At 62.6% G+C, this 168157-nt stretch carries 164 protein-coding genes and 2 tRNA genes; 86 read left to right on the top strand and 80 right to left on the bottom strand.

Features of this window, described 5'->3' with window-relative positions; all coding sequences use genetic code 11:
* The first annotated feature begins 217 nt into the window (after nt 1-217).
* Nucleotides 218-1135 (top strand): IS110 family transposase, encoded by a 918-nt coding sequence (locus tag AD664_RS15180; protein WP_053143539.1) that lies wholly within the window; start codon nt 218-220, stop codon nt 1133-1135.
* 162 nt (nt 1136-1297) lie between these two features.
* Here the strand turns inward: AD664_RS15180 and metR are convergent, their stop codons facing one another.
* Complete coding sequence (gene metR, locus AD664_RS15175) at nt 1298-2215, bottom strand: transcriptional regulator MetR (protein WP_042731628.1); 918 nt, start codon at nt 2213-2215, stop codon at nt 1298-1300.
* 107 nt (nt 2216-2322) lie between these two features.
* Here metR and metE point away from each other — a divergent pair, with 107 nt between their 5' ends.
* Both metE and AD664_RS15165 read left to right on the top strand, forming a co-directional pair.
* On the top strand, nt 2323-4632 hold the full coding sequence (gene metE, locus AD664_RS15170; RefSeq protein WP_053147620.1) for a 5-methyltetrahydropteroyltriglutamate--homocysteine S-methyltransferase: 2310 nt from the start codon (nt 2323-2325) through the stop codon (nt 4630-4632).
* Between the two features lie 275 nt (nt 4633-4907).
* A complete protein-coding gene (locus AD664_RS15165) occupies nt 4908-5927 on the top strand; it encodes an alpha/beta fold hydrolase (RefSeq protein WP_053147619.1) in 1020 nt (339 codons plus the stop codon).
* A 138-nt stretch (nt 5928-6065) separates the two neighbouring features.
* On the opposite strand, the gene AD664_RS15160 is transcribed toward AD664_RS15165, so the two are convergent.
* Entirely contained in the window at nt 6066-6947 is an 882-nt protein-coding gene (locus AD664_RS15160) for a LysR substrate-binding domain-containing protein (RefSeq protein ID WP_053147618.1), read from the bottom strand.
* A 109-nt stretch (nt 6948-7056) separates the two neighbouring features.
* Here AD664_RS15160 and AD664_RS15155 point away from each other — a divergent pair, with 109 nt between their 5' ends.
* The gene (locus AD664_RS15155) at nt 7057-8688 is read left to right on the top strand and encodes a 5-guanidino-2-oxopentanoate decarboxylase (RefSeq protein WP_053147617.1); all 1632 of its coding nucleotides are present in this window, start codon (nt 7057-7059) and stop codon (nt 8686-8688) included.
* 140 nt (nt 8689-8828) lie between these two features.
* Here the strand turns inward: AD664_RS15155 and AD664_RS15150 are convergent, their stop codons facing one another.
* The gene (locus tag AD664_RS15150; RefSeq protein WP_042732268.1) at nt 8829-9758 is read right to left on the bottom strand and encodes an AraC family transcriptional regulator; all 930 of its coding nucleotides are present in this window, start codon (nt 9756-9758) and stop codon (nt 8829-8831) included.
* 328 nt (nt 9759-10086) lie between these two features.
* On the opposite strand from AD664_RS15150, the gene AD664_RS15145 reads away from it, so the two are divergent.
* Together AD664_RS15145 and AD664_RS15140 are read left to right on the top strand one after the other, a co-directional pair.
* Nucleotides 10087-10440: a putative quinol monooxygenase gene (locus AD664_RS15145; protein ID WP_053147627.1), complete on the top strand. Its 354-nt coding sequence runs from the start codon at nt 10087-10089 to the stop codon at nt 10438-10440.
* Between the two features lie 42 nt (nt 10441-10482).
* The gene (locus AD664_RS15140; RefSeq protein WP_042732269.1) at nt 10483-10725 is read left to right on the top strand and encodes a hypothetical protein; all 243 of its coding nucleotides are present in this window, start codon (nt 10483-10485) and stop codon (nt 10723-10725) included.
* 45 nt (nt 10726-10770) lie between these two features.
* On the opposite strand, the gene AD664_RS15135 is transcribed toward AD664_RS15140, so the two are convergent.
* Both AD664_RS15135 and AD664_RS15130 read right to left on the bottom strand, forming a co-directional pair.
* Nucleotides 10771-11391, bottom strand: a complete 621-nt coding sequence (locus AD664_RS15135) for a flavin reductase family protein (RefSeq protein WP_053147616.1) — start codon at nt 11389-11391, stop codon at nt 10771-10773.
* A 132-nt stretch (nt 11392-11523) separates the two neighbouring features.
* Entirely contained in the window at nt 11524-11799 is a 276-nt protein-coding gene (locus AD664_RS15130) for a hypothetical protein (RefSeq protein ID WP_053147614.1), read from the bottom strand.
* Between the two features lie 341 nt (nt 11800-12140).
* On the opposite strand from AD664_RS15130, the gene AD664_RS15125 reads away from it, so the two are divergent.
* Nucleotides 12141-12899 carry a hypothetical protein gene (locus AD664_RS15125; protein WP_053147612.1) on the top strand — a complete coding sequence of 253 codons (759 nt, stop codon included), beginning with the start codon at nt 12141-12143 and terminating at the stop codon, nt 12897-12899.
* A gap of 122 nt (nt 12900-13021) precedes the next feature.
* Here the strand turns inward: AD664_RS15125 and AD664_RS15120 are convergent, their stop codons facing one another.
* Both AD664_RS15120 and AD664_RS15115 read right to left on the bottom strand, forming a co-directional pair.
* A complete protein-coding gene (locus AD664_RS15120; RefSeq protein WP_053147610.1) occupies nt 13022-14341 on the bottom strand; it encodes an MFS transporter in 1320 nt (439 codons plus the stop codon).
* A 290-nt stretch (nt 14342-14631) separates the two neighbouring features.
* Nucleotides 14632-15528, bottom strand: a complete 897-nt coding sequence (locus AD664_RS15115; protein ID WP_042729832.1) for a LysR substrate-binding domain-containing protein — start codon at nt 15526-15528, stop codon at nt 14632-14634.
* 107 nt (nt 15529-15635) lie between these two features.
* On the opposite strand from AD664_RS15115, the gene AD664_RS15110 reads away from it, so the two are divergent.
* The 8 genes from AD664_RS15110 (at nt 15636) to rpoS (ending at nt 22841) form a co-directional block, all read left to right on the top strand.
* Nucleotides 15636-16748 (top strand): S-(hydroxymethyl)glutathione dehydrogenase/class III alcohol dehydrogenase, encoded by a 1113-nt coding sequence (locus AD664_RS15110; RefSeq protein ID WP_042729833.1) that lies wholly within the window; start codon nt 15636-15638, stop codon nt 16746-16748.
* Between the two features lie 93 nt (nt 16749-16841).
* Entirely contained in the window at nt 16842-17687 is an 846-nt protein-coding gene (fghA, locus tag AD664_RS15105; protein WP_053147609.1) for an S-formylglutathione hydrolase, read from the top strand.
* Nucleotides 17688-17730: 43 nt separating this feature from the next.
* Nucleotides 17731-18204, top strand: a complete 474-nt coding sequence (gene ispF, locus AD664_RS15100; protein WP_053147607.1) for a 2-C-methyl-D-erythritol 2,4-cyclodiphosphate synthase — start codon at nt 17731-17733, stop codon at nt 18202-18204.
* Nucleotides 18201-19259: a tRNA pseudouridine(13) synthase TruD gene (gene truD, locus AD664_RS15095; RefSeq protein WP_053147605.1), complete on the top strand. Its 1059-nt coding sequence runs from the start codon at nt 18201-18203 to the stop codon at nt 19257-19259. Before ispF ends, truD begins: the two co-directional genes overlap by 4 nt.
* Nucleotides 19247-19996 (top strand): 5'/3'-nucleotidase SurE, encoded by a 750-nt coding sequence (gene surE / locus AD664_RS15090; protein ID WP_042729837.1) that lies wholly within the window; start codon nt 19247-19249, stop codon nt 19994-19996. Before truD ends, surE begins: the two co-directional genes overlap by 13 nt.
* 38 nt (nt 19997-20034) lie before the next feature.
* Nucleotides 20035-20670 (top strand): protein-L-isoaspartate(D-aspartate) O-methyltransferase, encoded by a 636-nt coding sequence (locus AD664_RS15085; protein WP_161796107.1) that lies wholly within the window; start codon nt 20035-20037, stop codon nt 20668-20670.
* Between the two features lie 211 nt (nt 20671-20881).
* Entirely contained in the window at nt 20882-21727 is an 846-nt protein-coding gene (locus tag AD664_RS15080) for a peptidoglycan DD-metalloendopeptidase family protein (RefSeq protein WP_053147604.1), read from the top strand.
* A gap of 106 nt (nt 21728-21833) precedes the next feature.
* Nucleotides 21834-22841, top strand: coding sequence for an RNA polymerase sigma factor RpoS (rpoS, locus tag AD664_RS15075; RefSeq protein ID WP_003198289.1), 1008 nt, complete (start codon nt 21834-21836; stop codon nt 22839-22841).
* Nucleotides 22842-23387: 546 nt separating this feature from the next.
* Here the strand turns inward: rpoS and fdxA are convergent.
* Both fdxA and mutS read right to left on the bottom strand, forming a co-directional pair.
* A complete protein-coding gene (fdxA, locus tag AD664_RS15070; RefSeq protein WP_042729839.1) occupies nt 23388-23711 on the bottom strand; it encodes a ferredoxin FdxA in 324 nt (107 codons plus the stop codon).
* 143 nt (nt 23712-23854) lie between these two features.
* Nucleotides 23855-26422 carry a DNA mismatch repair protein MutS gene (gene mutS / locus AD664_RS15065; RefSeq protein WP_172679728.1) on the bottom strand — a complete coding sequence of 856 codons (2568 nt, stop codon included), beginning with the start codon at nt 26420-26422 and terminating at the stop codon, nt 23855-23857.
* A 410-nt stretch (nt 26423-26832) separates the two neighbouring features.
* Here mutS and AD664_RS15060 point away from each other — a divergent pair, with 410 nt between their 5' ends.
* The 23 genes from AD664_RS15060 (at nt 26833) to recX (ending at nt 44463) form a co-directional block, all read left to right on the top strand.
* A complete protein-coding gene (locus AD664_RS15060; RefSeq protein ID WP_053147625.1) occupies nt 26833-27567 on the top strand; it encodes an XRE family transcriptional regulator in 735 nt (244 codons plus the stop codon).
* A 515-nt stretch (nt 27568-28082) separates the two neighbouring features.
* The gene (locus AD664_RS15055; protein WP_053147600.1) at nt 28083-28505 is read left to right on the top strand and encodes a tail fiber assembly protein; all 423 of its coding nucleotides are present in this window, start codon (nt 28083-28085) and stop codon (nt 28503-28505) included.
* A gap of 88 nt (nt 28506-28593) precedes the next feature.
* The gene (locus AD664_RS15050) at nt 28594-28944 is read left to right on the top strand and encodes a phage holin family protein (RefSeq protein WP_053147598.1); all 351 of its coding nucleotides are present in this window, start codon (nt 28594-28596) and stop codon (nt 28942-28944) included.
* A gap of 68 nt (nt 28945-29012) precedes the next feature.
* Nucleotides 29013-29531: a hypothetical protein gene (locus AD664_RS15045; RefSeq protein ID WP_053147596.1), complete on the top strand. Its 519-nt coding sequence runs from the start codon at nt 29013-29015 to the stop codon at nt 29529-29531.
* Nucleotides 29532-29534: 3 nt separating this feature from the next.
* On the top strand, nt 29535-30146 hold the full coding sequence (locus AD664_RS15040) for a phage baseplate assembly protein V (protein ID WP_053147593.1): 612 nt from the start codon (nt 29535-29537) through the stop codon (nt 30144-30146).
* Between the two features lie 10 nt (nt 30147-30156).
* Complete coding sequence (locus AD664_RS15035) at nt 30157-30489, top strand: phage baseplate protein (RefSeq protein WP_053147591.1); 333 nt, start codon at nt 30157-30159, stop codon at nt 30487-30489.
* The gene (locus AD664_RS15030; protein WP_053147589.1) at nt 30486-31481 is read left to right on the top strand and encodes a baseplate J/gp47 family protein; all 996 of its coding nucleotides are present in this window, start codon (nt 30486-30488) and stop codon (nt 31479-31481) included. Before AD664_RS15035 ends, AD664_RS15030 begins: the two co-directional genes overlap by 4 nt.
* Nucleotides 31478-32113, top strand: a complete 636-nt coding sequence (locus AD664_RS15025) for a phage tail protein I (protein WP_053147587.1) — start codon at nt 31478-31480, stop codon at nt 32111-32113. Before AD664_RS15030 ends, AD664_RS15025 begins: the two co-directional genes overlap by 4 nt.
* The gene (locus tag AD664_RS15020; RefSeq protein ID WP_053147585.1) at nt 32113-34056 is read left to right on the top strand and encodes a phage tail protein; all 1944 of its coding nucleotides are present in this window, start codon (nt 32113-32115) and stop codon (nt 34054-34056) included. Before AD664_RS15025 ends, AD664_RS15020 begins: the two co-directional genes overlap by 1 nt.
* A 12-nt stretch (nt 34057-34068) precedes the next feature.
* Entirely contained in the window at nt 34069-34488 is a 420-nt protein-coding gene (locus tag AD664_RS15015; RefSeq protein WP_053147583.1) for a hypothetical protein, read from the top strand.
* An 88-nt stretch (nt 34489-34576) separates the two neighbouring features.
* Nucleotides 34577-34786, top strand: coding sequence for a hypothetical protein (locus tag AD664_RS15010; protein WP_053147580.1), 210 nt, complete (start codon nt 34577-34579; stop codon nt 34784-34786).
* Nucleotides 34787-34788: 2 nt separating this feature from the next.
* A complete protein-coding gene (locus tag AD664_RS15005; RefSeq protein WP_053147578.1) occupies nt 34789-35955 on the top strand; it encodes a phage tail protein in 1167 nt (388 codons plus the stop codon).
* Nucleotides 35955-36461 carry a phage major tail tube protein gene (locus AD664_RS15000; RefSeq protein ID WP_053147576.1) on the top strand — a complete coding sequence of 169 codons (507 nt, stop codon included), beginning with the start codon at nt 35955-35957 and terminating at the stop codon, nt 36459-36461. The genes AD664_RS15005 and AD664_RS15000 overlap by 1 nt, the downstream gene beginning before the upstream one ends.
* 210 nt (nt 36462-36671) lie before the next feature.
* Nucleotides 36672-37250 (top strand): phage tail assembly protein, encoded by a 579-nt coding sequence (locus AD664_RS14995; protein ID WP_053147574.1) that lies wholly within the window; start codon nt 36672-36674, stop codon nt 37248-37250.
* 128 nt (nt 37251-37378) lie between these two features.
* Nucleotides 37379-39559 (top strand): phage tail tape measure protein, encoded by a 2181-nt coding sequence (locus AD664_RS14990; protein ID WP_053147572.1) that lies wholly within the window; start codon nt 37379-37381, stop codon nt 39557-39559.
* Nucleotides 39559-39942 (top strand): phage tail protein, encoded by a 384-nt coding sequence (locus AD664_RS14985; RefSeq protein WP_053147570.1) that lies wholly within the window; start codon nt 39559-39561, stop codon nt 39940-39942. Before AD664_RS14990 ends, AD664_RS14985 begins: the two co-directional genes overlap by 1 nt.
* Entirely contained in the window at nt 39935-40147 is a 213-nt protein-coding gene (locus AD664_RS14980; protein ID WP_053147568.1) for a tail protein X, read from the top strand. Before AD664_RS14985 ends, AD664_RS14980 begins: the two co-directional genes overlap by 8 nt.
* 9 nt (nt 40148-40156) lie before the next feature.
* Nucleotides 40157-41173: a contractile injection system protein, VgrG/Pvc8 family gene (locus tag AD664_RS14975; RefSeq protein ID WP_053147566.1), complete on the top strand. Its 1017-nt coding sequence runs from the start codon at nt 40157-40159 to the stop codon at nt 41171-41173.
* A gap of 48 nt (nt 41174-41221) precedes the next feature.
* The gene (locus AD664_RS14970) at nt 41222-41767 is read left to right on the top strand and encodes a glycoside hydrolase family 19 protein (protein ID WP_053147624.1); all 546 of its coding nucleotides are present in this window, start codon (nt 41222-41224) and stop codon (nt 41765-41767) included.
* Nucleotides 41768-41799: 32 nt separating this feature from the next.
* Nucleotides 41800-42279 (top strand): lysis system i-spanin subunit Rz, encoded by a 480-nt coding sequence (locus AD664_RS14965; protein ID WP_256207104.1) that lies wholly within the window; start codon nt 41800-41802, stop codon nt 42277-42279.
* Nucleotides 42280-42350: 71 nt separating this feature from the next.
* Nucleotides 42351-42851: a CinA family protein gene (locus AD664_RS14960; protein ID WP_053147563.1), complete on the top strand. Its 501-nt coding sequence runs from the start codon at nt 42351-42353 to the stop codon at nt 42849-42851.
* 83 nt (nt 42852-42934) lie between these two features.
* Nucleotides 42935-43987 carry a recombinase RecA gene (gene recA / locus AD664_RS14955; RefSeq protein WP_053147562.1) on the top strand — a complete coding sequence of 351 codons (1053 nt, stop codon included), beginning with the start codon at nt 42935-42937 and terminating at the stop codon, nt 43985-43987.
* A gap of 8 nt (nt 43988-43995) precedes the next feature.
* Complete coding sequence (gene recX / locus AD664_RS14950; protein WP_053147560.1) at nt 43996-44463, top strand: recombination regulator RecX; 468 nt, start codon at nt 43996-43998, stop codon at nt 44461-44463.
* 44 nt (nt 44464-44507) lie between these two features.
* Here the strand turns inward: recX and AD664_RS14945 are convergent, their stop codons facing one another.
* Nucleotides 44508-45626: a TIGR00730 family Rossman fold protein gene (locus tag AD664_RS14945; protein ID WP_053147558.1), complete on the bottom strand. Its 1119-nt coding sequence runs from the start codon at nt 45624-45626 to the stop codon at nt 44508-44510.
* A gap of 251 nt (nt 45627-45877) precedes the next feature.
* Between AD664_RS14945 and AD664_RS14940 the strand changes: the two genes are divergently transcribed.
* Complete coding sequence (locus AD664_RS14940; protein WP_042730776.1) at nt 45878-46075, top strand: hypothetical protein; 198 nt, start codon at nt 45878-45880, stop codon at nt 46073-46075.
* Nucleotides 46076-46102: 27 nt separating this feature from the next.
* Here the strand turns inward: AD664_RS14940 and AD664_RS14935 are convergent, their stop codons facing one another.
* Nucleotides 46103-46525: a quorum-sensing-regulated virulence factor family protein gene (locus tag AD664_RS14935; RefSeq protein ID WP_042730777.1), complete on the bottom strand. Its 423-nt coding sequence runs from the start codon at nt 46523-46525 to the stop codon at nt 46103-46105.
* Between the two features lie 184 nt (nt 46526-46709).
* Between AD664_RS14935 and AD664_RS14930 the strand changes: the two genes are divergently transcribed.
* The 3 genes from AD664_RS14930 to AD664_RS14920 all read left to right on the top strand — a co-directional run bounded on the left by AD664_RS14930 (nt 46710) and on the right by AD664_RS14920 (nt 48737).
* Nucleotides 46710-47456, top strand: coding sequence for a tRNA-uridine aminocarboxypropyltransferase (locus AD664_RS14930; protein WP_053147556.1), 747 nt, complete (start codon nt 46710-46712; stop codon nt 47454-47456).
* Nucleotides 47457-47649: 193 nt separating this feature from the next.
* Nucleotides 47650-48303 (top strand): response regulator transcription factor ErdR, encoded by a 654-nt coding sequence (erdR, locus tag AD664_RS14925; protein WP_053147554.1) that lies wholly within the window; start codon nt 47650-47652, stop codon nt 48301-48303.
* 71 nt (nt 48304-48374) lie between these two features.
* Nucleotides 48375-48737, top strand: coding sequence for a diacylglycerol kinase (locus AD664_RS14920; protein ID WP_042730780.1), 363 nt, complete (start codon nt 48375-48377; stop codon nt 48735-48737).
* 4 nt (nt 48738-48741) lie between these two features.
* Here AD664_RS14920 and AD664_RS14915 read toward each other — a convergent pair whose 3' ends face one another.
* Nucleotides 48742-49668, bottom strand: coding sequence for a LysR family transcriptional regulator (locus AD664_RS14915; protein WP_042730781.1), 927 nt, complete (start codon nt 49666-49668; stop codon nt 48742-48744).
* Between the two features lie 121 nt (nt 49669-49789).
* On the opposite strand from AD664_RS14915, the gene fpr reads away from it, so the two are divergent.
* Nucleotides 49790-50569 (top strand): ferredoxin-NADP reductase, encoded by a 780-nt coding sequence (gene fpr / locus AD664_RS14910; protein WP_003198368.1) that lies wholly within the window; start codon nt 49790-49792, stop codon nt 50567-50569.
* A gap of 238 nt (nt 50570-50807) precedes the next feature.
* Here fpr and tsaA read toward each other — a convergent pair whose 3' ends face one another.
* The 5 genes from tsaA to rimO form a co-directional block, all read right to left on the bottom strand.
* The gene (gene tsaA, locus AD664_RS14905) at nt 50808-51506 is read right to left on the bottom strand and encodes a tRNA (N6-threonylcarbamoyladenosine(37)-N6)-methyltransferase TrmO (RefSeq protein ID WP_053147553.1); all 699 of its coding nucleotides are present in this window, start codon (nt 51504-51506) and stop codon (nt 50808-50810) included.
* A 68-nt stretch (nt 51507-51574) separates the two neighbouring features.
* Nucleotides 51575-52036, bottom strand: coding sequence for a DUF1456 family protein (locus AD664_RS14900; RefSeq protein WP_053147552.1), 462 nt, complete (start codon nt 52034-52036; stop codon nt 51575-51577).
* Between the two features lie 56 nt (nt 52037-52092).
* Nucleotides 52093-52803 carry an rRNA pseudouridine synthase gene (locus AD664_RS14895; RefSeq protein ID WP_053147551.1) on the bottom strand — a complete coding sequence of 237 codons (711 nt, stop codon included), beginning with the start codon at nt 52801-52803 and terminating at the stop codon, nt 52093-52095.
* Nucleotides 52804-52885: 82 nt separating this feature from the next.
* Complete coding sequence (locus tag AD664_RS14890) at nt 52886-53359, bottom strand: GNAT family N-acetyltransferase (protein WP_047736990.1); 474 nt, start codon at nt 53357-53359, stop codon at nt 52886-52888.
* Between the two features lie 224 nt (nt 53360-53583).
* The gene (rimO, locus tag AD664_RS14885; protein ID WP_053147549.1) at nt 53584-54924 is read right to left on the bottom strand and encodes a 30S ribosomal protein S12 methylthiotransferase RimO; all 1341 of its coding nucleotides are present in this window, start codon (nt 54922-54924) and stop codon (nt 53584-53586) included.
* A gap of 334 nt (nt 54925-55258) precedes the next feature.
* On the opposite strand from rimO, the gene AD664_RS14880 reads away from it, so the two are divergent.
* A complete protein-coding gene (locus tag AD664_RS14880) occupies nt 55259-57100 on the top strand; it encodes a potassium transporter Kup (RefSeq protein ID WP_371260961.1) in 1842 nt (613 codons plus the stop codon).
* Nucleotides 57101-57339: 239 nt separating this feature from the next.
* On the opposite strand, the gene AD664_RS14875 is transcribed toward AD664_RS14880, so the two are convergent.
* The 4 genes from AD664_RS14875 to AD664_RS14860 form a co-directional block, all read right to left on the bottom strand.
* A complete protein-coding gene (locus AD664_RS14875) occupies nt 57340-58632 on the bottom strand; it encodes a virulence factor family protein (RefSeq protein ID WP_053147547.1) in 1293 nt (430 codons plus the stop codon).
* Complete coding sequence (gene mprF, locus AD664_RS14870) at nt 58632-61274, bottom strand: bifunctional lysylphosphatidylglycerol flippase/synthetase MprF (RefSeq protein ID WP_042731516.1); 2643 nt, start codon at nt 61272-61274, stop codon at nt 58632-58634. The genes AD664_RS14875 and mprF overlap by 1 nt, the downstream gene beginning before the upstream one ends.
* 151 nt (nt 61275-61425) lie before the next feature.
* Nucleotides 61426-61502 (bottom strand) — tRNA-Met (locus AD664_RS14865).
* A 321-nt stretch (nt 61503-61823) separates the two neighbouring features.
* A tRNA-Met gene (locus AD664_RS14860) sits at nt 61824-61900 on the bottom strand.
* Nucleotides 61901-62182: 282 nt separating this feature from the next.
* On the opposite strand from AD664_RS14860, the gene dinB reads away from it, so the two are divergent.
* Nucleotides 62183-63244, top strand: a complete 1062-nt coding sequence (gene dinB / locus AD664_RS14855) for a DNA polymerase IV (protein WP_053147545.1) — start codon at nt 62183-62185, stop codon at nt 63242-63244.
* Between the two features lie 69 nt (nt 63245-63313).
* On the opposite strand, the gene AD664_RS14850 is transcribed toward dinB, so the two are convergent.
* The 4 genes from AD664_RS14850 to AD664_RS14835 all read right to left on the bottom strand — a co-directional run bounded on the left by AD664_RS14850 (nt 63314) and on the right by AD664_RS14835 (nt 68095).
* A complete protein-coding gene (locus AD664_RS14850) occupies nt 63314-64267 on the bottom strand; it encodes a hypothetical protein (protein ID WP_053147543.1) in 954 nt (317 codons plus the stop codon).
* Nucleotides 64268-64284: 17 nt separating this feature from the next.
* The gene (locus tag AD664_RS14845) at nt 64285-66000 is read right to left on the bottom strand and encodes a proline--tRNA ligase (protein ID WP_053147541.1); all 1716 of its coding nucleotides are present in this window, start codon (nt 65998-66000) and stop codon (nt 64285-64287) included.
* A gap of 128 nt (nt 66001-66128) precedes the next feature.
* Nucleotides 66129-67688 carry an AmpG family muropeptide MFS transporter gene (locus AD664_RS14840; protein ID WP_053147539.1) on the bottom strand — a complete coding sequence of 520 codons (1560 nt, stop codon included), beginning with the start codon at nt 67686-67688 and terminating at the stop codon, nt 66129-66131.
* A gap of 44 nt (nt 67689-67732) precedes the next feature.
* A complete protein-coding gene (locus AD664_RS14835; RefSeq protein WP_371260960.1) occupies nt 67733-68095 on the bottom strand; it encodes an MGMT family protein in 363 nt (120 codons plus the stop codon).
* 152 nt (nt 68096-68247) lie between these two features.
* On the opposite strand from AD664_RS14835, the gene AD664_RS14830 reads away from it, so the two are divergent.
* On the top strand, nt 68248-69255 hold the full coding sequence (locus tag AD664_RS14830) for a DUF481 domain-containing protein (RefSeq protein ID WP_042732366.1): 1008 nt from the start codon (nt 68248-68250) through the stop codon (nt 69253-69255).
* Nucleotides 69256-69453: 198 nt separating this feature from the next.
* Here the strand turns inward: AD664_RS14830 and AD664_RS14825 are convergent, their stop codons facing one another.
* Nucleotides 69454-69663 (bottom strand): cold-shock protein, encoded by a 210-nt coding sequence (locus AD664_RS14825; RefSeq protein WP_002554837.1) that lies wholly within the window; start codon nt 69661-69663, stop codon nt 69454-69456.
* Nucleotides 69664-70016: 353 nt separating this feature from the next.
* Here AD664_RS14825 and dcd point away from each other — a divergent pair, with 353 nt between their 5' ends.
* Nucleotides 70017-70583 carry a dCTP deaminase gene (gene dcd, locus AD664_RS14820; protein WP_016965530.1) on the top strand — a complete coding sequence of 189 codons (567 nt, stop codon included), beginning with the start codon at nt 70017-70019 and terminating at the stop codon, nt 70581-70583.
* A gap of 100 nt (nt 70584-70683) precedes the next feature.
* Nucleotides 70684-70890, top strand: coding sequence for a hypothetical protein (locus tag AD664_RS14815; RefSeq protein ID WP_003184748.1), 207 nt, complete (start codon nt 70684-70686; stop codon nt 70888-70890).
* Nucleotides 70891-70903: 13 nt separating this feature from the next.
* On the opposite strand, the gene pdeM is transcribed toward AD664_RS14815, so the two are convergent.
* The 10 genes from pdeM to AD664_RS14765 all read right to left on the bottom strand — a co-directional run bounded on the left by pdeM (nt 70904) and on the right by AD664_RS14765 (nt 84187).
* Nucleotides 70904-71560 carry a ligase-associated DNA damage response endonuclease PdeM gene (pdeM, locus tag AD664_RS14810; RefSeq protein WP_042731526.1) on the bottom strand — a complete coding sequence of 219 codons (657 nt, stop codon included), beginning with the start codon at nt 71558-71560 and terminating at the stop codon, nt 70904-70906.
* On the bottom strand, nt 71560-74046 hold the full coding sequence (locus tag AD664_RS14805; protein WP_053147536.1) for a ligase-associated DNA damage response DEXH box helicase: 2487 nt from the start codon (nt 74044-74046) through the stop codon (nt 71560-71562). The genes pdeM and AD664_RS14805 overlap by 1 nt, the downstream gene beginning before the upstream one ends.
* Before the next feature lie 200 nt (nt 74047-74246).
* Nucleotides 74247-75011, bottom strand: a complete 765-nt coding sequence (locus AD664_RS14800; RefSeq protein WP_042731524.1) for an ABC transporter ATP-binding protein — start codon at nt 75009-75011, stop codon at nt 74247-74249.
* A 13-nt stretch (nt 75012-75024) separates the two neighbouring features.
* On the bottom strand, nt 75025-76143 hold the full coding sequence (locus AD664_RS14795) for a succinylglutamate desuccinylase/aspartoacylase family protein (protein WP_053147535.1): 1119 nt from the start codon (nt 76141-76143) through the stop codon (nt 75025-75027).
* A gap of 26 nt (nt 76144-76169) precedes the next feature.
* A complete protein-coding gene (locus AD664_RS14790; protein WP_042731522.1) occupies nt 76170-76880 on the bottom strand; it encodes an ABC transporter permease in 711 nt (236 codons plus the stop codon).
* A complete protein-coding gene (locus tag AD664_RS14785; protein ID WP_042731521.1) occupies nt 76877-77605 on the bottom strand; it encodes an ABC transporter permease in 729 nt (242 codons plus the stop codon). Before AD664_RS14785 ends, AD664_RS14790 begins: the two co-directional genes overlap by 4 nt.
* Nucleotides 77606-77663: 58 nt before the next feature.
* Complete coding sequence (locus AD664_RS14780) at nt 77664-78446, bottom strand: transporter substrate-binding domain-containing protein (protein ID WP_042731520.1); 783 nt, start codon at nt 78444-78446, stop codon at nt 77664-77666.
* A gap of 370 nt (nt 78447-78816) precedes the next feature.
* Nucleotides 78817-80505 carry an ATP-dependent DNA ligase gene (locus AD664_RS14775; RefSeq protein WP_053147534.1) on the bottom strand — a complete coding sequence of 563 codons (1689 nt, stop codon included), beginning with the start codon at nt 80503-80505 and terminating at the stop codon, nt 78817-78819.
* Nucleotides 80502-81533: a ligase-associated DNA damage response exonuclease gene (locus AD664_RS14770; RefSeq protein WP_053147532.1), complete on the bottom strand. Its 1032-nt coding sequence runs from the start codon at nt 81531-81533 to the stop codon at nt 80502-80504. The genes AD664_RS14775 and AD664_RS14770 overlap by 4 nt, the downstream gene beginning before the upstream one ends.
* 203 nt (nt 81534-81736) lie before the next feature.
* A complete protein-coding gene (locus tag AD664_RS14765; RefSeq protein WP_053147531.1) occupies nt 81737-84187 on the bottom strand; it encodes a penicillin acylase family protein in 2451 nt (816 codons plus the stop codon).
* Between the two features lie 234 nt (nt 84188-84421).
* On the opposite strand from AD664_RS14765, the gene AD664_RS14760 reads away from it, so the two are divergent.
* Entirely contained in the window at nt 84422-84979 is a 558-nt protein-coding gene (locus AD664_RS14760; protein ID WP_053147528.1) for a cysteine hydrolase family protein, read from the top strand.
* A 216-nt stretch (nt 84980-85195) separates the two neighbouring features.
* Here the strand turns inward: AD664_RS14760 and AD664_RS14755 are convergent, their stop codons facing one another.
* The 4 genes from AD664_RS14755 to AD664_RS14740 form a co-directional block, all read right to left on the bottom strand.
* Nucleotides 85196-85399 carry an SEC-C metal-binding domain-containing protein gene (locus AD664_RS14755; protein WP_003198420.1) on the bottom strand — a complete coding sequence of 68 codons (204 nt, stop codon included), beginning with the start codon at nt 85397-85399 and terminating at the stop codon, nt 85196-85198.
* Nucleotides 85400-85404: 5 nt separating this feature from the next.
* Nucleotides 85405-85890 carry an LEA type 2 family protein gene (locus AD664_RS14750; RefSeq protein WP_042732785.1) on the bottom strand — a complete coding sequence of 162 codons (486 nt, stop codon included), beginning with the start codon at nt 85888-85890 and terminating at the stop codon, nt 85405-85407.
* A 67-nt stretch (nt 85891-85957) separates the two neighbouring features.
* Nucleotides 85958-86440, bottom strand: coding sequence for a YchJ family protein (locus tag AD664_RS14745; protein ID WP_042732787.1), 483 nt, complete (start codon nt 86438-86440; stop codon nt 85958-85960).
* Nucleotides 86441-86448: 8 nt separating this feature from the next.
* Complete coding sequence (locus AD664_RS14740) at nt 86449-86946, bottom strand: DUF6231 family protein (RefSeq protein WP_042732784.1); 498 nt, start codon at nt 86944-86946, stop codon at nt 86449-86451.
* A gap of 192 nt (nt 86947-87138) precedes the next feature.
* On the opposite strand from AD664_RS14740, the gene AD664_RS14735 reads away from it, so the two are divergent.
* The 4 genes from AD664_RS14735 (at nt 87139) to AD664_RS14720 (ending at nt 89832) form a co-directional block, all read left to right on the top strand.
* Nucleotides 87139-87834 carry an OmpA family protein gene (locus tag AD664_RS14735; protein WP_053147526.1) on the top strand — a complete coding sequence of 232 codons (696 nt, stop codon included), beginning with the start codon at nt 87139-87141 and terminating at the stop codon, nt 87832-87834.
* Nucleotides 87835-87924: 90 nt separating this feature from the next.
* Entirely contained in the window at nt 87925-88650 is a 726-nt protein-coding gene (locus AD664_RS14730; RefSeq protein ID WP_053147524.1) for an OmpA family protein, read from the top strand.
* Between the two features lie 158 nt (nt 88651-88808).
* Nucleotides 88809-89081, top strand: coding sequence for a DUF1145 domain-containing protein (locus tag AD664_RS14725; protein WP_053147522.1), 273 nt, complete (start codon nt 88809-88811; stop codon nt 89079-89081).
* Complete coding sequence (locus AD664_RS14720) at nt 89074-89832, top strand: hypothetical protein (protein WP_053147519.1); 759 nt, start codon at nt 89074-89076, stop codon at nt 89830-89832. Before AD664_RS14725 ends, AD664_RS14720 begins: the two co-directional genes overlap by 8 nt.
* 68 nt (nt 89833-89900) lie before the next feature.
* Here the strand turns inward: AD664_RS14720 and AD664_RS14715 are convergent, their stop codons facing one another.
* Entirely contained in the window at nt 89901-90365 is a 465-nt protein-coding gene (locus AD664_RS14715; RefSeq protein ID WP_053147517.1) for a CopD family protein, read from the bottom strand.
* A 99-nt stretch (nt 90366-90464) separates the two neighbouring features.
* On the opposite strand from AD664_RS14715, the gene dinG reads away from it, so the two are divergent.
* From dinG to pdxH, 4 genes are all read left to right on the top strand, one after another.
* The gene (gene dinG, locus AD664_RS14710; RefSeq protein ID WP_053147515.1) at nt 90465-92609 is read left to right on the top strand and encodes an ATP-dependent DNA helicase DinG; all 2145 of its coding nucleotides are present in this window, start codon (nt 90465-90467) and stop codon (nt 92607-92609) included.
* A 264-nt stretch (nt 92610-92873) separates the two neighbouring features.
* On the top strand, nt 92874-94019 hold the full coding sequence (locus AD664_RS14705) for a serine hydrolase domain-containing protein (RefSeq protein WP_053147513.1): 1146 nt from the start codon (nt 92874-92876) through the stop codon (nt 94017-94019).
* A 118-nt stretch (nt 94020-94137) separates the two neighbouring features.
* Complete coding sequence (locus AD664_RS14700) at nt 94138-95250, top strand: OmpA family protein (protein WP_042731888.1); 1113 nt, start codon at nt 94138-94140, stop codon at nt 95248-95250.
* A 24-nt stretch (nt 95251-95274) separates the two neighbouring features.
* Nucleotides 95275-95922 carry a pyridoxamine 5'-phosphate oxidase gene (pdxH, locus tag AD664_RS14695; RefSeq protein ID WP_053147511.1) on the top strand — a complete coding sequence of 216 codons (648 nt, stop codon included), beginning with the start codon at nt 95275-95277 and terminating at the stop codon, nt 95920-95922.
* Here pdxH and AD664_RS14690 read toward each other — a convergent pair.
* On the bottom strand, nt 95870-96154 hold the full coding sequence (locus tag AD664_RS14690; protein WP_053147510.1) for a hypothetical protein: 285 nt from the start codon (nt 96152-96154) through the stop codon (nt 95870-95872). The two genes, pdxH and AD664_RS14690, sit on opposite strands and share 53 nt — an antisense overlap.
* 169 nt (nt 96155-96323) lie before the next feature.
* On the opposite strand from AD664_RS14690, the gene AD664_RS14685 reads away from it, so the two are divergent.
* Nucleotides 96324-96788 carry a glycine zipper 2TM domain-containing protein gene (locus tag AD664_RS14685; protein ID WP_003184697.1) on the top strand — a complete coding sequence of 155 codons (465 nt, stop codon included), beginning with the start codon at nt 96324-96326 and terminating at the stop codon, nt 96786-96788.
* A 111-nt stretch (nt 96789-96899) separates the two neighbouring features.
* On the opposite strand, the gene nhaA is transcribed toward AD664_RS14685, so the two are convergent.
* Nucleotides 96900-98093: a Na+/H+ antiporter NhaA gene (gene nhaA, locus AD664_RS14680; RefSeq protein ID WP_053147508.1), complete on the bottom strand. Its 1194-nt coding sequence runs from the start codon at nt 98091-98093 to the stop codon at nt 96900-96902.
* 268 nt (nt 98094-98361) lie between these two features.
* Between nhaA and AD664_RS14675 the strand changes: the two genes are divergently transcribed.
* Complete coding sequence (locus AD664_RS14675; RefSeq protein ID WP_053147506.1) at nt 98362-99456, top strand: PLP-dependent cysteine synthase family protein; 1095 nt, start codon at nt 98362-98364, stop codon at nt 99454-99456.
* Nucleotides 99457-99513: 57 nt separating this feature from the next.
* Here AD664_RS14675 and AD664_RS14670 read toward each other — a convergent pair whose 3' ends face one another.
* The 3 genes from AD664_RS14670 to AD664_RS14660 form a co-directional block, all read right to left on the bottom strand.
* Entirely contained in the window at nt 99514-101127 is a 1614-nt protein-coding gene (locus tag AD664_RS14670) for an NAD(P)/FAD-dependent oxidoreductase (protein WP_047736955.1), read from the bottom strand.
* Nucleotides 101128-101214: 87 nt separating this feature from the next.
* Complete coding sequence (locus AD664_RS14665; protein ID WP_053147622.1) at nt 101215-101889, bottom strand: COG3650 family protein; 675 nt, start codon at nt 101887-101889, stop codon at nt 101215-101217.
* Between the two features lie 79 nt (nt 101890-101968).
* Nucleotides 101969-102568, bottom strand: a complete 600-nt coding sequence (locus AD664_RS14660) for a short chain dehydrogenase (RefSeq protein WP_053147504.1) — start codon at nt 102566-102568, stop codon at nt 101969-101971.
* 104 nt (nt 102569-102672) lie between these two features.
* On the opposite strand from AD664_RS14660, the gene AD664_RS14655 reads away from it, so the two are divergent.
* A complete protein-coding gene (locus tag AD664_RS14655) occupies nt 102673-103587 on the top strand; it encodes a LysR family transcriptional regulator (RefSeq protein ID WP_042730100.1) in 915 nt (304 codons plus the stop codon).
* A gap of 48 nt (nt 103588-103635) precedes the next feature.
* Here the strand turns inward: AD664_RS14655 and AD664_RS14650 are convergent, their stop codons facing one another.
* The 9 genes from AD664_RS14650 to AD664_RS14610 form a co-directional block, all read right to left on the bottom strand.
* Nucleotides 103636-104151 carry a DoxX family protein gene (locus AD664_RS14650; RefSeq protein ID WP_053147502.1) on the bottom strand — a complete coding sequence of 172 codons (516 nt, stop codon included), beginning with the start codon at nt 104149-104151 and terminating at the stop codon, nt 103636-103638.
* Nucleotides 104148-104909: a DNA-binding domain-containing protein gene (locus AD664_RS14645; RefSeq protein WP_053147500.1), complete on the bottom strand. Its 762-nt coding sequence runs from the start codon at nt 104907-104909 to the stop codon at nt 104148-104150. The genes AD664_RS14650 and AD664_RS14645 overlap by 4 nt, the downstream gene beginning before the upstream one ends.
* Nucleotides 104906-105793, bottom strand: a complete 888-nt coding sequence (locus AD664_RS14640) for a DUF692 domain-containing protein (RefSeq protein ID WP_053147498.1) — start codon at nt 105791-105793, stop codon at nt 104906-104908. Before AD664_RS14640 ends, AD664_RS14645 begins: the two co-directional genes overlap by 4 nt.
* Before the next feature lie 25 nt (nt 105794-105818).
* The gene (locus AD664_RS14635) at nt 105819-106124 is read right to left on the bottom strand and encodes a DUF2282 domain-containing protein (protein ID WP_042730096.1); all 306 of its coding nucleotides are present in this window, start codon (nt 106122-106124) and stop codon (nt 105819-105821) included.
* A gap of 193 nt (nt 106125-106317) precedes the next feature.
* The gene (locus tag AD664_RS14630; RefSeq protein ID WP_042730095.1) at nt 106318-107019 is read right to left on the bottom strand and encodes an ABC transporter ATP-binding protein; all 702 of its coding nucleotides are present in this window, start codon (nt 107017-107019) and stop codon (nt 106318-106320) included.
* The gene (gene livG / locus AD664_RS14625) at nt 107020-107787 is read right to left on the bottom strand and encodes a high-affinity branched-chain amino acid ABC transporter ATP-binding protein LivG (RefSeq protein WP_042730094.1); all 768 of its coding nucleotides are present in this window, start codon (nt 107785-107787) and stop codon (nt 107020-107022) included.
* Nucleotides 107784-109040 (bottom strand): high-affinity branched-chain amino acid ABC transporter permease LivM, encoded by a 1257-nt coding sequence (locus tag AD664_RS14620; protein WP_053147495.1) that lies wholly within the window; start codon nt 109038-109040, stop codon nt 107784-107786. Before AD664_RS14620 ends, livG begins: the two co-directional genes overlap by 4 nt.
* Entirely contained in the window at nt 109037-109960 is a 924-nt protein-coding gene (gene livH / locus AD664_RS14615; RefSeq protein WP_042730092.1) for a high-affinity branched-chain amino acid ABC transporter permease LivH, read from the bottom strand. The genes AD664_RS14620 and livH overlap by 4 nt, the downstream gene beginning before the upstream one ends.
* A gap of 229 nt (nt 109961-110189) precedes the next feature.
* Entirely contained in the window at nt 110190-111317 is a 1128-nt protein-coding gene (locus tag AD664_RS14610; RefSeq protein ID WP_053147493.1) for a branched-chain amino acid ABC transporter substrate-binding protein, read from the bottom strand.
* 339 nt (nt 111318-111656) lie between these two features.
* On the opposite strand from AD664_RS14610, the gene AD664_RS14605 reads away from it, so the two are divergent.
* Nucleotides 111657-111962 carry a DUF2288 domain-containing protein gene (locus tag AD664_RS14605; RefSeq protein ID WP_053147491.1) on the top strand — a complete coding sequence of 102 codons (306 nt, stop codon included), beginning with the start codon at nt 111657-111659 and terminating at the stop codon, nt 111960-111962.
* Between the two features lie 286 nt (nt 111963-112248).
* Here the strand turns inward: AD664_RS14605 and AD664_RS14600 are convergent, their stop codons facing one another.
* Complete coding sequence (locus AD664_RS14600) at nt 112249-114426, bottom strand: hypothetical protein (protein ID WP_053147489.1); 2178 nt, start codon at nt 114424-114426, stop codon at nt 112249-112251.
* Between the two features lie 288 nt (nt 114427-114714).
* On the opposite strand from AD664_RS14600, the gene AD664_RS14595 reads away from it, so the two are divergent.
* Nucleotides 114715-116064 (top strand): MFS transporter, encoded by a 1350-nt coding sequence (locus AD664_RS14595; RefSeq protein ID WP_047736940.1) that lies wholly within the window; start codon nt 114715-114717, stop codon nt 116062-116064.
* Nucleotides 116065-116254: 190 nt separating this feature from the next.
* Here the strand turns inward: AD664_RS14595 and AD664_RS14590 are convergent, their stop codons facing one another.
* On the bottom strand, nt 116255-117772 hold the full coding sequence (locus AD664_RS14590; RefSeq protein ID WP_053147487.1) for an MDR family MFS transporter: 1518 nt from the start codon (nt 117770-117772) through the stop codon (nt 116255-116257).
* A gap of 69 nt (nt 117773-117841) precedes the next feature.
* Nucleotides 117842-119032 carry a 4-hydroxybenzoate 3-monooxygenase gene (pobA, locus tag AD664_RS14585; protein ID WP_053147485.1) on the bottom strand — a complete coding sequence of 397 codons (1191 nt, stop codon included), beginning with the start codon at nt 119030-119032 and terminating at the stop codon, nt 117842-117844.
* 176 nt (nt 119033-119208) lie between these two features.
* On the opposite strand from pobA, the gene AD664_RS14580 reads away from it, so the two are divergent.
* The gene (locus AD664_RS14580) at nt 119209-120102 is read left to right on the top strand and encodes a helix-turn-helix domain-containing protein (protein WP_053147483.1); all 894 of its coding nucleotides are present in this window, start codon (nt 119209-119211) and stop codon (nt 120100-120102) included.
* A gap of 6 nt (nt 120103-120108) precedes the next feature.
* Here the strand turns inward: AD664_RS14580 and AD664_RS27670 are convergent, their stop codons facing one another.
* The 13 genes from AD664_RS27670 to gap form a co-directional block, all read right to left on the bottom strand.
* On the bottom strand, nt 120109-120285 hold the full coding sequence (locus tag AD664_RS27670) for a hypothetical protein (protein ID WP_172679727.1): 177 nt from the start codon (nt 120283-120285) through the stop codon (nt 120109-120111).
* 234 nt (nt 120286-120519) lie between these two features.
* A complete protein-coding gene (locus AD664_RS14575) occupies nt 120520-120879 on the bottom strand; it encodes a DUF5064 family protein (RefSeq protein WP_053147481.1) in 360 nt (119 codons plus the stop codon).
* 65 nt (nt 120880-120944) lie between these two features.
* On the bottom strand, nt 120945-121874 hold the full coding sequence (arcC, locus tag AD664_RS14570) for a carbamate kinase (RefSeq protein ID WP_053147479.1): 930 nt from the start codon (nt 121872-121874) through the stop codon (nt 120945-120947).
* A 90-nt stretch (nt 121875-121964) separates the two neighbouring features.
* Nucleotides 121965-122975 (bottom strand): ornithine carbamoyltransferase, encoded by a 1011-nt coding sequence (locus AD664_RS14565; protein ID WP_042731070.1) that lies wholly within the window; start codon nt 122973-122975, stop codon nt 121965-121967.
* Between the two features lie 67 nt (nt 122976-123042).
* Nucleotides 123043-124299 (bottom strand): arginine deiminase, encoded by a 1257-nt coding sequence (gene arcA, locus AD664_RS14560; protein WP_053147478.1) that lies wholly within the window; start codon nt 124297-124299, stop codon nt 123043-123045.
* 32 nt (nt 124300-124331) lie between these two features.
* A complete protein-coding gene (gene arcD, locus AD664_RS14555) occupies nt 124332-125759 on the bottom strand; it encodes an arginine-ornithine antiporter (RefSeq protein WP_053147476.1) in 1428 nt (475 codons plus the stop codon).
* Between the two features lie 87 nt (nt 125760-125846).
* Nucleotides 125847-127193, bottom strand: a complete 1347-nt coding sequence (locus tag AD664_RS14550) for a CoA transferase (RefSeq protein WP_053147475.1) — start codon at nt 127191-127193, stop codon at nt 125847-125849.
* A 44-nt stretch (nt 127194-127237) separates the two neighbouring features.
* Nucleotides 127238-127651 carry a YbaN family protein gene (locus AD664_RS14545; protein WP_053147473.1) on the bottom strand — a complete coding sequence of 138 codons (414 nt, stop codon included), beginning with the start codon at nt 127649-127651 and terminating at the stop codon, nt 127238-127240.
* Nucleotides 127652-127716: 65 nt separating this feature from the next.
* On the bottom strand, nt 127717-128307 hold the full coding sequence (locus AD664_RS14540; protein WP_053147471.1) for a biliverdin-producing heme oxygenase: 591 nt from the start codon (nt 128305-128307) through the stop codon (nt 127717-127719).
* Between the two features lie 153 nt (nt 128308-128460).
* Nucleotides 128461-131055, bottom strand: a complete 2595-nt coding sequence (locus AD664_RS14535; protein WP_053147469.1) for a TonB-dependent receptor — start codon at nt 131053-131055, stop codon at nt 128461-128463.
* A gap of 119 nt (nt 131056-131174) precedes the next feature.
* Nucleotides 131175-132098, bottom strand: coding sequence for a FecR domain-containing protein (locus tag AD664_RS14530; RefSeq protein WP_144419491.1), 924 nt, complete (start codon nt 132096-132098; stop codon nt 131175-131177).
* Between the two features lie 111 nt (nt 132099-132209).
* Nucleotides 132210-132716, bottom strand: coding sequence for an RNA polymerase sigma factor (locus AD664_RS14525; protein ID WP_053147467.1), 507 nt, complete (start codon nt 132714-132716; stop codon nt 132210-132212).
* Between the two features lie 200 nt (nt 132717-132916).
* On the bottom strand, nt 132917-133918 hold the full coding sequence (gene gap / locus AD664_RS14520) for a type I glyceraldehyde-3-phosphate dehydrogenase (protein WP_053147465.1): 1002 nt from the start codon (nt 133916-133918) through the stop codon (nt 132917-132919).
* Nucleotides 133919-134137: 219 nt separating this feature from the next.
* On the opposite strand from gap, the gene edd reads away from it, so the two are divergent.
* From edd to AD664_RS14465, 11 genes are all read left to right on the top strand, one after another.
* Nucleotides 134138-135964, top strand: coding sequence for a phosphogluconate dehydratase (gene edd / locus AD664_RS14515; protein ID WP_047736917.1), 1827 nt, complete (start codon nt 134138-134140; stop codon nt 135962-135964).
* Nucleotides 135961-136920, top strand: coding sequence for a glucokinase (locus tag AD664_RS14510; protein WP_053147463.1), 960 nt, complete (start codon nt 135961-135963; stop codon nt 136918-136920). The genes edd and AD664_RS14510 overlap by 4 nt, the downstream gene beginning before the upstream one ends.
* Before the next feature lie 179 nt (nt 136921-137099).
* A complete protein-coding gene (locus tag AD664_RS14505; protein WP_042730801.1) occupies nt 137100-137831 on the top strand; it encodes a response regulator in 732 nt (243 codons plus the stop codon).
* Nucleotides 137821-139290 carry an ATP-binding protein gene (locus tag AD664_RS14500; protein WP_042730802.1) on the top strand — a complete coding sequence of 490 codons (1470 nt, stop codon included), beginning with the start codon at nt 137821-137823 and terminating at the stop codon, nt 139288-139290. The genes AD664_RS14505 and AD664_RS14500 overlap by 11 nt, the downstream gene beginning before the upstream one ends.
* 227 nt (nt 139291-139517) lie before the next feature.
* Nucleotides 139518-140777, top strand: coding sequence for an AGE family epimerase/isomerase (locus AD664_RS14495; RefSeq protein ID WP_053147461.1), 1260 nt, complete (start codon nt 139518-139520; stop codon nt 140775-140777).
* A gap of 115 nt (nt 140778-140892) precedes the next feature.
* Complete coding sequence (locus tag AD664_RS14490; protein WP_053147459.1) at nt 140893-142194, top strand: ABC transporter substrate-binding protein; 1302 nt, start codon at nt 140893-140895, stop codon at nt 142192-142194.
* A gap of 94 nt (nt 142195-142288) precedes the next feature.
* Nucleotides 142289-143197, top strand: a complete 909-nt coding sequence (locus AD664_RS14485) for a carbohydrate ABC transporter permease (protein WP_042732853.1) — start codon at nt 142289-142291, stop codon at nt 143195-143197.
* Complete coding sequence (locus tag AD664_RS14480) at nt 143190-144035, top strand: carbohydrate ABC transporter permease (RefSeq protein ID WP_042732854.1); 846 nt, start codon at nt 143190-143192, stop codon at nt 144033-144035. Before AD664_RS14485 ends, AD664_RS14480 begins: the two co-directional genes overlap by 8 nt.
* 2 nt (nt 144036-144037) lie before the next feature.
* On the top strand, nt 144038-145198 hold the full coding sequence (locus AD664_RS14475) for an ABC transporter ATP-binding protein (protein ID WP_053147456.1): 1161 nt from the start codon (nt 144038-144040) through the stop codon (nt 145196-145198).
* Between the two features lie 193 nt (nt 145199-145391).
* On the top strand, nt 145392-146738 hold the full coding sequence (locus AD664_RS14470; protein ID WP_053147454.1) for a carbohydrate porin: 1347 nt from the start codon (nt 145392-145394) through the stop codon (nt 146736-146738).
* Nucleotides 146739-147029: 291 nt separating this feature from the next.
* A complete protein-coding gene (locus AD664_RS14465; protein ID WP_053147452.1) occupies nt 147030-147884 on the top strand; it encodes a D-hexose-6-phosphate mutarotase in 855 nt (284 codons plus the stop codon).
* 139 nt (nt 147885-148023) lie between these two features.
* Here AD664_RS14465 and AD664_RS14460 read toward each other — a convergent pair whose 3' ends face one another.
* Nucleotides 148024-148884 carry a MurR/RpiR family transcriptional regulator gene (locus tag AD664_RS14460; RefSeq protein ID WP_172679730.1) on the bottom strand — a complete coding sequence of 287 codons (861 nt, stop codon included), beginning with the start codon at nt 148882-148884 and terminating at the stop codon, nt 148024-148026.
* A gap of 196 nt (nt 148885-149080) precedes the next feature.
* On the opposite strand from AD664_RS14460, the gene zwf reads away from it, so the two are divergent.
* The 3 genes from zwf to AD664_RS14445 are packed head-to-tail and all read left to right on the top strand — an operon-like array spanning nt 149081 to nt 151933.
* Nucleotides 149081-150550 carry a glucose-6-phosphate dehydrogenase gene (gene zwf, locus AD664_RS14455; protein WP_053147451.1) on the top strand — a complete coding sequence of 490 codons (1470 nt, stop codon included), beginning with the start codon at nt 149081-149083 and terminating at the stop codon, nt 150548-150550.
* The gene (pgl, locus tag AD664_RS14450) at nt 150537-151250 is read left to right on the top strand and encodes a 6-phosphogluconolactonase (RefSeq protein ID WP_053147449.1); all 714 of its coding nucleotides are present in this window, start codon (nt 150537-150539) and stop codon (nt 151248-151250) included. Before zwf ends, pgl begins: the two co-directional genes overlap by 14 nt.
* Nucleotides 151251-151267: 17 nt before the next feature.
* The gene (locus tag AD664_RS14445) at nt 151268-151933 is read left to right on the top strand and encodes a bifunctional 4-hydroxy-2-oxoglutarate aldolase/2-dehydro-3-deoxy-phosphogluconate aldolase (RefSeq protein ID WP_042731278.1); all 666 of its coding nucleotides are present in this window, start codon (nt 151268-151270) and stop codon (nt 151931-151933) included.
* 227 nt (nt 151934-152160) lie between these two features.
* On the opposite strand, the gene AD664_RS14440 is transcribed toward AD664_RS14445, so the two are convergent.
* A complete protein-coding gene (locus tag AD664_RS14440) occupies nt 152161-153348 on the bottom strand; it encodes an aminotransferase class V-fold PLP-dependent enzyme (RefSeq protein ID WP_053147447.1) in 1188 nt (395 codons plus the stop codon).
* 11 nt (nt 153349-153359) lie between these two features.
* Nucleotides 153360-153596: a DUF3820 family protein gene (locus AD664_RS14435; RefSeq protein ID WP_053147445.1), complete on the bottom strand. Its 237-nt coding sequence runs from the start codon at nt 153594-153596 to the stop codon at nt 153360-153362.
* 203 nt (nt 153597-153799) lie between these two features.
* On the opposite strand from AD664_RS14435, the gene AD664_RS14430 reads away from it, so the two are divergent.
* The 4 genes from AD664_RS14430 to AD664_RS14415 all read left to right on the top strand — a co-directional run bounded on the left by AD664_RS14430 (nt 153800) and on the right by AD664_RS14415 (nt 157559).
* Nucleotides 153800-154267: a PA2169 family four-helix-bundle protein gene (locus tag AD664_RS14430; protein ID WP_053147442.1), complete on the top strand. Its 468-nt coding sequence runs from the start codon at nt 153800-153802 to the stop codon at nt 154265-154267.
* A 225-nt stretch (nt 154268-154492) separates the two neighbouring features.
* On the top strand, nt 154493-156493 hold the full coding sequence (locus AD664_RS14425) for an FUSC family protein (protein WP_053147440.1): 2001 nt from the start codon (nt 154493-154495) through the stop codon (nt 156491-156493).
* A complete protein-coding gene (locus tag AD664_RS14420; protein ID WP_053147438.1) occupies nt 156480-156686 on the top strand; it encodes a DUF1656 domain-containing protein in 207 nt (68 codons plus the stop codon). The genes AD664_RS14425 and AD664_RS14420 overlap by 14 nt, the downstream gene beginning before the upstream one ends.
* Before the next feature lie 9 nt (nt 156687-156695).
* A complete protein-coding gene (locus AD664_RS14415; protein ID WP_053147436.1) occupies nt 156696-157559 on the top strand; it encodes an HlyD family secretion protein in 864 nt (287 codons plus the stop codon).
* Between the two features lie 98 nt (nt 157560-157657).
* On the opposite strand, the gene AD664_RS14410 is transcribed toward AD664_RS14415, so the two are convergent.
* A complete protein-coding gene (locus tag AD664_RS14410; protein WP_003184579.1) occupies nt 157658-158128 on the bottom strand; it encodes a MaoC family dehydratase in 471 nt (156 codons plus the stop codon).
* 42 nt (nt 158129-158170) lie between these two features.
* Nucleotides 158171-159115, bottom strand: a complete 945-nt coding sequence (locus AD664_RS14405) for an alpha/beta hydrolase (protein ID WP_042732213.1) — start codon at nt 159113-159115, stop codon at nt 158171-158173.
* 282 nt (nt 159116-159397) lie between these two features.
* On the opposite strand from AD664_RS14405, the gene fadD2 reads away from it, so the two are divergent.
* Together fadD2 and fadD1 are read left to right on the top strand one after the other, a co-directional pair.
* The gene (fadD2, locus tag AD664_RS14400; RefSeq protein WP_047736901.1) at nt 159398-161086 is read left to right on the top strand and encodes a long-chain-fatty-acid--CoA ligase FadD2; all 1689 of its coding nucleotides are present in this window, start codon (nt 159398-159400) and stop codon (nt 161084-161086) included.
* A gap of 365 nt (nt 161087-161451) precedes the next feature.
* Nucleotides 161452-163143 (top strand): long-chain-fatty-acid--CoA ligase FadD1, encoded by a 1692-nt coding sequence (gene fadD1 / locus AD664_RS14395; RefSeq protein ID WP_047736900.1) that lies wholly within the window; start codon nt 161452-161454, stop codon nt 163141-163143.
* A 176-nt stretch (nt 163144-163319) separates the two neighbouring features.
* Here the strand turns inward: fadD1 and AD664_RS14390 are convergent, their stop codons facing one another.
* Complete coding sequence (locus AD664_RS14390; protein WP_047736898.1) at nt 163320-163697, bottom strand: hypothetical protein; 378 nt, start codon at nt 163695-163697, stop codon at nt 163320-163322.
* Between the two features lie 195 nt (nt 163698-163892).
* Here AD664_RS14390 and AD664_RS14385 point away from each other — a divergent pair, with 195 nt between their 5' ends.
* The 3 genes from AD664_RS14385 (at nt 163893) to def (ending at nt 165745) form a co-directional block, all read left to right on the top strand.
* Nucleotides 163893-164084 (top strand): CsbD family protein, encoded by a 192-nt coding sequence (locus AD664_RS14385; protein ID WP_053147434.1) that lies wholly within the window; start codon nt 163893-163895, stop codon nt 164082-164084.
* A 174-nt stretch (nt 164085-164258) separates the two neighbouring features.
* A complete protein-coding gene (locus AD664_RS14380; RefSeq protein ID WP_042729867.1) occupies nt 164259-165209 on the top strand; it encodes a YihY/virulence factor BrkB family protein in 951 nt (316 codons plus the stop codon).
* Nucleotides 165206-165745 carry a peptide deformylase gene (gene def / locus AD664_RS14375; RefSeq protein ID WP_053147432.1) on the top strand — a complete coding sequence of 180 codons (540 nt, stop codon included), beginning with the start codon at nt 165206-165208 and terminating at the stop codon, nt 165743-165745. The genes AD664_RS14380 and def overlap by 4 nt, the downstream gene beginning before the upstream one ends.
* A 128-nt stretch (nt 165746-165873) precedes the next feature.
* Here def and AD664_RS14370 read toward each other — a convergent pair whose 3' ends face one another.
* The 3 genes from AD664_RS14370 to AD664_RS14360 form a co-directional block, all read right to left on the bottom strand.
* Nucleotides 165874-166296 carry a GNAT family N-acetyltransferase gene (locus AD664_RS14370; RefSeq protein WP_053147430.1) on the bottom strand — a complete coding sequence of 141 codons (423 nt, stop codon included), beginning with the start codon at nt 166294-166296 and terminating at the stop codon, nt 165874-165876.
* Between the two features lie 64 nt (nt 166297-166360).
* Complete coding sequence (locus tag AD664_RS27665; protein ID WP_053147428.1) at nt 166361-166915, bottom strand: hypothetical protein; 555 nt, start codon at nt 166913-166915, stop codon at nt 166361-166363.
* A gap of 154 nt (nt 166916-167069) precedes the next feature.
* A complete protein-coding gene (locus AD664_RS14360; RefSeq protein WP_042729863.1) occupies nt 167070-168101 on the bottom strand; it encodes a LacI family DNA-binding transcriptional regulator in 1032 nt (343 codons plus the stop codon).
* Between the last annotated feature and the right edge of the window lie 56 nt (nt 168102-168157).

Genomic DNA, 168157 nt, shown 5'->3' with positions numbered 1-168157 from the left:
AAGCCCGCTTGTGTCTGAGTAAGGGAATAAACTCTGGGGTGAGAGGGGTAGATGGCAAGCTGTGAGTCCGCGGTGCTTGAAGCACGAGTGGGAGCAAAGCTGCCATCTACCTTTCTACTCTGGCCCATAAGCCCGAACAGTTGTACGAGCGGCACTCGAATCACAAGCGTGGGCAAAGCCAGAGCACTCTCATTTCTGAGTGTAAGAGGGTTTTGCCATGATTTCCTGGGTCGGTATCGATATATCCAAATCAAATCTCGTCGTTTGGGTTCGACCACAGAACCAAGGCTATGAGGTCCCCAATACGTCTGAGGGTTTTGCACAGCTGGTCGAACAGCTAAGCCAATACACGATTGGCCGGGTGTTACTGGAAGCCACGGGCGGCTATGAACGAAAGGTTATGGCAGCACTGCAGGAGGCAGGTTTCAATGTGCTCAGGATCAACCCTCGCCGGGCTAGAGCCTTCGCCGTAGCAATGGGCAAGAATGCCAAGACCGACCCCATCGATGCGGCTGTTCTTGCCGATTTTGCCGAAGCTCTGCATGCGTCTCACGAAAAGCCCATTTCACCTGAGCGTGAAGCACTGCGGGAGCTGATTCAGCTGCGCGAACACTTCGTCCAGCAACGAGATGACAACAAGCGCCGACTACAGCAGGCTCAGCTTCCGGCGGTTATCGAGGTGATCAAAGATCATATTCGCTACCTGCAAATCCAAATCAAGCAGTTTGGCAAAGCCATTAATCAAAGCATGCGTAAGCTGGATGCGGAGAAAGCCGACCGACTCACATCAGTTAAAGGGATCGGCACTGTGGCGACTGCTAGTTTGTTGGTTTACCTGCCTGAGCTCGGTGAGCTTGATCGCAGAGAGATCGCGGCCCTGGCGGGAATCGCCCCCTACAACGACGACAGTGGCAATCACAGCGGCAAACGTCAGATTTACGGAGGAAGAGCGCGGGTCAGACGTGCGCTTTATATGTCGTGCTGGGTTGTCATCCGCTATCACGCCGACTTCAAGGCCCGGTACGAAGCACTTCGAGGGCGAGGCAAGAGCGCGAAAGTCGCGCTCATCGCCTGCATGCGAATATTGCTAATCAGACTGAATGCCATGCTTCGAGACGGCACTGAATGGCGGTGACGGGTGGCAGAGGTAAGACAGTTGCTCCCACAGGGATTGGTGGTGCTCACAGAGTTGGGTTTTGCAGCAGGTCCTCCCACAGGGGGTGGTGGTGTCCACAGAATTGGGCTTTGCTGCGGATCCTCTGTGGGAGCGGGCTTGCTCGCGAAGGGCTCGCCGCCATCAGCGCACTGCACTGACTCCATCGAGGGTGGAAAACGACGTGTCCTTCGCCGTCAGCAGGAAGTCGCGCATGTACGGTGCGTCGAGCATGTCGGTGCGGACCGCTGCGTACAGGGTGGCGAACAGGCCTTTTTCGCCCAGGCGCTTGGCCTTCACGTAGCCCCGTGAGCTGTATTCATGCAGCGCCCAGTGGGGCATGCCGCAGACGCCGCGGCCGCTGGCCACCAGTTGCATCATCATCACCGTCAGTTCGGATGTGCGCACCTGGGCCGGTTCGATGTCGGCCGGCTCCAGGAAGCGGGTGAAGATGTCCAGCCGATCCCGTTCCACGGGGTAGGTGATCAGGGTCTCGCTGACCAGGTCCTCCGGCACGATGAACGGTTTGCCCGCCAGGCGGTGCTGGTTGGCCACGGCGAGCATCGCTTCATAGGTGAACAGCGGCACGTAGGTGATGCCGGCCAGTTCCAGCGGGTCGGATGTGACCACCAGGTCCAGGTCGCCCCGGGCCAGGGCCGGCAACGGGGCGAAGGCGAAGCCCGAGGCCAGGTCCAGTTCGACTTCGGGCCAGGCGTCGCGGAACTGGTCGATGGTGGGCATCAGCCATTGGAAGCAACTGTGGCACTCGATCGCCATGTGCAGGCGCCCGGCGGTGCCGCCCGCAAGGCGCGCGATGTCCCGTTCGGCGCCGCGCAGCAGGGGCAGGGTGGCATCGGCCAGTTGCAGCAGGCGCAGGCCGGCGCTGGTGAACCGTACCGGTTTGGTCTTGCGCACGAACAACTGCATGCCCAGGCGTTCCTCCAGTTCCTTGAACTGGTGGGACAGCGCGGACTGGGTCAGGTGCAGGCGTTCGGCGGCTTCCACCAGGCTATCGGCTTCGCGCAGGGCATGCAGGGTCTTGAGGTGACGGAGTTCAAGCACCGGAGGCTCCATGAGGAAAACTTGTGATCAACACGAAAAGGTTGAGTTTGTCTCATGAAGGGTCGGCTGTCGACAATAGCGCCATCTTTTACAGGAGGACGCACACCATGGCCCTGGCCCACACCCTCGGTTTTCCCCGCATCGGCGCCGACCGCGAACTGAAAAAAGCCCTCGAAGCCTACTGGAAGGGCGACCTGGCACCGGACGCGCTGCAAGCGGTGGGACGTGAGCTGCGGGCCCGGCACTGGCAATTGCAGAAAGACGCCGGCATCGACCTGCTGCCCGTCGGCGACTTTGCCTGGTACGACCAGGTGCTCAGCCACACCCTGGCCCTGGGCGTGGTTCCGTCGCGTTTCCACGACACCCTCAATGGCCAGGGCCGGCCCACCCTCGACACCTTGTTCGCCATGGCCCGTGGCGCCACCGCCAGCTGTTGCGCCGGTCACGGCCAGGCGCAACACGCCCAGGAGCTGACCAAGTGGTTCGACACCAACTACCACTACCTGGTCCCGGAGTTCTCCGTCGACCAGGCGTTCACCCTGAGCTGGGAACAGCTGTTCGACGAAGTGGACGAAGCCCATGCCCTGGGCCATCGGGTCAAGCCGGTGCTCATCGGCCCGCTGACCTACCTGTGGCTGGGCAAGGCCAAGGGCGAGGACTTCGACAAGCTGGACCTGCTGGAGCGGTTGCTGCCGGTCTACGGTGAAATCCTCAATCGTCTCCAGCGCCAGGGCGTGGAATGGGTGCAGATCGACGAGCCGATCCTGACCCTCGATTTGCCCCAGGCCTGGAAAAACGCCTTCGAGCGGGCCTATCACATCCTTCAGTATTCGCCGCTGAAAAAACTCGTGGCGACCTACTTCAGTGGCCTGGCCGACAACCTCGGCCTGGCGGTGAGCCTGCCGGTGGATGGCTTGCACATCGACGCGGTGCGTGCACCGGAGCAATTGGGCCAGGTGCTGGACCGGCTGCCCAGCTACAAGATCCTGTCGGTGGGCCTGGTCAATGGTCGCAACGTCTGGCGTTGTGAGCTGGAACAGGCGCTGGCGCAGTTGCAACCGGCCCAGGAACGTTTTGGCGACAACCTCTGGGTCAGCACGTCCTGCTCGTTGCTGCACAGCCCGGTGGATCTTGAGCGTGAAGACAAGCTTGATCCAGAACTCAAGAGCTGGCTGGCCTTCGCCGTGCAGAAGTGCGGTGAAGTGGCGGTGCTGCGCGATGCGTTGAATGACCCTCACGCCCCCGGTGTCCACCAGGCCCTGGTCGACAGCCGTGAGGTGCAGGCCCGTCGCGCCGCCTCGGCACGGATCCACAAGCCCGAGGTGCAGGCCCGACTCGATGCGATCAAACCCCAGGACAGCCAGCGGCAATCGCCCTTCGCCCAGCGCATCGAACGGCAGCGTGCCAGGCTGAAGTTGCCGGCGTTTCCGACCACGTCCATCGGTTCTTTCCCGCAGACGTCGGCGATTCGCCTGGCGCGCCAGGCCTACAAACAGGGCAAGTTGTCGGCCAACGATTATCAGGACGCCATGCACACCGAGATCCGTCATGCCGTGCAGATCCAGGAGCGCCTGGGCCTGGATGTGCTGGTGCATGGCGAGGCCGAGCGCAACGACATGGTGGAGTATTTCGCCGAGCAACTGGACGGCTACGCCTTTACCCGTTTCGGCTGGGTGCAGAGCTATGGTTCGCGTTGCGTGAAGCCGGCGATCATCTACGGCGACATCAGCCGGCCCAAGCCCATGACCGTCGACTGGATCTGCTACGCCCAGCGCCTGACCGACAAGGTCATGAAGGGCATGCTCACCGGGCCTGTGACCATGTTGATGTGGTCGTTCCCCCGCGAAGACGTGTCGCGCCAGGTCCAGGCCCGCCAACTGGCCCTGGCCCTGCGGGACGAAGTGCTGGACCTGGAGAAGGCCGGGATCAGCATTGTGCAGATCGACGAGGCGGCGTTTCGCGAGGGCCTGCCGTTGCGCCGCGGCCAATGGCAGGAATACCTCGACTGGGCGGTGGAGGCCTTCCGCCTGTGCGCCTCGGGCGTGGGCGATGAAACCCAGATCCACACCCACATGTGCTACAGCGAGTTCAATGACGTGATCAAGGCCATCGCCGACATGGACGCCGACGTCATCACCATTGAAACCTCACGTTCGGACATGGAGTTGCTGGAGGCTTTCGAAGCGTTCGATTACCCGAACGATATCGGCCCGGGCGTCTATGACATCCACTCGCCCCGGGTGCCGGACACGGCCGAGATGGTTTCGCTGATGAGCAAGGCGGTCAAGCGCATCGCACCGGAGCGGTTGTGGGTCAACCCCGATTGCGGCTTGAAGACCCGGGCGTGGCCGGAGACGGAAGCGGCGTTGGTGAACATGGTGGCGGCGGCGCGGCAGTTGCGCAGTCAGTTGGCTTGAGGCTGTAACGGATGAACGCAAGCTTCCCTGTGGCGAGGGAGCTTGCTCCCGCTGGAGTGCGAAGCACTCCCAAACATCCTTGCCTGGAAGTAGGGTAAAGGCTCGAAGGTCTGGGGCGGCTGCGCCGCCCAGCGGGAGCAAGCTCCCTCGCCACGGTGTTCAGAGCAACACCACTCGGCAATCTTCATCAAACTGTCACGCAACTGTGGCAGCGCGCTTGAACAAACTTCATCAGACTCGCGCTCTACTGGGGTTCTGCGTTTTGGTGTTTCTTCATGCGTGTATTCATTTTCCTGGCCGCCTTGTTGTGCGGCCTGCCGTCGATTGCGGCTTCTCGTTGTGATGTGAATGTGCCGACCCAACGGGTCGATCTGGAACAAGTCAGCGTGGCGTACCAGAGCGTGGGCCGCCCCTCCGATCCCGTGCTGTTGCTGGTGATGGGGCTGGGTGGGCAATTGATCCACTGGCCGGACGAAGTGGTGGTGGCGCTGTGCGAACAGGGTTTCCGGGTGATTCGCTACGACAACCGGGACGTGGGCCTGTCCACCTGGCGCCAGGCGCCCGGCAGCGCCAACCTGGCGTTTGAAGCGTTGCGCTATAAACTCGGCTTGCCCGTGGCATCGCCTTATACCTTGACCGACATGGCCGAGGATGGCCTGGGCTTGATGGATGCCTTGCAGGTGCAGCGTTTTCATGTGTTGGGCGTGAGCATGGGCGGGATGATCGCCCAGCACATGGCGGCCATGGCTGCGCAGCGGGTCGAAAGCCTGACGCTGATCATGACCAGTTCCGGCGCCGAAGGCCTGCCGGCACCCAGCGCGGCATTGGTCCAGCTCCTGTCGCGGCGCAGCGCGCCGAATCGCGAAGTGGCGCTGGAGCAACAGGCCGATCTGCTGGCCGCCTTGGGCAGCCCCATGGTGGTCGACGATCGGCAGGCGCTGCTGCACCAGGCCGCGGTGGCTTATGACCGCGCCTTCAACCCCGAAGGCGTGCAGCGCCAGATCATGGCGATCCTGGCGGAGCCCAGCCGCGTGGCGTTGCTCAATCAACTGCGGGTGCCAACCCTGGTCGTTCACGGCACCGCCGACCCGTTGCTGCCGGTGATGCACGGCGTGCACCTGGCCGCACACATCCAGGGCAGCCAATTGAAGCTGATCCCAGGCCTGGCCCATCGTTTCCAGGAGGCGTTCAAGGCGCCGTTGCTGGGCGCGGTGCTGCCTTACCTGCAGCAGCATCGTGACGATACGTCACACTGGGCGCAGATCGAACCGGTGCAGGCGCCGAATGTGCTTTGACCTCACCGCGCGGTTGGCAATGGGCACGCGTGGCGAGGGAGCTTGCTCCCGCTGGGCTGCGTAGCAGACCTTTCTTGTGGGCGCTGCGCACCCAAGCGGGAGCAAGCTCCCTCGCCACAAAGGCCTGCTGCTGTGGGCTCATCGCGCCTTGGCCTGCGCCACCAACCACTCCATCAAGGCCTGCAACGGCGCCGGCACTTCGGCCTTGCGCGGGAACACCAGGTGATAACCCAGCCCCGTCCCGACCTTCAGTTCGAACGGCATCACCAGCCTTCCGGCGCTCAGGTCGTCGCCGATCAACGACCAGTCGCCAATCGCCACGCCGGTGCCTTGCGAGGCCATGGACATCGCCAGGTCGAGGGTTTCGAAGTGCTGGCCCTTGGCGGCACGGCCCAGGTGCACCCCGGCGGCGTCCAGCCAGGTGGTCCAGTCGCGCCCGTCGGGGGTGGGGTGCAGCAACAGATGTTGTTGCAGGTCGGCGAGCGAGTGCAGCTGCACGGGGCCGTCCAGGAGCGGGCGCGAGCAGACCGGTGTCAGTTGTTCATCGAACAGGTGCAGGCTGGCCAGCGAGGCATCCGGCGGCGGGCCGTAGACCACGGCGGCGTCGAAGGCCTCGCGCTGGAAATCCACGCCGTGCTTGACCGTGGTGGTCAGTTCCACCGGCACGTCCGGCCGCTCCTTTTGCCATTGCAGCAGGCGCGGCAGCAACCAGCGCAGCACGCAGGTCGGGGCCTTGAGTTGCAGGGCCCGGTGCTTGTCACCGATCTGCTCCACCGCCTCGCCGATCAGGTTGAACACCTGCTGCACCCGCGGTAGCCACGCCGCGCCTTGCGTCGTCAGGCTCAAGCCCCGGGCCTGGCGCTGGAACAACGCATAGCCCAGATGAGCTTCCAGCCCGGCGATCTGCCGGCTCACTGCGCCCTGGGTGATGTGCAACTGTTCGGCGGCCCGGGTGAAGTTGCAGCACTGGGCGGTGACCAGGAAGGTGTACAGGGCCGGAAGCGGCGGAAGGCGTTTCATCGGTGCGAGCCATGACGTGAGGACATGGCGAGTATGACTTTTTATCGATTGTTGCCGCCATGGCCTGACCGTTCAATGACGCCATTCCAAGAGAAAATGGGCGGTGGCGATGGCAACGTGCGGCGAAGTGTTGGTCAAGTTACTCGAAGGCTACGGCGTGGAGCAGGTGTTCGGCATTCCCGGCGTGCACACCGTCGAGTTGTATCGCGGGTTGGCCCGTTCAAGCATCCGCCATGTGACGCCGCGCCATGAGCAGGGCGCGGGTTTCATGGCCGACGGTTATGCGCGGGTCAGTGGTCAGCCTGGCGTGTGTTTCATCATCACCGGCCCCGGCATGACCAACATCACCACCGCCATGGGCCAGGCCTACGCCGATTCGATCCCGATGCTGGTGATCTCCAGCGTGCAGTCGCGTAGCCAGTTGGGAGGCGGGCGGGGCAAGTTGCATGAGTTGCCGAACCAGGCGGCGCTGGTGAGTGGCGTCGCGGCGTTTTCCCACACGCTGCTGTCCGCCGCCGAGTTGCCCGGCGTGTTGGCGCGGGCGTTCGCGGTGTTCCAGGCCGGGCGCCCGCGGCCGGTGCACATCGAAATCCCGTTGGACGTGCTGGTTGAAAACGCCGACGCCTTGCTGGCCAGTGTACCGGTGAACATCAGCCGCGCCGGGGCCGCACCGGTTGCAGTGCAACAGATGGCTGCGATGCTGGCCGCGGCCCGCCGGCCACTGATCCTGGCCGGTGGCGGTGCCATCGACGCTGGCGCCGAAGTGGCCGCGTTGGCCGAACGCCTGGGTGCGCCGGTGGCGTTGACCATCAACGCCAAGGGCTTGTTGCCGTCCCGCCATCCGTTGCTCATCGGCTCGACCCAGAGCCTGGTCGCCACCCGCGCGTTGGTCGCCGAAGCGGACGTGGTGTTGGCCATCGGCACCGAGCTGGCCGAGACCGACTATGACGTCACCTTCGCCGGCGGTTTCGAGATTCCCGGTGCGCTGCTGCGGATCGACATCGACCCGGACCAGACCGTGCGCAACTATCCCCCTCGGCTGGCGCTGGTGGCCGATGCCCGCAGCGCCGCCGCAGCCTTGCTCGATGCCTTGGACCGTCAACCCATGGCTGAGCGCTACCAGGACTGGGGCGCGGCGCGGGCAACCCGGTTGCGGGCTGACCTGGCGAGCCATTGGGACGCTGCGACCCGTGCTCAGACGGTTTTCCTCGACAGTGTCTTGCAGGCGCTGCCGGACGCGGTCTTCGTCGGTGATTCGACCCAACCGGTGTACACCGGCAACCTGACCTTCAACCCGGAACGGCCGCGTCGCTGGTTCAATTCGTCCACCGGCTACGGCACCCTGGGCTATGCGCTGCCGGCGGCCATCGGTGCCTGGCTCGGCGGCAAGGACCACGGCCACGGCCGTCCGCCGGTGGTGTGCCTGATCGGCGATGGCGGGTTGCAGTTCACCCTGCCGGAACTGGCCAGTGCCGTGGAGGCACGCGTGCCGGTGATCGTGCTGCTGTGGAATAACCAGGGTTACGAAGAGATCAAGAAGTACATGCTCAACCGCGCCATCGAGCCGGTGGGCGTGGACATCTACACCCCCGATTTCATTGGCGTGGCCAAGGCTCTGGGCTGCTTTGCCCAGGCTGTGGAGGATACGGCGTCACTGCGCGCGGCGCTGTTTACGGCTCGTGAGCGGCAGGGACCGACGTTGATCGAGATTGACCAGGAGGTTTGGACATCGAAGTGCTGAGGTGTTTTTTACTCGCCTCATCGCGAGCAAGCTCGCTCCCACATTGATCGCTGGTGAACAGACATTCTGGTTCACTGGCATTCCTTGTGGGAGCGAGCTTGCTCGCGATGGGACCGGCCCAGTCAACGCAACACCGCCGGTCAAACCGTCAACCGCAACCGCGCCAGATCCCGCAACGGCGGCGCGCCAAACAGTCGGCTGTACTCGCGGCTGAACTGCGAAGGGCTTTCATAGCCCACCCGATAGCCCGCGGCGGAGGCTTCCAAGCCTTCGGCCAGCATCAGCCGCCGGGCTTCTTGCAGGCGCAGTTGCTTCTGGTATTGCAGCGGGCTCATCGCCGTCATGGCCTTGAACCGGTGGTGCAGGGTCGAGACGCTGAGGTTCACTTCCCGGGCCAGTTCGTCGATGCGCAGCGGTTGTTCGAAGTGGCGGTTGAGCCATTTGATCGCCTGGCTGATGCGATGGCTCTGACTGTTGGCGATGGCGATTTCGTACAGGCGATACCCCTGTGGACTGCGCAGCAGGCGGTACAGGATCTCCCGGCGCACCAATGGCGCGAGCATGGCGATGTCTTTCGGGCTGTCCAGCAATCGGGTCAGGCGCAAGACGGCATCCAGCATTGGCGTGTCCAGGCGCTCGACATACAGGCCGCGTCCGGCCGGGCGGGTCGGTACGCCCAAGGGGCCTGCGTCGGCGATCAGCGCGGTGATTTCCGCCGGGTCGATGTCCAGGCGCAGTGCCAGGATCGGGTGCTCGGGCGACACGTTGGCGATGCAACCGCTCAATGGCATCGACACCGACACCACCAGGTAATGCAGCGGGTCGTAGTTGAACTGTTCGTCCGCCAGGCGCACCTGTTTGCTGCCCTGGGCCATGATGCACAGCGCCGGTTGCGCCAGCACGGGGGCAAACTCGTTGGGTTGGCTATGGCGCGACAGGTTCAGCGAGGCGATCGCCGTCGCGTAGGTGCCGTCCTCGCAGGTATTGCGCTGGATGATCGACGCCAGTTCGGCGCGCTGTTGTTCCAGGTACGTGTCCAGCGGAACGTGGGCGTGATCGAGTGGCGTCATGCCGGAATCCTCGGGAAATAGAGAGCGGTGGGCAAAAGCTTATGTTTGTGCAAGCCGCAGCGGTAGCCACATCCTGTTGAAAGCTTGCCTGATCCTGCACGGCGTGACAGGGGGCGGCCGGGCCATGCTGGGGAAACTTGCTTGAAACCTTTTGTTTCAAGTTCTCCGGATTCAGCCGACGACTCGGCGAATTTTGTAACGCTCTGGCGCAGGATTGTGCAATGGGTCGGCAGGAATCGACTAACGAGGCTGGTGCCGTGGCGCTTAACCTTTGATCCTGTCGCAGCCTGTCACCGGCTGCACCACGGATGACCTGGGAGGGTTGAACATGACGACACAGATCCCCGTCAGTCACATGGTTTTCGTGCGGGCCCGCAGCGGTTGCTCCAAGCAACTGGGGGCCCGCCTGAGTACACTGGTCGCGCCCTCGCGCCAGTCCCCTGGTTGCCTGCACTTTGCGTTGCAGCAATCGCAATGCGACGCCGACTTGTGGCTGGTGTCGGGGCTGTGGACCCACCAGCAGGTGATGGAGGCCTACTTCAATTCCCCGGCCATGGCGATTTTTTCCGCATTGGTACAGGACCTGGTGGTCAGCAGCCTGGATTTCCACACCTTTTGCGAAGTGTCCGCCGCCCAGGCGACTGAAGGCTGCCTGGCGACGGTACACAAACTGGCCGGTTGAAGGTTTAATGACGGTTATTTTTCATCGCCAGGAAGCTTGAGCATGGCACGTAAAGCCTTTGAAACCTTTGAAGCTGTTTCCGCCGTCATGCCCCGGGAAGGGGGCGGCTATTTCGCGGCCATCGCCACCAAAGCCCTCGGTGGCTCGGGGGCACCGCGTTTCAACAAGGTGCTTGAAGAGCAATCCTTCGACACCGCCGCCAAGGCCGATGAAGCGGCCGCGGTGGAACTGACCCGCCTGCAGGATGTGGATGAAGAGGGTGGGCTGGTGTGGCGCGTTGACTAATCACCGACACAGAGCGCCCTCGCCAAGGGGCGAATCGCTGTTGCCTTACTTCGGGCGATGCATCTTGAACAGCGCCTCGGGGCCCAGCTGGAAATAGTCGGCCGGGCCACCGCCGCGCAAGATCGGTTCGGCGGCAGCAGTGTCGTAGATCCCGTCCTTCAACAGCCATTTGGCGATGTGCACGGCAACCACTTCACCCAGGATCAGCCAGCTCGGCACCAGGGCCTGATCCGCCCGTTGCAATTGAATGATCTGGGTAACCTTGCATTCGAAGGACACCGGGCTTTCAGCCACCCGCGGCACCTGGATCACCCGTGAGGCCGCGGGGGTCAAGCCTGCCAGTTCGAACTCGTCGACCTCAGGCGCGACCATCGCGCAGCTCTGGTTCATCTGCTCGGCCAGCGGGCGCGTGGCCAGGTTCCAGGCGAACTCGCCGGTCTGTTCAATGTTGTTCAGGCTGTCTTTGCGACCGACGCTGGAAAAACCAATGATCGGTGGGATGTAGTTGAAGGCGTTGAAGAAACTGTAAGGCGCCAGATTCAGGCGGCCTTCGGCATCCTGCGAAGAAATCCAGCCGATGGGGCGTGGGCCGACGATGGCGTTGAACGGATCGTGGGGCAGGCCGTGGCCGTGGGCAGGTTCGTAGAAGTGGATCTCATCGGGCATGACAGCGTGTTCCTGGAAGGCATGGGTCTGCGACCCATAGTGCAAGGCCCGGCCTTTTAATTCCAGATGGATGAACGCAGAAAAATCGCAGCCTGCGGCATTGCCGAAGGCTGCGATCCTGTTTCCCGACCCTCAACCGATGGCTTCGGCGGTGCCAGTCTTGTCAAAACCGTCGGCCGCGATGGCGTCGGCGGTGCCGGTCTTGTCGAAACCGTCAGCCGCGATGGCGTCGGCGGTGCCGGTCTTGTCGAAACCGTCGGCGGCGTAGCTGCCCGAGTGGCTGCGTTCGATGGCGGCGCTGGCACCGGCGCCGAAGGCGGCCGATCCGGTCTTTTCATAGCCGTCCGCGGCGAAGGTGTTGGCGGCCAGTACGGACAGGGTCAGGGCGAGCATCAGTTTGGTTTTCATGTCGGTTACTCCAGAGTCGTTGGCGATGTGTCTTGCATGGGTTAATGCTACGCCAAATAAGTTGATTGAAAAGTTCAAAATAATGCTAAAAAAGATCTATTAAGTAGATGTTAAGGGCGGCGCATTTCAATCGCTCTCGTCGTCGGAGCGAACGTCGCGCAGGTCATCGATCAAGTGAGGTCAGGGTGAAGGGCGGGCATTAACGTGCGATTAATCGCTGATTTCCCGTGAGTGACAGATTTTTCATACATTCCCAACCTGTTTTTCACCGCCACAACGCCAGTCTGCCGTACGGCCAGAAGTACAAGAGTCGGCCGCCACACACTGGAGCGTTCCCCGCGATGAATAAATTGCCCCAAATCACCCTGGCCTTCTGGGTCATGAAAATCTGCGCGACCACCCTGGGGGAAACCGCCGGGGACCTGCTGTCGATGACCCTTAACGTCGGTTACGCCATCAGCTCGCTGATCCTGATCAGCGTGTTCGTCCTGACACTGGTCACGCAGCTCATGGCCAAGACCTACAAGCCTTTGCTGTACTGGACCGTCATCCTGTCCACCAGCACCGCGGGCACCACCATGTCCGATTTCATGGACCGCACCCTCGAACTGGGCTACGCCACCGGGTCGCTGATCCTGATTGCGATTTTGCTGGCGATCTTCGCCGCCTGGCGCCTGAGCGGTGATTCGCTCAACGTCACCAAGGTGCAGACCTTCCGCGGCGAGATGTTCTATTGGATGGCGATTCTGTTTTCCAACACCTTGGGCACGGCGCTCGGCGATTACCTGGCGGACGATTCAGGCCTGGGGTTTGGCGGTGGTGCGCTGCTGATCGGTTCGGCCATCGCCGTGGTCGTGCTGCTCAAGTACCTCACCCGGATTTCCACGGTGGTGCTGTTCTGGATCGCCTTCGTACTGACCCGTCCCCTGGGTGCGACCCTGGGCGACTTGATGACCAAGTCCCATGAGAAAGGTGGCCTGGATTTCGGCACCATCGGCTCGTCGGCGGTGCTGGCAGGCATCTTGGTGGTGATGATCGCCGGGGCAGCGTATGCGCAGAATCGCTATGGCAACCGGGAGCGTGCGGCGCAGGTGAGCTGAGACCGAGTCGTTCCCTTCGCGAGCAAGCCCGCTCCCACAGGTTCAGCGTAGATCCTGTGGGAGCGGGCTTGCTCGCGAAAGGGCCCTAGCACTCACCAGGGCAGTGACTGCAAGAACACCTGTCAGTCAGTCACGATCCGCGAATGGGTGCGGGTGTCCTTCATGGTGATGTACACCAGCAGCGAGACTGCGATGCAGCCCGTCACGTACCAGTAGTAGCCGGTTTCCATGCCGATGCTCTTGAACCACAGTGCGATGTACTCAGCGGTGCCGCCGAAGATCGACACGGTCAGTGCGTAGGGCAGGCCGACGCCCAGGGCGCGGATTTCGGTGGGGAACAGTTCGGCTTTCACCACGGCGTTGATGGAGGTGTAGCCGCTGACGATGATCAGCGCCGCCATGATCAGGAAGAACGCGCCCCACCAGGTCTGGATGGTGTGCAGGGTGGTGAGGATCGGCACGGTGCACAACGTGCCCAGGATACCGAAGGCGATCAGGATCGGCCGGCGTCCGACCTTGTCCGACAGGCCGCCGATCAGCGGTTGCAGGCACATGAACAGGAACAGGGTGGCGGCGGAAATGGTGGTGGAGTCGGAGATGCTCATGCCGACGGTGTTCACCAGGTATTTCTGCATGTAGGTGGTGTAGGTGTAGAACGCCAGCGTACCGCCCATGGTCAGGCCGACCACGGTCATCAGTTCCTTGGGGTGGCGCAGCAAGGTGCGCATGGCGCTTTCCTTGGACTTTTCCTTCTTGGTGAACGACTCGGTTTCTTCCATGCCGCGTCGCAGGTACAGCGCGACGATCGCGCACAGGGCGCCGATGGCGAACGGAATGCGCCAGCCCCAGGCGTACAGCTGTTCGCTGGTGAGGAACTGTTGCAGCACGATCAGCACGCCCAGGGCGATGAGCTGGCCGGAGATCAGCGTCACGTATTGGAAGCTGGAGAAGAAGCCGCGACGTTCCTTGGTCGCCATCTCGCTCAGGTAGGTCGCCGACGTGCCGTACTCGCCACCCACCGACAGGCCCTGGAGCAGACGAGCGAACACCAGCAGGATCGGGGCGCCGACGCCGATGGTTTCATAACCGGGGCTCAGGGCGATGATCAGCGAGCCGAAGCACATCAGGTAGACCGAGGCCATCAGTGCCCGCTTGCGGCCGGCGCGGTCGGCGTAGAGGCCCATCAACCAGCCGCCGATCGGGCGCATCAGGAAGCCCACGGCGAAAATCGCGGCGGTGTTGAGCAACTGGGCGGTGGTGTCGCCCTTGGGGAAGAAGACCTTGGCGAAGTACAACGAGAACGCGGCGTAGACGTACCAGTCATACCACTCGACCATGTTGCCGACCGAGCCGCTGAAAATCGATTTGATCCGGCTGGCGGTGGTTCTTTCACGGGCGGGCGCAGCAGCCGACCCAAGGGGCAGGGCGTTGGAGTTATCCATTGAAGGATCCTTCATTTAATTGTTGTTGTGGAGCGCGTGTGAACGCAGCCTGCCAGGGCTATAGCAGGACCTGTGCCACGTAGCTCAGGGCCGTTCTAGAGGGGTTTGCTGCGCTGGATGAGCGGAAATCCGCTTATTTGCGGCGGGCGGTGAGCGAAAATTCGCTCATTGGGGCTGTTCGCGAGCAAGCTCGCTCACACAGGGGGGAGTGGTGTGGGCGCTGGTTTTTCGGTTGGCCCGGATCAATGGGGCAGTGGGCTTGCTCGCGAAAGCGGCACCCCGGTATCCATCTAACCCCGATACTCCGGCCGCTCGGCCAGCCCTTCCTTAAGGAAATCCACCAGCTTGCGCACTTTCGGCGACAGGTGCCGCTGTTGCGGGTACAGCGCCCAGACGGCGGTGTTGGGCGGTTGATGGGCTTGCAGCAGCGAGATCAACGCACCGCTGTGCAAGTGCTCCAGCACGTAATAGTCCGGCAACTGGCACAAACCCATGCCTTGCAAGGCTGCGTCCAGTACCGCTTGCCCACTGTTGCAGCGCCAGTTGCCCTGCACCCGCTGGGAAAATTCCCGCCCGTTCTGTTCCAGTTGCCAGATGTCGGAACTGCCCACCAGGCAGTTGTGCCGGCTCAATTCCGACAGGCTGTGGGGGCGGCCATAGCGTTCCACGTAGGACGGCGACGCGCACAAGTACATCCGGCGCGGTGCGAGACGAGTGGCCACCAGGCGAGAGTCCTGCAGGCGACCCAGGCGAATCGCCAGGTCCAGTCCCTCGTGAACCAAGTCGAGAGGGCGGTTGCTCAACTCGATGTCCACCCGCAGTTGCGGGTAAAGGCTCATGAAACGGGTCACCAGCGGCACGATAAAGCGCTCGCCGTAGGCCACGGCGCAAGTCATGCGCAGCATGCCCTTGGGTTCGCTGGTGAGATCGCCCACCGCCCGAAGCGCTTCTTCACGCCCATCCTGAAGACGCTGGCAATGGTGGAGGAAGGTTTGTCCAGCCTCGGTGAGGGTGACCCGGCGGGTACTGCGGTAGAGCAGTCGCGTCTGAAGACGCTCTTCAAGCCGTACGATTTGCCTGCTGATGTGGGAGGACGACACCCCCAGGCGTTCGGCCGCCGCCGTGAACTGGCTGCACTCGGCCACGGCGACGAACTCGTCGATCCCTTCCCAGCGATTCTCGGACATGAAGGATTATCCCTGTACGGCAATAATGTTTTGCTTTTGGCTGGATTATTCATCGTCTGGTGGCGGATTACACTCCCGGTCTTGTTTTTATTTGCTGGAGAACCCGAATGATCAAGTCACGCGCTGCCGTTGCCTTCGAGGCCAAGAAACCCCTGGAAATCGTTGAAGTCGACGTTGCCATGCCCAAGGCGGGCGAAGTGCTGTTGCGCGTCGTGGCTTCCGGTGTCTGCCACACCGACGCCTACACCCTGTCGGGCGCCGACCCGGAAGGGATCTTCCCGGCGATCCTCGGCCATGAAGGCGGCGCCATCGTCGAAGCCGTTGGCGAGGGCGTGACCTCGGTGGCGGTGGGCGATCACGTGATCCCGCTGTACACGCCGGAATGCGGCCAGTGCAAATTCTGCAAGTCGGGCAAGACCAACCTCTGCCAGGCGATTCGCGCGACTCAGGGTAAAGGCCTGATGCCGGACGGCACTTCGCGTTTCTCCTACAAAGGCGAGACCATTTTCCACTACATGGGCACCTCGACGTTTTCCGAGTACACCGTGCTGCCGGAAATTTCCGTGGCCAAGATCGCCAAGGACGCCCCGCTGGAAAAAGTCTGCCTGCTGGGCTGTGGCGTGACCACCGGCATCGGCGCGGTGCTCAACACCGCCAAGGTCAAGCCGGGCGATACCGTGGCGATCTTCGGCCTGGGTGGCATCGGCCTGTCCGCGGTGATCGGTGCGGTGAAAGCCAAGGCGGCGCGGATCATCGCCATCGACATCAACCCGGCCAAGTTCGAGATCGCCAGGCAACTGGGCGCCACCGATTGCGTCAACCCGAAGGATTTCGACCGTCCGATCCAGGAAGTCATCGTCGACATGACCGACGGCGGCGTGGACTTTTCCTTCGAGTGCATCGGCAATGTCCAGTTGATGCGTGCCGCGCTGGAATGCTGCCACAAGGGTTGGGGCGAGTCGGTGATCATCGGCGTGGCCGGGGCCGGGCAGGAAATCGCCACTCGTCCGTTCCAACTGGTGACGGGACGCGTCTGGCGCGGTTCGGCCTTTGGCGGCGTGCGCGGTCGCAGCGAACTGCCAAGCTACGTGGAAATGGCCGAGAAGGGTGAAATCCCGCTGGATACCTTCATTACCCACACCATGGGCCTGGAAGATATCAACAAGGCGTTCGACCTGATGCATGAAGGCAAGAGCATCCGCACCGTCATTCATTTTTAAGAGCAGTGGCAAGCTCCAAGCGGCAAGCTGCAAGTCAAGCGCGTGCGTTTTTCTTGCAGCTTGAAGCTTGCTGCTTGTAGCTGAGGTGAAGCTATGAACCTCGAAAATATCTCCTGCCAGAAAAGCTTCGGCGGCTGGCACAAGCGTTACCGGCACCGATCCGACGTGCTCGGCTGTGACATGGTGTTTGCCGTGTACCTGCCACCCCAGGCCGAGCAAGGCGCGAAGCTGCCGGTGCTGTACTGGTTGTCCGGGCTGACCTGTACTGACGAGAACTTCATGCAGAAGGCCGGCGCCCAGCGCATGGCCGCCGAGCTGGGGCTGATCATCGTGGCCCCGGACACCAGTCCCCGTGGCGCCGATGTGCCGGGTGACCCGGACGGCGCCTGGGATTTTGGCCTGGGTGCGGGGTTTTATCTGAATGCCACGCAGGATCCTTGGGCGCGGCACTATCGGATGCATGACTACGTGGTGCAGGAATTGCCGGCACTCATCGAGGCGCATTTCCCGGCGTCGGATCAACGCGGCATCAGCGGGCACTCCATGGGCGGCCATGGTGCGCTGGTCTGCGCGCTGCGCAACCCCGGCCGTTACCGTTCGGTGTCGGCCTTTTCGCCGATCAACAATCCGATGGATTGCCCCTGGGGCCAGAAGGCCTTCTCTCGTTACCTGGGGGAAGATCGCTCGAAATGGCGCGAATGGGACGCCTGCGCGTTGATTGCCGAGGCTACCGAGAAGCTGCCGCTGTTGGTGGACCAGGGCGATCGCGATGATTTCCTCGCCAACCAGCTCAAGCCCGAAGCGCTGCAACAGGCTGCCAAGGCCGTAGCTCACCCGCTGACGCTGCGGCTGCAACCGGGCTACGACCACAGCTACTACTTCATCGCCAGCTTCATTGATGAGCACTTGCAGCATCATGCACGCGCCCTGAGCCGCTAATGCAGGTAGAATCACGCCCTGACAAAAATCGGGGCGTTTTTTTATGCGTATTGGCCACGGCTACGATGTTCACCGTTTCGCTGAAGGCGACTTCATTACCCTGGGCGGCGTGCGTATCGCACACGGCTTCGGGCTGCTCGCGCATTCCGACGGTGATGTCCTGCTGCACGCCTTGAGCGATGCATTGCTCGGCGCAGCGGCGCTGGGTGACATCGGCAAGCATTTCCCTGACACCGATCCCCAGTTCAAGGGCGCCGACAGCCGCGTGCTGCTGCGTCACGTGGTCGCGCTGATCCACGCCAAGGGCTGGAAAGTCGGCAATGTGGACAACACCATCGTCGCCCAGGCGCCGAAAATGGCGCCGCACATCGAGACGATGCGCCAATTGATTGCCGAAGACCTGCAAGTGGAGCCGGATCAGGTGAACGTGAAGGCCACCACCACTGAAAAACTCGGTTTCGTCGGTCGCGAGGAAGGCATCGCCGTTCACTCCGTTGCCTTGTTGCTGCGCTCATGACCGAATTGGAACTGTTGGGGCCGCGGGCCTATGGCGAGTCGCTGGGCAGTGCGGTGCTCAAGGCCACGGCGGAGGATTTCCAGGTCGATGAAGTGCTCGACATTCCGTTGACCGGCGATGGCGAGCACCTGTGGATCTGGGTGGAAAAACGCGGCTTGAACACTGAAGAGGCGGCTCGGCGAATCGCCAAGGCCGCCGGCGTGCCGTTGCGCACCGTCAGCTACGCCGGGCTCAAGGACCGCCAGGCCCTGACCCGCCAGTGGTTCAGCGTGCAGTTGCCGGGCAAGGCCGATCCGGACCTGTCGGCGGCCGAGAACGACACGCTGAAAATCCTCAAGACGGGACGCCACAAGCGCAAGCTGCAACGCGGCGCGCATTCGGCCAATGGCTTCACCCTGCGCCTGACCCAATTGCAGGGCGATCGGGCGGCCATCGATGCGCGCCTGCAACAGATTGCCCAGCAGGGCATCCCCAACTATTTTGGTGCCCAGCGGTTTGGCCATGACGGCGGCAATGTCGTCGATGCCCGAGCCTGGGCCGCGCGCAAGGCCTTGCCGGAGCAGCGCAATGTACGTTCGCGGCTGTTGTCCGCGGCGCGCAGTTACCTGTTCAACCAAGTGCTGGCGGCCCGGGTGGCCGACGGCACCTGGCAGCACGCCCAGGTCGGCGATTTGCTGGCGTTCACCGACAGTCGCAGCTTTTTCCCGGCCGGTGAGGCCGAGTGCAGCGACCCGCGCCTGGCCATCCTCGACCTGCACCCCACCGGCCCGCAGTGGGGCGAAGGCCCTTCGCCGGCCGCCGGGGCGACCCACGCGCTGGAACAGGCCGTTGCCGAGCGCGAGGCGGATCTGCGCGATTGGTTGATAAACGCACGAATGAGTCACGAACGTCGCATCCTGCGACTGCCCATTGGCGGGCTGTCGTGGCATTATCCCTCGCCTGACATTCTGCAACTGGAATTCGTCCTGCCGGCCGGATGCTTCGCCACTGTCTTGGTGCGCGAACTCGTCGATCTGGTGCCGGTAGGGCAGACGGACAGCCCATGCGTATTCTGATTTCTAACGACGACGGGGTGACAGCACCCGGTCTTGCCGCGCTTTATGCTGCGCTGGCGGATTTTGCCGAGTGCGTGGTGATCGCCCCGGACCAGGACAAAAGCGGCGCCAGCAGCTCGCTGACGCTCGACCGTCCGTTGCATCCCTGCTACCTGGATAACGGTTTCATCAGCCTTAACGGCACGCCGACCGATTGCGTGCACCTTGGCCTCAACGGCTTGCTGGAGCGCGAGCCGGACATGGTGGTGTCGGGCATCAACCTGGGCGCCAACCTGGGGGATGACGTGCTGTATTCCGGCACGGTCGCCGCCGCCCTGGAAGGTCGTTTCCTGGGCAATACGTCGTTTGCCTTTTCGTTCGTTTCACGGCAAGTCGACAACCTGCCGACCGCCGCCTATTTCGCCCGCAAGCTGGTCGAGGCCCATGGCGCGCTGGACCTGCCGCCGCGCACGGTGCTGAACGTGAACATTCCGAACCTGCCGCTCGACCACATCCGTGGCATCCAGCTCACGCGTTTGGGCCATCGGGCCCGCGCCGCCAGCCCCATGCACGTGGTCGACCCGCGCGGCAAGGCCGGCTACTGGATCGCCGCCGCCGGTGACGCCGAGGACGGCGGGCCGGGCACCGACTTTCATGCGGTGATGCAAGGTTATGTCTCGATCACGCCGCTACAGCTCGACCGGACCTTCAACGAAGCCTTTCGAAGCCTCGATGGCTGGCTGGAGGGGCTGCATTGATGCGTGAGCAAGACGATATGTTGCGTCGCGGGATCGGCATGACGTCCCAGCGCACCCGGGAACGACTGATCCAGCGGCTGTACGAAGAAGGCTTGTCCAATGCCCAGGTGCTGGAGGTGATCCGGCGTACTCCACGGCATTTGTTCGTCGACGAGGCCCTGGCCCATCGCGCCTATGAAGACACGGCGCTGCCGATCGGCCATAACCAGACCATTTCCCAGCCTTATATGGTGGCCCGCATGAGCGAGCTGCTGTTGGAGGCCGGACCGCTGGACAAGGTACTGGAGATCGGCACCGGTTCGGGTTACCAGACCGCGGTGTTGTCGCAGTTGGTGGAGCGGGTGTTCTCCGTCGAGCGGATCAAGGTGCTGCAAGACCGAGCCAAGGAACGCCTGGTCGAGCTGAACCTGCGCAACGTGGTGTTTCGGTGGGGCGATGGCTGGGAAGGTTGGCCGGCCCTGGCACCGTACAACGGCATCATCGTGACCGCCGTGGCCACTGACGTTCCCCAGGCTTTGCTGGACCAACTTGCCCCTGGCGGGCGGCTGGTGATTCCAGTAGGGGCGGGGGAGGTCCAGCAACTGATGCTGATCGTGCGCGAAGAACATGGCTTCTCACGCCACGTGCTGGGCGCGGTGCGATTCGTGCCGTTACTCAACGGGCCATTGGCCTGAGCATTTATAAACAGACGCTGAATTCCTCGGCTGCGGTTGTGTCTTACAGCGGCAGCGGTGGATTGAACAGCTTTCAACGGCGTCGAGCAAACGTGTGCGGTGGCGCATCGCGCTTCATTAATAGAAGCGTGGTCGCGGCCAGCTATATTTGTATGACGTTTGCCTGGTCGGGCAGGCGTCGATTTTTCAGCCACCACAAAGGGAGCGGCGGGTGAGTCTCACAGTCATTGCGCAGCGTATGGGTATCACGAGCTTTCAGCGCCTGGTGACTGGCCTTGTCTTGAGTGTTTTGCTGGTCGGTTGTTCCAGTACGCCGTCAGGCAACGTGCGAGTGGTCGATCGCAACAATGCAACGCCCCAGCGTCCTACCGTCACCACCGGCCAGTATGTAGTCCGTCGCGGCGATACGCTGTTTTCCATCGCTTTTCGCTATGGCTGGGACTACAAGGCCCTCGCGGCACGCAACAACATTCCTGCGCCTTATACGATTCACCCCGGTCAGACGATTCGCTTCGATGGACGCAGCGGTTCAACGCCAACCGCCGTCGTGACGCAGTCGGGATCGACGCCGTCGTCCTCGAGCAAAACCACGGTGATTCGCCGTCCGGCGGGCAGCGAAACGGCCACGGTACCGTCCGTCGCGAGCAAACCTGCACCCGCGCCAATGCCTCCCGCAGGCCCCGCCCCGACAGGCTGGGGGTGGCCTTCTAATGGCGTTCTTATTGGAAAATTCTCTTCAAACGGTAGTTTGAATAAAGGAATTGATATCGCCGGGGATTTGGGACAGCCTGTTTTAGCTGCGTCTGATGGCACGGTTGTGTACGCCGGGAGTGGTTTGAGGGGCTACGGCGAACTCGTCATCATCAAGCACAGCGATACCTACGTCAGTGCCTACGGTCACAACCGCAGGCTGTTGGTTCGGGAGGGGCAGCAGGTCAAGGTCGGGCAGACAATTGCCGAGATGGGATCGACGGGAACAGACCGGGTGAAACTGCATTTTGAGATTCGCCGACAAGGTAAGCCAGTCGATCCGCTGCAATTCCTGCCACGTCGTTGATGTGCTTGTCAGCCTGTTCCGTCACGTAGAGGGAACAGGCTCCAGCGTTGCCAAGGATAAAGGCGTCGCTTGAGCTTGAGGTCGAACTCACCAAAGGACTATAACAATGGCTCTCAGTAAAGAAGTGCCGGAGTTTGACATCGACGATGAGGTGCTCCTGATGGAGACCGGCATCGCTATGGATTCGATGTCGAATGATGAAGGGGCGACTCCACCTTCCGTTCGTGCCAAATCCAAACACTCCGCTTCGCTTAAACAACATAAGTACATTGATTACACCCGGGCGCTGGACGCCACTCAGCTGTACCTCAACGAAATCGGTTTCTCGCCACTGCTCTCCCCCGAGGAAGAAGTTCATTTTGCGCGTCTGTCGCAAAGTGGCGACCCGGCCGGTCGAAAACGCATGATTGAAAGCAACCTGCGCCTGGTGGTGAAAATCGCCCGACGCTATGTCAATCGTGGGCTTTCCCTGCTGGACCTGATCGAGGAGGGCAACCTGGGTCTGATTCGCGCTGTCGAGAAGTTCGACCCCGAGCGGGGCTTCCGGTTCTCGACCTACGCGACCTGGTGGATCCGCCAGACCATCGAACGGGCGATCATGAATCAGACCCGGACCATCCGGTTGCCGATTCATGTGGTCAAGGAGCTGAACGTCTATCTGCGGGCCGCCCGCGAGCTGACGCAAAAGCTCGACCATGAACCCTCACCCGAAGAAATCGCCAACCTGCTGGAAAAACCGGTGGGTGAGGTCAAGCGCATGCTGGGGCTCAACGAGCGGGTGTCCTCGGTGGACGTCTCGTTGGGGCCGGACTCGGATAAAACCCTGCTCGACACCCTCACCGATGATCGCCCCACCGACCCGTGCGAGTTGCTTCAGGACGACGACCTGTCGCAAAGCATCGACCAGTGGCTGTCCGAACTGACAGACAAGCAGCGCGAAGTGGTGATTCGCCGCTTCGGCCTGCGTGGCCACGAAAGCAGCACCCTTGAAGATGTCGGCCTGGAGATTGGGTTGACCCGTGAACGGGTTCGGCAGATCCAGGTGGAGGGTCTCAAGCGCCTGCGGGAGATCCTGGAAAAGAACGGCCTGTCGAGCGAGTCGCTGTTCCAGTAGCAGTTGCTCCACCCCGTGCATCGCAACGAATGAAAAAGGGCGCCAAACGGCGCCCTTTTTCAGTTTGTAGAGCCCAGATCTGTTCCCCTCCCAAGGCTGGCAAGTTATCCGTCGCGAGGGAGCTTGCCCCGTGCAGGTCCGTTCTTTCTCCATTTTCCGGTTCAGTTTGTAAGCCTTTGCCTACTCTTGCGTAAGCGTTCGGTTCGCGACCGTATCGACGCAAAACCATTTTTGCTGTTGGATTTTTTTATTCCATTGATTTGCATGGGATTTTTCATTTGTGAATAGCCCGTGACAACCCTTTGGACCGGCATTGGGCGAATTGCACTTGTTCGGGAAAAAACTAATATCAGTCCTGTGTCGACGGACAGACACACCCGCCAAGGATGACGGGAATGGAAGGACATCGCAGGACGCGATTCATCAGGACGATGAAAAGGATTAAAGGGATTAGGGAAAAAATGTGGGCGGGTCAAACCGCCCCTTTTTTTTGCCTGGAGAAAAGCAAAAAGGCCCGCAAGGGGCCTTTTCAATACAGCAGGGCGATCAGCGTTCGAGGTCGGCGATCTTGCCTGGCTTGCCATCCCACTCTTCAGCGTCTGGCAGCGCGTCTTTCTTCTCGGTGATGTTCGGCCAGATGTCCGCCAGCTCGGCGTTCAGCTCGATGAAGTTTTCCTGGCCAGCCGGCACTTCGTCTTCCGAGAAAATGGCGTTCGCCGGGCATTCCGGTTCACACAGGGCGCAGTCGATGCACTCGTCCGGGTGAATCACCAGGAAATTCGGGCCTTCGTAGAAGCAGTCCACCGGACAGACTTCTACGCAATCGGTGTATTTGCACTTGATGCAGTTGTCGGTGACGACGAAGGTCATTTCTAATTTTCTCCTCAGGCGCGGCGTGCTGCGCCCCTTCACGGTTAGGGGCGCCGGGTTCGGGAGCGATAGTCTGCGAACCAGGCTAATAGTTCGCAGCATCCCAAACCGCGCGAGATTCTAACAGCTTGAGCGCCTGTGCGTTAGATCCGTGTCTTCAATGTGTAGAGTAAATCCAATGCCCGCCGTGGGGTCAGGTCGTCCAGGTCGAGTTTGGCCAGTTCGTCGAGGACCGGATGGGGCAGGCTGGCGAACAGGTCGCTTTGCTGTGGCGCAGCCGGTTTGCCCTTGGCAGGACGTGGCGCTTCGTGCGGCAGGCTGGTGGTTTCCAGGCGGCTCAGGTGCTCGCGGGCCCGGGTGATCACCTCGGTTGGCACCCCGGCCAGTTGTGCCACGGCCAGGCCATAGCTCTGGCTGGCCGGGCCGGGCAGTACGTGGTGCAGGAACACGATGCGCTCGTTGTGCTCGGTGGCGTTGAGGTGGACGTTGGCGACCAGCGGCTGGCTTTCCGGGAGCACGGTGAGTTCGAAGTAGTGGGTGGCGAACAGCGTGTAGGCCCGCAAGTGGGCCAGGCGCTCGGCGGCCGCCCAGGCCAGGGACAGGCCGTCGAACGTACTGGTGCCGCGTCCGACTTCGTCCATGAGCACCAGGCTGCGCTCGGTGGCGTTGTGCAGGATGTTCGCGGTTTCGCTCATTTCCACCATGAAGGTCGAACGCCCGCCGGCCAGGTCGTCGCTGGAACCGATCCGGGTGAAGATCCGGTCAACCAGAGACAGCTCGCAACTGGCCGCCGGGACGAAGCTGCCGATGTGGGCCAGCAGCACAATCAACGCGGTTTGCCGCATGTAGGTGGACTTACCACCCATGTTCGGTCCGGTGATCACCAACATGCGGGTGTTGTCGTCCAGGCTCAGGTCGTTGGCCACGAACGGCGTCGTCAACACTTGCTCCACCACTGGGTGGCGACCCTGGCTGATACGCATGCACGGTTCGCTGACGAACCGTGGGCAGTTGAGGTCCAGGTTCAGCGCGCGCTCGGCCAGGTTGCTCAGCACGTCCAATTCCGCCAGCGCGGCGGCGGTGTCCTGCAGCGGCGGCAGTTGGCTGATCAAGTCTTCGAGCAGCGCGTCGTAGAGCATCTTTTCCCGGGCCAGGGCACGGCTCTTGGCCGACAGTGCCTTGTCTTCGAACGCCTTGAGTTCCGGGGTGATGAAGCGCTCGGCACCCTTGAGCGTCTGACGGCGGATGTAGTCGGCCGGGGCCTGCTCGGCCTGTTTGCTCGGCAACTCGATGAAGTAACCGTGGATGCGGTTGTAGCCCACCTTCAGGTTGGCCAGGCCGGTGCGGGCCTTTTCCCGGGCTTCGAGGTCGATCAGGAACTGACCGGCGTTCTCGCTCAATGACTGCAATTCGTCGAGTTCGGCGTCGTAGCCGGTTTTCAGCACGCCGCCGTCGCGAATCACCGCCGGCGGGTTGTCGATAATGGCTTTTTCCAGCAGCGCGGCCAGTTCCGGGTACGTGCTGGTGGTGCGTGCCAGTTGTTGCAGGTGCGGCGCGTCGAGGTCGGTCATCGCCCGCTGGAGTTCGGGGAGCGCGCCGAGGGCATCCCGCAGGCGCGCCAGGTCCCGTGGCCGGGCGTTACGCAGGCCGATCCGTGCGAGGATCCGCTCGATGTCACCGATTTCCTTGAGCTGCGGTTGCAGTTGCTCGAAGCGATAACGGTCCAGCAGGCAGGTAATGGACGATTGGCGCGCCAACAGCACGGTCAGGTCACGCAGCGGACGGTTCAACCAGCGGGTCAGCAATCGGCTGCCCATGGCGGTCTGGCAACGGTCGACCACCGATTGCAGGGTGTTGTCACGGCCGCCGGCCAGGTTGGTGTCCAGTTCCAGGTTGCGGCGGCTGGCGCCATCCAGCACCACCGTGTCATCCAGGCGCTCGTGACGCAGGCTGCGCAAATGGGGCAGGGCGGTGCGCTGGGTTTCCTTGGCGTAGGCCAGCAGGCAGCCGGCGGCGCCGATGGCCAGGGTCAGGTTCTCGCACCCGAAGCCCTTGAGGTCCTGGGTGGAAAACTGCTGGCAAAGACTTTTCAACGCCGAGTCGCGCTCGAAATCCCACGGCGCCCGACGCCGCACGCCACGGCGTTTTTCCGCGGGCAGGTCCTTGGGCCAGTCATCCGGGATCAGCAACTCCACCGGGTTGACGCGCTCCAGCTCGGCCAGCAGGTTTTCCCAGCCCTTGATCTCCAGCACCGAGAAATTGCCGCTGGTGATGTCCAGCACCGCCAGGCCGAACAGGCGCTCGTCCCCCAGCACCGCACCGATCAGGTTGTCGCGACGCTCATCCAGCAACGCCTCGTCGCTGACTGTCCCGGGCGTGATGATGCGCACCACCTGGCGCTCCACCGGCCCTTTGCTGGTGGCCGGATCGCCGACCTGCTCGCAGATCACCACCGACTCGCCAAGCTTGACCAGCTTCGCCAGGTAGCCTTCCGCCGCGTGGTAAGGAATCCCACACATCGGAATCGCCATGCCCGCCGATTGCCCACGCGCCGTCAGGGTGATGTCCAACAGCTTGGCGGCCTTCTTCGCATCCTCGTAAAAGATCTCGTAGAAGTCGCCCATGCGGTAGAACATCAGCTGATCGGGGTGCTGATTCTTCAGGCGCCAGTATTGCTGCATCATTGGCGTGTGGGAGGACAGGTCGTTCACGGCTGTATTCATCGGTGTCAGGCAAGCTCGTTGAAAGGTGTGGGGCAAAAGGAGGGGCATCGGCCCGGCTTTTCCGCGATGGGCGCAAGGTTAACATGGGCGCTCTGGTGGGACCCAGCGTTTGGGATTGGGGGCATATCCGTTGCTGCGGTAACGGCTACTTAGGGTTCCGCCCTTACGGCGGCTTACTTTCGAAGAGCCGGGCGTAGCCTTTTCCTAAGGGTATGTAGGGCGATTCCGTGGCGAGGGAGCTTGCTCCCGCTTGAGTGCGAAGCGCTCACAAAAGGGGGGCTGCTTCGCAACCCAGCGGGAGCAAGCTCCCTCGCCACAATGAATGCAAAGGCTGCAATTTGCATATTTATGCAAAACAGCATTTGTTTTCTGCAAAAAGAACAAGCACTATGCGCGTTATGCAAAAACGCAACGTTTCGACCGTATTAAGAGCACTGCTCGACCAGCACGGGATCTCCCCCACGGAGCTTCACCGGCGTACCGGCGTGCCCCAGTCCACCCTCTCGCGGATCCTCAGCGGCAAGATCGTCGATCCTTCGGATAAACACATCTCGAAGATCGCCGAGTACTTCGCCGTGAGCACCGACCAGTTGCGCGGGCGCGCGGACGTGGCCGCTGCCGGCGGCAGTCGTCGCGACGAATCCCATGCCGAGCTCAAGGACATAAGCCTGTGGGACGACGAGACCCCCGTCGAGGAAGACGAGGTGTCGGTCCCTTTTCTGCGTGAGGTTGAATTGGCTGCTGGATCAGGAAGATTCGTCATTGAAGAGAGCGAGCGCTCAAGCCTGCGCTTCGGCAAGCGCAGCCTGCGCCATAACGGCGTGCAGTTCGACCAGGCCAAATGCGTGACGGTACGCGGCAACAGTATGTTGCCGGTGCTGCGCGACGGCGCCACGGTCGGGGTGAATGTGGCTCGATGCAGCATCGGCGACATCGTCGACGGCGACCTCTACGCCATCAATCACAATGGCCAACTGCGGGTCAAACAGCTTTATCGACTGCCCACCGGTATCCGCTTGCGCAGCTTCAATCGCGATGAACATCCGGATGAGGACTACAGCTTCCAGGACATGCAGGAAGAGCAGATCGTCATCCTTGGCCATGTCTTCTGGTGGGGCATGTACGCCCGCTAACCCTTCCCCTGTCAGATAAAAACCCGCCGTTGTGCGGGTTTTTTTTCGCTCCCGAAAGCCCTCTGAGCCCCGCATTCACGGGCGTTCGATGCGTTTATGCATTTGTTGTGCATAAATAAATGCATCAATGCATTGACCGTATATGCATACATGCATATTCTGTGTCCAAGCCGCTCGACAAAGCGGCTGGCGACAACCGCTCTTTAGTTTCACCAAACAGGCAGCGATGAACCGGCCTCAACGGTTCAGAGGGTTGGCAACTGACCCGGGTGTGCAGCGTAAAGCACCAGAAGCAGTTATCCGGCGGGCAGGGGCCGCGGTCGGAGGAACAATTTGAATGGATCCGTACCGCGCCAGTCGCGCCGAAAGATCAACTTCCTTCAGGCCATCGGCCAGGGAAGGTGAAGGACCGCATTACTGAAAAGCCCGGTTCACCCCGGGCTTTTTGGAATGCCTACCTGAAGTAGGCAGATCGAAGAGTGCCGGAGTGCCGGCACAGAAATAAGGATATAAGCATGAAAAAATACGCACGTGTCGTGAACGGTAAAGTCGACAACGTCTACGAAACCGTCAACCCGATCTCTGAAGAATTCCCAACCGAACAACTCTGGGTTGATGTTACCGGCAGGAGCCGCTCTGAGGTCGATTACGACTACAGCGCCTTCAATACTGATGGGGTCTGGTCGTTTAGCCCCGAGTTCCCTTGGCAGCCGCAGACTGAGCTTGGCGAGCGTATGCAGTTGGAAAAAAGCCGGCGGCTCGATGCTGTCATGGCCCAGGTGGCGTCTTCGGGATTGCAGTTCAAAGTCGATCTGGGCGTGGCTACCGCTGCCGAGCAGGCTTATTTGATTGCCTTCAAGGATTACTGCATCGCTTTCACCCAAGTCAACAAACAACCCGGTTTTCCGCTGGGTATTGTTTGGCCAGAGTTGCCCTAAACGGAGTGTCTTTGAAAGCCCGGTCCAGTGCCGGGCTTTTTTGCACTGCCTTCCTACATATTTCATCCATCCCCCCAGGAGGCATGACATGACAAACGAGCAACAAGCGTTGCTGGACATGCCGATCTGGCTGGTCATCGTGCTCGCCCTGGTGGGCGGGGTGTCCGGCGAGATGTGGCGCGCCGACAAGGAGGGCGCCCGTGGCTGGTCGCTGTTGCGCCGCGTGGCCCTGCGCTCCGGCGCCTGCGTGGTGTGCGGCGTCTCGGCGACGATGCTGCTGTATGCCCTGGGCATGTCCATCTGGAGTGCCTGTGCCTTTGGCTGCCTGACCGCCATGGCCGGGGCCGACGTGGCCATTGGTCTCTATGAGCGCTGGGTGGCCAAGCGCATTGGGGTGGCCGGGCCTGCCGACCGCGACTCTCACCCCGATCAGCCGTAGACAAACCTACCTGCACCGCCCCTGCAAGGCATTGCAACCAAGCGGCGTGCATTGAACGGAAACCCGTCATGTCCACCCTTTCTATCCACAAGCCTTCGCAGTTCTGCACTGCGATGGGCGATGCGCTACGCGCTGCTTTCCCCGAGTTGAACGTTGGCAGTCGCCAGGACGTGACTGCCGTTGGCGGCGAGGCCTGGGTGTTGATTGCGATTGACGGCGACTCCGCCGGCATCCTGGCAGCCAACGGTCGCAGGGCTCATGCCCTGTCGGTGTCCCTGCAATGCCTGTTGCCGGGGCGGCTGGACTTCGACGCCTGCGATCTGGCCGCGGCCTTGATGGACGTCATCGCGGATAACCGCTGGGGTATCTCGGGGGCTCAGTGCGACGTGCCCACGACCCTCGTGGCGCAACCCTCGAGCTGGGCGTTCGCCGAACAAACCTACAACACTTGGGCCGTTTCCTTCGTCCAGACGCTCTATTTCGGTCAACCCATGCTGGAGGATCCGACAGGTATCCCGCTGTTTGCCCGCACCTGGGAAGTCTCTGACATCGACGACCCGGACCAATACACCGCTCTCGAGGACTGACCCATGCTTGATGCGTTTCTACGTATGCACCTGGCGCCGCTCATCGAGCGCCTGGCCAAGATGGAAACCGAACTCGAAGACCTGCATCGTCGGGCCGACAGTGTCTGTCGGATTGGCGTATGCCAGGAGGTCGACGCGGCCAGCAACACTTGCCGGGTCAGTCACGGTGACTTGCTGACGCCGGCGATCCGCTTTTTCAACCCGAGCGCCGGCGCCCAGAGCGAGTCGCGGATTCCTTCCGTGGGCGAGCAGTGCCTGTTGCTCAACCATGGCGGCGGCGAGAGCGGCGGGCAATCGGTGGCGCTGTTCGGCCTCAACGGTGGTCAGTTTCCGCCCGTCTCGACCCAAGCCTCGCTGACCCGTCGTCTCTATCAGGACGGTACGGAAAACGGCTACGACCATAGCGCCCATATCCTGCACTGGAAGAACGGTCCGGCTGCGTTCAGCGGTGCCCGTGAATCCCTTGAACTGAGCATCGGCCCGTCAAGGTTGACGATGACCGCTGATGCCATCGAGTTGCGAATGGGTGCCGTCGGCCTGCGGCTCGATGCATCCGGAGTGCATTTCAGCGGCCCGCTGGTGGATCACCAAGGGCGCGTTATCAGTCCCTCATAAGAGGTTTCCCATGATTGGAATCGATCGAACGACCGGGGCGACAGTCGACGACTGGCCGCAGTTCGTGCAGCGCGCCACCCGTGCCCTGACCACGCCCTTGGGCACTCGGCAGAAACGTCCGTTGTATGGCTGTGCACTCACGCAACTGCTGGGGCAGACCCTTGGCGATGATCTGCTGATCCTTGCCCAGAGCCATGCGGCCCAAGCCTTCTATAACCCCCACAACGGTATCGGCGATTTCGAACCACAGGTCATTGTCGCCAGTCGCCAGGGCGCCGGCCTGTTGCTGCGTTTCGCCGGTACCTGGAAAAACCGCAGGCAGACTTTCGAGGTAGTGACATGAGCATGTTGATCCCCGGCCAGAACCAGTTGGCCGAACCGGCCATTGTCACCGTCGAGGCGTTCGAGGACCTGCTGGCGGAGTTCAAGACGTTCGTCGTCGAGTACGTCGCCGTACGTTCTCCCGAGAGTGGCGCCAAGCTGGTCGAGAGTCTCGAAAATGAAAGTGAACTGCTGACGCTGGCCCTTGAGGCGTTCTGTGTGCGGCTGCAAACCCACGAGCGAAAATACAACGCCCGCATCAAGCAGATGCTGGCGTGGTGGGCCACCGGCAGCAACCTTGATGCTCGTCTCGCCGACATGGGGCTGGAGCGCCAGCTGCTTGACCCCGGCGACCCAGCGGCTTTCCCGCCGATTGCCCCGATCTACGAGAGCGATGATGACGCGCGGTTGCGTTATTACCTGGCGCCCCATGCGCCGGCGGCGGGCTCCCGGATGCAGTATCGACGAGAGATTTTCACCCTTGGCGAGCGGCCGATGGTGCAGGTGGAAAACGCCTCCGCGGGTGTGCTGACGGTCACATACACCTTCAATCCGGACGGCTACGCGGCGCAGGTCAAGGATGGCAACGCACGCCGCACGGCCCCCGGAGAAGTCACGGTCACGGTGTTGGCCCGCGAGGGTGATGGCACACCGTCCGAAGCCTTGCTGGCGGGCGTTCGCCAGCACTTCGCCCGGCCGGACGTGCGGCCGGAAACGGACCGGGTCATCGTGCAGGCCGCGCAAATCAAGAACTACAAGATCCGCGTCGTGGCAAAGATCAATGCCGGCCCGGATTCAGGATTGACCCAGGTCGCCGCCGTGCAGCAGTTGCAGGCGTATGCCGAGGCTTGTCATCGCCTGGAAGGTCGGGTGGACCCGAGCTGGATCGACTACACGCTGCACAGCGCCGGTGCGATCCAGCTTGAAATCCTCGAGCCGCTCGCGCCGATCGTGACGACGGCGTTCCAGGCCCCTTATTGCACGGGCGTCGAAGTGCAGGTGCATACATTATGAGTGACGACACTTCTCGTACAGGTTTGCTGCCGGCCAACAGTTCAGCATTGGAAAGGGCGCTTGACCGGGGGTTCGCCCGGCTGCTCGAACGTATCGACCCGCCGTTTCCAGAGCTGATGAACCCGCAGGCGACTCCCGTGGCGTTCTTGCCGTATCTCGCGGCGGATCGTGGTGTTCGCGAATGGAGCACCGAGGCGCCCGAGGTCGAGAAGCGCCTGACGGTCGAGCTGGCCTGGCCTACCACGCGGCAGGCGGGGACGCGAAAGGCCCTGGAGAATGCTGCCAAGGGCTTGCAGCTGATGCCCGAGGTGCGCGCCTGGCATGAGCAAACGCCGCCGGGCCCACCCTACAGTTTTTCTGTCAGGGCCTACACCGACCAGCCCTATAGCGAAGAAATCGACGCCCGTCTGGATCGTCGATTGGCCGATGCCAAAAGCGAGCGCGACACCATGACGGTCTCCGTCGGCTTGCGTGCGTTCGGCCGTCATGTCATCGCGGCCGCCACGCTCTGCGGCGAACTGACTACGGTGTACCCGATTGTCATCGAGGGGCTTGAAGCCTCGGGCCAGGCCTTTAGGGCCGCCGGGCTCTATAGCGTTGAAACATCCACTATTTATCCCCAGGGGGCCTAATGGCTGACTATTACACCCTGCTCACCGACGCAGGCATCGCCTACGAAACCGCCTGCAAGGCTGCGGGCCTGCCGATCAAGCTGTCGCAACTGTCCGTTGGTGACGGTGGCGGTGCGGTCTATAACCCGGCGGCCACCGCCACTGCACTCAAGCGCGAAGTGTGGCGGGGCCCGCTCAATGCGCTGTTCCAGGACGAGAAGAACCCCAGCTGGCTGCTGGCCGAAGTGACCATCCCACCCGAGGTGGGAGGCTGGTATGTCCGTGAGGCCGGGATCTGGACCGACAGCGGGATTCTGTACGCGATTGTCAAATACCCGGAATCGTTCAAGCCGGTATTGGCGACTTCCGGCTCTGGAAAAGAGTTCTACATCCGCTCGATTTTCGAGACCAGCAATGCCGAGCTGGTGACATTGCTGATCGACGATACGGTCGTCAAGGCGACCCGTGCCTGGGTGGCAGGTTACGTCGCCGACGAGCTTGCCAAGCTCGACAGGAAGCAGTCGGTGCGGGTAGCGACGAGCGCCAACATTGTGCTGAGCGGTGCGCAAGCTATCGATGGAATTGCCGTGGTCGCTGGCGACCGGGTGCTGGTTAAATCCCAGGCCTTGGCGAAAGACAACGGCATTTACGTTGTTGCGAACAGCGCCTGGGCACGTGCAAAGGATGCCGACGCGAATGGCGAAGTCACCTCGGGGTTGATTGTCTCGGTCGAAGAGGGGGCGATGCTGGCCAACACGATTTGGCAGTTGATCACCGACGGTGTGATTGCACTGGGAAGCACGGCACTGACGTTCCAGAACGTGACGCAAGGGTTTGCGCCGCTCAATGCGCCAGCGCTGATCAACCCCACGGCGACCACACCGCCGCTCTTCGATAACACGAAGGCGGTGGCAACGACTGAGTATGTCATGCGCGCCGCTGGCAACTATCGCGGTTTTACGAGTTTGACCACGACCACCACGTTGACCGCGTCGGCTGTTGGTACGCTGGTTACAACCATCGGAGCCTTCACCATCACGTTGCCAGCGGTCAGTGCCCTGCCGGCAGGGGGCACGATTCATTTCCGGAACATCGGCAGCAGCATTGTCTCCGTTGTGTGCGCAGGGGCTGACAACATCAACTCGGGTGCCGGTCAGATTACGAGCATTGACCTGCAAGTGGGTGCGACCCTGGAGTTGACCGGCAATGGTGCGGGTGCCTGGTGGGCAGCCGGGTCGGCGCAGTTGCAATACTCCAGAGTCTTTGGGGCGGCCGCAGCGCAATTTGACAGTAGTAAGTTGCTGGCAACTACCGAGTTCGCAAAGCGGATGGGGGTGGAGTGGTCCAACTTCAACTCAGTCGGTACCAGCACGGTATTGGGGTATGGAAGCATAGGCGGGGTCGTCAGTGCGGCCTCTGCGACGGCACTGAATATTACCTTGCCACCTACCGGGCAAGTACCAGTTGGCGCCGTGATCATGGTACTGAGCGCGGGGGCCGGTGCCGTGACGTTGCTGACCTCAGGAGGCGATATCCTGACAAGTACAAGCGGCATCACGGTGCCTATTGTGCTGGGCCAGGGTGATTCTGCGCTGTTTACTAGAGTGTCCGGGGAGTGGCGTCTGGTCGGCGGAACGGTGGCGGCTCGATATTCAGCCATGTTCGCCGGGGTTTTTGGAAACTCCGCTCATCAAGTTTTACCCAGCGGTTGGACATTCAAGATTGGACATGCTTCAACGGATGTCGCCTCCGGTACTGTGCCAGTCACCTTTCCTGTCGCATTCCCCACGGCCTGCATGTATGTGGGGGCGATGTACGCAGGCGGTAGTTCGGCGACGAATCCATCCGTTTGTCAGTCCGGCATACCGACTCGTACTGGTTTTACGGGTTATATAACCAACGTGGTGGGCAACAATGCTGCGGTAACTGTCGGCGGTTACAACTGGCTGGCCATCGGCTATTGAGGGTAACTATCTATGTTTGCTAAGTGGATTGAGGAAGATGGTCGATTTGCATTCGAGCTGATCGATAACGGGGGCATTGAGATTTCGGATGAAGATCATGCAGCGCTCTTTGAGCCTCGGTTGGAGGCTAAAATCATCGGTAGGGGAAGCGATGGCCGTCCTCAGCTGCAAGATCCGCCACCCCCCATGGCCGCCCAACTGGCGCTCATTGAGCGCACCTGGCGAAACAGGCAACTCTTATTGACTGATGGCGCTGTAGCGCGTCATCGGGATGAGCTTGAGGATGGCGTAGAAACCACGCTTTCATCCGATCAATACATCGAACTGCAAACCTACCGTCGCGCCCTGCGCAACTGGCCGGCGACCGGCGAGTTTCCGCAGACCGACCATCGACCAGCAGCGCCGGATTGGCTGCCAGAGCAACCCCATTAAACGCCCCGCACCGACGGGGCGTTTTCTTATCCGTCAAAAAACGTAGAGCCCCTTTCCCAGGGGCTTTTTTACATCTGGAGAACCGCAAATGGCACCACGCCAAACCTACACCGTACTCCTGCCATTCCCCATCGGGGGTGGCCATTGGTCGAGCGTCGGCCAGGAACTCGACCTGCTCGACGTGGAGGCCAGTGCGTTGCGCAGCGCTGGTCGCCTGGCGCTGAAAAACACCGAGGCCGCGAACGTGGCCTCTTCCTCCCAACCGGCCAAAAAGGCCGCTGCCAAGAAGGCTGAATAACCATGGCTGAGGTTTTGAACTTCGAGCACAACGGCATTACCGTCAATGCCACTGAATCTCCCGAGGCCATGGGTGGCCTGGGCGACAACGTCATCGGGCTGGTCGGCACCGCGCCGAATGCCAACCCGCTGATCCCGAAAAACACCCCGTTCCGTATCAACAGCTTCACCACCCAGGCCCAGCTGGACCCGACCGGTGTCGAGGCGGGCACGTTGTTCCAGGCGGTCTACCAGATCCTCAAAGTGGTCAAGGTGCCGGTCTACGTGGTCATCGTGGAAGAGGGCGCGACCCCGGCCGATACGCAGAACAACGTCATCGGCGGTATCGAGGCGCAGACCGGTCGCAAACTCGGCCTGGCTGCGTTGAGCGGGGTGGCCGAGGACCTGACCATCATCGGTGCCCCGGGCTTTACTGCCAGCAAGGCGGTGGCGAGCGAATTCGCTTCGTTCGGCAAGCGCATCAAGGCGCGGGTGGTGCTCGATGGCAAGGACGCATCGGTCGCCGACCAGGTGACCTACAGCCAGGAGCTGGGCGGCGCGGAGCTGGGCTTCGACCGTTGCCTGGTGGTGCACAACATGCCGGCGGTGTACTCCAAGGCCGCGAAGAAGAACGTCTTCCTGGCCCCTTCGAGCCTGGCCATCGCCGCGCTCGCGAAGGTCAAGCAATGGGAGAGCCCAGGCAACCAGGTGACCTACGCCGAAGACGTTTCGCGCACTGTGGAATACAACATCCTCGACACCTCCACCGAAGGCGACCTGCTCAACCGCTACGGCGTCAGCTACTACGCCCGGACCATCCTCGGTGGTTTCTCGCTGCTGGGTAACCGCTCCATCACTGGCAAGTTCATCAGCTACGTCGGCCTGGAAGATGCCATCAGCCGCAAGCTGGTCAAGGCCGGCCAGAAGGCCATGGCGAAGAATTTGACCAAGTCCTTCATGGACCAGGAGGTCAAGCGCATCAACGACTGGCTGCAAACCCTGGTGGCCGACGAAACCATCCCGGGCGGCAGCGTGTACCTGCATCCGGAATTGAACAGCGTCGAGAAGTACAAGAACGGCACCTGGTACGTGGTGATCGACTACGGCCGCTACGCGCCAAACGAACACATGATTTATCAACTCAATGCCCGTGATGAAATCATCGAGCAGTTCCTGGAGGACGTTCTCTAATGTTTACCAACCGCGTAAGACAGGCCATTGCGGCCACCCTGCAAGGCCTGCCGTTGTCGGCGACCGTGGAAGAGTTCACCCCGCCGAAGATCGAGTTCGACATGGAAGCCATGGCCGGCGGCCGCTTTATCGCCGAAGAAATGGCCAAGAGCGGCAAGGTCCTCGGTGCCTCGCTGATCCTGCAAGGTGCCGGGCCGCAAGTCATGCTCTCCCTGGGTGTGCAATTGGGCGACGACATCCTGCTGAACGTGCGTGAAGCGGGGCAAGACCAGGATGGCAATACCTGGTTCACCTATCACACCGTCGGCGGCAAGCTCAAATCCCTGAGCGAGGCGAAGTTGAAGATGGGTGATAAACCCACGACGACCCTGGAACTGTCCTGCCGCACCTACAACCGCCTGGAAAACGGCGTCCCGGTGATCGACATCGACGTGCGCACCCAGAAGTTCGTGCTCAACGGCGTCGACATCCTCGGTGATGCCCGCCGCGCGGTGTTGTTGCCTTAATCACCGCAGCATTCGCAATGACAGTCAGTTAAACGCAGTCCCTGTGGGAGCGGGCTTGCTCGCGAACGCGCCAGCACATCCAACATTAAAGTTGCCTGACCCACCGCTTTCGCGAGCAAGCCCGCTCCCACAGAGGAATTCGGTTCGCCAGAGACTTGCGATAACTGCCCCGTGTTGCGCCTTCCCAGTATTCACCAAGGAACTGATTCCATGTCCTGGACGCCTCCCGTTCACGTCTTGCTGTCGCCGATCACCGGTGACGACGAGACACTGATCGAGCAAATCCCCCTCAAACCGCTGTACTACGCTGCGCAAAAAGACGCCCTGGCCCGCGCTGGCGATGACGAAGACGACCAGTTCTTCGAGTTGGCCAAACTGGCCACCGGCCTGTCGGTCAAGGAACTCGACCAGCTCAAGCGTCCGGACTACGTGAGCATCGCGCAGTACGTCCATGAGATGTCGACCCGCCCGGCATCGCACTTTCTCGACCTGGCCGAGGGGCGCGCCCCAGTCGACCCCGACCAGGTGCAACTGCTGCAGCCGCTCGACGTGGCGGGGCGCAGCGTGACCTCGCTGACCCTGGAAATGCCGGTGCTGCGGGCCACCAAGGCGATGAAAAAACTGAAGACGGCCAAGGAACGCGCCGAGTTCATCACCGCCCATTGCACCGGCCTGATGATCCCCGACCTGGGCCTGCTGACCGTGCCTGACTGGACCCAGCTTCAGGTGCGCATCGACGATTTTTTAAACAAACCGGCGGACTTCTTTCGGAGCGCGACATCGAAGTGATCCTCGATGTGGTGCCGCTCATTTACTCGGTAAGTGAGGCGGAAATCCTGGAGTGGGACGCCGGCAAGGCATTGCGCCGTTACGACATTGCGATCACTCGCCTTGGCGTGAAACAGGAGTAGAGCGGGATGGCGGACGATAGATATTCGCTCAAGTACGCGGCTTTCGATGAGCGTGGGTTGGCGTTTGGCAACACCGGCCTGACCATGGCCGTCACGAGCGGCGTGCCCGCACCGGATTCGGCGGGACGGCTGTCCGCGCTCGATCTGGCGCTGGAGCGCGTCGGGCTCAAGCTCGGCCTGCTGACGACGGCCATTGAGTCATTGACCTTGAAGCTGTCGTCGCAACGACTGCTCACCCAGGCAGTAACGGCCGGTGCCAAGGGTGAACCGGCCAATGAGAAAAAAGAGACGGGCAGCCTCGAGCCGCCGGACCTGCTCAAACCGGCGATGGCCATGGATCTGGCTTTGGCCGACCTGAAACAGGCAGGCAAATTCACCCCAGGCCAGGCCCGGGAGATGGCCCAGGGTACCCAGCAGATTGCCAGCGCGCCGTTGGTTGCGGCCGGGGCGACCAAGACGGTCGATCTGGTAAAAATTGAAACCCTGGCTGCCCAGGCCGGCGTCGGCAGTCAGTTGCCCAATGCCTCGGATCGGCAGTTTGAATTGCTGCGCTTTGCCAGCGACGCTGGTGTGGTCTCGTCGGCGTTCAGGGTGCCGGCCATGGAGGTCGCCGAGATGATGCTCGGCTGGCGCACCACCCTGGCGCTCAACGGTGCCCAGGCCTTCGACCTGGCAGACGCCATCAACCACCTGGGCAAATTGCCCGGAGGGGCCAAACCGGCCGAGATCGGCGCCGTTCTGCAACGTGACGATGCGGCGGCTGCGACGGCGGCCGGTTTGTCCCCCGCCCAGGCCGCGGCATTGACGGCTGCGCTACTGAGAACCGGTACGCGAGCGGATGACGCCGCAGGAGCGCTGGGGAGCTTCACCCTAGCCCTGAGCAAGGGCGAGCAGGCCTCCGCGACCGAGCAAGCGGCCTGGAAGCAACTGGGGCTGGATCCCAAAGAGGTGGCGAGCGGCTTGCGTGACAAGGACGCTGCGCCGGGGACAGTGATGTCGGTGCTGGCGGCCTTGGACGCGCAGCCGGCCGAAAAACGCTCGACCCTGGCCTCTTCGCTGTTTGGAGCTGGGGATGCAGCGGTGCTGCGCATGTCGCAGAAACTCGACGATGTGAACACCGCATTTTGGCAGGTGAAGGATCCAGGCCAATACGCTACTTCACAGTTGGGCAACAACGGCTCGGTGCGGCAGGACGCATTGGCACTGTCGAACACCCGGCAGGGCCAACTCAACGTCCTCAACGCCCGCAGCGAGCGTTTGTCGGTGGCCACGGGGAATGCCTTGATGCCCTCGGCGGATACCGCCTTCCAGTGGCTGGGGTCGTTGGCCGATGGCATGAGTGAGTTGGCTGAGTCCTCACCTAAAGCCGCTGCGGCCATTGTGTTGATTGGCGCAGCGATCAAACCGCTGCTGGGCGTGCTGCTCAAAGCCGTAGGGGATGAGATGTCCAATCAGGTGGCCAAGTGGGTGTTGGGGCGGGCCGCTCCGCACCTTCCCGGCCGATTGGGGGAAGTGATCTCCGAAGATTTCAGAAATCCTCGTGGGGACAAGCTGGATGCACGCAATGCCAGCCAGCGTCCCGAATCCACGAGCAGGACGAAAATACGCGTCAGTACACGAGGCTCACTGGGAGGCGCAGGGCGTTTTTCACTCGGACCAACGGCCTCATTACGCTCGATGACCCGCAGGGCGCCCGGCCCATTAAAAGTAGTCGGTGCCGTCGCTGACGTGGCCGAGGGTGTACTTACCGGCGACAAACGAATGATGGGCGCAGGCCTGGGCGCTGCGGGTGGCGGCTGGGCAGGCGCTGCTGCGGGGTCTGCGGCCGGTGCCGCTTTGGGCAGTGTCGTTCCGGTCATCGGCACTGCCATTGGTGGTCTGGTGGGCGGATTGCTGGGCGGCTGGCTGGGGAGCGATGCCGGCGCGACCCTGGGTGAAAAACTCGTCGCCCCCACCGACAGACTCGCCGCTCCAGAGCAGATTAGCAAAGACTTGACCAGCTCCCAGGCAACCACACAACAGAACACCCTGACTGCAAACATCTACATCAACGGCCAGGACCAGGCCAGCGCCAGCCAGTTGGCCAATCTGGTCGTACAGCAGATCACGGCCCAATTCGGACTTACCACAATGCCCAACTCACTGGCCATGCGCAGTGACGCGGCCCTGACTGACGGAGTGACGTGATGCGTCAGCAAATGGCACTTGGCAGTTTCATTTTTGGCCTGTCGAGGAATTTTGCGTACCACAGCCTGGTACGCAGCTCGGACGGCGGCTGGAAGACCATCGACATCCTCACCAGCAAACCCAAGTCGAGCCAGGTCGGACAGGGCCTGCAGGGCCTGACCATCACGGGCAAGTCGATGTACGCCACGGCGATGGACCGGCTCGATGAACTGCGCGCCTTGCAGGCGTTGCGTGTCCCGGTGCCGTTGGTTGACGGCATTGGCCGCAACTGGGGGCTGTGGCAGATCAACAAGATCACCGAGACCCAGACCGAGGTCATTGATGACGGCACCGCGATGGTGGTCGGCTGGGCGATTGAATTGACGGAGTTCGCCAATGCGTAGGGTTCGAAGTATCGCCGGTGATTCGGTGAATCTGTTGCTGTATCGCGAGCTCGAGCGCTGTGACGATGCCGTCGAGCAAGCGCTGTGGACGCTCAACCCTGGGCTGGCGGAATGGGGCCCCGTACTGCCGGCGGGAGTATGGGTGGTCTTGCCTGAAGTGGACTTGAAGCCCGTGGCGCCCGCACCGGTATCGGCTTGGGATTAAGGAGGCAACATGTCACTGGGTTTCACACCAGCAGTGGAAATCTATGGAGCGAACGCGGTACTGCTCAACGAGCGATTGTTCAGCTGGACGCATGTCGACGCCGCGGGGATCGAGTCGGATCAGTTGACCCTCATCATCAGCCTGGAAGGACTCGAAGGGCTGCCCAGCCTGGGCGGAAAAATCGGTCTGCGGGTGGGTTACCTGGAGTCCGGCCTGGTGGACAAGGGCGAGTTCGTCATCACCCGACTCACGCCGACGCTGTTCCCCCTGCGTTTGACCGTGGTGGCCATGGCGGCGCCATTCAGTGCGGCGGATCAGAGTGGATTCAAGCAGCGCCGGTCCGTCAGCCATGGCCCGACGACATTGGGCGCGCTGTTTCGTGAGCTGACCTCCAGACACGGTTTTTCGCCGCGTGTGGCGCCGGACCTGTCACTGATAAAAATCGAGCACATCGACCAGTCCAACGAAACCGACATGGGGTTCCTGACACGCCTGGCTCACCGTTATGACGCCGTCGCCAAACCGATCAACGAGCTGTATGTGCTGGCTCGGCGCGGCCAGGCGAAATCGCTCTCGGGCAAGGTTCTGCCGCAGGTCCAACTGTCAGTGACGACGAACAATCGTCCTGGCGACCACGCCTTCATCTCCGCCATCCTGGATGACAATGCCCGGGCTAAATACGGAGGCTGCAAGACCCGTTGGTGGGACCCGGCGGCCGGCAAGGTGCAGGTGGAGGAAAGCGGCATCGCGCCGTTCAAGATCCTTCGCCAACACTTTCAGAGCGCAGAAGATGCCCGCGCCGCCGCTGAAGGCGAAGTACGCAGGCTGATGCGCGAAGCCCTCAAGGTGACCATCGAATGCCCAGGCCACCCGGGCCTATCCGCCGAAGGCATCGTCCTGCTGGACCCGACCTGGCCGGCCTTCATGCGCGGGCGCTGGTCGATCGACAAAGTCACTGCCACGGGCACCCGGGAAACAAGCTATCGCTGCAAGATCGAAGCAACCTGCCTCGACGCCAAGGCCTGACGGTTTGCCATGTGGGAGCGAGCCCTCAACCGCATCAAGGAGCACGCCGTGTCTATCTCTCAAGCGCAACTGCTGCGCATACTCCCGAACGCCGGCGCCAGCGCCGGCGTTTTTGCACCTGTCTTGAACACCGCCATGGGCCGCTACCAGATTATCGGTCGGAGTCGGGTCGCCGCATTCATCGCCCAGGTGGGTCATGAGTCCGGCCAACTGCGCTACGTGCGAGAGTTGGGTAACGAGATCTATCTGTCGAAGTATGATACCGGCCCGCTGGCCTTACGCCTGGGCAACACGCCGGCGGCCGATGGTGACGGTCAGCGGTACCGAGGCCGGGGTTTGATTCAGATTACCGGCCGAGCTAACTATCAGGCATGCGGTGAAGCCCTGGGATTGGATCTGATCAATGAGCCAATGTTGTTGGAGCTGCCGCAGTGGGCTGCTCAGTCGGCAGCTTGGTTCTGGTCGATCCATGGACTCAATGCCTTGGCTGACGCAGGGCAGTTCGACAGAATTACACGGCGGATCAACGGTGGTCAGAATGGTGCGGCTGATCGCTGGGTCCTCTATACGCGGGCGTTACAGGTGTTGTCATGAGCCCGGGCGTGCTGAGGTTCATCCCCTTTTTTATGCTGGCGCTGGTGTTGGCGGCGGTGGGCGTGACATGGAAAATCCAGGACTGGCGCTATGGCGGGGTTCTGGCAGACCAGGCCAGGTTGCAGGCCGATACCCTGAATCAATTGAACTTGGCCGCAGCTGCTTTGCAACAACATGAAACCGACAGACGCCAGGCCCTTGAGCAGCAACTGTCGGCCAGCGAACAAACCCACTACCGAGCCTTGAGCGATGCCCAACGTGACCAGGATCGCCTGCGCGATCGCCTTGCTACTGCCGATGTCCGGCTGTCAGTCCTCCTCGACGCCAGCGATGCCCCCGGCGGCTGTGCGCTGCCTGCCGCCGCCGGCGCCAGCGGCATGGATCATGGCGCCCCACGCGCCCGACTTGACCCGGCGCATGCTCAACGAATTATCGCCATCACCGATGCCGGCGACCGCGGATTGATCGCCCTGCAGGCTTGCCAGGCCTACGTCAGGGCCCTGGGTCGGTAATCCGGCGAGCCTTGCAAGCGTCGACCGCTCGTGTACGGTAGGCCTTCATCGCGTCGAATCTGGAGAGCACCGTGGACGACATTACCGAACTGGCCGCTGAATTGGGTCGGCGCTTGCAGTTGCTCAATGCCCATGTCACCACCGCCGAGTCCTGTACCGGGGGCGGGATTGCCGAGGCGATCACGCGGATCCCGGGGAGTTCGGCCTGGTTCGAGGCCGGTTACGTGACTTATTCCAATCGCCAGAAGACCCAGCAACTGAATGTGCCCAGCGGCTTGTTCGAGACGGTGGGGGCGGTCAGCCGCGAGGTGGTCGAGGCCATGGCCCAGGGCGCCCAGCAAAAAAGCCTGGCGCGGTTCGCCGTGGCGGTCAGCGGCGTGGCCGGGCCCGACGGGGGCTCGCCGCACAAACCGGTGGGCACCGTATGGCTGGCCTGGGGCGTTGGCGCGACGGTGACCAGTGAGCAGCGCTTTTTCCCGGGCAACCGGGATGAGGTCCGCCGACAAACGGTGAAGGCCGCGCTAGAGGGGCTGCTGCAGCATGCCTCGGTAGAAATCTCAAATCAGGGGTAGGCGATCTTCAATCCCTGTGGAATAATACTGGCTACTTATACAGGTGTTGGCCGCCAGGCCTTATTGATTACGTGAGGACTTTAATGGACGACAACAAGAAGAAAGCCTTGGCTGCGGCCTTGGGTCAGATCGAACGTCAATTCGGCAAGGGTGCCGTAATGCGTATGGGCGATCAAGACCGTCAGGCTATTCCTTCCATCTCCACCGGCTCCCTGGGCCTGGACATTGCGCTGGGCATCGGCGGCCTGCCAAAAGGCCGGATCGTTGAAATCTACGGCCCTGAGTCGTCCGGTAAAACCACGCTGACCCTGTCCGTGATCGCCCAGGCCCAGAAGGCCGGCGCGACCTGCGCCTTCGTCGACGCCGAACACGCCCTGGACCCGGAATACGCCGGCAAGCTGGGCGTCAACGTCGACGACCTGCTGGTTTCCCAGCCGGACACCGGCGAACAGGCCCTGGAAATCACCGACATGCTGGTGCGTTCCAACGCGGTTGACGTGATCATCGTCGACTCCGTGGCCGCCCTGGTGCCAAAAGCTGAAATCGAAGGTGAAATGGGCGACATGCACGTGGGCCTCCAGGCTCGCCTGATGTCCCAGGCCCTGCGCAAGATCACCGGTAACATCAAGAACGCCAACTGCCTGGTGATCTTCATCAACCAGATCCGCATGAAGATCGGCGTGATGTTCGGCAGCCCGGAAACCACGACCGGCGGTAACGCGCTGAAGTTCTACGCCTCGGTTCGCCTGGACATCCGTCGTACTGGCGCGGTGAAAGAAGGCGACGAAGTGGTCGGCAGCGAAACCCGCGTCAAGGTTGTGAAGAACAAGGTGGCTTCGCCGTTCCGTCAGGCCGAGTTCCAGATCCTCTACGGCAAGGGCATCTACCTCAATGGCGAAATGATCGACCTGGGTGTATTGCACGGTTTCGTCGAGAAGTCCGGCGCCTGGTATGCCTACAACGGCACCAAGATCGGTCAGGGCAAGGCCAACTCGGCCAAGTTCCTGGCGGACAACCCGGAAGTCGCTGCGGCCCTCGAGAAGCAACTGCGCGACAAGCTGCTGAGCCCGGTTGCCGACGTCAAGGCACTGGCCAGCCGCGAGACCGCTGACGACATGGCTGACGCTGACATCTGATCGATTCGATGACCGTCGTACTCGATACCCTCGTCGCGGTGCGGCGAACGGCGATGGATCTGCTTGCCAGGCGCGAGCACGGGCGGGTCGAGCTGACGCGCAAGCTGCGTCAGCGCGGTGCGCCCGATGAGTTGATCGACACGGCCCTCGACCGTTTGACCGAGGAAGGCCTGCTGTCGGAAGCCCGCTACCTTGAAAGCTTTGTCTCGTATCGCGCCCGCTCCGGTTACGGTCCGTTGCGAATTCGCGAAGAGTTGGGGCAACGAGGTTTGCAACGCGCGGATATCGAGCTCGCCCTGCGCGAAAGCGGTATCGATTGGCAAGAGCAATTGACGGACACCTGGCGCCGCAAGTTTTCCGGGCATTTGCCCGTCGATGCACGGGAACGCGCCAAGCAAGGGCGATTCCTGGCGTATCGGGGGTATTCCATGGAAATGATCAACCGTTTGTTCAGCGGTCGCGGTCTGGATGATTGAACAAAAAGGCCCGCTATTTCGATAGCGGGCCTTTTTTTATGGTCTCAAGTCGCCTTGATCGGCTCCCATGTAAAGGGGTGGTCCTTCTGGGTGGGTTCGGCCCAGTTCTCTGCCAGGTTGATGTAGTCCACCAGTTCCCTCAAGCGACCGTGATCGCGGGCGTTGAAGGTAAAGGCCAGTCGCGTCAGATGGCTGAAGCGGGCCTCATCGTGTTCTTCGTCGCTGTAGTCATGCTGATGAAAGCAGTCATTGAGACACAGGTCGGCGAAGGCCACCTGCATCTGTTGAAGTGCCTGTTCGCTGAGCTTGTGGTTCATGCGAATCACGAACTGGTGCTTGAGCCAGCGGCTGGAGTGGAAGTTGCGATAGAACTGGTTGATCTCCTCCACGGCGTCTTCGGCGTTGTACACCAGGCGCATCAGTTTCATGTCCGTGGGCAGGATGTAGCGGTTCTCCTCCAGTTGGTCACGGATGAAGTCCAGGGCGCCTTGCCAGAACTTGCCGCCCGGCATGTCCAGCAGGACTACCGGCACCAGCGGGCTCTTGCCGGTCTGCACCAGCGTCAATACCTCAAGGGCTTCATCCAGCGTGCCGAAGCCGCCCGGGCAGAGCACCAGGGCGTCGGCTTCCTTGACGAAGAACAGTTTGCGGGTGAAGAAAAAGTGGAACGGCAGCAGGTTCGGCGTGCCCTCGACGGTCGGGTTGGCGTGCTGTTCGAAAGGCAGGGTGATGTTGAATCCCAGGCTGTGGTCGCGTCCTGCGCCTTCATGGGCCGCCGCCATGATGCCGCCGCCGGCACCGGTGATGACCATCATGTCCGAGCGCGCCAGCGCCATCCCGAGTTCCCGGGCCTGGCCGTACAGGGGATGCTCGATCGGCGTCCGGGCCGAGCCGAAGACGGTCACCTTGCGCCGTCCCTTGAACTGTTCGAGCGTGCGGAAGGCATGTTCCAGTTCCCGCAGTGCCTGGAGGGTGATCTTGGCATTCCAGCGGTTGTGATCTTCCTGGGCCATACGCAGTACGGTCAGGATCATGTCGCGATAGATGGGAAGGTTCGGGCTGTTGGGTGAGACCAGGTTGAGTTGTTCTTCAACCTTGTGGATGAGGTCGTGGCCGTGGTTCTCAAAATGACGACTGAGCAGGTCATTCGGTTTATAAGGCATTCAACTTCTCCTTCTTGGCAGGACGAATCCAGATCCTCGCCCCGATCGTTGCTGTCTTGATCATGGCGCTCAAAAGTGACAGTTGGCAACCGCTGGATACAGGCGTGGATGCGCCGCGCCGCTCGTCAGATGTCCAGCCAGGTGTACAGGGCTCTGATTTACTGGATATCAAGCGTGCCCATGCAAGCAGATGCCCAAGGCTGGGTGCCACGCGGTGGATTGAGGACGGATCGTGCAGGGAGGCGTGAAAGATGAGGGTGACACTGGAACTCGACAGGCAGTTGTACCTGATGCTGCTGGAGTCGGCCCAGGCCAATCGAGTGAGCCTGGAGGAAGAGTGCTGCCGCCGGTTGGAAGGGCGGGCCTGGCGCTCGCGCTACCTGCAGGCGCTGGTGGAGGAATTGCGCGCCGATGATGAGCAGCGGCGCGACAGTGGCCTGTGTGGTTGATGCCTACAGGCCACGGGGCCGGCAGGGTTACTTCTTCGGCTTGGTCGCTTTCGGGCAATCCGATTCCTGGAAGCGTTCCGTGGCGACCGGGCGGTTGGTCTTGACCTCGGTAAACTCGTAACGCATCGTCGCGCCCTTGGCCATCAGCTTGCGGAAACCCGGGTTGGTGCACACCGTGGAACCCAGCTGGAAATACACGGCCTTGGGGTCTGCACGCATTTTCTGCGCGTGGCTGCTCTGCACACTGAGGTGGTTGATCAGCTCGGTGCCTTCGACGGTATAGCCCTGGTCGAGAATATCTTCGTTGATCGCCCGCGGCGTACCGATGCTGCTTTCCTTGGCAACGTTCTGCAACATCTTGTTCAGTTCGAGTTCTTTCAGCGAAGCAGCCTGAGCGCTGAAGGACGTCGCCAGCAGAACGGCAACGGTAGGGACGATAAGGCGCAGCATGAAACTCTCCTGGTTCAGTGACGGTTTGTTCGACCGATCACATGACTGTGCGTTCAGTGGCCGGGAATTATAGGGGAGCTAGGGTGGACGGTACAGGCTTGCGCGCTCTGGTAGACTGCCGGCCTTTATTGCCCTGCCGAGTGTTGTTCGTGTCCAGTTCCCTTGTACGTCGGTGTCGCCCCCGATGAAACATGCCCCCAACGCCGTCGCCCGCCTGCGCGACCAGCGCATCGATGAAGGCATCAAGCCGCTTCAGGCCCGTGGCTGGCGGGCTCCCCGTTGCAGCGCCTGCCGAGTGATCGAGAGCCACTGCCTGTGTGCCTGGCGACCGAGTGTCGAGACCCGTTCCGGGATCTGCCTGATCATGACCAACAAGGAAGTGTTCAAGCCAAGCAACACCGGCTGGCTGATTGCCGACGTGGTGCGCGACAATCACGCGTTCATCTGGTCGCGCACCGATGTCGATGCGCAGCTGCTGGCGCTGTTGAACGACCCCCAGTGGCAACCGTACCTGGTGTTTCCGGGCGAGTACGTCGAGCCTTCCCGGGTGACCCACACGGTTGACCTTGATCAGGCCAGGCGCCCGTTGTTCATCCTGCTGGATGCCACCTGGACAGAAGCGCGGAAGATTTTTCGCAAGAGCCCGTACTTCGACCGGCTGCCGATCCTCAGCCTGCTGCCCGACCGGTTGTCGCGCTACCGCTTGCGCCGTTCGACCCGCAGCGAGCACCTGTGCACCGCCGAGGTCGCGGCGTTGTGCCTGGAACTGGCAGGAGACAGCGATGCCGCGTCGGCCCTCGACGCTTATTTCGACGTGTTCAGCCAGCACTACCTGGGTGCCAAGCGCCAGCAGGCGGTGAATATCTCGACCCCGGCCCACGCCGAGTTGCAGCCCTTCATCCACACTGCACCTGCTGTGTTGGCGCAATAGTGGCCCATACTGGACGCAGGGGCAGCCGTGCTGCTTGACCACCCCGGCTTCGCTGGGCATGCTTGGCGCCGACCCGGGTGCGGCCAACGGCTAAGATGCTGTGTTTGGCGCTAAATGTGCCCCTGTGGACTTGAGTTGTTTTGGCAGGGCGCGAATGCATCGGCCCGCCATTAAAAACAGGATCATTGAAAAAATGGCCACATACGAAATCCTGATTGCCGACGACCACCCGCTCTTTCGCAGCGCGTTGCGTCAGGCAGTGACCCTGGGCCTCGGCCCGGATGTCCGGTTGACGGAGGTGGCCAGTATCGCGGAGCTGGAAGCCCGGCTGACTGAAAAGGCCGACTGGGATCTCGTCCTGCTGGACCTGAACATGCCAGGTGCCTATGGTTTTTCAGGCCTGGTGCTGTTGCGCGGCCAATACCCGCAGATTCCCGTGGTGATGGTTTCGGCCCAGGAAGAAGCTTCGGTGATGGTCAAGGCGCGCGAATTCGGGGCCAGTGGGTTCATTCCCAAGTCCAGTTCCCTGGAGATGATCCAGAAGGCCGTGAAGGCCGTGCTCGATGGCGATGTGTCCTGGCCACCGCAGGCTTTCGAAGCGGTGAGCGTCTCCGAAGAAGCCAAGGCCGCCAGCGAGGGCCTGGCCAGCCTCACGCCACAACAGTTCCGGGTTTTGACCATGGTGTGCGAGGGGCTGCTGAACAAGCAGATCGCCTATGAGCTGAACGTGTCGGAGGCCACCATCAAGGCCCACGTCACGGCGATTTTTCGCAAGCTGAACGTGCGCACCCGGACCCAGGCGGCCTTGCTGTTGCAACAACTTGAGTCAATTTCGCCGCAGGCTTGAAGGACGGCTTCACGCTTTTTTGACCGGACTTGAATTAGCTTCTCCACTCCTTTTCGATCAGTGCCTACTCTATGTCACCTTTTAAAGGCCAAACCGGCCTGAAACGCATCCTCAACGCCTCCGGCTATTCCCTGGACGGGCTGCGCGCCGCGTTTGTCGGTGAAGCGGCTTTCCGTCAGTTGGTGCTGCTCAATGTCGTGCTGATCCCGTTGTCGTTCTTCCTGAACGTCAGCCGGGTCGAGCAGGCGCTGTTGATCGCGGTCTGCCTGTTGGCATTGATCGTGGAACTGCTCAACTCGGCAGTGGAAGCGGCGATCGACCGCATTTCCCTGGAACTGCACCCCTTGTCGAAAAACGCCAAGGACATGGGCAGCGCTGCCCAGCTCGTCGCCCTGACGATGATCGCCCTGGTGTGGGGCGTGATCCTGCTTTAACCCTTCAGGCAATGGCTGGCAGCACGATCTCGTCGCTGCGCTGGACCCCGGCGGTGAAGGCTCGGCACAGCTCCAGGAATTCACGCATGGCCGAGGTCTGGTACTTCTGCTTGTGCCAGATGAAGTAGAACTGCCTCGCCAGGTCCATGTCCGGGGTTTCCACGGCCACCAGGCTGCCACGGCGGAAGGCGTCGCGCAGGGCCAGGCGAGAAATGCAGCCGATGCCCAGGCCCGACTCCACGGCGCGCTTGATCGCCTCGGTGTGTTCCAGTTCCAGGCGAATGTTCAGCGCGCTGCGATGATGACGCATGGCCTGGTCGAAGGTCAGCCGCGTGCCCGACCCCTGTTCGCGCAATATCCACGCTTCGTGGGTCAGCTCCTCCATGCTTGCCTGGCCGCGTTTGGCCAGTGGGTGCTGCGGTGCGCAGAACACCACCAGTTCATCTTCGACCCAGCTCTGCACCTCGATGTCCGGGTGGTTGCAATCGCCTTCGATTAGACCCAGATCAATTTCATAATGGGCCACTTGGTGCACGATATTGGCAGTGTTCTGCACATGCAGCTTCACCTGGCTTTCCGGATGACGCTGCATGAAGCCGCCGATCAGCAGGGTCGCCAGGTAATTGCCGATGGTCAGGGTCGCGCCGACCGCCAAAGAACCGAAACCGGACTTGCCGTTGAGCAGGTCTTCGATCTCCTTGGCCTGGTCCAGCAGCGCTACGGCCTGGGGCAGCAGTTGTTTGCCGAGGGCGTTGAGGCTCAGGCGCTTGCCGGCACGGTCGAACAGTTGGCAGCTCGATTGCCGCTCCAGTTCGGTGATGGAAGTGCTGGCCGCCGATTGCGACAGGTTGAGCAGGCCCGCAGCGCGAGACACGCTCTCTTGCTGGGCGACGGCGACGAAGACTTGAAGTTGACGTAGAGTAAATCGCATATCTATATAACCGATAACCCTTATCTTAATAATTCAGTTAACAGATATTGTCGTCGCCATTAGAATGCGATGCAATTGCGCACCTTGACGACGCAGGCAACATTCCCAGGAGTCCCCGTACATGAGCAACATGAACCACGAGCGTGTCCTCAGTGTTCATCACTGGAACGACACACTGTTCAGCTTCAAGTGCACCCGCGATCCGGGCCTGCGCTTCGAGAACGGTCAGTTCGTGATGATCGGCCTGCAGCAGCCCAACGGCCGCCCGCTTATGCGCGCTTACTCGATCGCCAGCCCGAACTGGGAAGAGCATCTCGAATTCTTCAGCATCAAGGTTCCCGACGGTCCGCTGACTTCCCAGTTGCAGCACCTGAAGGAAGGCGACGAGATCATCATCAGCAAGAAACCCACCGGCACCCTGGTGCTGGACGACCTCAAGCCTGGCAAGCATCTGTACCTGCTCAGCACCGGCACCGGCCTGGCGCCGTTCATGAGCGTCATCCAGGATCCGGAAACCTACGAGCGTTTCGAAAAGGTGATCCTGTGCCACGGCGTTCGCTACGTCAATGAAGTCGCCTACCGCGAATTCATCACCGAGCACTTGCCGCAGAACGAGTTCTTCGGCGAAGCGCTGCGCGAGAAGTTGATCTACTACCCGACCGTGACCCGCGAGCCGTTCGAGAACGAAGGCCGCCTGACCGACCTGATGCGCAGCGGCAAGCTGTTCCGCGACATCGGCCTGCCGCCGATCAACCCGCAGGACGACCGCGCCATGCTGTGCGGCAGCCCGAGCATGCTCGACGAGACCAGCGAAGTGCTCAACAGCTTCGGCCTGACCGTTTCGCCGCGTATGCGCGAGCCGGGTGATTACCTGATCGAGCGGGCGTTTGTAGAGAAGTAAGCTTGCGCTGAGCGACTTGCAGGGGGGCGTCAGCCAACATAGCCATTGGCTGTTAGCCCGCCTTCGCGAGCAAGCCCCGCTCCCACATTGATTTGCTTTGAACACAGATTCGGCGTTCACCAGAGATCCAGTGTGGGAGCGGGCTTGCCCGCGAAGCAGGCACCTCGGTTCAGCGTTGTCCCATGAAAAAGCCCGCGCCGCCTGATGAAGGCCGCGCGGGCTTTTTCGTTTCTGGTGTTTACGGTTTCGCCGGAACCACTTCCAACACCCGAATCAACCCCGCCTGCGGGTAATGCCAACGAACGTCCAGGTCCCAGAATTGCGCGCCATATTCCCGTTCGGCGGTAGGCATCTGGTACGCCGGGCGCGGGTCTTGGGCCAGGCACTGCTCAATCAGCTCCACCAGGGGCTCTCCCAGACGCGTGGCGTGCTCGTGGGCTTGAAGCAGGGCAGTGTCCGCCCACCGCACTGGAATCAATTCCGGCGCCGCACTGGCGATGCCGTTGGACGCGGAGTCGATAATGTCGGCATAGGGCACGTAGGGCTTGATGTCCAGCACGGGAGTGCCGTCCAGCAGGTCGATGCCCGAGATCCACAGGCGTCCGGCTTCTACCCGTTCCAGCTTGACCACCGACTGGCCGATGCCGTTGGGGCGATGGGTCGCACGGGTGGCGAACACGCCCATGGACTTGTTGCCGCCCAGGCGCGGCGGGCGCACTTTCAATCGCGGCTTGTCTTCCAGGGCCTGGTGGAACAGGAACAGCAGCCAGACATGGCTGACCTGCTCCAGGCCCTGCACCGCATCCCCTTGGTCGAACGGCGCCACCAGTTCCAGCACGCCGCGTGCGGCGGGGGCCAACTGCGGTTGCCGGGGGATGGCGAACTTCTCCTTGAAACAGGAGCGGACGAAGCCGATGGGAGAAACGTTATAGGTCATTGCAGCCTCAAGCTTCAAGTTCCAAGCTGCAAGTGAAAAGCTTGCCGCTCGAAGCTTGGAACTGTTGTTTAAGCTCTGACGCGCAGCGTCAGGCCCTTGAGGAAGTTGCGCAGCAACTGGTCGCCACACGGGCGGTAGTTGGTGTGGCCGAACTTGCGGAACAGCGCGCTCAGTTCCGGCTTGGAAACCGGGAAGTCGGCCGCCTTGAGGATGGCGTGCATGTCGTCTTCCTTCAGCTCGAAGGCCACTCGCAGCTTCTTGAGGATGATGTTGTTGGTCACCGGCACTTCGATCGGTTGCGGTGGACGGCTTTCGTCCTTGCCACGCTTGAAGATCACCAGGCCATCGAGAAAGTGCGCCATGACCTCGTCAGGGCAGAACACGAAGCCTTCTTCCTCGTCTTTCTTGAGGTAGCCGGCCAGGTCCGCCAGGGCCACTTCCAGGCCGCCGAGCTTGATGATCTCGATGACTTTCTTGTCGCTGATGTCGAGCATGTAGCGCACGCTGCGCAGTACGTCGTTGTGAATCATGTGTGCAATCCTGATCAATCGGCAGTGGGCGCCCGGCTCGGTGCGGCGCCGTAGAATTAGAACTTTTCTTTTGCGGACAGGTAACGCCACTGGCCCAGCGGCACCTTGCCGATGGACACGCCGCCGATGCGAATGCGGCGAATGGCGACCACCTTGAGGCCGACGGCCTGGCAGAGCAGCGCGATCACGCCCGGTTGCGGGTTCTTCATGGCGAAGCGCAGGCGGTTTTCGTTCTGCCAACTGGCCTTGACCGCCGGCAACTCCTTGCCCTTGTAGGTCAAGCCGTGGTTCAGGCGGTTGAGGCCGTGGGCGACCATTTCGCCTTCGACTTCCACCACGTATTCCTGTTCGATCTTGGCGGCATCGGCGGTGAGCTTGCGCAGGACTTTCCAGTCCTGGGTGAACACCAGCAGGCCGCTGGCATTGGCTTGCAGGTCGGCGCTGGCGCTCAGGCGCAGGAAGTGACCCTTGAGCGGCCGCTTGCCGAAGCGATGTTCTTCGCTCAGGGTCTGCGGCCCCAGGGATGCCATGGCGGTGTCGACGTCCTGGCCGGCGGGAACGTTCAACAGCAGGGTGACCGGCTCCGGCGCGGTGGCCTTGGCCTCGGGGTCCAGTGCGACCTTTTCGGTGGTGACCTTGAACTGCGGTTCATCGATCACTTCACCGTCCACGGTGACCCAGCCGCCCTCGATGAACAGCTCAGCCTCGCGACGAGAACAGCCGACGAGTTCGATGAGGCGTTTGGAGAGACGAATCGGGTCAGTCATGACAGGGCCGTAACAAAAAGAGGGTGGGCATTGTACCTGCCTGGCGCCGGTTAATCGCGGGTCCATTTGCGCTGTGTGGCTTTTAGCCGCGCCGGGCCTTCAGGTCGGATTGCTTGTAGCGCATGTGCAGCAACGGGTAGGGCTGGTTCATGCCGTCCCGTTCCGAGCGGCCGATGACTTCGAAACCTTGCTTGAGATAGAAACCCAGGGCCTGGGGGTTTTGTTCGTTGACGTCCAGCTCGTCGGCGTTCAGGTGTTCCATGGCGTAGTGCAGCAGTTGCTTGCCCAGGCCTTGGCCGCGGTGCTGCGGGTCGATGAAGAGCATTTCGATCTTGCCGGCCGCCACGCCGGCGAAGCCGGTAATCCGTTGGCGGGTGTCCCGGGTGCAAATGAGCATCACCGCGTCCAGGTAGCGGGTGAGCACCAGGTTCTTGAGCAACTCGATGTAGCTGTCCGGCAGGAAGTCATGGGTCGCGCGCACCGATGCCTCCCATACCTGGGTCAGTTCCTGGTAATCGCTGGATTTCGGTGTATGGATGACCGAATGCTGCCGCATGCCCGCCTGTTCCTTGTGCTGGATGACCTGATGTTCTCCATACGATAGCCGTAAAAAAGCCCCGCATCTTGTCGCAAGGGCGGGGCTTTTCAATTTTTACCGGGTTTCAAAAAACTGTGGGAGCGGGCTTGCCCGCGAAGGCGGTGTGTCAGTCGACATGACGGTTGACTGATACGCCGCTTTCGCGAGCAAGCCCGCTCCCACAAGGTATTGCAGTGGCTCGATCAGTTGATCTGCTCAGCCCACAAGTCGTACTCATCGGCGTCGGTCACCTTGCACCAGACCTTGTCGCCTGGCTTGAGGTGGCTGCCGTTGTCGATGAAGACGTTGCCGTCGATTTCCGGGGCGTCGAAGAAGCAGCGGCCCACGGCACCCTGTTCGTCGACTTCATCCACCAGCACTTCGATTTCACGGCCGATGCGCATTTGCAGGCGGGCCGAGCTGATGGCCTGCTGGTGCGCCATGAAGCGCTCCCAGCGGTCCTGCTTGATGTCGTCCGGCACCACGTCCAGGTTCAGGTCGTTGGCGGGCGCGCCTTCGACCGGGGAGTACTGGAAGCAGCCGACGCGGTCGAGCTGGGCTTCGGTCAGCCAATCCAGCAGGTACTGGAAGTCTTCTTCGGTTTCGCCGGGGAAGCCGACGATGAACGTGGAGCGGATGATCAGGTCTGGGCAGATTTCCCGCCAGTTCTTGATCCGGGCCAGGGTCTTGTCTTCGAACGCCGGGCGTTTCATGGCCTTGAGCACTTTCGGGCTGGCGTGCTGGAACGGGATGTCCAGGTACGGCAGGATCTTGCCGGCGGCCATCAGCGGGATCAGTTCGTCGACGTGCGGGTACGGGTAGACGTAATGCAGGCGAACCCAGACGCCGAGGGTGCTGAGGGCCTCGCACAGTTCGGTCATGCGGGTTTTCACCGGCGCGCCGTTCCAGAACCCGGTGCGGTACTTCACGTCGACGCCGTAGGCGCTGGTGTCCTGGGAAATCACCAGCAGTTCCTTGACGCCGGCCTTGACCAGGCGCTGGGCTTCATCGAGCACGTCGCCCACCGGGCGGCTCACCAGCTTGCCGCGCATCGACGGGATGATGCAGAAGCTGCAGCTGTGGTTGCAGCCTTCGGAAATCTTCAGGTAGGCATAGTGGCGCGGGGTCAGCTTGATGCCTTGCGGCGGCACCAGGTCGATCAGCGGGTTGTGGTCCTGTTTCGGGGGCACCACCTCGTGCACGGCGTTGACCACCTGCTCGTACTGCTGCGGGCCGGTCACCGCCAGCACGCTGGGGTGCACCTCGCGGATGTTGCCTTCTTCCACGCCCATGCAGCCGGTGACGATGACCTTGCCGTTTTCCTTGATGGCTTCGCCGATCACTTCCAGGGACTCGGCCTTGGCCGAATCGATGAAGCCACAAGTGTTGACCACTACCACGTCGGCGTCCTGGTACGTGGACACGACGTCATAGCCTTCCATGCGCAGCTGGGTCAGGATGCGCTCGGAGTCGACCAGAGCCTTCGGGCAACCCAGGGAAACGAAGCCAACCTTCGGGTTGGCTGGCGCGGTAGTGGTGGACATGTCTAACCTCGGTGTAGGGGGATCGTCTCTTGCCGAGACAGGACGCCTGACGCGCCTCTGATCAAAAAGTGCGCAATTCTAGCGGTGGACGAGGCCGTTGACCAGCTTTATACCGGGAAAAACGACGAGTGCTGCGCTATGCTTCGCGCCTTTACGCTTTACCGGTTTTTACAGTCAACAAAACACCTGTTACGAGATGTTAAACAGTGCATGCTGCGTCAGGTAGCAGAGTGCTTTCGTTCAAGCAGACAGGTCTGGGAATCAGGAGTGTTGGATGGGTCATGCAAGTAGTCAGGCGGCGGGTGCCGAGCATTCGGCAGCGAAGCCGCTGAGCATGCTGGTGGCGGCGGTCGGAGTGGTTTATGGCGACATCGGCACAAGTCCCTTGTACACCCTCAAAGAAGTGTTTTCCGGCGGCTACGGCGTGGCGGTCAACCATGACGGCGTGCTGGGCATCCTGTCGTTGATCTTCTGGTCGCTGATCTGGGTCGTGTCGATCAAGTACATGATGTTCGTTCTGCGGGCCGACAACCAGGGCGAGGGCGGGATCATGGCGCTCACTGCCCTGGCACGGCGGGCCGCAGCGGGGCGGGCGCGGTTGCGGACCTTTCTGGTGATCTGCGGCCTGATCGGCGCAGCGCTGTTCTACGGCGACAGCATGATCACCCCGGCGATCTCCGTGCTCTCGGCGATCGAAGGCCTTGGCCTGGCGTTCGAGGGCATCGACCACTGGGTGGTGCCGCTGTCGTTGGTGGTGCTGGTAGGGCTTTTCATTATCCAGCGTCACGGTACGGCGCGGATCGGCATCCTGTTCGGCCCGATCATGGTGACCTGGTTCCTGGTGCTCGGCGCCCTGGGGGTCTATGGCATCAGCCAGCACCCGGAAGTGCTGCAGGCGGTGAACCCGGCCTGGGCCGTGCGTTTCTTCCTCGTGCACCCCGGCATGGGCGTGGCAATCCTCGGTGCCGTGGTGCTGGCGCTGACCGGCGCCGAAGCGCTGTACGCCGACATGGGCCATTTCGGTCGCAAACCGATCGCACGCGCCTGGTTCATCCTGGTGCTGCCGGCGCTGGTGCTCAACTACTTCGGTCAGGGTGCATTGCTGCTGGGCGACCCGGAAGCGGCGCGCAACCCGTTCTACCTGTTGGCGCCAAGCTGGGCGTTGATCCCGTTGGTGGGCCTGTCGACCCTGGCCACGGTGATCGCTTCGCAAGCCGTGATTTCCGGGGCGTTTTCCCTGACGCGCCAGGCGATCCAGCTCGGCTACATCCCGCGCATGTACATCCAGCACACCTCCAGCGCCGAACAGGGCCAGATCTACATCGGCGCGGTGAACTGGTCGTTGATGGTGGGCGTGGTCCTGCTGGTGCTGGGCTTCGAATCCTCCGGTGCCTTGGCGTCGGCCTATGGCGTGGCAGTGACCGGCACCATGTTGATGACCACGATCCTGGTCTCGGCCGTGATGCTGCTGTTGTGGAAGTGGCCACCGCTGTTGGCGGTGCCGGTGTTGCTCGGTTTTCTCCTGGTGGACGGCCTGTATTTTGCCGCCAACGTGCCGAAGATCATCCAGGGCGGCGCCTTCCCGGTTGTTGCGGGTATTGCCCTGTTCGTGCTGATGACCACCTGGAAGCGCGGCAAGCAGTTGCTGGTGGAGCGTCTTGACGAAGGCGCGCTGCCGTTGCCGATCTTCATCAGCAGCATCCGCGTGCAGCCACCGCACCGTGTGCAGGGCACCGCCGTGTTCCTGACCGCGCGGTCCGACGCGGTGCCCCATGCGCTGTTGCACAACCTGCTGCATAACCAGGTGCTGCACGAGCAGGTGGTGTTGCTGACGGTGGTCTACGAAGACATTCCCCGGGTTCCGCCGCAACGGCGCTTCGAGGTCGATGCCTATGGTGAAGGGTTCTTCCGGGTCATCCTGCACTTTGGCTTCACCGACGAGCCGGATGTGCCGCTGGCGCTCAAGCTCTGCCATCTGGATGACCTGGACTTCAGCCCGATGCGCACCACCTACTTCCTCAGCCGCGAGACGGTCATCGCCTCCAAGCTCGAGGGCATGGCCCGCTGGCGCGAATTGCTGTTCGCCTTCTTGCTGAAGAATGCCAACGGCAACCTGCGCTTCTTCAACCTGCCGGTGAACCGGGTGATCGAGCTGGGGACGCAGGTCGAGATGTAGCTCCGATCCACAATAAGCCCCCGTTGTCTTGCGGCAGCGGGGGCTTTTTTGTGTGTGCCATGAGGCACCTGTGGCGAGGGAGCTTGCTCCCGTTGGCTCGCGCAGCGCCCCCCGCTTTTGCGATTGCTGCGCAATCGAGCGGGAGCAAGCTCCCTCGCCACGGTGGGTTTGCAGCGCCCATTAAAAAAAGCCCTTGCGGTCCTAAGACGGCAAGGGCTTTTTTGTCGGGCTCGATCAGCTCACTGCTCGGACGTCGTCGCGTTCTGGCGCTTGTTGATCTCGTCGATCAGGCGCTTGGCCAGGGCCGGGTAGTTCTCGTCGAAGTGATGGCCACCAGGCAGCTTGATGGCTTCGCCCACGGCGGTCTTGTCGGTGCAGCCACTTTCGTCGGCTTCTTCGCCACCGTAGATGCACACCACTTTCTCGGCCGGCAGCTTGGCCATTTCCGGGCCGGTGGCGGCTTCGGCGCCGGCGTTGCCAAGCCAGCCCTCGACCTCGATCTCGAAACTGCCGGTGCGGGCGAAGGCCAGCAGGATAATCGCATCGACACGCTGCTGCTCGGTGGCTGGCAGACGATTGTAGATCGCCGGCAGCACGTCGGCGCCAAAGGAATAGCCGGTGAGGATGAAACGCTTGGTGCCCCAGATCTGGCGGTAATGCTGCATCAGCTCGGTGAGGTCCACCGCGCTCTGCTCTGGGCTCTTGTGCTGCCAGTAGTAGCGCAGGGTGTCGATGCCGACCACCGGGTAGCCGATCTTGGCCATTTCATCGGCCACGTCGCGGTCCAGGTCGCGCCAGCCGCCGTCGCCGGAAAGGAACAGGGTCACGGTGTCCCGTGCCTGGCTGGCGGGCACTTCGACCACCGGGATGGCCAGGCCACCCTTGCCCTTGTCGGCACCGACCAGGATCTTGCGCAGTTCGTTGTTCAGCACTTGCGGCAGGCTGATGTCGTAGTCGCTGATGCTGGTTTCGGCATTCTTCTGGTCCCGTACGAAACCGGCACTGGTGTCGTCGGGGTTGTCGTTCCAGGCCACCAGCCAGTGACCGTGGGCCGCGCTTTTCGGCAGCAGGTGGGTGCAGCCGGGTTTTTCCAGGGCCAGGTCCACCGACACGGCCTTGACGTTGTCGTCCTTCTGCTCGGCCAGCCAGCGCCAGGCGAGCACGGCACCCGGGCCGATGCCGCTGACCAGCGTGGCCGGGCCTTGGAGCTCGCGCAGGCCCGCTTGCAAGGCACGCCCTTGCTGCATGCAGTCCTTGGGCAAGATCACCTGGACAATCTGGGCCGAGCCACTGCGGCTGAGGGTCGTCAGCTGGCTGTCGCTGAGCTTCTGGTCTTCGTTGACCGCCACCAGCACCTGGGCACGGGGCTTGGTGCCGGGGATGACTCGGGTCATCGCGGCGCCCTCGGCGGGCGTCAGTTGTTCCAGGGTGGGTTGTGGGGCAGGGCGGTTCCAGTACCAGTAACCGCCACCGAGAATCATCGCCAGCACCAGCAGGGCGGCCACTACGTATCGCCAGGAGCGTTGCATCATCAGCGTTTCACCAGTCCAGTCAGGCCGCCTGCAATCAGGGCGGCGGTATCGGCCAGGGCCACCAGCGGATCGAGTCCGGCGGGCACGGCCATGTAGCGAGGTTCCCAGTCAGGCTGGAATTTGTCTTTGAAGCGGCGCAGCCCCTGGAAGTTGTAGAGCTGCTCGCCACGGCGGAACACCATCGAGCCCAGGCGCTGGGTCAACGGCGCGCCACGACGCGGTTGCAGGCCCGACAGTGGGACCATGCCCAGGCTGAAACGGGCGAAATCATGGTTCTTATAGTGCTGGATCAGACCGACCATCATGAATTCCATGGTCAGTTTCGGGGCCTCGGGGTGAGCGCGCATCAGGTCGAGGCTGGCCAGTTCATGGCTGTGGGTTTCCAGCAGGTTGGCGAACGCCACCGGCCGGCCCTCGAAGCGAATCACCGCGATGCGGAAATGCTTGAGGTAGTCGTCGCTGAAACGACCCAGGGAGAAGCCCTTTTCGCGCACGTTCTTGCCGGTCAGCCAGGCATCGGAAATGACCTTGAGCTCATCCATCGGCGCCTGGCCCGGCTCGTGGATTTCCAGCGACAGGCCGTCGCGGCTGCCACGGTTCCAGGTGTAGCGCAGATCCTTCATCTCCTTGCCCTTGGCCTCGAGATCGAAGCGCTTGAGGTCGACCCGCGCCTCTTCACCGAGCTTGATCGCTGTCAGGCCGATGTCCATGTAGTAGGGCAGGTTCTCGGCACGCACCTGATAGAACACCGGGCGGGCGTGGTGGATGTCGCACAGGTCGCGAAACTGCCAGATCATCTCGGCCCGTTGCTGGGTGGGTCCGATCGGGTCATACAGCGCCACCAGGCTGCGGCCGCGGCGCGCGTACATCAGGAACGCCGCGTCGTTGGGGTGGAACAGCAGCGCCTTGTCGCCGGTCAGTGCCAGGCCGCCGTCGGGCTGTGACGAGGCCATGAGAATCGTCCTGGCGCGCTCCAGTTCTTCCGGGGTCGGCAAGTGGATCACCGGCCGTGCGGTGCGCAGCAGCCAGGTCAGGGACACCACCACCAGCAGCACCGCAGCCCCCAGCAGGGAGCGCAAACCGCGCGGGGCGTCGGCGTCGAGGGTGAATTGCCACCACAGTTGGTGGCTGTAGGGCACGTCCTGGTAGGCAAACAGCAGCAGCCAGATCGAGGCGCCGAGCACGCAGAGGCTGGCGATCAGGAACAGTGGGGAGAAGGGCAGCTCAGTCAGGCGACTGGGGCGATAGAACGAGCGCCGGAACACTGCCAGCAGGGCGGCGGTCAGGGTCAGCAACGTGGCTTCTTCCCAGTCGAACCCCTTGAGCAGCGAAAGCAGGGCACCCATCAGGAGCAACACGGTGGTCAGCATCCAGGCGGCGGACAGGCGCCGGCGCAGGCCTTGGGCGAGCAGCAGGCACAACACGCCCACCAGGCTGGCGCCAAAGTGCGAGGCATCCACCAGACGATGGGGGATCAGGAAGCCGATGTGCTCCAGCCGGGTGTCGATCTCCGGGGTCACGCCGGAAAACAGCAGTACCACCCCCGACAGGAACACCAGCACCGCCAGGATCGGCGCGGCGAAGCCCGAGGCGGCGCGTAACGTCTGGCGCGTCTGGAACAGCCGTTGTGCCTCGTTGACCAGCAGCAGGACGCACGCCACCAGCATCGGCAGCAACACGTAGATCAGGCGATAGAGCAGCAGGGCGGCGGCCAGCGGCGCGGCCCCCAGCTTGTCGGCGAACGCGGCCAGCAGGATGGCCTCGAACACGCCGACGCCACCTGGTACATGGCTGAGCACGCCGGCCGCCAGGGCCAGCAGGTACACCAGCAGGAACGCGCCGAACGGTGGCGCCTCGGGCAGCAACAGATACAGCACGGTGGCGGCCGCCGCGACATCCAGTGCGGTGATGACCAGTTGCAGGAAGGTCAGGCGGCGGCCCGGCAGGCGCAGGGTGCGGCGCCCGGCCTTGACCAGCAGGCTGTCGCGATGGGGCTGGTCTGGCAGGCGCCGACGATAGATGCCGATGGCCAGCACGCTGGTGAGCAGCAACACCGCCACGGAAATCGCGCCGAGCAGGGTGGCAGGCAGGCGCAGCGCGGCCGAGGCGGAGGGCAGGTCGCTGAGGGTGGCCAAGGCTGCCAGAGGCGGCAGTGCGCAACCCAGGGACAGGCTGGCGAACAGCGTCATGTGGGCGACGTCCGCTGCGCCCAGGCCATGGCGTGCGTACAGGCGGTAGCGAACCGAACCGCCCGACAACAACGACAGGCCAATCGCATTGCCGATGGCGAATGCGCTGAACCCGCCCAGGATCAGCGTCTGTGGAGGCAGCGTCACTCCCGCGTAGCGGCTCGCCGACCATTCGTAGCCCAGCAAAATGACGAAGCCGACCGCCGTGGCGGCGAAGGCTCCGAGCAGGGCCGGGCGAGGCACGTCCAGGATCGAGTCGTGCAACGCGTACAGATCGAGCTCGCTAAGCAAGTGGCGGCAGGCAATCAATGCAATCGCAAACAACAGCAGCGTGATGGCGAGACCGATAGGCTGACGGTACTGGCTGATCCGATCCAGCCAGCGCAATCGCTCGGCCTTGATCGGTTGTGTCGCGGTAACAGAGTCTTGCGGGTCAGACGAGTGGGCGCGCATCAATCACCTCTTGAGCTATGCGCGACAGGATGGGGGTATCCAGCCAAGTTACCAATCCCTGCGGCAGAAAATAATTACAAAAAATTTGTAATGTAGCCTTTTATAGCAGACACAAAAAAGGCCGCTCTTTCGAGCAGCCTTTCTTGATATTTGGTTGCGGGAGCCGGATTTGAACCGACGACCTTCGGGTTATGAGCCCGACGAGCTACCAGACTGCTCCATCCCGCGTCTGTGTGGCGGCATTCTACAGGCGAACGCCCGAGTGTCAACCGTTAAACGAGGGTAGGGACAAACAAGCGGCCAGTTCCCATGCAATGCAGGTAAATGCGCGAATCAAAAAGAAAATTTTCCTACAGCCTGGATTTCCAGGTCAGCCCAGTCCCTTGTGGGAGCGGGCTTGCTCGCGAAAGCGGACCGTCATTTGACATCATCGCTGACTGACACGCTGCCTTCGCGAGCAAGCCCGCTCCCACAGGGAAATGGTGGCGGGCCTGCAAAAACTTCCAGGCACAAAAAAGGCCATTCTTTCGAATGGCCTTTTTTGATGTTTGGTTGCGGGAGCCGGATTTGAACCGACGACCTTCGGGTTATGAGCCCGACGAGCTACCAGGCTGCTCCATCCCGCGTCTGTGAGGCGGCATTCTACAGGGGAACGCACAGGTGTCAACCCCGGCGTTCAAAAAATCTGTTCAGCTTCAAGCGCTTAGCCAGGCTTCGCGGGCGCCGACCGCGCTGTGACGCAGGCCTGGCAAGGGCTCGCGCTCTATCGAGGCGTTTGTTGCGATTAAAAAAACACATTTATGTAGGGCTTTTCGGGTTCCGGCGAACGATCTTTCCGTACTACTGGTGCTATATACAGGTATGGGTGCGATACTGGTGGCCCGACTCGACCCACGCTCCGCTTCGCTATGACGCAACGTAAGATCATCCACGTCGACTGTGACTGTTTCTATGCCGCCATCGAAATGCGCGACGACCCGCAGCTGGCCGGAAAACCCCTGGCGGTGGGCGGCTCGGCGGATCGGCGTGGGGTGATTGCCACCTGCAACTACGAAGCGCGAGCCTATGGCGTGCGCTCGGCGATGTCGTCCGGGCATGCCTTGAAGCTCTGCCCGGACCTCACCATCGTCAAGCCGCGCATGGAGGCCTATCGCGAAGCGTCGAAGGAGATCCATACGATCTTCAGCGACTACACCGACCTGATCGAACCACTGTCGCTGGATGAGGCCTACCTGGACGTTTCCGCCAGCGCCCATTTCGGCGGCAGTGCCACCCGCATCGCCCAGGACATCCGGCGGCGTGTTTCCAATCAGTTGCACATCACGGTCTCTGCCGGTGTGGCACCGAACAAGTTCCTGGCCAAGATCGCCAGCGACTGGAAAAAGCCCAACGGGCTGTTCGTGATCACCCCCGACCAGGTCCAAGACTTCGTGTCGGCCCTGCCGGTGAGCAAGCTCCACGGGGTCGGCAAGGTCACCGCCGACAAGTTGAACAGGCTTGGCATCATGGATTGCCTGCAGTTGCGTCAGTGGGACAAGCTGGCGCTGGTGCGCGAATTCGGCAGTTTCGGCGAGCGACTCTGGAGCCTGGCCCGTGGGATCGACGAGCGCCTGGTGCACAATGACAGTCGGCGGCAGTCCATCAGTGTGGAAAACACCTACGATGTCGACCTGCCTGACCTGGCGAGCTGCCTGGACAAGCTGCCCGAGCTGATGCAAACCCTCAGCGGCCGAATGGCCCGGATCGACAGCAGCTACCGTCCTGGCAAGCCGTTCGTCAAAGTCAAATTCCACGACTTCACCCAGACCACCCTGGAACAGGCCGGGGCAGGGCGGGATCTGGGCAGCTATCAACTGCTGCTGACCCAGGCCTTCAACCGTGGCGGCAAGCCGGTGCGGCTATTGGGGATAGGGGTGCGGCTGGAGGATTTGCGAGGAGGGTTCGAGCAGTTGGAGTTGTTTGAGCGGTGAGGCTGCCGAACAGAACAGCGCAGAGGCGCTTTTGTGGCGAGGGAGCTTGCTCCCTCGCCACAAAAGCGGTCAGTGGGCTCCGGGATCCGCCACCAACCGCCCGCCATCCTTGGTCAGTGCCTTCATGAATTCGGTTTGCAGTTCCGGATCGTTGCGCGTCAGTTCGATCAGGCTCTGTTCCAGTTCGCTGGCTTCTTCTTCAAGCCCCAGTTCCGACAGGCGCTTGACCCGATGCACCCACTGGCTCACCTCGTCGTCTTCCAGGTCGTCGTAGATCAGTGCATGCGCTTCCACCAGCTTGCTGCGCAAGGTGCTGCTGATGCTCAGGGATGAGTCGGTATGGACCTCGTCCTGGGCATCGGTCACGCTGATCTGCAATTTGCCGAACTGGCTCAGGTCCTGCTCGGCGAACGGGCTTTCCAACAGGTTCAGGCGCAGCACGCCATTGCGGTCGGTGCTCAGTTCGAAGGTCTGCCGGGCGGCCTTGACCTCCACCGGACGTTCGCTCCAAGGCAGGCTCGAGTGCTCGGTACGCTTGTCGCGCTGGACTTCGTCGATGCCCGCCAGGTTCTGCTGGGCGCGGCCGTGGGAGGGGACGTTCATGAACGGATTGAGACCGGCGACACCGTAGCTGAGCCAGTCATGGGTCACGGTGTCCGGCAGGTTGCCCAGGGCGAACACGTTGACCACGTTCGCGCCGATACCAGCCACCACGGCCACCGCGCCCAGCGGGATCTCGTAGACCTCCCGCCAGGGTTGGTAAGGCGTATAGCGGTCGTAATGGCGCGTGACCTCGAACTCGGTGACTTCGAAGGTCTTTTGCTCATTGATGCGCACCCGACGCTGCGGCAGGTCGAGCACCTTGGGTTCGCCCACGTCGATCTGCAAGCTGTGGTCGAGCAACTTGCGCTCGACCCGCTCTTCGTGCTCGCTGCGTTGTGACATCTGGTTGGCACAGCCGCTGACCAGCAGGGCGCCGCACAGGGCGGCGCCACCGAGGCCTAAGGTGTTTCGCTTGAACATGACGTCTCTATCTGGTGTCAGCGGCGGATACGGGCCTGGAGGAAAGACAGCACGTCGGCGACCGGCAGCGCTTGCGGCTCGGCCTCGGTGCGACTCTTGTATTCCAGGTTGCCTTCGGCCAGGCCGCGGTCGCTGACGACGATCCGGTGCGGGATGCCGATCAGTTCCATGTCCGCGAACTTGATGCCGGGGCTGGTTTTCTTGTCGCGATCGTCCAGCAGCACTTCGAAGCCGGCGGCCGTCAGTTCGGCGTAGAGCTTGTCGGTCGCTTCGCGAACCAGGTCGGTTTCGTAGCGCAGCGGCACCAGGGCAATCTGGAAAGGCGCCAGTGTGTCGCTCCAGATGATCCCTTTTTCGTCGTTGTTCTGCTCGATGGCGGCGGCGACCACGCGGGACACGCCGATGCCGTAGCAACCCATTTCCAGGGTGACCGGCTTGCCGTTCTCGCCCAGCACTTCGCACTTCATCGCCTTGCTGTACTTGTTGCCCAGCTGGAAGATGTGCCCGACTTCGATGCCGCGCTTGATTTCCAGGGTGCCCTTGCCGTCCGGGCTCGGGTCGCCGGCCACGACGTTGCGCAGGTCGGCCACGGTGGGCACCGGCAGGTCGCGTTCCCAGTTCACGCCGAAATAGTGCTTGTCGTCCTGGTTGGCGCCGATGGCGAAGTCGCTCATCAGTTCAACCGAGCGGTCGATGATGATCGGCAGCGGCAGGTTCAGCGGGCCAAGGGAACCGGCACCGGCGCCGATGGCGTCGCGCAGTTCGGCCTCGGTGGCCATGACCAGCGGGCTGGCGACGCCTGGCTGGTTGGCGGCCTTGATTTCGTTCAGCTCGTGGTCGCCACGGACAATCAGGGCAATCAGCTTGCCGGCTTCTTCCGCCCGCACGATCAGGGTCTTGATGGTGCGTTCGATCGGCAGGTTGTAGCCTTCCACCAGTTGGGCGATGGTCTTGGCGTTAGGCGTGTCCACCAGGCGCAAGTCTTCGCTCGGCGCGGCGCGGGAGGTTTCCCGTGGCACGGCTTCGGCTTTCTCGATGTTGGCGGCGTAGTCGGAGCCATTGCTGAAGACGATGTCGTCTTCACCAGACTCGGCCAGCACGTGGAACTCGTGGGAGCCGGCGCCGCCGATCGAGCCGTTGTCGGCTTCCACTGGGCGGAATTTCAGGCCCAGGCGGGTGAACACGTTGCAGTAGGCCTGGTGCATGCGGTCGTAAGTGACTTGCAGCGAAGCCAGGTCGGCGTGGAACGAATAGGCGTCCTTCATGATGAACTCGCGGCCGCGCATCAGGCCGAAGCGGGGACGGATCTCATCGCGGAACTTGGTCTGGATCTGATACAGGTTGATGGGCAGCTGCTTGTAGCTGCTCAACTCGTTGCGCATCAGGTCGGTGATCACTTCTTCGTGGGTCGGGCCTGCACAGAAGTCGCGACCGTGACGGTCCTTGATGCGCAGCAGCTCAGGGCCATACTCTTCCCAGCGCCCCGATTCCTGCCACAGCTCGGCCGGTTGGGTGCTCGGCATCAACACTTCCAGAGAGCCGGCGGCGTCCATTTCTTCGCGGACGATGGCTTCGACCTTGCGCATGACCCGCAGGCCCATCGGCAGCCAGGTGTACAGGCCCGAGGCGAGTTTGCGGATCATGCCGGCACGCAGCATCAACTGATGGCTGATCACGACGGCGTCGGAAGGCGTTTCTTTCTGTGTGGCGAGCAAAAATTGACTGGTGCGCATGGTTGGCCGTTGTCGGTTGCTGAGACGAGAAGTGACGGAGCATTGTACGGGCGAGATGCCCTGGCGTACAGGCGCGTGGGCCGTCGCCGGGTGCAAACGCCGGTTTCAACGGCGCCTGCTGACGTTTCCTACGACTCTTGCGCCGGGCGGGTCGGCGTCGGCTCGGCGGCTGGCGCGGCCTGCTGGCGCCGGTTTTCCTGAAACCAGTGCAGGGCGATCAGCACCAGGGTCGGCACGCCGAGCAGGGCGGTGATCAGGAAGAAAGTGTGGTAGCCGAACTTCTCCACCATCACCCCCGAATAGCCACCGATCAGGCGCGGCAGCAACAGCATGATCGAGCTGAGCAGGGCGTACTGGGTAGCGGAAAACTTCAGGTTGGTCAGGCTCGACAGGTAGGCGACGAAGGCCGAAGTCGCCAGGCCGGAGCTGAAGTTGTCCAGGGAGATGGTCAGGATCAGCATCTTCAGGTTGGCGCCCATGTCGGTGAGCATCAGGAACAGGATGTTGGTGGCGGCCGACGCCACGCCGCCGATGAACAGGATCGGCAGGATGCCGAAGCGCACGATCAACAGGCCGCCCATGCCGGCGCCGACGAGGGTCATGATCAACCCGAAGATCTTGCTGACGCTGGCGATCTGGTCCTTGGTGAAGCCCTGGTCGATGTAGAAGACGTTGGCCATGACCCCCATCACCGTGTCGGACATCCGATAGGTCGCGATCAAGCCCAGCAGCAGCAAGGCCTGCCAGCGGTAGCGCAGGATGAAGTCGTTGACCGGCGTGAGCACCGGCGCCAGCCCGCGCCGGCCCATGGCCGACAGGCAAAGGGAGGTCAGGATGATATAGAGGATGGCCCGCAGGAAGGCGCGGTCTTCGAGCAGCAGGTCGAGCAGGCTGACGCCCTCGAACAGCACGCTGGCAAAATCGGTGTTGTAGAGCTGGGTGAACATCGCCGGCACCGACACCAGCAAGATGATCAGCACGAACACCGACGCCAGTTGATGGGCAAAGGTGTAGCGCCCGGCTTGCAACTGGGTGCGCAACGGCACCGGCGGTTCGCGCATGAACAGCGAGGTGAGCAGCGCCGGCACCATCAGCACGCCGAACAACAGGTAGGTGCCGGCCCAGGCCGAGTGCTTGTAGCTGAAGCCGGTGGAACCGAAGCCTTCGGCGAAGAACAGTGCGCCAGCAGTGGCCAGCAGCGCGGCGACGCGGTAGCCGGACATGTAGCTGGCGGCGAGGGCCGCCTGGCGGGTGTCGTCGGCGATCTCCAGGCGGTAAGCGTCGACGGCGATGTCTTGGGTGGCCGAGGCAAAGGCGACCAGCACCGCGATCGCGATCAGCCAGGACAGGTGTTTTTGTGGGTCGCAGAAGCCCATGCCCACCAGGCCCAGGATCACCAGTGCCTGGGAGAGCACCAGCCAGGAGCGGCGGCGCCCGAGCTTGCCCAGGAGCGGCAGGCGCCATTGGTCGAGCAGCGGCGACCAGACCCATTTGAAGGCGTACGCCAGGCCGATCAGGCTCGCGTAACCGATGGTTTCGCGAGCCACGCCGGCCTCGCGCAACCAGACCGAAAGCGTGGAAAACACCAGCATGTACGGCAAGCCGGCAGCGAAGCCAAGCAGCAACAGCACGAGCGTCGAGGGACTGGCATAGGCGGCGAGGGCGGCGCGCCAGGTTTTACGGGGCATGGGCTGGAGTCTGCCTCAAAAATTGCGAAAACAAAGCGCGCACTCTAACCGCTGTGCTCTACCGGGCGCCAGCCATGGCGCTGAATATCAACACGATTGTTCAGGACACTGATCCCTTCCGTGCGCAGGCGCGCGCGTTGTTCGTCCCCTGACGCGCTGCCCACCGGCAGGCTGATCCGACCGCCGGCCCCCAGGACCCGGTGCCAGGGCAGCTTGGTGTCGTCCGGCAGTTGGCTGAGAGTGCGCCCCACCCAGCGCGCAGCGCGGCCCAGGCCCGCCATTTCAGCCAGTTGACCGTAGGTGACCACCTTGCCGGCGGGCACTTGGGCCAGGGTCAGGTACAGGGTGGTGCGGCGAATCTGGGCGGCATTCTCGGGCGCCGCTGGGGTATCGGTCACGGGTTGGATTCCTGATGAGGTAGTGCCCGTCTGTAGATTAATTCCTATAGGGACGATTGAGAAATGAACTCATTCGAAATACTCGGGTCAGTCGTTCCTAAGGTGTCGTCCTGGGGGATAATGCCGCCTTTTTATCGCAAACTTGAGCTCTTTATACGCTTATGTTGTCCAGAACCCTGCTATGCCTAGCTGTTACCAGCGCCTCCATGCCCTTGCTCGCCGACACTGTCTGGTTGAAGAACGGCGACAAGCTCAGCGGCAAGATCACCGTTTTCGATGGCGGCAAATTGCTGATCCAGACCGATTACGCCGGGGCGGTTCCCATTGATTGGAAACAGGTCAAGACCCTGGAGAGCGACCAGCAACTGCTGGTCAAACAGGATGCCTACACCGGCGAGAAGGCCAAGGCGCTGCACGCGGCCGAGGATGGCAAGGTGACGCTGGCCAATGGCGAGGCGCCCAAGACCGTCGAGCTGGCCAGTATCCAGCAGATCCTCAAGCCCAAGCCGGTGGTCGAGGACCTCGTCTGGAAAGGCAATATCGATGCCGCGCTGGATTACAAGCGCGCGGAAAACGATACCGACGATTACGACATCGACTTCAAGACCTCGGCGCGCCATGGCCGATGGCGGCATAACGCCGAAGGCGAATACAACCGCGAGTTCCAGGATGACGTGGTGTCGACCGACAACTGGCGCCTGGAATATTCCCTGGACCGGTTCCTGACGGATAAGTGGTTCTGGCAGGGGCGACTCAACTACAAGCGTGACAAGGTCGAGGACCTGGCCCGTCAACGCGTGGTGGGTACCGGTCCGGGCTACCAGTTCTGGGACGACGAGCTGGGGGCGTTCTCGCTGGGCTCGCTGCTCAACCGCACGGACTACGAGTACCGGGACGGTGGCAAGGACAACTTCTATTCCGTGGCCATGAAGTGGGACTACAACCGCTACTTGATTGGCAAGCGTGTCGAGTTCTTCACCAATGGCGAGGTGGGCAAGCCGCTGTCCGGCGTGGCCGAGTACGCATACGACGCCGAGATGGGCCTGCGCTACAAGGTCACCGATTGGGCGTCGCTCAACCTCAAGGCCGAGAAGGATGTCATCGACGGGACCGAGGACAGCGACCTGAGTAAGACCCGCTATACGGCGGGGTTTGGCGTGACCTGGTAACGCCGGCCTGAAGCCATCCCCTCCTGTGGGAGCGGGCTTGCTCGCGAAAGCGTTCGATCAGTACCTTTTATGGTGGCTGGTACAACGCTTTCGCGAGCAAGCTCGCTCCCACAGGTTTTTTATGTGCTTGAACAAAACACTCGGGCACAAAAAAGCCCCGCTTTTGAGGGCGGGGCCTTTTACTAAAGCAAGGACAAGTTAGATAACTTGTACTTCTTCAGCTTGCATGCCTTTCTGACCGCGGGTAGCGATGAAAGAAACCTGTTGGCCTTCTTTCAGGCTTTTGAAGCCGTCGGATTGGATAGCTTTGAAGTGAACGAACAGGTCGTCACCGGATTGTGGAGTGATGAAGCCGAAGCCTTTTTCATCGTTGAACCACTTAACGGTACCGGTTTGGCGATTAGACATGGTGTAACTCCTTGAACAAAGATAACTGCGACTCAGGAAGAACCCTGGCCGAGACTGAGTGCAAAGAGCAGGAAAAATTCTTGTAGATGGTTGGATCGAAATTCAACATATCGTGTAGAGATTCTCAGTGACACAAGCAGCACAGTGACGCCACCTTAACCCTTTTTCCGGAACGTGCCAATGGTCTTTGCGAAGGTTTCTCGGTTTTGGTGACTGACGGCCAAGGCGCGGGTCGCCAGCCCTTGGAAATCCCGGCGGATCGGCGAGATTTGCGTCCCGCGCTTTGAACCCGGCCCCATGCCCCGGTAAGATGCCGGACGTCTTTTTTCCACCTCGCTATTCAGGAACCCGCCATGAGCATCAAATCGGACAAGTGGATTCGCCGCATGGCGCAAGAGCACGGCATGATCGAGCCCTTCGTCGAGCGCCAGATGCGTGGCGAAGGCCCCGACCGGCTGATTTCCTTCGGTGTCTCCAGCTATGGCTACGACGTGCGCTGCGCCGACGAATTCAAGGTGTTCACCAACATCAATTCGGCCACCGTCGACCCGAAGAACTTCGATGAGAAAAGCTTCGTCGACATCAAGAGCGACGTGTGCATCATCCCGCCGAACTCCTTCGCCCTGGCCCGCACCGTCGAGTACTTCCGCATCCCGCGCAATGTCCTGACCATCTGCCTGGGCAAGAGCACCTATGCCCGCTGCGGCATCATCGTCAACGTCACGCCGCTGGAACCCGAGTGGGAAGGCCACGTCACCCTGGAGTTCTCCAACACCACGACCCTGCCGGCGAAAATCTATGCCAACGAGGGTGTGGCGCAGATGCTGTTCCTCGAATCCGATGAAGAGTGCGAAGTGTCCTACAAGGACCGTGGCGGCAAGTACCAGGGCCAGCGCGGCGTGACACTGCCGCGGACCTGATTCTGACGAACAGTGGGAATTCCTGGGCGGGCAGACACTCTATTGGGTGTACTGCCCGTTTTTGCGTCAGCGCAACGGGCCTTCGCTCAGGAGTTGCTCTATGAAGATCGATCCGCGAATCAGTGCCGAACTGGCAAGGCTTGAGCCCAATCAGATTGGCGTAATGGCCTGGTCATTGCTGGCCCATCCCGTTGAAGCAGCGGGTGGTATCCCCGGCCAGCCTGATCCCGATACTCCCAACGAACAGCCCACCGAGCCCGGCGAGCCCACCCTGCCCGATGAGCCGCCTCCAGCGCCCGTTGCCTGATCTGTATGGCCCGTCAATTGACGGGCCATACTTCGTTATCGCCAATGACGAAAATCCTGCAATCGTTGTCCTGCTCGACCCGATAGCCCCCCGTGAACGCGCCGAAGGCCGGTAGCAGGCTGATGTCGCTGCCCAGCCGGAAGCAGGCCAGGCGCAAGCGTTGCCGGCCCTTGCCCCTCAAGTGATAGACCGGATGCACATGGCCGGCCAGGACGTGTCGGCTGGGATGGGGATCGGGTTCGTGCTGTACGGCGAAAGGGCCCAGCAGCAAAGGCTCCGGCACCACGCGGATGTTCAGCGCGGCGGGCGGGTCGCCGGCCCGCTTGTCATGGTTGCCGCGAATCAGCGTCATCGCCAGGTGCGGATGCTTGCCGCGCCAGTCGGCCAGGGCGTTGAGGGTGCCTGGCGCGTGGGAGCCCGGGCCGTGGAGAAAATCCCCGAGGAAGATCAACTGCCGGCAGGGCAGGCGCGCCAGCAGGTCATCCAGAACCTCGATGTTGCTGGCGGTGGTTCCATGGGGCACCGGCTGGCCGAGGCTGCGGTAGGCGGCGGCCTTGCCGAAATGCACGTCGGCCACCATCAGGGTTTCCTGGGCGGGCCAGTAGACAGCTTTTTCCGGCAGCAGCCAGAGTGCTTCACCGGCCAGGTTGACGGGGTAGGGCGCGGGCATCAGGCGTCACCGCGATCGGCGGTTTTTTCGAGTTCGCTCACCATCCGGCGGATGCGATCGGCGAGTTTTTCCGAGCTCATGCTTTCCCTGAAACGCTCCACCAACAGCGGGAATCCCAGCGGAGTAGGGCGCTTGATGACATGCAGGTCCAGCGTCAAGGCGTTGAGGCGTTCCAAGGTCTGCTCCAGTCGACGGATATCCAATTCTTCACGCAAGACTTCTTCCCCGGCCTGGGCCAGCAGCAGGTTGTCGGCGTCGTATTGCTTGAACACTTGAAAGAACAGGCCACTGGAGGCCTGGACTTGGCGCGTGCTCTTGGGCGCGCCGGGGTAACCGGCGAATACCAGCCCGGCGATGCGGGCAATTTCACGAAAGCGGCGCAAGGCCAGCTCGCCGGCGTTCAGGCTGGCGAGTACGTCGGCCAGCAGGTGATCAGTGCTCAACAGCTCAGGCGTCAGGCACACCGACCAGTCCACCGGCGTGGCACTGAGCAGTTCCAGGCCGTAATCGTTCACGGCAATGGAAAACGTCACCGGCTGTTGCCGGCTCACCCGCCAGGCCAGCAGGCTCGCCAGCCCCAGATGAACCTGGCGGCCGGCGAACGGGTACAGGAACAGGTGCCAGCCTTCCCGGGACTTGAGCGCCTCCGCCAGCAGCGAGCCCTGCGTGGGCAAGCCGGACCAGCGTTGTTGCGTCATTAGCAGCGGCTTCACGGCTTGCATCTCCGGGCCTTCGAAACGGCCTTGGGCCGCTTCGCTCAGGCGGGCCACGACAGCAGCGGCCAGTTCACTGGAAAGCGGCATGCGCCCGCCGTTCCAGCGCGGCACGGCGGCTTTTTTTGCCTGGCTGCGGCGCACATAGGCGGTCATGTCTTCGACCCGGACCAGTTCCAGCAGGCGCCCGGCGAACAGAAAGCCGTCACCGGGCCGCAAGCGGGCGATGAAGCCTTCTTCCACGCTGCCCAGGGTCTTGCCGCCACCACCCTTGCTCCAGAATTTCAATTGCAGGCTGGCATCGCTGACGATGGTGCCGATGCTCATGCGATGGCGCCGGGCCAAGCGGGCGTCGGGGACCCGCCAGATGCCGTGCTCATCCGGTTCGACCCGACGGTAGTCGGGGTAGGCGGTCAACGACAGGCCGCCGTGGCGCACGAAGGCCAGCGCCCAGGCCCATTCGGCCGGGTTCAGGTCGCGATAGGCCCAGGCGCCGCGCACTTCCTCGAACAGCGCTTCGGGCACGAAACCGCCGCCCAGGGCCATGCTGACCAGGTGTTGCACCAGCACGTCCAGGGGTTTGTGGGGCGATTCGCGGGGCTCGATACGCCGTTGGGCCACGGCGTCCTGGGCGGCCGCGGCCTCGATCAACTCCAGGCTGTGGGTCGGCACCAGTGTGACCCGTGAGGTCCGTCCCGGCGCATGGCCGGAGCGTCCGGCCCGTTGCATCAGCCGGGCCACGCCTTTGGCCGAGCCGATCTGCAGCACCCGTTCCACCGGCAGGAAATCCACCCCCAGGTCGAGGCTGGAGGTGCAGACCACGGCCTTGAGCAGACCCTCCTTCAGCGCGCGTTCCACCCAATCCCGGGTGTCGCGGGACAGCGAACTGTGGTGCAGGGCGATCAGCCCGGCCCAGTCGGGCCGGGTGTCAAGGATGGCCTGGTACCAGATTTCCGATTGGGCGCGGGTGTTGGTGAAGACCAGGCAACTGTTACTGGCGTCGATCTCTGCCACCACCTGGGGCAGCATCTTCAGGCCGATATGCCCGGCCCAGGGAAAGCGTTCCAAGGTAGGCGGCAGCAGGGTGTCGACCCGCAGGGCCTTGCTGTCGGCGCCTTGCACGCTGATCCCATCGCCCCGGGGGATCAACACCTGCTCGGCATGTTCCTGATTCCCCAGCGTGGCAGACACGCCCCAGACGATCAGGTCGGGATGCCAGTGGCGCAAGCGGGCCAGCGCCAATTGCAACTGCACGCCACGCTTGTTGCCGATCAACTCGTGCCATTCATCCACCACCACCATGCGCAGCGTCGATGTGGTCGCCTGGGCATCGGCGCGGGCGAGCATCAGCGTCAGGCTCTCGGGCGTGGTGATCAGGGCCGTGGGCAGGCGCCGGCTTTGCCGGGCCCGCTCGCTGGCACCGGTGTCGCCGGTCCGCAGGCCGACGCTCCAGGGCAGTTGCAAATCCACCAACGGCGTTTCGAGAGCCTTGCCCGTGTCGGCGGCCAGGGCGCGCATCGGCGTGATCCACAGCACCGTCAGCGGTTCGGCCGGCGGTTTGCGCTTGCGCGGCTTGTCGAGCGGTGGCGCGGGGCGGGCGAAGCGGTTGAGGGCCGCGAACCAGACGGCGTAGGTCTTGCCGGCACCGGTGCTGGCGTGCAGCAACCCGGACTCCCCTCGCTTGACCGCGGTCCACACCTGTTTCTGAAAGGCGAACGGTTTCCAGCCCCGGGCACTGAACCACTGTCTTGCGAAGTCGTTGGATGTCGCCATGCCTGCCGCGCGCGCCCTGGAAGTCCTGTTTCAAAGACCACGGCAGGGCGCCAAAGGTTTTACGCGAAGCTGATTGTTTAAGCGCGAGGTTCTTGTGGCGAGGGAGCTTGCTCCCGCTGGACGCGCAGCGTCCCTTTGCGGTGTGTCTGTCAGAACCAGCGGGAGCAAGCTCCCTCGCCAAGGGTGATGCGTCGCCAGGCCTATTTCAAATTGCCACTGAGAAACTGCTTGAGCCGTTCGCTCTTGGGGTTGCCCAGCACGTCTTCCGGCGCGCCTTCCTCTTCCACCAGGCCCTGGTGCAGGAACAGCACCTGGTTGGAGACTTTGCGGGCGAAGCTCATTTCGTGGGTCACCATGATCATGGTCCGGCCTTCCTCGGCCAGGCCCTGGATCACCTTCAAAACTTCCCCCACCAGCTCCGGGTCCAGCGCCGAGGTGGGCTCGTCGAACAGCATCACCTCCGGCTCCATCGCCAGGGCGCGGGCGATGGCCACGCGCTGTTGCTGGCCGCCGGAGAGGAACGCCGGGTACTGCTCGGCGACTCGCGCGGGCAGGCCGACCTTGTCCAGGTAGCGACGGGCACGGGCCTCGGCTTCCTGCCGGTCGACCCCCAGCACCCGGCGTGGCGCCATGGTGATGTTCTCCAGCACGGTCATGTGGCTCCACAGGTTGAAGTGCTGGAACACCATGGCCAGGCGCGTGCGGATGCGTTGCAGTTCATCGGCGTCGGCCACGTGCATGCCGTGGCGGTCCTTGATCATTTGGACTGCCTGGCCGTCCAGGCTCATGGCGCCGTCGTTGGGTTGCTCCAGGAAGTTGATGCAGCGCAGGAAGGTACTCTTGCCCGAGCCGCTGGCGCCGATCAGGCTGATGACGTCGCCGGTCTTGGCCTTGAGCGAAACGCCTTTGAGCACCTCGTGTTCGCCGTAGCTTTTGTGCAGGCCTTCGATGGTCAGTTTGTACATGGAACAGGCATCCTCAAGGCGAAAGTAGGTAGCCGCTGCGGTAGGCTTCGGCACCGGCGACATGGGCGATCACCATGCCGGCGGTGGCCATGCGGCGCAGCGAGCGGGCATACATGAGCCCGGCGTTACGGCAATGAACAGGGGTGACGGTGTCGTTGATCGGGTCAATGATTTGCGCGATCAACTGGCCCGCCTCCAGGTATTCGCCAGGCAGGGCGCTGTAGACCAGCAGGCCACCGACGGGCGTTGCCACCGGCTCGACACCGGCCAGCGGCGTGGCGGGATAGGGCAGATCGGGCATGGGCATCGGTTCGCCGTCGATGGCGCCGAAGCGGATCAGGTATTCGATCAGCGCCTGGCAGTCGAGGCTCGCCAACCCATGGTTGACGTCGCCCTGGCCGCGCAATTCCACGGTGACCGAAAAGCTGCCCAGGGGAATCTCGAACCGCTCGCCGAAGCGTTCCTTGAGTTGCCACCAGAGCAGGGTGAAGCACTCGTCGAACGACTGGCCGCCCGAATCGGTGGCCAGCAGGCTGGCCTCGGCGCCGATGTAACGGGCCAGCGGCTCGACCTGCGGCCAGGCTTGCGGGGTGGTGTACAGGTGGGCCACGGCTTCGAAGTCGCAGTGCAGGTCCAGCACCATGTCGGCGTCGCAGGCCAGCCGTTGCAGCGCCAGGCGCAGCGATTGCAACTGCGTGCCGGCGGTCTGCCGGGCGAGGGCATCGCGCAGGCTGGTGCGGATCAGCATCAGGTTGTGCTGCGGATCGTCGGTGAGCAGTTCTTCGATTTCGTTGCCAATCTCTTCGCTCAGGTCGACGAAGCGGCGGTTGAAGTTTTGCCCGCTCTCGGTTTCGTAGCGACCCAGCGGCACGTCCATCAGCACTTGTTCAAGGCCGACGGGGTTGGCGACCGGCACCAGCACGATCTCGTAGCGCAGGTGGCCCGACGCTTCGAGTTCCGCCAGGCGCTGCTTGAGGTGCCAGGCCACCAGCATGCCGGGCAGTTCATCGGCGTGCAGGGACGACTGGATGTAGATTTTGCCGGCGGCTTTTTCCGGGCCGAAGTGAAAGCTGTGGATCTTGCGTGCGGTCCCCGGTACGGGGGCCAGCAGGTCATGGATCTGGTGGCGCATGTGGGTGTATGTCCTGGAGCAGGGCCCTAGTGGGTCGGCCCGAGAAAGGCCAGCCATCGGCGTTCGGCGAGGCGGAAGAGGCCTACCAGTGCGAAGGTGACCGTCAGGTAGATCAGTGCGGCGATCCCGAATGACTGGAATGTCAGGAACGTCGCCGAGTTGGCGTCCCGGGCCACTTTCAGCACGTCAGGAACGGTAGCGGTGAATGCCACGGTCGTCGAGTGCAGCATCAAAATCACTTCGTTGCTGTAGTACGGCAGCGAGCGCCGCAACGCCGACGGCATGATCACGTAGGTGTACAGCTTCCAGCCGGTCAGGCCGTAGGCCTTGGCCGCTTCCACTTCCCCGTGGTTCATGCTGCGAATCGCCCCGGCGAAGATCTCCGTGGTGTAGGCGCAGGTGTTCAGGGCGAAGGCAAGGATCGTGCAATTCATGGCGTCGCGAAAGAAGCTGTCGAGCACGGGCTGGGCGCGTACCGCCGCGATGCTGTAGATGCCGGTGTAGCAAATCAGCAACTGGATGTAGAGCGGCGTGCCCCGGAACAGGTACGTGTAGAACTGCACCGGCCAGCGTATGGACCGCTTGGGCGAAACCCGGGCGATGGACAGCGGGATCGACACCACGAAGCCGATCAGCAGCGAGGCGCTGAGCAACCATAGGGTCATCGCCAGGCCGGTGACGTTGACGCCGTCGCTGTAGAGGAACGGCCGCCAGTATTCCTGCAAGAGTTCGATCATCGCACGGCCTCCCGGGCTCCGGCGGCGTAGCGGCGTTCAAGCCGGCGCAGGATGAAGTTGGAGGCGCTGGTGATCAACAGGTAGATCAATGCCGCCAGTACCAGGAAATAGAACAGTTGGTAGGTGCTCTTGCCGGCATCCTGGGCCGCCTTGACCAGGTCGGCCAGGCCAATGATCGACACCAGGGCGGTGGCCTTGAGCATCACCATCCAGTTATTGCCGATGCCCGGCAGGGCGAAGCGCATCATTTGTGGAAACACCACGAAGCGAAACCGCTGGCCTCGCTTGAGGCCGTACGCGGTGGCGGCTTCGACCTGGCCCCTGGGCACCGCGAGGATCGCGCCGCGAAAGGTCTCGGTGAAGTACGCGCCGTAAATGAAGCCCAGGGTAATCACCCCGGCGCCGAATGGGTTGATCTCGATGTATTCCCATTCCATGAAGTCGGTAAAGGAGGTCAGCCAGGTTTGCAGGCTGTAGAAAATCAGCAGCATCAACACCAGGTCCGGCACGCCGCGAATCAATGTGGTGTAGAGCTGGGCAGGAATTCGCAACAGTTTGACGCTGGACAGCTTGGCACTGGCGCCCAGCAACCCGAGCACGACGCTCAGCAGCAGGGACAGGGCCGCCAGCTTGATGGTCATCCAGGTGCCCTGCATCAGCAGCGGGCCAAAGCCCTGCAGGCTGAAGGCCGAGAGCCCCAGATTTTGTAGGAGTTGTTCGAACATGGAAAATTGCCTTTGGCAGGAAAAAAGCGCCCATCCGGAACCGGATGGGCGCAGCGCATTATTTGCCGCTATACAGATTCAGATCGCCAAAGTGTTTTTTCTGGATTTCAGCGTATTTGCCGTCGTCGTGTAACGCTTTGATACCTTTATCCAAAAGCGCCTTCAGCTCGCTGTTACCTTTCTTGATACCGATGGCGGTCTTGGCCGGCAGCAGTTCGCTGTCCACCGGCTTGCTGATTTCATAGTCGGCGCCTTTAGGCGATTTCAGGAAGCCCAGCTCCGCCTGCAGCATGTCCTGGATGGCAGCATCGAGACGGCCGGAGGTCAGGTCGGCATAGACCTGGTCCTGGTTCTGGTAGGCCTGGGTCTTGACGCCGGCCTTGTCCAGCACGGCTTTGGCATAGGCTTCCTGGATGGTGCCTTGCTCGTAGCCGACGGTCTTGCCTTTGAGCGAGGCCTTGTCCTCGGTCAGGCCCGAGCCTTTCTTGAAGACATAAGCCGTTGGGCCGGAGAACAGTTCGCTGGAGAAGTCGATGACTTTCTCACGGGCCGGGGTCACGGTCATCGAAGAGATGACACCGTCGAATTTATTGGCCTTGAGGCCTGGGATCATGCCGTCGAAATCGCTTTCGACCCATTTGCATTTGACCTTCAGCTCTTCGCAGATGGCATTGCCCAGGTCGATGTCGAAACCGACCAGGCTGCCATCGGCGGCCTTGGATTCAAAGGGAGCGTAGGAAGGGTCGACACCAAAACGCAGCTCCTTGTATTCCTTGGCGGTGGCGACGCCAGCAGCCATGCACAACGCCAGTGCAGAAAGGGTCAGCAGTGTTTTTTTCATTATTCAATCCCTAAAACCAATATGAGCGCCCATGGCGCGTAAGTATTGTTACCGGTGAAGGCGAGAACGGTATGACGGCATAAAGGTAGCAATTTCCGAACCAGAGTGCCGAACAAGTGTTTTAAAAGCTTTGGCAGCGGGAAGCGGAACGCGTTGGTGCGCGGGAGAGATCGTACAACAAAAAGGTGCACTGGGATGGGGCGTCAGTGGCGTTGCGGTGCCCTTGTGGCGAGGGAGCTTGCTCCCGCTGGGGCGCGAAGCGGCCCTGGATGTTCCAGGTTTCTCCCACAGCCTGAGGGCTGCTTCGCCGCCCAGCGGGAGCAAGCTCCCTCGCCACAAGGGGTTATGCACGCCCTCGCTATTGAAGCGCTTACTTCAACAAATCCTGCAGCGTCGCCAGTGTGTCCGCTTCCTCGACAGGCTTGTCCTTGCGCCAGCGCAGCATTCTGGGGAACCGGACCGCGATTCCGCTTTTGTGGCGCTTGGACAGGGCGATGCCTTCGAAGCCCAGCTCGAACACCAGGGTCGGCGTGACGCTGCTCACCGGACCGTATTTTTCCAGGGTGGTCTTGCGCACAATGCTGTCGACCTGGCGCATTTCAGCGTCGGTCAAGCCTGAATAGGCCTTGGCGAACGGCACGAGGGTGCGGTCGCGACTGCCTGGCGGGTTGTCCCAGACCGCGAAGGTGTAGTCGCTGTAGAGGCTGGCGCGTCGACCATGGCCGCGTTGGGCGTAGATCAGCACCGCATCGACACTGAACGGGTCGATCTTCCACTTCCACCACACCCCCATGTCCTTGGTGCGGCCGACGCCGTACAGCGCATCGCGTGCCTTGAGCATCATGCCTTCGACGCCCAGCCGGCGGGATGCTTCCCGCTGCCGGGCAAGGTCGGGCCAATCCTGGCCGGTGACCAGGGGCGAAGGCAGCAGGACCGGGCTATGGGCCCGCGCCAGCAATGCTTCCAGGCGCTGGCGGCGTTCGGCCTGGGGGCGACTGCGCCAGTCCTCGCCCTGCCACTCCAGCAGGTCGTAGGCCATCACCACCACTGGCGCGTCTTCGAGGATTTTCTTGCCCAGGGTCTTGCGGCCGATGCGTTGCTGCAACAGGGCGAACGGTTGCACCGAGGCGGACAGCGGCGCCTGCGGATCGAAGGCATCCTCGGTCAGCGGTTGCGAGGTTTTCCAGACGACGATTTCCCCGTCGATCACCGTGCCATCAGGCAAAGCCTGGGCCAATGAATGCAATTCGGGAAAACGCTCGGTCACCAGTTCTTCGCCCCGGGACCAGACCCACAGATGGCCATCGCGCTTGACCACCTGGGCGCGGATACCGTCCCACTTCCATTCCACTTGCCAGTCACTGGCCGGGCCCAGCAGGGCCTCGAATTGTTCCACCGGCGCGGACAACGCGTGGGCCAGGAAGAACGGATAAGGCTGGCCGCCGCGCTGGGCATGTTCATCGGCGGATTCGGCGGCGATAAGCTTGAGGTAAGCCGCGGCGGTCGGGCGGTGGGCCAGATCGGTGTAGCCCACCAGGCGCTGGGCCACCCGCTTGCTGTCCAGCCCGGCCAAGCCGGCCAGGGCGCGGGTGACCAACAGCTTGGACACGCCGACGCGAAAGCTGCCGGTGATGAGCTTGATGCACAGCATCAGGCTCGGTCGGTCCAGTTGCGCCCACAACGCCGGCAAGTGTTGCGCCAGCACCTCCGGGGTTTCGCCGCGCAATGGCAGCAGTTTGCGTTCGATCCACGAGGCCAGGCCTTCGTCGGAACGGTGGGGCGACTCCGGCATGACCAACGAGATGGTTTCGGCCAGGTCGCCCACGGCCTGGTAGCTTTCTTCGAACAGCCAGGCGGACAACCCCGAGACCTGCACCGCCAACTCCCGCAGGACCTTGACCGGGACCAACTGCCGCGGGCGTCCGCCGGACAGGAAGTACACGGCCCAGGCCGCGTCCTGGGGTGAGGCCTTGGCGAAGTAGTCCTGCATGGCCGCCAGCTTGGCATTGCTGGAGGTGGTGGCGTCCAGGTCGGCATACAGCTCGGCAAAGGCTTTCATGACGCGTCCTCGTCGGCGTCGGCGGTGCTGGCCACGTCTTCCTCGTCGTCGCCGTATTCCGTAGTGAAGCCCTGGGCGTCGAGACCTTGCTCGCGCAGATGACGAACCAGTACGCCCACCGAGCCGTGCGTCACCATGACCCGTTCGGCGCCGGTCTGCTCGATGGCCCAGAGCAGGCCTGGCCAGTCGGCGTGGTCGGAGAGCACGAAGCCGCGGTCGACGCCGCGCCGCCGGCGGGTGCCGCGCAGGCGCATCCAGCCGCTGGCGAAGGCATCGCTGTAGTCGCCAAAACGGCGCATCCAAGTACTGCCGCCGGCCGACGGCGGGGCGATGACCAGCGCCTGGCCCATGAGTGGATCGTTCTTTTTCACGTCGCCGGCATAGAGGGTCGGCGGCAGGTGGACGCCGGCCTCGCGGTAGACGCGGTTCAACGGTTCCACCGCGCCATGGGCGAGGATCGGCCCGAGGCTCGCATCGATGCCGTGGAGAATTCGCTGGGCCTTGCCGAAGGAATAGCAGAACAGCACGCTGGCGCGCCCCGCGGCAATGTTGGCTCGCCACCACTGGTTGATCTCGTCGAAGATCTGCGCCTGGGGCTGCCAGCGATAAATGGGCAGGCCGAAGGTCGACTCGGTGATGAAGGTGTGGCATTTCACCGGTTCGAACGGCGCGCAGGTGCCGTCGGGTTCGACCTTGTAGTCCCCTGAGGCGACCCAGACTTCGCCCCGGTGTTCCAGCCGCACCTGGGCCGACCCCAACACATGGCCGGCGGGATGAAAGCTCAGGGTCACGCCGTGATGCACCAGGCGTTCGCCATAGGGCAGGGTTTGCAGGTTGATGTCCTGGCCCAACCGCGAACGCAGGATGCCTTCGCCGGGGGCCGCGGCCAGGTAGTGCTGGTTGCCGCCGCGGGCGTGGTCGCCATGGGCGTGGGTGATGACCGAGCGTTCCACTGGACGCCAGGGGTCGATGTAGAAATCCCCAGGCGGGCAATACAGTCCTTCAGGGCGAGCAATGACAAGATCCATGCAATCACCGGGGTGATGGGCTTGTCAGGTAGAGGCGAGCGCGGGGTGAGAAGTTCTATCGGGTTTGGCGGCCGGACAGGTTTGCAATGTCATCGTGGCGAGGGAGCTTGCTCCCGCTTGGGCACGCAGTGCCCATAAAATAATGGGGCCGCTGCGCAGCCCAGCGGGAACAAGCTCCCTCGCCACCATGAGGTGCAGTGCCGCTATTTGCCCGGCACCAAGGTCAACCGCGTCTTGCCATACGCCCGGTCGAAGTTCTGCGGTTGCAGCGGCAGGTTCTGGTACTGGCCCTTGATCCACGGGTCGATGCCATTGAGGTAGTTCGGGCTCGCCGGGTTGCCGGATTGACCGGCGCCGTCCTGGACCATCAACGGTTCAGGCTGGCCGAAGTCCACGATCAGCCGCATGGCCGGGGCCACGGTGGTGTTGAAGTCCTGTCCCCAGGCGAACGCCGCGGTGTTGAGCGTGGTGGCATCGCCGCCTGCCGCTACCGGGCCACGTACGACCTGGCCGCTGCTGTTTTTCCAGGCGTAGTTGTGCAACTTGCCCCATTGCCAGGCCTGGTGAGCACCGCCCAGTTGGCTGTCACCGGCGCTGATGGCCGCCGCCAGGCTGCGGGCGAGGATGAGCGCCTTGTCTTCTTTCTGCGGGGTGCGCACGTCATCCCAGAACGGACTGTCCTCGCGCCCCAGCAGATGATCGGCCTGGGCGGCGTAGGACAGTTGACCGCTGGCAATCAGCGCTTTCCACGCCGGGCTGCTGTCCGGGCCCAGTTCGTCGAGGAAGATCTGCTTCATGCTTTCCTGCAGGAACAGCTCATAGATCGCAGCGTCAGCGGACGTCGGGCTGAGGCGGCCATCGAACGCCATCAGGCGAGTGTAGGCTTCGCGGGCCTTGGCCCGGTCGGCCACCGGCAGGGCGTCGATCGCCTGCTTGAGCGGCAGGGCCATGCCGGGGGCTTCGAAGACTTTCTTGAGCTTGGCCGCAAACGGGGTGGTCTGGTCATACTGCATGGCGCTCAGGCTACGGGCGTCTTGCTTGCCCGCGCCGGCCAGCTCGGCCAGGCGCTCGCCACGCTCCGGCGCGGCCCAGGAGTTGGACAACTGCATGCCGTAGCCATGGGGGATGACCCGCTGGTTGGCGGTGCCCAGCCAGCCTTGGGCCGGGTCCTGGTCGTAGGGGTGCAGCATCGGGTCGGCGTAGCCGTCCCAGTCGTAGCGCCCGTCCCAGCCTGGCGACGGCAGCAGGCCTTCACCTTCGCGGCGGTTCGGATAACGCCCGGTGACTTGCCAGCCGATATGGCTGGCGTCGGCGAAGACCAGGTTCGCGGCCATGGCCCGGATTTCCCGGCTGGCATCGGAGGCTTTCTCGGCGCTCTGCGCCCGGGACAGGTCGAAGAACGCGTCCAGGGTCTTGTCGTCGGTGAAGCTCGGCGTCTGCAAGGCCAGGCCAAAGCCATTGGCCAGGGCCGGGCCTTGGGCGCTGTTGAGCAGCGGGCCATGCCGGGTCTCGTAGACGGCTTCACGAATCGATCGCTGGCCTTTGATGAAGTAGGTTTCGTTGCGCACGGTCGCCGGCTGCCATTTGCCGTTGACCTCGTAGGACAGACCATTGCCTTGGCGTCGGATTTTTTCCAGGAACAAGTCCTGGTTGTCCCCCTGCACGCTGCTCATGCTCCAGGCCACCTTGCCGTTGAAACCGGCCAGGATCATCGGAATGCCCGCCACCGACAGCCCGGCTGCCTGGTACTTGGGCGCGCGGATCTGCACAGGGCTCCACAGCGCTGGCACGCCCAACGGCCCATGACTGTCGCTGGCCAGCAGGCTCTTGCCGCTGCGGCTGCGTTGCGGGGCGATGGCCCAGTTGCTCGACGACGCAGCGCCCAGCAGGTTCATCGCGGCCAACTGGTTGCTGGCCTGGCTGATCTCGCCGAGGCCCGGCACCTGGCCATTGAGGCGGATGCCCTGGAGTTTGTCGGCCTCGGCCAGGGGCAACGGCTCGTCCGGGTAGGACGGGCTCAGCCAGGCGAGCTTGTCGTGGCTGACCGTCTGGGCCAGCACCAGGCTGGCGATCTCTTCCGGCAGGTTGGCCGACTGGCTGAAGTTCAGCAGGCAGAACATCAACGCCGAATCTTCCGGCTTCCAGTATTCGGGTTTGTAGCCGGTGGCTGCCAGGTCCGCCGGCAACTTGTCGCGGTAGCGGAACAGGTAGGCGTTGACGCCCCGGGCATAGACTTCGAAGAAGCGCTTGAGCCGCGGCGACGAGGCCTTGTACAGCTCATCGGCGTTTTTCTTCAGGTTGACGGCACGCATGTAGCGGTCGACGTCCAGCCGCTCGGCACCGGACATCTCCGCCAGGCGCCCCTGGGCCAGCAGGCGCAGGGTCACCATCTGGCCGATGCGGTCGCTGGCGTGGACGTAGCCGAGGGAGAACAGCGCGTCGTGGAAGCTGTTGCTCTCGATCAGCGGCATGCCCATGGCATTGCGCCGAATCGAAACATTCTGTGCCAGCCCCTTGAGCGGCTGCACCCCGGAGGTGGGCGGGACAGTGTCCTGGGTGTTCCAGGACTGGCATCCGCTCAAACCGAGCACACTGGCCACTGCGGCGGCAACGCCGAGCCGGGGGATGAAGGAAATAGAGGCTGGCGAGGCCATGGCAAAGCTCCTGCGGGAGGGGGTGTCGTCAATAAAGGCGCTACGTTAGTGAGCAGGAGGGGGCCGCGCAAGCGGGGGCGAGGGTTATTTGTTGATTTGGCGATGAAAGCCCTGCGCGGATGGAACCTTGGTGATTTCAGGGCTGGAGCGGATTGATCTTGTCTGGCGTTGCAGGTAGGAAGGAAGGACGCGCAAGGTGGGAGAGCCCAACTGACCGAGCCAGGGAGACATGGCATGGAACTACGCAACAACGCAGCCTTGATCCTCATCGATCAACAAAAAGGCATCCTCCACCCCAGGCTCGGGCCTCGCAACAACCCCGAGGCTGAGTTGCGCATGCTGAAACTGCTGGGGTTCTGGCGGGCGTCGGCGCGGCCGGTGGTGCACGTTCATCACCTGTCCCGTTCGCCGGACTCGGTGTTCTGGCCGGGGCAATCGGGTGTGGAGGTGCAGCAGCGCTTCGAGCCATTGGCGGGGGAGTGGGTGATCCACAAGGATGTACCGGACGCTTTCTGCGCCACTCACCTGGAGATGGACCTGCGTCGGGCGGGTATCGAGCAACTGGTCATCGTGGGGGTGGCGACGAACAATTCGGTGGAGTCCACGGCGCGCACGGCCGGCAATCTGGGGTTCGACACCTGGGTGGCCGAAGACGCCTGCTTCACTTTCGACAAGCCCGATTATTTCGGCAACCTGCGCTCGGCCGGCGAGGTCCATGGCATGTCCCTGGGCAACCTGCATGGCGAGTATGCGACGGTGGTCAGTGTGCAGCGGATTCTGGACGCAGGCTGACCAAGGGAGGTTGGATGTGCCGGCCTCATCGCGAGCAAGCTCGCTCCCACAGGATTTTGCGGCGATCACCAGATATCGTTTCACTGCAAGATCCCGTGGGAGCGAGCTTGCTCGCGAAGAGGGCAGGCCAGGTTAAACAATGCTGGCTGACCTAGCGCTATCGCGAGCAGCTCGCACACAGGGGGCAACAGACGAAGAAGTTCTTCGCCCGAACCCTCAAGCCCCGTGGCACTTCTTGAACTTCTTGCCATTGCCGCACGGGCACGGGTCGTTGCGACCGACGTCCTTCAGGGCGTTGCGCACCGGCTCCTGGTGAGCGTGGCCGCAGTTCGGGCCGTGGACGTGGCCGTGGTCATGATCGTGATGATGGTCGTGATCGTGGTTGCAATCAGGGCCGTGGACATGGGGTTGCTGGGTCATCGGGGTTACTCCGCAATTAAATCGGCGGCGATTATCACGCCATTGCGTTCCAGGTGCACGTAGTGGGCGATGAATAAGCCGGTTTCCAGCTCGCCCTCCAGGCGGTAGGGGATCTGCTCCCGGGGTTTTTGAAGCAGTTTCACCACGTCTCGTACCTGGGGCCACAGATTGGTGCGGATCGGCACCTTGAAATAGGCACTGTGCCTGGGTGCTACGGTGAACCAGTGCTCATGCTCGCCTTCGGTCAGCAACAGGTCGCCCAAGTGGATGCGATACGTCAGGCCGCGCACGGTCAGGTCGCTGTCGCCGGGATTGTCGACGCGAAAGTGCAAGGTGAACTTCTGCTCCAGCAGCCGCGCCCGCACCACCTCGACCTTGGCCAGGTGCACCTGGGGTTCGGGCGCCTGTTCACCTCGCCAGGACGCACAGCCGCCGAGCCCGATGAACAACAACAGGCAAGTGATGCGTAGCAGGTGCGTTGTCTGGGTCATGTCCGCGCCTCTGGTTTATTCCAGTCTAGCCCGCTGGCGAGAGGGGGCGTGTCGGACGCTCGTGAAATCAGCGGCCGAAGTAGCCCGCACAGCACTTCTTGAACTTATGCCCACTGCCACACGGACAGCTGTCGTTGCGGCCGGCCTTGACCGGCACGGAGGGATCGATGAAGTACCAGCGCCCATCGTTCTGCACGAACGAGGATTGTTCCCGGTGGCTGTGCTCGCCCTGGCCATCGTGCCAGCGCGCGGTGAAGGTGACAAAGGCGTGTTCCGGCTGCCCGCCGAACACTTCGCTGCTTTCCACCTCCAGACCCAGCCAGGTGCTGTTGGCGCTCCAGTCGCTGATGGCCTGGCGGTCGAGACCGTCCTGCTGGGCGGGCAGGGTGGTGCTCACCAGATAGTCCACCAACCCCAGCACGTAGGCGCTGTAGCGCGAGCGCATCAGGGCTTGCGCACAAGGTGCCGGGTGGCCGTCGTGGTAGTGGCCGCAGCAGGCGTCCAGCAAGTTGCCGCTGCCGCAAGGGCAAATGGGTGTGTGTGGGCTCATGTTCACGGCTACCACCAGTATTTTCCAAAGTTTTCCGGGTTGGCCCAAAAGCGTGAGTTGAGCCAGTCGGGGACTTGCTTGTATTCAAGCAGATCGTAGGTGAACAGGGTCAGCACCTGTTCCTCGCGCTGGAATCGCTCATTGGCTTGCAGGGCCAGGGAAAAGAAGTCTGTCTCTTGCCAGCCGCAGGCGTTCAGGTCCGCGAGCACGGCGATACGGCTGGCGTTCAGGTTACGGATGCCACCCAACAGGTTCAGACCGTCGCGCTTGGGCAAATGCTCCAGGCAATCGAGCGCCAGGGCCAGGTCAAAACGCCGCGCCGCCACGTCCGCCGGCAAGGGGCCGGGGCCGGCATGCACCACTTGCGTGGCGGGGTGCGCCTGCTGGAACGCCTCGAGCGCGGGAAAGCCGCTGGCGCCGATCAGCAGCAGTTTTTGCGGGGCATAACGCTCAAGCACGGCCGCCAAGGCTTGCTGGGGCGTGCGCGAAGAAATGGCAACGGTCATCGAAGTTCCTCTGTCAGGGGCACCACGATAGCCTGCCCGGACATCGTGGCCTAGAGCGGTTTGCGCTTAACCGTGTCGAACGGTCGCAAACACGGGGCAAAAGTCGCGATTGCGTGAAGCTGGCGCAGATCCGAACTCGGGTCTTTACTCCCCTGAATCGGCGCCATGCCGATCCCTCAAGGAGAACACCCGATGAGCATAGTTCGGACAGCGTTACCCCTGGTTCTGCTAACCAGTGTGTTGACTGGTTGCGCAGGTTTGCAGAAAACCGACTGGCCGATCTGTGCGGCCACCGGTGGCGTCGTCGGCGCGGGGTTGGGCGCCATTGAAAGCAGTTCCTGGATCGGCCCGGGCGCGCTGGTGGCCGGTACCGTGGCGGGCGCCTGGTGCTGGGCCCATGGCGACGGCGACGAAGATGGCGACGGCGTGCCTGACAGCCGCGACAAGTGCCCGGGCACGCCGAAGGGCGTGCAAGTCGACGCCGATGGCTGCCCGCCACCTGCACCGGCGCCGGTGGTCGAAGCCCCCGTGGTGGTCAAGGAAGAAACCATCGTGATCCGCGACGTGCACTTTGAATTCAACAAGGCCACGCTGACCCCGACCGACAAAGAGGTCCTGAGCACCGTTGCGACCCGGTTGAAGCAGGAAACGTCCACGACGCAACTGCGGGTCACCGGCCACACCGACAGCGTCGGCAGCGATGCGTATAACCAACGGTTGTCGGAGAAACGGGCCAATTCGGTGGTGCAATACCTGGTCGAGCAGGGCGTGCCGCGCGCCAGTTTCGTTTCGGTGTCCGGTGTCGGGGAAAGCCAACCGGTGGCCGACAACAAAACCGCCGACGGACGTGCGCTGAACCGCCGGACCGAAATCAGGATAAACCGCTGAAGCCCTTGCCATCCGCGGCTTGTAGAGTTGCCGATGGCAGTCTTTACTCCTGTGTGACCGGTATGGGCCGGTGACACAGGAGCCTTCACCATGAACGTTCTAATCAGGGCCGCCTTACCGGTACTGCTGGCCAGCAGTCTGTTGTCCGGTTGCGCCACCCACAGCGATGGCAGCGCCTCTCTCAATCAACGTACCTGGCCGATCTGCAGTTTGATCGGTGGCCTGGCTGGCGGTGGCCTGGGCGCCATCCAAAGCAGTGGCTGGGCCGCGGGCGGTGCCGCGCTGGGCCTGCTGGGCGGTGGGTTGATCTGTTACGCCCAGGATGGCGATGAAGACGGCGACGGCGTGTTCGACCGCCGTGACCGTTGCCCCGACACGCCGGCCAACACCCCGGTCGAACATCACGGGTGCCCGTTGCCGCAGTACCCGGCCAGCGCGCCTGTGGCCGAGCCCGAGGCACCGGCGACGGAGGTCGTCACCCTCAACGATGCCGGCAAGGTGTTGTTCGATTTCGACAAGTCCGACCTCACGCCCGCCGCTCGAAGCCAGCTCGATGGGTTGATGGGCAAGCTGGGCCATGCCAACGTCGCCAGTATCCGCGTGGTCGGCCACACCGACAGCGTCGGGACCGAGGCCTATAACCAAGGGTTGTCCGAGCGCCGGGCCAGCAGCGTCGTGGAGTACCTGCTGACCCAGGGGTTGGCGCCGGACAAGCTCACCAGCGAAGGCAAGGGCGAAAGCGAGCCGGTGGCCGACAACGAGACTGATGAAGGGCGGGCGCAAAACCGTCGGGTGGACCTGCACATCCAGCGTTGAGTGCGCTTCGCTTCAGTGGGCCCGGGGCCGCCGGCTCGCCATGGCGCGATCCGGCGGCCATCGAGCCGCGTTAAATTAAATTTGCCCCCGCCTCTGGCTTATCGCGCGCGCTAGCCGTTACTGTGCGCCCAAAGAATAATGTTCGTCGGGGAGGACGTATGAAGGTGTTCTGGGGGCTGGGCCGCTTGTTGACCCTGCTGTTCTGGCTGGTGGTGCTGGTCAACCTGATCATGCCGCTCGTCCATCCGCTGCATCTGCTGGTCAACCTCGCCGGTGCCGTGTTGCTGGTGCTCCATGTGCTCGAACTGCTGCTGTTCAGGGCCAGTTTTCGGGGCCGGCCTGCGCCGGGCCGTGATCGCCTTCGCGTGCTGCTGTTCGGCATCTTCCACCTGCAAACCCTCCCGACCGCGCCAGAGGTTTCCCATGCGTAAATTGTGTCTGCTCGTCGCCCTTGTCAGTCCTTGGGCCTCGGCCCAGGTGCTCCAGGTAGAAAGCCATTCGCTGATGCGTTTGCCCAATACCACCAGCACCTTGACCCTGGAGCGGCTGGACGTGGCCGACTACGGCACGTTGCTGGTGCCATCCAATGTCACCGAGTTGTCCGTTGGCCAACTGCACCTGGGACGCGAAGCCCGGATCGCCATCGTGCCCGCGCAACAGGCATTGGACATGAAAGTGGTCCAGGCAGAGTTGGCCGAGGGCAGCCAGATCACCTCCCGCGGCGCCCCGGGCACCTACACGAAGGCGGCACGGCCGGGACGTGATCTCAATCTGCGTTTCAATGCCTTGACGGCGTCGCAGTTGTCCGTGGATGCCCGTGGGGGTGCCGGTGCGCCGGGTTACGTAGGCCTGGACGGTGCGAACGGCCAGGCGCCGGGTTGCACGTGGGGCGCGGCGGGACGTGGCGCCGACGGCAGCAATGGCAGCGACGGCCTGCCGGGTGCGGCCGGTGCACGGGTACGCCTCGAATTGCCGAATGCCTACCCGGCCGAGCAGATCAACGTGACCGTGGACGGCGGCGCCGGCGGCGCTCCCGGCCCGGGTGGCAAGCCCGGCCACGGCGGCAAGGCCAAGGGTTGCCTGGTCTATACCGCCGACGGTGGCAAGAGCGGCCGCCCTGGCGCCGATGGCCAGCCTGGGCCTGCGGGAGCGGCTGGCGTGGTGACGGTGCAGCGCTTCTAAGCACGCTACGGATCAAATGTGGGAGCAAGCCCGCTCCCACAGGATTTCGTATCCCGGCAGGGATCGCGTTAAAACATCGGTCGCGCCGCGCCGATCGCCACCACCAGCATGCCGATCAGCAGGTTGATGCCCACCAGCCTGCGAATCTTCCCCAGGGCCGCCGCGCCCGTCGGCCAGTCCTGCGCGGCCACGGCGCTGCGCAGCGGTGGCAACTGCAGGGCCTGGATGCGGATGAACAATGCCGTCATCACCACATACAAGCCCATCATCACCTGCACATAGCGCGGCGCGGTTTCAAAACCAGCGAAGCGCAGGTGGATCAGGCCTACACCGCTTATCGGCAAAAGTACCACCGCGACCCAGACCCAAATGAAAAAACGCTGAAACACTTCTACCCACAATGTCAGCCTGGCAGGCCCCTCAAGTGCCGTCATTGCGGCGGGTCGCAGGATCATCCAGGCGAAGAACATGCCGCCGACCCAGACCAGGGCCGCCAGTAAATGCAGGGTGTAGACGAGGGCAAAGGGTGTCATCGGGTTACTCCGTTCTGCGCAGGATTCATTAGCGGGGTATGATAGCCGCCGATCCGAACCACTGAAAATTTATCCAGCGTTTTTTAGCGCCCGACATTCATGATCAGCACCGAACTCAAAACCACGATCCAGGGCGCCTATTCGCGTTTTCTCGAAGCCAAGAGCCTGAAGCCGCGCTATGGCCAGCGCCTGATGATCGCCGAAGTGGCGAAAGTCCTCGGCGATATCGACACCGACGATGAAGGCCGGCGCAGTGGCGAGCCCGCCGTCGTGGCGGTGGAGGCCGGCACCGGTACCGGCAAGACCGTGGCCTACAGCCTGGCGGCGATTCCCAGTGCCAAGGCCGCCGGCAAGCGCCTGGTGATCGCCACGGCCACCGTCGCCCTGCAGGAGCAGATCGTCTACAAGGACCTGCCCGACCTGATGCGCAACAGCGGCCTGAACTTTACCTTCGCCCTGGCCAAGGGCCGTGGGCGCTACATGTGCCTGTCCAAGCTCGACATGTTGCTCCAGGAAGGCCAGGCGCAGACCGCCACGGCCCAGCTGTTCGAAGAAGAAGGCTTCAAGATCGAAGTCGATGAGGCCAGCCAGAAGCTGTTTACCAGCATGATCGAGAAGCTCGCCGGCAATAAGTGGGACGGCGACCGTGACAGCTGGTCCACCGCGCTGGAAGACGCCGACTGGGCCCGCCTGACCACCGATCACAGCCAGTGCACCAACCGTCATTGCCCCAACTTCGGCCAGTGCGCCTTCTACAAGGCCCGCGAAGGCATGGGCAAGGTCGATGTGATCGTCACCAACCACGACATGGTCCTGGCCGATCTGGCCCTGGGCGGCGGCGCGGTATTGCCGGACCCGCGAGACACGGTCTACGTGTTCGACGAGGGCCATCACCTGCCGGACAAGGCCATCGGTCATTTCGCCCATTACACCCGGCTGCGCTCCACCGCCGACTGGTTGGAAACCACCGCCAAGAACCTCACCAAGCTGTTGGCCCAGCATCCATTGCCGGGCGACCTGGGCAAGCTGATCGAGCAGGTGCCTGAGCTGGCGCGGGAGATCAAGACGAACCAGCAGTTCATGTTCACCGCTTGCGAGCAGGTGGCCGATTTCAAGCCGGGCGAAGACGTCGAGGGCCGTGAGCGACCCCGCCATCGGTTTGTGGGTGGGGTGATCCCCGAGCACATGCGCGAAATGGGCATCGAGCTCAAGAAAGGCTTCGCGCGCCTGACCGACCTGTTCACCCGACTGACCGACCTGCTCAAGGAAGGCATGGATGGCGAAGTGAACATCGGCATCGCCAGCAACCAGGCCGAGGAGTGGTACCCGCTGTTCGGCAGCCTGTTGTCGCGTTCCCAGGGCAACTGGGAGCTATGGACGGCCTTCACCGTCGAAGACCCGGAAGACAACCCACCGATGGCCCGGTGGCTGACCCTGGCCGAAAGCGGCTCGCTGTTCGACATCGAGGTCAACGCCAGCCCGATCCTGGCGGCGGACATGCTGCGGCGCAACCTGTGGAACGTCGCCTATGGCGCGCTGGTGACGTCCGCCACGCTGACGGCGCTGGGCACGTTCGACCGCTTCCGCATGCGTGCCGGGCTGCCCAAGAAAGCCGTGACCGCCGTGGTCCCGAGTCCTTTCCATCATGCCGATGCCGGTGTATTGCGGGTGCCGGACCTCAACGCCGACCCGCGGGATGCCGCCGGCCATACCGCGGCGATCATCCGCGACCTGCCGGCACTGGTGGAAGGTTCGCGGGGCACCCTGGTGCTGTTTTCCTCGCGCAAGCAGATGCAGGACGTGTTCGACGGCCTTGACCGCGACTGGCGCAAGCAGGTGTTCATCCAGGGCAACCTGTCGAAACAGGAAACCCTGAACAAGCACAAGGCGCGGGTCGACAGTGGGGATAGCAGCGTGCTGTTCGGCCTCGCCAGCTTTGCCGAAGGCGTCGACTTGCCCGGCGCGTACTGCGAACACGTGGTGATCGCCAAGATCCCGTTCTCGGTGCCCGACGACCCGGTGGAAGCCGCGCTGGCGGAGTGGATCGAGGCGCGGGGCGGTAATCCGTTCATGGAGATCTCCGTGCCGGATGCGTCGCTGAAACTGGTCCAGGCCTGTGGTCGACTGCTGCGCACCGAGGAAGACCGCGGCACCATCACCTTGCTCGACCGCAGGCTGGTGACCCAGCGCTATGGCAAGGCGATCCTGAATGCGCTGCCACCGTTTCGTCGGGAGATTTCCTGAAGCCCCGTCATTTTTATGGTCAGGGAGCATCTGTGGCGAGGGGATTTATCCCCTGGGACGCGAAGCGGCCCTGAAGCCGGGCGACTCGGAGTGCCAGGATAAACAGAGTTGGCTGTTCGGGGGCTGTTTCGCAAGCCAGCGGGGATAAATCCCCTCGCCACAAGGGCGGTGTCCAGCCAGCCGTCCTGTGGCGGTTCCCAAATGACCTAATGCCTGAAACAATGCCAGCCAATCTGAAAAGTCTTTGTTTCGAGGGAGTTGCGGGTGCAGATTCAAGGTCATTATGAACTTCAGTTCGAAGCCGTACGTGAGGCTTTCGCGGCGCTGTTCGACGACCCCCAGGAGCGCGGCGCCGCGTTGTGCATCCAGGTCGGCGGCCGGACGGTGATCGACCTGTGGGCCGGCACGGCGGACAAGGACGGCCATGAAGCCTGGCACAGCGACACCCTCGCCAATCTGTTCTCCTGCACCAAGACTTTCACCGCCGTCACGGCCCTGCAACTGGTGGCCGAAGGCAAGCTGCAGCTCGATGCCCCGGTAGCGCGCTACTGGCCGGAGTTTGCCGCCGCCGGCAAAGCCGCCATCACCCTGCGCCAGTTGCTCTGCCATCAGGCCGGGCTGCCCGCGCTGCGCGAACTGCTGCCACCTGAAGCGCTGTATGACTGGCAGGCCATGGTCGATGCGCTGGCCGCCGAAAGCCCCTGGTGGACGCCCGGCGAGGGCCATGGTTACGCCGCGATCACCTATGGCTGGTTGGTCGGCGAACTGTTGCGCAGGGCGGACGGTCGTGGTCCTGGGGAGTCCATCGTGGCCCGCGTGGCCAAGCCGTTGGGCCTGGATTTTCACGTGGGCCTGGCCGATGCCGAGTTCCATCGCGTGGCCCACATCGCCCGGGGCAAGGGCAACGTCGGCGACGCGGCGGCCCAGCGCCTGCTGCAAGTGACGATGCGCGAACCCACGGCCATGACCACGCGGGCCTTCACCAATCCGCCGTCGATCATGACCAGCACCAACAAGCCGCAATGGCGGCGCATGCAGCAACCCGCCGCCAACGGCCATGGCAATGCCCGCAGCGTGGCCGGTTTCTATGCCGGCCTGCTGGACGGCAGCCTGTTGGAAGGTGAAATGCTCGACGAACTGACTCGCCAGCACAGCTTTGGCGACGACAAGACATTGCTGACCCAGACCCGTTTCGGCCTGGGTTGCATGCTGGACCAGCCCGATGTACCGAACGCGACCTACGGCCTCGGCCCTCGGGCGTTCGGGCATCCGGGGGCAGGGGGCTCCATCGGTTTTGCCGATCCGGAACACGATGTCGCGTTTGGCTTCGTGACCAACACGCTGGGCCCGTACGTGCTGATGGACCCGCGCGCGCAGAACCTGGCGAGGGTCCTTGCCACTTGTCTGTAAACGCCATTGAAGGCAATGGGCATAGGAACCTCATGCCCTTTTCAGTTTCCAAGCGTCTGTTTATGTGGCCTGAACACGGCCTTTAATTTATTCATTTACATCATTTTGTGGATATCCAATGTCATCGAATAAAACCCTCGCTCTGGCGCTGTGCTTCGCTATCACCGGTTGCGCACAAACTCCACAAAATGATGCCGAAGGCGGCGGTAGCTGGTGGTCCTTCGGTTCCTCCGACAAGGTCGCGGCCAAGGACCCTGCACCCGCTGCACCGGCAGCGCCCCTGAAGCCCGCTGCCGTCGCGCCGCAGGCCAAGGCCGAGAGCGCCACGCACTGGTGGTGGCCGTTCTCCTCCGATGACAGCGCCGACGTGGCCAGTAAAGAGCCCGTGAAGCCCGAAGCCAAGGCGCCGGCCACGGTGGCCAAGGCCGAAGCCGAGAGCAATGGCAAGTGGTGGTGGCCGTTCGGCGGCAAGGAACAGGAAACCGCCAAGGCCGTGCCGATGCCCGATCCGAAGGTGACCCAGGCCTGGCTCGACGACTACGAGCCGAAGCTGCGCACGGCGATCCAGGACAGCAAGCTCGAACTTGAGCGTCGCGACAACGTGCTGGTGGTCACCGCGCCGGTGGACAGTTCATTCAACCCGGATCGCCCGGCCATGCTGCTGCCCGTAACCCTCGGCCCGTTCACCCGGGTGGCGAAGATCCTCGAAGCCGACCCGAAGACCGCCGTGCTGGTCCTCGGCCACGCCGACACCTCGGGCGCCGCGCCGGCCAACCTGAAGCTCAGCCAGGAGCGTGCCCAGGCCGTGGCGGCGATTTTCCGTCTCAGTGGCTTGCAGCGTGATCGCCTGATGCTGCGTGGCATGGGGGCGGTATCGCCCCGTGCCGCCAACGACAGCGCTGAAGGCCGCGCCTTGAACCGTCGCGTGGAGCTGCTGGTGACCCCGCAGAACACCATGGTGGCGCTGCTGAGCAAGTACAACATGCCGGCTCCGGCGCCCGTGACGATGGTGGCCGCCCAGGACGCGAAGCCTGCCGCCCCGGCCCCTGCCCCTGTGGCCAAGAAAGCCGCAGCGCCAGCGACCAAGAAAGCGCCTGCGAAAAAAGCCGCGGCCAAGGCTCCTGCCAAGAAAGCGCCAGCCAAGACCGCGACCCCAGCGAAGAAAACCCAACCGGCCAAAGCCGCCACGGACACCAAGAAAGTCGCGGCCGCCGATACGCCCAAGCAGTGATGGGCTCACCACAAGGAACGCGCCATGACCCAATCGCTGGCTGATATGCGCCGCGACTACACCCGTGATGGCTTGACCGAGGCCCTGGCCCCGGCCGAGCCGTTTGCACTGTTCCACCAATGGTTCGCCGAGGCGGTCAAGACCGAACAGGCGCCGGTGGAGGCCAACGCCATGACCCTGGCAACGGTGGATGCCGACGGCCGCCCCCATTGCCGCGTCCTGTTGCTCAAGGGGCTGGATGCCCAGGGCTTCACGTTCTTCACCAACTACGACAGTGCCAAGGGCCAGCAACTGGCGGCGAACCCGTTCGCGGCCATGACGTTTTTCTGGCCAGGCCTGGAGCGCCAGGTGCGCATCGAGGGCACGGTGGTGAAGGTCACGGCGCAGGAGTCTGACGCCTATTACCAGGTGCGCCCGTTGGGCAGCCGTCTCGGCGCGTGGGCGTCACCCCAGAGCCGGGTGATCGCCGGGCGCGGTGAGCTGGAAGATCTGCTCAAGGCCACCGAGCAGCACTTCAGTGACAGCCAACCCCACTGCCCGGAGCATTGGGGCGGCTATCGCTTGCTGCCCGAGCGCATCGAATTCTGGCAGGGCCGCCCGAGCCGTTTGCACGATCGCCTCAACTACCGCCTGCAAGGGGCGAGCTGGACGCGCGAGCGTCTGGCGCCTTAGCATCGGGGTAGTCTGCCGCGGCGGTTTTAAGCCACTGCGGCAGGTCCCGGCGCTTGATTCCTTGCTCCCGCGCACGAGCCAGATGTTGCAGCATGTAGGCTTTTTTCTGCTCATCCCCTGCTGCCAGCGACAACGCCAGGTCGCGGTCCACCCAGCGTTTGATCCGCACGTACAGCCACCAGTGGAAGTACAAACCGGCCACGGTGGTTGCGACGATGATGAAGTAATCCATGAAAAATCCCAGGTTGATGACGCAGGTTTTGGAAATAGACGCTACTGTTTGGTGAATTTTTCGGGCGCGCCTGTATCCCACCTGAATGAAAGCAATTTTATCCCGGCGAGGCCGTGACAGGCGTCAAGTTGGGGAGTTTAATGAATTCCTGTCTTTTGGAGCTGATGCTATGCGTAAGTCTGTTCTACTGGTTGCTTCCTTTTCTACGATGGCGATGTTGCTCACTGGCTGTCAGTCGAGCCTGACCGGTGACTCCTACTCCCGTGACGAGGCGCGTCGCGTGCAGACGATTCGCATGGGCACCATCGAATCCTTGCGTCCAGTCAAGATCGAGGGCACCAAGACCCCGATCGGCGGCGCGGCCGGTGCCGTGGTGGGTGGCGTGGGTGGCAGCGCCATCGGCGGCGGCCGTGGCAGCATCGTTGCTGCGGTCATCGGTGCTGTGGCGGGTGGGCTGATCGGCTCTGCCACCGAAGAAGGCCTGACCCGTACCCAGGGCGTGGAAATTACCGTTCGCGAGGACGACGGCAGCATGCGTGCCTATGTGCAGCAGGTTCAGGAGAACGAGGTGTTCCGTGTGGGTGAGCGGGTGCGTATCTCCACTGTCGATGGGACGAGTCGCGTATCGCACTGATGGGGTTGTTCTAATGGGGAAACGGCGCTTGGCCCTGGAGGGGAGAGCGCCGTTTTTTCTTTGAGGGTGCCTGACACAGGCATTGCCCTGTGCCAGTAATCTCTGCTGGGGTTAGCCCAACCCCGGCGTGGAAGCGGGCTTCCGGCTGGCGGCGGCGGTGATTGCGTAGCCCAGTAACGCCGCCAGGATCGAGCCGGTGAGGATGCCCATGCGGTCCATACCGGCGTAGTCGCTGACGCCGGGCTCGAAGGCCAGGGAACCGACGAACAGGCTCATGGTGAAGCCGATACCACACAGGATGGCCACGCCCAGCACCTGGCCCCAGTTGGCGCCGGCGGGCAGGTTGGCGATGCCGATCTTCACGGCCAGCCAGGTCAGGCCAAAGACGCCCAGGGTCTTGCCCAGCAGCAGGCCGATGGCGATGCCCATCGGTACGTGGTGGGTGAAGCTTTCGAGCGTCACGCCGCTCAGGGACAGTCCGGCGTTGGCGAAAGCGAACAACGGCAGGATGCCGTAGGCCACCCAGGGATGCAGGGCATGTTCCAGGGTCTGCAGGGGCGAGGTCTCGGCGTTTTTCGTGCGCAATGGGATGCAGAACGCCAGGGTGACCCCGGCCAGGGTGGCGTGGACACCGCTCTTGAGTACGCAGACCCAGAGAATCAGGCCCACGACCATGTACGGCCCGAGCTTGACCACACCCATCCGGTTCATCGCCACCAGCGCGGCGATGCAGGCGGCTGCCAGTATCAGGGACAAGGTGGACAGGGCGCCGGAATAGAAGATGGCGATGATGATAATGGCCCCCAGGTCGTCGATGATTGCCAGGGTCATCAGGAACAGCTTGAGCGACACCGGCACCCGCTTGCCCAGCAGTGCCAGGACCCCCAGGGCGAAGGCGATGTCGGTGGCGGTTGGAATCGCCCAGCCGGCGAGGGCGGCCGGGTTGTCGCGGTTGAGGAACCAGTAGATCAGCGCCGGGACCAGCATGCCGCCAATCGCCGCCGCGCCGGGCAGGACGATCTGCGAAGGCTTCGACAATTGGCCATCGAGGACCTCGCGTTTGACTTCCAGGCCGATCAGCAGGAAGAACAGGGCCATCAGGCCGTCGTTGATCCACAACAGCAGCGGCTTGGCGATCTTCAACGCGCCGACCTGGGCGACCACCGGGGTGTCCAGCAGGCCGTTGTACAGCCAGGACAGCGGTGAGTTATTGATGACCAGCGCCAGTATGGCGGCGGCGATCAGCAGCAGGCCACTGGCGGCCTCCAGTTGGAAGAAGCGTGTCAGGGAGTTACGTAGAGCCAAGATTTGCTCTCCATTCATCGAATCAAAAGTCGCCACACCCTAACCCGTACTGTTAGTTGTTAAAACAAAAGTTATATTCTTTTTTGTTATATGTCGTTACAACGACCCTGTCACGCGGTTGGGCAGTTACGGGCCATATTGGACCTTAGCTGTACCTGTGCGCGATGTCGGTTTTTTCCTAAGCTGGCAACTGGTTTTTCCGAATCAATCCGTGCCTGCCTGACCACGGGGGATATCCCCGTGTGAACCGATCCTGTGAGAAAACACCATGAACGACCATCGCCAGTGGGCGCGCGAAGCGATCCGCATCATCGAGGCTGATTTCCAGCGCAGCGCCGATACCCACCTGATTCCACTGCCGTTGCCGGGCCTGCCGGGCATCGAGCTGTATTTCAAGGATGAATCCAGCCATCCCACTGGCAGCCTCAAGCACCGGCTGGCGCGTTCGTTGTTTCTCTATGCGTTGTGTAACGGCTGGCTCAAGCCCGGCGCGCCGGTGATCGAGGCGTCCAGTGGCTCGACGGCGATTTCCGAGGCGTATTTCGCCAGGCTCCTGGGGCTGCCCTTTATCGCGGTGATGCCGGCGACCACCTCCAGGGAAAAAATCGCCCAGATCGCTTTCTACGGTGGCCAGAGCCATCTGGTGGAGGATCCTACGCAGATCTACGCCGAATCCGAACGCCTGGCCCGTGAGCACGACGGCCACTTCATTGACCAGTTCACTTATGCCGAACGCGCGACGGACTGGCGGGCCAACAACAACATTGCCGAATCGATCTTCCAGCAGATGCGCTTCGAGCACTACCCGGAGCCGAGCTGGCTGATCTCCAGCCCCGGCACAGGGGGCACCACGGCCACCCTGGGACGATACGTGCGTTATCGCCAGCACCACACGCGCGTGCTGTGCGCCGATGCCGAGCGCTCGGTGTTCTTTGACTATTACCGCAGCGGCGACGCCAGCCTGCGCCTGGATTGCGGCTCGCGCATCGAGGGTATAGGCCGGCCACGGGTCGAGGCGTCGTTCCTGCCGAAAGTCATCGATGCGATGGTCAAAGTTCCGGATGCCCTGTCGCTGGCGGCCATGCACTACCTGGCCCAGCGCCTGGGGCGACGGGTCGGTGGCTCCAGCGGCACCAACCTGATCGGAGCGCTGATTGCCGCACGGCAGATGGTCGACGGGGGCGAGTCTGGGTCGATCGTGGCGATCTTGTGCGATGGCGGTGAGCGTTATGCGACCACTTATTACGACCTCGCCTGGCTCAAGGCCCAAGGCTATGAGCTGGACGGATTGATCGCGGTCGTGGCGGCGAGTGTGGAGCGGGGAGAGGCGCTGCCCGAGAGCGTATTGCGGGCCAATATCTGAGCCACGCATCTTTTTTGTGGGAGCGAGCTTGCTCGCTCCCACAAAGCAGGTTTTTCGTCAGGCCTGGAGGCCGAGCATGTCTCGCGCCACGGCCTCGGCAATCCGGATCCCGTCCACGCCAGCCGAGAGAATCCCGCCCGCGTAACCGGCGCCTTCACCGGCCGGGAACAGGCCTTTGACGTTCAAGCTCTGCAGCGATTCATCACGGGTGATGCGCAGCGGCGACGAGGTGCGGGTCTCGATCCCGGTCAGTACGGCATCGTGCAGCGAATATCCGCGAATCTGCTTCTCGAATGCCGGCAGGGCCTCGCGGATGGCCTCGATGGCGAAGTCCGGCAGGGCCAGGGCCAGGTCGCCCAGGGAAACGCCGGGCTTGTAGGACGGTTCGACGCTGCCCAAGGCCGTCGACGGCTTGCCGGCGATGAAGTCGCCCACCAGTTGCGCCGGGGCTTCGTAGTTGCTGCCGCCGAGCACGAACGCGTGGGATTCCAGGCGCTCCTGCAACTCGATGCCTGCCAGCGGGCCGCCGGGGTAATCCACTTCCGGGGTAATGCCGACGACGATGCCGGAGTTGGCATTGCGTTCGTTGCGTGAGTACTGGCTCATACCGTTGGTCACGACGCGATTCGGCTCGGAGGTCGCGGCCACCACGGTGCCGCCCGGGCACATGCAGAAACTGTAGACCGAGCGGCCATTCTTGGCGTGGTGCACCAGCTTGTAGTCAGCGGCACCGAGTTTCGGGTGCCCGGCGTACTTGCCCAGGCGTGCGTTATCGATCAGCGATTGCGGGTGTTCGATACGGAAACCCACCGAAAACGGCTTGGCTTCCATGTACACGCCACGACCGTGGAGCATGCGGAAGGTGTCCCGCGCGCTGTGGCCCAAGGCCAGGATCACATGCCTGGAGTGGAGGCGTTCGCCGCTGGCCAGTTCGACGCCGACCAGTTGGCCGTCCTCGATGAGCACGTCGGTAACCCGCTGCTGGAAGCGCACTTCGCCGCCCAGGGCGCGAATTTCCTCACGCATGTTTTCCACCACGCCCGTCAGGCGGAACGTACCGATATGGGGCTTGCTGACGTAGAGGATTTCTTCCGGCGCACCGGCCTTGACGAACTCGTGCAAGACCTTGCGGCCGAGGAATTTCGGATCCTTGATCTGGCTGTAGAGCTTGCCATCGGAGAATGTCCCCGCGCCGCCTTCGCCGAATTGCACGTTGGATTCGGGGTTGAGCACGCTTTTGCGCCACAGGCCCCAGGTGTCCTTGGTGCGCTGGCGCACTTCCGGGCCGCGTTCGAGGATGATCGGCTTGAAGCCCATCTGCGCCAGCAGCAGGGCGGCGAAGATCCCGCAGGGACCGAAGCCGACCACGATCGGCCGTTCACTCAGTTCGCTCGGCGCCTGGCCCACTGCTTTGTAGCTGACGTCGGGCGCTTCGTTGATGTTGCGGTCATCGGCGAACTTGCGCAGCAGGCCGGCTTCGTCGCGCACCGTCAGGTCGATGGTGTAGATGAAGCACAGCTCGGAAGATTTCTTGCGTGCGTCGTAGCTGCGCTTGAACAAGGTGAAGTCGAGGAGTTCATCGCTGGCGATGCCCAGGCGCTGCAGGATGGCAGCGCGCAGGTCTTCTTCGGGATGGTCGAGCGGCAGCTTGAGTTCGGTGATTCGTAACATGGCGGGGTCCGGTTCGCGGGGCGCACAACTGCGCCAGGGCGTTCTTCAAACCGGCGATTATAAGCTGCAATCCCTCGCCGCAGTGAATCAGTCGTCGCGAGCGCCACCGAAATAGGCGCAGCCGCGCTGAACCTGGCCGTTGACCCGCACTTCGGCGCTCATGTGCTGGACACTGCCGGTGACGCTGTCGACGCAGCGCTGGGGCGCGACCCAGAGTTCGACCTTCTGGCCGTTGGCTTCGGTGCTGAGGTTGAAGCGGCCGTCCCCCAGTTGTTCCTCCAGGTAGGGCACCGCCAGGGCTGGCTGGCCTTCACGTTCGAGCACCAGGCCCTTGCCGTTGGCCTTCAGGTCCCATTGCGGACCATGCCCGGAGGCACGCAGGACCAGCCGCTTGAAATTGCCGTCGTCGCACGCGCTGCCCGAGCGTTCGAGGCGATACAACTGCTCCAGGTCCAACTGGCTGTCGGCCCCCGCCGTGGCGCTGGACAGAATGCGACCTCGCACATCGGCAAACAGCTTGCCCTGGTTGTCGGCCAGGCTCGCGGCCTGTTGCAACACGCTGGTGCCGCCGCTGTCGTTGACGATATAGCGGCGCTGTTCCTGGCAGGGCTGGAACACCAGCTTGCCATCGGCGGCCGTCAGTTCGCCTTGCATGCGCGTTTGCCCGGCGTGGGAAACGCTTTGGCGTGGCGCGTCGAGCAACTGGCAGCCGGCGAACAGCGGCAGGAGGGCGATAAACAGCAGGGAGCGGGCGGCACGCATCATTGGGTCTCCAGACAGGTGCCGCCACGTTACTCAGACTGATCCCGCATCACAAGCAGGAGCGTAGGCAAGATGCTGTTTAGCCCACGTGAAAGGTCTGACCGGTTTGTAGGCCTTCGACGCTTTTGGCGTAGGCCAATGCCACGTCGGCGGCGGGCACTGGCTTGTATCCGCGAAAGTACGGGGCGTACTTGTCCATCGCCTCCAGCAGCACGTTCGGGCTCACCGAGTTGACTCGCAAGCCCCTTGGCAACTCGATGGCCGCCGCGCGGACAAAACTGTCCAGGGCCCCGTTGACCAAGGCCGCCGACGCGCCGCTCTTGATCGGGTCGTGGCTGAGCACCCCGGTGGTGAAGGTGAAGGAGGCGCCGTCGTTGGCGAATTCGCGGCCGATGAGCAGCAGGTTGACCTGGCCCATCAGCTTGTCTTTCAAGCCCAGGGCGAAGCTTTCTTCGCTCATGTCGCCCAAGGGCGCGAAGGTGACATTGCCGGCGGCGCAGACCAGGGCATCGAAGCGCCCGGTCTTTTCGAACAGGGCGCGGATCGAGGCGCTGTCGCTGATGTCCACTTGCAACTCGCCGCTGTTGCGGCCGACGCGAATGATGTCGTGGCGCGGCGACAGTTCGTGGTCGATGGCCGAACCGATGGTGCCGTTGGCGCCGATCAACAGGATTTTCATGGGTTGTTCCTCTATGGATGGGAAGAGGTTGCAGTCTAGAAGGGTTCCTTTTGTTGATAATCGTGCTAATAGGCAACCTTTGGTTTTCAATTGGAAACAATCCAATGAGCGAAATGGATGACCTGGCGGCGTTTGCCGTATTGATGGAGGCCGGCAGCTTTACTCTGGCGGCGCAACAGTTGGGCTGTAGCAAGGGCCAGTTGTCCAAGCGCATCAGCCTGTTGGAAAGCCGCTTCAGCGTGGTGCTGCTGCAACGCACCACCCGGCGCCTGAGCCTCACGGCAGCGGGGGCGGCGTTGTTGCCCCAGGCCCAGGCGCTGCTGGTGCAGGTGGAAAAGGCGCGTCAGGCATTGGCCCGATTGAAGGACGACGTGGCCGGGCCGGTGCGTATGACGGTTCCGGTGTCGTTGGGCGAAACCTTCTTTGAGGGTTTGCTGGTAGAGTTCGCTCACACGTATCCCCATGTGCAGATCGAACTGGAACTCAGCAACGGCTACCGCGACCTGGCCCGCGAAGGCTTCGACCTGGCGATCCGCTCGGACGCCGCCATCGACGAGCGACTGGTGGCTCGGCCGTTGTTGGCGTGGCACGAAATGACCTGCGCCAGCCCGGCTTATCTCGACCGTCATGGCGAACCGGACACGCCCCAGGCCCTGGCGGAGCACCGCTGCCTGCTCAACAGCCATTACAGCGGCCGGGAGGAATGGTTGTACCACCAGCAGCACGAACTGCTGCGGGTCCGGGTGTCGGGGCCGTTCGCCAGCAACCACTACAGCCTGTTGAAAAAAGCCGCCCTGGCCGGTGCCGGAATCGCCCGGCTGCCGTCGTACCTGTTGCACGAAGAATTGGCTGACGGGCGCTTGCGACGGATCCTGAGCGGTTTTCAGACTCGGCGCATGCCGATGTACTTGGTGCATCCCTATCAAGGTGGCCTGCCCAAGCGGACGCAGGTGCTGGCCGACTATCTGATCGACTGGTTCAAGCGCAGCGGTGAAGCGTTGGACCGTCTCCAGGGATAGCGTCACACAGGCCCTGTTGGGAAGGCGCCTGCTCGCGAAAACAGTGGATCAGTCGCCAGTGCTGTTTTTGACACTGCGCTTCTGTGAGCAAGCTCGCTCCCACACAGCGACGCAGTGGTCGATTGACAGTTTGCCGGGCCCGCGTGCCATCAAGTAGAGCAGCACGGCGGCCCAGGTGCCATGGGTCGGATAGGCATCCGGGTAGACGAAGGTCTGGATGGTCAGGGTCATGCCCAGCAGCGCCAGCGCCGAGAAACGCGTGGCAAGCCCCAGCAGGATCAGCACGGGGAAAAAGTGCTCGGCGAATGCCGCCAGGTGAGCCGCGACCTCTGCCGACAACAACGGCACCGGGTATTCACTCTTGAACAGTGGAACGGTCGAGTCGGCCAGGTGCGGCCAACCGAGCTGGAAGGTGCCGTCGATCAGGTCGATGGCCAGCCCTTGAACCTTGGTCTGCCCGGATTTCCAGAACACCGCTGCAATGGAGAACCGCGCAATGCAGGCGATCAGGCTGTGGGGAATCTGTTCCAACAGGGCGATAGGGCGTGTGACGAGCGTGTTCATGGCAAGACCTTGTCGTGATGCAAGCGAGTGATGGCGTGGTGGCTGATCAGCAGCGCCAGGGTATGGCCTGGGTCGGCGTCCGGCGCAAAGGCCCACGCCTGGTCCAACGACAGGCCGTTTTGCAGGTGATGGAGGAAGGTGTATGTCGCGTGGTCGATGGCGAACACTTCGACGTCGAGCCCGTTGCGCAGGACCAGGGCTTGTTGTGCCTGGCCCGGATCGATGCCGGCGAGTGTCTCCCCGGCCTGATGAGCGGCCCAGATCGCCACGACCGCGAAGGCTGAGGCGAGCAGGTGCACGGACGGATGAAGCATCACGCGCAGCGTGCCCAGCGAGGGCGGGTCGGCGAGTGCCGCGGCCAGGAGCCCAAGGTCCGCGGCCTGGGCGTCAGCGGCGTGGTAGGCCAGTGTGCGCAGTCGTTCCAGCCGGGCCACATCCGCCAGGTACGGCACGGAGGACGCCGGTTCGAAACGCTCGATGAAATCCGCCAGGCCGGCGCCGTAGCGATTCATCAGTGGGCTGTCGGGTGCGCAGGCTTGCGCGTGAACGCCCGCCATGGCCTGGAAGAACTCATCGCCAACCAATTGCCGAACCACCGGGTAGCCGTCCGCCAATGCGTTGATCAATGAGCCCAGGACGTTGTTGCGATACACCGCGAAGCGGCTCGCCGGGTCGGCGCCGTTGGCGCAGCACAAACCGGGTGGGCACGCCTGCCGGGGGGCGAGCAGGGCGGCGGCGAATGTGGCCTGGCTGCTCATATCAGCCTCCGCGCGCCGTGCAGCAGTTCGTCGGCCTGGCGGGCTTCCTCCAACAAGACGCTGAAGGCCGGTACTTGGTTATCTCGCTCGATCAGGGTTGCCACCGGACCGATGCGCTCCAGCACTTGCCGATACAACGCCCAGACCGCCAGGTCGATGGGGGCGCCATGGTCGTCGATCAACAAACGGTCACCCAGGCTGTCGGCATCTTCGGCAAACCCGGCCAGGTGTATCTCGCCCACCGCGTGCAGCGGCAAGGCATCGAGATAAGCCAGGGGATCGCGCTGGTGGTTGACGCAGGACACGTAGAGGTTGTTGACGTCCAGCAGCAGGCCGCAACCGGTGCGGCGGATGACATCGCTGAGGAAGTCGGGCTCGTCAATGGTCGAGCGTTCGAATGCCAGGTAGGTCGCCGGGTTTTCCAGCAACATCGGGCGCTTGAGGGTTTCCTGCACGTGTTCGATGTGAGCGCAGACGCGGTCCAGCGTTTGCGCGTCGTAGGCCAGGGGCAGCAGGTCGTTGAGAAACACCGGGCCATGGCTCGACCAGGCCAGGTGTTCGGAAAAGGCTTGGGGTTGATAGCGTTCGATCAGTTCGGCGAGGCGCTTGAGGTGCACCTCATCCAGCTTGCCCTCGGTGCCGATGGACAGGCCGACGCCGTGCAGCGACAGCGGATAGTGTTCGCGGATCAAACCCAGGTAATGATGAAACGGGCCGCCGGCCACCATGTAGTTTTCGGCGTGGACTTCAAAGAAACCGATATCGGGCCTTGAACCGAGCACTGCTTGGAAGTGCCCGGTCTTGAGCCCCAGCCCGGCACGGGGCGGGAGCTCGACGCGGGCTGCCTGGGCGCCGGGGATAGCAGGTTTGCAAGACGTGGTCATGATCGACACTCAGGCAGCCAGGGGATCAGGACTTGGCTTTGAAGGCTTCGAGCTGGCCGAAACCGGTCGGCGACGTTTTGCTTTCGGTGGTCATGCAAGTGCCTTTCGGGACGAGTTTCCAGGCGTTGCCCTGGTAGTCCATCTTGGCGGTGCCGGCACAGGTCGTGCCCGCCCCGGCGGCGCAGTTGTTTTGCCCTTTCATGGCGACGCCAAAGCATTTTTCCATGTTGTCGTCAGCGGCGTGGGCGGTCGATACGGCGGCGATGCTCAGGGCGGAACCCAGGGCCAGGACCAGGGCGGAAGCGGACAGGGTGCGGGTGGTAGCGGACATGATGTTCTCCAGTTCTTCTTGGGAAATGAACCGGCGTGAGCGCCGGTCTGCTGAACTAGAGACGGGACGTGAGGAAGTGTTACAGCGAGTGCTTGAATTTTTTCCCAGCGGGAGCAAGCGCCCTCGCCACGTAGCGGTGCAGTTGTGCAAAAAAAAAAACGGCCCGAAGGCCGTTTTCTGTTGGCTGCAACCGTTAACCGCCCAGGTACGCCTCGCGCACTTTTGGGTCGGTCAGCAAGGCTTCACCGCTGCCTTGCATCACCACGCGGCCGTTTTCCAGCACGTAGGCCCGGTCGGCGATCTTCAGGGCCTGGTTGGCGTTCTGCTCCACCAGGAACACCGTCACGCCATCCTTGCGCAGCTGTTCGATGATGTCGAAGATCTGCTGGATGATGATCGGCGCCAACCCCAGGGACGGCTCGTCGAGCAGCAGCAGCTTGGGCTTGCTCATCAGCGCACGGCCGATGGCGAGCATTTGCTGTTCGCCGCCGGACATGGTGCCGCCGCGTTGGGTAAAACGCTCTTTCAGGCGTGGGAAAAGGTGCAGGACCTTGTCCATCTGTTCCTGATAGTCGCCCTTGTCGGTGAAGAACCCGCCCATGGCGAGGTTTTCTTCCACGGTCAGTCGGGCAAACACCCGACGACCTTCCGGCACCACCGCGATGCTCTTGCGCATGATCTGCGAAGAGTCCTGGCCCACCAGTTCCTCGCCCATGTAGCGGATGCTGCCGCTGCGGGCCTGGGGCGAACCGCAGAGGGTCATCAGCAGCGTGGACTTACCGGCGCCGTTGGCACCGATCAGCGTCACGATTTCGCCCTGGCGGACATCGACGTTGACACTGTGCAGGGCCTGGATCTTGCCGTAGAAGGTGGAAACGTTTTCGAACTGCAGCATTTACGCTTCCCCCAGGTAGGCTTTGATCACTTCAGGATTGTCGCGGATCTGGTCCGGCGTGCCGTCGGCCAGGGGCGTGCCCTGGTTGATCACCACGATGTGGTCGGAAATGCTCATGACCAGTTTCATGTCGTGCTCGATCAGCAGCACGGTGACGTTGTGCTCCTCGCGCAGCACGCTGATCAGCGCCTTCAGGTCTTCGGTTTCCTTGGGGTTCAGGCCGGCGGCCGGTTCGTCGAGCATGAGGATCCGCGGACGGGTCATCATGCAGCGGGCGATTTCCAGGCGCCGTTGCTGACCGTAGGCCAGGGTGCCGGCGGTCCGGTTGGCGAACTCCTTGAGGTTGACCTTCTCCAGCCAGTACTCGGCGTATTCCATGGCCTCGCGTTCGCTCTTGCGGAACGACGGGGTCTTGAACAGGCCGGCAAAGAAGTTGGTGTTCAGGTGACGGTGCTGGGCGATCAGCAGGTTCTCGATCGCCGTCATGTCCTTGAACAACCGCACGTTCTGGAAGGTGCGCACCACGCCCTTGAGGGCGATCTTGTGCCCCGGCAGTCCCTGGATCGGCTCGCCGTCCAGCAGGATGCTACCGCCGGTTGGCTGGTAGAAGCCGGTCAGGCAATTGAACACCGTGGTCTTGCCCGCGCCGTTCGGCCCGATCAAGGCAACCACCTGTTTCTCTTTCACGGTCAGGGCCACGCCATTGACCGCCAGCAAGCCGCCGAAGCGCATGCTCAAATTTTCAACCTTGAGGATCTCGCGGCTCATTTGCGCAGCTCCATGTGAGGGCGTTGCATAGGCAGCAGACCTTGGGGACGCCAGATCATCATCAGCACCATCAGGGCGCCGAACATCAACATGCGGTATTCGCTGAATTCACGCATCATTTCAGGCAACAGGATCATCACCACGGCGGCCAGGATCACCCCCAACTGCGAGCCCATCCCGCCCAGCACCACGATGGCGAGGATGATCGCCGACTCGATGAAGGTGAAGGACTCCGGCGTCACCAGGCCCTGGCGTGCGGCGAAGAAGCTGCCGGCGAAACCGGCGAAGGCGGCGCCCAGGGTGAAGGCCGAGAGCTTGATCACGGTCGGGTTGAGCCCCAGCGCGCGGCAGGCGATCTCGTCTTCGCGCAGCGCTTCCCACGCACGGCCGATCGGCATGCGCAGCAGGCGGTTGATCACGAACAGCGCGGCCAGGGCCAGCAACAGGGAAACGAGGTAGAGGAAGATGACCTTGTTGATCGAGTTGTATTCCAGGCCGAAGTATTCGTGGAACGTCTGCAGGCCTTCGGCGGCCTTGCGCTCGAAGGTCAGGCCGAAGAACGTCGGCTTCTCGATGTTGCTGATGCCGTTCGGACCACCGGTGATGTCGGTCAGGTTGCGCAGGAACAGACGGATGATCTCGCCGAAGCCCAGGGTCACGATGGCCAGGTAGTCACCCCGCAGGCGCAGCACGGGGAAGCCCAGCAGGAAACCGAAGGTGGCGGCCATCATCCCGGCGATCGGCAGGCAGATCCAGAAGCTCAGGCCGAAGTAATGGGACAGCAGCGCATAGCTGTAGGCCCCGACGGCGTAGAAGCCCACGTAGCCCAGGTCCAGCAGGCCGGCCAGGCCCACCACGATGTTCAGGCCGAGGCCGAGCATCACGTAGATCAGGATCAACGTGGCGATGTCCACCGCGCCGCGCGAACCGAAGAACGGCCACACCAGCGCGCCGACGATCAGGGCCAGGATGATCCAACGCTGGGTGGTCGGCAGGGTCAGGAAGTGGCTGGCCTTGGCCGGGATCACCGGCAGGCCGGGCGAGGACTTCCAGGCCGCGCTGATCTGGGTGCTGAACAGCACGCGCAGGAACATCAACAGCGAGCACGCGGCGATGGTCATCAGGATGGCCGGGCTGGTGCCGTGCACTTCCAGGTTGATGCCGACGATGGTCAGTTTGAGACCGAGTACCGGGTAGGCCACGGCCCAGACCAGCAGGGCGCTGAAAAGCGCCGATTTGAGATGCCTAGTCATACTTTTTCAACCTCCGGACGGCCCAGGATGCCGGTCGGCCGGAATAACAGGACCAGAACCAACAAGCCGAACGCCACGACGTCCTTGTACTGGTCGCCGAAGATATCGGCGCCAAAGGCTTCCGCTACGCCCAGCACCAACCCGCCGAGCATGGCGCCGGGGATGCTGCCGATACCACCCAGCACCGCGGCGGTGAAGGCCTTGAGGCCGACGAGGAAACCGGCGTTGGGGTTGATCACGCCGTATTGCATGCTCAACAGCACCGCGGCGACGGCCGCCAGGGCCGCACCGATGACGAAGGTCAGGGCGATGATGTTGTTGGTGTTGATGCCCAGCAGGTTGGCCATCTTGATGTCTTCGGCACAGGCGCGGCAGGCGCGGCCCAGGCGGGAGCGGGAGATGAACAGCGTGAGGCCGAGCATGGCGAGCAGGGTCACCACGAACACCACGATTTGCATGTACGAAATCAGCACTTCATGTGCGCCACCTGGCCCGATGGCAAAGTTGCCCGGAATCAGGTTGGGAATGGATTTGTCCTTGGAGTCTTGCGAAAGCAGAACCGTGTTCTGTAGGAAGATCGACATGCCGATGGCGGAAATCAGCGGGATCAGACGGTTGCTGCCGCGCAAGGGGCGGTAGGCGATCCGTTCGATGCTGTAGCCATAGGAACTGGTGACCACGATGCTCGCGATGAAAGCCGCGGTCATCAACAGCGGGACACTGTCGAGTCCCATCATGCTCAGCCCGGCGATGGCGATGAACGCCACGTAGGAGCCGATCATGTACACCTCGCCGTGGGCGAAGTTGATCATTCCAATGATGCCGTAGACCATCGTATAGCCGATGGCGATCAGGGCATACGTGCTGCCAACGGTCAGACCGTTAACCAGCTGCTGGAAGAAGTGATAGATGTCAGGCATTACAGCGCTCCTAAAAACCTGATACGCATTTCACTGGTGGAGTCATTTTCCCGCCCGGCCCCGTGGATCTGCATCCACTTCGAGCACGAGGTTGGCCAGCGAACCGCTGATGACGGTTTTGAGATTTTCAGGTGGGGAGACTGGCGGATCACGCCAGCGCGGCCCAATACATTCAAAACAAAGCCCACGGCACGCCGTGGGCTTTATTGGCAGTCAGTCAGGCCAGGCCTTACTGAGGCGAAACTTCGGTTTTAGGCTTGCCGAAGTGCCACTCGTAGACCACGAACTTGAAGTCCTTCAGGTCGCCCTTGGCGTCGAAGCTCAGGTCGCCGGTCGGGGTCTTGAAGGTGCCGGCGTGGATGGCTTCGGCCACTTTGGTCGGGTCTTCGCTCTTGGTTTCGGTGATGGCCTGGGCAATCACCTGGACGGCGGAGTAGGACGGGAACACGAATGGACCGCTCGGGTCTTCCTTCTTGGCCTTGAAGGCGTCAGCCAGGGCGATGTTGGCCGGATCCTGGTCGAAGGACTTCGGCAGGGTCACCAGCAGGCCTTCGGAGGATTCCTTGGCGATCTGCGAGATGGAGTCGTTGCCCACGCCTTCCGGGCCCATGAACTTGGCCTTCAGGCCCTTTTCCTCGGACTGACGCAGGATCAGGCCCAGCTCCGGGTGGTAGCCGCCGTAGTAGACGAAGTCGACGTTGGCTTGCTTGAGCTTGGCGATCATCGAGGAGAAGTCTTTGTCGCCGGCGTTCACGCCTTCGAAGACGGCCACTTTCACGCCTTTCTTCTCGAGGGTCGATTTCACCGCGCTGGCGATGCCTTCACCGTACTGCTGCTTGTCGTGCAGGACCGCAACGATTTTCGGCTTGACGTGGTCGGCGATGTAGTTGCCGGCCGCCGGGCCCTGGGCGCTGTCCAGGCCGATGGTACGGAAGATCATCTTGTAGCCGCGAGCGGTGATGTCCGGGCTGGTGGCCGCCGGGGTGATCATGATCACGCCTTCGTCTTCGTAGATGTCCGAAGCCGGCTGGGTGGAGCTGGAGCACAGGTGGCCGACCACGAACTTGACGCCGTCGTTGACGACCTTGTTCGCAACGGCAACCGCTTGTTTTGGATCGCAGGCATCATCGTATTCAACGGCGACCAGTTGCTTGCCGTTCACGCCGCCCTTGGCGTTGATCTGCTCGATGGCCATCTTGGAGCCACTGAACTGCATGTCGCCGTATTGGGCTACAGGGCCGGTTTTCGGGCCGGCGATGCCGATCTTGATGGTGTCTGCGGCGAACGAATGGCTGGCAACCCCGGCCAGAACCATAGCGGCAAACAGTTTGGAAATCTGCTTAGTAGCCTTAGTCATAGTGCTCCACTCATGCTGTTGTAGTTTTTATAGTCCTGGCGCCGTAGCAGCAGAACCGGGTCAGATATCTTGGATATCCTCGCGGAAAATGCCCCCGGCAACTGTACCGGTACAGTGTAGAGCGCCGATTGTTGGCAAGGGAAGCTGGCGCTTGGGGGCAAATCCTGAGGGTGTCGCTTTATCGAAAGAAAAAGACAGAATAGCGGCGGGGTTTCTCCGGTCAAATCGGCATTCCCTGGCAGCTGCTGCACTTTTCAATCGGCCCTCTAATTACTACCGGGTTTTTCTGCCGGACCACCGACGTTATCATTCGCGCCGATTTCTTTTCCGGACAGGCCCATGAACCAAGAACCTAGCACCCTCTATGCCAAGCTGCTCGGTGAAACCGCATCCATCACCTGGAAGGAGCTGGAACCGTTCTTCGCCAAGGGTGCCCTATTATGGGTCGACCCGGCACTGGATTTGATCGCCGCCGCCGAAGCCGTGGCCCAGGACGAAGGCGAGAAAGTCGCCGCCTGGTTGGCCGACGAGCAGCTCGCGAAACTGTCTGAAACGCGGGCGCTGGATTTTCTGGAGCGTGATCCACAGCTCTGGGCGGTGGTGGTTTCGCCCTGGATCCTGATCCAGGAAAGGGCGTCGAAGTGATCGATGCACCAACTTGGATCACAGCGCGCGCGGGACAAAAGTGTGTAGGTGAGTAGCGTGATGGCATCCTGCCGTGGTGAAACGCCACAGGGCAGGGTGACGTATACGTAACGGGAACAGTTCATTGAGCAGCCTTAGGGCTGCTTAATTGTTTCTGGATGTTGTTCAGGTGCAGGATTCAGGACCGCTATCGCGAGCAAGCTCGCTCCCACAGTGGGTCTGTGTACACAAAACCTGTGGGAGCGAGCTTGCTCGCGATTGGAGGCAACACGGTGCTGCGACGGACTCAGTAGGTCCTGCCCGTATGGTTGTTCAACGAAATAACCTTGGTCTTGCCAATGCGATGACGGTAGATCTCGCGCAGGTACTTGATGGCTTTCTTCACGCAGTCGCGCGACAGGCGGATGTCATTGATCGAGACGAACTTCTCCTTGTCGTTGATCAGTTCGCGGTACTTCTTCTCGTACATCGGCTTGATGGCGTACCAGTTGGTGTCGAGGATCTTCGCCGGGTTCTCGAACTCGTTGAGCAGGTCGTCGATCCGTTCTTCGTCGAAGTCTTCGTTGATGATGAAGTCCAGGATCGAGTTGTCCAGGGTGTCGTCGAAGCGGTACGGCGTGCGGGCGAAGCAGCGCTTGATGAACGCCACGATCAAGGTCAGGAAGTCATCCGACAGGCACGGGCTCTTGGCGATCAGGGTGGTCAGCGACAGGTTGGCCGAGGCGCCGATCACCAGCGCGTAACGCTTGAGCGTGGTGTTGGGGAACAGGCTGTTGAGGTGGGTCTTGAGCCGGTTCAGGTCCATGTAGGACAGCTTGTAGTCCTTGGGCAAGGACACGATCGACACCACCGACGAGCAGTTCTTGAAGAAGTGCAGGTCATGCAGGGCCGCGGCGTCGTAGCCGGAGTTCTTGTACTGCTCCAGCGACGCGCGGTAGCGCTTGGATTCGATCGGCAACAGGCTGATGCCTTCGATGGCCTGGGTGACCTTGTTGAAGTGCGGCAGGTCGATGGAGCGGAAGAACAGGTCGTCGATGTTCAGGCGGGGCGGCTCTTTCTCGAACACCTTGAACTTGTCACCGCTCGGCGCCGGGGTTTCCGGGACCACCGATTCGGCGTAGGCAATGGCCACCGGGCCGGCCAGGCTCATGAACAGGTCGTTGGCGTCCAGGCGAATGGTTTCGCCGATGTCGATGCCGGCCCGACGGAAATAGTTCTGGTCGTAATCGGTGGTGACTGCCTGGGCGGTCAGGATGTTGAAGATCTGCTGGGAGATGTACTGGTTGGCGTGTTTCTCCATGGCGTTGACATCGATGTTCTGGATGTTGCCGTCGTCGCTTTCCTCGGCATAACGCATGATGTCGTTGGAGATCAGCATCATCGCGTTCCATGGGCGGATTCGGCCCATGACGCTGGCTTCGCTGCTGTCTTCATTGGCGAAGTTGTATGAAAAATCCCATTCTTCCGAGAGGTATTTGCACAGCAGCCGCCCGGCGTTGATGTGCAGCGCCTCGGACATTTCACTGCGGTGGTCGGAAATGTTCGGCAGCACGCAGATGCCACTGGTGAAGATCGGCTCGAAGACGAAGGAGTGGCCGCTCTTGCTGTCGTGTTCGTCCATCGGCTTGGTGTCGAACGTCTTGTTCATGTACGAGTACTGCTGGGCCAGGCCGAACTCCGAGGCCATGCCCGAACCGGTGCCGCCACCGGCACTGAAGATCGAGAAATACAGGCGCGACTGGTTGGCCTTGATGCCGCAGCTGTCGATCAGGTACGAGTGGATCATTTTCCAGTCGGGGCTGGAGAAGCGCTGGGTGTCCTTGTTCAGGATGATCTTGGCCAGGTACTGGCCCAGGATCGGCGCGTTACCGGCGCCGCCGGCGTGGACCTCCGACAAGTCCATGATTTTCATCTTGCTGTAGTCGCGCAAAAAGCCGCTCTTTTCGCCCTTGCGTGAGAAGCGGATGCGCCCGGCGATGTCCTTGTCCAGGTCGCCGAGCATGACCAGCGGTTCCACCAGGAACACCGGCTTGCTGGCCTTGCCATTGCCCAGGCGCAGGTTGTGACGGATCCACTGCGCGGGGCTGTAGCCCTTTTCGCGATAGTGCTTGTCTTCGGCGTTGAATTCGTTGAGGTAGAACTTGCGCGCGTTGTACACCAGCTCCGCCACGTCCAGGGCGATGTTGGAGCCGCAGCGGCCCAGGCCGATCAGGCACACCGACGGGAATTCCTGCTGGTTGCGGTCGTATTCGTCATCCACCAGGTGCGGTGGGCGCGGGAACACGGTGTCGCGCAGGCCGTCGAGGTTGTCGAGGATGCGGTCGGTATTGGTCTCGGTGAAATACAGGTATTGCTGGGTCGACAAGGGGCGTGAGGCGCTCGACACCGTCGACGTTTCAAAGCCGTTGGCGGCCGGGCCCAGGGTCAGATCGGATACCGCAGTGGCTGTTTTTTTGGAAGTCATTGTGCGCCGTACGCCTGAACTGGTGGGTTGGACGACCGCTGTCATCGAACCATAGCGGATGAAAGAAGCTTCATGATGGATCGGCCATCGGGACATGATCTTTAATCAAGAACCGGCAAAATGATGGCAATTGTTACGGTATGTTGACCGCCATCAAGAAAGGCCTTGGCCGCCATGGTCGGGTATCAGCCTGGCGAATGATCGCAGACATCCCGCACGCCGCTGTCTAGATTGCAAATTCAGGGCTCGGTTGCTCGCCGTTGCCCAAAAACAATAAGAGACGGACCCATGCAGAACTCGACCCAAGCGGCGAATGCCTGGCGCATTCTGTTCCTGCTGTTCCTCGCCAACCTGTTCAACTTCTTCGACCGCACCATCCCGGCGATCATCATCGAGCCGATCCGCATGGAGTGGAGCCTCAGCGACTTCCAGATCGGCATCATCGGCACCGCCTTCACCATCGTCTACGCCATTGCCGGGCTGCCGCTGGGGCGCATGGCCGACACCGGTTCGCGCAGCAAACTGATGGGCTGGGGCCTGGCCACCTGGAGCGCGCTGACGGCGGTCAATGGCCTGGTGGGCAGTTTCTGGGCATTCCTGGTGGTGCGCATGGGCATCGGCATCGGCGAGGCCAGTTACGCGCCGGCGGCCAACTCGCTGATCGGCGACCTGTTCCCGGCCCATCGCCGGGCGCGGGCCATGGGCATCTTCATGCTCGGCCTGCCGATCGGGTTGCTGCTGGCCTTCTTCACCATCGGTGCGATGGTCAAGGCGTTCGACAGCTGGCGCGCGCCGTTCTTCATCGCGGCCGTGCCGGGGCTGGTGCTGGCGGTGTTCATGTTCTTCATCAAGGAACCCAAGCGCGGCGCGGCGGAAACCGTGCAGGTGTCCCAGGACAAGATCGATCGGCCGATCCGCCGGGTCCTGGCCATTCCGACGTTCCTGTGGCTGGTGCTGGCCGGGCTGTGCTTCAACTTCGCCACCTACGCCTGCAACTCCTTCCTGGTGCCGATGCTGCAACGCTATTTCCAGTTGTCGCTGCCTGATGCGGCGGTGGCCACCGGGATCATGGTCGGTGTGACGGGGTTGTTCGGGCTGACCCTGGGCGGCTGGGTCGCCGACAAGATCCATCAGCGGGTGGCCAGTGGTCGCCTGCTGTTCGCGGCGTTCAGCCTGGTCATCTCGACGGTCACCACTGCCTGGGCCTTGCACGCCGGGCGGATCGAAATCGGTGTGTTCGTCGCGGTGTTCAGTGTCGGCTGGCTGTTTGCCTATAACTTTTATACCTGCGTGTACACGGCGATCCAGGACGTGGTCGAGCCGCGCCTGCGGGCCACGGCGATGGCGTTGTTCTTTGCCGGGTTGTACCTGCTCGGTGGCGGGCTGGGGCCGGTGGTGGTGGGCGGGCTGTCGGACTACTTCGCCCGCACCGCCATGGCGGCGGCCGGCGCCCCGCAGATGACCGAGGCGTTCAAGGCCATTGGCTTGCACGACGCGATGTACCTGATTCCGGTGGCCCTGTTCATGACCATGGTGTTCCTGTTCCTGGCCTCGCGCTGTTTCGTGCGCGATGCCAAGCGGATGAAGGATGGCATGAGTGCGGTGGTGGAGCCGATGGGCGCCGCGGCGACAGCGTAAGGCACACTAGAAGCAGCCTTGCACAATTTCCCTGTGGCGAGGAAGCTTGCTCCCGCTGCGCCGGGCTGGCGCTCCGGCGCGAAGCGGCCCCAATGCTGTGTCGGCTGACCCGATTCCTAGGTCTGCTGCGCAGCCCAGCGGGAGCAAGCTCCCTCGCCACAGATGGCTGCGCTAACCAGAGGTTTGGTATTCACCGCACTTTCTCATCCCGCCCACGCAACAGGCGGTTGGGCATCGCGGCGGCAGCCGCCAGCCCCAGCGGCGATACCGCCGCGCTGATCAGCAACAGGTGCCGGAACGTCGCCTGCAGTTCCTGGCGCAGGGCGTCCTGTGCCTCACCCGGCGCGGCGTTCAGGCCGTCCAGCAGGACGTTGCCGGAGTGCCCTTCGCCGATCAGCGAGGTCCCGGCGAATTGGGCGAAGCTGGAGTCCTGCAGCAGGGCCAGCAGCAACGCCGACATCAAGGCCACGCCCACCGCCCCGCCAAGGGAGCGGAACAGGTTGGTGGTGCTGGTGGCGACGCCGATGTCCTGTTGCTGCACCGAGTTCTGCGAGCCCACCAGGGACGTGGGAAATTGCATCCCCGAGGCGATGCCGCTGAGCAGCATGAACAGGCTGCTCAGCCAGAAGGCGCCGGGGGGCGTGAAGGCCATGCCGAGGATGGCGAAGGGGAAGAGCAGGGCGCCGCTTAAGATCATCGGTTTGTAGCGCCCTGTCACCGAGGTCCGGCGCCCGGCGCAATAGGCGCCGATCGGCAGCCCCATGGCCAGGGGTAGCAGGTGCAGCGCCGCGCTGTCGGCGCCGGCGCCGGTCACGCTCTGGAAGCGCAGCGGCACCAGCACCGTCAGGGAAATTGCCTGGAAGCTGGTGAAGAACACCGTGCACCAGCACAGCACCGCGCTGCGGTTGGCAAACAGGTGCATCGGCAGCAGCGGTTCCCGGGCCCGGCGCTCGTGCCAGACGAAAATCCCCAGGCCCACCACCGCGCAACCGAGCAAGCCCAGTACGTCGCGGCTGTACCAGGCGTAACCCTGGCCGATCTGGGTGATGCCCAGCAGCAGGGCCGTCAGGCCGATGATCAGCAACACCGTGCCCAGGTAGTCGATGATCGGCGTGCGCTGCGGCACCGGCAGCCCGACCAGGGTGCGCCGGGCCACCCACCAGGCCGCCAGGCCCAGCGGCAGGTTGATCAGGAACACCCAGCGCCACGACAGGTATTCGGTCATGTAGCCGCCCAGCACCGGCCCGGCCACGCTGGCCACGGCGTACATGCTGCTGAAGTAACCCTGGTAGCGGCCGCGCTCGCGGGGCGGGATGATGTCGCCGATGATCGCCTGGCTCACAGAGATCATGCCGCCGGCGCCGATGCCTTGGACAATCCTCGCCAGCACCAATTGCTCCATGTCCTGGGCCAGGCCACAGAACAGCGAGGCCAGGGTGAACAGGCCCATGCCGAACAGCATCAGCGGCCGTCGCCCGTAAAGGTCGCCGAGCTTGCCGTAGATCGGCACCGCCACGGTCATGGCGACCATGTAGCCGGAGATCACCCAGGCCAGCAGGCTGACGTCCTTGAATTGCGCAGAGATGGCCGGCATCGACACGGCGACGATGGTCTGGTCCAGGGCGCTGAGGAAAATCGCCAGCATCAGCGCGACCAGGATGCTGCGGATGGCTGGCTTCTGGGCTTGCGGGGTGTTGAGCTGGGTCACGGCAAAACCTGCGGGCGTCACGCCGGGAGGGCGAAGGGGACGGAGCCCGCAGTTTATGTCGATAGCCGGCTATTCGATAGCCTCATAAGGAAGTCCGACATAATTTTCCGCGATGGTTTTTCGACCGGCCTCGGAGTCGACGAAATACTCCAGTTCCGCTTCGCTGATGCGCTGGTTGAAGGCATCGTCGTCGAAACGGTGCAGCATCGAGGTCATCCACCAGGAGAACCGTTCGGCTTTCCAGATCCGGCGCAGGCAGATGGCGGAATACCGTTCGAGCAAATCCACGCGGCCGTCGCGATAGACCTTGAGCAGGATGTTGAACAGTGTGCTGACGTCGCTGGCCGCCAGGTTCAGGCCCTTGGCCCCGGTGGGTGGGACGATGTGTGCGGCATCGCCCACCAGGAACAGGCGGCCGTACTGCATGGGTTCGACGACGAAACTACGCAGCGGCGCGATGCTTTTCTCGATGGACGGGCCGGTCACCAGGGCCTCGGCCAGGTCGGCGGGGAGGCGGTTCTTCAGTTCGGCCCAGAAGCGCGCGTCCGGCCAGTCGGCCAGTTGTTCTTCAGCCGGTACTTGCAGGTAGTAACGGCTGCGGGTCTTGGAACGCATGCTGCACAGGGCGAAACCGTGGGGGTGGCGGGCGTAGACCAGTTCGTCGTGCACCGGCGGGGTGTCGGCCAGCACGCCGAGCCAGCCGAACGGGTAGACCCGCTCGAACACCTTCAGTGTGTCCGCCGGGATCGACTGTCGCGCCACGCCATGGAAACCGTCGCAGCCCGCCACGTAGTCGCAGTCCAGGCGCCAGGTTTGCCCGTCGCACTCGAACGTCACGTAGGGCTGGCCGGTCTGCAGGTCGTGGGGCTGGGCGTTGCCGGCCTGGTAGAACGTCCGGGCGCCGGCGGCTTCGCGGGCGGCCATCAGGTCACGGGTCACTTCGGTCTGGCCGTAGATCATGACGTTCTTGCCGCCGGTCAGCGCCTTGAGGTCGATGTGCACCCGACGTTCGTTGAGCGCCAGCTCGAAGCCGTCGTGGGGCAGGCCTTCAGCGTCCATGCGCTGGCTGACGCCGGCCTGGCGCAGCAGGTCGACCATGCCTTGTTCCAACACGCCGGCGCGGATGCGGCCCAGCACGTAGTCCGGGGCCTGGCGTTCGATGATGACGGTGTCGATCCCGGCGTTGTGCAACAACTGGCCGAGCAGCAGGCCAGAGGGGCCGGCACCGATAATCGCAACTTGGGTCTTGAGGGTTTTCATTGTTGTTATGACTCGCACGAAGTACGCGGCCAGGGTCCGCGTTAATTGTTATGGACCTGCGTGCTTGCATTTTTCGCTTGCGGACCTGTCAGTTGAAGGGGAAAACTGAGCCGATACCTGTTCTTTCTGCCAATTGGTGCGATTATCGCCCGCAACCCCAGGCCCGGATCCGCGTTATGAAAAAACCTGAGCTGCCTTCGATCCCGGTGTTCAAGCTCTATGGCGAGAGCCAGGATTGGCCGACACCGGACCTGCTGCACTGTGAAACCATTTCCAAGCGCAGCAGCGAATATCAATGGGAGATCAAGCCCCATCGGCATGCTGACCTGTGCCAGTTGCTGTTTGTGTTCAAGGGGCGGGCGGAGCTGGAAATCGAAGGCCAGCGCACGCAACTCGACGAGCCGACGGTGCAGATCCTGCCGCCGTTGTCGGTGCATGGATTCCGGTTTTCCGAGGATGTGGACGGCTACGTGGTGACCCTGGCGGCGCCACTGGTGACGCATCTGCAATCGCAGCTGGGGCATTCGGTCAACGTGCTGGCCCAGGCCGAAAGCTACCCGGCCGGTGAGAATGCCGATTACCTGAATAGCCTGTTCAGTGCCCTGCAGAGCGAGTACATGGGCCACCAACCGGCCCGGGAAATGCTGATGCACGCGCTGGTCAGCGTGATCATGGTCTGGGTCAGCCGTCAGGTCATGCAGCGCCGCACCCAGACCCAGCGCCCGCAACGGGCCCGGGAATACCTCAACGGGTTCATCCAGTTGGTGGAGGAAACCTATCGCCAGCACGTCAAGGTCGAAGACCTGGCCCATCGCCTGGGCATATCGGTGTCGCACCTCAACGGCACCTGTCGCGAGCTGGCGGGCCAGCCGGCGTTGCAGATCATGCATGAGCGGCAGTTGCTGGAAGCCAAGCGACTGCTGACCTACACCGGCATGACGATCTACGAGATTTCCGAGGTGCTCGGGTTTTCCGATCCGACCAACTTCACCCGTCTATTTCGTCGCCGTGTCGGTATCTCGCCCAAGGCGTTCCGGGACCGGCTCAAGACCGATCAGCAGGACGACTGAAACGCCTCAGCGCAGGGCGTTCAGGGATCCGTTATGGGGGATGCAGCGTTCCAGGTTGCAGCTGGCGAATTCGCGGGGCAGTTGCCTGGCCTGTTCCACCCGGTAGGCTGCCGTGCCATACAGCGCAAGCGTGGCGGCGCAGGTGACGAATATGACGAAGCGTCTTCTTGTTTTGATGTTCATGGCGATGACCTCTGAACGAATACCCGGGGGTACTTTTTCAAGCATAGGTCAGCGCGGGTGAGTTGCCAGTGGGGCGGGCGTGGCAACTGCCCTGACATTCAGCACACTGATACCGCCAATGTGAGAGCGGGCTTGCTTGCGAAAGCGGTGGGTCAGCCGACATCACCGTTGACTGATACGACGCTTTCGCGAGCAGGCCCGCTCCCACCGGGTGATGGGGGCGAGTGGATCAGGTTACGCCAGGTGTTCCGGCTTCATCGGGTCTCCCGGTTTCACATCCAGTTGCTTTCGCACGTCTTCGAACATGTCGTCGTAGTACTTGTGCAAGGAGCCGATGTTGGCGCTCTTGGGCAGGCCGTGTTTCTGGGCGATGCGCGTGGCGGGGCGGGCGAAGTCGAAGGCCTGGTCCTTGGCCAGGAAAAACGTTTCGTCCACGGGCTTGTCCTCGATCGTGCCGTGCAGCCGGAACGACATGCCCTGGCCTTCCGTGGGGTCCTGGGCAAGCTCGTAGTCGATGCACAGATCGTAGCTGTGGTCATCCTTGTTCAGCGCGTGGCGTTCCATGTGCAGGTGACCGGGTCGGAACAGGGCCATGAGCGACTCTCCTGGAAAAGGCGTGGAAGTAAGGCAGACCCCGGATCTGCCCCGGGAGTTTCCGCTTATCGATAAGTGATGCCGGTTGTCGCGGTGCTGATGCGAGTACCGGCGGTGCCTTGGACGATAGCATCGATGTCCGAAAGCGACCCGATCACCGCGACCTTGCCGGTGTTGCGCGCAAATTCGCAGGCGGCCTGCACCTTGGGGCCCATGGATCCGGCGGCGAAGTCGAGTGTTTCCAGGGCGTCGGGGTGGGCGCTGGCGATGGCCTTGCAGGTCGGCTTGCCGAAGTCGATGAAGGCGGCGTTGACGTCGGTGGCGATCACCAGCAGATCGCTCTCCAATTGTTCGGCCAGCAGCGCCGAGCACAGGTCCTTGTCGATGACCGCTTCAACGCCCTGCAGCTTGCCATCGGCGTCGTACATCGTCGGGATGCCGCCACCGCCGGCGCAGATCACGATACTGCCCTTTTCCAGCAGCCACTTGATCGGGCGGATTTCAAAGATGCGCTTGGGCCTGGGGCTTGCGACCACCCGGCGAAACCTGTCGCCGTCCGGGGCGATGGCCCAGCCTTTTTCAGCGGCCAGTGCCTGCGCCTCCTGCTGGCTGTAGACCGGGCCGATGGGCTTGGTGGGGTGTTGGAAGGCCGGGTCGTCGGCGTCCACTTCCACCTGGGTCAGCAGCGTGGCGAAGGGCACGTCGGCGTCCAACAGATTGCCCAGTTCCTGTTCGATGATGTAGCCGATCATGCCTTCGGTCTCGGCACCCAACACGTCCAGCGGGTACGGGGTGACCGAGGGGTAGGCGGCCGCTTGCAACGACAGCAGGCCGACCTGCGGGCCATTGCCGTGGGCGATCACCAGTTGATTGCCGGGGTGGATCCTGGCGATCTGTTCAGTCGCGGTGCGGATGTTGCCGCGTTGGTTGTCGGCGGTCATGGGTTCCCCCCGACGCAGGAGGGCGTTACCGCCCAGGGCAACGACGATTCGCATGGTGCTGTCCTTTACAAAAAGTGGAACGAACAACGCAAGGTCTCTTGTGGGAGCGGGCTTGCTCGCGAAGGGGCCCGCTCCCACAGGCCCTTACAGGTCTGCCAGCGTCGACACCAGGATCGCCTTGATGGTGTGCATGCGGTTTTCCGCTTGCTCGAAGGCGATGCATGCCGGCGATTCGAACACGTCGTCGGTGACTTCGATGCCGTTGGCCAGATGCGGGTACTGCTCGGCGATCTGTTTGCCGATCTTGGTGTCGCTGTTATGGAACGCCGGCAGGCAATGCATGAAGCGGGTGCGTGGGTTGCCGGTGGCTTTCATCAGGTCGGCGTTGACCTGGTAAGGCAGCAACAACTCGATTCGCTCGGCCCACGCTTCGACCGGCTCGCCCATGGAAACCCAGACATCGGTGTGGATGAAGTCCACGCCCTTGACCGCTGCCTTCGGGTCCGCGGTGAGGGTGATGCGCGCGCCGCTTTCCTCGGCGTACTGATGGCAGCGCTGCACCAGGTCGTCGTGGGGCCACAGGGCCTTGGGCGCGCAGATGCGCACGTCCATGCCCAGCTTGGCGCCGATCAGCAGCAACGAGTTGCCCATGTTGTTACGGGCATCGCCCAGGTACGCATAGCTGATCTCATGGATCGGTTTGTCGGCGTGCTCACGCATGGTCAGCACATCGGCAATCATCTGCGTCGGGTGGTATTCATCGGTCAGGCCGTTGAACACCGGCACGCCGGCGAACTTCGCCAGTTCCTCGACGATCTCTTGCTTGAAGCCACGGTACTCGATGGCGTCGTACATGCGCCCGAGCACCCGGGCCGTGTCCTTCATGCTCTCCTTGTGGCCGATCTGCGAGGAGTTGGGGTCGATGTAGGTGACATTGGCGCCCTGGTCGTAGGCCGCCACTTCGAACGCGCAACGGGTGCGCGTCGACGTTTTCTCGAAGATCAGCGCGATGTTGTTGCCCTTGAGGTGCTGCTGCTCGGTGCCGGTGTACTTGGCCCGCTTGAGGTCCCGGGACAGGTCCAGCAAGTAACGCAGTTCACGGGGTGTGTGGTGCTCGAGGCTGAGCAGGTTACGGTTGTGGGTATTGAACGCCATGGTGCATCTCCTTGGGTTTCGGCGGGCCCTGGCACGTATTCGGTCAACCAGGGCGCGGGCGCGAAGGTCAGTAATCGATCGGGTCGCGGATGATCGGGCAGGTCATGCAGTGACCACCGCCACGGCCCCGGCCCAGCTCGCTGGCGCTGATGGTGATGACTTCCACCCCGGCCTTGCGCAGCAGCGTGTTGGTGTAGGTGTTGCGGTCGTAGCCGATCACCACGCCCGGTTCCAGGGCCACCACGTTGTTGCCGTCGTCCCACTGTTCGCGTTCGGCGGCAAAGCTGTTGCCGCCGGTTTCCACCACGCGCAGGGCCGGGAGCTTGAGGGCGGCAGCCACCGTGTCGAGGAAACTGCCTTGCTCGCGGCGCACGTCGATGCCGCCGGGTTTGCTCTCGTCGGGGCGCAGGGAGAAGGCCACGATCTGGCTCACCACTTCCGGGAAAACAGTCACCAGGTCGCGGTCGCAGAAACTGAACACGGTGTCCAGGTGCATGGCGGCCCGGGACTTCGGCAAGCCGGCGACGATGACCCGTTCCACGGCCTTGTGCTTGAACAGGTTCAGCGCCAGTTGGCCGATGGCCTGGCGGGATGAGCGCTCGCCCATGCCGATCAGTACCACGCCGTTGCCAATCGGCATCACGTCACCGCCTTCGAGGGTGGCGCTGCCATGGTCCTGGTCGGGGTCGCCGTACCAGACCTGGAAGTCGGCGTGGGTGAACGCGGGATGGAACTTGTAAATGGCGCTGGCCAGCAGGGTTTCCTGGCGACGCGCCGGCCAGTACATCGGGTTCAGGGTCACGCCGCCGTAGATCCAGCAGGTGGTGTCGCGGGTGAACTGGGTGTTGGGCAGCGGCGGCAGGATGAAGCTGGAGTGCCCGAGGAAGTCGCGGAACATCTGGATGGTCTTGCCACCGAAGCTGTCCGGCAGATCATCGGCCGAGACACCGCCGATGAGGTATTCGGCGATCCGGCGCGGTTCCAGGCTGCGCAGCCACGAACCGACTTCATTCACCAGGCCCAGGCCCACCGAGTTGGCGGTGATCTTGCGTTGCAGGATCCAGTCCAGGGCTTCGGGAATGGCGACGACGTCGGTCAGCAGGTTGTGCATTTCCAGCACATCGATGCCCCGCTCGCGCATCTTGGTGACGAAGTCGAAATGGTCGCGCTTGGCCTGGTTGACCCACAGCACGTCATCGAACAGCAGTTCATCGCAGTTGTTCGGGGTCAGCCGCTGATGGGCCAGGCCTGGGGAACAGACCATGACTTTGCGTAATCTCCCGGCTTCGGAATGAACGCCGTACTGCATTTTTTCCGTGGTCATTACAAAATCCTCCAGTTAGAACAATCAGCCAACTACAAGGTCAGGAAGCCGTCGTAGAGCCCGTAGGCCGCCACCAGAGCGCCTGCGATCACTGCGGCGAAAATCAGCTTCTCGACAGAGGTGAAAATTGATTTGCCCAGCTCGCGCTTGGCCTTGGCGAACAGGATCGCGCCGGGGGCATAGAGCAGGGCGGAGAGCAGCAGGTACTTGATCCCGCCGGCATAAAGCAGCCACACCGCATAGATCAGGGCGATGGCACCGATGGCCAGGTCTTTGCGGCGCTCGGCCAGGGTGTTCTCATAGGTCTCGCCGCGCACCGCCAGCAGCACTGCGTAAGCCGCCGACCACAGGTACGGCACCAGGATCATCGAGGTGGCGAGGTAGATCAGTGACAGGTAGGTGCTTGCCGAGAACAGGGTGATGACCAGAAACAGTTGGACCATTGCGTTGGTCAGCCACAGAGCGTTGGCCGGTACCTGGTTGGCGTTCTCTCGGCGCAGGAACTCGGGCATGGTGTGGTCTTTGGCGGCGGCGAACAGGATCTCGGCACACAGCAGCACCCAGGACAACAGGGCACCGAGCAGCGAAATGATCAGGCCGACGCTGATCAGCACCGCGCCCCAGTGGCCCACGACGTGCTCCAGCACCGCCGCCATGGACGGGTTCTGCAGCTTCGCCAGCTCCGGCTGGGTCATGATCCCCAGGGACAGCACGTTCACCAGGACCAGGAACAGCAGTACGGTGATGAAGCCGATCACCGTGGCCTTGCCCACGTCCGTGCGTCGTTCGGCGCGGGCGGAAAAAATGCTCGCCCCTTCGATGCCGATGAACACCCACACGGTGACCAGCATCATGCTGCGCACCTGGTTCATCACGCTGCCCAGTTGCGGGTTATTCGCGCCCCAGATGTCGCTGGTGAAAATGTCGAGCCTGAAGGCGAACACGGCGATCAGCACGAACAAGGCCAGCGGCACGACCTTGGCAACCGTGGTGACCAGGTTGATGAAGGCGGCCTCCTTGATGCCGCGCAGCACCAGAAAATGCACGGCCCACAGCAGCACCGACGCGCCGACCACCGCGGCAACCGTGTTGCCCTCACCGAAGATCGGGAAGAAGTAACCCAAGGTGCTGAACAGCAAGACGAAGTAGCCGACGTTGCCCAGCCAGGCGCTGATCCAGTAACCCCAGGCCGATGAGAAACCCATGTAGTCGCCGAACCCGGCCTTGGCGTAGGCGTACACGCCGCCGTCCAGGTCGGGCTTGCGGTTGGCCAGGGTCTGGAACACGAAGGCGAGGGTCAGCATGCCCACCGCGGTGATCGCCCAGCCGATCAGGACGGCGCCGACGTCGGCGCTGGCGGCCATGTTCTGGGGCAAGGAAAAAATCCCCCCGCCGATCATCGAGCCCACTACCAGCGCGACCAACGCACCCAAACGAAGTTTTCCGGGGGTATCAGACATTGCATGACTCCGAGGCAGCCGAGGAGAGTCACAGCGTATGTCGATTCAACGCGTCGATAGCTGATCCAGGTCAGGGGGCGAGGCTGCTTACCATTGCGCTCGATGGGCGCCGAGGTTCGTCGCTGCGAGCGCCCACTGCCAGGGCGTGCCGGTGATCTTCAGCGGCACCTGCAACCGTTGCGCCGGCCCCCATGGCGTCTGCTCGACCAGCATGCCCAGGTCGTCTGCGTCCTCGGGCCGTAGCGTGGCCGAGTCCCCCGCGCCGCGCTCGATCAGCAGTTTGGCGGTCCGGGCCAGAGACAGGCGTGCCGAGCCGCCTTGTCCGTTTGCCAGGCGCCGGGCCAACAGCATCACGGCGCTGGCGGCCATCAGGTAGCCCGTGCCGTGGTCCAGTGCCTGAACGGGCAGTGGCGTCGGGGTGTCGGCCTGTTTCCAGGCCATGCCGGCCGCGGCGATGCCGCTGCTCATCTGCACCAGGCTGTCGAAGCCGCGCCGGTTCTGCCACGGGCCGCTCCAACCGTAGGCGTTGAGGCTGACATCGATCAGGCCCGGGGCAATCCTGTGCCGTTGCTCGGCGCCGTAGCCGAGGTGTTCAAGGGCGTCGGCGCGGTAGCCGTGGAGCAGGATGTCGGTGTTTCCAAGCAAGGTTTCGAACACCGCGCGGTCGTCGGGCTGGTGCAGATCCAGACGCGCGCAGCGTTTGCCCAGGGTGACCTCCGGCACGACGCCGGGCTCGTCCCAGCTCGGAGGGTCGATGCGCAAGACATCGGCGCCGAGGCCGGCGAGGAAGCGGCTGGCCACGGGACCGGCCAGCACGCGGGTCAGGTCCAGCACCTTGAGGCCGGCCAGTGGCTGGGCCACGGAACCCAGCCAGGGCCTGGGGGACACGCCGCTGGTGTGGGCGAACTGCACCAGCGGCTCGGCGTTCACCGCCAGGCCTTGGGGATGCGCTTGCCAGGCTTGCCACGAACGCATCTCGGCGGCGCAGCCACCGGCGTCGACGACGGCCTGTTCGAGTTCGGTCTTGCTCCAGCGGGCCACCTGGGCGGCCATGGCGCCGCGATCAGCGCAGGGCCCGAGGACTTTTTCCGCTGCCTGTCGATGATGCGGCGCATTGGTGTGCAGGCGGATCCAGCCGTCGGCCGTGGCATAGTCGCCGGCCACCGGGTCCCACATCGGCGGCACGCTCCAGCCGGTGGGGCGCAGGGACGTGGAAAACCAGAAGGAGGCCAGGCGCCGGTCGACTTCAAGCAGCGGCAGGCGTCCGGTTTGCCGGTGGATGAGTTCGGCGATGGCCTGGCCGGCTGCGGCGAGGCTGGCGCTGGCCAGTTCGGTGACCGCGAATGCCGAGGGCAGGGCGCCTTCGCCCGTGAAGGCGATGGGCGTCGTGGGCAAGCCGAGGGAGGCTTGGACGGTTGTGAGCAGGTCAGTCATCGTGGGCCCTCCGGAATGAGAGGACGAGCATAGATCAAATGGGTTTATTCGGGGGGCAGGGCTGTCGAGGGGCGCGCTTGCGCCCTCGCCACCGGGCGCGACCAGATCCACAGGTTGCCCAGGCCCATGCCGACGAGGGCCAGGTAGACCGGCCAGCCGTGGTCGAGCATCACCAGCATCAAGCCGGCGCAGAGCAGCATGCTGGCCGTGGCGGCGACCTTGGCCCGGCGCGGGATGACCTTGCCGTTGCGCCAGTTGTGCAACATCGGCCCGAACAGCCGGTGCTGCTCCAACCAGGCGCTCAGGCGCGGCGAACTGCGGGTCGCGGCCCAGGCAGCGAGCAGGATGAATTCGGTCGTCGGCAGGCCGGGCACGACGATGGCGATCAGGCCGATGCCCAGGCTGGTGTAGGCGAGCAGGCCGAAGAGCAGGCGGGTGAGTTTTGAGGGTCGGTTCATAACTTTCTTTCAGGCATACACTCCCTTGTGGGAGCGGGCTTGCTCCCACAGATAGACGGCGTGAGTCAGGCCGGTTCAGTGGCGTAAGCCTGCTCCAGCAACACCGTAAACCGATTGAACGCATTCAGCGCGCCTTTATCCGCCTCGGCTTCCTGCTCTGGGGTGAAGACCAGGTTGTCGAGGGTGCGGGTGAAGGTTTTCCAGCCTTCGGCCCGCCCGCCGGCCGGTTCGGCCAGGTGCCGGGCGCCGAAGGTTTCGCTCAGGCCCAGGCCCACGGCGCGCTTGATCAGGAAGGCGGCGCCGAGCTTGGAGCCTTCGGAGACGAACAGCCAGCCGAGGGCCTCGGCCTGGGTCGGTTTGTGCACCGCGCCGGCCACCGGCGCCGGTACTTCGGTGGCAAGGTCCGCCAGGTCGGCCCGCGCGGCCTCGGCCCGGCAGCGGGCAGGCAGGTCGGGGATCAGGCGGGCCAACGCGGCATCGTTGTACAAAGCCACCAGTTCCGACTGGAACAGGTATTGGGCGACGACGAAGCGGGCATAGCTGGCCGGGGTTTCGAACGGGGCGTGCGCCTTGACCAGGGCGTCGAGCCTGGCGTGGGGTTCGTGGGTGATCTGGTTGAGGCGCTGGGCGCGGGAAGTGGGGCGTTGGGTGTTCATGAGTAGGCCTTCCTGTTAAACGGGTCGCTGTGGTGGCGAGGGAGCTTGCTCCCGCTCGGTCGTGCAGCGACCGTGAAATTGCGGGGCCGCTGCGCAGCCCAGCGGGAGCAAGCTCCCTCGCCACAAGGGTGAATCCATGCCGCAGTGATCGAATCAGATATCCCAGATCAGGTTCACCGCGAAATTGCGTCCGGGCGCCGTCAGGCGGTCGAGGTTGGCGGGGCTCAATACCGCCGCTTCGCCGACGCTGTCGTAGCCGCGTACGTCATCCCATAGCCAGTATTTCTTGTCGGTGAGGTTGTAGAGGCCGCCGCTGACGGTGATGTCCTGGGTCACTTTGTAGAAACCGCTCAGGTCGAGGAGGCCGAAACCCGGGGTCTTGAACTGGCTGCTCACGCCATCGGGCGAGTTGAAGTTGCTGTCGTCGACACGGTCTTTTTTCTTGACCAGGGTCCAGCTGAGCAAGGTGCCGTAGCGGTCCTGCTCATAGCCGAGGCCGAACACGCCGGTCAGTGGGTTGACGCTGTTGAGCGGCTGGCCGGTGTCGTTGTTGCGACCGTAGGCATACGCCACCGAGCCCTGGGTATACAGGCCCTTCGGCGCGCCCAGGACATCCAGGTCCAGGCGTCCCTTGATCTCCGCGCCCTTGATCGTGGCGTGCTTGATGTTGTTGCTCTGGAAGGTCAACTGGTCGGCGCCGGGGGTGATGGCATCTTCGTTGATGAAGTCGCGGTACTTGTTGTAGAACACCGCCACGTCGAACGAGCCTGAGTCGAAGCGGCCACGCAGGCCGGTCTCGTAGCTCTGGCTTTTTTCCGGCTCCAGGTTGGGGTTGGGCTCCACGCTGTAGCCAACGCCCGCGTTGTCGAAGCGACCGTACAAGGCCTTGGCGGTCGGGGTGCGGAAACCTTCGGCGTACTGGCCGTAGCCGGTGTACTGGTCGCTGAAGGCATAGGTCAGGCCGAACTTGGGCGAGACACGGTGCCAGGTCTTCTCACTGTCGCTGACGGTGCCGGCGCCGGTCGGGTCGGCGGTGTTCAGGAAGGCCTGGGTGACGTGCGGCTTGAGCTGGGTGTAGTCGTAGCGCAGCCCCGGGGTGAAGGTCCACTGGTTCCAGCTGATCTGGTCCTGGGCGAACACGCTGTAGGTGTTGATGGTCGGGTCCGGGAAGTCACTGGCCTTGGCCAGTACATCCGCTGCGCTGATGGCGCCCACGGCGGTGCAGCCGCGGCCCACGGCCAGGCACACGCCATTGCCGCTGCGCGAGCCGGTGACCTTCTGTTGCTTGAGCGTGGTGCCGTAGGTCAGGGCGTGCTCGGTGTCGGCGAGGCTGAAGGCCTTGTCCAGTTGCGCGTCGAAGACCCACTGCTTTTCTTCGTAGAGGGTGTCGCGGGTGCGCAGCACCTGGCGGGTGATCGGGAAATAGAACTCCTCGGTGCTCTCGTTCGTCTTGGCGACCTGATGGTTCAGGCTCCACTTCATGTGGTCGGCCAGCAGGCTGTCGAGGGCGAAGCTGTGTTCCAGGCCGAAACGCTCGCGGGTGATGGTGTCGTTGCCGGTGCGCCACTGGTACATGCCGCCCGGCAGCAAGGTGACGGGAATGGCCGGCCCGCCGTTGGAGTAAGGGCCGCCGTAGGCGCTTTTCAGGTCGGTGTCGCGATCGTCCTTGTACTTCTCGTAGACCAGGCCCAGGCGCGCATCATCGTCGTAGTTCCAGCCGAGCTTGGCGAGCACGTTGCTGGCGCGCACGTCTTCCGGGTTGGCAGCGGTGCGGTCCAGACCGGTGCCGTTGTGGCTGCCGTAGGATTCGGTTTCGTGGCCGTCGCGCTGGCTGTAGTGCAACAGGCCGTCGAAGGCTGCGCTGCGCCCGGCGACGGTGGCGGACTTGAGCCAACTGTCGTCGGCGGAGCTGTAGCCGGTCTTCAGGCGCGCGCCGACGTCCTGGCCCGGCTTGATGATGTCGTCCGGGTCCAGGGTGAAGTAGCTGACGGCGCCGCCAATGGCATTGCTGCCATACAGCACCGAGGCCGGGCCGCGGAGGATTTCCACGCGCTTGACGATTTCCGGGTCGAGGTAGTTGCGCTGGGTCTTGGCGTAGGGGCCGTTGAAGAAACCGTCGGGTATGGCCACGCCGTCGACCTGGGTCAGGATCCGGTTGCCGTCGATGCCGCGGATGTTGTAGCCGCTGATGCCGCCACGCTGGCCGGCGCCGCCCACCGAAACGCCCGGCTCGTAGCGCACCAGGTCCCTGATGGTGTTGACGTTGCCGCGATCCAGTGCCTCGCGATCGTGGACGGTGACGGTGCTCGGCACGCCGGTGATGTCCTGTTCCTGGCGAGTGGCGCTGATGGTCACCTGTGGCAGGTTCATCGCGCTGGCGGCGCTGCGTTTTTCCAGGACGATGCTGTGGTCGCCCAGTTTGCGATAGCTCAGGTGGGTCCCCAGCAGCAGTCGCTCCAGGGCTTTTTCCGCGGGCAGCGAGCCGTTCACCCCCGGTGAGGCGACGCCGTCGGCCAGTTCCGCTGGCAGGCCGACCTGCCAGCCCGTGACGGCGGTGAAGGCGTTCAGGGCCGAGACCAGTGGTTGCCGGGCGATGGCGAACGTGTAGTCGCCCATGTTCCGTGCAGGCGCTTGGGCAGCAGTGGCCGCGACGGCGGCCGGCACCGTGCCGGCCACCAGGAGGGCCGCGGTCAACAGCGACAGCGTGCAAGAAGGGGCGAGGAACCGGCAAGTAAGGCGAGAGGACATCGATAGCGCTCCGTGTCGCATCTGTTATAGGTGCAGATCCGCATGGCTGGATGCGAATCAATTGCATTGGCTATAACGAGACGAACCAGCGAGGCCTATCGAGTAAAAATAATTCTCATTTAGTTGAAAATCACCAGCGCCGGGAATTCCTGCAAGCGCGCCGAGGTGATGTGGGCCAGGGAACGAACCACATCCAGCGGTTGATCGAGGCGGTAGTTACCTGTCACCGCGACGCCGGCCAGGCGATCATTGGTGTTGATGATCCAACCGGGGTAATAGCGTTGCAGTTCGGCCAGCACCTGGCCCAATGGCCGGTTCTCGAACACCAGCCGGCCCTGGACCCAGGCCAGGTCGGTGGCGCTGTCGAGCCGGGACGGGCGGTCGAAGCCGTTGGGCCCGATGCGGATGCTTTCCCCGGCCGACAGCCGTACATGGCTGTCGTTGCGACTGGCCCGCAGGTCGACGTCGCCACGCTGGACCTGGACTTGGGCCACGCCGTCGAGGTAGCGCACCGCGAACGTGGTGTCGCTGACGCTGGCCGTGACCGGGCCGGCGTCGATTTCCAGCGGCAGGTTGCGGTTGGCCGGCACCTCGAAAAACGCCTCGCCTTTGTACAGGCGGGCCACGTGCCGCTGCTCGTTGAACGTGCTGGAGAACGCCGAATCGGTGTTGAGCAGGACCTTGGAACCGTCCTCCAGTTGCAGGCGCTGGCGCTCACCGACCACGGTCAGGTGGTCGGCCTGCCAATGCAGGGGCAAGTCGCTGAAGTTGAACAGACCCAGGAACAGCACGGCAGCGGTGGCCAAGGGTTTCCAATGGCTGCGCAGGCGCGACAGCGGCGTGACCTTGGGCGGGGCCTGGCGCTGGCGGGCATTCTCCAGCTGACGGGCGCTCTCCATCACCTGCGGGCCGTTCCAGATCGCCTGGGCCCGGGCGAATGCCTGGCCGTGGCGCGGATCGGCCGCCAGCCAGGCCTGGAACTGCCGGGTCTGCTCGTCGCTGGGGTTGTCCAGCAGGATCAGCCAGTCCAGCGCCTGCTCCATGGCGTGGGCGGTGTCCTGCGTCGAAGCGGGTTGAGGGTCGGTCACGGTGATTCCTCGAATTGAGCGGCAAGTTGCAAGCCAGAGCACAGCTTGCCGCTTGCCGCTTGAGTCTTATAGCTGCAGCTGTCCCACACAGATCGCCATGATCAGCTTCAGTTCCTTTTGCACCGTGCTCGACGACACACCCAGTTGCCCGGCAATGTCCTGGTAACTGTGCCCGTGCAGGCGGCTGAGGATGAAGATCCGCTGCTGGCGTGGGCTCAGTGCTTGCAGGCTGACATTGAGGCGTTCGAGCATCTGCCCGGCATGGACGGCGTCCTCGGCGCTGCCTTGGGGAGCGACCACGTTGTGGACCACCTCCAGGGGGACGTCGTCCAGCACGGCGCGCGATTGTACGCGGCGGGCGCGCAGGTGATCCCGTGCCAGGTTGCGGGCGGTCTGGAAAACAAACGGTTCAAGGTGCTCGACCGGCCGCTCGGCCAGTGCGCGGGAGACGCGCAGGTAGGTTTCCTGGAGCAGGTCTTCGGCGGTGCTGGGGTTGTTGACCATGCGCTCAAGGGTGCGCAGCAGCGGCATGCGCTGGGCGAGAAAGACGTGATGAAAGCGCGATTGACTCACGGTAGGGCCCGATCCGGTTCGAGTAGATGATAATGCTTATCATCTACTCGACTGGTCAAGCCTTGAATTGTGACCATCGCCGAACCACTGTGGGAGCGGGCTTGCTCGCGAAGACGGCGTGTCAGTGAGTAGAAACATCGACTGATACACCGCTTTCGCGAGCAAGCCCGCTCCCACAGAAAAGCGCTAGTCCCTGTCGGTCACTCCGCGTTGCACAACGCCAGGCAGTTATCGAGCATGCGGTTGGAGAAGCCCCACTCGTTGTCATACCAGGCCAGTACCTTGAGCAGCTTGCCGCTGACCTTGGTGTGGTTGGCGTCGAAGATCGACGACAGCGGGTTATGGTTGAAGTCGCTGGAGACCAGCGGCAGGCTGTTGTAGCCGAGGATCCTGGAGTGCTGGCTGGCCTGGCGCAGCAGGTCGTTGACTTCTTCGGCCGAGGCTTCGCGCTTGAGCTGCACGGTGAGGTCCACCAGGGACACGTTGATCACCGGCACGCGCACGGCCATGCCGGTCAGCTTGCCGGCCAGTTCCGGCAATACCAGGCCAACCGCTTCGGCGGCGCCGGTTTTGCTCGGGATCATGTTCTGGGTGGCCGAGCGGGCGCGGTACGGGTCGGTGTGGTAGACGTCGGTCAGGTTCTGGTCGTTGGTGTAGGCGTGGATGGTGGTCATCAGGCCACTTTCGATGCCCAGCTCACGGTGCAGCACCTGGGCCACCGGGGCCAGGCAGTTGGTGGTGCAAGACGCGTTGGAAATGATCTGGTGCGACTGGCGCAGGATGTCGTGGTTCACGCCATACACCACGGTGGCGTCGGCACCCTTGGCCGGGGCCGAGATGATCACCTTGCGGGCGCCGGCGCTGAGGTGGGCGGCGGCCTTGGCACGGTCGGTGAACAGGCCGGTGCATTCGAACACCACGTCGATCTTCTCGGCGGCCCACGGCAGGTCGGCCGGGTTGCGGATGGCGCTGACCGAGATGCGGTCGCCATTGACCGTCAGGCTTTCATGATCGTGCTGTACATCGGCATCGAATGTGCCGTGGACGGTGTCGTACTTGAGCAGATGAGCGTTGATCGCACTGTCGCCCAGGTCGTTGATGGCGACGATCTGCAAGTCGCGACGATAGCCTTGGGTATACAGTGCACGGAGGACGTTGCGGCCGATGCGGCCAAAACCATTGATTGCGATTCGAAGAGTCATTAACTGCGCCGCCGTCGATTTGTTGTTGGAATTACAAGATTATTCGCATAAAAATAGAAAACAAGCCTTTTTAGTGGCAATATTTTGTTTTATCTACAACGAGTGACCTGAATCAACTGGTCCGAATGGTCAACAATCCCCTTGGCGCCCACTGCGCCGCGGGCTTTTGACCAGCATAGACAATCAGGTCGCCACACCCGTTAGCCTGGAGTTCTACACATGCATCCCCGCGTTCTTGAGGTCACCGAACGGCTTATCGCCCGCAGCCGCGCCACGCGTCAGGCTTACCTTGCATTGATCCGCGGTGCAGCCAGCGACGGGCCGATGCGCGGCAAATTGCAATGCGCCAACTTCGCCCACGGCGTGGCCGGTTGCGGCACGGAAGACAAGCACCACCTGCGAATGATGAACGCCGCCAACATCGCCATCGTGTCGTCCTATAACGACATGCTCTCGGCCCACCAGCCCTATGAAACCTTTCCGCAACAGATCAAGCAGGCGCTGCGCGAGATCGGCTCGGTCGGCCAGTTCGCCGGGGGCACGCCGGCGATGTGCGACGGCGTGACCCAGGGCGAGGCCGGGATGGAGCTGAGCCTGCCGAGCCGAGAGGTGATCGCGTTGTCCACGGCGGTGGCGCTGTCGCACAACATGTTCGACGGCGCGCTGATGCTGGGCATCTGCGACAAGATCGTGCCGGGCCTGATGATGGGCGCGCTGCGCTTCGGTCATTTGCCGATGATCTTCGTGCCTGGCGGGCCGATGGTCTCGGGCATTTCCAACAAGGAAAAAGCCGACGTGCGCCAGCGCTATGCCGAAGGCAAGGCGAGCCGCGAAGAGCTGCTGGAATCGGAGATGAAGTCCTACCACAGCCCGGGCACCTGCACCTTCTACGGCACCGCCAACACCAACCAGCTGTTGATGGAAGTGATGGGCCTGCACCTGCCAGGCGCTTCGTTCGTCAACCCGAACACGCCTCTGCGCGACGCCCTGACCCGCGAAGCGGCGTTCCAGGTCACGCGCATGACCAAGCAAAGCGGCAACTTCATGCCCATCGGCGAAATCGTCGACGAGCGCTCGCTGGTCAACTCCATCGTCGCGCTGCATGCCACCGGCGGCTCGACCAACCACACCTTGCACATGCCGGCCATCGCCATGGCGGCGGGCATCCAGCTGACCTGGCAGGACATGGCCGACCTCTCCGAGGTGGTGCCGACCCTGAGCCACGTCTACCCGAACGGCAAGGCCGACATCAACCACTTCCAGGCGGCGGGCGGCATGTCGTTCCTGATCCGCGAACTGCTCGAAGCCGGCCTGCTCCACGAGAACGTCAACACCGTGCTCGGCCACGGCCTGAGCCGCTACACCCAGGAGCCGTTCCTCGAAGACGGCAAACTGGTGTGGCGCGACGGCCCGATCGAAAGCCTCGACGAAAACATCCTGCGCCCGGTGGCCCGCGCGTTCTCGCCGGAAGGCGGGTTGCGGGTCATGGAGGGCAACCTGGGCCGTGGCGTGATGAAAGTCTCGGCGGTGGCGCTGGAAAACCAGATCGTCGAAGCGCCGGCCATGGTGTTCCAGGACCAGCAGGACCTGGCGGACGCGTTCAAGGCCGGTTTGCTGGAGAAGGATTTCGTCGCGGTGATGCGCTTCCAGGGGCCGCGTTCCAACGGCATGCCGGAACTGCACAAGATGACCCCGTACCTCGGCTCGCTGCAGGACCGCGGCTTCAAGGTGGCGTTGGTCACCGACGGGCGCATGTCCGGCGCCTCGGGGAAAATCCCGGCGGCCATCCATGTCAGCCCCGAAGCCTACGTCGGTGGTGCATTGGCCCGAGTGCAGGAGGGCGATATCATCCGCGTCGATGGCGTCAAAGGCACCCTGGAACTGAAGGTGGACGCCGAGGAATTCGCCGCGCGCGAGCCGGCCAAGGGCCTGTTGGGCAACAACATCGGCACCGGTCGCGAGCTGTTCGGCTTCATGCGCATGGCCTTCAGCTCGGCAGAGCAGGGCGCCAGCGCCTTCACTGCTGCCCTGGAGACGATTAATTGAAACTGGCTTTGGTCGGTGACATCGGTGGGACCAACGCACGCTTCGCGTTGTGGAAGAACCATAACCTGGAAAACATCCAGGTGCTGGCCACCGCGGACTACGCCTGCCCGGAGGACGCCATCAAGGTCTACCTGGCCGGCCTGGGCATGGCGCCGGGGGCTATCGGCTCGGTGTGTCTGTCGGTGGCGGGGCCGGTGGGAGGCGACACTTTTCGCTTCACCAACAACCACTGGCGCCTGAGCAACCGGGCGTTCTGCGAGACCTTGCAGGTGGAGAAGCTGTTGTTGGTCAACGACTTCTCGGCCATGGCCCTGGGCATGGCCTGCCTGCGTCCCGATGAATACCGCGTCGTGTGCGAGGGCACCCCGGAGCCGATGCGCCCGGCGGTGGTGATCGGGCCGGGCACCGGGCTGGGCGTGGGGACCTTATTGGACCTCGGCGAAGGTCGGTTCGCGGCCTTGCCGGGGGAAGGCGGCCATGTCGACCTGCCGATGAGCAGTCCGCGGGAAACCCAGCTCTGGCAGCACATCTACAACGAAATCGGCCACGTCAGCGCCGAAACCGCCCTGAGCGGCAGTGGCTTGCCGCGGGTGTACCGGGCCATCTGTGCGGTGGACGGCCATGAGCCGGTGCTCGATACGCCCGAATCCATCACCGCCGCGGGCCTGGCGGGCGATCCCGTGGCCCTGGAAGTGCTCGAACAGTTCTGCCGCTGGCTGGGACGCGTGGCCGGCAACAATGTGTTGACGGTCGGTGGGCGCGGTGGCGTCTTCATCGTCGGCGGGGTGGTCCCGCGGTTTGCCGATTTCTTCCTGGAAAGCGGTTTTGCCCGTTGCTTCGCCGACAAAGGGTGCATGAGCGATTACTTCAAGGGCATTCCGGTCTGGCTGGTCACCGCGCCGTACTCCGGCCTGATGGGCGCGGGCGTGGCGTTGGAGCAGTCGACTCCAGTTTGAAGGGTGATCCCCTGTGGGAGCGAGCTTGCTCGCGATAGTGGAGTATCAGTCGCCATTGTTCTTGGCTGATGCACCGCTATCGCGAGCAAGCTCGCTCCCACAGAGTTTTTGTGGTGTGTTTGTAGGCTTTCTCCATCAGGCATAATCCGCTCTAATCCAAACAACAAGGACGCGGCCCTGTGAGTTCAGTGAACAAATCGATTTTGTTGGTCGACGACGACCAGGAGATTCGCGAGCTGCTGGACACCTACCTCAGCCGTGCGGGTTTCCAGGTGCGCACCACGCCGGACGGCGCCGGCTTTCGCCAGGCGCTGAACGAGGCACCGAGCGACCTGGTGATCCTCGACGTGATGCTCCCGGACGAGGACGGCTTCAGCCTGTGCCGCTGGGTTCGCCAGCACCCGCGCCAGGCGCACGTGCCGATCATCATGCTGACGGCCAGTTCCGACGAGGCCGACCGGGTCATCGGCCTTGAGCTGGGCGCCGATGACTACCTGGGCAAGCCGTTCAGCCCACGCGAGTTGCAGGCGCGCATCAAGGCGTTGCTGCGCCGGGCGCAGTTCGGCCAGGAACGGTCCGGCGGTGAAGTGCTGGCGTTCGATGAATGGCGGCTGGACATGGTCAGCCATCGGCTGTTCCACGCCGACGGCGAAGAAGTGATTCTCTCCGGCGCCGATTTCGCCTTGCTCAAGCTGTTCCTCGATCATCCCCAGGAAATCCTCGACCGCGACACCATCGGCAACGCTACTCGTGGCCGCGAGCTGATGCCCCTGGACCGGATCGTCGACATGGCCGTCAGTCGCCTGCGCCAGCGCCTGCGCGACACCGACAAGCCACCGCGGCTGATCCGCACGGTACGCGGCAGTGGTTACCAGTTGGCAGCCAGTGTGGTTGCCAGCAATGGTCATTGATGGAGTCAAGAAGGTCATAGGACGGGTGCCGGTGCCGCGTTCGCTGCTCGGCCGGATGCTGTTACTGACCTTGCTGGTGGTGCTGTTCGCGCAAACGCTGTCCAGCCTGATCTGGGTGTCGCAACTGCGTGCCACGCAGCTCGAAGGCCTGGTCACCAGCGCCCGCAGCCTCGCCCATTCGATGACCGCCAGCGTCAGCTACCTGCGTTCGCTGCCGGTGGCCTACCGGCCTCTGGTCCTCGATCAGTTGCGCAGCATGGGCGGTACGCGGTTCGTCGTCACCCTCAATGACAAGCCTCTGGGCATGGACGTGCTGCCGGTGACGCCGCGCAAGCTGGCGGTACTCAAGGCGGTGGACGAGGTATTGCGCCGCTCCCTGGGCAATAACGCCGACATCTCGGTGAAGTTTGTCAGCCCCGAAGACCTGCGGATCTTCAACGGCGGGCTGAAGCTCGATGAGCTGCCACGTTCCTGGGCGCATTACGCGTTGACGCTCGAACCGGTGAACCCGCCGGTGCTGGTCACGCAGATCCAGATGGCGCCGGGCGAATGGCTGTACATCGCTTCGTTGCTGCCCGAACCCTACACCAGCCTCGAAGAGCAGGACCTGCCCAAGCAGCAGGTCGGTTTCATCGTGCTCACCAGCAGCCTGCTGTTGCTGTTCATCGGCCTGCTGGTGCACTGGCAGAGCCGTCCCCTCAAGCGTTTGGCCCGCGCGGCGCGGGACATGTCCCTGGGCGCCGAAGTGGAACCGGTGGCGGAGGGAGGGGGCAGCGAAGTGGTGGAAGTAGGGCGGGCGTTCAACGCCATGCGTGAACGCATCAGCCGCTACTTGACCGAGCGCAGCCAGTTGTTCAGCGCGATCTCCCATGACCTGCGCACACCGATCACCCGGTTGCGCCTGCGGGTCGAATTGCTGGAGGACGAAAACCTGCAAGCCAAGTTCGGTCGCGACCTCGATGAGTTGGAACTGCTGGTCAAGGGCGCGTTGCAGTGCGTCAAGGACACCGATATCCACGAGAACATCGAGCCGGTGGACCTCAACCACGTGCTCGATTGCCTGGTCGAGCCTTATCTGGCGCCCAACGGCAATGGCCGGGTGACCCAGGACGGACGCGCGTTGGCGCCGTATCACGGCAAGCCGCTGGCGCTCAAGCGCTGCATCGGCAACCTGATCGACAACGCGCTCAAGTACGGGCAGAACGCCCACCTGCACATCGAGGACGATGAAAGTGCGTTCGTCCTGCACGTCGATGACGAAGGGCCTGGCGTGCCGGAACAGCGCCTCGAGCAAGTCTTCGAGCCGCACTTCCGCCTGGCCGGGCAGCAGCAGGGGTATGGGCTGGGGCTGGGCATCGCCCGCAACATTGCCCATAGCCACGGCGGCGAAGTGAGCCTGCAGAACCTGCGTGAAGGGGGGTTGCGGGTGACCCTGCAGTTGCCCCGCAGTGTGGATTGATCAGACCGCGTTATCGTTCATCGCGAGCAAGCTCGCTCCCACAAGGAGATCGGTGCTCCATGACGTCCACTGTGGGAGCGAGCTTGCTCGCGATGGCGCCAGTAACTTCAACGCCTCTCCCAGGTAAATGTCACAAGTCAGTGACATAACTCGCCCCTTTCGTTACCTGTCCGCCGTCCGCCCTTGTTTAGACTCCCTGCGTCAAAACAACAAAAAAGGGACCTGCGATGGACACCTTCCTCCCGGCTTTCAGCAGTTGGCTGAACGCGCCTGCCCACCAGCACTGGCTCGCTGCCGAAGGCTTGCGTTTGCTGGCGTTTGCCAAGGCGTCGAAGCTGCCGGACGGCTTTGGCAACCTCGACGACCAGGGACGCCTCCCGGCCGGGGCGCTGGCCGAGACCATGAACACCGCCCGCATGACCCACAGCTTCGCCATGGCCCACATCCAAGGTTTGCCTGGCTTTGCCGAACTGGTGGACCACGGCGTCCAGGCCCTCAGCGGGCCGTTGCGCGACGCCGAGCATGGCGGCTGGTTCGCCACCGCGCAGCCGCGTGACGAACAAACCGGCAAAGCCGCCTACCTGCATGCCTTCGTCGCATTGGCCGCCAGTTCCGCCGTGGTGGCCCAGCGTCCCGGCGCCCAGGCGTTGCTCGACGAAGCGGTGCGGGTCATCGACACGCATTTCTGGAGCGAAGAAGAAGGTGCCCTGCGCGAGTCCTTCAGTCGTGACTGGCGCGACGAAGAGGCGTACCGCGGTGCCAACAGCAACATGCACGCCACCGAAGCGTTCCTGGCCCTGGCCGACGCCACGGACGATCCGCGCTGGCTGGTCCGCGCCCTGCGCATCGTCGAGCGGGTGATCCACGGCCATGCCGCGGCCAACGATTACCTGGTGGTGGAGCACTTCGACCGTGATTGGCAGCCGCTGCGCGACTACAACCACGACAACCCTGCCGACGGCTTTCGTCCGTACGGCACCACCCCTGGCCATGGGTTCGAATGGGCGCGGTTGCTGCTGCACCTCGAGGCGGCGCGGGTCCAGATCGGCATGCTGACGCCGGGTTGGCTGGCCCAGGATGCACAGAAACTCTTCGACCAGAACTGCCGCCACGGCTGGGACGTCGACGGCGCGCCCGGCCTTGTCTACACCCTGGACTGGGACAACCGCGCGGTGGTCCGCCACCGCCTGCACTGGGTGCACGCCGAGGCTGCGGCCGCCGCCAGCGCCTTGCTCAAACGGACCGACGAAGCGAAATACGAAGCCTGGTACCGAACTTTCTGGGAATTCTGTGACAAACACTTCATCGACCGCTGCAATGGGAGCTGGCATCACGAACTCGACCCACAAAACCGCCCCAGTGCCGATATCTGGCCGGGCAAGCCGGACCTGTACCACGCCTGGCAGGCGGTGCTGATTCCGCGCCTGCCCCTGGCACCCAGCATGGCGACGGCTCTGGCGCGGCTCTCCAGCCCTTCACCCGTGTAACCATGTCGTGACATTTGCACGTCCCTTCGTTACCTGCGAAAGGATTCCCTCTGATTAGAATCCATGCAGCGCAAGCACCGACTTGCATGCATAACAACAAGAAAGGTACTTCTAGATGAATGCGATTTCTCGCCTCGCTACTGTCATTTCTCTTGCTTCCCTGCTTCCCGTCGCAGCGTTCCCTGTCAGCACCCTTGCCGCCGAATCCAAAGGCAGCGTGGAAGTCGTCCACTGGTGGACGTCGGGTGGTGAAAAAGCCGCGGTCGATGTGCTCAAGGCCCAGGTCGAGAAAGACGGTTTTACCTGGAAGGACGGCGCTGTCGCCGGTGGTGGCGGTTCCACGGCCATGACCGTGCTCAAGAGCCGCGCCGTGGCTGGCAACCCGCCAGGCGTGGCCCAGATCAAGGGCCCGGACATCCAGGAATGGGCTTCCACCGGCCTGCTCGACAGCGACGTGCTCAAGGACGTGGCCAAGGAAGAGAAGTGGGACAGCCTGCTCGACAAGAAAGTCTCCGATACCGTGAAGTACGAAGGTGACTACGTGGCCGTGCCGGTGAACATCCACCGTGTCAACTGGCTGTGGATCAACCCGGAAGTCTTCAAGAAAGCCGGCATCACCAAGAACCCGACCACCCTCGAAGAATTCTACGCCGCCGGCGACAAGCTCAAGGCCGCGGGCTTCATCCCGCTCGCCCATGGCGGCCAGCCTTGGCAGGACAGCACCGTGTTTGAAGCCGTGGTGCTTTCGGTGATGGGCGCCGAGGGCTACAAGAAAGCCCTGGTCGATTTGGACAACAAGGCCCTGACCGGTCCGGAAATGGTCAAGGCGCTGACCGAGCTGAAGAAAGTCGCGACCTACATGGACGACGACGGCAAGGGCCAGGACTGGAACCTGGAAGCGGCCAAGGTCATCAACGGTAAGGCCGGCATGCAGATCATGGGCGACTGGGCCAAGAGCGAATGGACCGCGGCCAAGAAAGTTGCCGGCAAGGACTACGAGTGCGTCGCCTTCCCGGGCACCGACAAGGCCTTCACCTACAACATCGACTCCCTGGCGGTGTTCAAGCAGAAGGACAAGGGCACCTCGGCCGGTCAGCAGGACATTGCCAAGGTTGTGCTGGGTGAGAACTTCCAGAAAGTCTTCAGCATCAACAAAGGCTCGATTCCGGTGCGCAACGACATGCTGGCCGACATGGCCAAGTATGGCTTCGATTCCTGCGCCCAGACCGCGGCCAAGGACTTCCTGACGGATGCCAAGTCCGGTGGGCTGCAGCCGAGCATGGCGCACAACATGGCGACCACGCTGGCGGTGCAGGGCGCGTTCTTTGACGTGGTGACCAACTACATCAACGACCCGAAAGCCGACCCGACCGATGCCGCCAAGAAGCTGGGTGCTGCGGTGCAGTCTGCCAAATAAGAGCGGCTGCAAGCTACAAGCTGCAAGGGTGTGTTTTAGCTTGCAGCTTGGGGCTTGTAGCTGCCCCTAATCTATCTTTGTACTGGATCTTCCCATGAGTTCTGTTGCTGTGTTCAGCAAGGCCTCGCCGTTCGATGCGCTGCAACGCTGGCTGCCCAAACTGGTGCTGGCGCCGAGCATGTTCATCGTCCTGGTGGGCTTCTATGGCTATATCGTGTGGACGTTCGTCCTGTCGTTCACCACCTCGACCTTCCTGCCGACCTACAAATGGGCCGGTCTGGCGCAATACGCGCGGTTGATGGACAACGACCGCTGGTGGGTGGCGAGCAAGAACCTGGCGCTCTTCGGCGGCCTGTTCATTGGCATCACCCTGGTGATTGGCGTGCTGCTGGCGGTGTTCCTCGACCAGCGCATCCGTCGCGAAGGTTTCATCCGCACCATTTACCTGTACCCGATGGCCCTGTCGATGATCGTCACCGGCACGGCTTGGAAATGGCTGCTCAACCCGGGCATGGGCCTGGACAAATTGTTGCGTGACTGGGGCTGGGAAGGCTTCCGTCTCGACTGGCTGATCGACCCGGACCGCGTTGTGTACTGCCTGGTGATCGCTGCCGTCTGGCAGGCTTCGGGTTTCATCATGGCGATGTTCCTGGCCGGGCTGCGAGGTGTCGACCAGTCGATCATCCGCGCCGCGCAGATCGACGGTGCGAGCATGCCGCGCATTTACTGGAAAGTGGTGCTGCCAAGCCTGCGGCCGGTGTTCTTCAGTGCCGTGATGATCCTGGCGCATATCGCGATCAAGAGCTTCGACCTGGTGGCAGCCATGACCGCCGGCGGCCCCGGCTATTCCTCCGACCTGCCGGCCATGTTCATGTATTCCTTCACGTTCAGCCGCGGCCAGATGGGCATGGGCTCGGCCAGCGCAATCCTGATGCTCGGTGCGATTCTCGCAATCATCGTGCCTTACCTGTACTCCGAGCTGAGGACCAAGCGCCATGACTAGTCTCGCTGCCAAACCCGCCATCAGCCTGAGTCGCATCGCGATCTACGCGGTGCTGATCCTCGCCGTATTGCTCTACCTGGTGCCGTTGGTGGTCATGCTGTTGACCAGCTTCAAGACCCCGGAAGACATCAGCACCGGCAACCTGCTGAGCTGGCCGACCGTGGTCAGCGGCATCGGCTGGATCAAGGCCTGGGCGACGGTCAACGGCTACTTCTGGAACTCGATCAAGATCACCATTCCGGCCGTCCTGATCTCCACCGCCATCGGTGCATTGAACGGCTACGTGCTGTCGATGTGGCGCTTTCGCGGTTCGCAGTTGTTCTTCGGCCTGTTGCTGTTCGGCTGCTTCCTGCCGTTCCAGACCGTCCTGCTGCCGGCTTCGTTCACCCTCGGCAAAATGGGCCTGGCCAGTACCACCACCGGCCTGGTGTTCGTGCACGTGGTCTACGGCCTGGCCTTCACCACGCTGTTCTTCCGCAACTACTACGTCAGCATTCCCGATGCGCTGGTGAAGGCTGCGCGCCTTGACGGCGCGGGGTTCTTCACGATCTTTCGGCGGATCATCCTGCCGATGTCCACCCCGATCATCATGGTCTGCCTGATCTGGCAGTTCACCCAGATCTGGAACGACTTCCTGTTCGGCGTGGTGTTCTCCAGCGGCGATTCCCAGCCGATCACGGTGGCGCTGAACAACCTGGTCAACACCAGCACCGGGGCTAAGGAATACAACGTTGATATGGCGGCGGCGATGATCGCCGGGCTGCCGACCCTGCTGGTCTATGTAGTGGCAGGCAAGTATTTCGTGCGCGGCCTGACGGCCGGCGCAGTCAAGGGGTAATCATGGCAACGCTTGAACTTCGCAATGTAAACAAGACCTACGGTGCCGGCCTGCCGGACACCCTGAAGAACATCGAATTGTCGATCAAGGACGGTGAGTTCCTGATCCTCGTCGGCCCTTCGGGTTGCGGCAAGTCGACGCTGATGAACTGCATCGCCGGCCTTGAAACCATCACCGGCGGCGCGATCATGATCGGCGACCAGGATGTCAGCGGCATGAGCCCCAAGGACCGTGACATCGCCATGGTGTTCCAGTCCTACGCGCTGTACCCGACCATGAGCGTGCGCGAGAACATCGAGTTCGGCCTCAAGATCCGCAAGATGCCCCAAGCGGCCATCGACGAGGAAGTCACCCGCGTGGCCAAGCTGCTGCAGATCGAGCACCTGCTCAATCGCAAGCCCGGCCAGCTCTCCGGTGGCCAGCAACAGCGCGTGGCCATGGGCCGGGCACTGGCGCGGCGGCCGAAGATCTACCTGTTCGACGAACCGCTGTCCAACCTCGACGCCAAGCTGCGGGTCGAGATGCGGACCGAAATGAAACTGATGCACCAGCGTCTGAAAACCACCACGGTCTACGTCACCCACGACCAGATCGAGGCCATGACCCTGGGCGACAAAGTGGCGGTGATGAAGGACGGAATCATCCAGCAGTTCGGTACGCCGAAGGACATCTACAACAACCCGGCCAACCTGTTCGTGGCGAGCTTCATCGGTTCGCCGCCGATGAACTTCATCCCGTTGCGCCTGCAACGCAAGGACGGTCGCCTGCTGGCGCTGCTCGACAGCGGCCAGGCCCGTTGCGAGTTGCCGCTGGGCATGCAGGACGCTGGCCTGGAAGACCGTGAAGTGATTCTCGGCTTGCGTCCGGAACAGATCGTGCTGGCCGGCAGCGAGCCCAACGGCTTGCCGACCATCCGTGCTGAGGTTCAGGTCACCGAGCCGACCGGCCCGGACACCCTGGTATTTGTCAGTCTAAATGACACCAAGGTTTGCTGCCGCCTGGCGCCGGACGTTGCGCCACAAGCAGGGGAAAATCTGACGCTTCAATTCGATCCTCAAAAAGTATTACTATTTGATGCGCAGACGGGTGAGCGCCTGGGTGTGGCGGGTCAGCCACAAGGCGAAGCTCGGGCGGCGAACGTGGCTCAGTTCAAGGGCCGCTGAGAAAGCAGTGTGAGGGCGGGCTTGCTCGCGAATGCAGTGTGCCATTTGGCATTTCTGGCGACTGATACAGCGCATTCGCGAGCAAGCCCGATCCCACAGCAGAGCATGCGGTGGGTGGGGGACCATTCGCCGCAATCGTTGTAAACCGCGTTAGATAAAAACAGTTAATAACAATAAAGACGAGGATGTAGGGATGAAGAAGAAAAACAACACCCAGCTTATCTGCCAGTTGTCAGCCGTTGCGGCGATGATGCTGGCCGGTAGCGCACATGCGGCCGACGCGTTCAGCGCCGATTCGCAGTGGATGACGGGTGACTGGGGTGGTGAACGGACCAAGCTGATCGAGCAGGGTATCGACATCAAGGCTGACTACGTCGGTGAAGTGGGTGGCAACCTGCACGGTGGCTACAACAACGACAAGACGGCGCGCTATTCCGACCAGTTCGGCCTGGGCGTGGCGTTGGACCTGCAAAAGCTGTGGGGCTGGGATAACACCCAGGCCAAGATCCAGCTGACCAATCGTAACGGGCAAAACATCTCCAATGACCGTGTCGGCGATCCGCGTGCCGGCACCTTGAGTTCTTCCCAGGAAGTCTACGGTCGTGGCCACATGGTCCGCCTGACCCAACTGTGGATCAAGCACCAGTTCCTCGACGGCAAGCTGGACGTGAAGGCCGGTTACTTCGGCGAAGGCGAAGACTTCAACACCTTCCCTTGCGAATTCCAGAACCTGGCTTTCTGCGGTTCCCAGGTGGGTAACTGGGCGACCAACATCTGGTACAACTGGCCCGTCAGCCAGGCAGCGATCCGCGTGAAGTACAACATCACGCCTGAGTTCTATGCGCAGATCGGCGCCTACAACCAGAACCCTTCGCAGTTGGAACACGGCAACGGCTTCAAGCTCAGCGGCAGTGGCACCAAGGGCACCGTCATCCCGGTCGAGCTGGTCTGGTCGCCGAAGGTCAACAACCTGCCAGGCGAATACCGGGTCGGTTACTACAAGAGCACGGCCGATGCCAATGACGTCCGTGAGGATGACAACGGTAACGACGCCGCGACCACCGGCAATGCCTATCGCAGCCATGACAGCAAACACGGCTACTGGTTCGTGGCGCAGCAGCAGCTCACCACCCACAACGGTGATGCGTCCCGCGGCCTGAACATCGCCGCCAACGCGACCTTCCACGACAAGGACACCAACGTCGTCGACAACTACCAGTCGTTGATGTTCGTGTACAAGGGGCCGTTTGACGCGCGTCCAAAAGATGACATCGGCATCGGTTTCTCGCGCATCCATGTCAACGATGACGTGAAGAAAAACGCCGAGCTGACCAACGCTGCCAACGGTGTGGCGGACTACGAGAACCCGTTGTTCGCGCCGTTGCGCGAGACCGAGTACAACTACGAGCTCAACTACGGTGTTCACGTCACCAACTGGCTGACCGTACGTCCTAACCTGCAGTACATCACCCATCCGGGTGGTGTGGATGAAGTCGACAACGCCCTGGTGGCCGGCCTGAAAATTCAGTCGGTGTTCTAACGTTGTTGCGATAAGCTCCTCTCTATGTGCGCATATTTGCGGACAGCCAAGGCTGTCCGCTTTTTTTTGGGGAGCACTCAATTGTTTGGTTGGACACCGAGCGCTGTGGCGAGGGAGCTTGCTCCCGCTGGGTTGCGAAGCGACCCCAAAACCATTCACTGCGGTGCGTCAGCCAGATCGCATTTGCTTCGTTTACGACTGCTTCGCAGTCGAGCGGGAGCAAGCTCCCTCGCCACAAAAGAGCGCGTCGCGAACAGATGAGCAATTCAATGATTTCCAGGACCGCGGCCCATGCATGAGCATCCGCTACAACGCTTTTTCAGATCCTTGCGCGAGCGCCCGGTGTTTGCCTGGGAGCGCTATCGGCAGCGCGATGTGCTGGTGATCGATCATCCGTTGTGCCAGGCGGTGTTCAGCCGCCAGGGCGCGCAGTTGCTGCATTTCCAACCCCGTGGCCAGAAACCCTGGTTGTGGTGTGCAGCCAAATGGCCGCAAGTCGGTGCGATACGCGGTGGGGTGCCGGTGTGTTGGCCGTGGTATGGCCGTCATCCCAGTGAAAACGCCTGGCCGTCCCATGGCTGGGCGCGCCTGATCGACTGGAAACTGCTCGACAGCCGCAGCGATGACGACGGCGTGCACCTGCACTGGCAGTTGCAACTGTGCGACTGGCAGGTGGACTTGCATGCCGACCTGGGTGAACGCATGGAGCTGCGCTTGAGCACCGAGCACCAGGACAGCCTGCCATGCCGGTTGAGCCAGGCTTTGCATGCCTACTGGCGTATTGGCGATGTCGGTGAGATAGCGCTGTCTGGGCTGGAAGGTGCGCAAGGTTACGACCAGTTGAGCCGCGAGGTTTGCCAGCAGGAAGGCGAGTTGCGGGTCGACGGCGGCTGCCAGCGGGTGTTCCAGCATGAGGGCGAATTGCAGCTCAAGGATCGCGCCTGGCAGCGCGAACTGTGCATCGACACGGGCGACAGCGCCGACACCGTGGTGTGGCACCCGGGTGCCCGGCCATTGCTGGGGGTGAGCTGGGATGAGATCAGCGAGTTCGTCTGCGTCGAGGCCGCCAGTGGCGGCACCGACAGCCTGTGCCTGGCGCCGGGGGAGCGGGCTCACCTGAGTTTGCAAGCGCGGGTGGGGGCTTGATTCTGGAGGGTGGGTGAGGCTGCCGGCCCCATCGCGAGCAAGCTCGCTCCCACACTGGATCTTTGGCGTTCACAACCCCCTGTGGGAGCGAGCTTGCTCGCGATGACGGCCTGTCAGGTCATAAAGCACTCACGCCGAATCAGTTGAACTCATCCCCCACCGGATACCGGCTGGCGTTCAGGCTTTCCTTGATCTTGCGCAGGTGCGGCTGGAAGTCCACGCCTCGGCGCAGGGTCATGCCGGTGGCGAGCACATCCAGCACGGTGAGTTGGATGATCCGCGACGTCATCGGCATGTAGATGTCGGTGTCTTCGGGCAGTGGAATGTTCAGGCTCAAGGTGCTGGCCTTCGCCAGGGGCGAATTTTCAGCGGTCAGGCCGAGCACGGACGCTCCGTTTTCCCGGGCGATGCGCGCTACTTCCACTAGCTCGCGGGTGCGCCCGGTGTAGGAAATGATCACGAACAGCTCGCCGGTATGGGCCACCGACGCGATCATGCGCTGCATCAATACGTCGGCGTGGGCGGTCACCGCCAGATTGAAACGGAAGAACTTGTGCTGGGCATCCAGGGCCACCGGAGCCGAGGCGCCGAGGCCGAAGAAGTGGATCTGTCGGGCCTGGATCAGCAGGTCAACGGCACGACTGATCAAATTTGGATCAAGGGCCTGGCAGGCGCTGTCCAATGAAGCAATGGCACTGCCGAAGATCTTGCGGGTGTAGGCTTCCGGGTTGTCGTCGGCTTCCACGGCGCGGCTGACATAGGCTGCGCCGCTCGCCAGGCTCTGGGCCAGTTGCAGCTTGAGTTCCGGGTAGCCACTGACGCCGAACGAGCGGCAGAAGCGGTTGACGGTCGGTTCGCTGACCGAAGCGGCCTGGGCGAGGGCAGCGATGCTGAAGCGGGTAGCCTGCTGTGGGTTGAGCAGGATGATCTCGGCCACCTTGCGTTCTGCCTTGTTGAGTTCTTCAAGGCGAGTCTGGATCTGTTCCAGTAAATTTCGCACGCGGTCCATACAAGATTCCTAGAAAGACGGGTCTTTGGTACGACCCTTTGCGGTGGCCTATCCTACTGTTGGCTCCGACGGACCACCACTCGGAAACGGTATTTTCGGAAAATGTTGTGGTTATTACTACATTTTTCCTTGAGTGATGCCTTGAAAAAAGGTATTTGTAGCTTAACTTGATAAAAGAACAAACATCATGCATTCGATTACGGTTGAACCGTGCACCTTTGCCTTGTTCGGCGCGTTGGGCGACCTGGCCTTGCGCAAGCTTTTTCCTGCCCTTTATCAACTCGATGGCGCGCAATTGCTGCACGAGGACACGCGAATCATCGCGCTGGCCCGTGAACCCGGCAGCGAGCAGCAGCACCTGGCTTTCATTGCCACCGAACTGCGCCGCTACGTGGGCGACAAGGACCTGGACGAAGCCGTGGTCGAGCGCTTCCTGGCGCGACTGACGTACCTGCATGTGGACTTTCTCAAGGCTGACGACTATGTCGCCCTGGCCGAGCAGGCCGGTTCGGCCCAGCAGGTCATCGCCTATTTCGCCACCCCGGCGGCGGTGTACGGCGCGATCTGCGAGAACCTGGCCAAGGTTGGCCTGAGCGATAACACCCGGGTCGTGCTGGAAAAACCCATCGGCTCGGACCTGGAGTCGTCGCGCAAGGTCAACGACGCGGTGGCGCAGTTCTTCCCCGAAAACCGCACCTACCGCATCGACCACTACCTGGGCAAGGAAACGGTCCAGAACCTGATTGCGTTGCGGTTCGCCAACAGCCTGTTCGAAACCCAGTGGAACCAGAACTACATCTCCCACGTGGAAATCACCGTGGCCGAGAAGGTCGGTATCGAAGGCCGTTGGGGCTATTTCGACAAGGCCGGCCAACTGCGGGACATGATCCAGAACCACCTGCTCCAACTGTTGTGCCTGATTGCCATGGACCCGCCGGCCGACCTGTCGGCCGATAGCATCCGTGACGAGAAGGTCAAGGTGCTCAAGGCCCTGGCGCCGATCAGCCCGGAAGGCCTGACCACCCAGGTGGTGCGCGGCCAGTACATCGCCGGTCACAGCGAAGGCAAGGCCGTGCCGGGTTACCTGGAAGAGCCCAATTCCAACACCCAGAGCGACACCGAGACCTTCGTCGCCCTGCGTGCCGACATCCGCAACTGGCGCTGGGCCGGCGTGCCGTTCTACCTGCGTACCGGCAAGCGCATGCCGCAGAAGCTGTCGCAGATCGTCATCCACTTCAAGGAACCGTCCCACTACATTTTCGCCCCCGAGCAGCGCTTGCAGATCAGCAACAAACTGATCATCCGCCTGCAACCGGACGAAGGGATCTCCCTGCGGGTGATGACCAAGGAGCAGGGCCTGGACAAGGGCATGCAATTGCGCAGCGGTCCGCTGCAACTCAACTTCTCCGACACCTGGCGCAGCGCACGGATTCCCGATGCCTACGAGCGGTTGTTGCTGGAAGTCATGAATGGCAATCAGAACCTGTTTGTCCGTAAAGATGAAATCGAAGCCGCGTGGACGTGGTGTGACCAGTTGATCGCCGGATGGAAGAAGTCTGGCGATGCGCCCAAGCCGTACGCGGCCGGGTCCTGGGGGCCGATGAGCTCCATTGCGCTGATCACGCGGGATGGGAGGTCATGGTATGGCGATATCTGAAGTGAAACTGCCCCAGGGCGTCAGCGCCCTCGAATTCAAGAGCCCGGTGCTGCTGGCCGAAGGCTTGGCCCTGAAGGTGGCCGAGCAACTGCGCGAGGCGATCGACGCGCGCGGCACGGCCGTGCTGGTGGTGTCGGGCGGTCGTAGCCCGGTGGCGTTTTTCCAGAGCCTGGCCAAGCAGACCCTGGACTGGTCGAAGGTGCTGGTGAGCCTGGCGGACGAGCGCTGGGTGCCGGTTGAACATGCCGACAGCAATGCCGGCCTGCTCAAGCGCTACCTGCTGCAAGGCGCTGCGGCCAAGGCCCAGTTCCTGAGCCTCTACAGCCCAAGCGCCAACCTGGAGGCGGCCGCCGAACAGGCCGATCGCCTGCTGGGCGAACTGCCGTCCATCGACGTGTTGGTTTTGGGCATGGGCGACGACGGGCACACCGCGTCGTTGTTCCCCGACAGCCCGAACCTGGCTCAAGCCCTCGATGCCCAGAGCACGCGTCGCTGCTGGCCGATGCTGGCGCCGACGGTGCCGCATCAGCGCCTGACCATGAGCCGTGCCTTGCTGGCCTCTGCGAAACACAAAGTGCTGTCGATTTCCGGTCAGTCGAAATTGACCACCCTGAGCGCCGCGGTGGCTGGTGACAACGTCGCCGAAATGCCGATCCGTGCGTTTTTGCAACCTACGTTAGAGATTTACTGGTGCCCATGAACCAAGGATCAGCCGCTATGACAAACCCATCCCCGACCGTTTCCATGGCGGACAAAGTTGCCCTGATCGACAGCCTCTGCGCCAAGGCGCGGATCCTGCCGGTGATCACCATCGCCCGCGAACAGGACATCCTGCCACTGGCCGACGCCTTGGCTGCCGGTGGCCTGACGGCGTTGGAAGTGACCTTGCGTTCCCAGTTCGGCCTCAAGGCCATCCAGGTCCTGCGCGAGCAGCGTCCAGAGTTGGTGACCGGTGCCGGTACGGTGCTCGATCGCCATATGCTGGAGGCCGCCGAAGCGGCCGGTTCGCAGTTCATCGTGACCCCAGGCATTACTCGTGACCTGCTTGAAGCCAGCGTGTACAGCTCGATCCCGTTGTTGCCGGGCATCAGCAACGCCTCGGGCATCATGGAAGGCTATGGCCTGGGCTACCGCCGCTTCAAGTTGTTCCCGGCGGAAGTCAGTGGCGGCGTCGCGGCCATCAAGGCCCTGGGCGGCCCCTTCGGCGAAGTGAAATTCTGCCCGACCGGCGGCGTCGGTCCGGCCAATATCAAGAGTTACATGGCATTGAAGAACGTGATGTGCGTGGGCGGCAGTTGGATGCTCGATCCGGAGTGGATCAAGAACGGCGACTGGGCCCGCATTCAGGAATGCACCGCCGAGGCCTTGGCGCTGCTGGACTGATTCGACCGAACCTCGTTGGGTGCTCTACGGTTTTACGGTGCGCTTGGTCGGCGCACCGTTTTTTTTTGCCTGGGTTTTATGGTCGCACAAAAATTTCTGTGGCGAGGGAGCTTGCTCCCGCTGGGGTGCGAAGCAGCCCCAAAAAGGCACAATGAGATTGACCTGGCGCACCGCAGTGACAGGTTCAGGACTGCTTCGCAGCCCAGCGGGAGCAAGCTCCCTCGCCACTAGGTACGGCTCAATTCGATCAGCGCTTGGGTCAACCGTTCGATATCACTCGCCAAGGTAATCAGCCCTGGGGTAATGCGGATGCAAGGCCCGGCGCTGGTCTGGCGCACCACGGTGAAGATCCCGTACTCGTCGAGCAATCGATCAGCCATCGCCTGCTGGTCGGTGTGGGCGGTGAAGCGCATGGCGGTGATGCCGCAATACAGGCGCCGATCGTCCGGTGTCATGACTTCGATGCCTGGCAGGTCGCGCACCGCCGTCACCCACAGGTCGCGCAGGTGGCACAGGCGCGCGCCCTTGGCCGAGGCGCCGCCCAGGGCGCGGTGCTCCTCGAACACCAGGGGCAGGGTGAGCAACGCCGGGATGTTGGGCGTGCTGTGGGGCGTGCGCGAGCGGATGTCACTGGCCGGATAGCTCCCCTCGTCCATGTCCGGGTCGATGTCGGCCAGCCGATGGGGGGCGATGTACAGGAAGCCCAAGGCCAGCGGACCGCCGATCCACTTCTGCAAATTGAACCCTGCAAACTCGATCCCGAGCTTCTGCAGGTCGAAGTTGATCTGGCCCAGGGCGTGGGCGCCGTCGAGGATGATGTCGACCCCGAACTCCCGGGCGGTCTCGGCAATTGCCTGGACCGGCATCACCAGCCCGGTGAGGTGGTTGACATAAGTCAGCGCCATCAATTTGAGGCGAGGGTGCTGGGTGAACGCTTGGCGGTAAGTGCCCACCAGGCTCTCGTAGCTGGCGGGGTGCGGGTGGACGATTTCAATCAGTTCCACGCCACGCTGGCGCGCCAGCCAGCGCATCGCGCTTTTGACCGAGGCATATTCCACGTCACTGATCAGCACCTGGTCGCCCGGTTTCAGGCCGTTGTAATTGCGAATCAACGTCTGCAGGGCGTCCACTGCGCTGGTGGCCAATGCCACGGCCTGGGGCGCAGCGTGGATCAACTGCGCGATCTGGCGGCGAATGGCTTCGCTGTGTTCAAGGTCGAAATGCTGGCGTACATACACCGAGTTTGTGCGGTTGATGAATTCGATGTTGCGTTGGTATTCCTCGACAACGGTGCGGGACATGCGCCCGAAGTAGCCGTTTTCCAGGTTGAGCGGTGCACCGGGGTCGATATCGTAGCGACCGACAAAGGTCTGCCAGAAAGCTTCATCGTGGGCGCGCAGCGTATTCTCGGGCATGGGGGACTCGGTCAATGGCGGGGCTTGGGTTTGCCGTGCTTGGCGCGCAACGGGTCGAGCAGGTCGGACAAACCGTTGTGGTCGATTTCCTGCATCAACGCCAGCAGGCCGCCCAGTTCGCCGTGGGGAAAACCTTCGCGGGCGAACCAATTCAGGTAAGGGCCGGGCAGGTCGGCCAGGATGCGACCCTTGTGTTTGCCGAAGGGCATCTGGCGGGTGACCAGCAGTTCGAGCATTTGCGGGTTCATGGCATTCGTCTTCCTTCAACCAGTCTGGAAAATACAGGCATTCTGCATGCAGGCCAATTGACAGATCATGCAAATAACGCGGATACAGATTTCCGGTTAAATATTAACTAATTGATTTTATTGAATATTTATCTTGTTTTTGGCCTGGCACGGCCGATGCAATAGTCCTTGCAGGTTTTATTCACCAGCAAAGGAACTGAAAAATGACTGACATCAACAAAGAATCCATCTCCGTCCTGAACGACCTGATCGAGACCAGCAAAGATGGCCAGGAAGGGTTCAAGACCTGCGCAGAAGACATCAAGCACCCGGAACTCAAGGCGCTGTTCGTGAAGCGTTCTGCTGACTGCGCGACGGCTGCTGCCGAACTGCAAGCCGCTGTACGTTCCCTGGGCGGTGATCCGGAAACCTCCACCAGCGTAGCCGGTGACCTGCACCGCCGTTGGGTCGACGTGAAGTCGATGTTCACCGGCAAGGACGAAGAGGCAGTGCTCAACGAAGCCGAGCGCGGCGAAGACCATGCCCTGAAGGCTTACCGCGAAGCGATCGAGAAAATCAACAAGCACAACCTGGTGGGCATTCGTGATCTGGTTGAGCGCCAGTACCACGGTGTGCAACGCAACCATGACCAGGTCAAGGCGCTACGTAACCAGGCGCGCGCTGCCAGCTAACGCGTACGCCTGACCCAGAAAAACGCCAGCTTGCCTGGCGTTTTTTGTGGGCGTCATTTGGCGATGAGGGATCTCTTGCGCAGCGTCGCCGGTCAGAGAAAGTGTGTTGTGAAAATCAGCGGTAATCGCCTATGGACTGAAGTAGTTAGCCAGCTAATAATTGCGCCTGCCGATTACCTGCATTCCATCTATCGTTACAACGTTCCCCCCAGAAGAGTCTCTTGCGTGCCCATTACCTTCCAGGCCCTGTTCGCTCCCGACCGCCTCGCGTTGCAGTTCGCCATCAAGACCGTGCTCGGCGCCGGCCTGGCCCTGTGGCTGGCGTTGCGCTTCGGGCTGGAGCAGCCGTCGTGGGCATTGATGACGGCGATCATCGTCGCGCAGCCGTTGTCCGGCATGGTCGTCCAGAAAGGCCTGGCACGCCTGCTCGGCACGCTGGTGGGCACGGTCATGTCCGTGGTGTTCATGGCCCTGTTCGCCCAGACACCGTGGTTGTTCCTGCTGGCCCTGGCGGTGTGGCTGGGCTTGTGCACGGCCTGTTCGACGTTGCTGCGCAGTGCCTGGTCGTACTCATTCGTGCTCGCCGGGTACACCGTGGCGATCATCGCCTTGCCGGCCATTTCCCATCCTTTGACCGTGTTCGACCAGGCGGTGGCGCGTTGCACCGAGATCAGTCTGGGGATCATCTGCGCCACGGCCGCCAGTGCCTTGCTCTGGCCGCTGCGGGTCGAGCGGCAACTGGCCGGGCAGGCTCGCGCCGCCTGGCAGAGCGGCATGCAGGCGGCCCGTGCCACCCTGGCGGGCGATGCCCAGGCGCGCAAGGGCTTGCTGGAAATCCTCGGCAAGATTGTCGCGGTCGACGCCCAGCGTGAACACGCCTGGTTCGAGGGGCGCCTGGGTCGGCAGCGGGCCCGAGCCATCAGCGGCTTGAGCCAGAAGCTGTTGATGCTGCTGCGCATTTCCCGCTCGGTGCGCCGGCAGTGGAGGCAACTCGATCCCGTCGAAGCCCAGGCGCTCCAGCCGTGGATGGACGAAGTGCAGCAAGCCCTCGACGGCGACAGCGCCACGTTGCAAGCGCTGCGCCCCCGGGTGTGGGATGCGTCCCACGATCCGCAGATCAGTTCGGCACAGAGTTACTGCCTGGCCAGGATCGCGTTGTTGCTCGACACCGCCCTGGCCGCCTGCGCGGCCCTGACGGCTGTGCAGGAGGGCAGGGCGGCGGTGGATCCGCCGCGCACCCTGGCGCCTCATCGCGACCTGTCCCTGGCGATGGTGTTTGGCGCGCGCAGTGCCCTGGCGTTCCTCGCCGTGGCCAGTTTCTGGCTGGCCACGGCCTGGCCTGCGGCCTCGGGCGCCCTGGTGCTCACGTGTGTGGTGTGCAGCCTGTTCGCCAGCCGCGAAAACGGTGCGCAGATTGGCATGAGCTTCCTGCGCGGTATTTGCCTGGCCGTGCCCACGGCGTTCGTGATCGGCGAGATCATACTGCCGCAATGGAGCAGTTTCGCCATGCTCAGCCTGGCCATGGGCGTGCCGTTGTTTTTCGGTGCGCTGGGCATGGCCAAGCTGCCGATCTTCGCCACCGCGACCTCGTTCTGCCTGCATTTCGTGGTGTTGGTCTCGCCGCTCAACACCATGAAGTACGACGTCGCGGCGTTCTTCAATAACGCCCAGGCGATGATGATCGGCGTGGGCGCGGCGGTGCTGGCGTTCAATCTGCTGATCTTGCGTGACCCGGCGTGGCACAGCCGGCGCCTGCTGGCGGCGACACTCGATGATCTGGTACGCCTGACCCATCGCAGCCTGCGTGGCGCCGAGAGTTGGTTCGGCGGGCGCATGGCCGACCGACTGTTGCAACTGGCCCGGCATTACCCGGAGTTGCCGGTGCAGGCCCGCAGCCGTTGGGACGACGGCTTGCTGGGCCTGGACATTGGCGATGAGCTGTTGCACCTGCGCCTGAGCCTGGCCGTCGCCCAGGTGTCCGAGCAGCAGGCGCAGCAACGTTACTTCGCCGCCTTGGAACACACGCTCGAACGCGGGCCGGCCGGCGATCGGGCCGACGCCCTGGCGACGGCGAGCGCCGAGTTTCTTGAGGTGTTGGCGGCCCAACCCGCCAGTGATGCCCTGAAACTGGCCCAGGGCGCGGTGGTGCAATTGCAGAACAGCTGGCGCGCCTGGTGCCGCCAGCACGAACCTGAACGACGGGAGCACAGCCATGGGCTTGCGTGAGTGGTCGATTGGCGGGGTGTTGCTCAGCCCGTTCCTGATTTACCTGGTGTTGGCGCTGCTGGTGACCGGCGCGCTGCGCCTGTTGCTCGGCATGCTGCCGGTCGGGCGCTGGATCTGGCATGAAGCCTTGTTCGACTGCGCCCTCTATGTCTGTGTCCTGACTGTCATTACCGTGGTCCTCGGGCCGCTATAGGAGTTGAACATGCGTACCTCCGTACGTGTCGCCGTCACGCTGTGCGTGGTTGCCGTGGCGATCTTCGCCGGGTTCCACCTGTGGCAGTACTACATGCTCACCCCCTGGACCCGCGATGCGCGGATCCGTGCCGACGTGGTGGTGATTGCGCCCGACGTGTCGGGTTGGGTGCGCGAGCTCAAGGCGGTGGATAACCAGCAGGTCAAGGCCGGCGATCTCTTGCTGAGCATCGACCGCGAGCGTTTCGAGGCGGCGGTGGAAAAAGCCCATGCGGTGGTCCAGACCCGCCAACAGCAATTGAGCCTGCGCGAACACGAAGCCAGCCGCCGCGCCGCCCTGGGGCCTCAGGCGATCAGCGCCGAGTTGCGGGAAAACGCCCAGATCAACGCCGGCATCGCCCGCGGCGAACTGCGCGAAGCCCAGGCCGAAGCCAAGGTCGCCGAGCTCAACCTGGCCCGCAGCCAGGTCCTGGCCCCGCGCAGCGGCCACATCACCAACCTGCGCCTGGCCGAGGGCAACTACGTGAACGCCGGGCAGCCGGTCATGGCGTTGATCGATGACTCGACCTTCTATGTGCAGGCTTACTTTGAAGAAACCAAACTGCCGAGGATTCGCGTCGGTGATCCGGTCAAGGTCTGGCTGATGAGCGCCGACCATGCGTTGCAAGGCCATGTCGAGAGCATCAGCCGGGGCATCACCGACCGCAATACCAACCCCGATGCGCAACTGCTGGCCGAGGTCGAGCCGACGTTCAACTGGGTGCGCCTGGCCCAGCGGATCCCGGTGCGGATCAAGCTGGACAAGGTGCCGGAAGGGGTGAACCTGAGTGCGGGGATGACGGCGAGCGTGCAAGTGCGCGAAGACCTGCCATAGTTCGTCGCGCCACGAACCCTGTGGCGAGGGAGCTTGCTACCTCGCCACAGGAGATGCGGTGTTTCATTCAATCCGCTGGGGCTGATCGCTTCAGTGAGTCAACCGACAGTAATCGCCGGCAGCGTCGGCAAGGTCACGGTCTGTTGCTTGCGCGGGGCGAGGATTTCGGCTTCGCCGTCCACCACCAGTTCATCACGCTGGTTGAACACGCGGGTCGCGATGCGCACGCGGAATTTCGGCAGTTTCTCGAGGATCTCCAGGCGCACGGTCAGGGTGTCGCCGATCTTCACCGGTTTCTGGAAGCTCATCTGCTGGCCGATGTAGATGGTGCCCGGCCCAGGCAGCTCGCAGGCCACCGCCGCGCTGATCAGCGCACCGCTGAACATGCCGTGGGCGATGCGTTCCTTGAACATGCTGGCCGCGGCGAATTCGGCGTCCAGGTGCACCGGGTTGTGGTCGCCCGACATCGCGGCGAACAGCTGGATATCGCGTTCTTCCACGGTCTTGCTGTAGCTGGCGGTCTGGCCGACTTCAAGGGCTTCGTAAGGGATGTTGGTAACCTGGGTCATGTGTCTTGAATCCTGTGACGGGTAAAGGAAAACGCTGGAGACCTACTCGCTGCGTGGCGGCCGCTTGTGGCTGAGGGCCTGGGCAATCCAGGCCAGTACGTCGGCGGTCACTTCATCGCGGTTGGTTTCATTGAACAGTTCGTGCCGGGCCTGCGGGTAGATCGTCAGTTGCAGGTGCTGGCTGCCTGCGGCGCGCAAAGCGTCGGCCAGATCCTTCAGACGCTTGCCTTGGCTCACCGGATCACATTCACCACCGATCACCAGCAGCGGCAGGCCCGGATCGATCTGGGCGAGATTGGACGCTTTGCTGATTTGCTGCAACCCGCCGAGCAGATCGACCCACAGTTGGTTGGTGCAGCGAAAGCCGCACAGGGGGTCGTGCACGTACTTGTCGACTTCCGCCGGGTCCCGGCTGAGCCAGTCGAAAGCGGTGCGCGTGGGCTTGAAAGGCTTGTTGAAACTGCCGAACGACAGCCACTCGATCAACGCACTGCGCCCGGTGGCACCCTGGCGCCGACGCTCGAAACGCGCGATCAGGCGCGCGGCGCGGTAGAGCGCCACGGGCTGGAAGTTGGAACCGCTGAGGATCGCTCCATGCAGGCTGGCGCTGTGGTGCAGCAGGTAGCCCTGGGCGATGTAGCTGCCCATGCTATGGCCGAGCAGCACGATTGGTGTGTCTGGATGTTGCTGGCCGATGTGATGGTTGAGGCTCGCCAGGTCGCCCACGACCTTGGCCCAGCCGTCCTGGTCCGCGTAATGCCCGAGGGTCGCTCCGTCGGCGGTGCGTCCGTGGCCGCGCAGGTCCGGGGCGTAGACGCCATAGCCCTCATCGCACAGCGCCTGGGCCAGGCGCGCATAGCGGCCGCTGTGTTCGGCCATGCCATGGGCCAGCAGGATGACCGCCACCGGCGCGGCGTCGGGCAGCCACTGGTTGACGAACAGACGGCTGTGGTCGGTTGCGGTCAGCCAGAACGTTTGGTGGATCATGGCGGTTCCTTGGCACGATGTTGCTCAATGGTATAGCCCATCCGTTGCGTCTCGCCTGATCAGGCGACGCTTTCGTGATCCATGTGGTCAGTTCTGTCAGTCACTTCGGCGCCAGGAGTTGAACTCACCACACAAACCACTAGGCAGGAAGATTCACACGATCTATGACGCAGGTTGCCATATTTGCCTGATTGACCATAGCTGCTAGTGTCCCAGAAGCTCCGCCTCTGCAAGCGATACAGATGCGGTCCCGGATACGCTCAGGTAAAGAGGACAAAAACAATGCAGCCTGATTTCTGGAATGACAAGCGCCCGGCCGGCGTGCCCCAGGACGTCGACCTCGGCGCCTACAAGTCGGTCATCGAGGTGTTCGAGCGTTCCTGCAAGAAGTTCGCCGACCGTCCGGCGTTCAGCAACATGGGGGTGACCCTCACGTATGCCGAGCTCGAGCGCTACAGCGCGGCGTTTGCCGGCTACCTGCAAGCCCATACCGACCTGGCGCCGGGCGATCGCATCGCGGTGCAGATGCCCAATGTCCTGCATTATCCGATTGCCGTGTTCGGCGCCTTGCGGGCCGGCCTGATCGTGGTCAACACCAACCCGTTGTACACCCCGCGGGAAATGCGCCATCAGTTCAAGGACTCCGGTGCCCGCGCGCTGGTGTACATGAACCTGTTCGGGCAGAAGGTCCAGGAGGTGCTGCCCGATACCGACCTGCAATACCTGATCGAAGCCAGGATGGGCGACCTGATGCCTGCCGCCAAGGGCTGGCTGGTCAACCTGATGGTGAACAAGGTCAAGAAAATGGTCCCGGACTATTCGTTGCCCCAGGCCATTTCGTTCAAGAGTGCGTTGCGCCTGGGACGCGGCCAGCCGATCAAGCCGCTGAAGGTCAGCCTCGATGATGTGGCCGTGCTGCAATACACCGGCGGCACCACCGGGCTGGCGAAGGGCGCGATGCTGACCCACGGCAACCTGGTGGCGAACATGCAGCAGGCCCGGGCGTGCCTGGGGCAGTTCGGCGACGATGGTCATCCGCTGATGCGCGAAGGCCAGGAGGTGATGATCGCGCCGCTGCCGCTGTACCACATCTATGCCTTCACGGCCAATTGCATGTGCATGATGGTCACCGGCAATCACAACGTCCTGATCACCAATCCGCGGGACATCGGCGGCTTCATCAAGGAACTGAAGCACTGGCGATTCTCGGCGCTGCTGGGGCTCAACACGCTGTTTGTGGCGTTGATGGACCACCCGGATTTCAAGACCCTGGATTTCTCCCACCTCAAGGTCACCAATTCCGGTGGCACCGCGCTGGTCAAGGCCACCGCGGAGCGCTGGGCGCAGCTCACCGGATGCCGCATCACCGAAGGCTACGGCCTGACCGAGACCTCGCCCGTGGCCTGCACCAACCCTTATGGCGACAAGTCGCGGCTGGGCACGGTGGGCTTGCCGGTGCCAGGCACGCTGATGAAAGTGATCAGCGACGACGGCATCGAGCAGCCCTTGGGCGAACGTGGCGAGCTGTGCATCAAGGGCCCGCAGATCATGAAGGGCTATTGGAACAAGCCCGAAGCCACGGCCGAAGTGCTGGACAGCGAAGGCTGGTTCAAGTCCGGCGATATCGCGGTGATCGACCCGGACGGATTCGTGCGCATCGTCGACCGCAAGAAGGACATGATCATCGTCTCCGGTTTCAACGTGTACCCCAACGAGATCGAAGACGTGGTGATGGCCCATCCGAAGGTGGCCAACTGCGCGGTGATCGGCGTGCCGGACGAACGTTCGGGGGAGGCGGTGAAACTGTTCGTGGTCGCGCGCGAAGCGGGCGTCAGCCTGGAAGAGCTCAAGGCCTACTGCAAGGAGAACTTCACCGGCTACAAGATCCCCAAGCACATCGTGCTGCGTGAGTCGTTGCCGATGACGCCGGTGGGCAAGATCCTGCGTCGGGAGTTGCGCGACATCGCCTGAGGCCCGAGAAGCCCAGTAGCCTTGTGGGAGCGAACTTGCTCGCGATGGCGGTATATCAGTGACAGAGAGGCTGACTGATACACCGCCATCGCGAGCAAGCTCGCTCCCATCGTTTTCTGGGTATTCAGGGCGATTCAGATCGGGATAGAATTTTTACTCTAAAAATGACCATTGAATATTCTTGAGTCATGTTTGTGACTGCGGGGACCACTTTTGGCCCTAGGCGACCCTCGGCAAAGCTGCTACTCTCGGCGCGCTTTTGTGACTTCTCGGCCTTGATTCAAGCCAGATTCACCAACAAACACACACCAATAATAATCGCATCAAATGCGGTGAGAATTCGCGTTGCTGAGGAGTGGGCTTCCATGATCGAAGACTTTTGGAAGGATAAGTACCCAGCTGGGATTGCTGCCGACATCAATCCAGACGAGTATCCGAATATTCAGGCGGTGTTGAAGCAGTCCTGCCAACGCTTCGCCAACAAGCCGGCATTCAGCAACCTCGGCAAGACGATCACCTACGGTGAACTCTACGAGTTGTCCGGGGCCTTTGCCGCGTACCTGCAACAGCATACCGATTTGCAGCCCGGCGATCGAATCGCCGTGCAGTTGCCCAACGTCCTCCAGTACCCGGTGGCCGTGTTCGGTGCGATCCGCGCCGGGCTCATCGTGGTCAATACCAACCCGCTGTACACCGCGCGGGAGATGGAACACCAGTTCAACGACTCCGGCGCCAAGGCGCTGGTGTGCCTGGCGAACATGGCGCACCTGGCCGAGGCCGTGGTCCCCAAGACGAGTGTCAAGCACGTCATCGTCACCGAAGTGGCCGACCTGTTGCCACCGCTCAAGCGCCTGTTGATCAACAGCGTGATCAAGTACGTCAAGAAGATGGTCCCGGCCTATCACTTGCCCAAGGCCGTCAAGTTCAACGATGTGCTGAGCAAGGGCCACGGCCAGCCGGTGAGCGAAGCCAACCCTTCCAGCGATGAGGTGGCGGTGCTGCAATACACCGGCGGCACCACCGGCGTGGCCAAAGGCGCGATGCTGAGCCACCGCAACCTGGTGGCGAACATGCTGCAATGCAAGGCGCTCATGGGCTCGAACCTCAACGAAGGTTGCGAGGTGCTGATCACGCCGCTGCCGCTGTACCACATCTATGCCTTCACCTTCCATTGCATGGCGATGATGCTGATCGGCAACCACAACATCCTGATCAGCAACCCGCGCGACCTTCCGGCGATGGTCAAGGAACTGTCCAAGTGGAAGTTCAGCGGCTTCGTCGGCCTCAATACCCTGTTCGTGGCGCTGTGCAACAACGAGGCGTTCCGCAAGCTGGACTTCTCGGCCCTCAAGGTCACCTTGTCCGGCGGCATGGCCCTGCAACTGGCGGCGGCCGAGCGCTGGAAAGCGGTGACCGGATGCCCGATCTGCGAAGGCTATGGCATGACCGAGACCAGCCCGGTCGCCACGGTGAATCCGATCCAGAACATCCAGGTCGGGACCATCGGTATTCCGGTGCCTTCGACCTTGTGCAAGGTGATCAACGACGCGGGCGTCGAACAGCCGTTGGGCGAAATCGGCGAATTGTGCGTGAAGGGGCCGCAGGTGATGAAGGGCTACTGGCAGCGCCAGGAAGCCACCGACGAAATCCTCGACAGCGAAGGCTGGCTCAAGACCGGTGACATCGCGCTGATCCAGCCCGACGGTTACATGCGCATCGTCGATCGCAAGAAGGACATGATCCTGATCTCCGGTTTCAACGTGTACCCCAACGAGCTGGAAGACGTGCTGGCGACGCTGCCGGGCGTGCTGCAATGCGCGGCCATCGGCATTCCGGACGAGAAGTCCGGCGAAGCGATCAAGATCTTCATCGTTGCACGACCGGGCGTCACCTTGACCAAGGAGCAGGTCATGGAGCACATGCGCGCCAACGTCACCGGCTACAAAGTGCCCAGGGCCGTGGAGTTCCGCGACGCCTTGCCGACCACCAACGTGGGCAAGATCCTGCGGCGCGAGCTGCGTGACGAAGAGCTCAGGAAACTGGGTGTGAAGAAGTAAAAGGCTTGTACACAAAAAGCCCCGCATGAGCGGGGCTTTTTATTGGGCGTTCTGAAGTGATGAGGCTCTCGTGGCGAGGGAGCTTGCTCCCGCCGGGCTGCGCAGCGGCCCCTCTTGGTGGGCGCTGCGCACCCAAGCGGGAGCAAGCTCCCTCGCCACACAGTGTGCTGTCCGGGCTACACCCTGAACTGCGCAAAATCCAGATTGGTGCCCCCCGGCCGCATGTCTTGCAGGTACGAATCCTTGTCCGCGCTCAGCTCCAGGCTCAGGGCTGCCTTGCGCTTGCCCTGGTTGCGCACTTCCAGGCCTTCCATTTTTTCGCGCAGGAACACCGTCGGCACTTTCAGGTGCAGCAACTGGTCGGTGGCCGGGGTGTGCAGCAGCAGGTGGATCCATTCGTATTGCCCGATGGCCAGGCGCGTCACCGGGAGGTTGAACCAGAAAATGTTGCGGTTGCGGTTCAATTCGCTGAAGTGGCAGTTGTTGACGCCCAGTACGGCGCCGCCCAGTTCCTGGTTCCTGCGGGCAATGGCCTGCTTTTTATCGAGTTTCATAACGTTCCTACGGGGTTGGAGCTTCAAGCCGCAGCCTGAATACGTGGGGCATTCTCGGGGGTTGCTCGGCAAACATAAAGCGCAACCTGCATTTGCCGATCAAATGTGCCGTTGAAAAAAATGAAACTCCCCGCAAACGGCCCCGGTCAACCCTATGTAATGACTTTTCGTAGCGTTGTTCACAGGAGACACATCATGGGTAGCACGAGCGATAAAGTGAAGGGCGTTGCCAACGAAGCCGTCGGCAATATCAAGCAAGGCGTCGGCAAGGCCACCGACAATGACCGTCTGCGCGCCGAGGGCGTGGTCCAGGAGAAGGAAGGCGAGGTCCAGCAAAACGTGGGCAAGGCCAAGGACGCGCTCAAGAAAGGCGTCGATAAGGCGTAACCGGCCTGCTGGAAAAACGATTGGAACGGCCATCCGCGGGTGGCCGTTTTCGTGTCGGCTCGAACTTGCGCCGGGGAAATTGTTCCAAAAGTCGCCAAACAGGTTACTTTGTCTGGCATAACAACCCATGAGTCGCCAAGCGACCTTCCTTTTTTGCGGCGAAAGGAGACGCACATGATGTTCCCGGCCATGAAAGGCTTGCCCTTGCATCGTGTGATGATGCGCACCGTGACCGAGTTTCTCGACGACGAGATGTCCACCTATGCGTCGGCATTGGCCTACCAGATGCTGTTTTCGCTGTTTCCCTTCATCCTCTTCCTGATCGCGCTGATCGGTTTCCTGCACCTGCCGGACTTCTTTTCCTGGCTGCGCCTGCAGTCGGAACTGGTGCTGCCGCCCCAGGCCCTGGAGCAGGTCAACCCGGTGATCGACCAGCTCCAGCAATCCAAGGGCGGGTTGTTGTCGGTGGGTATTGTCATTGCCTTGTGGACCGCCTCGGCGGGTGTGCGGCTGATGATGAGCGCCATGAACGCTGCCTACGACGTGGTGGAAGGCCGTCCGGCCTGGAAGCGTTTCCCGCTGTCGATCTTCTACACCGTGGGCATCGCCGGCATGTTGCTTATCGCGGCGGCGCTGATGGTCCTCGGGCCGCAGGTGATGGAGTGGATCGCGGCCCAGGTCGGGCTGGAGGAATTCATCGTCACGCTCTGGACGATCGTGCGCTGGCCGGTGATCGTGATTTTGCTGATGGTGGCGGTGGCGTTGATCTATTACGTGATGCCTGACGTCAAGCAGGAGTTTCGCTTCATCACGCCGGGGTCGGTGCTGGCGGTGGTGGTGTGGATCATCGCTTCGCTGGGCTTTGCGTTCTACGTCAAGACCTTCGCCAACTACAACGCCATGTACGGCAGCATCGGCGCGATCATCGTGCTGTTGCTGTACTTCTACATTTCTTCGGCGGTGCTGTTGCTTGGGGCGGAAATGAATGCCGTCATCGAGCACATGTCCACCGAGGGCAAGGACCCGGGTGAAAAACACCCTGGCGAGCACGAGAAACAGCATGTGTCGGGCCTGGGCCGCGACCATTCCATCCCTCACCCTCACCCCGATGAAGCCCGACCATGATTCGCGAAATCCTGAAGATGGGGGATGAGCGCCTGCTGCGCATTGCCCCGCCCGTGCCACCGGAGATGTTCGACTCGCCGCAGCTGTGGCAGTTGATCGACGACATGTTCCAGACCATGGAAAGTGTCGGCGGCGTTGGCCTGGCGGCGCCGCAGATCGGCGTGGACCTGCAGTTGGTGATCTTCGGCTTCGAGCACAGCGAACGATATCCCGACGCCGAGGCCGTGCCGCAGACGATCCTGATCAACCCGCTGATCACCCCGCTGACGCCAGAGATGGAAGAGGGCTTCGAAGGTTGCCTGTCGGTACCGGGCCTGCGCGGCGCGGTACAGCGTTACCGGCAGATCCGCTACGAAGGCTTCGACCCCAAGGGCGAACCGATCGTCCGCGTGGCGTCGGGCTTCCATGCGCGGGTGGTGCAGCATGAGTGCGATCACCTGATTGGCCGTCTGTACCCGTCGCGCATCACCGACTTCAGCAAGTTCGGGTTTACCGAGGTGATGTTTCCGGACCTGGATCCTGCGGTGGATGATTAATCAAACAATCACACATAACCCTGTGGGAGCGGGCTTGCTCGCGAAGGCGTCGGGTCAGTTACATCTCTGCCTACTGACCCACCGCTTTCGCGAGCAAGCCCGCTCCCACAAGAGATCTGTGCAGAACTTCAGAATTGGGCTTTAGGCACCAACCCCATCGCAATCATCGGCTTGGCGCGGGCATACCGGCTCAGGCGTTCAGCCATGGCATAAGGCAGGGCGGGGTCGAAGGTGAAGCCGCTGCGTTCATAGAAATCGCGCAAGTCCGGGTGGCAGAACAACCACACCGGCGCTTGCACGGCCTTCACCGCCTCGGCCATCAACCGCGCCGCGATGCCTTGGGCGCGGTAGGCCGGGTCGACAAACAATCCGGTCAACCAATGCCCACCTGCTACCTGCCGCAGGCACAGGGCGGCGACGATGTCGTCCTGGCGCGCTACCCACAGCTGTGCGTCACGCACCGCCTTCATCGAGGATTGATGGGCGCGGTAGAACTTGTTCATCAGCGGCCATAGCGGTTCGTCGAGCCGCGTGTAGTGGATTTCAGGCATGGCGGGGGCGGGGAGGGAATCAGGGGCCGCCAGTATAGCTGGCCGCCCCGGCGCACCATCAAGCTTAGAGAGAGGCGAGGAACACATCAGCCAATGGGGTTTTGCCATCGGCACGGTTTTCCTGGGCCTTTTCAACCTTGGCTATCGCTGATTTGTCCTGCATGCGTTGCGCGATCTCCTGGCTGACGGCTGCCTGCTTCTCGGGCGGCATTGCCTGGAACTCTTCTTCGGTGATGCCCAGCTCCGCAAGAATGCTGTCGCGCAGGCGTTGCTCCGGCGTCTTGCTCATGTAGTCCTTGAAGGCTTCCATTGCGGAACTGCCGGCCGCGGCCGTGTCTTTGGACGACGAGGCGGGCACGCTCTGCAATTGCACGCGGGTCTTGGCGAACGCCTCGTCCACCTTGTCGCTGATGGCGGTGGCTGCGTTGACCTGCTGGGTGGCGCGGCGAGTGAACGAATCCTGGACCTGGGTGCTGGCCTGGCTGGCCTGGGCCTGGACGTTATCGCGCAGCGCCTGCAATGCGGCGCTTTGCAGGCCGCTGGCCGCCTCGGCGGTGAGGTCCTCGCCGGGGCGTTTGAGGGGCAGATTGATCGCTTGCTGTTTGGCACTGACCAACATGATGGACACCTGTAGGTAATGGCTGGGCCATGGGCCGGAGCAATTCCCATGCCTGGCCTGCGACCCCCAGGTTTTACAGGCGCCGGCGCTATCGGACGATAGGAGGGGCGGCCAACCCTTGCCGCTGGACGGCATCGATCGACCGCCTGGGCCTTCAGGTGCTTTCGCGTACTTTGAGTTCGAACCCCATGTCCACCACCGGTTGCGCGATGCGGTTGCCCGCCATCAGCGTCAGCATCTGCTCAGCGGCGCGCTGGCCGATGGCTTCCCGTGGGGTGCTGATGCTGCTCAGGCGCGGCACCATGTGGGCGGAGGCGGGCAGGTCGTTGAAGCCCAGGACCGAGATCTGCTCGGGGATCCTGATGCCGCAGCGCAGGGCTTCGAACAAGGCGCCATGGGCCAGGTCGTCGTTGCCGAAGAAGATCGCGTCGACATCCGGGTGGCTGTCGAGCAACTGCAGGAACAGCTCGCCGCCCAGCCCCACCGAGGACGGGCGCGGCGTCAGCAGTTCCAAGTCCGGGTCGTACAGCCCGGCCTTCTGCAACGCGCGGCGGAAGCCTTCGCCACGCGCCAGGGTGCGCTGGTCCAGCTGGGCGCCGATGTAGGCCAGGCGCTTGCGGCCCTTGGAAATCAGGTGCGCGGCGGCCGTCTCGCCAGCCTTGAGTTGGGAAAAGCCCACGCAATTGAGGCCCGCGCCGGGGTCCAGTTCCATCATGTACACACAGGGAATGTTGCTGGCCTCGATCATGCGCCGGGCGCTCTCGGTGCGGTCGAAACCGGTCAGCAGCAAGCCTCGTGGCTGATAGGCCATGTAGTTGCGCAACAGGTCTTCTTCTTCGTCCCGGGAATAGTGGTAGTTGCCGATCACCACTTCGAAGCCCTTGGGCCGCAGCACACGATGGATCGCCTCCAGGGTGTCGATGAACAGCAGGTTGGACAGCGACGGGACCAGCACCACCACCGAATGGCTCTGGGCCGATGCCAGCGCGCGGGCGGCCGGGTTGACCACGTAGTTGAGTTCAAGCGCGGCCTGGCGGACTTTTTCCACCAGTTCCGTGGCCACGGTGCTGACGCCGCGCAGGGCGCGGGAAGCGGTGATGGGGCTGACACCGGCCAGGTGTGCCACTTCGTTGAGGGTAGGGCGGCCGGTGGTGCGAGGATTCTTATCGTTTTTAGGGGCGGTCATCAGGGCGGCTTGCCAAACAAAAATCAAGGCACTAAGGTAGCGCTGTCTCGACGCGG

This window comes from Pseudomonas sp. P97.38 (assembly GCF_001269745.1).
Lineage (GTDB): Bacteria > Pseudomonadota > Gammaproteobacteria > Pseudomonadales > Pseudomonadaceae > Aquipseudomonas > Aquipseudomonas chlororaphis_E.
Note: the sequence above shows the minus strand (reverse complement) of the source record. Positions and strands in the feature narration are given on the sequence as shown.

Bases quoted from the DNA above. Each gene is read 5' to 3' on its own strand.
- AD664_RS15180 (WP_053143539.1), top strand. From the start codon at position 218: ATGATTTCCTGGGTCGGTATCGATATATCCAAATCAAATCTCGTCGTT.
- metE (WP_053147620.1), top strand. From the start codon at position 2,323: ATGGCCCTGGCCCACACCCTCGGTTTTCCCCGCATCGGCGCCGACCGC.
- AD664_RS15165 (WP_053147619.1), top strand. From the start codon at position 4,908: ATGCGTGTATTCATTTTCCTGGCCGCCTTGTTGTGCGGCCTGCCGTCG.
- AD664_RS15160 (WP_053147618.1), bottom strand. From the start codon at position 6,947: ATGAAACGCCTTCCGCCGCTTCCGGCCCTGTACACCTTCCTGGTCACC.
- AD664_RS15155 (WP_053147617.1), top strand. From the start codon at position 7,057: ATGGCAACGTGCGGCGAAGTGTTGGTCAAGTTACTCGAAGGCTACGGC.
- AD664_RS15150 (WP_042732268.1), bottom strand. From the start codon at position 9,758: ATGACGCCACTCGATCACGCCCACGTTCCGCTGGACACGTACCTGGAA.
- AD664_RS15145 (WP_053147627.1), top strand. From the start codon at position 10,087: ATGACGACACAGATCCCCGTCAGTCACATGGTTTTCGTGCGGGCCCGC.
- AD664_RS15140 (WP_042732269.1), top strand. From the start codon at position 10,483: ATGGCACGTAAAGCCTTTGAAACCTTTGAAGCTGTTTCCGCCGTCATG.
- AD664_RS15135 (WP_053147616.1), bottom strand. From the start codon at position 11,391: ATGCCCGATGAGATCCACTTCTACGAACCTGCCCACGGCCACGGCCTG.
- AD664_RS15130 (WP_053147614.1), bottom strand. From the start codon at position 11,799: ATGAAAACCAAACTGATGCTCGCCCTGACCCTGTCCGTACTGGCCGCC.
- AD664_RS15125 (WP_053147612.1), top strand. From the start codon at position 12,141: ATGAATAAATTGCCCCAAATCACCCTGGCCTTCTGGGTCATGAAAATC.
- AD664_RS15120 (WP_053147610.1), bottom strand. From the start codon at position 14,341: ATGGATAACTCCAACGCCCTGCCCCTTGGGTCGGCTGCTGCGCCCGCC.
- AD664_RS15115 (WP_042729832.1), bottom strand. From the start codon at position 15,528: ATGTCCGAGAATCGCTGGGAAGGGATCGACGAGTTCGTCGCCGTGGCC.
- AD664_RS15110 (WP_042729833.1), top strand. From the start codon at position 15,636: ATGATCAAGTCACGCGCTGCCGTTGCCTTCGAGGCCAAGAAACCCCTG.
- fghA (WP_053147609.1), top strand. From the start codon at position 16,842: ATGAACCTCGAAAATATCTCCTGCCAGAAAAGCTTCGGCGGCTGGCAC.
- ispF (WP_053147607.1), top strand. From the start codon at position 17,731: ATGCGTATTGGCCACGGCTACGATGTTCACCGTTTCGCTGAAGGCGAC.
- truD (WP_053147605.1), top strand. From the start codon at position 18,201: ATGACCGAATTGGAACTGTTGGGGCCGCGGGCCTATGGCGAGTCGCTG.
- surE (WP_042729837.1), top strand. From the start codon at position 19,247: ATGCGTATTCTGATTTCTAACGACGACGGGGTGACAGCACCCGGTCTT.
- AD664_RS15085 (WP_161796107.1), top strand. From the start codon at position 20,035: ATGACGTCCCAGCGCACCCGGGAACGACTGATCCAGCGGCTGTACGAA.
- rpoS (WP_003198289.1), top strand. From the start codon at position 21,834: ATGGCTCTCAGTAAAGAAGTGCCGGAGTTTGACATCGACGATGAGGTG.
- fdxA (WP_042729839.1), bottom strand. From the start codon at position 23,711: ATGACCTTCGTCGTCACCGACAACTGCATCAAGTGCAAATACACCGAT.
- AD664_RS15060 (WP_053147625.1), top strand. From the start codon at position 26,833: ATGCAAAAACGCAACGTTTCGACCGTATTAAGAGCACTGCTCGACCAG.
- AD664_RS15055 (WP_053147600.1), top strand. From the start codon at position 28,083: ATGAAAAAATACGCACGTGTCGTGAACGGTAAAGTCGACAACGTCTAC.
- AD664_RS15050 (WP_053147598.1), top strand. From the start codon at position 28,594: ATGACAAACGAGCAACAAGCGTTGCTGGACATGCCGATCTGGCTGGTC.
- AD664_RS15045 (WP_053147596.1), top strand. From the start codon at position 29,013: ATGTCCACCCTTTCTATCCACAAGCCTTCGCAGTTCTGCACTGCGATG.
- AD664_RS15040 (WP_053147593.1), top strand. From the start codon at position 29,535: ATGCTTGATGCGTTTCTACGTATGCACCTGGCGCCGCTCATCGAGCGC.
- AD664_RS15035 (WP_053147591.1), top strand. From the start codon at position 30,157: ATGATTGGAATCGATCGAACGACCGGGGCGACAGTCGACGACTGGCCG.
- AD664_RS15030 (WP_053147589.1), top strand. From the start codon at position 30,486: ATGAGCATGTTGATCCCCGGCCAGAACCAGTTGGCCGAACCGGCCATT.
- AD664_RS15025 (WP_053147587.1), top strand. From the start codon at position 31,478: ATGAGTGACGACACTTCTCGTACAGGTTTGCTGCCGGCCAACAGTTCA.
- AD664_RS15020 (WP_053147585.1), top strand. From the start codon at position 32,113: ATGGCTGACTATTACACCCTGCTCACCGACGCAGGCATCGCCTACGAA.
- AD664_RS15015 (WP_053147583.1), top strand. From the start codon at position 34,069: ATGTTTGCTAAGTGGATTGAGGAAGATGGTCGATTTGCATTCGAGCTG.
- AD664_RS15010 (WP_053147580.1), top strand. From the start codon at position 34,577: ATGGCACCACGCCAAACCTACACCGTACTCCTGCCATTCCCCATCGGG.
- AD664_RS15005 (WP_053147578.1), top strand. From the start codon at position 34,789: ATGGCTGAGGTTTTGAACTTCGAGCACAACGGCATTACCGTCAATGCC.
- AD664_RS15000 (WP_053147576.1), top strand. From the start codon at position 35,955: ATGTTTACCAACCGCGTAAGACAGGCCATTGCGGCCACCCTGCAAGGC.
- AD664_RS14995 (WP_053147574.1), top strand. From the start codon at position 36,672: ATGTCCTGGACGCCTCCCGTTCACGTCTTGCTGTCGCCGATCACCGGT.
- AD664_RS14990 (WP_053147572.1), top strand. From the start codon at position 37,379: ATGGCGGACGATAGATATTCGCTCAAGTACGCGGCTTTCGATGAGCGT.
- AD664_RS14985 (WP_053147570.1), top strand. From the start codon at position 39,559: ATGCGTCAGCAAATGGCACTTGGCAGTTTCATTTTTGGCCTGTCGAGG.
- AD664_RS14980 (WP_053147568.1), top strand. From the start codon at position 39,935: ATGCGTAGGGTTCGAAGTATCGCCGGTGATTCGGTGAATCTGTTGCTG.
- AD664_RS14975 (WP_053147566.1), top strand. From the start codon at position 40,157: ATGTCACTGGGTTTCACACCAGCAGTGGAAATCTATGGAGCGAACGCG.
- AD664_RS14965 (WP_256207104.1), top strand. From the start codon at position 41,800: ATGCTGGCGCTGGTGTTGGCGGCGGTGGGCGTGACATGGAAAATCCAG.
- recA (WP_053147562.1), top strand. From the start codon at position 42,935: ATGGACGACAACAAGAAGAAAGCCTTGGCTGCGGCCTTGGGTCAGATC.
- recX (WP_053147560.1), top strand. From the start codon at position 43,996: ATGACCGTCGTACTCGATACCCTCGTCGCGGTGCGGCGAACGGCGATG.
- AD664_RS14945 (WP_053147558.1), bottom strand. From the start codon at position 45,626: ATGCCTTATAAACCGAATGACCTGCTCAGTCGTCATTTTGAGAACCAC.
- AD664_RS14940 (WP_042730776.1), top strand. From the start codon at position 45,878: ATGAGGGTGACACTGGAACTCGACAGGCAGTTGTACCTGATGCTGCTG.
- AD664_RS14935 (WP_042730777.1), bottom strand. From the start codon at position 46,525: ATGCTGCGCCTTATCGTCCCTACCGTTGCCGTTCTGCTGGCGACGTCC.
- AD664_RS14930 (WP_053147556.1), top strand. From the start codon at position 46,710: ATGAAACATGCCCCCAACGCCGTCGCCCGCCTGCGCGACCAGCGCATC.
- erdR (WP_053147554.1), top strand. From the start codon at position 47,650: ATGGCCACATACGAAATCCTGATTGCCGACGACCACCCGCTCTTTCGC.
- AD664_RS14920 (WP_042730780.1), top strand. From the start codon at position 48,375: ATGTCACCTTTTAAAGGCCAAACCGGCCTGAAACGCATCCTCAACGCC.
- AD664_RS14915 (WP_042730781.1), bottom strand. From the start codon at position 49,668: ATGCGATTTACTCTACGTCAACTTCAAGTCTTCGTCGCCGTCGCCCAG.
- fpr (WP_003198368.1), top strand. From the start codon at position 49,790: ATGAGCAACATGAACCACGAGCGTGTCCTCAGTGTTCATCACTGGAAC.
- tsaA (WP_053147553.1), bottom strand. From the start codon at position 51,506: ATGACCTATAACGTTTCTCCCATCGGCTTCGTCCGCTCCTGTTTCAAG.
- AD664_RS14900 (WP_053147552.1), bottom strand. From the start codon at position 52,036: ATGATTCACAACGACGTACTGCGCAGCGTGCGCTACATGCTCGACATC.
- AD664_RS14895 (WP_053147551.1), bottom strand. From the start codon at position 52,803: ATGACTGACCCGATTCGTCTCTCCAAACGCCTCATCGAACTCGTCGGC.
- AD664_RS14890 (WP_047736990.1), bottom strand. From the start codon at position 53,359: ATGCGGCAGCATTCGGTCATCCATACACCGAAATCCAGCGATTACCAG.
- rimO (WP_053147549.1), bottom strand. From the start codon at position 54,924: ATGTCCACCACTACCGCGCCAGCCAACCCGAAGGTTGGCTTCGTTTCC.
- AD664_RS14880 (WP_371260961.1), top strand. From the start codon at position 55,259: ATGCTGGTGGCGGCGGTCGGAGTGGTTTATGGCGACATCGGCACAAGT.
- AD664_RS14875 (WP_053147547.1), bottom strand. From the start codon at position 58,632: ATGATGCAACGCTCCTGGCGATACGTAGTGGCCGCCCTGCTGGTGCTG.
- mprF (WP_042731516.1), bottom strand. From the start codon at position 61,274: ATGCGCGCCCACTCGTCTGACCCGCAAGACTCTGTTACCGCGACACAA.
- dinB (WP_053147545.1), top strand. From the start codon at position 62,183: ATGACGCAACGTAAGATCATCCACGTCGACTGTGACTGTTTCTATGCC.
- AD664_RS14850 (WP_053147543.1), bottom strand. From the start codon at position 64,267: ATGTTCAAGCGAAACACCTTAGGCCTCGGTGGCGCCGCCCTGTGCGGC.
- AD664_RS14845 (WP_053147541.1), bottom strand. From the start codon at position 66,000: ATGCGCACCAGTCAATTTTTGCTCGCCACACAGAAAGAAACGCCTTCC.
- AD664_RS14840 (WP_053147539.1), bottom strand. From the start codon at position 67,688: ATGCCCCGTAAAACCTGGCGCGCCGCCCTCGCCGCCTATGCCAGTCCC.
- AD664_RS14830 (WP_042732366.1), top strand. From the start codon at position 68,248: ATGTTGTCCAGAACCCTGCTATGCCTAGCTGTTACCAGCGCCTCCATG.
- AD664_RS14825 (WP_002554837.1), bottom strand. From the start codon at position 69,663: ATGTCTAATCGCCAAACCGGTACCGTTAAGTGGTTCAACGATGAAAAA.
- dcd (WP_016965530.1), top strand. From the start codon at position 70,017: ATGAGCATCAAATCGGACAAGTGGATTCGCCGCATGGCGCAAGAGCAC.
- AD664_RS14815 (WP_003184748.1), top strand. From the start codon at position 70,684: ATGAAGATCGATCCGCGAATCAGTGCCGAACTGGCAAGGCTTGAGCCC.
- pdeM (WP_042731526.1), bottom strand. From the start codon at position 71,560: ATGCCCGCGCCCTACCCCGTCAACCTGGCCGGTGAAGCACTCTGGCTG.
- AD664_RS14805 (WP_053147536.1), bottom strand. From the start codon at position 74,046: ATGGCGACATCCAACGACTTCGCAAGACAGTGGTTCAGTGCCCGGGGC.
- AD664_RS14800 (WP_042731524.1), bottom strand. From the start codon at position 75,011: ATGTACAAACTGACCATCGAAGGCCTGCACAAAAGCTACGGCGAACAC.
- AD664_RS14795 (WP_053147535.1), bottom strand. From the start codon at position 76,143: ATGCGCCACCAGATCCATGACCTGCTGGCCCCCGTACCGGGGACCGCA.
- AD664_RS14790 (WP_042731522.1), bottom strand. From the start codon at position 76,880: ATGATCGAACTCTTGCAGGAATACTGGCGGCCGTTCCTCTACAGCGAC.
- AD664_RS14785 (WP_042731521.1), bottom strand. From the start codon at position 77,605: ATGTTCGAACAACTCCTACAAAATCTGGGGCTCTCGGCCTTCAGCCTG.
- AD664_RS14780 (WP_042731520.1), bottom strand. From the start codon at position 78,446: ATGAAAAAAACACTGCTGACCCTTTCTGCACTGGCGTTGTGCATGGCT.
- AD664_RS14775 (WP_053147534.1), bottom strand. From the start codon at position 80,505: ATGAAAGCCTTTGCCGAGCTGTATGCCGACCTGGACGCCACCACCTCC.
- AD664_RS14770 (WP_053147532.1), bottom strand. From the start codon at position 81,533: ATGGATCTTGTCATTGCTCGCCCTGAAGGACTGTATTGCCCGCCTGGG.
- AD664_RS14765 (WP_053147531.1), bottom strand. From the start codon at position 84,187: ATGGCCTCGCCAGCCTCTATTTCCTTCATCCCCCGGCTCGGCGTTGCC.
- AD664_RS14760 (WP_053147528.1), top strand. From the start codon at position 84,422: ATGGAACTACGCAACAACGCAGCCTTGATCCTCATCGATCAACAAAAA.
- AD664_RS14755 (WP_003198420.1), bottom strand. From the start codon at position 85,399: ATGACCCAGCAACCCCATGTCCACGGCCCTGATTGCAACCACGATCAC.
- AD664_RS14750 (WP_042732785.1), bottom strand. From the start codon at position 85,890: ATGACCCAGACAACGCACCTGCTACGCATCACTTGCCTGTTGTTGTTC.
- AD664_RS14745 (WP_042732787.1), bottom strand. From the start codon at position 86,440: ATGAGCCCACACACACCCATTTGCCCTTGCGGCAGCGGCAACTTGCTG.
- AD664_RS14740 (WP_042732784.1), bottom strand. From the start codon at position 86,946: ATGACCGTTGCCATTTCTTCGCGCACGCCCCAGCAAGCCTTGGCGGCC.
- AD664_RS14735 (WP_053147526.1), top strand. From the start codon at position 87,139: ATGAGCATAGTTCGGACAGCGTTACCCCTGGTTCTGCTAACCAGTGTG.
- AD664_RS14730 (WP_053147524.1), top strand. From the start codon at position 87,925: ATGAACGTTCTAATCAGGGCCGCCTTACCGGTACTGCTGGCCAGCAGT.
- AD664_RS14725 (WP_053147522.1), top strand. From the start codon at position 88,809: ATGAAGGTGTTCTGGGGGCTGGGCCGCTTGTTGACCCTGCTGTTCTGG.
- AD664_RS14720 (WP_053147519.1), top strand. From the start codon at position 89,074: ATGCGTAAATTGTGTCTGCTCGTCGCCCTTGTCAGTCCTTGGGCCTCG.
- AD664_RS14715 (WP_053147517.1), bottom strand. From the start codon at position 90,365: ATGACACCCTTTGCCCTCGTCTACACCCTGCATTTACTGGCGGCCCTG.
- dinG (WP_053147515.1), top strand. From the start codon at position 90,465: ATGATCAGCACCGAACTCAAAACCACGATCCAGGGCGCCTATTCGCGT.
- AD664_RS14700 (WP_042731888.1), top strand. From the start codon at position 94,138: ATGTCATCGAATAAAACCCTCGCTCTGGCGCTGTGCTTCGCTATCACC.
- pdxH (WP_053147511.1), top strand. From the start codon at position 95,275: ATGACCCAATCGCTGGCTGATATGCGCCGCGACTACACCCGTGATGGC.
- AD664_RS14690 (WP_053147510.1), bottom strand. From the start codon at position 96,154: ATGGATTACTTCATCATCGTCGCAACCACCGTGGCCGGTTTGTACTTC.
- AD664_RS14685 (WP_003184697.1), top strand. From the start codon at position 96,324: ATGCGTAAGTCTGTTCTACTGGTTGCTTCCTTTTCTACGATGGCGATG.
- AD664_RS14675 (WP_053147506.1), top strand. From the start codon at position 98,362: ATGAACGACCATCGCCAGTGGGCGCGCGAAGCGATCCGCATCATCGAG.
- AD664_RS14670 (WP_047736955.1), bottom strand. From the start codon at position 101,127: ATGTTACGAATCACCGAACTCAAGCTGCCGCTCGACCATCCCGAAGAA.
- AD664_RS14665 (WP_053147622.1), bottom strand. From the start codon at position 101,889: ATGCGTGCCGCCCGCTCCCTGCTGTTTATCGCCCTCCTGCCGCTGTTC.
- AD664_RS14660 (WP_053147504.1), bottom strand. From the start codon at position 102,568: ATGAAAATCCTGTTGATCGGCGCCAACGGCACCATCGGTTCGGCCATC.
- AD664_RS14655 (WP_042730100.1), top strand. From the start codon at position 102,673: ATGAGCGAAATGGATGACCTGGCGGCGTTTGCCGTATTGATGGAGGCC.
- AD664_RS14650 (WP_053147502.1), bottom strand. From the start codon at position 104,151: ATGAACACGCTCGTCACACGCCCTATCGCCCTGTTGGAACAGATTCCC.
- AD664_RS14645 (WP_053147500.1), bottom strand. From the start codon at position 104,909: ATGAGCAGCCAGGCCACATTCGCCGCCGCCCTGCTCGCCCCCCGGCAG.
- AD664_RS14640 (WP_053147498.1), bottom strand. From the start codon at position 105,793: ATGACCACGTCTTGCAAACCTGCTATCCCCGGCGCCCAGGCAGCCCGC.
- AD664_RS14635 (WP_042730096.1), bottom strand. From the start codon at position 106,124: ATGTCCGCTACCACCCGCACCCTGTCCGCTTCCGCCCTGGTCCTGGCC.
- AD664_RS14630 (WP_042730095.1), bottom strand. From the start codon at position 107,019: ATGCTGCAGTTCGAAAACGTTTCCACCTTCTACGGCAAGATCCAGGCC.
- livG (WP_042730094.1), bottom strand. From the start codon at position 107,787: ATGAGCCGCGAGATCCTCAAGGTTGAAAATTTGAGCATGCGCTTCGGC.
- AD664_RS14620 (WP_053147495.1), bottom strand. From the start codon at position 109,040: ATGACTAGGCATCTCAAATCGGCGCTTTTCAGCGCCCTGCTGGTCTGG.
- livH (WP_042730092.1), bottom strand. From the start codon at position 109,960: ATGCCTGACATCTATCACTTCTTCCAGCAGCTGGTTAACGGTCTGACC.
- AD664_RS14610 (WP_053147493.1), bottom strand. From the start codon at position 111,317: ATGACTAAGGCTACTAAGCAGATTTCCAAACTGTTTGCCGCTATGGTT.
- AD664_RS14605 (WP_053147491.1), top strand. From the start codon at position 111,657: ATGAACCAAGAACCTAGCACCCTCTATGCCAAGCTGCTCGGTGAAACC.
- AD664_RS14600 (WP_053147489.1), bottom strand. From the start codon at position 114,426: ATGACTTCCAAAAAAACAGCCACTGCGGTATCCGATCTGACCCTGGGC.
- AD664_RS14595 (WP_047736940.1), top strand. From the start codon at position 114,715: ATGCAGAACTCGACCCAAGCGGCGAATGCCTGGCGCATTCTGTTCCTG.
- pobA (WP_053147485.1), bottom strand. From the start codon at position 119,032: ATGAAAACCCTCAAGACCCAAGTTGCGATTATCGGTGCCGGCCCCTCT.
- AD664_RS14580 (WP_053147483.1), top strand. From the start codon at position 119,209: ATGAAAAAACCTGAGCTGCCTTCGATCCCGGTGTTCAAGCTCTATGGC.
- AD664_RS27670 (WP_172679727.1), bottom strand. From the start codon at position 120,285: ATGAACATCAAAACAAGAAGACGCTTCGTCATATTCGTCACCTGCGCC.
- AD664_RS14575 (WP_053147481.1), bottom strand. From the start codon at position 120,879: ATGGCCCTGTTCCGACCCGGTCACCTGCACATGGAACGCCACGCGCTG.
- arcC (WP_053147479.1), bottom strand. From the start codon at position 121,874: ATGCGAATCGTCGTTGCCCTGGGCGGTAACGCCCTCCTGCGTCGGGGG.
- AD664_RS14565 (WP_042731070.1), bottom strand. From the start codon at position 122,975: ATGGCGTTCAATACCCACAACCGTAACCTGCTCAGCCTCGAGCACCAC.
- arcA (WP_053147478.1), bottom strand. From the start codon at position 124,299: ATGACCACGGAAAAAATGCAGTACGGCGTTCATTCCGAAGCCGGGAGA.
- arcD (WP_053147476.1), bottom strand. From the start codon at position 125,759: ATGTCTGATACCCCCGGAAAACTTCGTTTGGGTGCGTTGGTCGCGCTG.
- AD664_RS14550 (WP_053147475.1), bottom strand. From the start codon at position 127,193: ATGACTGACCTGCTCACAACCGTCCAAGCCTCCCTCGGCTTGCCCACG.
- AD664_RS14545 (WP_053147473.1), bottom strand. From the start codon at position 127,651: ATGAACCGACCCTCAAAACTCACCCGCCTGCTCTTCGGCCTGCTCGCC.
- AD664_RS14540 (WP_053147471.1), bottom strand. From the start codon at position 128,307: ATGAACACCCAACGCCCCACTTCCCGCGCCCAGCGCCTCAACCAGATC.
- AD664_RS14535 (WP_053147469.1), bottom strand. From the start codon at position 131,055: ATGTCCTCTCGCCTTACTTGCCGGTTCCTCGCCCCTTCTTGCACGCTG.
- AD664_RS14530 (WP_144419491.1), bottom strand. From the start codon at position 132,098: ATGGAGCAGGCGCTGGACTGGCTGATCCTGCTGGACAACCCCAGCGAC.
- gap (WP_053147465.1), bottom strand. From the start codon at position 133,918: ATGACTCTTCGAATCGCAATCAATGGTTTTGGCCGCATCGGCCGCAAC.
- edd (WP_047736917.1), top strand. From the start codon at position 134,138: ATGCATCCCCGCGTTCTTGAGGTCACCGAACGGCTTATCGCCCGCAGC.
- AD664_RS14500 (WP_042730802.1), top strand. From the start codon at position 137,821: ATGGTCATTGATGGAGTCAAGAAGGTCATAGGACGGGTGCCGGTGCCG.
- AD664_RS14495 (WP_053147461.1), top strand. From the start codon at position 139,518: ATGGACACCTTCCTCCCGGCTTTCAGCAGTTGGCTGAACGCGCCTGCC.
- AD664_RS14490 (WP_053147459.1), top strand. From the start codon at position 140,893: ATGAATGCGATTTCTCGCCTCGCTACTGTCATTTCTCTTGCTTCCCTG.
- AD664_RS14485 (WP_042732853.1), top strand. From the start codon at position 142,289: ATGAGTTCTGTTGCTGTGTTCAGCAAGGCCTCGCCGTTCGATGCGCTG.
- AD664_RS14480 (WP_042732854.1), top strand. From the start codon at position 143,190: ATGACTAGTCTCGCTGCCAAACCCGCCATCAGCCTGAGTCGCATCGCG.
- AD664_RS14475 (WP_053147456.1), top strand. From the start codon at position 144,038: ATGGCAACGCTTGAACTTCGCAATGTAAACAAGACCTACGGTGCCGGC.
- AD664_RS14470 (WP_053147454.1), top strand. From the start codon at position 145,392: ATGAAGAAGAAAAACAACACCCAGCTTATCTGCCAGTTGTCAGCCGTT.
- AD664_RS14465 (WP_053147452.1), top strand. From the start codon at position 147,030: ATGCATGAGCATCCGCTACAACGCTTTTTCAGATCCTTGCGCGAGCGC.
- zwf (WP_053147451.1), top strand. From the start codon at position 149,081: ATGCATTCGATTACGGTTGAACCGTGCACCTTTGCCTTGTTCGGCGCG.
- pgl (WP_053147449.1), top strand. From the start codon at position 150,537: ATGGCGATATCTGAAGTGAAACTGCCCCAGGGCGTCAGCGCCCTCGAA.
- AD664_RS14445 (WP_042731278.1), top strand. From the start codon at position 151,268: ATGACAAACCCATCCCCGACCGTTTCCATGGCGGACAAAGTTGCCCTG.
- AD664_RS14440 (WP_053147447.1), bottom strand. From the start codon at position 153,348: ATGCCCGAGAATACGCTGCGCGCCCACGATGAAGCTTTCTGGCAGACC.
- AD664_RS14435 (WP_053147445.1), bottom strand. From the start codon at position 153,596: ATGAACCCGCAAATGCTCGAACTGCTGGTCACCCGCCAGATGCCCTTC.
- AD664_RS14430 (WP_053147442.1), top strand. From the start codon at position 153,800: ATGACTGACATCAACAAAGAATCCATCTCCGTCCTGAACGACCTGATC.
- AD664_RS14420 (WP_053147438.1), top strand. From the start codon at position 156,480: ATGGGCTTGCGTGAGTGGTCGATTGGCGGGGTGTTGCTCAGCCCGTTC.
- AD664_RS14415 (WP_053147436.1), top strand. From the start codon at position 156,696: ATGCGTACCTCCGTACGTGTCGCCGTCACGCTGTGCGTGGTTGCCGTG.
- AD664_RS14410 (WP_003184579.1), bottom strand. From the start codon at position 158,128: ATGACCCAGGTTACCAACATCCCTTACGAAGCCCTTGAAGTCGGCCAG.
- AD664_RS14405 (WP_042732213.1), bottom strand. From the start codon at position 159,115: ATGATCCACCAAACGTTCTGGCTGACCGCAACCGACCACAGCCGTCTG.
- fadD2 (WP_047736901.1), top strand. From the start codon at position 159,398: ATGCAGCCTGATTTCTGGAATGACAAGCGCCCGGCCGGCGTGCCCCAG.
- fadD1 (WP_047736900.1), top strand. From the start codon at position 161,452: ATGATCGAAGACTTTTGGAAGGATAAGTACCCAGCTGGGATTGCTGCC.
- AD664_RS14390 (WP_047736898.1), bottom strand. From the start codon at position 163,697: ATGAAACTCGATAAAAAGCAGGCCATTGCCCGCAGGAACCAGGAACTG.
- AD664_RS14385 (WP_053147434.1), top strand. From the start codon at position 163,893: ATGGGTAGCACGAGCGATAAAGTGAAGGGCGTTGCCAACGAAGCCGTC.
- AD664_RS14380 (WP_042729867.1), top strand. From the start codon at position 164,259: ATGATGTTCCCGGCCATGAAAGGCTTGCCCTTGCATCGTGTGATGATG.
- def (WP_053147432.1), top strand. From the start codon at position 165,206: ATGATTCGCGAAATCCTGAAGATGGGGGATGAGCGCCTGCTGCGCATT.
- AD664_RS14370 (WP_053147430.1), bottom strand. From the start codon at position 166,296: ATGCCTGAAATCCACTACACGCGGCTCGACGAACCGCTATGGCCGCTG.
- AD664_RS27665 (WP_053147428.1), bottom strand. From the start codon at position 166,915: ATGTTGGTCAGTGCCAAACAGCAAGCGATCAATCTGCCCCTCAAACGC.
- AD664_RS14360 (WP_042729863.1), bottom strand. From the start codon at position 168,101: ATGACCGCCCCTAAAAACGATAAGAATCCTCGCACCACCGGCCGCCCT.